The following is a 230,686-nucleotide window of genomic DNA, read 5'->3' on the forward strand; positions in this document are numbered from 1 at the left end:
ATCAGTATTATTGAACCTTAACTGAGCTAGAAAAGCTCGGAAATTAGCATATTTGTAGAATTATAAAGACCGAGCAAGACGAAATCCAAGGTCGTCTATGCGAAAGGTTGGATGGCTGCGACGACGACACGAAGCACCGCAACCTCTGGCCTCTTCAGCCCAGCTGCCACCTCGGAAAATGCGATAGGAGCCGTACACTTGTTCATCATATAAATCCCAGCACCATTCCCAAACATTCCCTAACATATCATATAGGCCCCATGCATTTGGTTCCTTTTTTCCTACTTCATGGACCCTGCCTCCTGAATTTTCATCATACCAGGAAATTTGATCAAGCTCTCCATATCTATAACCAGTAGTCCCTGCTTTACATGCATATTGCCACTCTGCTTCTGTAGGAAGCCGGTAGCCGTCCGCTTCCCAATCGCAAATAATGTTTTCACCATCGTTGCTTATAGAATAGCACTCTTTCAGTCCAGCTTTTTGTGAAAGGAGGTTACAAAAGGAAATTGTATCGTGCCAAGAAATATTTACAACTGGTTTTAGATCTCCATTAAAAGAATGAGGTGCACAGTATAGACCTATAGTTACAGGATACTGAGCAAGAAGAAACGGTTTTATGTCAGCTTTCCATTTGCTTTTTATTCTGTCGTCTCTTAATTCTACTTTGCCCCCTGGGATTTTTACCATAGGATAGTCAATAGAACTCTTTGTTTTATTTGACACTCTGCTGACCTCCTAACAAACGTTGTTTTACAAATTTTACCTCATTTAAAAGGGTTAAAGCAATATAAAAATTATGCTGTTTTTTGCAGATGAATGCCTGTTAGCTTTATATTCTATCCTAAAACAAAAAAGCCCGGCAATTGCCGAGCTTTTCATTATTTCTTCGCTTCTTTGTCTGCTTTTGGAGTTTCGAAAACATCTTTTAAGTCTTTATCTTCGATTTTCACATCAGCTTTTTTCATTTCTTTTGTAACAAGATCGTTCATAAATTGAGCATCTTGCATTTTCTTGTCAACAAGATCATTTTTAATGCTATCTTTTGCTTTATCGAATGGTGTTAATTCTTTAATATCAGTTACTTTAATGATGTGGTAACCGTATTGTGTTTTTACAGGATCACTGATTTCGTCTTTTTTCAGTTTATATGCAGCATCTTCAAATTCTTTTACCATGCTACCTGGTTTGAAGTATCCTAAGTCGCCGCCTTTATCTTTTGAACCTGGATCTTGAGAGTATTGTTTTGCTAAGTCTTCAAAAGATTTGCCTTGTGCTAGTTCAGCTTTTACTTTTTTCGCAGTTTCTTCATCTTTTACAAGAATGTGGCTTGCTTTAACTTCAGGTTTGTAATTGTCTTTTATTTCTTTATCTGTGATGCTTTTTGACACAGCTTCTTTCATTGCAAGCTCACCGCGAACAAGTTCTTTAACGTCTTTTTCAGTCATACCACTTTGTTTTAAGTAAGTAGCAAATTGATCGCCGGCTTGCTTTTTGTATTCGTCAAATCGTTTATTAACGGCATCATCTTTTACAGGGTAGTTTTTAATAAATACTTTTTGCATTACTAGGTTACGTAAGACGTTTTTACCGCCTTGTTGTTTCATTGCATTGTAGAACTCATCTTTTGTTACGTCCCCAGCTTTTGATGTTACAACTTTGTCAGAAGTGCCACATGCTGATAATGTGAATACACTTGTTACAGCTAGGGCAAGCATTGCTTTCTTCATGAAATAAACACTCCTACTATTATGTATTTTTAAATCCCGTATGAACGGGCAGTAAGCCCCCACTAATGGAAGTTTCACTTTATAGTATAAGCAATATGTACAAAATTTAATATAACATATTTTGCTCTGTTTTCCTATTGATAAAGAAAAATTACCCATTTGCTGGTGAGGATTGTCAGATTCAGTCATGTCACCATTCTGGGCTTACACGCATACATAGAGAAATGAGGAGGTTGAAATTATAATGAATCAACAATTAATTTTGTGGCTTGTGTTGTTTATTTTATTAGTAATAGTAGGTATAATTTGTTTATAGAGGAAAAAAAGTGAGGAAGGGGTTTCCTTCCTCACTTTGCATGAAATATAATTTCTATATAACTAGAAATTAATAGAATGGTAATACATACGTTAATGAACCGAAAGACACTCGTTTGACGTCGATCAGATATTTGTTTTTGTTGACACAGTGTGTGTGTCATAAGGTTTGTGTAAGTTAGAACGATAAGTGCAAAAGCAATAAATATAATTGTCATGAGGAGAGTCCTCCTTTGGCGAAAATACATATAACCCTATTGTATCATACGATAATTTGTTCGTGTTATAAAATTCTGAAATAGAGAACTTGGATTAGAAAGAGAGGGAAGAAAATGGACGTTGTGAAACGCTTAGAACAAGCAGAATATTATGTATCGCTTCTTTTTAATATGATAGATGAAGAAAAGTGTCCATTTTATTCTTTAATCATAAAGAAGAAAGTGATGAAACGTGACGTAGAACGTTTATTAGTTCTTTGTGAACAAATGAATGAGCAATACATAATGGAAAAGCAAGAAGGTTTGCTTTTATTTGATGAGCTGTTACATAAATTTGAAAGAGCGCTTCCGCAGAGCCTCGAAGGAAAAGAGGCGGCAGAAGCGCTCGAACGTCAAGGGCTGTTTCAACCGTTGATGCAAGAATTTTTACGTATGATAGCGAAAAGATAATAAATTAGCATTTTTTAACAAGCTTTTCATCGTGCTCTATAAAACTCTCCTCGATATTATCCAGTGATTTCTCGAAAATGTCGATAAAGTCTTGCCCATAAACATTACGTAAAATGGCAATTAATTCGATGTTTTCTGGGAACTTACCGTAGAAATTGCGAAGAGCTAATGCACCGTTAAAGACAGAATTACTTTCCGGGTCATATTCCTCCATTAATTGCAACAGCAATTCTTCGCCCTTTTCGGTAATTTCAATATACGTGTTTCGTTTGTCATCTTCTTTCTTTGAAAATATAAGTAGACCGCGTTCTTCTAGTTTTTTAGAGAAGTTAAAAGCCGTGGATACGTGCATGACACCGAACTTTGCAATTTCTGAAATAGAAGCCCCTTTTAAGTGGTACGCAATCCATAAAATATGATGTTCATTAATATTTAAATCGTATGGTTTAATCCACTGTTGCCAATCTTTTTCTACGCATTTCCATAATGCTTTTGATAATTGAGCCATGCGTTGGCTGAAAATCATTGCTTCTTTTATCGAATAACTTTTTTCACTGTTTTTCATCGATTCACCTACTTTATACAATTCTTATTCATTACTATCTATTATGCCAGTAAAATAAAAATTAATAAAGTGTTTTTGTTAGAATTGTGAAAATTTTTCGTTAAAATGACAAAACTATACAAAATTCGAGTAGTTATAAAAGCTTTTCCTTGTCGGATGAGACAAAGATTGACGGAATTTTATTCTAATTTGGACGTAGAGAGGAGAGGAGGATCATTGTATAAAAAATACGACACATGTATGTCATGTGCCGTATAAGAGACGGTAAGAATCAAAACGATTTGTTATATACGAAAAATTACGCTTTATCAGGAACCGCTTGTTGTAACTTTTCAATTGATTTTTGAATGTTTTCAATTTCTAGTTCAATATGGCGCTTATTTTGCGAAATATCTTGTCTCCATGTTGAGAATGTTTCGTGCATATCATCTTTTAATTCTTGAATGACTTCTTTTCCTTCAGAAGCTGTTTCAACAATTTGTCGTTTTAATAATTTTGTATCAGCTGTAATATCAGCCAATGTTTTCTTTATATCATTTCCTTTTTCTTTTAACTTACCTCGCATATCTTTTCCAGATGAAGGAGTGGAAAAGAGTACAGCAAGTCCAGCAACAGCTCCGCCGCAAATAACGCCAGTTAGAAAGGATTTAGATTTTGACATGAAAAGGGCCTCCTTAATTTGTGAAACTCAACATCACAGATAGAAGTTTCACAGTATTGTTATACTCATGATGTGTAAAACTGTGCATATGCATAAGACAAGGGGGGAGAAAAGTGAAATTGATTACAAACATTTGTTTTATTGTCAGTCTTTTCTTTCTTGTACGAGCAATGCAATTATTTTTTATTTTAAAACAGAAAAGATCGTACCCGCCAATCCTTTTAGTAAAGCAGCAAGTTGTTAAGTTTGCGTTCATTGGTGGGGTGTGTATGGCATGTACAATCTTATTGTACATACTACAATAGTTCTGATAAAAGGGTTACTTTACACTAGTTGCAATTGTGTTTGCAATATTTTGTAACTCTTCCATTGTGTAATCACTTTGGTGAGATTTCCATACAGCACCGAAACCGTCTTTTTCACCGTAGCGTGGGATTAAATGAAGATGGAAGTGAAAGACAGTTTGTCCTGCTTTTTCGCCGTTATTATTTAATAAGTTGAAACCAACTGGATTATATTCAGCTTTAATCGCATTCGAAATTTTTGGAACGACAGAGAAAATGTGTGCAGCAATTTCTGGTGTTAATGCGAATACGTCTTGTTTATGTATTTTTGGAATTACGAGTGTATGCCCTTTTGTAACTTGGCTAATATCAAGAAAAGCGAGTACATGTTCATCTTCATATACTTTTGCGCAAGGAATTTGTCCCTCAATAATTTTACAAAAAATGCAATTATCTGCTGTATGATTCATATTCCTCATCCTTTCAGTTGTCTTAGCCGTATTTTAACATAATTACATAAGAGAAAAAACACGAAAAGCAGGAAGCGGGTAAGCTTCCTGCCTTCTGAAGAAGGTTTGAAAAAGCGTTTTCGTTTAATCTACCTTTAGGAGACACCTCATTTATTTAGGAAATGCGCGGTAACTCGACATATATTCTGCCGTTGACACCCCATTTACAATGAAATGATGTTGCAATCCTTCGGAAATGAATTGTTTATTTTATAAAACAGTATCTACTCTCCTCGAGACACCCCGTTTCTAAAATGAAACAACTTATATGACTCCGTGTAAATTACCTTTGTCCATTATAGACACCCCATTTCATGATGATTTCGCTAGGCTGTGTTCATCACTTTTATGGTTGCTTTTTCAATGTGTTCCTTCCTCACTAATTATGATGTCCCCTTTTCTAAAAGATATGCAGAGGAAATTTTTTCTTTTTATCGTAGATCTGTACTATGTAGGAACTTTATTTTTTTGGTAAGATGATTACATATACATAAATGAAGAAAGTGGTGTCATATGGAACAATTATTACGCGTGGAAAATGTCACAGGCGGATATACGAAGCGGCCTGTATTACAAAATATTTCATTCTCTGTTAAGAAAGGAGAGCTTGTCGGTTTAATCGGTTTAAACGGTGCAGGAAAAAGTACAACAATCAAACATATTATCGGACTAATGGAGCCGAAGCAAGGTCATATTACGATTAACGGTAAGACATTAAAAGACGATATGACAGCATACCGCTCTAGTTTCTCATTTATTCCAGAAACACCTGTGCTCTATGAAGAGCTAACGTTAGAAGAACATTTAAAGTTAACGGCAATGGCGTATGGCATTGACGAGAAAGAATATGATAAGCGCGTAGACAAGCTGTTAAAAGAATTTCGCATGAAAAATCGTTTGAAGTGGTTTCCATCTCATTTTTCAAAAGGGATGAAACAAAAAGTAATGATTATGAGTGCGTTCTTAGTTGAGCCATCTTTATATATTGTGGATGAACCATTTGTTGGACTAGATCCGTTAGCGATTCAATCATTGCTACAAATGATGGATCAAATGAAAAAAAGCGGTGCAGGCATTTTAATGAGTACGCATATTTTAGCAACAGCAGAGCGTTATTGTGATTCCTTTATTATTTTGCATCAAGGTGAAATCCGGGCACAGGGCACTCTCAAGCAACTGCAAAGCGAGTTTCATATGCCAGGGGCAACGCTTGATGATATTTACATTGCACTAACGAAGGAAGAAGATGCAGATGAATAGTAAAGGGCTATGGAAAGAAAGATTTCGTCATTTTTTAAAGGAAACGCGTACATACAGTAAATATGTATTTAATGATCATTTGAAATTTATTTTTGTGTTTATCATCGGTGCTGGTGCGTATTATTATCAGCAATGGCTGCAAACATTAACACCTGCATTTCCAACCGCAGTTGTGATGGCGGTGCTGCTCGGACTTGTATTAACCGCAGGATCGATTCAAACGTTATTAAAAGAAGCGGATCTTGTATATTTACTTCCAGTAGAAGAAAAATTAAAAGCATATTTCGTAAAAGCATTTCAATTTACGTTTATCATCCAACTGTATATTGTGGCGATGGTAAGTGCGGCGCTTGCTCCACTCTATTTCCAGCAGATGAAACAATCAGGACAAACATACATAATTATTGTACTTGCGATTGTGCTAAGTAAAGGATGGAATTTATTTGTAACGTGGGAGAAGTCTTATATGACGGATGACCGCATTCATCTCACTGACTGGCTTATCCGTTTTGTACTGAACTTTTTCTTTGTGTATTTCCTTGTCGAACGCGCTGCTGCTTTGTATATAGGAGCGATCGTCTTTGCAATGGTCATTTATCTTGTGTTTTTGCAGCAGAAAGTAAAAGGAAAACCGCTGAACTGGGAATATTTAATTGCTGAAGAAGGCAAGAAAATGATGCTGCTATACCGCATTGCCAATATGTTTGTTGATGTACCGGCATTAAAAGAACGGGTAGCTCGTCGCAAATGGCTTGATTTTATTCTTCAATTTGTATCAGATAAAAGAACCTACTTATTCTTATTCTTGCGCACGTTTTTACGCTCAGGAAATTATTTTGGATTGTATGTCCGCTTACTGGCAATTGGCGGTTTGATTTTATACTTTGCGCCGTTTCTCTATGTCCGCCTTCTTGTCGGTGTCGTATTTTTATATTTAATCGGTTATCAGCTGTTAAGTTTATGGAAGCATCATCGTTTGAAATTATGGCTCGAGTTATATCCGATTTCAGAAGAAGTGAAAATGAAGGATTTTCTGACGTTATTATGTACGTTGCTGTGCGTAGGCGGTGTCATTTTCGCTGTACTCTTTGCGTTTGCAACGAAAGATATTATGATGACGGGACTTGTTTTTCTTATGAATATGTTATTTAGTGCCTTGTTTGTCTATCAATACGGGGCGAAGCGTTTAAAAAAATTAGACCGTATATAGGGAAAGGGAGAAAAGAATGACTGAATATGAACAAAAGGTCATCTTAGAATTACAGCAGTGGAAAAGAAAAATGATTAAAAATTCTTCTGCAATGACACGTTTCTCTAAAACAGTTCAAACGAAAATGCAGCAGCTTATTCCAGAAAAAGTGCAAAAGATACTTACAGAAACAATTAAAACGTTGGTGCAAGGCATTAGTATTGGTTCGAATTTCATCAAACCGAGGCTGAAAGAAACCGATTGGTCACTGCAAAGAAGAGATGAAGAAGTATTAAAGAAGATCGATGAGTATAAAAAGGTTGCAGCCGCAGAAGGAGCCGGGACAGGAGCAGGAGGCTTCTTACTCGGGCTTGCTGATTTCCCGCTGCTGCTCAGCATTAAAATTAAATTTTTATTTGATGCGGCAACATTGTACGGCTATGATACGAGTAAACAAGAAGAGCGGTTATTTATCCTTCACGTATTTCAGCTTGCGTTCTCAAGCGATAATCACCGGAAAGAAATATGGAAAGCCATTGAGACGTGGGATACAAATAAAGAAAATCATATCGACTGGGAGAAATTCCAACAAGAATACCGCGACTATATTGACCTAGCAAAAATGCTACAGCTCGTACCTGTCATCGGTGCACCAGTGGGGGCGTATGCAAACTATCAACTTCTGCAGCGGCTAGGTGAAGTGACGATGAATTGCTATCGGCTACGATTATTGCAGCGGGAAGGTATGATGTAATAAGAGCTTTTTTAAATCATAGAAAGGAGCTGGCTCAAAAAAGGATTAGTCAGCTCCTTTTCGTGTACTTGGCGTGTCGAAGTGCCGATATATTAGTGAACATATTAAGGAGGAGCTGATTCAAATGATATCTACATCTCTTTTGAGTCGACTCCGTTTTTCTTTATAAGTCGCTGTAATGCAGAATACATCATGACTCATTCCATGTGGCAGAAAAGGGCCCTGACCGCTCCTATGCACGGCCAGATGCTCTTGTCTTAAAGGGGGGATGTTGTTTTTCTACTTATATACATACACTTTAACATGTAACAACCTTTGTTTTATCATTTACAAACAGGCAGAGTAACATCAATCGTTGTTCCTTTATTCACTTCACTTTCAATCCATATCTTTCCTTGGTGCATTTCAATAATTTTATAACAAATCATTAATCCTAAGCCAATTCCTTCTTCTTTAATGCTATAAAAAGGTTCGCCAAGGTATGGTATACGTTCTTGCGGGATTCCGCATCCTTGATCGATAAATCGAATATTGATTTGATCATGATCAGCTCCATCAATTTGAATGACAATTTCGCCTCCCGTTGGCATCGATTCAATGGCATTTTTCAAAATATTAATGAATACTTGTTTTAATTGATTCCCTTCACAATGTATCATTGGAATAGTAGACATAACTTCTGTCTTCATTTGTATATTATTCATGAGTGCTTGGGGTTCTAACAGCATGACAACTTGATTCATTAACATACTTATATCATTAGGCTGAATTTTCACTGCCTGAGGTTTGGCGATTGCCATAAATTCATTTGTAATGCTTTCAATTCGATCAATTTCTGATGATACGATATTTATATAGTGATGATTACTTTCATTTTCCACCGTTTTTAATAATTGCATAAATCCTTTCATTGCAGTTAAAGGATTTTTAATTTCATGAGCGATTGCTGTAGATAGTTGACCTACAACAGCAAGTTTTTCGGATTTTCTTAATAACTCTTCCGTCTTGGTTCGTTCAGTAATATCTCGAGAAATACTTAAGAAAACTTCTTTTCCATTTAACTTGAATACATGAATACTAATCTCTGTCGTTATGTTCTTTCCTGTAGGAAAAACATACTCATCATGTAAAGTAAAAGAATTTTCCCCTTTTTTAATTTTTTCTATTAATCTTTTTATAAGGGGAGAGTCCTTAGAAGTAAGATCAAAAAATGGCATACTAAGAATCTCATCTCTACTTAAATTAAACCTGTCACATCCAATAGTGTTTACTTCAATCAATTGAGTAGGAGTTCGATTTTTATCCAATTCTACTACGTATACCGCATCCGCTGCCTGTTCAAATAGTGCACGATATTTCAATTCACTTTCTTGCAATTGTTGATATAATTGCTGTCGTTCTTTTTCTGCTTGTTTTCTTTCGGAAATGTCCCTACAGATCGCAGCGAGAGCCATTATGTTTCCTCTTACATCTAGAATGGGTGAAATTGTCATACTTACAGCAATTAAATCCCCATTTTTTCGTTGTCTAATGGTCTCTAATCGAGTAATTGCAGATTTTCCAGACAGGATATTTCGAACAATTTTTATCGATTCATCCATTAAGAAATCGGGAACACAAGGAAGTTTTTTACCGATCGCTTCTTGTATGGACCAACCAAATATCGTTTCATAAGCTTTATTCGCTTGTAAAATATGCCCTTCTCGATCTGTGATAACAATCGCATCTATATTGTTATCTACAAATGACTCCAGCAATTCTTTAGTCGTTTTTAATTCATCTTCCACTTTTTTTCTCTCTGTAATATCAATTGCAGAACCAACAACTTCAATTACTTTTCCGTTTTGCTTAATTGGCCGAAGTGCGATTAGAGCAATGGTTTTATTATCTGGCCAGGGAATTTCAAATGTAACTTCATTCCCTTCCCATGCTTGTACATAATACTTCAGTAATTGAGGAACGAGATGGGGAGGGATAATAGAAGGATCTATCGTACGTAAACTTTTTCCTACCACTTGTTCAGAATGAAATCCATTTTGATAATAAAATTGTCCATCACACATCGTATGTATAAAGTGCGTATCTACTTTAATAAATTTAAAAATTCCTCCTTGTAGTTCATGAACAGTATCTTTCAGCTCTTGCTTCGATTTTTGTAATTTTTGATTCATTTTAAATAGCTCTTGTGTTAAAGAATATAACTTTTGATAAGCTTCCATCAGAAAAAGTCCGCTTAAAAGGCCTAAACTCATAAATAATAAGCTTTGTATGTAAAAAATATTAGAGATTACAGTCGGAATGAAGAATCCTCCTATCAATCGAATCATAGCCACATAACAAATCAAATAAAGAAAGCTAGCTTTAAACGGATGTAAATGTTTGAAATATGTTTTAAAAATAGTAAATATAATGCCTACCCCTAATAATACAGCGATATACGGTCCGCAATATCCATCCATATACATAACGCGCATGATAAAAATACTAAGTACCGTAATCCAACCGGCAGTACGACCAAAGTAAACAAATGACAAAATGAGAGGAACAGCCCGAAGGTCATAATAAAACCCCATGCATTTAAAAGAGAAGACCATCAAGATAATAGCAATAAATGCCCCGTATAATTTTTCGATGAACTGATTGGATTTCATTACAAACACTTGGATGAATATAGTTGAACTAACTAGAAAAGCAAAAATAAATAGGTTAATAAAAAAATCTTTGATAAACATACTGTGCCCCTCCCTATATCAAACAAATTCGACAAAAAGAGGGAAAATCCTACAAAAATATGATAGAAATAGAGAACAGTAGTTTTCTTTTTGTGACTGTATAAATTCATTTTAACTTTTCGCCATCTAAGCTGCTTCTATGCATGGCCAGATGCTCTTGCCCATCTAAAAAGAAAGAGAGTTTTTATATCGATTTTGAAATTTGCAGCTGCATAAAAGGAAAACATTCCCTTTACATGGCTTGTTTTCCAATTGTGTTTTTAATATGATTATAGAGTCACAGAAAAATCTGCACTAGATTATGAAGTTAGAGGTGAAAGAATGCAACCGTTAGAAAATGAAATTAATCCAAAGATGGTAAGAGTATGGCAAATTAGCTCGCTTATTACATCTGGAATCGGTCTTATGATTACAATTGCTTATTGTATATTTATGATGAAATTTGATTGGACAGGCTGGATATTTGGTGCACTTGTAATCGGGCTTCTTGCGTATGCACCGCTCGGTTATCTTGTATTTCCAAGTTTACGTCAGCGCTATTATAGCTATGAGTTAAACGAAGAGGAAATGGAAATTCAAAAAGGAATGTTTACTGTAGAAAGAGTACTTGTACCGATGATTCGTATTCAGCATATTACAATTGAACAAGGACCTATTATGCGCAAGTTTGATTTAGCTGAGTTGAAAATCTCAACAGCCGCAACAGCGCATACTCTTCCAGGATTGACGATGCGTGAAGCTGAGAGGTTAAAACGCCAAATTGCAGAACTGGCAAAGGTGAGTGATGAGGATGTATAAGCGGCAGCATCCGATTACGATTTTGTTTGAGGTAAAGCTAAGTAGTGTTTTACCAGTAATTTTTGTTTTCGCTATTAAAGACGGCTCATTTCCCTTTTGGTATTTGATCCCGATTCTAATTATTGGTGCAGGGGTTATTTTTAACTTCATTTCGTGGTATTACAAAATGTACTGGGTTGAAAATAATGTATTGCATATTAAAGAAGGTCTTTTCACAAAGAAAGAAAGCTTCTTAAACAAAGACCGTGTCCAAACCATTAATACGAGCTCAAATGTTTTATATCAAATATTAGGTCTCACAAAGTTAAAGATTGAAACTGCTGGTGGGGCTGATGAAGCAGAAGTACAGTTAGTAGGAATTACCCAAGAAGAAGCAAAAAGTTTAATTGCCATGTTAAATAAAAATAGCGATGTGAAGGATGAGCCTGAATTAGAGATTACTGCGATTGAAAAGAAAGAACATACTGCAGTCGCATATACATTAACGTGGAAAGAAATTTTGCTGGCAAGTATTACTTCTGGGAAATTCGGACTTTTATTTTCAATCCTTTTCATTTTAGCAGATAAAATTCGCGATATTATGCCGAATAACATTGTGAAGAAAATTGAGCATTATGTGGAAACGTATATATTTGAAAGTGATATAGCTGGCTGGGTATATATGCTCGTTGCTTTACTTCTATTATCGTGGGTTGTTTCAACGATTCAATATGCGTTGCAGCATGCGAATTTTACCATTTCACGTAAAGGAGATGAAATTCGCATCTCACAAGGTTTGCTAGAAAGAAAAGAGCTTGTCTTGAAAGCGCACCGTATTCACGGGATTAAAATGAAAGAAGGGATCCTTCGCAGGCCTTTTGGATATTGCTCTGTTCATGTAGAAGCGATTCAAAAATTTGAAGAAGGAAAAACAGACGTAACGCTCCATCCGCTTATGAAGAAGCAAAAAGTGCTAGAGATGCTGCAATATTTACAATTACCATATGATATAAACAGTGAGATGACAAAATTACCGAAAACGGCAATGAGACGTCACATGTTAGATAATTTTATTTTCGCTTGTATTGTAGCAGTACCGATTATCGGTTCGAGTCTATATTTTCACAAACACTTTCTACTTGCGCTATTATTACCACTTTTCTTAGTGTCCATCTGGCTTGGCTATGCGCAGTACAAAGCAGGCGGATATCGTATTGATGACGATCAACTGACAATGTCATATCGCGGAATCGCCAAATATACTGTTTTTGTGAAAAGAAGACACATTCAATCTTTAAAGAAAAGCCAATCATACTTCCAGAAAAAAGATGCACTTTGTACATATCATTTCCATAATGCCTCGGCTGGTCATACGTTAGAACATGTACGGATGGAAGATGCGAAGAAGATGCAAAGTTGGTATAAGCGAGAGTACTGATATATCGACGCTTCGACACGGGATAAAGAGTCTTCGACGATGTTCGACGCGCTAGAAACACTAAAAGGAGCTGACAGAAGTCATCTCCTTTTTTAATATGGAACAAGGTTTTAAACTAAATTGATATTTTAGTTAGTGAATTAAAATGTAAATATTTAATAATTTTACTAAAAATACTTTAGAATAAAAAGGTTCATCGAAAAATGTCAGAAATTTGCGCGTTTTAAATGTTATAAATACAGAATTTTCTAAAATATGTTTCCTTTATTTTCTACTTTTTTTACATTTGTTTTGTAATATTAAAAATTTTGGCGAGGTGAATGTATGAAAAGGGAAAAAGAAAAAGGCGATGGTACCGGTATGTAATCCAGCTCATCGTGATGGCGTTAATTGTGTCTTCTATTCCGATGGAGGCAATTGAGGAAACGATGAACAATGGCAAATGGTACTTCTGTTTCTTATAGTTATGATGATAATGGAAACGCAACTGAGAAATTTGTGACAGCTGGCGGAAAAACACAAAAGAACATCTTCGAGTATGATGTGGATAACAAACTGACTGTTTTCCAAGATGCGTTATCTCGAAAAATTTTACACGAGTACGATGCAAATGCGAATCGAACGAAAACAACGATGCCAACTAACACTGTGTTAGAATGGGAGTACGACGCGGCAAACCGAGCAATTAAAGCAAAACGAAACGGCAAAGATGCATTCTCCTATGCATATGATGAGAACGGAAATGAAACAAAGGTAACTGATCATATAAACGGAATCAACCGTGAAAAAGCGTATGACGAATGCAACCGCATCATCAGCATGACAGACCGAGGCGGTAGCGTAAAATGGTCGTATCAACCAAAATCTCATAAACTAAAAGATACAACAATCAATCATGGCTCATATAACAACACAACAAACTATGAATATAACGCTTTAAATCAAAATACGAAAGTACACTGTTTGCGACATATAAATACGATGACGACGGCCGTCGCATTGAAAAAACAGTGAGCGGAACAACAACCCGTTATCACTACGACGGCGACAGTATCAACCCATTATACGAAACAGATGCAAGCAACAATGTCCTTCGTCAATATGTATATTCCGTAGACGGTATCCGCCTTGCGATGAAATCCCAAGAACAAACAGTATACTACCACTACAACCCACGCGGTGACGTCATCGCGATGACAGACGAAAATGGACAAGTCGTAGCAAGCTATGAATACGATGCATGGGGAAATGTCTTAAAGAGTGATGCAAAAGGTATCGCGACAGAGAATCCATTTGGCTATGCAGGATATATGCATGATAAAGAGATTGGGATGTATTATTTAATAGCAAGATATTACAATCCAAATCATGGAGTGTTCTTGTCGGTGGATCCGGATGGGCATTTCCCATGGTTTATCCCAGTAGCAATTGTAGGTGTTAGAGTATTTGGTAAAGTTGCTATAGGTTATGGTACAAAATACGGGAAAAAGATTGCAAAGTCAGTATGGAATAAGGGAAAAAGTATAGTACGAAAAAGTCCTAGAATACACAAAATCGGCCGAATTAAAGGAACTAATGATAAGGGGAAGGTTATTGGGGGATAATTTATTCTACCAAGAAGAAAACAGGAAAGCGAACTTATTCTTCGCTTGAATTCCATACACCTCATAATAACCATGGGTATCATTTGCAAAAAAAAAAATATTCTAAGTATAAAGGAAATTGGAATAGAGGAAAAGCAACATGGAGAAAAACTTTATGGAGAGCTAAGAATAGGTGGTGATCTTCTAATATGAATAAATATATAAAAAAAGAAAAACATAGCTTAATAATTAGTAATAATAATACTTATAATAGTGAAGAAGGGGTATATGAGGTTATTAATGACGCAATTAGAGAAGTTATAACCCTTTTAAATTCAAAGTATTGTTTATATATTTACTACCTAGATACTTTTAAGTCTAAAGATGAAGTAAAAAGTTACGTTAAATTAAAAGGATTTCTTAATCGAAATGTAGTTGTGTTCGAACCATTGGATCTATCATTTTTAAATGATGAATATATCTCTGAAAGATTTATTATTGGTGGTCATGAAATAGAACATATGCTAAATAGTATTAAAACAAACGTATTTAATTCTATGGATGAACTTGAAACGTATCTTCAAGATAGATGTGAAATTTTCTGCAAAATTTTTGATTCATCATATATTGAAGTTCAAGCACAAGATGCTTCAATTATTACTGAGATAAACAATGTGATTTGAATTAGAACTATATTACGGATGACATGAATCTTGGTTAATATCAGTAGTTAAATGGTAGAGTTCGAAAGGTAATCCATGGAATTCTGGCGGGATGTATATGAACGTTTTGCGATACCGTGGTCTTAAGTACTTTGTATCGATATTGCAAATAGTCCAATATATGTTGTAAATGAAGATTTATTATATGATACAGAGGAAATAAAAGATTAAGAATAATCAGATTTCTGTTGAGTAACTTCTGTACTCTTTTGAAGGAAGAAACTAAACGGGTTCTTCTTTTTCTATGTTGCCTAGTACCAGCGTTCTTGTAACCAGAGGCAAGGTAGCAAGAAGAAATTTACGTACTACAAGTTCCTGTAAATTAAAAAAGATAAATTCGAGCCGACTTTTCTATAGAAGGAAAAGCCGGCTTTTCTCATCTCACAAATCCTTAACGTGGTTTTTTTTTTTTTTTTTTTTTTTCGAAATGCTGGCGGTACCCCATCGCTATCAAGCTAACAAAACAAAATACCCCCTAAAATGAAAAAATACGTTATTCTTTCTGTAGAATCATAGGAAAGGATGGCGTTTTTTATGCCTATTTCTGTATCTGATGAATTACGACTATTTGCTCAAGAAATTCAAGGCTTCTTATCCCCAAATATCTTACGAGATATTGCTAGAGATGTTGGGTTTGTGCAACGGACTAGTAAGTACCAAGTAAAAGATTTAGTCGCTTTATGTGTATGGGTGAGCCAAAATGTCGCTACAACTTCTTTAACCCAGTTATCTAGCTGTTTAGAAGCATCAACAGAAGTGCTCATCAGTCCTGAGGGACTGAATCAACGATTTAATAAAGCGGCTGTCCAATTTTTACAACACATATTAGCTGAACTACTAAACCAAAAATTAGCCTCATCTATACCGATTTCCTCTCCATATACTTCTGTTCTCAAGGGGAAACTGATCTACGTTAATGAGTAGAGGTTTCAGAATATGCGAGGGGAAATTCCCCTTCCCTTTATTGGAAATCTTACACACTCCCTATGGTTTTTGTGCTGTTTTTATTTAATTTGATTTCCAAAGAAAAAAGTAATTGACAATAAAAATAATTTCATGATATTATAAAATTTTTGATAAAAAATAACATATATGTTAAGCTTAAGAAGGTTACCATATATGGAGGTGGATTATATGTTTCAAATTGGCGATAACATTGTTTATCCAATGCACGGAGCAGGTATAATTGAAGCCATAGAAGAAAAAGAATTCTCAGGAAAAAAACAACAGTATTATGTTATAAAAATGTCAATCAGTAATATGCAAGTCATGATTCCTATGGGTAAAATATTAAGTTCGAGTATACGCCCAGTTACTGATATACTTGCATTAAAACACATTATACACATTTTTCAGCATGGAGAATCAGATAAATTATTGCCGTGGAAACAAAGGTATAAAATGAACATGGAAAAAATAAAAACGGGTGAAATACAAGAAGGTGCTGAAGTTGTACGTGATCTAATGCGTATGCAGAAAGAAAAGGCACTTAATACAAGCGAAAAAAAAATGTTGGATAACGCACATGAATTTTTGATTAGTGAACTAGGATTAATTAAAGGGATCACCGAAAATCAAATAAAAAGTTTCTGTTAAGATTCATTATAGATAATGTATTACATCCCCCGAAAATATCCTGAATTTTTCGGAAATGTGATGATTATTAAAAGTAAATCATTTCAAAGACATTCAACTTCTTCAACTCACTTTTAGAGTAGGAACCTCTTTTGTTATTACTTCAATCTAATCCATTTTTATTTTTAAATTTCTTTTACGAACGTTCAAAGTTTCATCAAATAACTCGATTAAATAGTCACTTGATTTTTGTAATCCTGATTCACACTGGCACGGACAAGGAGCCGTAAGGATGAAAGAGAGGTAGGGCTTTCATTGTTTTAGGTAATATACTATCTAAGTCATTATTTCTAGAAGAAAAAACAATCAATCTCACCGCTATCTTTAAGAATTTCTTACATCTACTGAGACAGTGAATAGTAATTGTTTATCTTCTTAACGTAAAATTGATAAACGAACTGGTAATACCATATGGTCAACTACAAAAAATGGTTTCCAGACCAGGAAACCATTTTAAATTTTATTTACATACCAATAGTAAATTAAGCAGTAAGAAGGAGTGCACACATGAAAAAAATGTTAACAAAAGAATTAAGTAATGAATTAAAGAAGCGAGAAGGAATCATTTCTATTACAGTTGAGCCTTATGGAAAAATCGAAGTTGGTGGAATTCGTGTAGATGGACCAGCTGTTATTCTAATTAATCAAGAATAGGTGAAAATAGTTGCATGCAAGAAGAAAAGGATCAGCCTTTAAGAGAAGGAGGATCCTTTTTATTTGCTGCAGCTAATATGGGATATACATAACTTTTATCTGATGTGTTGGGGTTAAAAGGAAGGAGAGGGTCGGGATTATCATGGTGGAAAGCTTAATATTGGTAGGATTTCTTTTTACGTTATATAAATTAGTTGATAAAAAAACAAACTAATTATTTAAAACGATATATTGTTTCCTTTTTAAGGGCAAGATTTATTTGAGAGTGAAATGGATAATTTAAAGGAGGGATTTAAATGGATGCAAGTAAAGAACGCATAAAATATGAGAAGATGTCAAAGAATTATGATCGTATTTATTTAGTTTCGTTTATCCAATTAATTGTACTTGTTTATAGTAGTGTGATAATCATAGGAGCTACAGGAGGAAAATATGGAGTGTTTTTATTGTTAGCAATTTTACTTAACGCACGTATTATGAAAGAATTTCAAAAAAAGTATGAGCACTACTCTAATAAAGGGCGTATTTAAAATCATACATATCCTAAAAGGAACAACCTAGATGTACATTCAAAATATCCATATATTATCACCTATTAACTAGTAAAAGTAACTTTATATAAATAATTTTTAGCAATTTAGAAATAGAAACCGTACCTTATTAAAATGTTATTTCCGTTCCTATAATGAATTATCCTTCTAGCATATTTATAAGATTTATATCATATATTAGGAGAAAGAATGTAAGTTAGAAAGGAGTCTTATAGAATGAGTTATTCGGAAGGAAATGACTTGAGTGAACAACATATGGTAAGTGCACCCAATCCCTACGTATATCAGACATTACAATCAGTAATTGGTAAACATGTGGTTATTGAAACTGTAAGAGGTAATGTAAGAGGAAAGTTAAAAGATGTTAAACCAGATCATTTGCTCATTGAAGATACGGTGCCATATATTGTACGCATTCAACAAATTGTGTGGATTATGCCAAAATAATAATCAAATTACATCTAATCAGATTTATAAAAAATTAATGTCATAGTCCACCAAGTAAAAACACAGGGTTTTATCTCTGTGTTTCTTTAAATTTCCGTTTTTGAATATATGCTTGAGCATGAATAAGTTCTTCCTGAAGCTCTTTTAATTCTTTTGTAGATTCTGATTCAATAGCCATGTAAGTAGTAACTAAATTGATCATCATATCCATCTTCTCTACTATATTTTGAATGACTTGTTCAGATTGCTCTTTTTTAGGATGTTGTATTGCTATTAATACATTTTCTATATAATTGTTCTTTCTTTGCTGGATATCATAAATAAACTGTTTTGTGTTTGAGTTCATTTGCTATTCCTCCATTTTGAATATACTTCTATTCTATCATATTCAAATGGGAAATATTAGATTATCCTGAATATACACCTGTCTCGCACATCTCCTCAAATATACAAACTAATCCCTTAACGTACAGGAATCGGTTGAAATGTGTCTGAACGTACAATTTTCTTTTTTTGATATGGTGACCCCATAGCCATCAACTTAAGAAATTAATTGTTCCCCAAAACGAAAAAAATTCCTAAATTAATAAGGCTCTTTTTTATTTTAATGAAAGTAAACTTTTAAATATTAGTTTACTTTCAAATCCCTTTAAACATTGACTTCACACTAAATCTCCTAATATCTTCAAATTTAACAACGGAAGTATACATTAAAACTACTGTAAATAAAGAGATTAGAACATCCATGAACAAAAAGAAAAAAGCTAGCTTCATGCTAACTTTTTTACATAATTCTCGTTAACGGAAGTTAATTATATTTTTCTACGTACTAAATAAAAAGCTAAGGAACCCATAATAATAGGTGTAACCAAACTAGAAGAATATGGATTTTTAAGAAGAAAGAGTATAAGTATATAGATAACAGCTAGTCCTATAAATACAGGAATTCCAAATCGAAACTCCCTACATTGTTTTATGTTCCTGTATAATACTTCTCCAATTAAGCAAGCTACAAGATCTAGTATACTACCATATATGATGAGAATTATAATGAATCCAAATATGGTAGGCAAATCCAAATCATTTTGGTGAAAAGAAACAGGATCAAAAACATATGGCATCAATAACCATCCGATAATAAAAGTAAGCAGACTTATAGCATAACTAATTGAAAATTTTCCTAACGTAATCATCCTCACAATTTTCTAATATTATCTTCATTGTATGACAGTTATCAATAAGTAAGATAGATAAAATGTGAAATAAATACAGTATACATATGAGGTTGACATAACGTCTCATTATCAGCAGTAATCAAATCTCAAGAATCCATTCATACCAAGAGTTTGCCAGCCTTCCGTTCCCTCCGCTGTATACGGGGTTTCATACATCCCAGTCACAACAGTATTTGGCAGTTCAAACCGTTCTCGTAGCCTGTATAAAATCCGCTTTTTGCCGCCAGTACTTGAAAAATATAAAAATAACAAATTGGGTTGTGGGAATACCTAAATTATAGTTTTAAGATGAGTGTTTGGTATTAAAATTGATAAGATTATATTTTTATATTCAATCAATGCAACGTTTTATGTTTTGTTTGTTTTATATAATAATTGTTTTATATGTTTTAAATGTTTGGATTTGAGTCAATATTTTGGACACAAAAAAGTTAAATCTAAGCTACTTTTTTAGCTAGATTTTCTATTGCTTGGGGAGTTTTATAATCAATGCTACTATGAATCCTTTTGCGGTTATACCATCCCTCGATGTATTGAAATAATGCTAAGTTTGCTTGTTCAAATGTGACATATTTTGTACGATATACTTCTTCTTTCTTTAAAGTGGCATGAAACGACTCCATACAAGCATTATCATATGGACACCCTTTTTTGCTGAAAGAGGGGTTGATTTTATAATTCGCGAGTATCGTTTGGAGTTCTTTACTTGTATATTGTGTTCCTAAGTCAGTATGTAGAATGAGACCCTCTGGTGGTTTCTGTGTATAGTAAGCGTTTTCTAACGCTTTTACCACAAGATTCGTTGTCATATTTCGTGAAAATGAATATCCAACAATTTTTTTAGAATACAAATCCATGACAGATGCAAGGTAACACCAACCATCTTTTTGCGTGTGAATATAGGTAATATCCGCTATCCACTTTTCATTAATTGTCGTTGTAGAGAAGTCCTGTTCTAATAGATTTGTCCGTTCTTCTACATTTGATTTTGATGAATGTGGTTTGTATTTCTTTAAGATAACGGAACGAATATCTTCTTTTTTCATGAGCCGCTGTACACGCTTTATACTTACTTGTAATCCTTGTTCCAATAGTATTTGATGAATCTTGGGCGCACCGTAACGCTCTCCACTGTCTTGATGAATTTGTATAATTTTTGGGGTTAATTCTTCATTTTCACGACTACGCTTTGACTCTGTTTTGTGCTGAGATTGGTAGTAAGAACTTCTCGCTATACCGAGAGTTTGGCACATCATATGAACAGAGTGCGTTTCTTTTTGCCAATCGATACATTGGTGTAATTCTGTATCTTTTATTTTCTCCCGAATATGGCCATAGCCTTTTTTAATATTTTATTTTCTTCTTTTAGACGAAGCATTTCTTTTTTCATTCGTTTTAGATCTTCTAGCGTCATTTCATCCTCATCAACTGATGCGATAGGAGAATATATTTTAATCCATTTATAAACGGTTACTTCTGATATGCCATACTCGCTGCTTAATTGTTTGACAGGTTGTCCTGAACGATATAATTCAACCACCATTTTTAAAAATTCTTCATTAAATTTCTTATTTGTCATACGGACACTTCCTCCTTGAAACCCATTGTAAGGACTTAACTAAGTTGTGTCCATATGACTATACTAACTCTATCATTTTGGCAGTTTTGTACGTTAAGGACTACAAAAACTTATTGTGACAGCATTTTTAAAGAATAAATATATGTATGACTATAGCTAGAAAACGTTGATGTCATTGAGTTTTTATGATTTGTTCACAAATATAAAACAATTTAATATGCAATATTGCATATTAAATTGTTTTATGGGAATAACGTGCTATTCTTTTGGATGGATTATAGAAACGGAGGAAATGTTATGAACAAGAAATCAAAATTTACCCAAATGATGCTTGGTATTAGTACAGTGGCCTTATCATTTGGAAGTATTCAAACACAAGTATCAGCGGAAGAAAACACACCTTATAATGTGTTGCAAAAGAAACCAATTGGGATAGAAACTTCAACAGATGAACTTGCACACTCTACAAAGGCAGACGAAACATTGTCTTATGAAGAACGTTTAAAAGTGAACGATTTTTCACAACGTCCAGCTCCAATCGTGAAACGAGCAGTGGCAAAACAATTTCAGCAAAAGTATTCTGTGGCAGAGCTGAATAGAATGAGTGATGCCGAATTAATTGATACATTGGCAAATGTTGGTTGGGATCAAATCGCAGATTTATCTCAGTTTAATGAAGAAACAAAAGCGTTTTATCAAAATAAAGGGCGAATCCAGGTTATTATTGATGAATTAGGTCGCCGTGGAAGAACATTTACAAAAGATGATACAAAAGGGATTGAAACGTTTGTTGAAGTATTATATTGCGGCTTTTATTTAGGCTTTAATAATAAAGAGTTAAACTATTTAAATGAGCGAAGCTTCCAGGATAAATGTTTACCTGCATTAAAAGAAATTGGAAGAAATCCGAATTTTAAACTTGGTACAGATAAACAGGATAAAGTGGTATCTGCATATGGTAAATTAATTAGAAATGCTTCTTGTGATGCTGAAACGGTTCAATATGCAGGGAACATTTTAAAACAATATAACGATAATATTTCTACATATGTAAGTGACAGGAATAAAGGGGACGCCTTGTATAATCTTATTCAAGGGATTGATGATGATATACAGTTTACAAAGAAAAAAGCGGAAGAAACAATATGGTATGGGAAAATTGATGGTTTCATAAATGAAATTAGTCGACTGGCTCTTCTAAGAAATGTAACAACAGAAAATAGCTGGTTAATTAATAATGGTGTGTATTATACTGGTCGTTTAGGGAATTTCCATAGTAATCCAAATAAACCTTTAGAAGTGCTTACACAAGCAATGCGTATGTACCCGCGTTTTAGTGAAGCTTATTTTAATGCTGTAGAGCAAATTTCAACAAACTATGGTGGAAAAGATTATAACGGAAATACAGTAGATTTAAAGAAAATACGTGAAGAAGGTCAAAAGCAGTACTTACCAAAAACGTATACATTTGATGACGGTGCTATTGTCTTTAAAACAGGAGATAAAGTAACAGAAGAAAAGGTTAAGAGACTATATTGGGCTGCTAAAGAAGTAAAAGCGCAATATCATCGTGTAATTGGAAACGATGCAGCGTTAGAATCAGGGAAAGCTGATGATGTACTGACAATCGTAATTTATAATGATCCAGATGAATATAAACGAAATAGCCAACTATATGGATATGATACGAATAATGGTGGAATTTACATTGAAGGCGTCGGAACATTCTTTACATATGAACGTACACCGCAGCAGAGTAGATATACTTTAGAAGAATTGTTCCGTCATGAGTTTACACACTATTTACAGGCAAGATACGAAGTTCCAGGATCATGGGGACAAGGAGAATTATATCGAAATGAACGCATGACTTGGTTTGATGAAGGAAATGCTGAATTTTTTGCGGGATCTACTCGTACGAATAATGTTGTTCCGCGCCAAAGTATAATTGGAGGATTATCATCTGATCCTGCGAAACGCTATACAGCAGAACGAACATTATTTTCGAAATATGGACAAGGAGAAGGAAACGAAAAATGGGACTTTTATAATTATTCTTTTGCCCTGCAGTCTTACTTATATACTCATCAATTTGAAACGTTCGATAAGATTCAAGATTTAATTCGTGCAAATGATGTGAAGGGTTATGATGCATATCGTGAAGCTTTAAGTAAGGATCCAAATTTAAATAAAGGATACCAAGACTATATGAAGCAGTTAATTGATAATCAGGGTACATATAATACCCCGCAAGTATCAGATGATTATTTAGCTGAGCATGCACCAAAGCCACTAGCGGATGTAAAGAAAGACATTACAGATGTAGCAAAGATAAAAGATGTAACAATGACAAAGCATAAGTCTCAATTCTTTGATACATTCACATTAGAAGGAACATATACAGGCGGCGTAACAAAAGGAGAATCTGAGGATTGGAAAGCGATGAGCAAGCAAATCAACCAATCTTTAGAGCAGTTGGCGCAAAAAGAATGGAGCGGCTACAAAACAGTTACAGCGTATTTTGTCAATTATCGTGTGAATGCGAAAAATCAATTTGAATACGATGTTGTATTCCATGGCGTTGCAACGGGAGAAGAAGAAAAACAGACGATTAAAGTAAATATGAATGGACCATACAATGAGACATTAAATGAAAAAGTTCAGTTTCATAGCGATGGTACAGAGAGCACAGGTGGAAAAATTGTTTCGTATCTTTGGGATTTTGGCGATGGTACAACAAGTACAGAAGCAAATCCTACCCATGTATATGGAAAAGAAGGAACATATAATGCAAAGCTAACAGTGAAAGATAATAAAGGAAAAGTAGGACGTGGGCAAACAACGGTTACCGTAAAACAGGACGAGCCGGCAGGCCATAACTATCAAGAGGCAAAGGTACTTAGTTTTAATAAGCTTTCAAAAGGAAATATGGATCGACCTAATATGGCGTATATGTACACATTCAATGTCACGTCTCCAAAAGAAGTGGATATTTCTTTTATAGATGAACAGGGAATTGGGATAAACTGGGATGTATATCACGAATCAGATCTAGGAAATCCTGTCATCACGGGCCAAGCGGATGGAAATAATATAAAAGGGAAATTTGAAGCGAAACCTGGGAAGTATTACATAGTTGCATTTTTTGATAAGGAAAATGCAAAAGGGACATATTCATTATTGGTAAAATAAAACGATTTCCGATGTATATGTAACTTTATTTTTGTAGAAAAGATATACAATTTTTGAATTTATATTTACAGCAATAAGCACTTGAGAAATAGATCTCAAGTGCTTATTACATTATTTACTCTCTTTTGTTCTTTTAGGAATAAAACTAGAAAGAAAAATGGCAACAATTATTGCTAGACTGAAGTTTTCAGTAGTATCAACCTCTAAACCGTTTTTCCATTGATATATAAAGGATAGCAATATTAAAAGTATAGCAATTCCAGCCGTATATCTTACTACGTTTCGCTCTCTTTTTCTTTTAGGCATAAAACTAAAAAGGAAAATGATAACAGCGAATGAGAGACCAAAGTTTTCAGTACTATCAATCTCTAAACCGTTTTTCCATTGGTATATAAAGGATAGCGATATTAAAAGTATAGCGATTCCAGCCGTATATCTTGCTATTTTTTTCTTATTTCCCGCTTCGTTTCTTTCTGTATTCATATTTATCCCTCTTTCTTATTTATAATGTAATGCTGTCTGTTTAATCCACTGTAAGACTATTAAAGGCATCATGATTTTTTTGAAATCAAATGACAACTGAATTTGTTCTTTTAACTCTCCGTGTATATGCAATTTCTTTTGTAAGGCTAACATACATTCTATAATTTGTTCTTTTAACCTTTGATACATAAATTCTTTTGAATGCTGGATACTTTCGTTTTGGTTTATCATATATCCGATAGCTACTGGTCCTTTTTGTTTGCCTATTTTCGGCCGTAATTCTTGAATATTGATATCTTTTAAATGAACAAAATAATCATGATAAAAGTCAATTGAATACGCACCTGGTATCGATATACCAGTTACAACATTTGACTCAAAAACAAATAGAATAGGTACTAAAGCTGTAAATGTTTGGTCGTGAAATGCTTCGTAAAGAATTTGAGCTAACGTATTCATATGAATCAATGGCTTAACTAGACTACTCATTTCTTTTTGTGATGCTTGTTTACGCAATGGGTGTTTATAAACATGATATGGCAATATTTCACGTTCATTTGAAAGGATTTTTAAATATTGATTATCGCCTTTACTTTGATTCAAATGATAGTTTATATTGTCTATCATATTTCTAGAACACTTTGTCTCTAGCATCAGAATAACCACCTCCTTGCTGTTTGACTTTCTGTACTTAAAATATACGTGTTCATTTATGTTAATAACAATTAGTAAAATTTCATTAAAATTTTGGTGAATTATTACGTATTTTAAACTGGATATTTTACTTAATTTGAAATATTAGGAAATGTTTAATCTCCTTAGTCTGCATATTCGAAGAAAGTAATGCATTTGTATGGAAGCATTCTGGCGTGGATGAATACATAAGAAATCCCACTTAAAGCTACGTTTAAGTGGGGGAGAGTTGACTCAATATTTTCAAATATTTTGCTGACATTTTATAAGCGCGATTATCATAAAAATAGTTTCCTAGTTCAGTAGCGAGTTCACGAACTAAAGGGTATTGTTTTTTTTCTAAGCCCATTTCAATAGCTATTTGCATATTTTTCTCATATCCATAATCATCTCCTCTTAATTTGGAGATCTTTCCCTTCAATCCGTATAGTTGAACATGAGCGGAAGGTACATCAGCAATTGATAAAAATTGAAATGCTTCATCCATTAATTTGTTAACAGTTTTCCAATTTTTAAGATCTATATGAATCTCTATTAAGCCTCGGAGCATGTATATCTTTTGACTTTTTTGGTAGAGAAATTCACTTAGTTGTAAGCTTTCTTCATAGTACTTAATAGCATTCGTATAGTCTTTCAAGCCTTGATAAATTTTTCCGTAATAATACGAAATCATAGGTAAATACATAGAATTATAATTATTTTTCACTCCAAGTTCTGCCTGCTGTAAGGTTTCGAGAGCTATGTCATATAATCCATCTGACTCATACAGAAGTACAAGCATTAAAAGAGTATGTATTACTTCACGCTCCATATTGAATTTTTTGAACAATCTGTAGGCTTTTTTAGCATATAAACGACCAATACTTTTATCTTTATAAAGCTCTTTATTTACATGACATAGATTATAATATATACTTGCGTGTTGCTCAGTTTCTTCTAGGCCAAGTAAACTCTCTACCCTCACATAAATTTCATGTGCAGCCATATAGTCTTGTTTATTATAAAAATAATGACCACGAGCCATTAAATAATATATAAAATCTTTGGAATATTGAGGATCTACTTGATTTAGGATGACATGCGAAGCTTGATCTACAATTCGTGCTACATGTAATAAGTTGTCATTTCGAGAATGATAGTATATTAAAACACCGTAAGCCTTTAATAATAAAAGAGTCGAGTCTGTTTCACGAACATACAGTTCTAAAGAAGCTAAGTCTTTTTCGCTTATAATCTTATCATTTTTATATTTATTACATATTTCAAGAAGCTTAGGTTCTATATCCTCATAATCTGCATCGACAAGAAAGTTGTAATCAACATCTAGCTTTTCAGCGACCTTTTCCAAAAAAGAAGTTGAAGGTTTAATTTGTCCATTTTCAATTCTACTTAAATAAGTTATAGAACAGATCCCGGATACGAGTTCTCCTTGTGTGAATTTTTTATGTATACGTATTTGTCGAATACGTTCACCAGTGTTCATATCTTCATCCCTTTCTTTGAATGGTCTAGTTAAGTTATTTTAATGCAAAATTATAAGAATAACGCTTATACGTATCACTCCAAATATGAAGGAGAGGTACAACACAACTGCAACTTATGGTTTTGACTAGTAATACTTATTTGAATACATATGAAATTTATATACCCTTTTACCAATATTACTATATTATACCAATTCATCTAGGCCACGCCTAACAAAATTCATTGCCCACCTAAAATTGGTGTTTCATCCCTTTGTATTTTTGAGGTGGAAATCTGTTGTCGGAAAACGGTAAATGATTGAGGGGATGTATTGTTAGTGTGCTGAAAAAGTGAGAGAGTCCTAAAGCTACGCGAACCCTCTTTCACGAAAGCGAAAAAAGGACACCCTCGCCAGATACTCCTAGCAAGTGTGTCCTTTTCTATTTTTATAGCAATGAAACTATTATTTTACGCCTACGTCATCCCAAGCTTTTTGCACAGCTTTATATGTAGCGCTATTAACGCCGTAGTAATCAGCTGCAGATTGCAATAAAGCAGCACGTGCTTTGCTGAAATCACTTGTCGGTGTGAGATATGTTGTTAAGGCACGGTAGTAGATTTTTTCTGCTTTTTCTTTACCGATAGCATTAATTGTTAAGTAGGCAGCTTTATTTGGAATACCGCTATTAGTATGTACGCCGCCATTATCGCCTTCTTCTGTTTCTGGTAAATATTGATAGTCTCTCATATGAGCAGGTTGATCATACTTTTCAGGGTTTGATAAGCTGCGAAGAGCATCTCCTTTAACTCCTGGAGTATATACAGCTTCTCCTAAATCCCAGTTAGTTGGATCAACGAAATATCCGAATACATCAGAAAACGATTCATTTAGTGCCCCAGATTGATTGATGTATTCAAGATCAGCTGATTTTTCAGTCACAGCATGTGTTAGTTCATGTGCAACGACATCAAGTGAACCTGATAGCGGCGCGAATTCAACACCATCACCATCTCCATAAATCATTTGTTGGCCATTCCAAAACGCATTATTATAGTTGTTTCCATAATGGACTGCAGAACGAATCGTTTTCCCGTTTCCATCAAAACTGTTGCGATTATGAACATTTTTGTAATAATCATATACTTTGCCAGCATAAACATGGGCATCAACCGCAGGAGCTTGGTCCTTATCTACCCAAGCATTATCTTTATCGAATAGATTGTAATTCTTTGGATTTTCTGCAGTGCTGTGATTTACTGTAAATGTTTCAATGATGCCACCATTCATTGGCTTTGTTGTGTCTTTTAAATAATATTGTCCATATTGGCTGCTGTAAGTTGTATTCAGGTTTTTTCGATCCCCTAGTACTCCGTTTCCATAGCCCTTTTGCGGAGTATCTGCATCTGTAACTGCATTATATGAACCTACAATTGTTCCATCTTCTGCGTTTACATAGATTTGCCAGTTTGCGCCATAAGGTTTAATGAATTGTAATTGTACTTTATAAGTTAAGTAATAAGTCCCATCTTTTTCATAAACAACTAAATCTGCGTTTTCATTTGTAGATTTTGCGTTTTCTTTCACTTGTTCTAATGGAGTTCCAGTTGTTTCTACGAATGTCTCATTTTTTGCTAGATTAATATGTTTCCATGCATTTGAAAGGGCTGTTTCTTTTGAAATCTTTGCTTTTGTCTTTTCTTTTAATTGCTCTGCCGCAGCTGGATGTACGTCTCCGTTGACTGTTGTTACTTTGCCATCACGATTTATATGAACAATAAACCTTGCACCATCAACTGGTACTTTATTAATAGATTGAATGTATACATAATGTTTCATCCCTAAATCATCTGACTTTACTTCTTTCAATGTTAAGTCAGTTTGTGGATTGATTTTAAATAACTCTTTATTTTCTTCAAGGAATGCTTTTACAGCTTTTTCTGACTCCACTTTTTTATCAGATAATTCCCCTGAAAGGAAGGATGGATTTCCTTGTTCATCATTCCACGTTTTTTGAACGACTTCCATTTTATCCAAAGCTTCTTGCTGCGATACTTGTTCTTCTGCAAAGGCATTTGAAAATGGAGCACCTAAAACCATGCCAGTTGCTAGTATTGTAACGACTGTTTTTTTCATTCTACTTCTCCTTTTAATATTCCATGTAATAAAGATGCATCTTACTAGGTAGTATACAAATAACTTCATTCTCGTGTATGTATTTATGTAAAATTGCATATATTATTTTTTGTCGATTCAAATTTTTGTAAATTATCTAACTATTAATTGGCATGGAGATCACCTTTTTTCACAATGAGTAATTTATGGGAGAGTTTTAGGTGTTAAAAGGGTGGATTAAAGTAGGATTTTTATTTTCATAGAATAAAAAAGAGAGCAACATGCTAGTGACGTGCGCTCATTTCTTTATTAACCATGAACCGTATTTTTCTATTTCTGTAGAATCTAATCTATTTTTTAATAGCCCATGTTATTCTTTCTAGATAAACAACACCTTACAATCACTCCATGCTTGCAGTAAGCTAAAAAATTTTCTCAACATAACTCGATATTTTCTCCTAATCTATTCAAAGGGTTTTGTAAAAAAACGGTCGAAATTAACTTATTTGTAAAATATTTAATAAAATTAGGGGGATATTATGAAAAAATTAATAGCAGGGACTTTAGCATTTGGGATGGTGATTGGAGCTGGTAGCAGTCTTGCTTCTGCAGAAGAAACGAATAGTACTCTTGTAAATGAAGATGTAGCAATGCAAACGAATTTTGAAGCTATGAATATTAAATCCTTTGAAATTCAGTCCATAACTGCTTCTCAATTTCAAAAGGTTTATGCGGAAATGAAGAAATATCAAGGAACACCATATCACTATGGTGGGAATAGCCCGAAAACTGGATTTGATTGTTCAGGATTAATGCAATGGGGTTACGGTACACAAGGAATTAAATTACCGCGTACTGCCCAGCAGCAATATGATGCTACTAAGCGTATAAGTAAAAGTAATCTTCAACCAGGTGATTTAGTATTTTTCAAGGGTACTTACAATTCAGGTACTTATATCACACATGTAGGTATGTACATCGGAAATAATAAATTCTATAACTCGAGCAGCTCAAAAGGAGTGAGTGAAGCTAGTTTAGCTGATTCTTATTGGAGTAAACATATTGCTGGCTATGGAAGAATGTAATAATAGGAATAAGCACTTGAGAAATAGATCTCAAGTGCTTATTATATAAATCCACATTTTTTACTAAAGTACCTTCACTTTAAAAGAATCGGCAAATGTTTCAAAGTTTGTTCATTCTCTAGTAGGCAATTCTCTAGCTGAAAAGATGGTGAAAGTTTGATTTCTTTATGTTGTTGAATAAAGGTTGTTAGAGCGATTGTAGCTTCTAAGCGTGCGAGAGGCGCACCTAAGCAAAAGTGCGGTCCTTTTCCGAATGTCATATGTTTTTCGTTACCTGGCCGATGTATGTCAAAACAGCTAGCATGAGGGAACTGTTTCTCATCTAAGTTTGCGGCACTTACCCACGTAACAATCATTTGTCCCTTTTTCATGTTTGGTCCAAATATATTGATATCTTCCGTTATTCTACGTGCCAATACGACCGGAAAACGATAACGTAAAACCTCTTCGACTGCTTGTGGAATATAAGCCGGATTTTCACGTAATTCTGCATACGTTCCTGGTTTATCAACTAAAAAACAATAGAAACTATTGATAATTAAATTTGTAGTTGTTTCATTGCCAGCTGCCAGTAAGCCAAGTGAAAAATCTACAATCTCTTCATCTGTCAATCTCTCGCCTTCATATTCAGCTCTTATTAAGTCTGAAAGGATGTCGCCTGCCAGATTGTATCGTTTTTCTTGGACAATAGGAAGAAGATACGTTTTAAATTCTTTCATTGCGACTGCTTTTTGTTGATCTAAATCAGCAAATTTCTCTCGGCTATATGGCATGAATAAAATATCGGACCATCGTTTCACCTTTTTTAAATCTGTTGCCTTGACACCTAATAAATTAGAAATGACAGTGACAGGGAATGGGGCTGCTAAGTCTTCTACAATATCAATTTCATCACGATTTCTTAACTTTTCTATCATTTCATTTGCGAGTGCTTGTATATGTGGTTTCCACTCAGTTAAACTGCGCGGTGTAAATGCCTTTGAAACGATAGAGCGAACATTGCGGTGTTCAGGAGGATCAGAAGAATTTAAATTCATTCTCGTTTCTCGTTGCGGAAATGAAAACTGTTGACGATCTCTTCTACTTGAAAATAAACGAAAGTCAGATAAAACCCGGTTCACATCATCATACGAAAATACATTCCATACATCTTGATCCGCATCATAATAGACAGGGTGATTCTCTCTCATATACTGATACCAAGAATATGGATTCCAAAGCTCATCTTTTGTTTTTAGTTTGGAAATTTCATGAACTAAAATTACACTTTCAGGTGACTTCATAGATATCTCCTCCTTTTCTCTTCAAAATAAAAAGTAACAATTAGGAGTTTCTAAGCTGTATAGGTTAACATCTTTTATTCTAGCAGAAGAGAAGGGGATGTTTATTTTTTATGGGTTGAGAAAAATATTTTGGTGCAATGGGGGCTTGAAAATTTTCGCTTGATTGTGTAGGGAGATTATGTCAAAGAAGATAATAGACTAGATACACTTTCCATGTAATCTAGTGTTAGAAGTAAAAAAAGCTAGCAAAATGCTAGCTTTCTCATTATTTAGAAGTAAGTGCAACTAAAACATCTACCGGATAATCAACTGAATTTTTCACTTTATATTCTGTCGGACTTGTAAATTTCTGACCAAATTGACCACCAAGTTGACCAAAAATATTATCCCAAACACTATTTTGTTCAGACATCCACTTTTGTAATTTTTCCCCTGGAACAACTGAATATGTTGCTACCTGTTGATATAATGCAGTTCTGTATTGATCATATGCGTAATCAGGCTTTGGATTAAAATCAAATGTTTTTGTTACTGTTTCTTCTGAATTTAATGTGACACCATAACCGAAACTTGCAGTTAATGATTGATTTACTGTTGCAATCCCTTCAAGCCCTACTTCCATTCCGATTGTATAGGATAATCCTACAGTTACATTATGAGATATTCCACTTGTAACCGCTTTGCTCCAATGGTAACCTGAATTTTTATCTACTATATTTGAATCAATTAATTTCCAATTCAATTCTTTTTTCAATTTAGTATCTTCTAAAATTGGATCAGTTTTAGGGATTGCTATTGAATATAATACTTCCCCTTTGTTACCTGTTTTTTCATATTCTTCTCCGTCTTTAAGCCAAGTACCATCAGCTTTTACAATCTTATATTTATCATTAACATTACCCTTAATTCCATAAACTCTTGCTCCATTTTGCTTAGCAACAACATCTACATATACATAATCAATTAAAGCGCCATCATCTGTAGATACATGCCATTCACGAGGAAATTCTTCATAAGGACCTGTAGGAATATAAGGGAGCTGTGTACCATTTGCTGCAACCTGCGCTGCTGACATAGGTGCTTTTCCTTCTTGAGCACTAATTACTATTGGAAGATTTCCTACATTTGTAGTATTCGTATCTGCTGAAGAGAACCCTGGTGCTACAAATAAAGCCGTACTTAATACAAATGCTGCCGGAATAATTTTTTTAATCTTCTGTTTTTTCACCTTACACACCTCTTCTGTTTTGATTTTAAATGATAAAATGTACATATTGCTTTAAGATGATTTTACCGATCTATAAGGATAAAAGAATTTAAATTATGTTTCTATTTGGTTTATCAAGAATAAATGTAGTTGACGAATTGATAAGAAGGTAGTTTTGGAAACAAAGTCTTTTGAGCTTTAAATTTTTTAGACTACGTATAGATGATAGATTATTATCCCATCTACAGGATGTTATCAACTACATACTAATGATGAACCTTTTGTATTCTCTTGTTTCTCATGGAAGGTAAGAATCTTATACACACATTAAAGCACGCTATTTTTGCTACGTAAATCATAAAATTTTGTTCAATGAAATACATGATTTATATATAAGTATTATTTGTTATAAAAATAACTATATTACTAAAATCCTATTTTTATAAATATAATCACTTTAGTTTTATACTTCTTTGAAAAATAGAATTATTATAATGGGTTGTGAAAGTTCAGTTTGAGAAAAATAATTTTAATATAATAAAATAATATTTCACATACCGTTTTCCTATATTTTACTATGCAAAATTGCATGAGAAAGAAGTATAAATCTACATAAAATAAAGGCTTTTTTAGAAGTTTATTAAGAATGGTATTTTTTAGGTTTATTATTCATTGAATAATAAATATGTATTTTATAAATAATATTACTTAGATCAGTTTAAGGGCTAAAAGGATATGAAATTGTCATGCTAATCGAATTTGGGTATGTTTAAGTCGATATGTCTATTGTTGAAAAAGTGAAAAGTTCCTTCAGAAATTTGAAGGAACTTTTCATTCATGTAATCCTCATTACTATAGGTTATTTAAGTCTTTCTAATTTTGAGATGGCTTGCTTTCATTCCTCACAAACTTCTTCTCCACATTTGAATAGATCCTCCTTATTGTACATACGAGAATTGATATGTCTATTATACTCTGTTTCATTAACATAACATGTTGTTATATTTTATATGACATGCAGGTTTATCGAATACAGCTTCTCTTCATTTTTTAAGCAGCCACTTTGGGGAACAATTTGATTGTCACGGACCATTATTTGCAAAAAAATCCGAACTTTGTGTGATAATCTCTAAAGGCCCTTGAATACCCCAGTTAATAAAATATTTTTATTTCTTAACTTTAACACTTGAATAGGAGGTAGATTTTTTAAAATTAACTCTAAAACCTAGGGCTATTAAAGCTCCAATACAAGAAGATAAACATCCAAAAACCAAATACATTGATAAATCTGTTTCTACAATTATCACTGATGCTATCCCACCAATTGCAGGGAATAAGGCGACCATGTAACCACTCTTTGTTCCTCCTATTTTTTCTACAAGTTTTAAATAAAATAACCAAGCCAAAAAAGAAGCAATAAAAATTAAATAAATTAGGGCTGATAAATATGTAACGGTTGTAGGGAAAATAATTGTTTGTCCTTGCGTATATACAATTGAACCAATTAACAAACTACCTATAGCAAAACCAATAGCATTTGCATAAAGTGGGTCTATTTTCTTACTAGCATTTCTAGCAGAACAAGCGTCTCCTACTGCGGTCAGAATTGTACCTAAGAGAGCTATCAAAATTCCTTTCATAGTAGATATTCCTTTGAAGGCACTTAATGTTGGATATATGAGAATACAAACACCTAAGATACCAAAAACTCCTCCAAGAAAAACTCTTGGATGTAGTTTTTCTTTAAGAAATATTCGGAGTGCTATTGGAGTTAAAATAACTTTTAAGGAAAAGATTAGAGTTACGATAGCAGCAGAACACATGATAGTAGCGTGATAGAGACATAGATAACTCAAAGCAAAATTGCAGACGCCAAATAAAACGATGAATGGAATATCTTTTTTATTAGGTTTTCCATTAGGGTTCATAAAGCATATGAGAACTAGAAATAAAATTGCTGTTAAAGCTAAACGGTATAATAATGATAGTTCTAAACTAACTGGTGTACCTTGAATTTTAACTGCAATAAAATTAAGTCCCCAAACAATTAAACAAAATAAGTACATGATTTTAATCAATGTAGCATCACTCCTGTTAAATAAGTACGTATAAATCCGTATATTTAATATGAATTTTCGTTGTCATTTATAAAAGGTACAGTTTACAATAATTTTAAATGACAGTTGGGGTGTATGAAGTGAAAGAACTCGTTTTTAACATAAATCGGAGTAGTAATGTTCCAATGTATCAACAAGTTTATGTTTATATAAGGACACAGATATTAACAGGGAAGATTACGCAGCATACGAAACTACCTTCTATTAGACAATTAGCAATGCTTTTGAATGTAAGTAGAAATACAACGCAAGTGGCTTATGAGCAACTTCTAGCAGAAGGTTATATACGAAGTGAAAGTAAGAAGGGCTATTTTGTAGAGGTAAATATGTCTGAACAATTATTTACATATGAGCCTACTACAGTAACGCATAAACAGCGACAAAAAGTTGTAAGTGCAACGATTGATTTTAAAATTGGGACGGTTGACAAGGAGAACTTTCCTATCGCAAAGTGGCGGAACTTAACGAATAAAGTCTTAATGGACCCTATTATGTATTCTTATGGGGACAAACAAGGGGATATGTCGTTAAGAATAGCTATAGCAGATTACTTGTTTCAGTCGAGAGGCGTTAACGCTTCTAGTGAACAAATATTGATTGGCAGCAGTACACAACACTTGTTATTGATTTTGACTCTTCTTTTAAAAGAGGAGTTTCATCAGATAGCTGTAGAAGATCCTGGTTACAATGGGGCAAGAGAGATTTTTTCCTTACAATCATTCTTAATTGAACCTATATCTGTTTCTGAAAATGGGGTTGATGTTGATCAACTTTGTAAAGCAGACGCAAAATTGATATATGTTACACCAACGCATCACTTTCCATTTGGATATACGATGCCTGTTAATGAAAGGTTAAAACTCATTCAATGGGCTGAGCAGGTTGAGGGATATATTATTGAGGATGATTATGATAGTGAATTTCGCTACATTCATCACCCTGTTCCTTCTTTGCAGAGTCTAGATTCCAATGACAGGGTTGTGTATGTAGGCACATTTTCTAAGGCATTATTACCTTCAATCCGTGTAAGTTACATGGTCTTACCGAAACGATTACTTCCTAGGTATGAGAAAATTTCGTCTTTACTAGAACAAACAGCTTCTTCTTTTCATCAAAGAACACTGGCTCACTTTATTTCAGAGGGATATTGGTATGCACATCTGAGGAAAATGAAATCTCTTTATAAACGTAAAATGAAGGTGTTGTGCGAAGAAATAAAGAATCATTTTGATAACTATATAGAAATCAAAGGAGATTCCTCTGGTATTTATGTAGTTATTGAAGTCAAAACTCAAATGAGTGAGAAAGATTTGATAAATAAAGCGTCTAACAATGGAATTATTGTTTATCCATGCTCTCAATATTTTATTAAAAACGGACCTGAATACCCGCATATCCAATTAGGTTTGGGGAATTTAAGTGAACATGAAATTAAGGAAGGTGTCTGTAAATTAGCAAAAATATGGATTGAAAAAAATGAAATCTAAATGAAGTAAATCATTTCAATTTCGCTGATTTTCAAAATAGGTGAAACATCTTGAATGTTTAACCACGGTTTATACGAGCGGCAATGTCTACATCTCGATTATCTTTTCTATAGAATTTACTCTTTTTCTCTTAGAAAAAAATCACCTCTTAAGATAACAATATCTCTCGAGGTGATTTTCAAAAGCTATATTTAGTATTTGAAAATCAAACTAAACAAACGTTACTACTATTCTCCCACTGTAAAAGTTGTCGCAAAAGAAGGTCTTGCAAATATACTCTTTTGTGGTTCGCCGCTAGGCCGGGCAGGGCGTTTTTGATGTGCTCTTTCAAATGATTGTGATTGTTGCCATGCTTGGAATGATTCTTCATTTTCCCACATTGTCATAATGATGTATGTATCGTCTGTTAATGGGCGCAGTATACGAATGGCACGGAAGCCTGGTTCTTTTTCTATTAAACCAGCACGGTTTTGGAAACGATGTTCAAAGATAGGACGTCCTTCTTCTGTAACAGCGATATTATTGCATACAACGAAGCCGTCGTTTCCTGTCATCTCTCCAACAGCATCTAGTACTTCATATAGATGTTCTCCGGTTTCTTCTGTTACATTTTCTTTGTAATATATTGTTTTTTCTTCGCTTTTTCCGACGTAATTAGACCCTTCTAAAGAAGTTTCGTACGAAATTATTGCCTTCATCGTTTTAGCCCCCTTTGTTTTCTTCATGTTCCAACTCCGCCTCCTAGGCCCTCGTGTCTAAGAACCTTTCTCACAAGAAGGTAAAGAGCGCCTTCTGTGTGAAAGAACCTTAACCACCGGACCTGAACAGTCGGCTCCATTTTTCTTCATTGTCCAGCTCTAGCGGCTAGAATGGTCGGTGGCTTCGCGCCTTCCTCCGAGGCATAATACGCCTCTCTGTCAGGAGCTCCATTGAGCAAGCCGCTTCCGCTTTTCTTCATTATAGCAAGAGTTGTGAAGAAATTCGAAGTTTATACATAAAGAATATGTTTTTTCAAATAATAAACGTACCATCATTTGGAAGGAAGGATGAGGTATGAAGAATGCAAAGAGGGTACTCATTAGCTTTGTTTCCATTTTTATCTTTGCGATTGTTTTCTATAAATTAATTGTATTTACTGGCAGTTATATGATGGATGAAAAGAGACTTGTATTCCATTCTTCATCAAAAATTGTGAATCAGCGCGGTAAAGAAATTACAAAGCTTTATTTGGAAAACCGGGAATTGGTACATATTGAAGATATTCCTTCATATGTACAACAAGCTTTTTTAGCTGTTGAAGATTCACGCTTTTATGAACATCATGGTATTGATTTTCCTTCTATTGCAAGAGCGCTTTATAAAGATGCTCTCGCTGGAGAGAAAGTAGAAGGCGGGAGTACAATTACACAACAGCTTGTGAAAAATGTCTTTTTATCGAATGAAAAAACGTTGTTTCGTAAAATGAAGGAAGTTGCGATTTCGTTTCACTTGGAACAGAAGTATGCGAAGCAGCAGCTTTTGGAAATGTATTTAAATCATATTTATTTTGGACACGGAGCCTATGGCATTCAAGCGGCAGCGAAATTTTATTTTAATAAGGAAGTGCGGCAGTTAACGCCTGAGGAAGGGGCGATGCTGGCAGCTCTTCCGAAAGCACCGCGCAACTACTCACCATTTTTGCATCCTGAAAAAAGCAAGGAGCGCCGCGATTTAATTTTATCATTAATGCATAAGCAAGGATATTTATCGGCAGAAGAGACGGTGGGCTATCAAGGAAAAACAATTGCTCTTTATATGAATCAAAATGAACAGGAGCTTGCTTATATGCCGTATATCGATATGGTAATTGATGAGGCGGCCCGTACGTATGGACTATCCCACCAAGAAGTGCTGCGCGGCGGATATACGTTTGTTGTGGCGATGGATGATAAGATGCAAAAGACAGCGTATGAACAATTGCAAAATGTCCGTAATTTTCCGATGCAAGACGACAATATGCAAGGTGCCGTTCTTTTCATGGATAGTAAGACGGGCGGAATAAGAGCAGCAGTTGGAGGAAGACATTATATTGCGCGTGGATTAAATCGAGTTTACGCTAAGCGGCAGCCCGGCTCTGTATTAAAACCGCTTCTTGTGTATGCACCAGCACTTGAAACGAAAAAATATACACCTTATTCTTTATTAACAAATGAACGAGGTTCGTTTGATGGATATGAACCGCGCAATTACAATGATCAATATACGAAAGAAGTAACAATGTATGACGCCCTGTTACAATCGGCTAATGTTCCAGCTGTATCCCTGCTGCATGAAATTGGGATAGAAGAAGGGAAGCAATATTTAGAAAAAGGAAATATTCACATTCCTGAACATGGTCTTAGTACGGCACTTGGCGGTTTACAAGAAGGAGTTTCGCCGTTCGAACTTGTGAAAATGTATCGTGCGTTTGTAGCGGATGGAAAAATCATTGAACCGCATGTAATTGAGAAAGTGCTAAATCGGCATGGAGAAGTAATTGGACAAGCGGCCAGTAAAGAAATTAAAGTTTTTTCGAAGCAAACCGCTTGGTATATGACAAGAATGCTTGAAGGTGTTGTCAAAGAAGGAACGGCACAAGAGGGCGTATATAAAGGAGCGCTTGCCGGGAAAACAGGAACAACGTCGCTGCCAAATCAAGAAGACGGGGCAAGAGACATTTGGTTTGTTGGGTACACACCGAATATCGTCGGAGCGGTTTGGATGGGTTACGACCACACGGATGACAAACATTATGTGCGTGGAAGCAGTTCTTATCCAACAAAATTATTTAAAACCATTTTAGCAAAAGCACATGTGAAAGCGAATTATACATTCGCGCAGCCGCGCGGCGTTGAAACCATTGGAGAGCCGATCCGTTTAAGTAAAGTGGATGGCTTAGAAGCGAAGTTAACCTTTACTCCGCTTGGTTTGTTTACAACAAAATTAACATGGAATCAACTTCCCGATAAGAGAGTGCAATATCGAATTTATAAAATAGACAAAGGGAAAGCAACCTGCGTTGATACAGTGACTGGAAAAGGGGAGTATGAAGTAAAGTTTATGAATGTTTTTAAAGCGCCGCGTTTTTACGTTGTACCGTTTAACCCGCAAACAAATCGAGAAGGAGAAAAAACAAAACAGGTTAAACCGTAATTTCAGCTTGTGCTATAATGAGAATGTTCCAAAAAAAGCAGAGTATTACCATAAGTTTGTGTCAATTTCATGAACATCGAACATAATGATGTACATTTTGTTTTTACTAATTGTATAGTAAAAAAAGATAAAGTGTAACCTCGGGCAGTAGGAGAGTTCTTACTGCTGGAAGCTTTCATCAATCGGGCTTTTACGTGCAGTTATCCCATTTTTACGGTGAGGATTTTATTGCCCGTTCATACGGAATAAAAGGATAGGATTTGTAAGCTGTATTAGAAAAAGGGGGACAAGGATTTGGTACGACAAATCAATGAAACATTTTTACAAGCATGTAGAGGAGAACGCACAGATTATGTACCAGCATGGTATATGCGCCAAGCAGGTCGTTCCCAACCAGAATACAGAAAGATTAAAGAGAAGTATTCTTTGTTTGAAATTACACATCAGCCAGAACTTTGTGCTTATGTAACGAAGCTGCCTGTTGATCAATATAATGTGGATGCTGCTATTTTATATAAAGATATTATGTCACCGCTTCCAGCGATTGGTGTAGATGTAGAGATTAAATCTGGAATCGGTCCTGTGATTGATAATCCAATTCGTTCGTTGCAAGATGTCGAAAAATTAGGGGAAATTCACCCAGAAGAAGACGTTCCATATGTACTTGATACGATTCGCTTATTAACAACGGAAATGCTTGATGTTCCGTTAATCGGATTTGCAGGAGCGCCGTTTACGTTAGCGAGCTATATGATTGAAGGCGGTCCATCGCGTAATTATCATAAAACGAAAGCATTTATGTATGCGGAACCAAAAGCATGGTTTGCGCTAATGGATAAACTTGCAGATATGACTATTACGTATTTAAAAGCGCAAATTAATGCTGGCGCAAAAGCAATTCAAATTTTCGATTCTTGGGTTGGTACAGTAAGCGTGGCAGATTACCGTTTATTTATTAAACCAGCAATGGAGCGTATTTTCACAGAGCTTCGTCCGATGAATGTACCAATGATTATGCATGGCGTTGGAGCGAGTCATTTAGCAAATGAATGGCATGATTTGCCGCTTGATGTTGTCGGTTTAGATTGGCGTTTGCCGATTGAAGAGGCACGTGCACGCGGCATTCAAAAGGCTGTCCAAGGAAACTTAGACCCGTCTATTTTACTTGCACCGTGGGATGTAATCGAAACGCATGTAAAAGCGATTTTAGATCAAGGGATGAAACAACCAGGTTACGTATTTAACTTAGGACATGGCGTGTTCCCAGAGGTGAATCCAGAAACGTTAAAACAAATGACTGCATTCATACACGACTATTCAAGAGAACAATTGGCGAAGTAAAGGAGGGGACCGCATGAAAAAGAAAATCGGTTTACTTGTGATGGCATATGGAACGCCGTATAAAGAAGAAGATATTGAAAGCTATTATACACATATTCGCCATGGACGAAAGCCAAGTGCGGAAATGTTAGAAGACTTAACAGAACGTTACCGTGCAATTGGTGGAATCTCCCCTCTTGCGAAAATTACATTGGAACAAGCAACAAAATTAGAAACGCATTTAAATGAAATGCAAGATGACGTAGAGTTTAAAATGTATCTCGGCTTAAAACATATTGAGCCATTTATTGAAGATGCGGTAAAGAAGATGCATGAAGATGGAATTGAAGATGCAATTGCAATCGTTCTTGCACCGCATTACTCTACTTTCAGCGTGAAGTCTTATATCGGACGAGCACAAGAAGAAGCAGAGAAAATTGGTGGCTTACAAATTCATGGTATTGACAGCTGGTATAAAGAACCGAAGTTTATTGATTATTGGGTGAACGAAGTGAAATCAATATATGAAACGATGACAGCTGAAGAGCGTGAAAAAGCGGTACTTATCGTATCTGCACATAGTTTACCAGAGAAAATCATCGCAATGGGCGATCCGTATCCAGAGCAATTAAGTGAAACAGCTGATTATATTGCCCGCGGAGTTGGCGTGGAAAACTATGCAGTAGGCTGGCAAAGTGCTGGAAATACACCAGATCCATGGATTGGGCCAGATGTACAAGATTTAACACGTGAATTGCATGAAAAGTATGGATATACATCCTTTGTATATGCACCGGTTGGCTTTGTTGCTGATCATTTAGAAGTATTATATGACAATGACATTGAATGCAAAATTGTCACAGAAGAAATAGAGGCAAACTATTATCGTCCAGAAATGCCAAATGCAAAGGCTCCATTTATTTCTTGTTTAGCAGATGTTGTCATGAAAAAGTGGAGTGCAGTTTCATAAAGATAGAGAGAAGGAAGCAGTCGTGAAAAAGAAGGTAGTTATTATAGGCGGCGGGATTTCCGGCTTAACAACAGCATATTACTTGCAAAAAGAAATTCGGGAACAAAATTTGTCGATTGATACGATGCTTATTGAAGCATCAGGAAGGCTTGGAGGGAAAATTAAAACTGTTAGAAAAGATGGATTTACAATTGAACGTGGCCCGGATTCATTCCTCGAACGAAAAGAAAGTGCGGCAAGGTTAGCACGTGAATTACAACTTGGTGATCAACTTGTTAACAATGCGACAGGGAAATCGTTTGTACTTGTGAATAATCATTTGCACAGCATCCCAAGCGGTTCAATGATGGGAATTCCAACACAAATTACACCATTTGTATTTTCCGGTTTGTTTTCTCCAATCGGAAAGATCCGTGCAGGATTTGATTTTGTGCTGCCTCGTTCGAAACCGGTATCAGATCAATCGCTCGGTCAATTTTTTCGACGCCGCTTAGGAAATGAAGTGGTTGAAAATTTAATTGAGCCATTGCTATCGGGTATTTATGCGGGTGATATTGATCAAATGAGTTTAATGGCTACGTTCCCGCAGTTCTATCAAGTCGAACAAAAGTATCGCAGTATTTCGCTTGGGATGCGGACATTAGCGCCAAAACAGCCAAAGGATGCAAAGGCAAAAACAAAAGGAATTTTCTTAACGTTAAAAACGGGTTTACAATCGATTGTTGATAGGATCGAAGAACGACTAGAAGATGGAACAGTGATGAAAGGAACGCGTGTTGAAAAGATTACAAAGGTCGATGACCGCTATATCATTACGCTTAGCAATGGAAAAGAAGTAGAAGCAGATGCAATTGTAATGGCCGCGTCTCATAAATGGCTGCCATCGATGTTCTCTCAATATAAACAGTTCCATTTCTTCCGTAGCATTCCATCTACATCAGTGGCAAATGTCGCATTAGCATTCCCAAAAGAAGCGATTCAGCGTGACATTGAAGGAACGGGATTTGTTGTGTCGCGTAATAGTGATTTTACGATTACAGCATGTACGTGGACACATAAAAAGTGGCCGCATACAACGCCAGAAGGAAAAGTACTCCTGCGCTGTTATGTGGGGCGTCCCGGTGATGAAGCAATCGTGGAACAAACAGATGAAGACATGATTCGCGTTGTGTTAGAAGATCTTCAAAAGACAATGGATATATCAGCTGAACCGGAATTTACAGTTGTTAGTCGCTGGAAAGAAGCGATGCCGCAATATACAGTTGGTCATAAAGAGCGCATGAAAACGTTAAAACAGTTCATGAACGATGAATTACCTGGCATATACTTAGCAGGAAGCTCTTATGCCGGCGCTGGATTACCAGATTGTATTGATCAAGGTGAAGCAGCTGTAAAGTACGTATTGTCTTATTTAGAACAAACGAATCAAAAAGAGTTAATGGCGTAATAAGAGAAAGGCTGACCGAAAAGGCACGTAGGTGTTCTTTTCTGGTCAGCCTTTTTATATCGATATTTTAATAAAATATAAAGACCTTACAAAATGCGCAACGCGTAGGAAATTAAATTTTTTGTAAATTTATATAAATATAATGTTCTTTATAAAGAACTCTGCTATGATAGACATGCTAGGCAATAGGAAAAAAATTAGGGGGAGGATTTTCTTTGAAAAAGCTAGCAATTATCTTTTTTTCACTTGTATTCGCTGTACTAGTATCGGATGTTGTAGTGAAGGCTGAACAAGAACAGGTGTTAACTGTTGATGAAGCAATTCAGTTGTTTCAGCAGCAAGGTAAGAAATCAGCAGTTGTAGAGGGTTATATTGTTGGATATACACAAAATGCAGGTAAATATACGAAAGACCCAACAAAATTTGGAGATACAAACGTTGCAATTGCCGCTTCTCCAGATGAAGTGAACGCTGATAAAATTATGCCTGTACAGCTGCCAATAGGTGAAGTTCGCAAAGCAGTAAATGTAAAAGATCATCCAGAAAATATGGGGAAAAAAGTGCGTCTAACAGGTACGTTAGATAGTTATTTTAGCAGCCCAGGGTTAAAGTCTGTTACAAATTATGTGTTTCAAGATAAAGAAGCGCAAAAAGTAAGCGATGTCATTGCTAGTCCGAATGGTGGCGAAGTAGAAAAAGGGACAGCGGTAACATTATCTACTAAAACAGAAGGCGCTACGATCTATTACACGTTAGACGGGTCAAATCCAACGACTCAAAGTATTCGCTATAATGAACAAATTATACTGAATGAAAATAGTGTGATTAAAGCAATTGCTGTGAAAGAGGGATTGGATAATTCCGCTATTACGACATTCTCGTTTACAATGATGAAAAATGAACCAATTCGTATTCATGATATTCAAGGGAAATCTCATATTTCTCCTTACAAGGGGAAAGACGTGAAAGCTGTTACTGGTATTGTGACACAAGTAGATAAATCTGGATTTTATATGCAAGATCCCCAGTCTGATGAAGATCCAGCTACATCAGAAGGAATTTATGTTTATAAAAAGGACAGCGGCGTGAAAGTCGGCGACTCCGTTTCTGTTGACGGACAAGTAGAGGAATTTATCGGAGCAGGATACGCAGACCGTTTTGATACAGACTTATCAATTACAGAAATTAAAGCAAAGAGTGTTATCGTAAAAGAGAGTAATCAATCATTACCTAAAGCAGTTGTATTGGGAGAAAACGGTGTAAAAATACCAGATGCAACAATTGATAATGATGGATTTGGCATTTTCGATCCAGCAGAAGATGCGATTGACTTTTATGAAAGTTTAGAAGGTATGCTTGTAACAGTTCCGCAGCCAAAAGTCATTGGACCGCAAAAGAATGGGAACTTATATGTAACAACTGCAAATGGCAGCCAAAAAGTAACGACAAAATTCGGAACACCATTGCTGAAAGCTGACAATGCAAATCCAGAGCGCCTTTCTATTAAAGTAGCGCGTAATTATGTCGCAAAAGCAGGAGATCAACTTCTTGGAGATGTAACCGGTATTGTTGGTTATGATTATGGAAACTACCGCATTTCACCAATTGGAGAGCTTCCAACACTGCAAGATGGTGGATTTAAACAACTTGGTGCAAACATTCAACCGCGCCTTGATAAACTAACAGTTGCAACATATAACATTGAGAACTTCTCAGCAAATAAAAAAGAAACGTCCGATGAGAAAGTAAGACGTCTTGCTTACGCTATTAAATACAATTTAAAAATGCCAGATATTATTGGTGTTCAAGAAATGCAAGATAACAATGGAACAGTTAATGATGGTACAACAGACGCGAAACTTAGTGCACAGCGTTTAATTGATGCAATTCAAGAAATTCGCGGACCAAAGTATGAGTATGTAGAAATTGCACCGGAAAATAATAAAGATGGCGGTGCGCCAGGAGCGAATATTCGCGTTGGTTTCTTCTATAATCCATCTCGCGTGAAATTAGCGCAAAAACCAGTTTTACTTGAGAAAAACGTTGTGCGAATTGGAGAAAACAATACATTATTTGATGACACGCGTAAACCGTTAGCTGCTGAGTTTACGTTCCAAGGGCAAAATATCGTTGTGATTGCTAATCATTTAAACTCTAAATTAGGAGATGCATCGCCATTTGGAAAAATCCAGCCGCTTGTATTAAAAAGTGAAGCAAAACGCGTGCAGCTTGCTGAGGAAGTAAATGGTTTCGTAAAAGGTATTCAAGGACGACATGCAAACGCACCAGTTGTTGCCCTTGGCGACATGAACGACTTTGAATTCTCAAAACCAATGCAAGCATTAAAAGGCGACATTATGAAAGAAATGCTTGAAACAGTTCCACAAGAAAATCGATACACATATATTCATGATGGAAATGCACAAGCGTTAGATCATATTTTCGTAACGAATAACATCGCACCGCACACAATTGTTGATCCAGTTCATTTAAACTCGAATATTATGGACGAAAATGGCCGCATGAGTGACCATGATCCAGTGCTTGCGCAAATTGATTTGAAGAAGGCTTCGTAAGAAAGAAAAATGAATTGTATTGCCCGTTACATGAAAAACACACTCGTTTATATGGAGAACGAGTGTGTTTCTTTTTATGTATGAAAGTTTTTCAGTTGCAGAGTTATTATCTAACAGGTACAAACTTCCACGAACTAGGTTTTTCCGTTTTTTTACCTAGTACGATCCAACTTTTCTCTGCATTTATATTTTCATAATTTAATGGATAACCATCTGTAAAAATATTATATTCCGTAGGGTTATTCGGATTAATTTGAATTTTAAAATCAGCTAAACTATCAGATTTTTGAGCAAGATGAACCCAACTAGAATACTTAGACCAATTTAAATATTGATATTCATTATAATTCGAGTTCTTCATGTGAAGATATACGCTCTCACCGTGGTGCAATTTTGCGTCATTTTCTTTGTAAAATTCATACTCCATAGGTGTACCAGATTGTGTATTATTATTTCCATTTGCAAGTAGCACATAATCGTAACGAGTTCCTGCATACCATTTAAATGTTAAACCTTGATAAGGAGATTCACTTGGTACGATATAATAGTTTTTCCCTGCTTCTACGACATTTCCTTCTGCATCATAGATTAATGCCTTCTCTATACTTGGAGCCTGCTCATTTTTAGCAAAAGTTTTAAACCAAAGATTTAAGAAACCTGCTGTATTGCGCTGAGCTGCTGTTAAGCTTCGCTGCACAGCAGGGATAACCATCTCTTGCCACAATTGTTCTTTACCACTATTGTAATACTTCAATGTATTATCATTAGTGATATTCTGGATTTCAGGTTTAGCTACCTTTGCTACATAATCAATCCATTCTTCAGGTTTAGTGAAAGAATCGTTATAATTCCCGCCAGTATTGACTGCAAACTGATTTTGAATGGTTGTCACATAATTTTCAAAGGCACTATGATATTTGATAGCCCTTGTATCAATTGCGGTAAAATTTGCTGCATGCATAGGTTGTGTAGCATCTGTAAGGTAGTGCGTGGCTACTCCTAAATAATAGAAAGCTTTTTCATAGTCTTTATTCCGAAAATGCTCTCCAGATTCATAAAAGTATTTCTTTCCTTGTGTAAGAGCTGTTGGATCTGTTTCTCCTCTATAATTTTTCTGAGTATCAGGATCATAAAAGTGAGACTTCCATCCTCCTTTGAAAACTCCACCGATTCCTAACCCGCCATCGTTAAATTCAGAATTATAATCTGCATCATATAATCCTTTTGAAAATAAATCTTTATATTGTGGGAAATTTAAGAAGTCTACAGCCTGTTTATTTGTTTCCATATTAGATTCTGTTTTCATAATTTCAATCGCTTGTTTTGCAATCCATAAATGTGTACTTTTATCAGAATGATACGGAGCCTCTGCAGACCATTTTTCAGCAATGGGATCATTCTCAGATAAATCAATTTGATCAATATGAGCATAGCTATTTTGTGGGAATGCTCCTAAAATAGTTAAAGTAACTCCAGCTATAGATAGTGTTGAGATGAGTTTTTTCATTTTTTCTTCCTTTCTAAATGCAATGTTATAATAATCATTATATAGAAGGGGATAGTAATTTCAATATTTCCATGTATAATTTCGCTTGTTTTTTCCTACATTGTCACTTTTTGTTACAATATAATAAAAAAATAAACCTTGAAAACATTGGGAAGTTATGGTAACATCGTAAACGTACTACATGACCATTGTGTTCAAACGGTCAATTTTGGAGGTGAAAACGTGGCAATTGATCGAAAGCGGGCAATTATTGAAGCAGCAACAAAATCTTTTTCTACATTTGGTTATAAAGCAACAACGATGGATCAAGTTGCAAAGTTAGCCAATGTCGGAAAAGGGACAATTTATACGTTTTTTAAAAATAAGGAAGAGTTGTTTGGTGAAATTATCTCGAATTTAATTACAGAAATGAAACAAGCCGCAGAAACAACAATCGACCCAACTATGTCATTTTTCGAAAACGTACATTGTGCATTATACAGTATTTTAGAATTCCGAAAAGACCATCAACTTATGATTAAGCTCATTCAAGAAGAGCGAGATATGGGAACAAAAGAAGTGCAAGATGTTATGCAACAATTGGATTCTGCAATTATTACATTTATTAAATCGCATCTTGAAGCTGCAATTGCAAAAGGTGAAATTATGAAATGTGATCCAGAAATTACAGCATTTATCATGGTTCGTTTGTATATATCTCTCATTTTTGATTGGGAAAAACATCATGAACCGTTAGAAAAAGAGCATATTGCTAAACTTTTTGAATTATATTTATTAAAGGGATTGTCAAAATGAGATAATCCTCTTATTATTATAAAATATGACCAAGTGAATGATTCAGTCATAATTTTGCAGAGGGGGAATTGTAAGAAGATAGCAGAACATACGAGAGGATGAATTGGTCGTTATTTTCTTCTTTTTTTTACAAAAACTGACTGAATGAACAAAACGGTCAATAATTAAAAAAGGGGGAGTAAACAATGCGAGGATTGAAACTGCTTGGAGAAGAGTTTGCTACGATTATCAAAAGCAAAAAAATCTTAATTCCTATTATTGCGGTCTTATTTATTCCTGTATTGTATGCTGGTATGTTCTTATGGGCATTTTGGGATCCATATGACCGATTAGATGATTTACCAGTTGCAGTTGTAAACCTTGATGAAGGTGTAGTGTACAATGGAAAACCGATTGAGGCCGGTAAAGAGCTTGTTAAAAATTTGAAAGAAAAGGACGGCTTCAAATGGGAGTTTGTCAGCGAGAAAACAGCAAAAAAAGGAATGGACGATCGCAAATATTACATGACAGTCCGCATTCCAAGCGACTTCTCCAAAAATACAACAACATTGTTGGATGCAAACCCTAAAAAATCAAAACTAGAGTACATTCCAAATGAAAGCTTAAACTTCTTATCTTCACAAATCGGTGGATCAGCCATTGAAAAAATTAAAAGCGAAGTATCAGCTACAGTAACAAAAACATATGCTGAGACAATGTTTGATTCATTGAAAGATGTGTCGAAAGGCTTTGCGGATGCTAGTGAGGGTGCTGGTCAGCTTCATGATGGTACAGGTGAATTGAAAGACGGCTCACAACAAATCACAGATGGCTTAGGAGAGTTTTCTGGGAAAGCCAATGGTGGGTTGAATAAGTTAGCAACTGGTTCTAACCAAATTACGAATGGTTTAGGCGAGTTAAATAGTAAAGTAAGTGGTATGCCAGATGGAATGAATAAGCTATTGAATGGTTCACAGCAAATCACAGGTGGCTTAGGTCAATACGTAGATCCAAAAGGAGAATTACAATTAAGTTTAGGTAAGCTATTGAGTGGTTCACAGCGTATCACAGATGGTTTAGGTCAATACGTAGATCCAAAAGGAGAATTACAATCAAATTTAGGGCAGTTATTGAGTGGATCCCAACAAATTACAAATGGATTAAAACAGTTCACTGATCCACAAGGCAACTATCAATCTGGATTAAAAGCAGCTCAAAAAGGTGCAAAAGATATAAGCTTAGGAGCTTCTAAACTTTCACAAGGGGTATCTGAATGGAAGAAGCAAGCAGATAATTTAAATGGTTTTGCGAGTAAAACAGCAGGAGATGCTAAGGCGGTCTCAGCTAACTTAGGAGATTTAAACGAAAAGATTAAAGCTTTACCAGAAGAGTATAGAAAACAGTTAGAGCCTACTATCCAAGAGGCGATGGCCAATAGTCAAAAAGTTTCACAAGAAACGGCAGGAGTTGCACAAGGCATACAAGGGTTAGCTGGAGAAAACGGCGCTGGGAAAATTGAGGCTGGAGCAACAGAGATTAAAAGTGGGGCTGATGATTTAAGTAAGGGAGTAGGTCAGCTGTCAAAAGGATCAATAGATAGCTTAGGTAAATTGGCAGATGGATCAGGCAAAGTAACAGACGGAATAGATCAATTAGTAGATTCAAAAGGAAAATTCCAAAGTGGTTTAAATCAATTGGCTGGTGGATCAGGACAGATTACAGGAGGACTAGGCCAGTTAGTAGACTCAAAAGGAAAATTCCAAAGTGGTTTAAATCAATTGGCAGATGGATCTGGTCAAATTACAAATGCTTTAAGTATGGCAGCAAGTCAATCCGGCCAATTAACAAACGGAGTAAGTGCTTTACTTGATGGTTCGCAGCAAATCACAGGCGGCCTAGGTCAATTCGTAGATCCAAAAGGGGAATTCCAAAGTGGTTTAGTTCGTTTACAAGACGGTTCTGGCAAAGTAACAGAAGGCCTTGGCAAAGCAAACGACGGTTCAAAAGAACTAGCAACAAAACTCGGCGAAGGTGCTGAGAAAACAAGTGAAACAAAAGGCGATGAGAACAAATATGACATGTTCGCAAGTCCAGTGAAAGTGAAAACTGAGAAAATGGCAGAAGTTCCGAACTACGGAACAGGCTTTACACCATACTTCTTATCTCTTGGCTTATTCGTTGGGGCACTGCTATTATCTATCGTGTTCCCGTTACGCGAAACAGTTGGTATACCGAAATCAGGATTTAGCTGGTTTATTAGTAAGTTTGGTGTACTACTTGCAGTTGGTGTAATTCAAGCGCTTGTGGCAGACGCAGTGTTACTGCTTTGGTTAGGTGTTGAAGTACAAAGTGTTCCGTACTTCATATTGTTTAGTATTATTACAAGCTTATCGTTTATTGCGTTAGTACAATTTTTAGTAACGACTTTCGGCGATGCAGGACGTTTTGTGGCGATCTTGACATTGATATTACAATTAACAACAAGTGCGGGTACATTCCCACTTGAGTTAATTCCGAAACCGCTGCAAATCTTTAACGCATGGTTCCCGATGACATATTCTGTATCAGGACTTAAAGCAGTTGTTTCAAGCGGAGACTTCAGCTTTATGTGGCAAAACGCAGGCATTTTAATGATCTTCATTGTTCTGTTATCACTTGGAACAATTGGTACATTAACTTGGATGCATAAGCATCAATACGGGAAATTTTCGGATGCAGAATAATTGAAAAACCCTAAAGGCCACAAGCCTTTAGGGTTTTTTATTATGGACGATAAAATTTTACATGCTTATCATTGCGATCAAACCAACCTTTAAAGGCCCAGTTAATCCATCCGCCATCGCCTTCATTAGTGAATTCTCCGTCTTCAAACACCCATATGCCGTAAATCGTTCCATTATAATTTGTTGAACCATAAAATTTAACACCTCTAAATTGTTCCGTATATCCTTGATTTAAATTAAAAACCATTACATTATATCTTTGACCTGCTGAGTAAAAAGTTGATTCCATTACATTTTTGACAAATCCGGAACGGTTAGCATTAGCATTGACAGCATCTCTAATTCTATCAGCGATACCTAGTACATCAACGTTAACATTTAAATTAGCGCTGGCAGCAAGTTTTAAACTAGTATTCTGCTGATTTTCCATAGATAAATGAAACGTCTTATTAGAAGCAATTTTTTCTTGATCGTAGTTAGTGATAGATTTTTCTTCCGCGCTAGCGTGAGGGATGGAAATGGTACTTAATCCGATAGCACTTGCGAATGCAATTCCTACAAATTTTTTTAGTTTACTCATGTTACAGACCTCCTGTTATTTTTGGGAATTTTCTTACAACTTGATTGTATCTTTCAAACTTTTGTGTTTGAAGTAGTGATATTCAATTCACTTAGTTACATGTTTGAAAGTTTTTTGTGACTCTAAAGGTTTTTGATATTGAGATTTTGTTGATAAAAAAATGACAGATAACTTTTATAGTATTTAGTAGATTTTTAGATAGAAAAGATGAACAAAGTAAATGTTGGGGATTATGTTCAGTTTCCTATCACGATAACCCATTCTTAAAATTAACTGGATATGTTGTATGCGTTTTAATGAATGTAATTTATTGTAGATGTTTCGTGAACGTTAAAAAATGACAACCTTCAAAATATAGAAACTCGCCAAGTGGTAAAACATGATTAGTACAAGAAAATAGAAATTTCTAGAGATAGCGTTTCATGATGAATAAGATAAATGAACTCTATTAAAGAATACGAAGCAACCTTTTCAGGAAGGTTGCTTCGTATTTACATAAAAAAAGCTAGCAAAGTGCTAGCTTTTTTATTTTTGATAAGTTAAAGAAAAGTTTTGTTTATCCTTACAACGTATTCATGTGCAAGGAATCTAATTTTTCTTTTTACGAAAACGATGTATGCCGTAAGCAACGAAGATCAGTGTGAAAATGAGCCAAGCAAATGGTGCATATTTTTCGGCGAGTGTTTTCATTTTCATATTTTTTGTGATTTCTTCTTTTGTTTTTCCTACTATAATTTCAGAACCACTATATCCCTCAAGTGTATTTCCTTTTTTAACACCAAAAATGAGAGCTTCTGTGTTATTTTCGATCCCGTGATAGCGATAACCTTTACTATGTATCGTTAATTGTGTATCGTCTTTTTTTAATGTGTATTCTTCAGTTGTCGTAATGTCTTTTGAAGAAAGTGGAATTGGCTCAACTGCCAATCGAACTTCTTTTTCGTTTAGAGTAGGAAGTGACTCACTATTTATAGAAAGGTGCGCAGGAATGTGTTTTTCTGTATCTGTAGTTTTCCAACTTAATTTTTTTCTTCTATATGACTTTTTTCGAGTAAGGCAAATTCTTTATTTACTTTTGTTTCTTTGAGCTTGTTTACAGCGTCGTTATAATGTTCCTTTCCAAAAAGCGAAGTAATAGTTTGTACAGTTAGGACGATGTATAAGATTACTAGTACGATGATGCCCTTTTTCACGATTGTTCCCCCTGAATAGTAATGTGAATGTTCTCTATATCTATTATTTTACAGAAAAACATATATTAGGAACAATTCCTTATTATTACATTAACCTTACGAAAATGTAAGATTGGATTTTCGGCGTATGAAAATATAAATATTTTTGATTTTCAAAGTATATAAATACATAATAATGGAGAACAGGTATTTACCAGTCGTATTTTCCCAAGAACCGACAGCAAAGAAATTAATTTTTTTGCGGAAGAAGGAAATGTATTAGTACAAGCAACCAAATGGGATTATGAATAAGAAGAGGTGGAATATATGAAGAACTTATATGCAATCGGGGAAGTTTTAATTGATTTCATTCCTATTCAAAAAGGAAAAGCGCTAAAAGATGTAGTAGAATTTCAACGAGTTTCTGGAGGAGCGCCTGCGAATGTAGCAGCCGCAGTTGCAAAGTACGGGGGAAAATCACATATGCTTACAAAGTTAGGTACCGATGCATTTGGTGATTTTCTTTTAGAACAATTACGGGAAGTGGGCGTAAATATAGACAAGGTTACAAGAACGAACGAAGCAAATACAGGCCTAGCTTTCGTCTCATTACGCGAAGATGGAGAACATGATTTTTCTTTTTATCGCAATCCTTCTGCGGATTTGTTGTTTCATGAAAATGAAATAGAGGAAAGATGGTTTGAAAAAGGGGACATTCTTCATTTTTGTTCCGTCGATTTAGTAGAAAGTCCGATGAAATATGCGCATGTGAAAGCGATCCGCTCTGCGAAAGAAAATGGAGGAATTATCAGCTTCGACCCTAACGTACGTCTACCGCTTTGGAAACATGCTGAAGATTGTAGAAAAACGATTTTGGAATTTATTCCGCATGCACATATCGTGAAAATTTCAGATGAAGAGCTGGAGTTCATTACGGGCATTTCTGATCCCAAAGAGGCGATTGAGTCTTTGTTTGTAGGTGATGTAAAAGTTGTGGTTTATACAAAAGGAGCGCATGGTGCGGAATTATATATGAAGGATAAAAAGTATCAATCAAATGGATATCATGTTGTAGTGCAGGATACAACAGGTGCAGGAGACGCATTTATTGGCGGTTTCTTGTATAAATTGTTAGAGAAAAACGTAGGGCAACAAAATGTAGAAGAGGTGCTTCATATGCATTGGCAGGAGATATTATCATTTGCGAATGCTAGCGGTGCCCTTACTACGACTGGAAAAGGAGCAATATCTTCTATTCCTGTGAAAGAAGATATCTACAATTTGCTTCAAGGGTGAACTACATAAAGTAAAAAAATAGTGGGGATTTTCTTCCCCACTATTTTTTTACTACTATAATTTCAGAACGATCTTACCTTTCAAATGTTTTTTAACCTCCAGAAATTTTTAGCATATACGATCGTTTCTTCTTTCTTTTTTCATGAAACCTTACAGAACTGTGATTTTTATGTAAGGTTAGTAGATGGTCGCTTTTTTACTTCAAATATATTTAACGGTATAGCGATTGGTATGGTTATTCATTTTGTAACGATCTATATTTACTCCCTTGTGTTTAACATCCAAGTAGAATTTACACAATATATCTCTAATTTTAGAGTTTATCCATATGTTTTATTAACTGTTGTAGCTTACCTTATACAGGGCGGTGCAGAAAAACTTGTTTATAGAGGTTTTTTCAGTCTTTCTGTAAGATCATAAGAAAGGATGGCTCTTTTGTATATTAATGAGTTGTAACCATAGAAATCTATTTTCATTTTTCAACATATAAGTTGCTGCTATACAGAAGGAAAAATGACTTATACTCGCAGTCTCCTTTGCATGTGGCAGGAACAGGTCCTGACGTTTCTATATGTGGCCAGATGCTCTCGTCCCTCCTTTAAAAAGAAAGGGGTTTTTAACTTGTATGTATAGGTATACTGTCTACGTTTTTAATGTTTACAATATCGATATAGTATTTTCTTGTTAAGGTGTGTTGCGATTTCCAATTATATACTATATAATTCTAATTAAGAAAACGTTTTCATTAAAGGGGGAGAATTTCGTGTCGACGATCGAGGACGTAGCGAAATTAGCGGGGTTATCAAGAACAACGGTTTCTCGGGTGATTAATAACCATCCGTATGTATCGGACGAAAAGAAAAAGAGAGTACAATTAGCGATGAAACATCTTGGATTTGTTCCGAATTCTGCGGCGAGAAGACTACGTAAGCAAAAGACGGAAACAATCGCAGTGTTGGTGCCGCGTGTGACAAATCCTTTTTTCAGTAAATTTATTGAGGCGATTGAAATTGTAGCTTCAGATCATAAATATAAACTGATTATTTGTCAAACAAGATATTTACCAGAGAAAGAGATGGAGTATTTGCAGCTGTTATCTACGAAACAAGTAGATGGGATTATTTTATGTTCACTTGAAAATGCTTGGGAGGATGTGGAGCCTTATTTACAGCATGGGCCGATTGTTTTATGCAATGAATATATTGAAGAAGCAAACATCCCAACTGTAAACTTTGATCATGCACAGGGAGCATACATAGCAGCGAAGCATGTATTAGATCAAGGATATCGTCATCTTATCTTTTGCCGTGGCAGAGAGACAAAGGTAATCAACCAGCAGAGAAAAATGGGCTTTTTGCGTGCTGTAACAGAAGCAAGTAAACAAGTGGAGTCAATTGACTTTGTTGAAAGCGCTTACTCTATTGAGGATGGGAAAAATATATTTTATGAGTTTTTGCAAGACAAAAAAAATCCTACCGCTATTTTGGCAGGGGGAGATGAAGTGGCAGCAGGAATCATCGCAGAAGCAAGCAAAAAGGGCTGGAGCATTCCTGATGATTTAGCTGTAGTTGGTTTTAATAATCAGTTCTTATCACAAATTACAGACTCAGGTATTACAACAATTGATCAGCCAATTGATGACATGGCGCATAAAGTTGTGGAACTGATGATGGATAAAATTCATACGAAAAATTATCGAAATAAAGAAGTGTACGAGTTTGAACTGGAGCTCTTGGTGAAAGGTTCGACGGTAAAAAGTACAATGATGCTAGCCTAGTAGATGATATCTGCTAGGTTTTTCTATGTTTACAATCTATTATTCTTCGTGTGTACAATCTTCGCATTTATTGTGATACGCTTCGTGCTGCTCATCAATCTCTCTCCCGCAATTGGAACAAGTTTTTGCCGGTAAATTTCTAAAAAACTCCATCGGTTGATCTATCATGTAAATCCCTCCATTTCCATTTCTTACTAACATTGTATTAGTACAAATGATTAAAGTCAACAACTGTTTTATAACAAATTTCAAAATAATGAAAATGTGTAGAAAATCCATTATAGTTAAGAATGTAAGAGAGAAAATGAAACAGAAAGGATGAACACATATGAAAATGACGGTTGTCGGCTTTTGGGGCGGTTTTCCGGAGGCGGGAGAAGCAACGTCTGGATATTTATTTGAACACGATGGATTTCGTTTACTTGTTGACTGTGGTAGCGGTGTACTAGCACAGTTGCAAAAATACATAAAGCCTTCTGACATAGATGCTGTTTTATTGTCCCATTATCATCACGATCATGTTGCTGATATTGGGGTACTTCAGTATGCACGTTTAATTACAAGCATGACAAATGGTGTATTACCAGAACTGCCGATTTATGGACATACCTTTGACGAAAAAGGTTTTGCATCGTTAACACATATACCGTATACAAAAGGGGTTCCTTACAATCCAGCGGACACATTACAAATTGGCCCATTCTCCATTTCCTTCTTACAAACAGTACATCCTGCTATATGTTTTGCAATGCGTATTACAGCAGGTGGGAAAACGATTGTATATACAGCAGATTCTAGTTACATGCCAAAGTTTGTTTCATTTGCACAAAATGCAGATGTATTTATTTGTGAATGTAATATGTATGCGCATCAAGATGGATCAAAAGCTGGTCATATGAATAGTACAGAAGCAGGCGAAATTGCAAAACAGGCAAATGTAGGAGAACTACTTTTAACTCATTTGCCGCATGCAGGAGAGTTATCCGATTTAGTAACGGAGGCAAGACAAATTTTTAACGGCCGCATCGTACTCGCACATAGCGGTTACGTTTGGGAATCTTGAGGTGAAACCATGTTATTTATCGATAATAAAGGAATTACAGATCCAACGATTAATTTAGCAATTGAAGAATATTGTGTAAAAAATTTAGATATTAATGAAACGTATTTACTGTTTTATATGAATGAGCCATCTATCATTATCGGGAAGAATCAAAACACAGTGGAAGAAATTAATGCTGATTACGTACGTGAAAAGGGAATCCATGTTGTAAGACGCCTTTCTGGCGGCGGCGCTGTGTATCATGATTTAGGAAACTTAAACTTTAGCTTTATTACGAAAGATGACGGAGATAGTTTTCATAACTTTAAGAAGTTTACAGAGCCGGTGACAGTAGCCCTTGGGAAATTGGGAATTAACGCCGAACTAAGCGGCCGCAATGATATTTTAGCGGAAGGACGAAAAATTTCTGGTAACGCTCAGTTTGCGACAAAAGGACGTATGTTTAGCCACGGTACGTTATTATTTGATTCTGAAATCGACCATGTTGTGTCGGCGTTAAATGTAAAACTGGATAAAATTCAATCAAAAGGAATTAAATCAATTCGCAGCCGCGTTGCAAATATTGCGGAATTTTTGAATGAAAAAGTTACAATTGAAGAATTTAAACAGATTCTTTTAGAAAATATTTTTGAAGGAGAAAGTGAAATTCCAACATACGAATTAACAGAAGAAGATTGGAAAGAAATCCATAAAATCTCAGAAGAACGTTATCGAAATTGGGATTGGAACTACGGGAAATCTCCAAAATTTAACTTACAGCATACACATCGTTTCCCAGTTGGACAAGTAGATGTTCGGTTAGAAGTACAAAAAGGCGTAGTCTCAGAATGTAAGATTTACGGGGACTTTTTCGGCGCTCTCGATGTACGTGACATCGAGGAACGCTTAAGTGGTAAGGTGTTTGATAAGGAAGCATTTGCGGTGGCGCTAGCTGATGTCGAAGTGCCACGTTATTTTGGTAATATAACAAAAGAAGACTTCTTATCTTTATTCTTTTAACTGTATAAAAAACAACCATATCTTACGTGTGGTTGTTTTTTTATATATGTTTTATAAAATGTAACTTGCGCCAATAATTTTCTTTTAATATAATGTATTTAGAATTTTTTAAATTTTATAAAAGGTGGGGGTATTGTGAATCTCGTTCACAGATTAGCCGAAACGGTGAAAAAGAAAGGGGACAAGCCGGCTTATATTTTTCAGGATCAGTCGGTATCTTATGACCAATTTAACGGAATGGTCATAAAGTTTTCTAGTAGTTTAGCAAAAATGGGCATTGGAAAAGGGGACAATGTCGCACTAATTGTAGGGAATTCGCCACACTTTTTGATCGGTTTATACGGAGCGATGCGTGCCGGGGCAACGGTTATCCCAGTCAATCCGATCTATACACCAGATGAACTATATTACATTTTACAAAATGGAGACGTTAAAGCAATCATCACACTAGACATCCTTCTACCAGTTATGCAATCACTTACAACTAGACTTCCTTCTATCGAAAATATCATCATTTGTGAAACTTCAGCAGATTCAGCTTATGAAGAAACAGAGAAAATGAAAACGTTTACGAATTTAGTAGCGAGCGGAGACATCACTTTCCAAGGTCCAGATATACAAGAAGAAGACGTTGCTGTTATTTTATACACGTCAGGAACAACTGGAAAGCCAAAAGGGGCAATGTTAACGCACAAAAATTTATATAGTAATGCGAGCGATGTTGCTTCGTATTTACAATACTCAGAGCATGACCGTGTCGTTGCGGCGCTACCGATGTTCCATGTATTTTGTTTAACAGTTTCTGTTAATGCACCAATTGTAAACGGTGCTACGATTTTAATGTTGCCGAAGTTTAGCCCGAAAGAAGTATTCCGCATTTGCCGTACATACGAAGCTACAATATTTGCCGGCGTACCAACGATGTACAATTATTTATATTTACATGAAGATGCTAGTCCAGAGGATGTTCATACACTTCGTTTTTGTATTTCTGGCGGTGCGTCTATGCCTGTTGCACTTCTTAAAAACTTTGAAAAGCGATTTAACGTCATCGTTTCAGAAGGTTATGGCTTATCAGAGGCATCACCTGTTACTTGTTTTAATCCGCTTGATCGTCCGCGTAAACCAGGATCGATTGGAACAAACATTTTGAATGTGGAAAACAAAGTTGTCGATGAGATGGGCGATGAAGTACAAGTTGGAGAAGTAGGAGAATTAATCGTTCGTGGCCCGAATGTAATGAAAGGCTATTACAAGGCGCCAGAAGACACAGGCGCAGTCCTTCGAGATGGCTGGCTGTACACAGGCGACTTAGCAAAAATGGATGAAGAAGGTTATTTTTATATTGTAGACCGGAAAAAAGATATCGTTCTTGTGGGCGGTTATAACGTCTATCCGCGCGAAGTAGAAGAAGTGTTATATATGCACGAAGCGATCGCGGAAGTAGTTGTAATAGGAGTTCCAGATGAAAATTTAGGCGAAGCGGTGAAAGCATACGTCGTACCGAAAACGACAAATGTAACAGTGGAAGAACTAATGGCGTATTGCGCACTTCACCTGGCGAAATATAAAATACCAAGCAGCATTGATTTCTTAGAAGAATTGCCGAAAAATACGACAGGAAAGATTTTAAGAAGAGCGTTAAAAGAGAAAGCGATGCAAGTATAAGCGGAATAAAACAGCAGCTCATTGTATTGGAGCTGCTGTTTATTATTTGTATGTATTTCGTTTTATAAAAAAAACGATAGAGCAAATAGCTGGAAATCCTATTAATTGTAAATTAAATAAGTCGGTAATACTTTGGATATTTCCACCAAGAACAATAATAATTAATAACATTACGATACTACCTAATAGAGAATATATAACTAAAGCTAGTTTGAAAGATATGGATTTAGGAACTATGTAGTATCTGTATAATAATTCGCCAATTATACACCCTACTAATACCATGGGGGCTCCAAAAATTATTATTGCCATGGTAAACTCAAAAATATTCTGCCAATCTAAATTCTCTGGAGACATAATCAGTCCTAACAGATTCTCCGAAATAATCAAGCTACTTAAAGAATAAAGAAAAGCTACTATAAATTTTTTAATGATCGATCTCTCCAATCATACAACTAATTTTTTACAGTAATTGTATCAAGAGTAATGTTTTGTTGCAAAGTGTTCTCAATCAAATGAAACGCTGTACAAACTTCTTGGCTAAGAAGCTATTTATATAGTTAACGAAGAGGTCTTGAATTCCATGATAAAATTAATGTATGAATGAGATAGATGCTTAGGAGGAAACTGGCTTATTATGATTAAAATCGTTGGACAAAAAATTGTATTGAAAGAAGCAACTCATCAGGATCTTGATGAATTATACTATTGGAAATATGAAGAGAAGGAACAAGAAGCGAAGAAATGGAATGGTCCGTATATACCTGAACTTAAATTAACAAAAGAAGAATTTCTAAAAAGTTGGGACAAAGACTCGCAAATTATTCCTAATGTGCCTAGTACACTAGTTATCATTGTTGGAGATACATTAATTGGCACAGTAGGTGCTTATTGGGTAGATAAAAATACGAATTGGTTAGAAACGGGTATCGTTATTTATGATAAAAATTACTGGAATGGTGGATACGGTACGGAGGCTTATAAACTTTGGATTGATTTCCTATTCAAATCTACTGAATTGCATCGATTAGGGATGAAAGAAGAAGCAAGAATAAGACAAGCAAGAATGGTAGATGGTAAATATTTTGATGCAATTAAAATGGGAATTTTACGAACAGAGTGGGAACAATCTTTTCAACTAATGGGGGCACAGTAGTTATTGGTATGCCCTCAATTGGTTCGTTTTACTTTTCGTCTAAATATTACCCAATTTCATAGTTGACATATCGGAATTATGTATTTAAAATAAAGAAAAAATTGAAAAATGAAATAATAAAAGCTAATCAGAGAAACTGAAGGCGCACAACATTCACTATGTGAAACGTTTGTGTGCCTTTTTCTATTGATAAAACGAGGAGGGGTATAAATGAAGTTGTGGGGGAAAACATCAATTAGAGCAGGGGTACTGCTGTCCACGGTGCTTCTGTTTTCAGGGTGCGCATCGGCGACATCTACTAGTAAGTCGGAATCAGGAAAGACTATTGAACTTTTAAATGTATCATACGACCCGACCCGGGAATTGTATCAAGATTTCAACAAGGACTTCGCTTCATATTGGAAAGAGAAAAGCGGTCAAACCGTTACTGTGAAGCAATCTCACGGAGGATCGGGAAGTCAGGCGCGCTCGGTTATTGATGGCTTAGAAGCGGATGTTGTGACGCTTGCATTAGCATATGACATTGACGCGATTAGTAAGAAGAAGTTGTTACCGGAAGATTGGCAGAAACGTTTGTCTAACAACTCGACTCCTTACACATCGACAATCGTATTTCTTGTGAGAAAAGGGAATCCGAAAAGGATTAAAGACTGGGATGATTTAACGAAGAAAGGGGTCTCTGTTATTACTCCAAATCCGAAAACATCGGGAGGAGCACGCTGGAACTATTTAGGGGCATGGGGATACGCTTTGAAAAAAAATAATAATAGTGAAGAAAAGGCAAAAGAATTTGTAAGTCAGCTATATAAAAATGTAGAAGTGCTGGACTCAGGAGCACGCGGGGCAACGACTACGTTTGTGGAAAAAGGGATTGGGGATATTCTTATTGCCTGGGAAAATGAGGCATTACTATCACAAAAGGAACTAGGGAAAGACAAGTTTGAAATTGTGACACCATCTATTAGTATTCTTGCTGAACCGCCAGTAGCTGTCGTGGATAAAGTTGTCGATAAAAAGGGAACGCGTAAAGTAGCTGAGGCATATCTTGAGTATTTATATACAGAGAAAGGGCAGGAGATTGCGGCAAAAAACTTTTATCGTCCTCGCGATCAAAAGGTAGCTGAAAAATATGCATCGCAGTTCCCCAAAGTACAATTGTTTACAGTTGATGAAGTGTTTGGAGGGTGGAAAAAAGCGCAAGAGACGCATTTTAGTGATGGGGGTGTCTTTGATAAAATCTATCAAAAATAATAGAAGTAGCTGAGGCAATGAGGTGAAAGAATGTGAGGAAAAATAATAGGAAGCGAATTTTACCTGGGTTTGGAATTTCCCTTGGATTTACGATGTTATATGTAAGTTTATTTGTCTTAATCCCATTATCTATCGTATTTATCCAAACTTCCCAGTTAGGATGGAGCAAATTCTTTCAAGTGATCACAAGTGAAAGGGTTTTGCATGCTTATCAAGTTAGTTTTACAACTTCACTCGCAGCGGCACTTGTAAATGTTTGTTTTGGTCTATTAATCTCCTGGGTACTTGTTCGTTACTCGTTCCCAGGAAAGCGGCTGCTTGATGGGTTAATTGATTTACCTTTTGCGTTGCCAACCGCGGTTGCGGGTATTACGCTTACAACTTTGTATTCGCAAAACGGCTGGATTGGAAAAATTTTCGATGTGTTTCATATAAAGATAGCTTTTACACCACTTGGAATTATCGTTGCTTTAACTTTTATCGGATTGCCCTTCGTTGTACGTATGGTGCAGCCTGTCCTGCAAAATATGGAGAAGGAAGTAGAAGAAGCAGCGGCTAGTTTAGGGGCTTCACGTTTACAAGTATTTTGGAAGGTTGTGTTTCCGGAAATTTCGCCGGCTTTATTAGCGGGATTTTCATTAGCTTTTTCAAGGGCACTCGGGGAATACGGATCAGTTGTCTTTATTGCTGGAAATATGCCTCTTAAAACAGAAATTGCGCCGCTAATGATTATGACGAAACTTGAGCAATACGATTATGCAGGTGCGACAGCTGTGGCAGCGGTCATGCTGGTTGTCTCTCTTTTCTTCCTGTTTACGATTAATCTCATTCAGAGCTGGAGTCAAAAACGCGGGTTGCAAAATGAATAGAAAGGGGAGAAAAGGATGGAACCGTCATTCGCGAAACCAATTAAGCAAAAAACAGTGCAGACGCTTGTAGTCACAACAGAATCGAAAGTGATTCGCATCATTTTCATTACGATTACTCTAATCTTTTTATCTATATTTCTTTTGTTGCCGTTAGCGACGATTTTTATGAAGGCATTTGAACGTGGAATGAATGTGTATATTGCCGCTATTACAGATAGCGAGGCAATTTCTGCGATTCGTCTCACAATTATGGTAGCTCTTATCGTTGTCCCGCTGAATACGATATTTGGCGTGGCGGCAGCGTGGCTCATTACAAAATTTCGCTTTAGAGGGAAACAATTTCTTTTATCACTCATTGAACTGCCCTTTGCAGTTTCGCCGGTTATTGCCGGGTTAGTTTTTGTATTACTATTTACGCCTCGCGGTGAATTGGGGGCGTGGCTCATGGAGCATGGCGTGCGGCTTATTTTTTCAGTGCCCGGTATTGTAATTGCCACTGTGTTTGTCACATTCCCTTTTGTAGCACGTGAATTGATTCCTGTTATGGAGGCGCAAGGAACGAGTGAAGAAGAAGCGGCTTTATCACTAGGAGCAAGCGGCTGGAAGATGTTCTTTCGTGTTACATTGCCGAATATAAAATGGGGGTTACTCTATGGCATGATTTTATGTAATGCCCGTGCGATTGGAGAGTTTGGAGCAGTTTCTGTTGTATCGGGACATGTGCGAGGCGTTACGAATACAATGCCGCTTCATATTGAAATTTTATATAACGAATATCAATTTTCTGCTGCATTTGCGGTTGCGTCATTAATGTCATTGCTGGCGGTCGTTACGTTAATTATAAAGAACTGGATTGAATGGAAAGGAAGACATTAGGATGAGTATTCACATTCAGAATGTATGGAAACAATACGGTACGTTTCAAGCTCTGCAGCAAATTAATCTAGAAATTCCGAAAGGGGAACTCGTTGCGCTGTTAGGTCCATCTGGTTCTGGGAAAACGACGTTATTACGAATAATTGCAGGGTTAGAGCAAGCGGATCAAGGGGCAATCTTATTCGACGGAGAAGATTTAACGGATATTCATGTGAAAAATCGGCAAGTCGGTTTTGTGTTTCAGCATTATGCCCTGTTTAAACATATGAATGTCTTTGAAAACGTAGCATTTGGGTTAAAAGTGCGCAAAAAGAAACTAAGACCGTCAGCAGCGGAAATAGAAGAAAAGGTACTAGAGTTATTAAAACTTGTGAAGATGGATGGCTTTGCGACCCGCTATCCCGCGCAGTTATCTGGAGGACAAAGACAACGGATTGCGTTAGCAAGAGCTTTAGCGGTTGAACCGAAAATTTTGCTGCTTGATGAACCATTTGGTGCATTAGATGCAAAGGTGCGTAAAGAACTGCGAAGATGGCTGAGGAAATTACATGATGAGTTTCAAATTACGAGTGTGTTTGTAACGCACGATCAAGAAGAAGCGTTGGATGTCGCGGATCGAATCGTTGTCATGAACGAAGGGCGCATTGAACAAATGGGGACACCAGAAGAAGTGTACGATACCCCAGCTAGCCCATTTGTATATGATTTTTTAGGAAATGTAAATCTATTTCACGGTCGCGTTCGGAAAGGGAAATTAAATTTAGGTTCTATCGAATTAGAAGCACCGGAACATGTGCATATTTCCGATTCCGACGCCGTGGCATATGTGCGGCCACATCATTTATCTATTACGCGAACAAAGCAAAGTGTCGATGCCATCCCAGCGAAAGTGATCTACACACACGCTGTCGGTCCTGTCGTATATATTGAATTAAAACGTGATGGGGTAGATGAATATTTAGAAGCGGAAGTGAGTAAAGAGCAATTTGAGCAGCTCAAGATTCGAACAGGAGAAGTTGTATATGCACATCTGAAAGAAGTGAAGGTATTTATACCAGAGGACTTTGTTATTTAGTAAGAAAACGAAAGGCGCTTCGTGTCGTCTTTCGTTTTTTTAAGTTATCGTAAAATTAGTATTTTACAGATTAATAAAAATAGTATAATGAATATAATCACATTTTAGAAAGAAGGTATTCCCTTGAAGAAAATTCACATTATTCATGAAAACACAGAATGGACAAGACATCTAACGAAACGATTGGAAGAACTCGGTCTTCCTTATGAAGAATGGCATTTAGACAAAGGGAATGTTGATCTTTCGTCTGTTCCGCCGAGCGGCGTATTTTATAATCGGATGAGCGCTTCTTCTCATACGAGAAATCACCGTTTTGCACCAGAGTTTACGGGTGCTGTCCTTACTTGGTTAGAGATGCATAACCGAAAGGTGTTCAATGGAAGTAGAGCACTTCAGCTTGAAGTAAGTAAAGTGGCGCAGTATATGGCGCTAAATGCACAAGGAATCCAAACACCGAAGACAATTGCCGCTGTTGGTAAGGAACATATTATAGAAGCAGCAGCGCAATTTGAAGGGCGTCCATTCATTACGAAGCATAACCGCGCTGGAAAAGGACTAGGCGTACAGCTGTTTCAATCTGTTGCTTCGCTAAAAGATTACGTAGAAAGTGCAGCATTTGAGGAGCCGGTAGATGGTATTACTTTAATTCAAGAATATATTCAATCTCCTGAGCCTTACATTACACGTTGTGAGTTTGTAGGCGGGAAATTTGTATATGCAGTTCAAGTTGATACATCAAAAGGCTTTGAATTATGCCCAGCTGATGCTTGTCAAATTGGCGATCTGTTCTGCCCGGTTGGAGAGAAAGCGCCGGAAAAACCGAAGTTTCAAATTATTGAAGGCTTTAACGACCCAATCATTCAAAAATATGAGGATGTTTTGGCTGCGAATGATATCGCGATCGCTGGCATTGAGTTCATTCGAAATGCAGATGGTGAAATTTTCACTTACGATATTAATACAAATACAAACTACAATGCTGATGCTGAAGCAGTTGTTGGGAAGTACGGCATGTTAGAAATTGCGAAGTTTCTTGGTAGTGAATTAGAGAAAATATAACTAGATAGGGAGAAAGCTGCTGATGAGGCAGCTTTTTTTTAAAATGTGGAGTATGAAGTAGAGCATTCATACACAACGCTCTACTTCTATTATCTTCTAACACTTTTTCTAACTACGTGAAGTAGTAGCGTGAAATAATTTAAATCCGAAAATCAAAAATAGATTCGTTAATGCTATACAACATAAAAAGAGTGCGGACATGAATTCTCCCATTCCGTTCTTGTATAAGAACAAGGAATAGAAGAATACGGCTACTATTGTTGAGAGAAAAGTTACAATATTTCATAAAAAAGCAAAAAACATCAAGAAGGGAACGTGGGTTCCTTTTATTATTATACATATAAGGCAGGTGAACAGAGATGGGATGTTATGAAATGCAAATTCAAAAAGTAATTGATTCTATTGAAGAAGATGTGATGGAAAAGCAAACGTTAGCGAGTCTTGCACGTATTGCAGGATTTTCTGAGTACCATTTCCACCGCGTTTTTCAAGCAATCGTAGGAGACTCTGTGATGGAGTATGTGCGAAAGAGAAGGCTTGCCCGGGCAGCTTATCAGCTTTCTCACACAGAGGGGAAAATTCTAGATATTGCACTAGAGCACGGCTTTCAATCTCATGAAACGTTCACACGTGCCTTTAAAAAGCTGTTTCATATGACGCCGAGTCAATATCGAAAGCAAGAGATTCGAACACCGCTATATTCCAAGGTGAATGTGATGCAGCGCAAATTTAATCCGTATTTAGGGGGAATCAAAATGGAATTTCGTATAGAAACAAAGCCAGCTTTTCAAGTGATCGGGTATGAAATGAAGACAACGGGTAAAGACGGAAAAAATCTAACAGATATTCCAGCGATGTGGAAAAATTATTTACAAAATAATTTGTCAGAAAACATTCCGAACCGTAAGCATACGAATGAGCTCGTGGAGTTAGGGATGTGTACAGATTTTAATTTAGAGACAGGCGAGATTACGTATATTATTGGGATGGAAGCAACAAGCTTTGATGGTGTATCAAGTGAACTGACCTGCCGTACATTCCCTGAAGCAACATATGCTGTATTTACAACGCCGAAAGTTCCTGAGGAAGAAATGGTTGCATCGATTCAGCAAACGTGGAATGCAATCTTCACAGAATGGTTCCCGCATTCTGGCTATGAGCACTCTGGTGTTGTTGAGTTTGAATTATACGATGAGCGCTCTCATGCTGATAAACACGATCTTGTACAACTGGAGATTTGGTTGCCTGTACAGAAGAAACAATAAAGTAAAAAGAGACTGAGCCTTTAGGCGCAGTCTTTTATTATATAAGCATGTCGAACATGGTTGAAGGATCTTTGTCCTCTGTCGAAACGCCGATATATTCAAAAAATCGCTGATATCGTATTATTTAAATGAATATAATTCATTTCTTACATAAAAGTCCCTGCTATGCAGAATAAAACATGACCTGAACTTGTCTTTAAACCTTGTGCGTGGCAGGAAAATGCACTGACCGCTTCCATGCATGGCCAGATGCTCTCGCGCTTCTAAAAGAAAGGGGTTTTACATCGCTTTCTTAATTTTCTCTAACACTTCTTTACTATCAAACCCGCGCTCTCCCATACCGAATACTTCAATTAAACGATTATTTTCATCTAGTAAGTAAGAGTTAGAAGTATGAATGTAAAGGCCACTTCCAGGGTCGCGGTAGCGGAAGTTAAAAGATTCGGCTAGTTGTTTCGTTTCTTCTTCACCGCCGCGCAGCAGATGCCAACCCGTTGTTTCCTTCATATCAAACGTTTTGGAGTAATGTTCTAGAATTTCGTTCGTATCATATTTCGGATCAATCGTAATTGTAATAAATTCGATTTTTGCACCGAATACTTTTTGTTTCACAAGTTCATCTCGTAAATGTTTCATTTTGTATGTTGTAACCGGGCAAATATCCGGACATTTTGTATACATAAATTCTACTAATTTTAATTTTTTCGGTAATTGATCAAATGATACAGATGTTCCGTTTACATCTTCCATAACAATCCCCTTTGGTATTTCCGCTGCTGCTTTTCGGTACCCGGTAAAATAAAAAATTCCAATCAAGGTTACAACAATAAGTCCCAACGTAAAAGTAATGTACAACTTCTTCATTCCAACCCCTCCCAATTTTTATTTTATAAGAAAAATCTGAAAAATAAGGAGGGATGAGTGAATATTACATGACATTTCATGTATTAGCTTGTTCTATTTTTCGAGGAACGAACTACAATATTAATAGACAGGCAGCGATGAGGAGGAGAAATCATGCGAAAAGTGATGAGTTGGACACTTTTTTTGTACGCTCTATTTGCATTATTTATATATTGGTACTTATTTGGATGGAATCATGAGATTATACCGGAAGCGTATAAAGGAACTAGTGCAGATCCAGCAACGTTTATGAATGCAAGGGAGTTGACACTTAGTCAAGATTACTCGCGGGTAAAGAATTTATTGTTTTTTTTAGCAACGCCGCTGCAATGGATTGTTTTATTATTTGTTCTCATTTTTGGTATATCAAAGCGGTTTGAAAAATGGGCGAAAGATACAACGAAATTCCGGGTACTACAAATTGCGATTTATTTGTTTTATTTATCGCTTGTGACAACGGTGCTCGCATTGCCGCTGCAATGGATCGGTCATCAAGTATCTGTTGATTACGGTATTTCTACACAATCAACAGCAAATTGGATAAAGGAACATATACTTGATTTTTGGATCAATTTTATGCTTATGTTTCTGATCGTGACTGTGCTGTTATGGCTCATTAAAAAATATCCGAAACGCTGGTGGTTGTATGGATGGGCGCTTTCCGTTCCATTTACGATCTTTTTAACATTCATTCAACCAGTAGTTATTGATCCGCTCTATAATGATTTTTCGACGTTGCATAATAAAGAGCTTGAGAAAAAGATTTTAACATTAGCGGACAAAGCTCATATTCCAACAGAGCATGTGTATGAAGTGGATATGTCAAAGAAAACAAATGCGTTAAATGCATACGTAACGGGGATTGGCTCAAATTCTCGCATCGTTTTATGGAATACAACGCTTGAGCAGTTAAAAGATAAAGAGATATTATTTATTATGGCGCATGAAATGGGTCATTACGTGATGAAGCATATCTATTGGGGCGTCGGGAGTTATATCATTTTAACTTTCGTTGGCATGTACCTCATTAGTCGCATTATTCAAACTTGTATTCGTAAGTGGGGAGATACACTGCATATTTCTAAAATAGCTAGTTTCTCAGTTTTACCGTTATTTTTCCTTGTATCTTCGGTGCTTTCCTTTGCGGTAAGTCCTGCCACAAATTACGTATCCCGCATTGAAGAAAGAGCGGCTGATCAATACGCATTAGATATGACGAAGGATAATCAGTCGGGAGTTAAAACATTTCAATATTTATCAAAGACGAGCTTAAGTCAAGTGAACCCGCCGGCTCTAGTGAAATTATTCATGTATACACATCCGCCAATTTTTGAAAGAATTCTCACGTTTGAAGAATATAAGAAGAAATAGTCATTAAGAAAAGTAATTGTGTATAAAGGATACAAATGGAAAAGAACAAGTAATTTTCTAGTATAAAGACTAGGAAGTTACTTGTTCTTTTTATATATCCATTTTAATTTTTTGACATATCTACTATAGAGAATACAATATGACATGAATTTAGAACTTGCATGTCTAACCGTTTCTATGTGTGATCAGATGCTCTGGTCTTCTTCCTAAAAAGAAAGGGGTTTTTATTTTGTTTTTTACAATGTAAATTTTATATCTTGATCAGTTAGGTCATTATCAAATACATTAGAGCTACTAACCCCGTTAAAGACTTTCAGTGTTTTTGCTGCATTTGATGATCCAGAACCATGATATTCTTTGTTACGGAATTGAGGGTTTACATTGTATTTGTCCCCTAAATTTACAGTCCCATTACATCTTGAAATGACAATGCTGTCTACAATTGCAGGCATGTTCTTCACCTCTTTTTTATCTTTAGTGTATGCCGCTTATTTTGAAAAAAAGATTGTTTATAAAAATAATTAAGTGGTTCAATCTCGGGAAACAATTGTAATCTTCATGCTTACTTGAAAAAGGTGACGGAAAGTCAGCTTTTTATTTTTTATGAAAAAAATTTTTTCTAACCCCCTTAAATCTTACTTTTCCTCCGAATATGTATAGCAAAGAAAGCAAATGGAGGAAAATAAGATGAAGAAGATATTATTAAAAGGAACGATGATAACGATGATGGCATGTAGTCCATTTTTAATGGGAACGGCGGCGTATGCTAGCAGCAACACAGATGCAGCAAAAACAACAGAGACAGAAAAGCCGACTTTAGTGCAAGGGGATTTCTTTTACTTCGTAAAAACGATGGTGGAAGATATTAAAATGGCGCTTGCGAACAATGATTTAGACAAGGCAAAGCTACTATCTGAACAAGCGGCAGAACGCATTGCTGAAGCGGATGTGTTAATGAAAAAGGGGAAAGATGATTTCACACAAGATACATTAGAAAAAGCAGCTGAAAACTTAGAAAAAGCGGATGAGCTTTCAGGAGAAACGAAAACAGAAAAGCCAGCTGATGGAACGAAAACAGAGGTAGAAAAGCCTGCTGAGGTAAAGAAAGAAGAAACAGAAAAGCCAGCTGATGAAACAAAAACAGAGGTAGAAAAGCCCGCTGACGCAAAAAAAGAAGAAACTAAAAAGCAAGCTAACAAAGAAAATACAGAAGCGGAAAAAGTAAAAGTACATATTGGACACAATATCGAAGCATTAGCAAAAGCGCTTGATAAAGTGAAAAATCCGAAGGCGAAAGCTGCAATTTCCAAAAATATAGAGAAGAGTTTTGCAAGAATTGCTGTTAAAATAGAAAAAGTACAAGAAAAGAAAGAGCATGTTGTTGCAAAGGAAAACAAGCCAGCAGATCAAAATATAGAAGAAACTTCTGGAAAAATGGAAGACACAAATAAAATCGTACAACCATCACAAGTAGAGCAGTCCGAACAACTAGAGCAACCGGCGCAACCAGCAGAGCCGGCGCAACCAGCACAACCAGCAGAGCCAGCGCAACCAGCAGAGCCGGCACAACCAGCCCAACCGGCAAAGCCAGCGCAACCAGTACATAAAGATGCTAATTCTCATGAGAATCATGAGAAATCCGAACAAAAGGAAAATCATCAAGAGAACGGTAAAAAAGTCGGTCAAGTAAAGCATGAGGAAAAGCGTGAAGAAAAACATAGAGAGAAACATGAAGAAAAGCACTAAGAAAAGTATGGAAATGTAGTGAAATGGTCACTTCTTTAGTGACCGTTTTACTATTTTTAGCAGAGGGGAGGAGAGGGACTACCTGTGTTAAGTTTATTGATGAAAATCGTAAAAAAATCGACAATAGAAGACGTAGTATTTAACATACAAAAAAATGAAGAGGATAAGGAAGATTTTATCGCTCAGTATCGGCCTTTTATTCGAAAATCGATTTCGGCTGTCTGTCGTCGTTATATTACGGAGCAGGACGATGAATATAGCATTGGACTGTTTGCATTTCATCAAGCCATTGAACAATATTCATATAAAAAAGGGAAATCTTTTCTTTCGTTTGCTGAACTTCTTATAAAAAGAGATGTAATTGACTACATACGTAAGGAGTCTAGGCATAACCTCGTCTTTTTAAAAGAAGACCAGCAAGAGGAAACACTGGAAATGCAAGCGGCCCTTACGGAATATATGAAAGAGATGGAAAGCAGCAACCGGAAGGAAGAAATTCTTCATTTTCAAAGTGTGCTATCTGAATTTAAAATATCATTTGCTGAGCTTGCTAAAGAGTCTCCGAAGCATCGTGATACGCGGGAGCATTTATTAGAAATTGCAAAGATTATTATAAAAGAAGAGAAAATGATAGAAGAACTGTTCCGAAAGAAAAAGTTACCTCTCAAGCAAATTGAACCACATGTTAGAACAAGCCGTAAAACGCTGGAGCGGCATAGGAAATATATCATTGCAATGTGCATTATTTTTGTAAACAACTACGTATACATTCAAGAATATATAAGAGGTGGGCAGGGGAATGAATAAAGGGATTGTGATGGATATAAAAAAACGCAGCATAGTTGTGTTGACACCGGACGGAGAATTTATTAATTGTAAGAAAAAGTTGAACTCTTATGTGATCGGACAGGAAATCGAATTTCAAGAACAAGAAAAGAGACAGATGTCTTTTTCAGTTCCTTCTATATTAAAACCGGCCTCGTTAATTTTTACTTGTTTTCTATGTGTCTTTTTGTTTTTATTCAATCAGCCGGAAAAAAAAGCGCTTGCCTATGTTTCTATCGATATTAACCCGAGCTTAGAGGCGAGTGTAACAAAGGATCTTCATGTTACAGAATTACGAGCTTGCAATGAGGATGGTAAGCGTATTTTAAAAGAAATAAAACGGTGGAAAAATGAGCCTTTGCAAGACGTAGTGCGTATAATTGTAAAACAAAGCAAAGAGGATGGATACTTAACGAGTGACAAGCAAGTTATGCTAACATCTGCTGTAAAAGAAAAATCGTTAGAACCAGAACTGCAAAAGACTATTCAAGAGTTAAAAAGCGAGTATGACGCAAAACATGTTACAGTCGTATATCAGGAAAGTACTATGCAAATGAGGGAGAATGCTCAAAAAGCAGGAGTTAGCACAGGGATTTATTTGAAACAGAAAAATGAGAAGAAGTCATCAGTTTCTCCTGCACCGCCGCAAGTACAAGAGGAACAACCTCCTAAAGTAGATTCGCAGCCGGATTCAGCGCCTCATTCAGATTCGCAATCGAATTCCTCTTCTTCTGTGCAACATGAAAGAACTGAGCAGAAAGAAGAGAAAGAAGAGAAAGAACAACAACCAGCTCATGTACAGCCGCCATCGCAGGAAAGAAATAACGGCCACAGAGAAGAAAACAACGATAAAGAACAAAAAAAAGAATGTCACGAACAGAAAAAAGAGGAACAAGAGCAAAGAAAAGAACAAAAAAAAGAATATCATGACCAAAAAAAAGAACAGCAAGGGTATGAAAAAGAGCAACGAAAAGAAAATAAGCATGGAAATTCTTCAAAGCATGAAGAAAAAGGAAACGGAAAACATAATTAGTAAAAAGGTATAGGATTGTATATGAAGTAGTTCCGTTCATGTGGGATAAATCGTATACCTAATAATAAACCAACGCTCAGAAATCTATCATTCTGAGCGTTGATTTATTACTTCGCTTATTTAATTAAAGCGCCAGCAAGTTTAGTAAACAATTTTCATTTTAGGCAATATTGTTTGTAACTCCATTAAGTCATTTATTACGAAATCAGCCTGAGCAAGTTCCTCTTCTTGTGCAAAATCAAAATTACATCCAATTGCAATTAAACCATTATCTTTAGCTGCATTTATATCAGATAAACGGTCTCCAACTACCGCTGCTTTTTTTATATCATATTTATTTATAATTGTTTTAACTAAATCTCCTTTATCAAGTGTTTGTATTTGTTGAATACTAAATGTTTCAGTAACCCAATTATCCAAATGATAATACCTCACAATTGCTTGTAAATATTCCGTTAAACCATTGCTTGCTATGTAAATGGAACAATTATTTTCTTTTAAATAATTGAAAACTTCCTTTACGTTAGGATATAAAGCACCTTTCCCGCTTTTTATGTTTTCAACTAATTTTTCCAGAAAATAAGCATCCGTTTGTTCTCTTACTTCATTGGTATGATTAGGTAACAAAGCTTCCCAAACTTTTGGTAAAGGTACACCCATAATTTCACGGTATTGATCAATAGGTGTTACTGTATCCCATAAATTTAGTGACCGTAAATGGTTAAAAGTATTATCAAGTGATAATTCTAGAATTTTTTCTGTTTGAAATAGAGTTCCATCCATATCAAAAATCAATGATTGTAACATTGCTTTCTCTCCCTTTTTTCCATTACTGAATAACTTAACCAATCCCTGATCCATTAGCTTCAGTAAAAATTCTTACAATTTATATATTTTAACATAAATTTACAATGAGATGACCATTGTCACGCTGATATGTAAAGTGTTTCTTCACGAAAATGGAACTACGACTTAGTTGTTATGTGCAAAATTTTCACATCATTACGAAGTTACTATAAAGGGCTTTGCAGTATATCCTTTACAAGGAATGTAAAAAGTACATATAAACAAATTTTACGATATTGTTAAAAAATTCTAAAAAATACTTCCCTTTTGATTTTTATGTTATATAATATAAACATAAAAATCAAAACTGTTATAAAACAGTTTGCAAAAAGGAGAGGCTAATATGTCGACGCAAACTTCGCGGGTTACACTCGTTGGAGAAGTATTACCGGCGTATTTGGAGATTTTGACACCAGAAGCACTCACATTTATTAAAGAGTTGCATGAGAATTTTAACGGACGCCGTAAGGAATTACTACAGAAACGAGTAGAAAAGCAAAAGAGAATTGATGCAGGGGAGTTGTTACACTTTTTAAAGGAGACTGCAAATGTTCGGGTGGATGATTGGACGATTGCACCGCTTCCGAATGATTTACAAGATCGGCGCGTAGAAATTACTGGACCAGTTGATCGTAAGATGGTTATTAATGCTCTCAATTCAGGAGCGCGTGTCTTTATGGCGGACTTTGAAGATTCAAATGCACCAACATGGCAAAATGCAATGGAAGGACAAATAAATTTACGAGATGCAGTTAAGAGAACCATTTCATATACAAATGAAAATGGTAAGGAATATCGTCTCAATGAACAAACAGCTGTATTAATGGTGCGGCCTCGTGGGTGGCATTTACAAGAAAAGCATATGTTAGTAGATGGTGAAGAAGTATCAGGTAGCTTATTAGATTTTGGATTGTTCTTTTTTCATAATGCAAAGGCGTTAATGAAAAAAGGGAGTGCTCCATACTTTTACTTACCGAAAATGGAAAGTTACTTAGAAGCAAGACTATGGAATGATGTGTTTGTATTTGCACAAAAATACATTGGCATTCCTCATGGGACAATTAAAGCAACAGCACTGCTCGAAACGATTCATGCTTCATTTGAGATGGATGAAATTTTATATGAGCTTCGTGATCATTCAGCGGGGTTAAACTGCGGACGCTGGGATTATATTTTTAGTTTCTTAAAAACGTTTCGTAATCATGACCAGTTTTTACTTCCGGACCGGGCACAAGTGACAATGAGTGTGCCATTTATGCGCGCGTATTGTTTACGCGTCATTCAAACGTGCCATCGCCGTAATGCACCAGCAATTGGAGGGATGGCAGCACAAATTCCAATTAAGAACGACCCGGAAGCAAATGAAGTAGCATTTGAGAAAGTGCGCGCTGACAAAGAGCGTGAGGCTTGTGAGGGACATGATGGGACTTGGGTTGCCCACCCGGGACTTGTCCCTGTAGCGCTGGAAGTATTTGATCGCATCATGACAACGCCAAATCAAATCTATCGAAAACGGGAAGAAATTCGAATAACAGAACAAAGTTTATTAGAAGTTCCAGTAGGAACGATTACAGAAACCGGACTGCGTACAAATATTAGCGTTGGTATTCAATATATTGCATCGTGGTTAAGCGGCAAAGGAGCAGCGCCTATTTATAATTTAATGGAAGATGCGGCTACCGCAGAAATTTCACGTGCACAAGTATGGCAATGGATTCGTCATAAGGAAGGGAAGCTCGAGGATGGACGAAAGATTACGTTTGCATTAGTAGAACAGTTTAAAGCAGAAGAATTAGCAAAAATAGAGAAAGAGATTGGTAGTAATCGTTTTGAAAAAGGACGATTTGTCGAAGCTACAAAACTATTTACGAATCTTGTTCGAAATGATGAATTTGTATCATTTTTAACGTTACCAGGTTATGAGATTTTATAAAGGAAAAGGGGATGGAAGAAATGGGAAATAAAAGAGTACAACAATTACAAGAGAACTGGGAACTTGATAAACGATGGAAAGGAGTTACACGTCCATATTCTGCAGAGGATGTCATTCGTCTTCGCGGATCGCTTGATATTGAATATACGTTAGCACACCGCGGTGCAGAAAAGCTTTGGAATTCTCTCCATAGCGAAGATTACATTCATGCGTTAGGGGCATTAACTGGGAATCAAGCAATGCAGCAAGTAAAGGCGGGATTAAAGGCAATTTATTTAAGCGGTTGGCAAGTAGCGGCAGATGCAAATTTATCAGGTCACATGTATCCAGACCAAAGTTTGTATCCGGCAAACAGTGTGCCGGCAGTTGTAAAACGTATTAATCAAACGCTCCAGCGTGCTGATCAAATTCAGCATATGGAAGGGAGCGGTGATATTGATTACTTCGTGCCAATTGTTGCCGATGCAGAGGCAGGATTTGGTGGACAGCTAAATGTATTTGAACTAATGAAAGGAATGATCGAGGCAGGAGCGTCTGGCGTTCATTTTGAAGATCAACTTTCTTCTGAAAAGAAATGCGGTCATTTAGGCGGAAAGGTATTATTGCCAACACAAACGGCAGTGCGTAATTTAATATCGGCGCGTCTTGCAGCAGATGTAATGGGAGTACCTACGCTCATTATTGCCAGAACAGATGCTGACGCAGCTGATTTAATTACAAGTGATATCGATCCTGTTGATCAACCATTTATTACAGGAGAAAGAACACCAGAAGGCTTCTTCCAAACGAAGGCTGGACTGGATCAAGCGATTGCACGCGGCTTAGCATATGCACCGTATGCCGACCTTGTATGGTGCGAAACATCGGAGCCGAATTTAGAAGATGCAAAACGCTTTGCAGAAGCAATTCATGAAAAATTCCCTGGAAAACTATTAGCTTACAACTGTTCACCGTCCTTTAACTGGAAGAAAAAATTAGACGATAAAACCATTGCAAATTTCCAAAAAGAAATTGCATCTTACGGCTATAAATTCCAATTCGTAACGCTTGCTGGCTTCCATGCTTTAAATTATGGCATGTTTGAGCTGGCGCGTGGTTATAAAGAACGTGGTATGGCTGCGTATTCAGAATTGCAGCAAGCGGAATTTGCAGCAGAACAGTACGGTTACTCAGCGACACGTCATCAACGGGAAGTTGGTACAGGGTATTTTGATGAAGTAGCACAAGTCATTACTGGTGGAACTTCGTCGACAACAGCACTGAAAGGATCAACAGAGGTAGAGCAGTTTACGCGATGAGAAAAGAGAGAGTCAGCTTTTGAGCTGGCTCTTTTTTTTATTACAAATATTTCAAAATGAAAAATATGAAATTATCTATAACATAATTTTATTTTTTATAGGAAGAGTCTGTAGTTTAATTCTGTTATTTATACAGAAGTATAGTAGGGAATTTTAATTTATTACTAAGAAATTGTAAAAAAATTGAAAATAACAATTATTTTCCGTGCGAAATGGTACAATTATCCATGTAGATAATTGTATAAAATTATCCAAAAATGACAAAGGAGAGGGAATTAATGAGTGTTAAAGTCGAAAGATATGCGCCTCAGTACACTGTGAATTCAAAAACAATCGCATTGCTTCCAGTTGTTTTAAACGATAAACGGATTGTAACACGTGTGATTGAGGAACACGATGAGTTTTTTGTGTACCAAAAACCACTTGAGATTATAGAACAAAGCTGTAGTGAATATGGAGCTAGCTTTGGCGGGCAAAACTTCTTGTAGTACATAAATAAAGTTTAATCAAATATATCATCAATTAAACTCCATTTCTACTATTTTTAATTCATAAGCATGCCATTTGTCACTTCTTTCAACAACTATCTTTTTAAGTATAATTTGTATGAATATTTTCTTTTCATCATCATTTAAGTTGTCCCAATTAAGTTTTATATCATTCAAAATTTCTTTTAATTCCTCATTCTTAAGCTTCTTATTCTCAGTTGGTTTTAACTTATATAATTCTTCTGTTAAAACTTTTTCTCTGTCACTTTCTTCTTGCATAAGCTCTGTAAATTCTTCATCCTTTAAGTGGTCATTTGCCCAAGCGTATTGCCATTTTTTACGTCGCTTTTCGATGACTTTTAGTTCATTTTTAATTTGTATAATCTCATCTTCCATATCGCTGTGTCCTGTTTCAACATCTGTATCTGTTGCATCTATGTAGAAGGAGAGGATATGTGGAATAATAATTTTTTCTAATTTGCGTTCAGACATACTGCCCATATTACAAACATTTAATTTACGACCTCTACAGAAGTATTGTTTATACTTAGTGACAGTATCATCTTTTTTCTTTGATGTTACATAGTTTCCAATTAATGATCTACCACAATGAGGACATTTTATAATGCCAGAAAAAATATAACTACCATATTGACTGCGAGGATGTGATTCTCGTCTTGATTCTCGTAATTTTTGAACATTATCAAATAATTCTTCTTCTATAATAGCTGGTACAGAATTCGGAACCTCAAAATAATGATCGGTTTCTTTTCGCCAACGTAAAGTTCCAATGTATAGGGGATTTTCTATAATATACATTACAGCTTTTTCATTCCAGTAGTCCCGACCTGGAGTGCCGAGGGTATTTAACTTTTTACTAATTCGCATTGCACTATGCCCTTTTAGGTAATCATTAAAAATAGAACGAACGACCTTTGCCTCTTCTTCTATAATAGACAATACTCCTTTTTTATGGTCTGCATCGTATCCGTATGGTTTTCTAGGTGAAGTATATTTGCCTTGTCTAACTTTTTCTTGTTGCCCTACTCTAACTCGTTCACCAATGTTTTCACGTTCCCATTGAGCTAATGCGGCAATAATGGTAATGAATAATCTTCCGATGGCTGTTGTTGTATCATAAACTTCTGTAGCACTTTTGAATTTACAATCATATTTTTCGAATACATCTAATAATGTATATAAATCTAGTACAGATCTTGTAAGGCGATCTAATCGATAAACTAAAACACAATCAATTAGTCCTTTTTTTATATGTTCTATCATGCGATTCAATTCTGGACGGTTAGTATTTTTAGCAGATATACCTTCATCTACATAGTAACCGATAACATCCCAGTCTTGTGCATCACAATATGCTTTAAGTTTTTTCTTTTGAGCTGAGATGGAATATCCTTCTACAGCTTGTTCTTCTGTTGAAACACGGGCATAAATTGCGCATCTCACTTTTTATTCCACCTTTCAATTCATTATCAAAATATTTCTTTTGTTGTTGAACGTATAAAATTCTAGAAGCTCAACAGGAATGTTATTTTTATATGCTATACATGCCTTTGTATCACCAGGAGTAATGCTATCTTTGTCTATTAATAAAAGTGCAGCAAAAATATTGGCTTCAATTTCTAATTTATCAACAGATAAAAATGTATTTTTTCGTAAGAACGGTGTATTCGCTTGAGGGTGCAGGACAGCATGTCCTAATTCATGTGCGCAAACTGTTCTTTGCATAGTTGAAGATAAATTACTATTAATAGCAATAAACTTATTTCTTTTTTCATACTTGTAGAATCCATTAATTTCTTCGTGTAGATCATGAAAAAAGATATTTATATTTAAACACTGAGCAAGTTCAAAAGGGTCTTTAGTATTATGTTTTTTACAAAGTTGATGGACTGTGTTGTTTATTACGTATTTCAATGTGATCACTCCTGAACTTACATTAATTATCTTTACGATGCTTTTTAGGAATGTATTTTTTATTAATAACTTTTGTTTGACGGACAATGTATTCCATTGCATCTAATAAAGAATCTACAGCTTCTTCACTCATTGGTTCGCCAGAAAACATAAGTCCTTGTGAGTCTTTTAGGTCTTGTTTTATCTCTTCCATTCTTTTTTCAATATCTTTTTCATCCTTATTAGTTAATTGAGATAATTGTTCTCTTCCTAGTAGATAATCAGTTGTTACATGGAAATAGTCAGCGACCTTTTGTAATTTCTCGGCAGATGGTGATGTTTTATCCCATCTACGTATAGTTCCATTACCGAATTCTAAGTCACGTTCTAGTGCTGAAATTGCAATTTTTCGTTGTGCGCATAGACTTTTAATCGTATTAACTAAAGTCATTCTAATCACCTTTCTGATTTAGCGCAGGTACATTTTAGCTAATATGCTATTATTTTGTTGACTTTTAGCAAATATGCTATTAATATATACCTGTAAGCTAATTTGTTAGCGGAAAAAAGACATGAAAATACCATATCATTAAAGTTATAACAATCGCTGGGGGGCGACTATATTGGGATTTCTGTGTCTTTTTTTCATACTTTTAATTTAGCATATTTGCTAATGGATAGTCAATAATTTAGCGCAAATTTTCGCAGGAGAAAGGGGTGGAATCAAAGTGCAATACTCGAGTTTTGGGATAAAAGTAAGAACATCGTTATTAGAACGTGATTTAACACTTACCTCTTTGGCTTCTGAGTTAGAAATTTCAGTTTCATATTTATCGGACATTTTAAAAGGATCTAGGAAAGGAAGAAAACAAAAAAAGCGAATTGCAGACATTTTAGGTATTGAAATATGTGAGGAAGATCTGAGATGACAAATCAATTAGTTGATATGAATGAACAACAAATCAAAATCGATGGTCCGAGCCCAGAGGCAATAAAACTTTTAAAAGCATTCTTAATGAGGACATCAGTTCCAAGAATAGCGGCTCAAAGAATTAAAGATAGATCAGATCGTAAATGTCATAGTAACTAAATGTAGGAGGTGCCAAATCATGAATGGAGTTTTATCAGCCAGTAAATTAATGAAAGCATCTCAAGTACGTAAAAAATGTGCTGAGATGCGTAATAATCCGACACAAATGTTTTTAGTTGAACTGGAAGCAAAGCGAAAGTTAAATGAAATGAACCGTAAGGTTTCTAATTGAGGGGAGGTGAGTTAAGTGGTTAAGGAAATACCGTTGCAAAATGACATGTTAGTTATTGTGGATGATGAGGACTATGAACGTTGTATGAAACACAATTGGTATGTACGACTTAATAAAGGAGCTACTAATTATATTGTGCAAAGCAATGATGTAGGTCTGTTAGGAAGATTCATACTTGGTTTGGATAAAAATAATGATAATAAAGTAACTTTTAAAAATCTAAATAGACTAGATTTCCGTAAAGAAAATTTAATTCTTTCAGATGCGATTGGTTCTTTAAGAAAATCTAAAGGGCATAGGGGTAGTTCATCAAAATATAAAGGCGTTTATTGGAACAAACAATCTAATTCATGGAGAACTAGGTTGAAGTGTAAAGGGAAAATACATGAACTGGGTCTCTATAAAAATGAAGATGATGCAGCTAGGGCATATAACGCTAAATCTGTTGAACTTTTTGGCGAGGGAGCATTTCAAAATGTTATTGGTAGAGATAACAATGCAAAAGAAATGGATTTTAAATACACACCCCAAATCAGGAGGAAAGGTAAGAAATATAAGGGTGTAACTAAAAAAGGTAATAAACACCAATCTTCTATAAGTACAAAAGGTAAAAAAATTTATTTGGGATTATTTGAAACTGAAGAAGAAGCTGCAATAGCATATGACAAAAAAGCATATGAGATATACGGGGATAAAGCAATATTAAATTTTCCTGAAGGGAGGTGAGTTGATTGGAAAAGGTAGCGGATCATCCAATTGACGATTTTTATGGAGATGAAATTTTAAGTAATGAAACATACTTTGTGTTTGGTCAAGATGTTGTACTTGAACAGAATTTAAAAACGTATTTGATGGAACGCCATCAAGTTGAATGCTTTCAAGCACAATAAAAAACCACCTGCGCCAACAGGTGATCTAAATAAAAATACTTTCGCAGTCATTATAGCATGAATTTAATTCATGTAAAGGAGTGTTCTATCAATGAGCATTAAAGAAGTTAGTAAAGCTGTACAAGCTATAAGACTAGCAAGAAATGAACATGGGATTCTAAGTGTTCGTGGAAATGAAGTGCATCTAAGTAATGAAGTACTGGAATCATTGCTAGATGATTCTAAGATTAAACCATTAATATTTCAACGTGAATCAAAGGATTTTCCTTATGAAGTTTCGTTTATAAGCGACAATGTGATCTATTACTCTCTTTACACTTCAGAAAGAATGGAAGAGAAAATTGGAGGGGTACCAAATGGTAGAAAATCCAATGATTGTTGGAAATCCTCATGATTCAGTTGTAAATGATGTTATGAGTTACTGTGAAAGTTGCAGTAAAGAAATCTATTTCGGTGAAGAATATCGGGATATCGATGGTGATTACATACACGATGTAACAGAATGCATCAAACAATATATAGAGTCTCATTCCATAAAGAAGATAGCGGGTGAGTGAAATGAACTTGCAAGAGTGGATGCTGCAAGGAAAAATTGAATCTAAAATTTAAATCACAATGAATTTAATAGAACGATATAAAAATAGTGATGATCCAGATGCTTCATCGATGATTATCGCTTATGAACATGGATTACAGGATCTTATGGAAATATATGAATGGATCCAAAGAAAAGAGGTGATTCCATTTTGAACGCTGGGATTGAAGAATTAGAAAAGTCATTAGCTGTAGAGCAAAGAAAGTTAAATGAATACCAACGGGAGTTGGAAAGGTTAATAGAAAAGAAGCCTATTATTGAAAAAAATATCCGAGAAACTGAAGGCAAGGTTCTTGAAATGGAAGCTTCAATTTTAATTTTAAAAAATTTCGGTGAGGTGTAAAAGATGGAACAGCAATTCGATTTTAGCACAAAAAATGCAACCGATATTGTAAAACAAGGTAAAACATACTTACTATATGCGAACCCTGGAATGGGGAAGACACACACATTACGTCATCTGCCGGGCAAAACATTAGTACTAGATATTGACCGTACATCACAGGTGCTTAAAGGAGAAAAAAACATAGACGTTATTTATGTCGATAACCAAAACACTTGGGAATATTGGGAAGCATTATTAACCCACCTCAAGGGTATTAAAGGGAAATACAACAATATCGCAATCGATAATGTGTCGGAATTAGAACGCTGCCTGTTATCACATTTAGGATTTATTGGACGCAATCAAGGTGTACCATCACAAGGTGATTACCAAAAAATGCAGTTCCGTATAGTCAATTCATTTAGATGGATGAAAAATTTAGCGGACATAATTGTATTTAATGCTTGGGAAACAACAGATTTATATACTACAGCAGAAGGACAACAATACAATCGTTCTTATCCTCAGATCAACACAAAGATTATAAATAATGTGCTAGGTCTATGTGATATTGTTGGCCGATTAATGATTAATGCCGAAGGCGAAAGAGGATTTGTTTTAGAAGGCACAAACAGTATTTATGCAAAAAATCAGTTAGACGATAGAAAGGGTTGCAAACAGGAAGAAATTTTCCTATTATCATCCACAAATTAAAACCTAAGGGAGAGAAAAATAATGTCATTCTTTAAATTTGATGAATCAAACGCAAGCACAGGATTTGAATTAGTTGCAGAAGGTAAATATGAAGCTGTAATTGTAAATGCAGTTTCTGGATTAACTGGTGAGAAAAAACCAAAATTAACAGTAGATTTTGAGATTAGAAGTGATGTACCTCAAAATCATCAAGGGGCAAAAGTACTTTATAACATGTTTACATTCGAACATGAAGTTTCAGTAAGAATCGTCAACTCATTATTAAAAGCATGTGGGTTTAGTAATAACCATGTTTTCACTTCAGCTGACGATATGGCTAAGCAACTTATCAATAAAAATTTAAAAATCACTGTAAAGCATGAAGAGTACGACAAAGTTGTTGATGGTGTAAAACAAAAACGTACTGCTGCTAAAGCTAAATATTATAATGTATCGGATGTAAATCCAGTAGCACATATGGGGTCACCAATTACAATCGGAGATGATGATTTACCATTTTGATGATCCATTACTGTTTATAAATGAATGGGCAATAGTGAATGGATACGAATAAATAAAACTAAATAGAGAGGTTGGTTTTTGCCGACTTCTCTTTTTTATACTCAAAATCAGTGGAATAGGGTGAAAAACAATGGCTACAAGTCCCAAAACAGGTATGTACGGTATTTGGAGTAGTGTTAGTAGACGGTTTATATTTGGCATTCAAGAGCCTACAAAATCGAAAGCTATTCGAAAAGTGAAGAAAGAGATTGGTCATAGTTGGGCTAAATATCGTTTTAGTACAAAAAAGATTCAAGAGTGTCATGCTCATATGTTCCGTCAAGGACTGATTTATAAGGACGGAGATAACTAGGAGGGCAGCATGAAAGAAAATCCATACAATTTTAATGAAATTCCTGCTGAATTAAAAGCTCTTCCGCAGTGGATTTTATGGAAGTTTGAAACACGAAATAATAAGCCAACAAAAGTACCGTATCAAGTAACCGGTGAAATGGCACAGGCAAATAATAGACGTACTTGGTCAACGTTTGCAACAGCGGTCAAATTCTATTTAGAGGGTGACTATGACGGCATAGGGTTTGTGTTTAGTAGGCAGGACAATTACATCGGAATAGATATTGATAAGTGTGTTGAGGATGGAAAAACAAATGCCTTCTCAACAGAAATTATCGATACGTTAGATAGCTATACAGAATTTTCACCATCAGGGAAAGGTATTCACATCATCATCAAAGGGAATCTTCCACAATCTGTTTTAGGTACTGGACGGAAAAATACTAAACATGGCTTGGAAATATACTCATATGGCCGTTTTTTTACCTTCACTGGAAACCGTGAAAATTCTAATGATGTATATGAACGAACAGATGAACTAGCTGAGGTATTCGAAAAATATTTTGATGATAGCGACATTCAAGGGCGAGTAAATTTAGCAGAATTTGAAAAAGACGAAATCAAAATTTCAAATGAAGCTTTATGGGAAAGAATGTTTCGCAGTAAGAATGGTGATGAAATCCGATCATTATACAATGGCAGCTTAATTAATGACGACCATTCAGCAAGTGACCTGGCTTTATGTAACCACCTTGCATTTTGGACAGGCAATTCAGCAACTCGAATGGATTCGATGTTCCGCGAAACTTGTTTAATGCGTGATAAATGGGATGTTATTCATTTCAGAGATACAAATGAAACATACGGTGAAAGAACAATAGCAACGGCCATTTCATCTACTTCCACAACTATTTTAGATAACAAACAGCAATTCGAAGAATTTTCTTTTGATTTTCTTAATGAAGATGCAGCGGATGTTGTGGAGGACAAGCCTAAAAAGAAATTCCGTTTAACAGAACTCGGTAATGCTGAACGTATTGCATATGAATATGGCCATGTAATCAAATATGTTAGCGACATGGGCTGGTTAATATGGGACGGCAAACGGTGGAAATTGGACACAAAGAAAGAAATTGAACGAATTACAGCAAAGGTACTTCGCAGTCTTTATAAGTCAGAAGATGAATCTGAAATGAAGTGGGCGCGGATGTGTGAGCGGAGAAACATTCGAATGAATAGTATCAAGGACCTTATGCCATTGGTTCCAGGGGAGCGAGAAGACTTCGATAAGCATAAATACTTGTTCAATGTTGAAAATGGCATTGTTGATTTGAAAACTGGTAAGCTACGGCCGCATGATCGAGAACTCGGTTTGACTAAGATCACCAATATTGCATTTGATGAGAATGCGAAATGCCCAGAATGGATTAACTTCCTAGATCAAATTTTTCAAGGTGATCAAGAACTAGTTGAATACATGCAACGATTGATTGGTTATTCCTTAACTGGGGAAATTACAGAGCAAATAATGGTCTTCCTGATTGGTGGAGGTTCCAACGGAAAATCGACCTTTATTAATACAATTAAGGACCTCATGGGGGAATACGGAAAACAAGCGAAATCAGATACTTTCATCAAAAAGAAAGAGACTGGGGCCAATAATGATATTGCTAGATTGGTAGGCGCACGCTTTGTATCTGCAATCGAGAGTGAAGAGGGTGAGCAACTATCAGAAGCCTTTGTAAAACAAATAACAGGTGGTGAACCAGTGCTGGCCCGATTTCTTCGACAAGAGTATTTTGAATTCATACCAGAGTTCAAAGTGTTCTTTACTACAAATCATAAACCTGTAATTAAAGGCGTTGATGAAGGGATTTGGAGACGTATTCGCTTGATTCCATTCAATTTGCAGTTACCAAAAGAAAAACGGGATAAGAAATTACCTGAAAAATTAAGTCTAGAAATGCCAGGTATTCTAAATTGGGCGATTGAGGGTTGCGTGAAGTGGCAGCAGTCGGGATTGAATGACCCGGAAATCGTAATGAAAGCAACAGGTGATTACAAAGAAGAAATGGATATACTTGGACCGTTTATGTTTGAATGTTGCTTCAAAAGGGAAGATGTCCAAATTGAAGCAAAAGAATTATATGAAGTTTACGCCAATTGGTGCTTTAGAAATGGCGAGCATCAGTTAAAAAACAGAGCGTTTTATAGAATTTTAGAATCCCAAGGATTCAAAAGAGAACGTGGTAGCAAAAATAAGTATTACGTCAAAGGTGTTACTTTAACAGATCGAAAAAATACTTTTAAGCAGCAAAAGTTACTGAATTTCGATGAAAATAGCGAAAGTGTTACTAAAAATAACCCATTTAAAATTACTTGAAACCCTTGATACATAAGGGCTCAAGGCACTTTTTATATTCTTTTTGTTACTTTTGTTACTAAAAATATATATAAACAAAAAATAAATATATATATAAGTATTATATTAGGGGGCTTAATGCTCAAAATAGGTAACAAAAGTAACACAAGTGACTTAATCCCTTATGGCTCTAAGGTTGAAGTGGGTTACTAAAAAGTAACACATGCTAATTTTCGGTGTTTTTTAGTAACACTTATAAGTAACTTTTGATAACAGAGGTGATAGATTTGCAAGTTTTATTAATTCTAAGTGCGATTTGGAAATCAGGTGCAAATATCTATCTTGATAAAAGTGATAATCGAATCGCGATAAAAAAACAGAATTTAATTCCAGTGGAAATTATGCAAGCTGCTGAGAAGCATTTTAGCGAAATTGATAAATGGTTTAAATCTTGGGAAGATGCAAGCTCGGAGAAGATCACGGTCATGAAGGTGTTTCATCAGTTTTGCGGATGGAAGCATAATCAAAAATTATATGAGTGGCTACTTGCTGATGCGGATTCATTACAAATGTTCTATGACTGGACGATTGTACTTGCTGAAAATGGCTGGAAAGACATTTATGACGATTATCGGCAATTTGAAAATGATGAATCAAATGCAATGGCAAGAAAGATATATGAACGGGCGGTTACATATGCGAAGAAAGGAGCATGAGAATGATCCGTTTTCATTACACAGATACAGAAATAAATAAAATCCTTAAAACACTAACTATCGTGGTTGATACTCGTGAAAATGTAAATGGCCACATTCTTGATTATTTACGTCAAAAGGATGTACCAGTAAAGATTCAAAAATTAGATACAGGTGATTATGGCTGCATGATTCCTAAGAATGAAGAACTTGGGATAGCACGTGATATGTATCTAGATTGCCGAGTAGAACGAAAAGCTCACATGGATGAAATCACAGGGAATCTACAAAAGGATACTCAAACAGCATTTGAAAATGAATTAATTCGCTCGAAGGACATTCCATTCACTCTAATTGTGGAAGACCCTAAAGGATATGAAAAAATGTTAAAGGGTCAGTATCGTTCGAAATATAATCCGTTAGCATTGCTCGGAAGACTCAATACATTTAAAGCGAAATACAACTTTGAAATTGTGTATTTAGACAAAAAATACAGTGGTAATTGGATCTATTACCATTTCTATTATCAAGCGAAACATTACCTTAAAACAGGTATGTTCTAAGGTAGGTGGGTAAGTATGATTGAGCAAAATTTAACAGTAGAACAACAAAAAGATTTTTATAAATTCAAGTTGATAGAAATGGGATATTTTAAAACACCAGAAGGGTTGCAACTATATGAGCTTTCTTTGAGTGAATTAGAAACTATTTATAAAGCACAAAAGGAGAAATGAACCATGTCAAAAATCGAATTGAACGTGTTATTTAAGAAAATGCAAAAGGACGATAAAAAAGAAGTTTTAATGTTTCATGTATTAAGTGACGAATTACCACATGCTGATGATCTATTAAAAATGCCAGGTACTATTGTTCAGTTAACTGTGGAAGAAAGTGAAGTTGAACCAATTGGTGCGGAATTCGTTAACATTCAACGTGATAGCAAGAAAACAGCAATTAAATTAAATGTAAAACGTGATGCTAAAGGTGTAGTGAATCAATTGTATCCTTTTGCTGGCGGAAATGTTGATATCATTCTCGAACCTTCGCAAATGTCTATTGATGAATTCTATGAAGAATCGCATGAAGGTATGGAATACAGTGTTAACCAAGACGGAACGGCTGATGTTCCTGCTGGTCAATTAAGTATTGAAGATGAAGAAACAGTAACTCATTAATTATGCTGCCCTGGGCTTTGGCTCAGGGTACTAAATATAAATTGAAAAGGAGCGAACCTGTAATGACTAAAAAAGTAATTGATTTAACCGAATTATTTAAAATGCAAAAGGTACTTGATGATGATATTAAAGCGAAGCATAAAGAGAACTACAGTTGTTACGATATGTTGTTTAACAAAGTATATGCATTAAAGAATGAAGTAAATGAAGCATGGAATGTAACAAATGCCTTTAAGATGTGGTCAACAAAGTTTGAACAACCAAAGGATTCATTGTTAGAGGAAATGGTTGATATTCTCCATTTTTGGTTATCGGTAGCGATGGATTTTAAAATTGAGCACTCATTACAAATGGTTAAAATTACAGAAAGTAAAATTCATGGTTTCAATAAAGCGTTCTTCCATATGGATAAGAACGTGAATTATTTAGTGGGTAAAGTGGTGTATAAAGATAGCAAAGGCGCGAAAAATCCATTGCTAGGAATCATGGATCTATTCTATAAAACTATTGAATACGCTGGATTCACCTGGGATGACGTTGTTGAAATGTATAAAGAGAAGAATGAAGAAAACTTCAATCGATTAGCGGTCGGATATTAATACACTTTAAACAAAAATGCTATTTGATTAATCCAGGGAAAATAAAACTTATTATGTCTAACAATAATAAAATAATACCGATAGTAAAAAATATATATTTAAGTATTTTAAGTGTTGTTTTCATTTGTTTTGCTCCTAAATTTTTTATTTGATTATTTTAGGTAGTTAGGAAGCTTTTTATACAAATGAATAAAAAAGACCCCATATATTAATGGGGCAAGAATTTGCAATGGTGATATGGATAAGATCACCCCATCTAACTTAACATGAAATATCGAACAATAATATTGGTAAATGTATGTAAATAGAAAAAGAGCACCATTTTACAAGTGCTTTTTGGAGAAGGATGCTATGGATAAACAAGAAGGTGTAAAGAGTTATCCAGTTGACCAAGGTTTAATATAATATATGCTTTTTTCTAAAATGTGTAAGTGAATTTCAAAATAAAGAGCAGCTAGCAAAAGCTAACTGTTCCAGATGAAATATTATGCGGAGGGATGAGGAATGAAAGAAAGTATTGGTAATTTAAATGATATTAAAGCATGGATGGTTTTTCTTGTAGTAACAATGGAAGATCAGTATGAAATAGAAGTTGAAGTTTCATGTGGTGAGGATATTGAGAATTATATGAAATTATATTTAGAACAAAACTGGAAAGAGTTGTTTGAATATAGCAATTTCAATTCGAGAGATGTTTGTGACGCTTCTTTCCAAGGTATTCAAATGTTAGCGGAAGATAAAGTGAATAATCATTCTTGCTACATTGAGGCAATCAATGGTGGAAGAAGACGAGCAAATATCAAAATTGATAGAGAGATTTTAAAAGATAACAATAAGGACAAGCTTAATAGAATTAAAGAAATTATTAATTCTTAACAAAATAATCCTTTTGCATAAAAAACGGATCTATATAATAAGGAAATTTAAAGTTTAAATCTTTTTCGAATGCATTAGGTCTTGTGAGCGGTAAAACGTCTAAAAACGTGTAATAACAGTGTAAAAAATGATTCATACGTTTTGAGGTGAAAATGAAGGGGGAAAAACGATGAAAAAGAGGAAAAAACGAAAAATTAGGAAGGCGATTATCAAACGTAATAAAGCGTGGGAAAAAGAACGTGTTGCAAAGGCATTTAGAAATTATTTTGTTAAGAAAGGTGTTTTAAAATGAAACTGGTAGAACAATTGAAATCAAAACAAGAAAATACCATCGACAGTAAAGTTTTGGAATTTGCTGATGAAATTAAAGAATTAATAACTAGTAGTGCAGAAAAAGGATATTCAGCTTATAGATATGTTATAAATAACGAAACTAAAGATAGACATATGTTATATTCTGATATGTTTATCGAGAAGTTAAAAATATTAATGGATGGTGTACATGTAGAACTAAAGAAAGATGAAAAAAAGAACATTTTAGGTGGTATTTATTACGAAAACTACATTTATTTTAACTGGAATTATTAAATAAGTGAGGTGGCATACACAATGCTAGATTGGCTAAAGGATTATCGAGAATTAGAAGATAAACTCATTTACCTAGAAAATAAATTGGAGCGAAGTAAGAAAGAGTTAAAGCGTTGGGTATGGGGAGATTTGTCTAAATATAAATTAACAGCTGATTCAGACGGTGCAAAAGTAGAAGATCGCATTGAAGTAATCGAATACGAATTAGCACATAAAATGAATGATATGTATGATTTAAAAGAAATGATTAGTAAATTTAAAGGATTAGATAATAAAATCATTCAAATGAAATATATTGAGGGAATGACATTAGAACAAATAGCATTAGATTTGGATTATAGTCCATATTATATAAAACGTAAGCACGCTGAAATTAGAAAGATAATAAACTTTGTTGATGCATTATAAGTTTACCTTTTGGTAGGTAACCTTTAAGTAAGGTACTTTCTAGGAGACGAAACTATTGAAAAAATGAATTATAGTAATAACATAAGAGATTGACGAAAGGGTAACTGAATGTATCGGTTGCTCTTTTGGTTTGTGTACGGACATTAAAATATCACATACCGTAATTGGAAGAGAAAAATAGATTAAGTAAGTAAGCATCCAATTGGTTGCCTTTTTTATTTGTAGAATTTAGTAGGATTTAGTAGTATTTTGTCGAATAGAATGATTAAGAGTATGAAAAATATAGGAAATGAGGAATGATATCATGACATGGTTAAGTTTCTTTATCGGATATATTGTAGGTACAATTATTTGTTTAATCTTTATGATTCAATTTCTTAAAGCAAAAGAAGTAGATAAACAGGATACAAGATTTTAGTATTTCTTATTGAATAAATTAAAGTATCCATTCGGGTGCTTTTTCACATTTTGCAAAGGACGAGCATATACTGAGGTATAGGATAAGCTAGCTACTATCCTATTCAACAATACCCATACACTCTTCTACATTAAGAGCATCTAATACAGGTGCTCTTCTTTTCTTTTGCATAAAAAAAGAACCTAAGGAGGTTAGGTTCTGAAAAAAGGTAAGAAAATGGTTAATAACTTGAATAGCTCAATAAATATTCGTATTTAGATAATGCAATATAGTTGAGATATATTCAAGAGTTTATTGTGAGGGGAATGAACATAAATGATTGTAGAAATTAGAAAAACCATATCTGGTACCGAGTATTGGTGTACTGAAGAACAACGAAGTCTATTTGTACAAGCTGGTGAAGAACCAGGATTTGAAGTAACTGAAAATCCATCGAGCATGATTATGGGTGTGGACTTAGCAAATGGATCAGATATGACAGTTGTTAGTGAAGTACAAGTATTGAGTAATAAGACTGTGAAAGAGTTACGTGAGTATGCTGATGAGTTAGGTATTGAGATTCCAGCTGATGTTACAAAGAAAGATGACATCATTGCTGTACTATCATGAAGTACTGTGACTTTAATGGCTGCCATAACAAGATAAGCAAGGGTAGATATTGCGAGGAACATAAGCGTAACAAGCCACGAAAGAAGAAGGACAAGAAGAACATATACCATCATGAGAACAAACCATTCTATCGTACAGATGAATGGAAGTTTGTTCGCTCTCAAGTATATGAAAGAGAGAAGGGATACTGTCAACGATGTGGAAGGTTCGTCTTTGGTCGAAGTGCTCATGTACATCACATCATACCAATTAAACAAGATGAAACACTTAAATTAGAAATAAACAACTTAATGCTACTTTGTCCAAAATGTCATATCAAAGAAGAAAATGAAGATAAGCCGAAAAAGGTTTTTCCGAGTTATTTTGGATAAGCCCCCCTATCAAATTTAAATTTTTTTGCTCTGGGGAGGATAGGTAGCGTAGGGGTCATTTCTCTCGTTAGACAACATTTTTAAAAAATAAAGGGGGGTGTGAATATTGGCCACAAAAAAAGAGCGACAAATGGTCATTGACCAAAAAGTCGAAGGTGAAAAAAATCGTATTTTAAAGATTATGAGGGATGCGGATATTTACACCCTCACTTTAGACCCATTGATTGAAAGCTATCTTGATATTTATGAAATTTACATAACCATGTATCTACAGTGGAAAGAAAAAGGCTTCCCAGCGACACAACGTCATACAAACAAAGCGGGAGCCACAAACAACTCAAAACATCCATTGGCGCAGCAAGTAGAAACATGGTCGGATAAAAAAACGAAAGCATTAGATTTACTAGGACTTACCAATAAATCTAGGCAAGGTAAAATTGTTACTGGTGGTTCTTCTGTTGGGAAAAATGAAGAGTTAGAAAAACCAAAAGCTATAGTTACTGAATTAGATAAGCATCGTGAGAAATGGCGTGGTGCCAAATGATTGAGCGTGGTGTTAATTATGCAGATATTTATGCAAAACAAGTAAGGAAAAATCCTGAAAAATATCCCGATACTATCAAAGCAATGGTAGATCGTTATTATAAATGGAAAAAACGAAAAGATATTTGGTTTGATGCAGATCGTGCCAATGAAATGATGGATTGGGTTGAAACGTTTGTACGTCATACAAAGGGAAGTCTTGCTGGAAAACCTTTTATCTTGGAAGATTGGGAGAAATTCGCTTATTCATGGATATATGGTTGGGTACATGAGAACGAGGATGGCAATGTTGTTCGTGTTACTCGTGAAGCATATATACAAGTTCCAAAGAAAAACGGTAAAACTTTAATTGGTGTTGGTGCTTTAGGTTATGCAATGTATGGTGAAGGAGTACTTAGTGCCGATTGTTATTGTTGTGCAAGTGATTTTAACCAAGCGCAATATGCAGCAAAACCATTTGCAGCGACAATTATGAATCATGATGTACTAATGGAATGTTCACATATTTATAAAGGGCCAAAAGGAACTATATCTAGTGTGACATATGATTATATTCGTGATGATTTGGCGTATCAAAACCAATTTATTGTTATGAGTAAGAATATCCAATCTATTGAGGGGTCCAATCCACACTTCATTCTAAACGATGAGCTCCATGCTCAAGAAAATATGGATCAGTATGATAACTTTAAATCAGCACAGGTTGCTCGTGCCGATCCGATTATGTTTAACATATCAACAGCCGGAAAAGGTTCATCATCAGTTGGTATGCGAGTGTATCGTGAAGCAAAAGAAGTATTGAAGCGTGATGACAATGATTCAAGTTTTGTTATGATTTATGAGCCAAATAAGAATTATGATTGGACAGACAGAAAAGTGTGGGCAATGGTAAATCCAAACATTGGTATATCAGTTACAATGAGCGCACTTGAAACAGAATTCATTACAGCATCACGTTCAGCACATAAGAAAGCAGAGTTTTTGTCTAAGCATTTGAATGTATTCGTTAATGGTGCCGAGAATTATTTTGAACAAGATCAAGTGCAACATGTACTTGTGGAAGACATCGGAGACCTTACAGGCGAAACTTGCTATCTTGGACTCGACTTGTCGAAAACAACTGATTTAACTTGTGTGAGCTTGAACTTTCCAACGTATGACGATGAAGGACGAGCTATTTTAAAAGTAAAACAAATGTATTTTATACCGAATGCGGACATTGAGTTTCGTGAAAAAGAGGATAATGTTCCTTACACAGACTTGGTTGAGCGCGGTTATGTTCAATTTTGTGATGGTAAAATGATTGACCAGGAACAAGTCTTGGATTACATCAAAGAATGTATGGAATTATACGATGTGCAGCAACTAAACTATGATCCGGCCATGTCTCAAAAACTCATTGAAAAGTGTGAGAATCTTGGTATTGAGTGTTTAGTAGTTAATCAGTATCCAAACGTAATGAACGCTATGATTGATGATGCAGAACGTTTGATTTATGAAGAACGATTATTTACTGATAACCCATTATTTATATACTGTGCATTAAACTTAGTAGTAATAACGAATATGAATGGAATGAAGGGGCCTTCAAAACGTCAATCAAAGAAAAAGATTGATGGATTTGTGGCCTTTTTAGTTGCACACAAAGAAACCATGATGCAAATGGATGACATCGATGGTGAGGGTATGGATGAATTGATTGGTGAAATTTATAGATAGGAGTGAAGATGGGTTGGTAAAACAATTAATTTATTATTATAAAGATGATAAAACAAATATACCTATTTTAACATCAACTTCCAGCGATCTTCATTCGGTTTTATGTAGAGAAGAAATAGATGGCATTATTGAAATGTTTCCGAAGACAAAAAACAATTTATATGTATTGATTGATGGTCATGAATTTAAATTAGATTAGCACTCTATCTTTTGATGAAAGGCGGTGAGAAATTGGGTTTACGAGATCGGTTTTCTAATTTTGTATACAGACAGATGGAGAAGCGCGGTTGGTTTGAAGATATTTTCAGTAACACCATTCGTTATGGTGGTCGTTATGTCACGGACGATAACATTTTGGAGTCTTCTGATGTTTACGAACTGTTACAGGACATTAGTAATCAAATGATGTTAGCTGAAATTATTGTGGAAGATAAAGATGGCAAGGAAATTAAGAATGATTCGGCTCTTAAAGTTTTGAGAAATCCTAACAATTACCTTACACAATCTGAATTTATTAAGTTAATGACAAATACGTATTTACTCCAGGGAGAAGCTTTTCCTGTCCTGGACGGAGATCAAATACATCTAGCACAAAATATTTACACTGAGTTAGATGATAGATTAATAGAGCAATTTAAAGTCAATGGAAATGAAATACCGTCCTTTATGATACGACATGTAAAAAACGTTGGTTCGGATCATTTACGTGGTGTCGGATTAATGCAACTAGGTAAAGATACGCTTGAAGGTGTTATGTCAGCTGAAAAAGTTTTAACTGACAAATATAAAAAAGGCGGTTTACTAGCCTTTATGTTGAAAATGGATGCACATATTAATCCTAAGAACGGTGCACAGTCTATGTTAATTAAAGCTATTTTAGATCAATTAGAATCGATTGATGAATCGAGGTCCGTAAAAATGATTCCCTTGGGCAAAGGGTATGAGATTGAAACGCTCAAAAGCCCCATAGAGGATGATAAGACACTAGCATACCTAAATGTATACAAAAAGGATTTGGGTAAGTTCCTGGGCATAAATGTGGACACATATACAGCGTTAATTAAGTCTGATTTAGAAAAAGCAATGATGTATTTACACAATAAAGCTGTACGTCCAATAATGAAAAATTTCGAAGACCATTTGAGTCTTCTTTTTTTCGGTCGAAATTCGGATAAGCGTATCAAATTTAAGATTAATATTCTTGATTTTGTTACTTACAGTACAAAAACAAATATCGGTTACAACATTGTGCGTACAGGAATTACAAGTCCAGATAATGTTGCTGAAATGCTTGGGTTCCCTAAACAAAATACACCTGAATCACAAGCAATCTATATTTCAAATGACTTATCGAAAATCGGTGAGAAAAACGCTACTGACGATAGCTTGAAGGGAGGTGATGGAAATGCCAAACAAAAAGGAAATGAGGACATTTGATATCACCGGTCTTCAAACGCGTGATGCAACTGATACTGAAAGTAATATGATTGGTGGTTATGCAGCTGTTTTTAACTCGCCAACAAGTATTGGTGACTGGTTCACAGAGACAATTGCCCCTGGTGCATTTAGTCGTGCAATCTCTGAAAATAATGATATTCGCGCTTTGTTTAATCATGATTGGAACAATGTGTTAGGCAGAACTAAAAGTGGAACATTGCGATTGGTTGAAGATGAACGTGGTCTGAAATTTGAAGTTGACTTGCCAAATACATCAGTTGCACGCGACTTAGTAGAATCTATGAGAAGAAAAGACATAAATCAGTGCTCATTTGGATTTCGTGCAACTGAGGAAACTTGGGACTACAATGCCGAACCCGCATTAAGAACGATTCAAGAAGTTGAATTGTATGAGGTGTCAGTAGTAAGTATTCCAGCTTATGAGGATACTGAGGTATCGCTACGAAGTAAAGAGATTGATAAAGAAGTAGAACAACGTATGAAAATTTTAAATCAAATAAAAGAGGTGCTTGGATAATGAATAGAAAATTATTATTAGCTTTACAACAACGCAATAATGCACGTTTAACAGAGTTACGTGGTCAATTAGAAAACAATGAAGTACGTGCAGAAGATTTGGCAACTGTGCAGCAAGAAGTACAGGATCTTACTGAACAATTACAAGAAATTGCAGATACTTTAGCAAATATGGATGAAGGTGGAGACGGATCCGGAGAGGGTGACGGCAGCGGAGATTCATCTACTGGTGAAGGAGATACTGGGGCAGGGAACGGAGAAGGTCGTTCTGGTGATGAAGGAGACGAAGGTGGCGAAGGTCAACGTTCATCAGGTCTTTCAGCTGAACAGCGTGCAGCCGTTATGACATCTATTAATGCAGGTCTTTCAACTCGTGGTCATAAATCTACTAAAAATAAAGAAAAAGAAATTCGTTCAGCGTTTGCTAACTTTGTGGTAGGTAAAATTACCGAAGCTGAAGCGCGTTCACTTGGTATTGAAGCTGGAAATGGTTCAGTAACTATTCCAGAAGTCATTGCAAGTGAAATTATCACTTATGCGCAAGAAGAAAATCTACTACGTAAATACGGTTCTGTTCATAGAACTGCAGGTGATGTAAAATATCCTGTTCTTGTGAAAAAAGCTGATGCAAATGTACGTAAAAAAGAGCGTGCTGATGGTGATGAAATTAAAGAAACAGCAATTGAATTTGCTGAAATTTTACTAAGTCCAGCTGAGTTTGATGCACTTGCAACTGTAACGAAGAAATTACTTAAAATGACAGGTGCTCCAATTGAGCAAATCGTAGTTGATGAGCTGAAAAAAGCATATGTACGTAAAGAAACGAACTATATGTTCAATGGTACTGATGTTGGTAATGAAAACACTGGTGCATTAGCAAAGAAAGCCGTTAAATACTATGAGTCAACTCCAATTGATATTAATGTTGCTGGGTATTCTCAAAAATTATATTCACAATTGGTTAAATTAAAAGGTCAACCTGTTACTGAAGTATTGAAAAAATCAATGTGGATTGTTAACCGTGCAGCATTAACAGTTTTAGAAGATATGACTGATACAACAGGTCGTCCATTATTACATGAAGCAAAAGATGGTATTGGTTATACGTTACTTGGACATAAGTTAGATTTTACTGATTCAGCAAATAGTGTTGATCCAACTAAACCAGTATTCTATTTTGGTGATTTCAAAGCATTCCACATTCAAGATGTTATTGGAGCAATGGAATTACAAAAATTAATTGAGAAATTTAGTGGTACAAATAAAGTTGGTTTCCAAATCTACAACTTATTAGATGGTCAATTAATCTATTCACCATTTGAACCAGCTGTTTATCGATATGAAGTTGGTGAAAAGAAACCAGGTGCTTAATGTATGAATGGTTTAATTGGAAAATTAAAAGGTCATATTCATTGGGAAGAGGGTATGGATGATTCCATGCTCTCTTTTTATTTACAGCAAGGTCAACGCTATGTAAAAAAAGCATGTGGAAGAGAAGTTGAATACTTGGTTATTATGTGCGCTGGAATCTTCTATGAGTATCGTGTGGCCGAAAAAGAATTAGAACAAGCACTTGATGCACTAACACCGTTTTTTATCCAGGAGGTGTATGATGCCGAAGAGACAAACGAATAATTTGAGATGGGCAGCGGATTTACTGAAACTTGGTGAAACAATTGATCCAAATACAGACCGTGTTGTAATGGGATATCCATTTGAAAGAAAAATCCGTTACAACAATATTGGCGTTACTTCAATGGACAAGTTTACAACAAAAGATACAAATGAAATCGTAAAGAAAATTGAAGTTCGTATAGATCGAGCAATTGAAGCAAATCAAAAAGATTACCGAATTAAAATTCTTGATCGTATTTACAATGTTGAGCGTATTTATGTTCGTGAACATGATCGTGTAATGGAGGTGTCGCTATCGTATGCAGATTAATTTTCAACAATTACGGACAATCATGAAAGAATCCGGTTTACCTGTCTATCGTGACGAAGCACCGACCACAGCGAAATATCCATACATTGTGTATGAATTTGTGAATGAACAACATAAGAGGGCTTCTAATAGCGTTTTAAAGTCCATGCCGCTTTATCAAATTGCAGTTATTACAAATGGTACTGAAGCAGATATTGAACCTCTCAAGGCTGTTTTTAACAATTCGAACGTTCCATATTTCCAATTTGATGCAATACCATTCGATGAGAAAGACGACACCATAACGCAGTTTATAACGCTTGTGAGGTGCGTTAATTAATGTCTAGTAATAATAATGGTTTTGCTGAAGCTTTGGAAGATATTAATACATTACTTAGGGTTAATAAGCAAGTGGAAATGGATGTATTGGAAGAGGCAGCAAAATATTTTGCAAATGAATTAAAAAAGTGAATCAAAATGTCGAATAAAAACAAGCAAACACATTTAAAAAACAGTTTAAAAGTCGTTGTAAAAAACGATCATGTTGCTGTGGAATTCGAAGATGAAGCTTGGTATTGGTTCCTAGCTGAGCATGGCCATAAAAAGGCAAATGGTAGAGGAAAGGTCAAAGGTTTGCATTTTGTACAAAACACTTTTGATGGTGAAGGTGACAAAATAGCGGATATCATGGCTGAAAGAATAATAGATAGAATGGAAGGATGATAGAAATGCCGAAACAACAAAAAGAAATTCAATATGCAGTTGGTATTGAAGATTTATATCTTTGTTTTATGAATGGTGACGAAACAGTAGGGGTGCTTCCAAAGTATGAAGATATTGTTTACGCACAAACAAATATTACTGAGTTATCTATTTCATCAAAAACAAATAACTTCACAAAATGGGCATCGAATAAAAAGATTATTAACATCACAAAAAATACATCGTTTGAATTAGGATTAAAGCTTGCTGGTTTAGATCGTGAAATGAAAGATAAAATGTTTAGTAAAAAGCGTACGAAAGGCGTTTCGTTTGAAAATGCAAAACCAAAATCATACCCAAAATTTGCAGTTGGTGTGGTATTCCCGCTTAATGACGGAACCAAAGTTTTACGTTGGTATCCTAAGTGCACTGTACAACCAGTAGAAGAGTCTTTCAAAACTCAAAATGAAGAAATGACAGTGGATGATATTGAATACAAAATTACCGCAGATCCGTTGCTATTTAACGACAACACAATGACTGAATTAGATACTGGATCCGCAGGTGCTGCAAACATTAAATTAGATGATTTCTTAAAACAAGTCATTTGTGATGAGTCTCAATTAGCGACTCTTGGAACAGTAACGCAAGGATAGGAGTGATAACATGGCACGATTAAGTGATTTAGTTAACGTTAATATAAATGTAAATACAATTAAGATACAAGGTGTTAAAATCCCAGTTATTTTTACGTTCGAATCATTCCCTTATGTGGAAGAAGCATATGGGAAGTCATATCATGAGTTTGAAAAAGAAATGAATGAAACGTTGGAAAAAGGTAGTTTCTCTTTGGGTGAAAATGAAGCTAAATTGATGCGTTCTTTAATTTATGCAATGGTGCGAAGTGGAGGTACTGAATGTACACCTACTGAAATTAAAAATGCGATACCACTTTATGATCTACCTGATATCTTCCAAGTAGTGTTCCAAATTTTTAACGGGCAAAACTTCCAACATTCTGATATGGAGAAGTTGAAGCAGGAAAAAAAGTAAAAAATATACTGACTAAAAATGAAGAGTCTCAGTCCGAATTGGACTGGGATTTTTATTTTTATGTTGGTAATACGTTACTTGGTTTAAGTATGGATGACTTTTGGAAAATCACACCTAATCATTTTTTGAAACAGTACATTATGCATCTTAAATACAATAATCCAGATGCATTGAATGAGGACAAACCAAAGCAAATCCATACGCTAGATCAGACACCATTTTATTAAAAGTGAGGTGAGAAAATGGCAGATAAGCAAAGGAATGTTGTTCTCAACTTTAAGATGGACGGGCAAGTACAATATACGCAAACATTAAAAGAAATCAACATGGTTATGAATAACGCGGCCAAGGAGTACAAAAATCATATTGCCGCAATGGGCCAAGATGCAACAGCGACAGATAAACTTGTTGCTGAAAAGAAAAAGCTTGAAATTCAAATGGAAGCAGCGAAGAAAAGAACAGAAATGTTACGTGCTGAATATCAAGCGATGTCTAGAGATACAAATACAACAGCTGAACAGCTTAATAAAATGTATGGGAAATTACTTGATGCAGAACGTGCTGAAACTTCTCTTAATAATGCAATGAAAAGAGTTACAGAAGGTCTTTCGCAACAAGCAATTGAAGCTAGAGAAGCACGTGGGAATTTGCTTGATTTACAAGAGAATTCTAAGAAATTAGAGGCTGAACAAAAGAATTTAGCAAGTTCATTCAGACTTCAAAATGCTGAATTAGGTACAAATGCTAGTGAATCGCAAAAGCTAGAATTAGCGCAAAGGCAATTACGTCAGCAAATGGAAATGACCGATAGAATCGTCAATAACCTGGAACAACAACTTAGTGCGGCAAAGCGTGTATATGGTGAAAACTCTGTGGAAGTTCAGCAGCTTGAAGCGAAATTAAATCAAGCGAAAACGACACTAAAACAATTTGAAAACTCACTTGAGAGTGTTGGTAGAAGTGGAAATCAAGCTGCAGATGGTATGGAGCAAATTGGCAAGAAGTTAGATTTACACAATCTAATGGAAGCTAGTGAAGCACTGCAAGGAATATCAGAGAAAATTATTGAATTCGGTAAGTCTACTATAGAAACGGCAATGGATTTTGATGGTTCTCAAAGAAAAATCCAATCCTCTTTAGGCATAACAGCAAAAGGTGCTGAAAACCTTCAAAAGATAGCCGTGGATACTTGGAAAAAGGGATTTGGTGAAAACCTTGAAGAAGTTGACCAGGCGTTAATAAAAGTCTTTCAAAATATGAAGGATGTTCCAAAAGAAGAACTACAAATGGCAACAGAAGATGTTTTAACACTAGCTAAAACCTATGATGTTGATCTAACCGAAGCAACACGCGGTGCCGGTCAACTTATGAGCCAATTTGGTTTATCTACACAAGAAACATTTGATTTATTGGCGGCTGGTTCCCAAGCAGGACTAAACTATTCAAATGAGTTCTTTGATAACTTAAGTGAATATGTTCCGTTGTTTAAACAAGCTGGCTTCAGCGCTGATGAGATGTTCACCATTTTAGCAAATGGAACAGCAAGTGGCTCATATAACCTAGACTATATTAACGATTTAGTTAAGGAATTCGGGATCAAAGTTCAAGACGGTTCGAAAGGTGTTTCTGAAGGGTTTGGACAACTTTCTGGTGAGACTCAAAAAGTATGGGACTCATTTAATCATGGTAAAGCAACATCAGCCGATGTATTTAATGCTGTATTAAATGATTTACGTGGTATGGATGACAAGGTAAAAGCGAATCAGATTGGTGTTGCTCTTTTCGGTACAAAATGGGAAGACATGGGTGCTGAGGCGGTTTTAAGTCTAAATGATGTCTATGGTGGTCTTGGCGATGTAAAAGGTAGTATGGAAGAAATGAAAAAGCTCCAAGAAGAATCTCTTGGACAGCAATTTCAGAAAGCACTAAGAGAAACTAAGGCTGCATTTGAACCACTTGGAAAGAAACTTGCTGAATTAGCAAAAGATGTGTTACCTCCGGTTGTTAAGGGAATAAAAACTATGGTTGATTGGTTTACAAAATTACCTGAACCAATTCAAAATTTCACATTTATTTTTTTAGGATTAATAGCGGTTGTTGGTACTTTAGCACCGATTATTGCAGCTGTAGTTATATCTTGTTTAGTATTAGGTTCTACAATAGGAACTGTTATTCTTGTTATTGCTGGAATAGCTGCAGTAATAGCAGGTGTTATTGCTGTCATAAAAAACTGGGGTGCAATAACTGATTGGCTTTCTGAAAAATGGTCCCAATTTTCATCTTGGTTTGGTGAATTGTGGGGAAGTTTAGTTCAAGCATGTAGTGATGGGTGGTCTTCCACAGTTGAGTATTTTTCAAATGCTTGGTCTTCTTTCTTAGAAATGTGTCATTCATTTTTTGATCCAATAGGTCAGTTTTTTAGTGATTTATGGTCTGGAATTGTTGAGACGGCATCCTCATGGTGGTCTAATCTTGTCGAAACAGCATCACAATTGTGGGGGCAACTGACTCAAGCTTGGTCTGATACTTGGAATATGATTCTAACAGTCCTAGATCCAATCATATCGTTGATTTCTACGGTTCTTCAGGCAGGATGGCTATTAATCCAAGCGGGTACACAAATTGCCTGGGCTTTAATTAGTAAATACATTGTTGACCCAATTGTGGAAGCATACAATTGGTGCAAAGAAAAAATAGGTGATCTAGTAAACTGGTTAAATGAAAAGTGGGAATTTGCAAAATCTATTACATTAGCAGCTTGGAATTTATTTAAGCAGTATATTATTCAACCAGTTCAAGAAGCTTGGAGTTGGGTGAAAGAAAAATTTGGCGATTTAGTAAGTTGGTTAAATGGAAAATATGAATATCTAAAATCAGTAACACAATCAGCTTGGAATTCTGTGAAACAGCATATCATTGATCCGATTGCATCAGCATATAATTCAGTCGTTGAAAAATTTTCATCCATGTATAACACTGCAGTGGACAAGTTCAATTCAATTAAAAATGCAGCTAGTGAAAAATTTAATGCAGCCAAAGAAGCAATTGTCAGTCCTATTCGTGAGGCAGTAGATACAGTAAAAGGTTGGATAGATAAAATAGCGGGATTCTTCAGTAGTCTGAAGTTGAAAATTCCAAAGCCAGAAATGCCACCATTACCACATTTCAGCTTGAAAACAAGTAGCACTGAAATAGCTGGAAAATCAATTACCTATCCGTCAGGTATCGGTATCGACTGGCGTGCAAAAGGTGGTATCTTTACACAACCAACTATTTTTGGCATGTCGAATGGTAAACTCCAAGGAGCTGGTGAAGCAGGGAACGAAGCTGTTCTTCCACTTAATGAAAAAACACTTGGAGCAATTGGAAAAGGTATCGCTGATACGATGCCAAAGCAACAAGAGCAGCCATCAAATCAAAGTGAACCCGTTGTAGTTAACTTTTATACAACGGTTAGAAATGATCGTGACGTTGATAATATGTTTGAAAAAGCGGACGATTGGTTTGCGAAGCGTGGTAAAGATTTAAATGTAGGAGTTGGTAGAGTATGATATTTGACATTATCATTGATAATAAATATGGATTTGACTATCAGCTAGCTGTATCTGAACGTCCAGTTATTCCTACAGCAAAACGAAAAGTTAAAAAAATTGAAGTTCCCGGCCGTCATGGGCCTTTGACAAAAAAGGAAGAGTTCGAAGATGTTTCTTTTAAAGTGAAATTCAATATGCTTGAACTTGAAAATATAAAACCATTGATTCGGAAGGCAAAAGGCTGGTTAATGCAAGCTGAAACATTGGCTTTTACTGATGATACGGTTTATCGAAAAATCAAAAGTGTTGAGATTGGTGATATAGCAAACGAAATTGAAGAATATGGAGTATTTGAAGTTACATTTACAGCTGATCCGTTCGAATATGCTATATGCCAACCGTTTGAAATAACACAACCAGGAGTGATTTTGAATTATGGTACGTTTGAATCGTTGCCAAAGATAACTGTGTATGGAAGTGGTACATCCACATTAACGATTAATGATATATCATTTCAGTTAAAAAGCATAAAAGATGAAATGATAGTAGATTCAGAGTTAAAAGAAACCTATTTAGGAACAACATCAATGAATAATCAAATGGTTGGTAAGTTTCCTATTTTTATAGTAGGAGAAAACACCATTTCATGGACAGGAACAATAACTAAAATTGTAGTAGAACCGAGGTGGTGTTATGTATGATTACACTGTATAAACCAAACGAAACGGATTTTACTCACAATGGTATTGGAATATTAGATACAAATATATATGATCCAGTCGTTGAGGAAACACTCAACGGCTTATTTGTATTTTCTTTTAGATATCCATTATTCGCACCTCACGGTCTTGAAATAAATGGACAGTGCATTGTGAAAGCACCAACACCAGATGGTGATCAACTTTTTCGCGTTGTGAGACCGCAGCCATCTATGGGTGAACTAAAGGTATTTTGCTACCACATATTCTATGATCTAACAGATAACTTGATTGAGGATACATTCATAGAAGAAAAGTCTGGTTCAACAGCATTAGAGCAGATTTTAGGGAAATGTCAGTATCCACATCCATTTAAGTTCTATTCGGATATCATGAAAGTCGCAAGTTCTCGACTTGTTCGTAAAAATCCAGTTGAAGCCATTTTAGATACAGGACAAGATAACTGTTTTCTAAATCGCTGGGGCGGTGAGTTAAAGCGGGATAACTTCAATATTTATATGCTTGTCAATCGAGGAAAAGACCGCGGTGTCGTGATTCAACATAAGAAGAATCTACTTGGATATGAAGGCGATATTGATTGGCATAGTCCTATCACTCGCATTATGCCAATGGGATTCAATGGGCTATTGTTACCAGAAAAATATGTTGATAGTCCAAACATCAATAAATATCCACGTCCAAAAATTCGAGTTGTGGAATTTAAAGACGTTAAAGCACAAGATGATAAAAACAATGATCCAAATGCTGTTCCGCTTGAAAAGGCATACGAAATGTTAAGGCAGTTATCTAAAGATATGTATGACAAACAGAAGGTAGATCAACCGAAAGGAACTTATAAAGTTACTTTTCAAGAATTATCACAGACAGAAGAATATAAAGACTTTGCAGTCTTACAACGGGTATATATGGGCGATACTGTCACAGTCCAACACAAGGAAGATAATATTGATATTCAAGCGAAAGTTATTTCGTACAAGTATGATCCCATCATGGAAGAATACATTGATTTAACGCTCGGTAATTACAAAGAGTCTTTCACTGACATAGCTGGAAAAGTAGATCAAATACATGAAAGTATATCTGGAATGGAAGAATCATTTTTAGATAATGCAAAAAATGTTGCTACCGATCTCATTAATTCTGGTTTTGGTGGTCATGTTCGTGTTTATCCGGAAAGAATTTTGATTATGGATACAAAAGATGAGATGACAGCAAAAAAGGTGTGGCAGTGGAATATAAATGGATTGGGTTATAGTTCGAAAGGTATTAACGGACCGTATGGTTTAGCAATGACAATGGACGGATCTATTGTTGCTGATTTCATTACAACAGGTAAATTAAGTGCTTCACTAGTACAAGCCGGCTTTAATGACTACGGGGATAATGTGAAATTAATGTCTGACGGATTACATGCACGGTTAAACGGTAAAAAATCAATGGTATTAGGATCAAATGGAGTCCTTTCTATTTTCGATAACGATGAAAAATTGATAAGTAAAATCGGTCATGCTTATAAAGGTGACAATCCTAATATTCGCGGTACCGTTATTAATAGCGAACCTGGTAGATTCATTTCGTTAAGTTTTAGACCGGAAAACGGCGGACCTACAGATTATTATCCATATTTAGAAATGGCTGATAATGCTTATTATGGACGTAAAGGAATTTTTGCATTTCAACCGATACAAATGAACGGAAATAAGATCGTTTTCAATGCAAATTCTTCCGGGAATACAAACTATATACAAGAAATGAGTTGGGATAGTTGGGGTTGGCTCAATACAATGGTTTCTACTTATGGGAATATGCTAGCTAGCCAAGATGGAAACGGAAACCTTAGCGCCGTAGCGGCAACGATAGGAAAACTTTTTGTTATATTTAATAATTTTCGTGCGAATCTTGGCATCGCGGTAGGAACAGCGGAAAAATCTGAAGATTGTGGTATGTATCAAGTAGTTGACAATAGTGTAATGGTTACTTCTAAAGAGAGTGTTCGTTTAGGTAAAACTGACGGTAGTGGAAAAGTTAGTACCTATTTTCGAGTAAACGGAAGCGAAGCAGCTATGTGGGCAAACTTTGACATGAACGGTTGGGAATTAAGAAACGTTGGACGATTGAATGTAACGGGCTCTAAAAATGCAATTCATGTAACAAGAGATGGAGTAAGAGCAACACCAGCGTATGAAACGGCTGAATCTTATCTTGGTGACATCGGCTCATCTAAAACAGATGAAGATGGACAAGTTATTATTCCAATCGAAGAACTATTTTCCGACACTGTAAACACATCAATTGAATACCAAGTGTTTTTGACATCGTATTGTAGTTCTCATGTGTGGGTATCAGCAAGAGAAGAAGAATACTTTGTTGTGAATTCGAGTGAACCGAATGCTAGTTTTGCTTGGGAAGTGAAAGCTAAAAGAAGAGGGTTTGAGAATGAAAGGCTTGTTTTGCAAGACGAATATGACAACGAACAGATCAAGAAAGTTTTTACAGATATTAAAGCCGATGATTTGGAAGGATGTGAGAAAATATGAAAACAAAATTGATTTTAGATGTTTATAAAACGGAATGCGCACAATTGAATTACTTTGTGACTGGTCGTGTTGGAGATATGGCAAGCAATAGTGTGGATGTATATATTGTTGATGGGGGCGGTAATGCATATTCCTTAACAAATCTTACTATTTTTTATGAGTGTACAAAGCCAGATAACACCGTTATACGAGATTCAACGGGAGTTAATATAATTGATGCAACAGCTGGTCATTTTGAATATACATTTCCAAAGGAAACATTTAGTATACCAGGACGATCAAAACGAGCGTTCTTTGCAATCGAAAAAGATAAAGTAATCCGTGCTACGACACAAGATTTTATTGTTGTTTCAATACCGAATGCACTTGATGGGAATATTCAATCTGAGCAATATATTTCAGATTTGGAAAAACTTATCGCGGACGGAAATAAAATGCTTAGTGGATTAAATAGTCAATCTGCAGCAATGCAGACTAAAATAAATGATCTGAACAAGCAAATATCAACTATGGATGTTGTTAAGAAGTCTGGAGATACAATGACAGGTGCTTTAACAAGTACTGCTGATATTCCTTTCATATCTAAAAAAGCATCTAAAAAGTCATGGACATTTCACCATCCTAATACTGATGAATTTATTCTTGCTCCTTCTTTATCTACTGATGGAACGGATTGGGATTGGAGTCATGGAATAAAGTTTACTCCAAATGGAACAATCCTTCTCAATGGTTCAGAGGTGGCTACACAAGCGCAGTATAAACAAAAATCTCAAATAACTTCTGATGACGGCTCTAACATTGATCTTCAAAAAGGCATTGATTTAAATACTGTTTTAAACGCTGGTTTTTATAGAGCGAATACAAGTGTAAATACTCCAATAGTTACTGGAGATAATTGGTGGTTTATTGAAATTCAAAAACATTTCAATACTTGGGTTATGCAAAGAGCGACGTTATTTAACAATTCCAATCAAGAGACATATGAAAGATTTTGCTATAACGGAACATGGCAATCTTGGAAAAAAACCGTAAACCCAAATGGCTGGGGAAGTTGGCGAACGGACGGACAAGACCTGAAAGTTTGGGGGAAACGCGCTTTGGTTGGCTACGCAACGGACGCTGGCGACTTGTTAACAATTAATCATAGTAATGACTTTAAAAACGGCGTTAACGTATTGGGACCACTTAAAAACAACAACGTTGACGTTTTAACGAAGTCGCCAAAAGATACTGCCGGTTGGATCGATCTAACACTTCTAAACGGGGCGAATAACAACGGCGGAAAACCTAATAAGTACAGAGTACACAACGAAGTCGTTTATATTACTGGATCGGTTGCAGGTTTAAAAGATGGAATGATTTTTGCCAATATGCCAGCGGGAATACGTCCGCCTTATGACGCTAGATTCCCTATTAATTTTTTAAGCGGATTAAACCTTTATACTGGTTTATTGTCAGTTCTTGCTAACGGCGACGTTCGGATGGATTGGACAAGGAACGACATAACATCTTTTGATTTTTATATTTCGTACCACTTGTAGAAAGGAGTTATTTTCATGAAAAATGTTCATTTGTACGATAAAGAAACTGGCGATTATATTGAAGATCAAATTGTTTTCCCATACCAGGAAGAAATAATAGAAGACGGCGAAATGATCGGATACAAAGAAATTTATGATATTCCGGAAAATTCCACAGAACTACCGTTGCCACAGCCAAATTGGAAGCCTGTTTTTAAAGATGGTTCATGGATTGAGACGATTACACAAGAAGAACTAGATAAGATGAACGAGTCGCAACTACAACAACCAAGTGAAATTGAAAGACTTAATAATGTTACTACTGAAATGAAGGCTAAACAAGAAACATTAGAACAAGAGAATGCAGGATTGGTACTTTCTTCTATAAAAAAAGAAATGGCTCTTGAAGTGGTACAAGAAGAGCAATCTACACTTGTTTTAAATTTAATTAAAGGAGGCGTTTTATAAAATGGCTCAATTAGATTTCTACGCACTTGCTAAGAGATATTATGTGAAAGGTTATTATTCAAATGAAGATGTAGGTGTATTCGTTCAAGCGAAAAAAATTACACCAGAACAATATAAAGAAATCACAAATGTGGATTATGTAGAGGTAGAGCAGCAATAGCTGGTCTTTTTTTATTTTGAAAGGAGATGAGAACAGTGGAACAATCGAAGCATGATGAGTTCAGAGAACTTTTAGTAGGATTGACTAGGGTAGAAACGAAACTTGATTCGCTTGGCAATGTAAAAGATGTTGCTATTGACGCTCAGCAATCAGCAAAGAGTGCTCATTTGCGAATAGATAGATTGGACAAGTTGGTATTTTGGATTGGTACAACAGTAATTGGAGCAATTATAACAGGGGCTATTATGGCTCTATTTAAAGTTGCAGGAAAGTAGGTGGAAATATGAATAAAGAAAATATCCAAAAACGTCTTCGTAACTGGCAAATGTGGGTTGCAACTTTTTCATTAATTGGATTTCTATTTACTAAATTAGGAGTTCCGGAGGCAAAAAGTTTCTTAGACGAATTGGCGCCTTATTTATTGTCGGTCGGTATCGCACTTGGTATTTGGACAGATCATGAAAAGAAAGGAAATGCTGAATGATGACTAAACATATCGTAGACTTATCAAAATACAATGATAATATCGATTGGGATATAGCTGCACCGCAATTGGATTTAGCAATCTGTCGTGTACAATATGGATCAAAAAAAATAGATACACTGTATAATGAACATATCCAAAATTTAGAAAAACATAGAATCCCCCATGCTGCTTATGCTTACGGGTGCTATGTAAGCATTGCAGATGCTATTGTGGAAGCGAAAGACTTCTTAGCGCGTGTAAATCCAAATGCAAAATTTCTTGTATTAGATGTTGAAGATGACACTCTAGAAAGTTGTGGAGGTACATACTTGGCAGAAGCAACACAGGCATTTATCAATACTTGTCGGGATGCTGGTTGGAAAGTTGGCTTATATGTATCGCATCATATGTATGGATCTTATGGATTACAAAATATAAAAGCTGACTTCTTATGGATTCCACGATATGGGGGAAATAAGCCTGAATATGCATGTGATTTATGGCAATATGCTGACAACGCAACAGGCGGTTATGTAGAAGGTATCGGCAACTGTGATGTAAATAAACTGATTGGTGATAAGTCACTAGAATGGTTTATCGGTAACGAACAACATCAAGAAGAATCACAACGAAATGGAGAAGAGGTACTAGGATATCTTACAACTACCGCTGATGTAGCTAATATTCGTAAAGAACCAAACACAAACGCACAGATTAAACGGCAAGCTGTTAAAGGTGACGGACATACTTACTATAAATGGCATTGGGACGGTCAACATTTTTGGTTTGAAGTAGCTAAAGATGATTGGTTACGTGATGACACAGTAAGTATTAATAAAGATGGCAAATCACAGGGTGTTGTTTATGTTAACGCTTCTGGCGTCAATGTCCGTTATGGGGCATCCACGGGCGATGCGGTAAAGGCTAAAATTAATGAGCCGATGAGCCTATACGTCAATTTCCGTCATGGAGATTGGTTATGTGTGTGGCATGAAGATGGAAGTAACATTAATGACGGTTGGATTTATTTTGCTGATTACGTAAATTGGCTTAGATAATGAGTAGAGCTGACTCCTATGGAGTTGGCTCTTTTTTTATGCACTTTTTTCATTTTATGGTGAAATATGAGTAAATAACTGTTTACAATCGTTAATAGATATAGTATAATTATATATGTAAGGGAGGTGAGAAAATGAAAGAGTTCTTGGAAATTATAAAGCTAATCCTCGAAATCATCACTTTATCTTTCGCAGTCCACAAACTGATTAAGAAAGATAGAAACGATAATAACGAGGACGAGTAAGAAAAGCGACTAGCAGGTGTTACAGCACCTGTTAGTCATCCAAATTATAACACAAACTCTTTCATTAAAAAAATGAACAAAAAAACTAAAATCATATGGTTGTTGGTTGCGATGATTATTATTAACTCAGTGTTGTCTTGGATTGGAAACACACCAGCGATCATAGCGGCGATCATTGTAACTGTAATCACTCTAGTAGCGGTTATTCGATTGAAATAATCGCTACTCAATCAAGGTAGGTGAAATGTATGACATATCATTTTAAAGATAGAAAAGAACTAGCTGATTTCGTGAATAGCGATATTTTAATTGGATCTGAAGCAATGGAGCTATTGAATATATCACGTCCGCGATTGAATAAGCTTGTCAAAGATGGGCGTATCATTCCATTGAAACAGGAGAAGAGTATTAGCCTGTTTTTACGAGAAGATGTAGAAAAGTTGGCTGAAGAACTAGCAGCACTAAGAAAAAAATATCGACCGTTTGAGTAATAAAACTAAAAGCCCTCTCGAGTGAGAAGGGCTCTTTTTTACTTATTCATTTTAGCTAATGCCTTATCCATTTGACGTTCATTTGCTAAAGTTGCTTCACTTGTTGTTTTATCAACGCCTCGGTAGGTGTATTTTGAGTTTTGCCAGAAGTCGAAAGCAAAATCCTTAATTGCTTTTTCTTTCGTATTTCTTTCAACCACTTGGGATTTAAAAATATTTGTAAGCATATACTCATGATTAGATAAGTCTTTAATATAGTTTTTATCTTTATATTCTTTTATAATATCGTTTCCGAATGTTTTAATTTCCTCGGAAGTTGGTTTATAATCATGCGCGTATCGATCAATTTCATTAAATTTTTCATTTACGTTTTTATCGCTTGATGCAACTTCTTTTATTTTATCTTCCCAGCTAACTTTTTTAACAGTTTCTTGTTTAGGTGTAGTACTTGTAGATTTTTTATGTTTTGAAGAGTCTAAATTAACCAATATAAAACATAATACATACAGCACGATAGCAGCAGAAAGATAAATTTTTACAACTCGTAAACGGTTGATATTTTCACCGCGTAATACTTTTTTAGGTGCTATTAAACCTATGACTAAGATGATAAGTGATACAAGTGCTAATAGAAAAAGTATAATTTCTAATGCGTTTAACAATAAAATCTCCTCCTTGACATATAATGAAACTATCATTATATCAAACATCTTCAATGTTGGGGTTATTTATCAATATTTTACTTGATTGTATACTGCTCCACTTGTTCAAGTAATTGGGTAACTTTCTCATGTCTTTCTCTTAGTTCATCTAAATGTATATTTGTAATGGCAGCGTTTCGCATAAAAAAGTTTTTATGAGATTGCCATTTATAAACAAGGTGCGCAACCTCTTGACGATTTTCATGCTTTAATAACAAAGCTGCAATATCTTTTTGCTTTGAATAAATATCTCTAATCAATTGGTCTTTTTCGTATGCTACTGGATTGGTAATCATATAAGTTCTCCTTTTAAGATTTTAATAGTACGTGACTTGGATGGATCACGGTGAATATATCCTTTCTCTTCTAAATGCATTAAGTGTCCATGCACTGTGGAACTAGATGCGAGTCCAGTTGCTTTGCAGATTTCCCTAACAGTAGGAGGATATCCGTTTTCAGTGACCCTTTCTTGGATGAAAGTTAATATTTCAGCTTGTCTACTTGTTAATGGTTTCATGGTGTGTACCTCACTTTATGTATGGAATATCTAACCATATAATAACAAGTTAGTGTTAAAAAATCAAACACTTGTTCGTGTTTTGTTTAGGAGTTATGCTCCCATAAACTCTTTATCAAAATAAAACTTGTCCATCAAGTTATTTACAATGCCGTTGAAATAAGCAAACTTGCCATTCTTCATTTTCACTCCAGCTTTAATCTTCATAACAAACTCTTTAATAGCTTTCATACCAATTGCAAGCTCCTGGTCCTTATTAAATGCTTTATCACCTGTTGTATAGTTAATGACTCTATTGCACTGTCTTACGACCTTCCACAGTTCTTGAATTGTTTTTGATTTAGTATAAAAACAGCTTGCTAAAGAAACAAAACGTTCTGGTACCCAATGAGCAACAAAATCAGCTTGTTGGATATTATCTTCAGGAGTATTGCTATTATCATTACTGTTACGTTTGTTTATATCTTTTATATTTTGTTTTAAGGAAGTAGTAGTTGTTTTATTGGTCGGACACTTCTTGGACTTTTCAGCAGCTACCTTGTCGGACACTTCTTCCACAATAGGGTTGATTACAATTGCATTAGCAGTTTGTAGCATATCAGATTTACGTTTCATTTCGATTTGCTTAATCATGCCCAGGTCGACCAGTTTTTTCATTAAACGTTGTACAGTTTTATAAGATACTTCTAACTTGTCCGCAATCGAATTTTTGCATAGGAAACTAACACCTACATATTTGCAGCTGTGTCGTTTTAAAATTTCAAGTAATGCAATGAGTCTAGATTGTACATCGGCACGTTTAACAGACATACAGATAATGTCTCTATATGCACGGATAGTTTTGTTTAGTTCTTCGATTTCTTTGAATGTAGAAAGATTGTGGAAGGATTCTTCACTTGCTATAACATCAATACGAGTCTTCATAGTCCCTGTCTCCTCTTCGGAAACAAAAAAGCAACAGAATGCCAAATTTAAGCAAACTGTTGCTACAAGACTCTACGTACTGTAAAATAGTGCGTAAGAGTACAGCAAGTGTTTGCCTAGGTGTTTAGGCGGACGGTATATATAGTGTTGGCGCACTGTATATACACGCTGTACTTTTTTGTTTTTTAGAATACAATGTTTTTTATGTGTTATAAGTAGTTTGCTGGACGAAAAGATGGTACAAAAAAATATACAGGTTTTACACATAAAGCACCGATTGCAATCAGTCCTACAGATTCTATTTATTTTTTCCCCACATTTTCTTATTCTCGCAAAGAATGTGCTTGGTTATCGCATTTTCATATTGAAAGTGTGACAAAGCTTCCGCATGGAAATACTTTCATTGAATTCATAAACGGTCAAACAATTAAGCTAGAAGTATCTAAAAACAGTTTTGAAAATCAGAGAAACCGAACTGCACAGCTTCGGGCCGAATTTGAGGATAGAAAAAGAAAACAGGCAGCGACAAAATTTTTACTAGTGAATCAAAATGAGGTTTTAGAGCTAACGCCAGCATATGAAAAAATGTATCTTCTTAAAAAAGAAGATTGATAACATGGAATAAGAAGAAGGACATATCCTTCTTCTTATTCCAATATAGGAAGTGTAATTTATCCATGTAGTATTTTAAAAATAAGTCGCTGCTATGCATAGCCAGATGTTCTCGTTCATCTAAAAAAGACAGCTTTTCATTATTGATAGAATATTTTATCTGTTTTAAATAGTAATTATGTGAGATAATGTAAATATATAGAAAATATTTTTAGGTTTGTTCTCGTATCCCCCTTTTGTGTCAAACCTTCATGCAGAAAGAAATTTTATGCATAGCCAGATGCTCTCATCTATTAAAAAAAGAAGAGAGTTTTTATGTTGTTTTTAATTTGTATTTATATAGGTGAGTTCCCGAAACTTATCTATTACCATATGGTGTACTTTTTTACTATCTTTTTATTTTTCCCAATAAAGTTTGACTGGGACCTTTCAGTTGCTTTTTCTACATAAATCAAATAAGGTTTTTGAGGGTGATGAAAAATGAAAACTATTAAGCTACTATTCTCTGTAACTGTAGCATCTATCACGTTATTAACCTCGGTTAATAGTGCGTTTGCTGATAGTACACTTATTATTCCAGATTTACCTAAGGAATCATATCGCAATGGTATAGGCATGTACGAAGGGGTTATAGCGCATTCAACTGCTACTCCTGAGGTACCGGCAATTAATATTCAACGTTTCCAGTCTCGTACGTGGTCAAACGCTTTTGTTCATTATGTTGTTGATTGGGATGAGACTATTCAGACTGCGAGTACAAAATATCGTGCGTGGGGGGCAGGTCCAACTGCGAATGAGAGATTTGTTCAAGTTGAATTAAGTGAGACGAAAAATCCAGTAAAGTTTAAACGCTCATATGAACGTTATGTCAAACTGCTAGCGGAGATTTTACGTAAACGCAATATTCATCCATCGAAAGGGTTATGGACTCATAAAGACGTTACATATAAGTTTGGTGGTACTGATCACGAAGATCCATTAGCTTACTTAGCTAGCCACGGCGTATCGGAAGCGCAATTTCGTGCAGATGTGCTAAAAGCATATAATGGAAATGCTATTTCAAGCGGGGCAAAAGTGCAGCGATCTAATAAGGAACAATTAACGATATATATTAATAGAAATAATGTGAATTTACGTTCTGGTCCGTCAACGAGTAATAGTATTGTTCGTAAAGTGCAAAAGGGAGAAGTGTACAAAGTGTGGGGGCAATCAGGAAACTGGTTCAATGTAGGTAGGAATCAGTGGATTTACAATGATGCATCGTACATTCGTTATACGAAAAAATAATTATTCTTTCGTTCGTAAACAAGTAAACGTATTTGAACTCTTTTTTTCATTATATAAGTTTCCAAAAGAAAAGAATCGATGCTTAATAGGTGTCGGTTTTTTTCTTTTCATAAATTATGTTGTACATTCTTTTTTTAATATGGTATAGTTAATGTATAGTTGAATACTCTTAAATTAAGCAATCCATATGTTATCAAGTGCCGTGAAACTAGCGAGAAAAATTATGTATGTGTTCTGTTTCGCATTTGATAATGTGTGGATTCTTTTTTTATGCTGTGAAAACTAAAAATATGTTTATTGTTCAGGAGGAAGTTATTATGAAAACAGGTCAAGTAAAATGGTTTAACAATGAAAAAGGTTTCGGTTTCATCGAAGTTCCAGGCGAAAACGATGTATTCGTACATTTCTCAGCTATTACAACTGAAGGTTTCAAATCTTTAGAAGAAGGCGAAAAAGTTAGCTTTGAAGTAGAAGAAGGTAACCGTGGACCTCAAGCTAAAAACGTTGTAAAACTATAATCTTATAGATCGTAGTAAAAAAGGATGGCAAATGCCATCCTTTTTTTTATTTGAAAAAGGATTTTTTCTAGGAAATATGGAAAATAAATATATATTTATTTGTCAGATAGATCATTTCCCCTTATTGTTCAATAGTGGTAAAGTAATAACAAGAAAAGGTAAACTAAAACTTTAGTTAGGAAAGGTTCTTCTCATAGAGTTGCAAAAATCGGGTTCTTATAGAACGGGTAAGATCTACGTTATTAGAGCAAGGTAAAGGGGTACATAGTAGAATGGATTTTCAAACAATTAAAGAATTTTTCACAATAGAAAATATGGAACATTTGTTAAAGAACTATCAAGCATTTGGTCCGTTAATTGGCATTGGACTTCCGATGATTGAAGCGTTTATTCCAGCTTTGCCTCTCTTTTTATTTGTGATGGCAAATGCAGTTGCTTTTGGTTTATGGCTTGGCTTTTTCTATTCATGGCTTGGTTCATGTATAGGAGCAATGCTTGTATTTTTTATCATTCGTCGTTTTGGAAGAAGTCGCTTTTTTTCTTTTGTAAATAGACATCCACGAGTTCGCAGTGCGATGACATGGATTGAGCGAAAAGGATTTGCACCCATATTCCTTTTGTTTTGTTTTCCATTTACACCGTCAGCTCTTATCAATGTAGTAGCCGGTTTGTCGCGTATTAGTAAGAGGCAGTTTATTTTAGCACTTTCACTCGGTAAGCTTGTGATGATTTTCGTGTTAAGTTACGTTGGCCATGATCTTGCGTCTTTTATGCATAAGCCGGTAAAAACAATTATCGTATTAGGTATCGTTTTTGTTTTATGGTACGTTGGAAAGAAAATTGAAGTAAAGCTTGAACTGAGCAGAGACTAAACTTCGTAAGTGAGCGCACCCCTGTTATAGAAAAGAGAAAGGGATGTGGCATGATGAAGCGAAAGTGGAAAAAGGAAAGCATAGAGTGGATAAGAGTCATTTTAATTGGTGTTTTATTAGCTGTATTTTTCCGCACTTTTTTCTTTGCAACGTATGTTGTCGAAGGGAAATCGATGATGCCTACGCTCCAAGATGGTAACATGTTGATCGTGAATAAAGTAGGTTATCAGTTTGGTGAATTGAGCCGCTTTGATGTTGTTGTTTTTCATGCAAATAAACAAGAAGATTATGTGAAACGAATTATCGGACTTCCGGGCGACAAAATTGTATACAAACATGATAAACTATATATTAACGGACAATTTATTGAAGAGCCGTATTTAGATGCATACAAAAAGCAAGTTCATGGTAGACAGTTAACAGGAGACTTTACCCTACAAGAGTTAACAGACGAAAAGGTTGTTCCGCAAGGATTTATCTTTGTAATTGGAGATAATCGTTTAGGCAGTTGGGATAGTCGGCACTTTGGATTTGTAAAAATAGAACAAGTTGTTGGAAAAGTTGATTTACGCTATTGGCCAATCAATGAAGTACAAACAAATTTCTCTAAAGGGTAATTCGAAATTTCGAATTACCTTCTTTTTCGGATAAAGTGAAACTTTAATCAGAGGGGATTTTCTTCATCCCCCTCTGATTATCAGACCTCACCAATCGGGCTTTTACGGGCAGTTATCCCCCACCTATCTTCTTCGATTCTTTCTCAATCTTGAGGTGGGGGTCTTACTGCCCGCAAATAGCGGGATAGATCTTGATTGATCGAAATTCACTTATAGAAAGGCGGGTTTACATGTCACTTCGATTTATAATAGGACGAGCTGGAAGTGGAAAAAGTACGATGTGTTTGCGAGAAGTACAGCAAGAGCTGCAGTATCGTCCAAAAGGTGAAACGATTTTATATCTTGTGCCAGAGCAAATGACATTCCAAACGCAGCAAGCATTAATTAATGGAGATGTAAGCGGCTCTATTCGTGCACAAGTGTTTAGTTTTTCGCGGTTAGCGTGGAAGGTGCTTCAAGAAGTAGGCGGAGCAAGCCGCCTTCATATTGATGAATCTGGTGTGCATATGTTGCTTCGTAAAATTGTCGAGGCGCGTAAAGAAGAATTATATGTTTTTCAGAAAGCAGCAGAGCAAAATGGATTTTTTGAACAACTAGGCAGTATGATTACGGAATTTAAACGACACAATTTAACGCCGTCAAATGTGTATGCGATGTGGCAGGAATTAGAGGCTCATAGCAATGGAAATGAACAGAAACTGTTAGCAAACAAAATGTATGATTTGCAGCTTCTATATGATGATTTTGAACGAGCGTTAATTGGAAAATACTTGGATTCTGAAGATTATATGAAGCTTTTATTTGAAAAGCTTCCCTATTCAGAGTATGTGAAGGGTAGCATGATTTATATTGATGGATTTCATACATTTTCACCGCAAGAGTTAGAGATTGTAAGGCAACTATTACGATGCGGAGCAAAAATGACTATTACACTCACGATTGATGAACAGACGTTATCACAGCCGGTGAGCGAACTGGATTTATTTTATCAAACGCTGATCACGTATGAAAAAGTCAAACAGGTAGCAAGTGAAGAGAGAATTGTTATTGAAAATACGATTGTCATGCGAGAGCAACCTCGTTTTATGTCACCGGCACTTGCGCATTTAGAGGCGCATTATGATTCTCTTCCATATGCAGAGTTTCAAGGTGAATCACACATTACACTATATGCAGCGGCTAATTTACGGGCAGAAGTGGAAGGCGTTGCGCGCGAAATTCGCAGATTAGTAGCGGAAGAAGGGTATCGTTACCGTGATATCGCGGTGCTTCTTCGTAATGGTGGAAGCTATTACGATATGATGAAGACATTATTTGTTGATTATAATATCCCGTTCTTTATTGATGAAAAACGCCCTATGCTTCATCATCCATTAATTGAGTTTATTCGCTCTGCGTTGGAAGTCATTAGTGGAAATTGGCGTTATGACGCGGTATTTCGTTGCATAAAAACCGAACTGTTGTACCCATTAGATGGAAATAAAGCGAGAATACGTGATGAAATGGACGAATTTGAAAATTATTGTTTAGCGTATGGCGTGCAAGGGAAACGATGGACTTCGGAAGAGCCGTGGACATATCGTCGCTATCGTTCATTAGATGGTGTACATGGCGGTCAAACAGATAGCGAACGAGAAATGGAAGAAAAGATTAATCGTCTTCGTGAGATTGTTCGCACACCGATTATTCGTTTGCAAAAGCGATTAAAACGAACAGGAACGACAATGAGTATGTGTGAAGCAGTTTACTTATTTTTAGAAGAGCTAGACGTTCCGAAAAAATTAGAAGACTTACGCCTGCAAGCGGAAGAAGAAGGGAATTTCTTATTCGCAAATGATCATGATCAAGTATGGGAACAAGTCATCACGCTACTAGATACGTGCGTTGAAATGCTTGGAGAAGAGAAAATGTCTCTATCTATGTTTGTAAATGTGATGACGACGGGACTCGAGTCACTCCAGTTCGCGAATATTCCGCCGTCTTTAGATCAAGTGTTAATTGCAAATATTGACCGTTCGCGTCTTTCGGATATTCGAGCGGCATTTGTAATTGGAGCAAATGAAGGGATTATTCCAGCGGCACCATCAGATGATGGTGTATTATCTGACGAAGAACGAGAAGTGCTTGTTTCAGCAGGAATCGAACTGGCACCAACAGCGCGGCAAAAATTACTCGATGAACAATTTGTCATTTATCAAGCGGTGACGAGGGCAGCGGAGAAATTATATATTTCTTGTCCACTTGCAGATGAGGAAGGAAAGACGCTATTAGCATCTAGCTTTATAAAGAAAGTGAAAAGAATCTTTCCGTCTGCTGCCGAAATCTTTTTAACGAATGATGTAAATGATTTGTCTCATAGTGAGCAAATTTCATATGTGGCAACGCCAGAAGTGACACTTTCGTATTTAACGCAGCAACTACAAAACTGGAAACGATACGGTTTTGAGGGGAATCTTTCTTTTTGGTGGGATGTATACAATTTTTATGTTACAACGCCGGAGTGGAAGCAGAAGAGCATTCGTGTGTTATCCAGTTTGTTTTACCGAAACCGGGCGCAGAAGTTAAGCCCTGCTGTAAGCGAGGAGTTATACGGTGACAAAATTAAAGGTAGCGTATCGCGTATGGAACTCTTTAATCGCTGTGCGTATGCTCATTTTGCGCAGCATGGCTTATCTTTAAAAGAACGTGATGTTTTTAAATTAGATGCACCAGATATTGGGGAACTGTTCCATGCCGCTTTGAAAAAAATTGCTGATAAATTATTGAAAGAAAAGCGTACTTGGGCAGATTTAACAATAAAAGAGTGTGAATATCTTTCAGTTACTGTGATTGAAGAGTTAGCACCGCTTTTGCAGCGCCAAATTTTATTAAGTTCCAACAGGCATCATTATTTAAAACATAAATTGCAGCAAATCATTTTCCGTACTTCCCTTGTGTTAAGAGAGCATGCAAAGTCGAGCGGATTTGTGCCTGTTGATTTAGAAGTCGGATTTGGTATGGGCGGAACAAACTCATTGCCAGCTATGAAATTTGAATTACCAAATGGTGTGGAAATGGAAGTGGTTGGACGAATTGACCGCGTTGATAAAGCGGAAGATGAAACGGGCACGTTTTTACGTATTATCGATTATAAATCGAGCGCGAAAAAATTAGATTTAACGGAAGTATATTACGGTTTAGCACTGCAGATGTTGACGTATTTAGATGTCGTCACAACAAACGCAAGCAAATGGATGGAGCGCGGCGGAAATATAAGTCCCGCTGGAGTACTTTACTTCCATATTCATAATCCAATTGTTGAAATGAAAGGTGACGTATCAGAGGCAGAAATTGAACAAGAAATTTTAAAGAAATTTAAAATGAAAGGACTTGTTCTTGGAGATGCTGATGTCGTTCGCTTAATGGATAACACGTTAACGACAGGAAGCTCGAATATTATTTCAGCGGGCCTAAAAAAAGATGGCAGCTTTAGTGCACGTTCTGATATTGCGAGTGAGCAAGAGTTTCATGTATTGCGGGAATACGTACATCGTACATTTGAAAACATTGGCACAGATATAACAGAAGGTGTCATCGATATTGCCCCGTATAAAATGGGCAACAAAACAGCATGTACGTTTTGTAATTTCCGCTCTGTTTGTCAATTTGATGAGTCGTTAGAAGATAACAAATACAGGGCACTGCAAGATATGAAAGATAGTGAAGCGTTAGAGAAAATGAGAGAGGGAACCCAGTCATGACGATACAAACTTGGCCAGCGAAACCAGAAGGAAGTCAGTGGACCGATGATCAGTGGAAAGCAATCGCCACCGATAGCCGTGATATTTTAGTTGCAGCTGCGGCTGGGTCGGGGAAAACAGCGGTACTTGTTGAACGTATTATTCGCAAAATGATTCGAGAGGACAATCCAGTTGATGTCGATCGCTTGCTTGTTGTAACATTTACAAATGCAGCGGCGCAAGAGATGAAAAATCGAATTGGGTCCGCGTTAGAAAAAGTATTAATCGATGATCCAGCTTCGCCGCACATTCGAAAGCAACTTAGTCTTCTGAACCGAGCATCGATTTCGACAATCCATTCTTTCTGTTTACAAGTGATTCGAACGTATTATTATATGCTCGATGTGGATCCGCGTTTTCGCATTGCGAATGAGACGGAGAATGAATTGTTAAAAGAAGAAGTGCTGGATGACATATTAGAAGCAGAGTATGGCATGGAAAATAATGAATTGTTTTTTGAACTTGTCGATCGTTATACGAGCGACCGCACTGATGATGATCTGCAGCGGATGATTTTGGCGCTCCATACTGAATCAAGAGCTCATCCAGATCCAAACGGTTGGCTTGATAAATTAGTTGAAGAATATGACGTAGAAGGAAAAACAATTGAAGGTTTACTGTATGCTTCGTATTTATTAGAGGATGTAAAGGTGCAATTGCAAACGGCAAAACAATATGTCGAAAAAGCAATCGAACTTGCGATGTTACCAGATGGACCAGCACCGCGTGTTGAAACGCTGCAGGCGGATCTTTTGTTGATACAAAACTTGTCCGAAGCAGCCGGTCAATCTTGGACAAGCACATATGAAGTAATGCAAACTGCTTCTTGGCAAACGTTAAAGCGTATTAAAAAGAGTGATTATAATGAAGAGATTGTGAAGCAAGTTGATGGTCTGCGGAATAAAGCGAAAGATGAAATAAAGAAATTGCATGAAGAATTATTTAGCCGCAGCCCAGAAAGTTTTTTACGCGATTTTCAAGATATGCACCCAGTATTGCAAAAGCTTGTTGATCTTGTAAAAGTATTTACAGAACAGTTCCAAGCGATTAAGCGTGATAAAGGAATGGTTGATTTTACAGATTTAGAGCATTTTTGCTTACAAATTTTAAGCGAGCATGCGGATGAGGGAGAACTGCGTCCGTCACCTGTTGCGTGGCAATACCGTCAAAAGTTTACAGAAGTGCTTGTTGATGAATATCAAGACACGAACTTTGTACAAGAATCGATTATTAAGCTTGTCACAAAAGATTCGGAGCAAAACGGCAATTTATTTATGGTCGGTGATGTGAAACAAAGCATATATCGCTTCCGGTTAGCAGAGCCAGGACTATTTTTAGGAAAATATAAACGTTTTACATCTGAAGGTATCGATGGCGGCATGAAAATTGATTTGGCGAAAAACTTCCGTAGCCGTCATGAAGTACTAGCAGGGACAAACTTTATTTTTAAACAAATTATGGGCGAAGCTGTCGGAGAAATTGATTATGATGAAGACGCTGAGTTGAAGCTTGGAGCGAGTTATCCAGAAGGGACAGATTCATCAGCAGAATTGTTATTTATCCATCAATCTGATGACGCGACAGTAGATGAGGAGGAAGGCGTGGAATTAGAAAAGGCGCAATTAGAAGCACGCCTCATCGCGCAAAGAATAAAAGCAATGGTCGATTCTGGTTATGAAGTATATGACCGAAAAACAAACGGTATGCGTCCCGTTACGTATCGTGATTTTGTTATTTTATTGCGCTCTATGCCATGGGCGCCGCAAATTATGGAGGAGTTAAAGCAACAAGGTATTCCTGTTTATGCAGAGCTTGCGACTGGTTATTTTGAAGCGACAGAAGTGAATGTAATGATGAACCTATTTCGCGTTATTGATAATCCAGCACAAGATATTCCGTTAGCAGCTGTGCTTCGTTCACCAATTGTTGGATTAACAGACGAAGAGCTTGCGATGCTGCGTGCTCACGGAAAAAAGGGCTCCTTTTATGAAGTGCTGCGCTCTTTCTTGCAAGGTGCACCGCTTCAGGAAGAGAAAGAATTGCATGAGAAACTATCATGGTTTTTCGAGCATTTACAAGAGTGGCGTGAATTTGCGCGTCAGCAGTCGCTATCTGATTTAATTTGGAAAGTGTATCGTGAAACGGGTTATTATGACTTTGTGGGTGGTCTTCCTGCTGGTAAGCAGCGCCAGGCAAACCTTCGCGTCTTATATGATCGCGCCCGTCAATATGAAGCGACTTCATTTCGTGGTTTATTCCGCTTCTTGCGTTTTATTGAGCGGATATTAGAACGCGGTGATGATATGGGAACAGCTCGTGCGCTTGGCGAACAAGAAGATGTTGTACGTATTATGACCATTCATAAAAGTAAGGGACTAGAGTTTCCGGTTGTGTTTGTCGCAGGGCTTGGCAGACGTTTTAACACACAAGATCTAATGAAACGTTTCTTATTGCATAAAGATTTTGGGTTTGGTTCGCAGTTTATTGATCCGAAAAAGCGCATTAAATATACGACATTATCACAGCTTGCAATTAAGCGTAAAATGAAAATGGAGCTAATTGCGGAAGAAATGCGCGTCTTATATGTTGCTTTAACACGTGCGAAAGAAAAGCTCATTTTAATTGGAACTGTAAAAGATAAAGAAAAAGAAATCCAGAAATGGCTAGATGCCCGCGAGCATACCTCATGGTTATTGCCAGATTATGTACGTGCCGGGGCAATTTGTTATTTAGATTGGATTGTGCCATCATTATGCAGACATAAAGATAGTGACATGCTTTTTGAGATGGGACAAGGAAATATTCCGGCTGACATATATGACTATGATGCAAACTGGAAAGTAGAAGCGGTTGACGTGGCAGAGTTGCAGGCACCAGAGCCAATGAAAGAAGAAAAGCAAGAGTTATTAGAAGCGCTCAGGGAGCAAAAGTCAGTTTCTCTCTGTAGTGAACAAAAAGATGAAGTGTATAAAAGGTTAACATGGCAGTACGGATTTGAAGATGCGGCAACGCACCGCGCCAAACAATCTGTTACGGAAATTAAACGAAACTACCAAGCGCAAGAAGGTAGTGATACAGCGTTTATCAAACGAGTTCGTGCACCAATTGAAACACGTCCGCGATTTATGGAGAAAAAAGGACTTACGTATGCAGAACGCGGGACGGCTGTTCATACAGTTATGCAGCATGTAAACTTAGCGAAAGCAATAACAATTGAAGTAATTCAAGAACAAATTGCGGAAATGGTAAATAAAGAGCTGTTAACATTTGAACAAGCAGAAGAAATAGCGCCAGAAAAAATCGTTGCATTTTTTGAAACAGCAATCGGAAAACGACTGTTAGCTGCCAAACATGTAGAGCGCGAAGTACCGTTTACGATGATGTTATCAGCAGAAGAAGCATATCAAGATTGGACAGCTGAACAAGACGAATCTATTCTTGTTCAAGGGGTTATTGATTGTATGATTGAAGAAGAGGATGGCATCGTTTTAATTGATTTTAAAACAGATACAATTGAAGGACGATTCCCAGGCGGGTTTGAACAAGCGAGACCGATATTAGAAGAACGGTACAAAATACAGCTAGCCCTTTATCGGAAAGCGCTAGAAAAAAGTTTACATCAATCCGTAAAAGGAACATATTTATATTTCTTTGATGGCAATCACGTATTACAAGTAGATTGATGAAAAATGAGAAAACGGAGGGATTCCCTCCGTTTTTTTATTCCCTCCGCGCTATACTGTTCCGATTTGATCTTGATCAGCTACATCAGAATCAAATGTATTTGTACCACTTACACCGTTAAATGTATTCAGAACAAATGCAACATTTGATGAACCAGATCCGTTATAAGCTTTCGTATTTTCTTTCGGAGATACATTATAGAAGTCCCCTAAATTAAAAGAACCGTTACTATTTTGAACGACTAAGTTTCCCACAAGAGACGGCATATTTTCACCTACTTCAATTTCCTTTTATGGTACTATATGATTTATTTGCGAAAAGGTTCTTTTGTCACAAACTGGCGAATTTGTAAAATGCGTGAGTTTGCAAATACATAATCAATAGATCCGATGTGAAGACAAGCAGAGTTAAGCATACTTTGAATCGTAATGCAGTCTACTTCGATAAAAGGATTTTTATTCACGACAGTCATGTTTACTTCGTTTATGCGAGTTGGGATTGTGATTTCGTTGTCGACAAATATGTTGTATGCTTCAAAGTTTCCTTCTTGAGAAAGAAAGGTAGGAATTTCGCGCTGAACGACAAGCACCCTGCTTTTTAATTCTACATGATTTGTATCACCAACTTGAACAACGGAACTGAGTCCTAGCGTGATGACAGTAGGCTGGTGAACAACGGAAATATGTCGAAACAAAACGAGCCCTCCTTTATCTAGGAGTGGAAGGTACACCAGTTACGAGTGGTACAAATGGTCCGCCTGTAACCGATTCAAACGGTGTATCTAAAATAGAAGATGAAATAATAAGGTTTGCATCGCCAATCAAGAATAAAGCAGACGAAGATACCCCAAGGGATCTAATGTTTCCGACTTTGATCTCATGATTAATCACAGTGAAATTCATATGCAGTTACTCCTTTCGGAAGTTGCGTGGTATATGCTGAATAAAGGAACGAAATGCTTTATCGATATCTTGTTTCATTGCTTGAATAATGACATCTTTCATATACTGCGGATTAGATGTAATTTCGGGATGTGGCTGTACCTGAGATAAATAGTAAGGGAGACGATGTTCCATTTGTTGCTTAATATCATCAATCATCATTTGACGGTACATATCGTCAAGTGGTGTTCGTTCTTCTTGCTCAAAATGAAGAATCCTGCTATATGCTTCTTCGTCTAGATAGCGGTGCATTTCTTGAATGATGTCTTGATAAAAATCGGGATTTACTTGGGTTTCAGGGTTTACTTTTAATGTTTCAGTATCCACATTAAAGTCCTCAATCATTTCGCCTTTGCCCGTAAAGGGATTTAAACCAATATTTAATGTACCACTTAAATTTTCGACTTTTAGTTGATCAAATTTATATTCGACTTTTCCAATTGAAGAGGATGGGCGCTGTTTTAGTTCTGCTATTTCCTCTGTTAGCTGCGTTAGTTTTGTTTCTAAAAGATTTATTCTTTCTTGTTGTTGTTGAATTACTTGTTGTAATTGTTGTAAATAAGTATATAAATCTTGACTCACTGCTAGAAGCCTCCTTTTCAATCTGGAGGGTAGATTGGTATAAGTCTATGATAGTAATCCATTAAGAAGAACTAGGAGGAGAAGGGGAAATAGAAATAATTTGTCCTGGATCTGTTAACGGCGGGGCTGGTTGTGTAAATCCACCGGTATTAGAGAACTTTGACAATGTTTTAATACTTCCTGCACTTCCAATTTGAAAGACAGCTGAAGTTGTAAGATTCTCTATTCTTATTTTGTTAATGATAATACTTTGTTGAACAAATAGTTTCAATTTTTATGTCCCTCCTTTAATAAGTAGCAGTGATTGGCTGATCGATTACATCATTATCATTTACATTTGTTATGTTTTCGTAATTGTATATGGATATCTGTTCTCCTACATTAAAAGAACCCGCTCCTGCAAATGCACGGGAATAACTAATGGGGCGAATGGCAAATACATCTCCAATGTGAAATACACCGCTTGATCCAACGTTGACAATATTAACGTGTCCAACCATTGCAGGCATAGAAAACACCCTTTATATGAAAATTTTTTGTATTTGTCCTTTTTAATTCGAATGTCTGTGATGAGAGTTTTTCTTTATTATTGTATGGGCGTTTGTGCGAATATGTGTCTATTATTTTTACAATAAAAGACGCGCACTTAGCGAGAGTGCACGTCTATATGGTGAGTTGGCGTATCATCTATTTGTATGAGTAATATAACATTTAAGAGCCTGTCCAGCTCTTGACTACAACTAACCGTTTTTTGAGATGTCATTCCGTATCGTTTGGCCAAGTATTTCATTTTTTCGCGTTTTTTTTCAATTGCTTGCTCAAACATAGAATCGGCTCCGTCTCCTTATAGATTTTAGATGTGTCTGTAGTACATATTATACAAACTTTCCATAAAAAAGAAACGCATTCGCTAAAAGAAGAAAGAATTCTACATATTTTGGCAAAAAAAAATTTCGATTGCACAAGTAATAGATAGAATATTGTAAATGAAAAATATTTTTAGGAGGATTTTTGTTAATAGGTACGAATACAATTACAGTATGAATTTGAAGATGGGATGTGGAAATGTGCGGTTTGTGACAGCAAAAACAGATGAAAAAGTGTTTGTTGGTGTTGTAGAAGAAACATCACAAACGGTGTTGCATGTAAGAGAAGCGCAGAGGAAAAAAGGAGAAAAAGTGACGATTCCTATTACGATGTTAGAGTGTATTGAACAAGGAGAATCTTTTATTACAAAAGTAAATGAGATTGTCGAATGGGCGAAAGAATATGGTAAGGATGCTTACTATTCATTATCGGAAATTAAGTTATTGGCTCCTATTCCAAGACCGAGAAAAAATATTCTTTGTGTTGGAAAAAACTATCGTGAGCATGTAATCGAAATGGACAAAGAGGGAACCATTCCAGAAAATATTATTATTTTTACAAAGGCTCCAACAACTGTAATTGGCGATGGGGATCAAATTTATAGTCACCCGCATGCGACAAGTGAGCTTGATTATGAAGGAGAGCTTGCAATTGTAATCGGTAAACGTGGAAAGGAAATTCAAAAAGAAGAAGCCCTTCAGTATGTGTTTGGTTATACGATTATAAATGATGTGACAGCCAGGGATATTCAAAAGAAGCATAAGCAATTTTTCCTTGGAAAAAGTTTCGATACATTTTGTCCAATGGGGCCATCAATCGTACATCGATCAATGATTGAAAATCCAAACGCACTTCATATTGAAACGAAAGTGAACGGGGAAGTACGTCAATCTTCTTCAACGGCAAACATGATATTTTCTATTGAAGAAATTATCTCAATTATAAGTAAAGGGATGACGTTAGAACCAGGAGATATTATTGCAACTGGGACACCGGCCGGAGTTGGAAAGGGATTTCACCCACCTCGATTTTTACATGCTGGTGATGAGGTTATTGTCACTGTAGAAGATGTTGGAACGCTTCGTAATGCTGTCAAATAAAAAGGCGCGTTCTCCTTATTTCTGGATTATCCCCATTATTTTTGCTTTGCACAATGCAGAGGAGTATTATTTTTTTCCGGAAATGAAGTATTTCCGCCCGGTTCAAATGGAAGAGAATATGTTGCAATCCAAGCATTTTTTCATAGCAATACTTCTATTAACTGTTTTTGTGTGCGGGGTAGTGATGATACACGATTTGTTTTTGAAGAAGCTTACATTATACATGGTGTTGTTTACACAAACTATGATTTTTACGAATGGGATTGTTCATCTTGTCGGGGCAATCTTGAAGAGAGGGTATGTGCCTGGACTTGGTACAGCTTTCTTTTTAATCATTCCATTTTCATTGTTTTTGTTTTGGAAGGGAAATGTAGTTGGTTGGTGGAAATGGAAGCACGTGTGGATATCGTGTATTATCGGTATTTTACTCATATTTCCTATTCTGGCTGGTCTATTGTATATAGTTAGGAGCATTGCATAGCAAAAAGAAGGTTGCCGTTTAACGGGCAACCTTCTTTAGTATTAAGATAATACTTCTTTAATTTTTTCGAATGCCCATTGTAAATCTTCTTCAGAAATAACAAGAGGCGGAGCAATGCGGATTACATTGTCATGTGTTTCTTTACATAGTAAACCAACTGCTTTTAATTGTTCACAGTAAGGGCGTGCAGATTCATTTAATTCGATACCGATAAATAATCCTCTTCCGCGCACGTCTGTAATCATTGGATTGTCAATTTCACGTAATTGATTTACTAATTTTTCTCCTAATTGTAAAGAGCGTTCTGTTAATTTTTCTTCTAATAATACATCTAAAGAAGCAAGAGAAACTGCACAAGCTAGTGGATTACCACCGAATGTAGAACCGTGAGAGCCTGGCTCAAATACTTCTAAAATGTCACGATTTGCAGCAACGCAAGAAATTGGGAATACACCGCCGCCTAGCGCTTTTCCAAGGATGTACATGTCAGGAATAACATTGTCCCAATCACATGCAAATAATTTTCCAGTACGGCCTAAGCCTGTTTGGATTTCATCTGCAATAAATAATACATTTTCTTCTTTACATACATTGTATGCTTCTTGTAAGAAACCTGCTGGTGGAATGTTAATACCTGCTTCACCTTGGATTGGCTCTAAAATAAATGCAGCTGTATTTGGTGTAATTGCTCCTTTTAATGCATCGATGTCGCCGTAAGGAATAACAACAATACCTGGAAGCATCGGTCCAAATCCGCGTTTATATTCCTCATTAGATGACATGGATACAGCACCCATTGTACGGCCATGGAAGTTATCTACACAGACAATAATTTCAGCTTTATTATCTTCTACTTTTTTCACATCATATGCCCAGCGTCTCGCTGTTTTGATAGCGGTTTCAACAGCTTCCGCACCTGTATTCATTGGTAAAATCATTTCTTTATTAGTTAATTTCGCAACTTTTTCATACCAAGGGCCTAATTGATCACTGTGGAATGCACGTGATGTTAATGTTACACGCCCAGCTTGGTCGATAAGCGCTTGGATAATTTTTGGATGGCGATGACCTTGGTTTACAGCAGAATATGCACTGAGCATGTCCATATAACGGTTGCCTTCTGGATCTTCTACCCAAACACCTTCAGCTTTTGCAATTACGATTGGAAGTGGATGGTAGTTATTTGCTCCGTAAGTTTCTGTTAATTCGATAATGTCCTTTGTTTGAATCATGCTAGTTCCCCCTTTTGTTTTTACAAGAAGTTTGTAAATACTCTAAATATTATATCATTTAAGCGAAAAAAAAGCGAAATATTTCCTGTAAAGAAATGAACGTGGTATCATGTATAGTGAAAAAGTTTGGGAAAAGAGGAGGAAGGGATTTATATGGTACATATGCACATTACGGCATGGGCTCTTGGGATTATTTTGTTTTTTGTGGCATATTCGATGTATACGAGTGGAAAACAGGCAAAAGGCATGCACATGGTAGTTCGCTTGCTGTACATTTTAATTATTGCATCAGGGTTATTAATTTACAAAAATGTTCACTGGATGCCTATGTTATATGGAATTAAAATGCTTGTTGGCATCTGGGTAATTGCTTCAATGGAAATGGTTCTTGTGAAAGCGAGTAAGCAGAAAGCAACAGGGGCGTTCTGGACTCAATTTGTTATTGCATTTGTAGTTGTATTATATCTTGGTTTACGATTACCGCTAGGGTTTTCACCATTTGCTTAAAAAAGAAGCACGTTATCTCGCTCTATAAGTGAGATTAACGTGCTTTTATTGTTAATTTCCAACGTGTAATTCATCTCCATCTGCTTTTGTGATCTTAAATAGATCCTTATCGTTTGTAGAATAGCGGACATAATGGTGATGGAGGGCGCAAATCATTTCTTCGTTATCAAATAAGAGAATATTAACGCCTTCGCATGAATGGTCTTTTGGCTGGAATGATAAAAAATTGTGAGCATAGATGCAATCGTATAGAGAGTAGCTTAGTGATTGCAAAGCTTCCGTGACAAGTGAAAAGGATGAATCTGAAAGCTCTTCGATCCACTCATGATAGCTTGTCAGCAGTTTTTTTCGAATGCGAATGGTTTCACCATTTTGCAGCGGATGATGTTCATTTGCTACTTTCAAAATATTATGTTCATAAAAGCGAGCGGGTAACCAATTGTTGTTATATAAAATCTCAAATCCATCTTCAATCATATCATCTAGTAAAAAAGCTTCATCACTTTCTTCGTCAAAAAATACCCATTCTTCGTTTATATATTCAACATTTCCAATTGTATGGGCACGCGGTTGACTATACAAAATATGTTTACGTTGTTTCATTCGTGTTCGCTCCTTTTCTAATAGAAGTTTCTGTTCTTGTTATAGACAGTTCAGTCTTTGTTTATCCAAAAATCGGTAATTTATAATTAAAAAAAGCAGTTCCAAAGGCGTTTGTCGATGGGATAGAGGGGTTGTGTCATCAGGCAGCAGTGTCAACTCCACTTGTGTTAAGCATCTGGTAAAGATGATACCAAGATCTGAGGAGATAAGTGGAGGGAGTTTTCATAACAAAGGAACATAGAATTAAAATTGGGCATAGAATAAAAACAGACTGCGGATATGAGATGAGAAAGGGTGATTGCAATGTGTGGCATTACAGGGTGGGTTGATTATACAAAAGTGTTATTACAAGAAAAAGAAGCCGTAACGAAGATGGCCGAAACGCTCGCAAAAAGAGGTCCGGATGACACGAACGTTTGGCTTCGGAATCATGTTGCTTTTGGGCATAAACGGTTAATAGTTGTCGACCCTGAAGGTGGTAGACAACCGATGGTGCGGGAAAAGAAAGAAGAACGTTACGCCATTTGTTATAACGGCGAACTATATAATACAGAAGATATTCGGAAAGAATTGCTGAAAAGAGGTTATACGTTTAAGGGGCATTCTGATACAGAAGTATTGCTGGCTTCTTATGCGGAATGGAAAGAACAATGCTTAGAGCATTTAAATGGTATTTATGCATTTGCTGTATGGGATGAACAGGAAGACAAAGTTTTTATTGCGCGTGATCGATTAGGAGTCAAGCCGCTATTTTATAAACATGATGCTGGGCGATTATTGTTTGCTTCAGAATTAAAAGCGATTTTAGCTCATCCTCATGTGAAGGCGGAGATTACTACAGAAGGATTAGCAGAAGTATTTGGATTAGGTCCGTCTCGAACTCCTGGGCATGGTATATTTGCTGGAATTGATGAGCTGCGCCCAGGTCATGCACTTACGTTTTCGAAAGATGGCTTAAAAATTTGGCGTTATTGGAATGTTGTGAGCGAAGAGCACACACATAATTTTGAAGAAACAGTAGAACACGTTCGTTTTCTATTGCAAGATGCCATTACAAGGCAGTTAGTATCGGATGTTCCACTCTGTACATTTTTATCGGGTGGTGTCGATTCCAGCGCAATTACCGCATTTGCGGCGATGGCATATGAGCGAGAAGGAAAAGGGAATCTTCATACGTATTCGATTGATTATGAAGATAACGAAAAATATTTCAAATCAAATGCATTTCAGCCAAATTCAGATGCTCCGTTTATTACGTTAATGACAAATACATTTGATACGATTCATCATCGCTGTGTAATTTCTAACGAGAGTTTAGCAAAACATTTAACGGAAGCTGTCATTGTTCGTGACTTGCCAGGGATGGCGGATATCGATTCTTCTTTACTTTGGTTTTGCCGAGAAATTAAACAAGATTTTGTCGTAAGCCTATCAGGTGAATGTGCTGATGAAATTTTTGGTGGTTATCCATGGTTTTACCGTGAGGATGATTTACAATCTAGTGCGTTTCCGTGGATGCGATCTACAGAAGCGCGTGAACAATTGTTAAAAAAAGAATGGCGTAAAAAACTAAATTTACAAGAGTATGTTCAGTATCGCTATGAAGAATCGGTGCGTGAAACCCCGTTGTTAGAAGGAGAAAGCATACTGGATACAAAAAGAAGACAACTATTTTATTTAAATATGGTCTGGTTTATGACAACGCTCCTTGACCGAAAAGATCGGATGAGTATGGGGGCTAGCTTAGAAGTGCGTGTGCCGTTTGCAGATCATCGACTTGTCGAATATGCGTGGAATATTCCTTGGGAAATGAAAATGTATAAAAACCGCGAAAAAGGTCTATTACGCAAGGCGTTAGAAGGTGTCTTACCAAATGATGTGTTGTATAGAAAGAAAAGTCCATATCCGAAAACTCATAATCCATACTACACGAAGGCTGTCACTTCATGGCTGCAAGAGCTATTAACGGATAAACAGTCGATTCTCCATGAATTATTTGATAACGACCAGTTGCGTGGATTAATTGAATCAGGCGGTAGTGCATTTCAAACGCCGTGGTTTGGGCATTTAAACCCAATCTAACTACAATAAATAAACGTAGCTAGATCAGGGTTTATTTTATTTTAAAGTCAGTGACCTTTATTTCTGGTGGGATAGGATTCTTACCCGTACGAGCTGGTTTTGTTACATCAACTGACATGTAATCAACAATGGAGTTTACAGCCGCTTTTTTTGATTCACTACTTAAATGATACCATTCATCTTTTAATTTACTTAAAAGTTCTTTAACATCATGTGGAGATACAGCATCCTCAATGTTAGCGAGTTGTTGATGAATTACATTTTCTTCTTGTGTTAGCACTAACATATCTCTTTTATATTCAAGTTGAGGTATATCGCCTTCTATGAATAAATATTTTAAACGTGATTTTTTATCTTGAATCTTATTTAATTGTTCTTTTAAGTTGCTTAATTCAATAGGAGGTTCGATAGATGTATCAAGATCAACAATAACTCCATTCAGTATATCCAAAAAAATATTTTCGAGTATGTCTTCAGAGATTTGTGGCATGTCACACATTCCTTTATGATGCCGTGAACTACAACGATAAGACATTACAATTCTACCACGAGCTCTCTCTTGTTTATGGCCTAGAAAGTACTTTCCGCATCTATCACATCTTAAAACATTGGAGAAAACGAAATAGTTCTGCAATCTTACTTTTCCTACTTTCCTACTGTTTTGTATTTGTTGCACTGTATACCATGTATCTTTATCTATAATAGTTTCAAAGTCATCTTGAGCTATATCAGTTAACACATCTTCTCCCCAGCGTATTTTCCCAATGTATATGGGATTATTTATAATGTAACGCACCGCATCATAATTAAATATTTTTCCCTGTTTTGTTTTAATACCTCGGCTATTCAATGCCTTTACAATACTTATTATTCCTTTAGTTTTATAAGCCTCGAATATGTACTTTACTACTTCAGTTTCTTCTTTATTGATATATAACTTACCTTTATTTTGATCATATCCCATTGGTGATTTTGAACCATTTCTAAGACCTAACTCAGCCTTTTTTTGCATTGAATCTCGTACACGTTCAGCTGTTGTCTCTCGTTCCCATTGTGCTAGTGTCGCAACTAATGTAATGAACATTCTACCAGTGGCTGTCGTTGTATCGAATACTTCCGTGCTACTTTTAAATTTAACGTTACATTTATCCATCTTTTCAAGAAGAGAATGTAAATCTAAAACTGAACGAGTAAAACGATCTAATCGATACACAAGAATAATATCAAATTTATTTTTTTTCATATCTTTTATCATTCTTTGGAATGCGGGTCTGTCGATATTCTTTGCGCTATATCCTTCATCACAATAATCTTCAACTACTACCCATCCTTGAGATTGAGCATATTGTTCTAATCGTACTTTTTGCATATCCAATGAAATTCCTTCTTCAACTTGCATATCTGTGGATACACGTCTATAAATTACGCATTTCATTTACATCGACTCCTTTCTATAACATATGTTTTTTAGGAGATGATTAGAAAAAATTGTGGGTATGGTATGATGGAGGCTTTACGTGGATGTGGTCAACTACTTGATTGACCGTGGCGCCCAGTGAGAAAATCTCACTGTTCATTCAACTGAATGAAATCATATAGCTCTTCCATATTTACATTAAGTTGAGAAGCGATATTTTTAGCAGTTTGGTAAGACATAATTCTATCGTTGGTTGCATAAGCATTTACTTGTTGTTTTTTCATGCCTAGTTTTAGTGCTAGATCAATTTGGGATAATTTCTTCTCTTCTAAGATTTCATTCAGTCGACATTTGCCGACTACATACACTTTTTCACCGCCTAATTACTGAATGATCGGACTCACACTATATAAAAATTTACCTATTATTTTTATATCTTCACAATTGTCTCGTGAGAATTGTTGGTCTTTGAAATTAGGATCATGAGAACAAGGCTCCAACACCATTAAGTCTGTAAACTTGTACACTTTTTTTAGAGTTGCATAATGACCGTTTACAATTACAGCGGCTATTTCTCCATTTTCAACATCTGGTTGTTTTTTTAATACTGCATAATGTCCATTTGGGACAATCTTATTCATGGATTCGCCATCCACAACTAGTCCAAATAGTTCATCAATGTTGTTCGCTTTATATGGAGGTGTAATCCTATCGACTATATCTTGCACAGCTTCTATTGGTGTTCCGGCTGCTATTTTACCAATGACCGGTATTTCTTTTTCTTCTTTATATTCTATAGGTTGTTCTTTAACTAATTGAAGTTCACCATTTATAATCTCAACTTTAGTGTTCTTATAAGTTGTATCAATATCAGCTTTTGTAACTCCAAAAATAACTGCCATTTTTTCTAAAACACCAGCACCTGGTTTAGATCTATAGTTCATATAATCACTCATAGTACTTCTTGCAATACCTAATTGGTTAGCTAAATCTGATTGAGTCATATCATGTTGTTTTAAAAGCTTTTTTATGTTTTCTACTATTATTTTCTTTTGTGATTCAATCATTAAATTCACCTCCTATTGATAACTGTGGTTTTAATATATCATATTACGAATTATTCGTAAAGTGTACGTTTTGTATGTTTTTTTCGTACTTTTGTATTGAAATTACTTAAATTTAGTAATACAATAAGTTTCGAAGGAAGGGGGTCACATAATGGAATATTTCAAAAGAACATTAAATGAGTTAAGGGAAAGTGCTGGATTAAATCAAGCTGAGCTTGCCGATATACTTGAGGTTTCCCCTAAAACTTTGTGGTTATACGAACAAGACTCTACAAATATGCCTGATGAATTAATCAAAAAGTATATGTACTTATTTGATGTTCCTTACGAGAATATATTTTTTGGAAGTAAGTACGAAAAATTCGTACAAGTTAAAAATAGAGTTTTGGAAAGAGCGAACAATTTAAAACAAATTGTTTCATGATTCAAAGGGTGGTCCTACTGTCCCACTTACATATAACTAGACTGAGGTGATGGAGGATGGAGGAGGAACAAATTGTTCGAGATGAAAACGGATATGTAATAAAAGTAAATTTAACAAAAGAACAGTGGGGAAGATTTTTAAAACCACTAATACCAGCTGCTAGGGAGTTAATTTTAAAAAGAAGGTTAGAACAAAAACAACTTCAAAACGAAGTTAAGTAATTTTTTTTTACATGTTTGCAAAATTTGCCGATTTATTTTTGTTCTATAACTTGAAATGAGGTGAATCATTATGAACGGAGTACTAACAGCCAGCAAGTTAATGACAGCAGCAGAAGTAAGGAAAGAATGCGCTGAAATACGCAACAATCCAGCATTACTTCTTGCAATGGAATTAAAAGCAAAAAGTAAATTATTTGCAATGAATATGGACAAGCGAAAGGAGGTGAGCGCGTGAAGAAGGTTGCAGATCATCCAATCGAAGATTTTTATGGTGATGAAATTTTAAGTAATGAAACATACTTTGTATTCGGTGAACATGTCGTACTCGAAGAAAATTTAAAACACTATTTGATGGAACGCCATCAAGTTGAATGCTTTCAAGCGCAATAAAAAAACCACCTGCGCCAACAGGTGATTTAAACAAAATAAAATTTACAGATATTATAGCATGAAATTCTAGTATGTAAAGGAGGACTAGCTGTGAAGAACGGTAAGAATCCAACAAAGAAACAAAAGATGTTAATTGCGTCATATAAATTAAATCCGGAAAATTGGTTGATTTATAAAAAAGTAGATGATGAGTTGCATTTAGTTCATCGTAATACTTTTGCTACTCGTGTAATTCCAAATTCATAAAGGAGTGTTTAACTGATGGATGTAAATATCAATGTTAATTATAAAGCTTCTGAAATTAATGGTCTTTTTAATGAAATCGAACAGCTGAAAAAACAACGTGCTGTTTTAAAAGAAAGAATCGATGAAAAAACAGAAACAATTATCAGTCACATTAAAAAGAATGGAAATGTACTTGCTTATAAAAATGATGTACCTCATGTCTTATCAGTGATCGGACGAACATCTACAAAATTTGATAAAGCAGCATTTGCTGAAAAAGTAGACCGTCCACAATCTGAATTGAATTTAATCGGTATTGCTGAACTTGTGGAAGAAAAGAAAACAACATCGGATGAAATGGAAGAATTTCTAAAAGATGAAGTGAAACAAGTTTTGAAAGCTCGCAAAGCGAAGAAATCGGATATTGATTTGTTAGGTAGTAGAGCGTTATAAAACGAATTTATTTGTATAAAGGAGTGAACAAGTAATGGGTAAGTTTACAGAAGATCAAGTTAAACGTGCGGCTGCGAATGGAGTTAGTTTATCAATGCTATATACGCGTACACGTAAAGGAATGGATGTAGAAACAGCTATCATTACACCTAAAGTATCAAAGGCCGAGGCTGGTCGCAGAGGTGCTGCAAATCAGCCTTCCTTCACAGTGAAGAGAGCTGAAAAAGGAGCGTACTATGTATGAGCATTAAAGAAGTCGCTAAAGCTGTACAAGCTATACGAGAAGCGCGAAATGAACATGGTATTCTCAGTGTTCGTGGAAATGAAGTGCATCTAAGTAATGAAGTACTGGAATCATTGCTAGATGATTCTAAGATTAAACCATTAATATTTCAACGTGAATCAAAAGATTTTCCGTATGAAGTTTCGTTTATAAGTGGCAATGTAATCTACTACTCTCTTTACACTTCAGAAAGAATGGCAGAGAAAATTGGAGGGATACCAAATAGTAGAAAATGCAATGGTAATCGGAAATCGTCATGATTCAGTAGTAAGTGATGTTATGAGTTACTGTGAAAGTTGCGGAAAAGAAATCTATTTTGGTGAAGAATATCGGGATATTGATGGTGATTACATACACGATGAAACAGAATGCATCAATCAATATGTAGAGTCTCATTCCATAAAGAAGATAGCGGGTGAGTGAAATGAACTTGCAAGAGTGGATGCTGCAAGGGAAAATTGAATCTAAAATTCAAATCACAATGAATTTAATAGAACGATATAAACATAGTGATGATCCACATGCTTCATCCATGGTCATCGCTTATGAACATGGATTACAAGATCTTATGGAAATATATGAATGGATCCAGAGAAAAGAGGTGATTCCATTTTGAATGCTGGGATTAAAGGGTTAGAACAAGAGTTAAATGTCATGAATAGAAAATTACGTGAACATAAGGATGAATTAGAAAGATTGATAGACAGGAAGCCTATTGTTGAAAAAAATATTCGGGACACCGAAGGCAAGGTTCTTGAAATTGAAGCTTCAATTTTAATTTTAAAAAATTTCGGTGAGGTGAATTAAATGGAGATTACAAATGGTGCTGAAATTACTAAAAGCAAAAAAGCAAAAATCATTATCTATTCAAAGCCAGGCAACGGAAAAACAACAGTTGCTGGTTTATTACAGGGCAAAACATTGGTCTTTGATATCGATGGGACAAGCCAAGTATTATCAGGTTACGAAAATGTAGATGTAGCTAAGATTGATGGTGAAAATCCACATGATAGCATTCTACAGTTTTATGCACTTGCAAAAGCGAACATTGGTAAATATGACAATGTTTTTATCGATAACTTAACTCATTATCAAAAATTATGGTTACTTAAAAAAGGTGAAAATACAAAAAGCGGTATGCCGGAATTAAAGGATTACGCTTTACTAGATAACCATCTTTTAAAGTTAGTAGAAACATTTAATTCATTAGATGCAAATATTATTTTCACAGCTTGGGAGACAACAAGAAATATCACTCATGATGATGGCCAGCAATACACACAATTCATTCCTGATATTCGGGATAAGATCGTCAATCACATTATGGGGATTGTACATGTTGTTGGTCAATTGGTAAAAAAAGCAGATGGTACAAGAGGATTTGTTTTAGAAGGCAATCAAAGTGTTTTTGCTAAGAATCATTTAGATCAGCGTAAAGGCTGCGTGCAAGAAGAATTAATCGTGTCATCCACAAACTAAAATACAGGGGGAAATAAACAATGAGTTTTAAATTTAAATTTGATGAAGAAAATGTATCACAAGGATTCGGTCTTGTAGAGGAAGGTAAATACGAAGTTACGATTATAGGTGCTGAAGAAAAAGAATGGCAAGGTCAATATTCTATCGGATTTGATGTAGAAATTCGTTCAGATATTGAACAAAAACACCAAGGAGCAAAAATCCTATATAACACTCTATATCTAACTAGTAATGTTCAAGATTATAAAGAGGATACTGAAAAGAAATATAACTCATTCTTTAAAGCTTGTGGATACACAGGTAAACAGGAATTAGACTTACCTGTTGTTGTGCGTGAGATTTTAGGTAAAACGGTTTTAGCTTATGTAAAACACGAAACAAAGAACGATAAAACATTCGCTAAAGTCAAATTTGTAGCACCATCAAAGGTAAATCCTCCTCAACCAAGTGGACCGCCAATTACTATCGGTGATGATGATTTACCATTCTAAATAAAACTAAATAGAGAGGTTGGTTTTTGCCGACTTCTCTTTTTTATACCCTAAAAGGCAAATCGGAGGGCGAAATGAAAGAGAATCCATACAATTTTAATGAAATTCCTGCCGAATTAAAAGGCCTTCCTCAATGGATTTTGTGGAAGTTTGAAACACGAAATAATAAACCAACAAAGGTTCCATATCAAGTAACTGGTGAAATGGCTCAAGCAAATAATAGACGTACCTGGTCAACGTTTGCAACGGCAGTCAAATTCTATTTAGAAGGTGACTATGACGGCATAGGGTTTGTGTTTAGTAGGCAAGATAACTATATCGGAATTGATATTGATAAGTGTGTTGTAGATGAAAAAACAAATGCTTTGGCAACAGAAATTATCGATACATTAGACAGCTATACAGAGTTTTCTCCATCTGGAAAAGGTATTCACATCATCATCAAAGGGAACCTTCCACAATCTGTTTTAGGTACTGGACGGAAAAATACTAAACATGGATTGGAAATTTACTCATACGGCCGGTTTTTCACCTTTACTGGAAATCGTGAAAATTCTAATGATGTATATGATCGTACCGATGAGCTAGCGGAAGTGTTCGAACAATATTTTGATGATAGCGATATTCAAGGGCGTGTAAATTTAGCAGAATTTGAAAAAGACGAAATCAAAATTTCAAATGATGCTTTATGGGAAAGAATGTTTCGGAGTAAAAACGGAGATGAAATCCGGTCATTATATAACGGTAGCTTAATTAATGACGATCATTCAGCTAGTGACCTCGCTTTATGTAATCATTTAGCTTTTTGGACAGGTAATTCAGCGACTCGAATGGATTCAATGTTTCGTGAAACTAGCTTAATGCGTGATAAATGGGATGTTATTCATTTTAGAGATACAAATGAAACATATGGTGAAAGAACTATAGCAACAGCCATTTCATCGACTTCCACAACTATTTTAGACAACAAACAGCAATTCGAAGAATTTTCTTTTGATTTTCTTAATGAAGATGCAGCTGAGATTGTGGAGGACAAGCCGAAAAAGAAATTCCGTTTAACAGAGCTCGGCAATGCTGAACGTATTGCGTATGAATATGGCCACGTAATCAAGTATGTTAGTGATATTGGTTGGTTCATATGGGACGGAAAACGATGGAAAATAGACACAAAAAAAGAGATTGAACGAATTACAGCAAAGGTGCTCCGTAGTCTCAATAAGTCAGAAGATGAATCTGAAATGAAATGGGCGCGAATGTGCGAGCGTAGAAATATTCGAATGAATAGTATTAAGGACCTTATGCCATTGGTTCCAGGAGAGCGACAAGAATTTGATAAGCATAAGTATTTATTAAATGTTGAAAACGGCATTGTTGATTTGAAAACAGGGAAGCTGCAGCAACATGATCGAGAACTTGGTTTAACTAAAATTACTAACATTTCATTTGATGAAAACGCAAAATGTCCTGAATGGCTTAACTTCTTAGATCAAATTTTCCAAGGAGACAAAGAGCTGACTGACTACATGCAACGATTAATTGGTTACTCACTTACTGGAGAAATTACAGAGCAAATAATGGTCTTCCTAATTGGCGGTGGCTCAAATGGGAAATCAACTTTTATCAATATTATCAAAGATATTATGGGCGACTACGGCAGACAAGCTAAGTCAGATACTTTCATTAAAAAGAAAGAAACTGGGGCCAATAATGATATCGCTAGATTAGTTGGATCTCGTTTTGTATCAGCAATTGAAAGCGAAGATGGGGAACAACTATCAGAAGCTTTTGTAAAACAAATAACAGGCGGTGAGCCGGTGTTAGCCCGGTTCCTGAGACAAGAGTTCTTTGAGTTCATACCTGAATTTAAAGTTTTCTTCACTACAAACCATAAGCCAGTAATCAAAGGTGTAGATGAAGGGATTTGGAGACGTATTCGTTTGATTCCATTCAATCTACAGTTACCGAAGGAAAAGCGTGATAAGAAGCTACCTGAAAAGTTAAGTCTTGAAATGCCAGGTATTCTAAATTGGGCGATTGAGGGTTGCTTGAAGTGGCAGCAGTCGGGACTAAACGATCCAGCAATCGTCATGAAAGCAACAGGTGATTACAAAGAAGAAATGGATATACTCGGTCCGTTTATGTTCGAATGTTGTTTCAAACGAGAAGATGTCCAAATCGAAGCAAAAGAATTATACGAAGTATATGCGAATTGGTGTTTCAGAAATGGAGAACATCAATTAAAAAATAGAGCGTTTTATCGAATTTTAGAAACGCAGGGTTTCAAAAGAGAGCGCGGCAACAGAAATAAGTATTTTATCCAAGGTGTTACTTTAGCAGACCGAAAAAATACTTTTAAGCAGTCAGAGTTACTGAAAAACGACGAAAATAGCGAAAGTGTTACTAAAAATAACACGTTTAAAATCTCTTAAAACCCTTATGTATCAATGGTTTAAGACGCTTTTTATACTTTTGTTGTTACTTTTGTTACTTAATATCATTATCTATAAAAAATAAAAAATATATATAAGTATATATAGCGCGCAATTCCGACAGACGGTAACACTAGTAACACCAAGTAGTCCAATCCCTTGGGGCTGTAATGATTATAGCGTGTTACTAAATGAAAAAAAGCGTAATTTAAGGTGTTTTTTGAGTAAAAAACGATAATTTCCGTAACACGATTAGTAAAGTTGGTGAGTTTTTATGGAAAAGTTCATAGAAGAAAATTTAGTTAAAGATATTAAGAACTTCGAAAAAAATGAGGATTTATATGAACGGTATTTGAAGTATTGCAAGTTTTATAGTCTAAAACCATTAACGAAGATTAAGTTCAATAATCAGCTTAAAAAATTCAATATGGGTGTTAAACATCAAAGAATGAAAAATTATGTGATTGAATATGGAAGGTGGGGAGTGAGATTACTTCCATGCAAGTATTAGAAATCATAAGCTCAATTTGGAAAGTGGGCGCAAATATCTATCTTGATCCAAAAGATAATCGAATTGGAATAACAAGACAGAATTTAATTCCAGCGGAAGTAATGCAAGCTGCTGAACAAAATTACAACGGAATTTATACATGGTTTAAGTCCTGGAAAGGCGAAAGTGCGGAGAAAGTCACACTAATGAAGGTATTTCAGCACTTTTGTGGATGGAAACATAATCAAAAATTACACGATTGGTTACTTGATGAAGAAGATTCTTTGCAACTGTTTTATGAGTGGACGATTGTCCTTGCAAATAACGGTTGGACAAACATTTATGATGACCATCGCCAATTTGAGAATGATGAATCAAATGCAATGGCTAGAAAGATATATGAACGTGCGGTTACATATGCGAAGAAAGGTTTGTAGATGATGAATGAATTTAGATTAGAGAAGTTATATAAATATCTTGAATTACTAACTAAAGCATATTTTACCGATGATCCATTGAATGTTAAACAAAGTATTGAAAAAGTAATGCTCTTGATTGAGCTTGAAATTAATAAAGGATATGGAGAGGAAGTAGATGAATGATCCGTTTCCATTACACAGATAAAGAAATAGAAAAAATCCTTAAAACATTAACGATTGTAATCGATACTCGTGAAAATGTAAATGATCATATCCGTGATTACTTACATCAAAAGGGTATACCGTTTAAAAATCAAAAATTAGATACCGGTGATTATGGCTGTATGATTCCTAAAAATGAAGAGTTGGGAATACCTCGTGATATTTACTTAGATAGCCGAGTAGAACGAAAAGCCCACATGGATGAGATCACAGGGAACTTACAAAAGGATACGCAAACGGCTTTCGAGAACGAATTAATTCGAAGTAAGGATATTCCCTTCACTCTAATTGTGGAGGACCTACACGGATACGAAAAGATGCTGCAAGGTAAGTATCGTTCGAAATATAACCCTTTAGCATTACTTGGCAGACTTAACACATTTAAAGCTAAATACAACTTTGAAATCGTGTATTTAGATAAAAAATTCAGTGGTAACTGGATATATCATCATTTTTATTATCAAGCGAAGTATTACCTGCGAACGGGTATTTTCTAAGCAAGGAGAAGCGATGGACAGGAAACAAATTTACATCGATGTGCTGCTACATAAAGGTATTTACAAGGAAGAAGGCACAGGGCGTCAGCTTTATGAAATGAGTGAGCAGGAGCTATTCGAATTGATAAAAGGGGATGGGGAGAATGAGACATACACGTACAAAACAATTGGCTAATTTCGATAGAAGTTATAAGTCATGGAAGGAATTACCTAACTTACCTATAGAGTATATCCGAAGAGAGTTTGACGAGATGGACAAGTCCTTCAAGTGGCACCGAAAGTACAACAACGTGAGTTTTGATTGTAAGCATTATTACCCTAAAGAAGTAACTGTACCTCTATACGTTGACCTATACAAAGTCGATTCGGTTTATTACTAAGGAGATGAAAAATAATGAAATATACAGAGCATGGAACTTTTGAAGTAACTCAACTATTAGCAGAAGCAAAGGAGAATGAAGAGAATGGCAACTAAGATCATTATGTTTACAAAAAATAATTGTGGGAATTGCAACAGAGCGAAATTCATGCTTCAACACTGTCCGGTTGATGTGGAAATTGAAGAAGTGAATGTTGAATTAAAAGAAAATGAACACCACATAAAACAACAGGGATTAATGACATTACCGGCTTTTTTGATGGAGGACGGAAATATCATACATGGGTTTGAGGAAGGGAAGATAATGAACAAATTAGGACTGTAGGAGGGAATTCATGAGGAAAGAAGTCACACAGATACAGGTAAAAAGTGAAATTGAATCAGTAGAAAGTGAGATTCGTAAGATGGAATATCACTTGGTTGGATTGAATAACGAGAAGCGGAAGACGAAACTTTCCCTGGAAGTGTTGAAGAAACAGAAAGAGAAATTGATCAGTTACTTATAAGGAGCGGGACAGAATGAAAGAGATTCAATTGACAAAAGGAAAGGTTACATTGGTTGATGATGAAGACTATGAGTACTTGATGCAAAACAGCTGGTGTTATCAGAGACCGGGTTATGCAGCGAGACGTAGAAATAAAACAATTGAACTTATGCACCGCGTAATAATGAAAGCGAAAAAAGGTGAACAGGTTGATCGTATAGACGGGAACAGACTTAATAACCAAAAAGGAAACCTTCGAATCGTTAATAATAGCCAAAATAGTATGAATAGGACCATACAAGGTAACAATACCAGTGGTTATAAAGGGGTGAGTTGGAATAAGGAAAAAGAAAAATGGCATTCTTACATTTATAAGGACGGTAAGAGAACGCATATTGGTTATTACGATTGTAGGCATGAAGCGGCTAAAGAGCATAACAATATGGCTTTGAAAGTACATGGTGAATATGCAAAGTTAAACAAAATCATTGAAGGGGAAGTGCACTAAATGAAACTAAGAGTCAAAGTGAAAAAGATTAATAAAGATGTAGAGTTACCGAAATACGCTAGAGAATTCGATGCGGGTTTTGATCTTGTAGCAGCAGAGAACATGGTTATTGAACCGGGAGAAACAAGAGTGATTAATACAGGATTAGCTTTCGAGATTCCACTAGGATTTGAATTGCAGGTACGGCCACGCAGTGGGATTTCACGAAAAACAAAACTTCGAGTTGTATTAGGGACGATTGATAGTGGATACCGCGGAGAAGTTGGAGTGATCATCGAGAATATATCACCTAAAGGTAATGAAGATTATGGATGCAATGATATACACGGAGATCCAGAACCGTATGCAAGTACAGTTTATAAAATATTAAAGGGCGACAGGATTGCACAGGGTGTTATAGCGCCATGCGAAACAGCATGCTTTGTAGAAGTAGATGAATTAAGTGAAAGTGAGCGTGGATCAGGTGGATTTGGCAGCACAGGCGTAAAGTAGTACCAAATTTGAATTTTACAAGAAATGGGGAGCGGAAAATGAAAAAGAAAATAATTGCAGGTTTAATGTCTATTATGGCAATAACAGGTTTAGCAGGTTGTAGTACAGAAGCAGATACAGTTTCACAAAATTTATCTAAATCAGCTGATTCATTTGAGGTTCAACGAAGAGTAGTGTTCTTCAATGGTATAACTGATAAATACCTTTTAAGTATTGAGGGATTATGCGCTTTAGACGCTAGTGATGGGAAGAAGATAACTGTAACTTGCAAGACTGGTGATGGTAAATATAAGAAACATTACCTTGGATTAAGTGATAATGTAAGTTACTTCATTGAACAAACAGATGCTAAGTACGAAGATGCATACCATTACAAAGTACTGTTTAGACCGGAAGAAATTATTCCAGATATTAAGTTGCAGACAAGCAATAAATAAACTACTTTTATGAGTTTGTATGATGAAGTTTTGAAGAGTAAAACTAAACAAAAGGGGAATGAGAAATATGAAGGATGTAAAAATTGAAGATCTTGGAGAAGAATTAAAAATTATTGTGGATGGTAAAGAAATTGCATGTGCTACTCCTATAGCAAAGGCAGTGGCAGAGAATTTATTAGTATTTTTAGACCAAGCCAGAGCTATTAACCTCACTATTGTAGATTTAACAAAATAGTTATTGTAATACAATTTGAATTTTGTTAAGAAAGGCATGTAACAGTCATTTGAAAAAGGCTGATAAAGTTCATGAGTTAGTATTTGATTACCTTCTCGATATTAAACATCCTAATATGGCTGTGCGTAAAAAGAATGAGAGTATTGTCACACTTGTACTTGTTTTATCGACAATGGCTAAGGGTACGAGGTATGAAGAAGATGTATATAAGCTGATTGAAGAAGCTGATAAACACATCTACGATTAAATATTCGACTAAGTAAAAATAAGTAGCTAGTGATAAGAAATCCGGAATTTCAACAAAACGTTAGGAATCTACGAGGTGATGTTAATGACATTTGAAGTTGTAAGTAAAAAAGGCAACGTTACAGGTTCACTACAGAAAAGTATGGAATGTTTGTGTGATTTAGGTTGCATTCTTGCGCAAAACGCACATGAAACAGCGATTAATATTTCTATGATGCTATTGCGAAAAGGAGAATCGTTAACAGTGGATGATGCAGAAGGGAAAGAAATTAAAGTTACAAGACTTAGTTAATTTTAACCAAAGCGTTATTTTGGAGGGGAACGGAATGGAAATCAAAGTGAACGAGCAAGCTCAAAAGTTTCATTTAGCAACAAATATGGGGAATTGGCAACAGGCGATAGGTCATGAAATACAAGTAGGGAAGTACAGATTTTGTGCCATCCCTATGGGATATCACATAAATGTATCTGAAGTAACAACAGGGGTCAGAGCGATAAACGTCAATATCACGCAAGAAGTTTGGGATGAGACAAGAACTAAAGAAGATACAGTGAAGTTTTTGTATAAAGTCGGAAAAAGAATGGAAGAAGTCATAAATAAAGTTGGAAGCTCTTACTTAGATAAATTAATTGAGGATTCTAAGAAATTGAATTTAGAAAGAATTGGAGAAATGCCACCAATCGAAGATGTTGATACGGATTGGATGACGGATGATATCAGTGATGTGACTCACTAAGTAATACAAAATCCTTATTTGAAAGGAGTATGGGACATGAAAGGCTATCTTTCTATTCACTCTAAACTTATCGATTTGAACATAGTAAGTAATGAACCACAAATGACAGTCGAGTTTAGTATTCATTACGAAAATGGTCAATTAATTGAAACAAGTTTAGTTATTAATGGTCATCCTGATCCAAAAGAAGTATTTGAGGAGATCACTAAGTATTTTAAAGGAACATTACAGTACTTATAAAACAAAACAAAATCGTTAATTGAATAGAAAAGGGGAATGGATATGTCATTAGTTAAAAATCTGAAAGAAATCCAAGACAAGGCTATCGATGAAAAGGCATTGGAATTTGCAGAGGAAATGGAAGCGGCAATAATCGAAAGTGCCGCAAAAGGATATTCCGGTTATAGATATAAAATCCACAATGAAAATCCAGATAAACATATTATGCATTCGAAACTATTCATAGAAAAGTTACAAGAATTAATGGATGGTGTGAAAGTTGATTTTAAGAAAGAAGAAAGGAAGAACATTTTAGGTGGATTTTACTATGAACATTACATCCATTTTAAGTGGAATGATTAATTTTTTGTAAAAATTCATTTTGCCGAAAAAACGACTTTATATAACAAGGAAATTAAACGTTTAAATTAATTCCGAATGCAATATGTCTTGGGGACAGTAAAACGTCTAAAAACGTGTAATAACACTGTGTAAAATGATTCATACGTTTTGAGGTGAAATTAAAGGGGGAAAAACGATGAAAAAGAGAAAAAAACGAAAAATTAGGAAGGCGATTGCTCGTAGGGCGAAGTCGTTTGAAAAACATCAAGTTAATACTGCTTGGAGAAACATTTTTGTACAAGCTGGTATTCTAAAATAAGTGAGGTGCTCATACATTGCTAGATTGGTTGAAAGACTATCATAAATTAGAAGATGAAATTATCTATATAGAACATGATTTGGATAGAAGTAAGAGAGAATTAAAACGTTGGGTGTATGGCGACTTACAGGAAGTACGTTTAACTGCTGAATCAGAAGGGTCAAAACTTGAAGATCGTATTGCTGTACGTGAACGTGATTTAGCTCATAAGATGAATGACATGTTTAATTTCAAAAAAGTTATTCGTACATTTCATGGTTTGGAGCACAAGATTATGTATGGTAAGTATGTGGAAGGTAAAACATTAGAAAAGATTGCTGAAGAGTTAAATTACAGTCCGCGTTATATCTATAATAAACACTCACAAATAAAGCGTATGATTGAATATGCTCAAAAGTTAGGTTAACAAAATATTAAGTTCACATTAGTTCATGTTAACTATTGCAAAAAGGGTTTATAGTAATAACATAAAGAATTGACGAAAGGGCGACTGAATGCATCGGTTGCTCTTTTGTTTGTGTACGGACATTAAAATATCACATACCGTATTTGAAGGAGCTAAATGAATGTTAGGAATAGTAATAGGGTTCATAGTTAGTATTGTGTTGGACTTTATTCATGATATGAACTTCTGGGAGCGAAGTATCATTATGCTTTTGGTCGCGATGTATTTTAATTTTTGTTTTCAAGATAAAAGAAATTTAAGAAAATAACAGCATCCATTCGGGTGCTTTTTATTTTGGGCAATGGAGTGATTAGATGGGTTGGTTTAGTTACTTTCTTGGATGCGGAACAGGATTTATAGTTGGTTTACTAATCATGATTCAGTTCCTTAAAGCAAAGGAAGTAAAGGAATTAGATTGATAAGGGGTGAGGATAGATGGATGGAGTATATGAAGAGAAAGCTGAAACTAAAAGTGTAATAGAATTATTATCTAAGTTCTCAACAGATGAACTAATTGAAGCATTAAAGCTTAAAAAAGATGTACAAGTCAACGATACAACTGAAGAAACATGGCGTATACAATATGATTTAACTAAGGTAAAGAGGTATTGTTTGTTGATTAATAATTGTAATCCGGCTTATATCGAGAGTTATAAAAGAAGTTTAGAAGTTGACCAACGCATGTTAAAACGTATATATGCTGGTGACTGTTTGTGATTAAAGAATACAAAACCAAACAACAGAAACGTAAGTTCTATGACAGTGGCGAATGGAAGAGTCTACGTGAACAAGTAAAGAAGCGAGACAACTATGAGTGTCAAGAATGTAAACGTAATGGTCGTGTTCAAACTGATACCAACGAATACAGTGAGAGTGCCAAGCGTAAGAAGATACAGTTAGTTGTCCATCATATAAAAGAACTCGAACATCATCCAACACTTGCATTAGATATAGATAATCTAGAAACAATCTGTGTGGATTGTCATAACAAAGAACATGGAAGAACGTTTAAAAAGAAACAGAATAAATGGGAACACGATGAAAAGTGGTGAGTATCTTGGAGATATGGAAACGAATTGAAGGACATAATTATGAGATATCTAATTATGGTAGGATTAGAAATAAAAAAACTAAAAGGATAAGAAAATTAGAATTGCATGATGGAAAGTACCTGAGAATTAAACTAAATAAAAGACATTACAAAGTCCACCGATTGGTTGGGCTTTATTTTATTTCTAATCCAGAAAATAAACCTGAAATAAATCATAAAGATGGAAACAAACTGAATAATCATGTGGAGAATTTAGAGTGGGTAACACCTAAAGAAAATACAGAACACGCTATTAAAAATGGATTAAGAGTAAGGTTAGATAGTAGTACAGTTATCAATATATATTACGATTTCTGGGTTGAACACATGAAGATGTATGATGTTATGAAAAAATATAATATAACAAAGAATGTTGCAAGCTCGATTAAATATAAAAATAATTACCAAGATATCTTATCGAAGGTAAAACTTCAATTAGTAATCTTAAAATGACTCCCCCCCTCTATTATTTCAGCTTTTTTTCATCTAAGGGGCACCGGAGGAGGGGGTCGATTTTCCAAATTTATAAGCGATTTCGCGCGTTATATTAAATTGGGAACTACTGTAAATTAGGAAGGAGGGGATCTAGTGGCTAAAACTAGTCGTGAAGCCTTGAGAGAACGTATTGAAAAAGATTTATACAGCCAATTAAAAAAGAAAAAAATCACTGGATATCATTATGAAGACTTAGTTCAAGACTATTTATCATTGTGGGATTTGAAATGTGATCTTATTGATGATATTCAAGATACAGGAATAAAGGTATCTGGTATGCATGGCCCGAAATCCAATCCTTCCATCAATGATTTACATAAAACCAATGATCGAATGATAAAGATTTTAGGCGCGCTTGGTTTGGAAGCATCGGCCGAAGTAAATAATGTTCATCAAAAAACTACGCGCTCAGCTAAAGATTTAACATGATTCAAAATCAATACGTCTATGAATATATTGAAATGTATCGGACAGGGAAAATTAAGCTAAATAAAGAGCGCATAATGCTAATGGAGTACCTGGAGAAATACATCTTAATACGTGATGATTTATATTTCCATAATGAAATGCATGAGGACTATATAAAATTCACTGAGAAATGGTACTTCAAATTGCAGCCGTTTCAAAAGTTCCTAACAGCATTTAATTTTTTATTTTATAAAGAAGACGATTCTATATTTTATGAGCAGTTTCTTATTATGATGGCTCGTGGTGGTGGTAAAAATGGTTTGATTTCATCGTTATGCCACTTTTTTATTAGTCCATTGCACGGAATAGATCGATACAATGTTTCAATTGTGGCTAACAATGAGAAACAAGCAAAAGTTTCATTCCGTGAAGTGTATGATGCTATTGAAGGTAAAGAAATATTAGAAGAAATGTTTTATCGAACTAAAGTTGAAATTCTTAGTCATGATACAAAAAGTATTATGCAATATCATACATCTAACGCAAGTTCGAAAGATGGACTCCGTGATGGTTGTGTTATTTATGATGAAATACATCAATATGAAAACTTTGATGTTGTAAATGTATTCTCTAGTGGGCTTGGAAAAGTGCCAAATGCTAGGGAATTTTTTATTGGAACAGACGGCTTTGTTCGTGATGGATTCTTAGACAAGATGAAAGAACGAGCAATGAATATTCTTAAAGGCGAAGAATTAGACGATCCTTTATTTCCGTTTATTTGTAAGATTGATGATCCAGAAGAAATTGATAATCCTGATATGTGGGAAAAAGCTAATCCGATGTTTAGTGAACCAAGAAGCTCATATGCTAAAGGGTTATTTAAAAAGGTATTAACTCAATATAAACAATTAGCAAATAATCCATCAAATCGTGAAGAATTCATGACCAAACGTATGAATTATCCTGAAACAGATTTAACAAAAGCTGTTGCTACTTGGGAAGAGATATGGCGAACAGGTTATGAAGAAGATGGAGAAACCTTGAGAGAAATTCCTAATCTGCACCATCAAATCGCTGTGGGTGGTCTCGACTACGCCAGTATCAAAGACTTTGCATCGGTTGGGCTACTATTTAAACATAGGGAAAATTATATATGGAAAACTCATTCATTTGTACGCAAAGGTTTCTTGGATAAAGTGAAATTAAAAGCGCCAATTTATGAATGGGCTGAAAACGGATTGTTAACTATTGTGGATGAACCTGTTATCAATATTTCTCATATTGTTAATTGGTTTGTGAAAATGCGTGAAATATATGGAGTTAATACAATAGTGGCCGATACATTCCGTTTAGATCTTGTTAAAACAGCACTTGAAGCGGAAGGTTTTACATTATTGTATATTCGTAACCCGAAGGCAATTCATTCTTTATTAGCACCACGCGTTGAAACATTATTCGCAAATGGACAAATTATCTTTGGTGATAATCCATTAATGCGATGGTACACCAACAACGTCTACGTCCACATCAAAAAAGATGGAAACAAAGAATACCTGAAAAAAGATGAATTTAAGCGCAAAACAGATGGATTCCAAGCTTTTATCCATGCGTTATGGCAAGCGGATAATATTCTTGTGGATGAATTCGATTTTATGTTAGATGGTATTAAATTCTAATAAATGGGGTGATAATCATTGGATGGCTGGATGCAGTATTTAAAAGAAATAGTGAATTAGGATTTATGTTTGATGTGGAAATGTTTATCGAAAAGGCAAATAGAGTCCACATGAAGCGACTAGCGATTGATACATGTATTTCTTTTTTAGGGAGAACAATTAGTCAGTCAGAATTTAGGGTTAAAAATGGTGAAGAATTTGAAAAGGATGAACTTTATTACCGATTAAATGTTAGGCCCAATAAGAATATGACAGCAAGTACCTTTTGGGAAAGGTACATTTATAAGCTTATTTATGATAACGAAGCCTTAATCATACAAGCTGATGATGGTGATCTACTTATTGCAGATGATTTTGAACATAACGAATACGCTGTTTTTGAAGATACTTTTACGAATGTTACCGTAAAAGATTATCAGTTTAAAAGAAGCTTTAAACAAAGTGAGGTTATTCATTTAAAATATCGCAATGATAAATTATCACCACTTATCGATGGCCTTTTTGCTGATTATGGTGATTTATTCGGTAGGATATTGAGTTCTCAAAAACGTAAGAATCAAATTCGTGGAACAGTCGATATGGATATGCTTGCTGCAAAAAGTAAAGAACATCAAGCGAAGCTTCAAGAGTTCATTGATAACATGTATAAAGCGATTGGTGAAAAGGATGTTGCTATCATTCCACAACAACCAGGATTTAAATACGCTGAAACATCAGGCGGTGGAAACTCTGGGCAAAGTGTGGATGAAATCAATAAAGTAACAAATGGATTTTTAAATCAAGTAGCAATGGCTTTTGGCATTCCGACCGCTTTGTTATATGGCGAAATGGCTGATGTAGAGAAGCAAACGAAAAATTATATGCTTTTTACAGTAAGACCATTATTGAAAAAATTATCAGATGAGGCGAATGTAAAATTCTTTGAAAAAGAAGAGTACCTTAAAGGACAGAGAATTCAAGTAAAAGCTGTTTCTTATCAAAGTATATTTGATTTGGCGGAAAAAATAGATAAACTGGTAGCTTCTGGTGTATTTAAAGGAAATGAAATCAGGGTAGAAGTAGACTATGATATCTCGGATGATCCTAACTTAAACAAACATTATATTACGAAAAACTACGCTGAAATGAATACAGGAGAAGGAGGTGAGAATACAAATGACGGTGAAAATTGACGTTAAAGGACCAATTATTTCTAGTGATGAAGCTTGGATTTATGAATGTTTTGAAATGGATGCAACAAGCCCAGGTATGGTTGCAAAAGAACTTACTAATGCCAATGGTGAGGATTTAATTGTATCAATTAATAGTCCTGGTGGTTATGTACATGAAGGATCAGAGATTTATACAGCATTAAAAAATTATCCTGGTAATGTGGAAGTTCAAATTGTTGGTTTAGCTGCAAGCGCGGCTTCTTTCATTGCAATGGCTGGTGATAAAGTTCGAATTTCTCCAACAGCACAAATTATGATTCATAACGCTTCTATGTGGAATGGTGGCGATCATAGAGGAATGGAAAAGGCTGCTGAAATGTTGAGAACTACGGATAGGGCCATTGTAAATGCTTATGTCATTAAAAGTGGTAAATCCGAAGAAGAATTGCTAAATATGATGGCAGAAGAAACATGGATGGGAGCACAACAAGCATTAGAAAATAATTTTGTGGATGAAATCATGTTTATGGATAATCCAATTAAAATGACAGCATCTAGTGCCGTTTCTTCTATGATTCCACAGAAAGTTATTGATGGATTTAGAAATGGTACTATCAATAAAGGGAAAACAGAGGGAATTACAAAAGAAGATTTAAATGCAGCATTATCTGGATTAAAGAACGAAATTTTGAATGAGTTACAAACAAATCCAAAAGAGCCTATTCAAGAGCCTGTTAATACAAAACAGAATCTGAGTACGCTCTTTTTAAATTTAGGAGGAAAATAAAATATGGTGATTAAATTTAATAACTTTGAAGAAAAGAAACTAGCATTTGCAAAAGCGACACAGGAAGGCACACCAGAAGAACAAACGGCGGCATTAAATTCCATGATCGAAGCACTAGCTACAGATGTTCGGTCGGATATTTTAAATCAGGTCAATGAATCTATTGTAGACCGTTCTATTATGCAGTCTCGTGGTTCTAATGTATTAACAAGCGAGGAAATGAAGTTCTTTAATGCTGTTGTTGAAGAAGGTGGTTTTAAATCTACTGAGACTTTACCTAAAACAACACAAGAGAGAATTTTTGATGATTTAGTTCAAGGTCACCCGTTGTTAGAGCATATCGGTTTAGAGAATTTAGGAGCCGTGACAGAGTTTATTTATGGAGATCCAGAGGGTGCAGCTGTATGGGGACCGTTATTTGGTGATATTAAAGGACAATTAAATGCTACATTCCGAAAAGAATCAATTACTCAACTGAAATTAACAGCATTTATTCCATTAGCAAATGATATGTTGAAGCTTGGTCCAGTATGGGTGGAACGATATGTTCGTACTATGATTACAGAAGCAATGTCAGTAGGTTTAGAGCGTGGTTTTGTAGCTGGTACGGGTAAAAATGAACCTATTGGATTATTAAAAGACCCTAGCGGAAGTGTCACGAATGGAGTATATCCAGATAAAAAAGTTGCTGGAACTTTAACTTTCGAGCCTGGTCGTAAAACAATTAATGAATTAAAAGGTGTGGTCAAATTATTGGCTAAAAAATTAAATCCTGATGGTAAAACAGATGCAGATAGACCAAAAAATGTTGCTGGTAAAGTAGTTATGGTAACAAATCCATTCGATACTTTTGACATTCAAGCAAATGCTACAATTCAAAATGCGGCAGGTGTATATGTAACGAGCTTACCTTTTAATCCAATCCCAACAGAATCTGTATTTGTACCTCAAGGACAAGTGGTGTTCTTTGTTAAAGGGGAATACATTGCAGCGATGGGTGGAACGGAGCCAATCCAAAAGTATAATGAAACACTCGCTTTAGAAGATGCAACACTTTATATCGCCAAACAATATGCTACTGGTAAACCAAAGGATAAATACACTTCACAAGTTTACACATTGAAACTTGAAGAAGTAACCCCACCAACACAAGGGTGATGTGAATGAATACAGTAATTTCAAATGAAATATTACAGCAATTCAAAGATAGGATGCGATTAGGTGATGATGAAGATGATAACCTAAAACGTATCCTTTCTACATCTAATAAAGCTTTAATCAAAGTTTGTGGAGAGTATGATTTGAATGATGATGAGGTGTTCAAGGAGTTAGTCTTTGAACGCTCTCGTTATGTTTATAATGATGCACTAGAGTATTTTGACAAGAATTTTTTAAGTCAGATTAATAGTCTTAGCATTGAAAAAGCGTTAGAAGAAATTAAAGTGGACGGTGAATGATATGCGTCCTTTTCAGTATAAACAGCCATTAAACACAGGAGATTTTAGAAATAAAATCATTATTGAACAGCCAGTAACAATAAAAGATGATCTTGGCCAGGTTATTGAAATAGATTGGAAAGAATTTAAAAAAGCTTGGGCTATGATAAAAACATTAAAAGGATCAGAATATATTGCCGCTTCGGCTTCACAAGCAACACTAATTTATCGGTTCGTTATCCCCTGCACTTTTGGAATTACAGAAGAAATGCGGATTAATTTAAAGGGGCGTATCTTCGATATTATTGAACCACCAATAAATGATAATGAAGAGAATAAAACATTAACCATCATAGCTATGGAAAAGGTTGGGTGAAAGCTGGTGACTAGTATTAACGATTTAGCGAATGAGATTGTTAGACAAGTAGCAGCATATACAAGAGAAGTTGAAGAAAAAGTAGAGGAAATACAGGTGAAAATTGCAAAAAGTGGAGTTAGTAAATTAAAGAGCCTTAATAGACCGAAATTGACTGGTAAATATCGAAAAGGTTGGCGGGTTAAAAAGGTTGATAAGGCCGTTTTCATTCATAATGCTACTCATTACCAACTTACTCATTTACTTGAAAATGGTCACGTGAAGGCTGGTGGTGGACGTGTATCCGGAATTCCTCATATTCGGCCAGTTGAAGAAGAGGTAATACAAGAGTACTTGGATGAAGTTGAAGGAGCGATAAGAGGATGACGCTAGTTGAATTGAAAAAGATACTTGATGCTACAGGTTATCCTGTGGCTTATTCGCATTTTACAGCAACGCCTGGTAACCCTGTACCATCGCCACCTTATATTTGTATCCTTGTGGACGGCTCATCTAACATGACGGCTGACAATAAGGTCTATCACAAAATAAATGATATCAATATTGAGCTTTACACAATTAAAAAAGATTTGGTTGCAGAAGCCGAACTTGAAAATGTTTTAGATAAACATGAGATTCCTTATGAATCTTCATTTGAGATATTTATTGAATCAGAAAAATTATTTCAAAAATTTTATGAAGTGAGGTTGATTTAAGTGAATGAGAATAAAGTGACATTCGGCTTAAAAAACGTTCATTATGCAACGTACGAAGTGAAAGATAGTTTAGTTACATTTGGATCATTGATTAAAATGCCAGGTGCAGTAGAATTAACATTCGATCCACGCGGAGATCTGATTGAATTCTATGCAGATGACATGCTTTATTATTCCGCAAGTAATAACCAAGGTTATGATGGAACATTAAATATCGCTACTATTCCAGAGCAATTTGCCATTGATGCGCTTGGTGAGCAATTAGATGCAGAAGACGGAGTATTAAATGAATTAGCTGATGCGAAAACAAAACCATTCGCACTATTATTTGAGTTTGATGGTGATGTAAATGCGACTCGTCATGTTATGTACAACTGTTCAGCAAGTCGCCCTACGCTTGCATCTAAATCCAAAACGAATTCTGCGGAGCCTAATACAAATGAATTGAAATTTGTATCTAGTCCTATTGAACTTAATGGAAGACGTATGGTAAAAACGAAAACAACTTCCAAAACAACTCAAGCAATTTATGATAATTGGTACAAAAAAGTGTATGTAAAAACACCAGCAGCACCAAAAGGAGCGTAATTAGATGGAAAAAACAATTGTAGTAGATGGTAAACAAGTTCGATTAAAAAGTACAGGTGGAACTCCTAAGCGATATAAAGCGCAGTTTGGAAAAGATTACTTTTCGGAACTAATGAAACTATATCCACTAATGAATGTAGATATGAATGATTTAGATAATATGGATTTCAGTTTATTGGATATGGATGTTTTCTATAACTTTACTTATGTATTAGCGAAAACAGCAGACCCAACAATTCCAGATCCAATTACCTGGCTAGATGGGTTCGATGAGTTCCCAATTTATGAAATCATTCCAGAAATTCAAGATATGTTAATGGCTTCTATGCAATCTAAAAAAAAGATGTAAGCGATGAACAAGGGACTGATGATGGTGAGGGATTTACCACTGAGACGTTCCTTGCATTGTGTTATAAATGTAAGCTTACAAGTTCAGATTTAGACGAAATGACAATCGGTATGTGCCTTGATTACATTAGTGAATATATTGAATTGCAGAATCCGCAAAAAGAAAAAGTGAGAAAAGCTTCACAAAAAGATTACGACTCATTCTAAAAATGACTACCTATACAACGGGTGGTCATTTTTATTTTTTATAAAAAGGTGGTGAATGTGTGGATAAATCAATAAAAGGGATTACGATACAACTTGGTGCAGATACAACGAAATTAGGTAATGCTCTTAAAGATGTTACAAAGCAATCTGTGGATTTATCTCAAGAACTTAAGCAAGTAGAACGTGGATTGAAATTTAATCCTGGAAACACCGAATTACTTGCACAGAAGCAACAAATATTAGCTGAGCAAGTAACAGTAACAACTGAAAAGCTAAATAAGCTAAAAGAAGCGCAAACGCAGATTAATCAAAAATTTGCAGAAGGTAAGATATCACCAGAACAGTACAGGGCGTTTAACCGTGAAGTAATTGCAACTGAAAACCATCTGAAAAGCCTGCAAAACTCGATGCAAGAGATGGAAGCTGAAGAAGGTCGTATAGCTACTTCCACAAGACAACTAGAATCATTATTTCAAGCCACAGGTACAAGTGTAGATAACTTTTCTAGTGCTTTAGGTGGTAGATTAGTCAACGCTATTAAAAGCGGTACAGCGTCATCTAAACAGCTTGACGATGCAATTAATAAAATCGGTGTGGAAGCATTAGGAACAAGAACAGATCTTGAAAAGATGAAACAGATTCTTGCAACTATCGATGATGGTAATTCTGTAGAGAATGTAAGAAAAGAATTATCAAAGTTGTCACAAGAAGCAGAGCAAACAGGTAAAAAGTTTAAAGAACTTGATATCGATTTAGAAAATATGTTAGGTGCAGCGGTCGCTGGCGGTGGAATTGATAAAGCTATTGAAACAGCATTAGATTCATCAAAATTAAAAACGAAAATCGATATATCATTTAACGTTCCTGAGGAATCTAAAAAGTCAGTAGAATCAGCTGTGCGAGGTATTGAAGCATATGGAGTTGATGGAGAAGCTGCGCTTGAAGGTGTCAGACGTCAATGGGCGTTAAATAAGACGGCTTCTGATGAAGCAAATACAGCTATTGTTAAACAAGCAGCTACTATTTCTCAAGCGTATTCTGGTATTGATTTTAATGAATTGATTCAAGAAACAAATGAAATTGCTTCTGAAGTTGGTATCTCACAAGAAGCAGCTGTTGGATTAACTGACGCTCTTTTAAGAGTAGGATTTCCGCCAGAACAATTAGATACAATCTCAGAATATGGGGCTCAGCTAACACGAGCAGGCTACAACGCTGAGGAAGTCCAAGCCATTATGGAAGCTGGTGTTGAAACTGGCACATGGAATATTGATAATTTACTAGATGGTTTGAAAGAAGGTCGCATTAAAGCAGCTGAGTTTGGACAAGGTGTCGACAAAGCTATGAAAGAGGCCTTAGAAGGTACTAATATTTCAGCTGAGCAGTTGGAAAAGTGGGGTCAATCTGTAGCTAAAGGCGGTAAAGAAGGTTCGGCAGCTATGACAGAGATGGCTAAAGCGTTAGCTGGAATTGAAGATGAAACAAAACGAAATCAGATAGGTGTTAAGCTATTTGGTACAATGTGGGAAGACCAAGGCCAGAACATCACAAACACATTGATAGAAGCGGGAAATAAAACTATTGATTTCAAAAAGAATCAAGATCAACTTAATGATTCTGTTAAAAAACTGGATGCATCACCAGCTGTTAAGTTTCAAAAGGCAATGGCTGATTTAAAGATGGCTCTTGAACCAGTATTAGCTGTTATTGCAAATGTAATTGGTAAATTTGCTGAGTGGATATCTGAAAATCCTCAATTAGCAGCAACATTAGCGACAATAGCTACAGTTATAGGTGTGATAGCCGGGGCCTGTTTAGCGCTTGCTCCTATATTTGTCACTTTATCTAGCATAATGGGTATATTCGGTTTAGGTGCAGCAGCAGCGGCTGGAGCGATGGTAGGTATAGTAGCTGTTGTTCCATTGATTATCGCTGGAGTAGCCGCTTTGGTCATTGCAATCGTTAAAAACTGGGATTCTATTAAACAAAAGACAATTGATATATGGAATTCGATTATTGAATTTCTTTCTAACTTGTGGAAGGGAATTGTGGATATAGCCTCAGAGGTTTGGGGAAAAGTTGTTGAAGTGACGACAAGTGTGTGGAATGGAATCAAGGATTTCTTTTCTGAACTTTGGGCCGGTATTGTAGAGATATTTACATCTACAGTAAATGGTATTCGCGATTTCTTTATTCAAGCATGGACAACTATATCAGAATTCTTTATGAGCATATGGAATGGGATTGTTGAGTTCTTAACACCAATTCTTCAAGGGATAGCGGATTTCTTTTCGGGGATTTGGAATGGAATTTCATCTGTTATACAAACTGTCTGGAATTTCATCTCACAGTATTTACAAGCAATTTGGACAGCTATTTTGTATTTTGCTACTCCTATTTTTGAAAGTGTAAAACAATTTATTGTTGATACTTGGAATACAATTAGTTCCACTACAAGTGAAGTATGGCAAGCAATAACCGATTTTTTATCATCGGTTTGGAATGGACTTGTTGGCTTTGTTACACCAATCTTTGAATCTATAAAGAACTTCATCATATCAGCATGGAACACAATTAGTTCAACAACAAGTACAGTGTGGAATGAAATCATTAGTTTCTTAACTGGATTATGGAATGGCATTGTTTCTACAGCAACAAGTATTTTCGATGGAATCAAAAATGTTATTTCAACTGTGTGGAATTGGATAAGTAGTACAAGTAGTAGTATTTGGAATGGAATTAGTTCTGTTTTATCAGATGTTTGGAATGGGATTAAGTCCACAGCATCATCTATTTGGGAAGGTCTAAAAGAAGCAATTATGGGCCCGGTCCGTTGGGTTACTAATGCTGTAAGTAGTGCTTTTGATGGTATGAAATCAGGTGTTTTAGGAGCATGGGATGGTATAAAGTCAGGTATCAAAACGACAATAAATTTTATCATTGGAATGATTAATAAATTCATAGATGGATTTAATACACCAGCTGATCTATTAAACAAAATACCTGGTGTTGATGCACCAAAAATTCCACATGTTCCAATGTTGGCCACAGGTGGTCATGTTCTTGGAGATGGTCAATTCATAGCTGGTGAAGCTGGACCAGAGTTATTTACTAAGAAGGGAAACAAGGTATCTGTTACGCCGCTATCATCAAGAGAGAAATCACTTGGTATCACGGGTACAATTAAAGAATTAGTTGCGAATATGAATCGTACTATGGCTAGTAACATACAATCACTCAATGAAAATGCAATGCCTGTAACGAATGTTTCATATGCAGGAATGTCTGGTATAGATTCAACTCCAAAAGACATAGTTGTACAACTTACTGTAGATCAACCTATAGTTGTGGATGGTCGTACAGTGCAACGAGTTGTACGAAAAGAAAATATTCGTGAGGATAATATAAACTTGCTAAAAAGGGGGCAATAGTAAATGCCAGATACAATGATTTTATTTAAGAATGGACAAACTTGCTCCCTTAAAAAAGATTACAATGTAGAAACTTTAGAATTAACAGTAGATCCACCTCGAAAAGAATCAGATAAGATGAAAATAAAAGGACAGTTTGGTGTTCATCATTACAATAAAAGCTATACAGAGCGAGGGTGTCAATTAAGAATTCTTGTGGATACAGGAGATATTGAGGGAGTATATGAAAAGAGAAATGAACTATACGCTTTATTTGGTAGGTTAGAAGATTTTTATATTATTTATTCGAGGGAACCAGGCATACGAAGACGTGTTGAGTATGAAGACATGAAAATTAACCGTCCACCTGGTTCTTTATTATTTGAAATTACTGTTGAATTTTCCATACCGGATGGTTTTGGCGAAAGTATCTTTACATCACTAGATGCGAAGGAATGGGATACGAATAAATTCGCATGGGGCATGGGATTAGAATGGGATGATAAATACGATTATACATTCAAAGAGAAAATATTTTATTTTAAAAATATTGGTTCCATGGAAATTAACCCAGCCCAACATGATATAACATGGCGGATTAAATGTGATCCGCGTTACTTAAAGATTACTAATTTTACTACTAATGATTCTTTAACCATTTACAATCCCGGTGCTGTATCACAAGGAATCATTGTTATAAAAGGACTTCACATAGAAGACGAATACGGCCGTAATTTGGTACGCCATGCTGATGCAGGAGAAATCCATCTTGTGCCTGGCATAAATCAAATCAAAATTGAATCGTCTACGTTCCATTGGTGTGAAGTAAATACAAGATTCTATTATTTATAGAAAGGAGCGAATGCCATGAGTTTATCAAGAAAATATTATATAAATACTCTTATATCTGCCGATGAACGGAAAGAATTGAATTTAGAAATAGATAACGTATATGTAGAGCTTGTGAACAACAACAATTTTATTGGTAAGGTTCAACAAGCTCTTTTAGATTTAACAAACAAAGAAATTAATGATGTTGCTAATTTACAGTCTTTAATAGCAAGTGGAGACGCCAATTCTTTAAATGTAGTCAAAAAAATGATTTCGGATTTCTTAGCAGCAAAACCATCCAATTTTGATGAAGTGACTACAGCGAGATTAGGCGAAAGGACTTTATATGATTTTAATCAGAAAATCAAAACTAAACTAGATAATACAGATAGTTTTCAACGAATTAAATTAACTGATGATGAAGGTTATTCTGTGAAACTTACAGATGCCAGCGATCTTAATTTGATTACTAAAACTGGTTATTACAGAGGATTTGAACTTAAAAATTCTCCAAAAGAAAATAATTATGGTTGGTATATTCAAGTGTATTCGCATAATGTTAGCGATTTCGCTTGTATGCAAATTGCATACTGTCTTCACAGTGCAGAAGATAACAGCCTATATGTTCGTAAGAAAGTCAAAGGAATTTGGACGGAATGGAAGCAGCTTGGTTTGGCTGGTGCTTATGATGATATCAAGAATGAAATTAATAAAGTTAAGGGTACTCAACCTTCATTAGATGCAGCTATTAGAGCAATGATTCCGTATAACAGTGTTAATTATTATGGCAATGATAATGCAGCATTCCAAAAAGCATTAAACGAATCAGCAGGAAAAACTTTAGATGTACCATCTGGAACATATATGATTGGTGATTTAGAAATTCCAAGCAACATAACAATTCGTGCAGATCCGAATGCTGTATTTACATTAAAAACAGGAAGTACAACGTTTTTTACAAATAAAGATGTTGTTAATATTGGCGGGTACGATAAAACAAGAGGCATCGTATTTAAAGGTGGAGTATTTGATCTAAAAAAGACAAAGGATGCAAAAATATTTGTGTTATCTCATTGTCAAGATATTGTGATTGATACAAAAATTATAAATGGTGGGGAATCACAATCATACATCGCTCTTAATGCTGTGAAAGATTCAGAAATAGACATAGAAGCTGTGGATTGTACTGCCACAACATCGACAGGTGCAACGGTAGGTATTTATGTATTCAATGATAAAAATACGCTTATGAACCAAAATACAAAGCCTTATGATATGACACCTTGTGACAATATAACTGTTAATCTCAAATTGAAAAATGTAAAAAAAGGACTAGCTGAAATTGCACCAGTAGACAAAGTGATTCATAAGAATATCACTTATAACGTTCAGGGTGAAAATGTATTAGAAGAACTTGGATTGTTCAATAATATGTCTTATTTCAAAACAGAAAAAGTAGTCGGAAATGATATTGGACATGGCTTAGTATTCCAAATTCTTAATGATACTTGTGAAGATTTTACAATAACAGGTGTTAATATTCGAAATGGTAAAAGTAAAGAAACATCCCGTGGTGTTTGGTTCAAAAGTAAGGAAGGCGACAATGCACCGCAGTATAAAAATGTTCGGATTTCCAATCCTGTTATTCGATCGTTTGCAAAAGGTATCACAACAGATTATGGGTTTAGCGCTAAAATTACCAATCCAGACATACAAGAATGTTGGGAAGATGGTATTTGGAATTACTTTACCCTTGATTGGGGACTAAACGGTGGAACAGTCAAATACAACAATAAAAATGGTTGGGATTCCCGTGCTGATGTCCACATAGGTGAATTAGCTATTGATAATGGGAATAAAAAAGTATTTAGATCGATTCTTTCAAATGTCCAAGTCAGAACATTACGAGTAGAGAACATACAAGATAGTATTATTGCGAATGTAATTATTAAAGGTGGGGCCTTCTCTCAAGTTGGTTCTAATCACAATAATCAAATCAATGTTTTAGAAGTGGGTTGGTAGTATGAAGCGAGTGGAAAGACCTAAGATTGAACAGTTATCAACGGGTGAACAATTTCATTTAGTTGATATGAAACTTTTTGAAGTAATAGAGGGCAAGAATGAACCGTCCTCTATTCGCTTCGAAGTTCCAGATACTAATAAAAACAGGCGTGTTTATCCGTATGTAGAAGATAGGAATCTACTTATCTTTGAAGGGCAGTACTATATTATTTTAGTCAATCAACAAGATGAACTTGGATTTAAAGATTGTGACGCGATACAAGTTGGTGCGGAACTATCTTTGCAAACACAAGAAAAGAAGGTTACTGGTTATTTTTCAATAGAAGAAGGACTTGCCCACACATTTGAGGGAAGTAATTTCAAATATATCAATCGTTGCTCAAAAAAAATACAATTACAGTTCGATAACTTCGGTGGCGAAAGTCGAATGAAAATGATTCGAAAGCTACTGGATCGTTTTGATATTGAATGTATCTTCGATAACATGACTGTTATTTTTGCGGATAGAATCGGTAAAACAACGGACAAGTTATATAAATTTGGTTACAACGTAAATGCCATTAAGAAAACAACAGATGATAGAAATTGTTACTTCTCTGTTTTATTACTTGGTCATAAGCCATCTAAAGAAGAGGGAGATGGACCACAATTTACGTATTATTATGAATCACCTCTTAAATACAAGATGCCGGAACTTATTCGTTTTCGACAGGCTGATAATATTGAGGATGATCGTGTAAAAGACAATGCAACAGCGTTGGAAAAATGTAAGGCAGCTGTTAATGATATCCCTATTGTTTCTATCACTGTGGACCATAAAGAAGCAAACTTCGATGATTCAAATGAGCCAAAGGTCGGAGATAAAGCAATTCTTCAACATCACAAGTACAATATGGATTTTGATGTACGTGTAGTAAAGCGTACCCGTTATCCATATGAGCAGACACCAAATAATTATGAGTTTAGTAACAAACGAGATGAACTTGTGGATCGTACAGAAGAGCAAAAGAAATGGACCGCGGATATTCTTTCTGTAGTAAAAGAATTAGATCAAAGGTTATTAGAGGAATCCAATAATTATACAGACCGTATCAATGCTATAACAGATAAAAAAGTCGAAGAAGCAAAGCAAGAAAGTGAAGCAGCAAAGAAACTTGCTGAGCTTGTTAAAGAAAACCAAAAGAACTTTCAAACTACAATTATTGAAAGTGATACGGAACCAACAACTAATCTTGAGCCTGGTAAAACACTTTGGTTGGATACATCGAAAGGTAAGCCTGGTGTTCTGAAGAAATGGAACGGGAAAACATGGGATATAATCGTTCCGGATATTGAAGGTGCAATCAAAGCTTCTGAGGAAAAGACGAATAAGGAAATACAACAGATTGTATCTGATATGCAAAGTAAAGTTGATAAAAATTGGCTTGATAGTCAATTAAAAGATAAAGCTGATAAAAGCGGAGTTTACACGAAAGAAGAAAGTGATAAGAAGCTTGAAGGTTTTGTGAGTAAACAAATATACGAAACAGATAAGAATGGAAACATTAAAAAGTTTGAAGACATAGGAACTAAATTTACTCAGACAGATACAGCTATCAGTCAAATGGCCACAAAGCAAAATGTTACTGATTTAGGAAACAATCTAACTTCTGTATCAAAAGTCGCAAATGAAGCAAAGCAAACCGCAGAAGGTAACACTCGTACTATCACAGATATACAAACAACTGTGGATGAACAAAAAACGGCTGTTGGCAATCTATCTAAAAAAACAACTGAAATTGAAGAAAAGGCTGGGCAAATTACTGAGAAATTAACGAGCGTTGAACAAAAACAAGGTCAATTCGAACAGAAAACAGCTGAATTAACCCGTACAACCGATTCTATTAAACAAAGTGTAGAAAGTATTTCTAAAACACAAACGACACAAGGTGAACAAATAAAACAGGCGCAATCCACACTTGAAACACAAGCAGAATCGATAAAAGCGAAAGTATCCATTACAGAGGTTGGTAACTATGTTAGTAGCTTAGGGATGGATAACTTGATCAAAAATTCATTGTTGAGAAAAGATGCAAGCCATTGGACATTGGGAGCTAGTGTTACACGGGATACAAATACAACTTATAACGGTTGCTATAGTATCTTGTCTAATCAAAATGGTTTAACAGCAGATTCTTGGCGAGGTGGAACGAGTGAAAATGTTCCAGCATCTGAAGGTGAAAATTTCGTTATGTCTGGTTGGTTCATGACCGATGATAAAAGTAAATTTGATAAAGGTGCAATCATTTGTATCAATTTCTATGATACTGCTGGAAAAAGAATATTTTTCCCAGGTAAAGCTATTGATATGGAAAACAATGTTTGGAAACAATCGTTTTTAACTGCTAAAGCACCAGCAGGAACTGCAACTGTAAATGCGATGTTCTTTGTATCAAGAAATGGTAAGTTATGGGCGTCTAAAATGATGTTACAACGTGGAACAAAACCATCTGAGTTTACTGAGAATGCAATGGATGTGGTTGGTAGAGATGAATTATTAGGACAGATTGCTGAAAAAGTAGCTACAGCTGATTACAACAAGAAAACAGAACAAATTGACCGCGAGATTTCCGCTACAAAAGAAGGCATTAACCTTGCAGCTAAAAAGACGGAAGTCTATACACGTACTGAAAGTGATGGGAAGTATGCTACAGGTGCTTATGTAAAAGAAATGGAATCACGTATCAGTGTTACTGAAAAAGATATTTTAAGCACAGTTAGAGTCGGTAATATAGTTTCGAGCATTAACCAAACAGCTGAAACAATAAAAATTGAAGCAAAACGCATTAACTTAGTTGGTGCCGTTACAGCAGAATCAATTGCTGGTAAACTTCTTGAAGGTATCACTATTAGAGCGAAAGATCCGAACGATAATAATAATTTTACAGAGATGTCGAATGGTCGAATCTTTACACAAGGATTTCAAACTCCAGCTGAATGGAATCGATGGGCAAAGAAAGTTGTTACAGGTTTAGAAAAGGGACTTTTTTATAGTAAGGGTTATAAAGAAGACGGTTCGCAAGCAAATTCTGTAGAAATTGCATCATGGGGATTGAACCTTAACAATGGTAATGATCAAGCAACATACGGAGCGTCTACATTTACTATATTGGACACAGGTCAAAGAAAGTCTATCTCCGCAAAATCTTATGATTCAACTCAAGGATGGAAACCAACGTTGACCCTTGATAACCCTCAAAATGCAGAATTTGTAAAGATAACGTCAAATGCAATTTATTTGTATAACATGAATAAAAACTATAAGAATGAATTGGTTACTGAGGATGTCGGTTCACATTTAACCATGTATAAGTCAATGTTATGTTGCGATGACGGATGGGATGGAGATTTTCAAGTTAAAAATGCAAGTGGTTCTGGCCCAAAGGGTATAGCAGCAGCTGCATTCCGAAACTCTTCACAAAGAAAACTAAAAACAGGAATAAAAGATTTACAATTTAGTGCTTTAGATGTTGTTATGCAAGCCGAAATAAAAGAATATTATTATAAATCTGATATGGAAGAACTTTATAAAAAGCGTGCTGATAGAAAAGACGATGATGAATTACCAACAATAAATGATATCAATATTCACTATGGCATTATAGCTGATGATGCTCCATCACAATTGACAGATAAAAATCGAACTGGTGTTGATGTATATGGAATGGGATCCATTAATATGGCGGCATTAAAGGAATATGTAATTAAAACTGATGCTAGACTAGATAAAATAGAAAAACAATTAGAAAAGGTGATTAATAGTGAAAATAACAGCTAGTGCAGAAATGTATGCAAAAGTGGTGGAAGAACAACTAAGTGCGGTCACACACGACAAAAACATTTATCTAGCTCGCGTAATCGAACTAGAAGCAGAAAATCAAAAGTTAATAGAAGAAAATGAGAAGTTGAAACCAAAGTCTGCTAATAAGTAAGGCTTTTTTTATTTTGAAAGGAGGTGAGGATTTGGAACGAATTAATAGTCTTGCGAGGACATTAAATATTACTGATGTCATTGGTGATCCACAGTTCAAAGTAGCCGCTGCTCTTTCTGGGGGATTAGGAACTTTTATTAGTTTTCTATATGGACAAGCTAATCTAATTTGGATTACAGCACTAATTTGGATTGTGGTATTGGATTGGATTACTGGTATTAAAGTAGCGAAGAAAGATGGGACATATGCATCAGAATATGGAATTGAGGGCATTGCACGAGCTGTAGTGCTTTTTCTTTTGCCTTCATTTGCTCATGTGATTGATATGTGTTTTAAACTACCAGACATATTTTTCTTTGCGGTAACAGGCGGTTTAGTCTATCACATCTTTAATAGTTTTACAGCTAACTGCGCACGCGTTGGTTGGGAAAAATGGATTCCATCACGTTTATTAAAAAGTGTTTCTTCTGAAATTGAAGCGAAAATAAGACGTTCAGAATCTAGAAAAAGCAGAAATTAGTATTTTTAGTTACAGCGCTGTTAAATTGACAGTGCTTATTTTGTAAGTTGGAAAAAAACAAAAACAAATTGGAGGAATTTGATATGTCATTAGTAACTTTAGAAACTCAAGTAGTACAAGCTTTAGGGGGTATTTTATGCGCTGTAATCACAACTGGAATCGGTGTGTTAACACCACGAATTAAATCTTATATTGAAGCTCATACAGACGCTAAAACAGCGACTGTAGTAGCAGATTCTCTAAATACTCTTAATAAAATAACTGAGTCCGTTGTAGCTGATTTTACGCAACGTATGGTTTCAGATGTGAAAATGAAAGGTGGATGGACACCAGAACTAGCTAATCAAGTAAAAGCAAATGCTGTATCAGCGATTAAAGAGCAAGGTGCACAACTTATTCCACTGTTGGAAAAAGAAGTCGGTAATGTAGAAAAATTGATTGAATCTACAATCGAGCAAGCAGTTTTAAAATCAAAAACAAAGTAGATCGATTACTCAATTCATTATGTATGCAGGGCATTCCGATTAGGAGTGCTCTTTTTATATTCATAAAAAAGGAGATAATGACTAATGACTAAAAATATCGTAGACATTTCAAAATACAATGACTCTATTAATTGGGACGTAGCTGCTTCAAATCTTGATTTAGCAATCTGTAGAGTGCAATATAGTTCAAATAAAGTGGATTATTTATACAAAGATCATGTTAAGAACTTAGAAGAAAGAGGTATTCCACACGCGGCATATGCATATGGTTGCTATGTATCTGTGGAAGATGCAATTGTGGAAGCAAAAGACTTTATGAATCGTGTGAGTAAAAACGCTAAATTCCTTGTTTTAGACGTTGAAGACGACACTCTAGCAAGCTGTGGTGCTACTAATCTAGCAAAAGCATCACAGGCATTCATTGATACTTGTAAAGCAGAAGGATGGAAAGTAGGTTTCTATGTATCTCATCATATGTACGGCTCTTATGGATTACAAAATGTACAAGCTGATTTCCTTTGGATTCCACGCTACGGCAAAAAACCTGCATATCCTTGTGATATTTGGCAATATGCTGATAATGCAACAGGCGGTTATGTAGAAGGTGTCGGCAAATGTGATGTAAATAAACTTATTGGCGATAAGTCACTAGAGTGGTTTATAGGAAATGATTCTCAACTTGCTCCTCCACAAGATGGCGTTTTAGGATATCTTACAACTACAGCTGATGTGGCTAACATTCGTGAACAACCTAGTGTAGATTCACCTGTAAGAAGACAAGCTGTGAAAAATGAAGGTCACACATACTATGATTGGCATTACGATGGTCAGTATTTCTGGTACAAAGTAGACACTGAAAACTGGATGCGACAAGATACCGTTAAAATTAATAAAGATGGAAAATCACAAGGTGTCGTTTGGGTAAATGGTACCAATATCAACTTACGTAGAGGTGCATCATTAGGAGACCCTGTTATTAACCAAATTACTAAACGTTCAGCGTATGATGTGCATTGGCGTTATGAGAACTGGATTTATGTAAAGGGCGAGGGTGTTGAAGGTTGTATGTATTTTGATGAGTCTTATGTAAATTGGCTTAGGTAACTAAAAGAAAGCCCTGATACTCTTAAATCGAGTATCAGGGCTTTTTGTTTTGTAGGAAATATAATTATTATTTAAGGGCAAATATATGGTGTTTAATGATTGATATGCCTTCTTTTCTATGCAATTATGCATATGTAAAAAAAGGAAAATGGTAGGTGGAATGTTATATAATTATATTATAAATATTTTTTTTGTAAAAAATTAACTTTTGTAAATTGAAATTATTATAATTCGAGTAGTTATATCAAACTAAAATTATTATTGTTAGGGAAAGAAGTGGGTGTAATAGCTTTCTTAATATAATGTAATTTTTGGGACTGCATTAAAAAAATTATATAATAAGAAATAAAGGGTTAAATTTTATGATTTACTTATTAAAAACATGGTGTTTTAATGAGGGTGTAAGGTCCTTACATCCAATGAAGGTAAAGGAAATAAAAACAATCTTTCATTTCTTTTACATCTGTATTTTGAGATCGGTAAATAGTATTGTAATATGTACATTTTGTTATTCTGAATTCAATGGACGGAAAATTCAGAAAAAGCATTAAGGGAATATTCCGTAACTAGTACGGCATCCCTTAATAAAATTCATCCTATCTTATAGAATAATAGAAAAATCAAATATTGTAAATATAAACGAAAATGTAATCTAATAAAGGGAGATAACGATATGAAGAAATCTAGTAAGAAGACAAAACAAATTTTATCTTTAGCGATGATTGGTGCTATTGGTACATCGGTTGCATTTGCATCACCAAATTCAGCAAGTGCTGCTCAAATTAGTCCTACTCAAGCTATGGCACAAGAACAAGAAAGTGTAGGTATAGTAGATTGGAAGGAGCCTTTCAAAAAGGCATATGCATTCCTTCAAACGCCGTCCCCAGCTCATGGTTTATATCCAACGTATTACGGAATAGCGTATAAAGATGTACCCTTGAAGGACGTTGTTTTAGGTCAAGTTTACCAATCGTCAGTGGAGGCAGACGGCTCTCCTGTCATCACTAATTCAAAAGGTTTATTTGCTGGGAAGACAATTTTAAATAATGATACAGACCGAGATCAAGTTCTTACTACGGATGAATTCTCTAAGACGTTTGAAAATTCTGTTACTAGTTCTGTTACAAATGGCTTTAACTTAGGAGTAACAGCTTCTGCATCATTTGGTATTCCACTTATTGGAGAGACAAGTGTTGAAATATCTACTGAATATAATTTTTCAAAAACAGATGAGAATACAAAGACTGAAAGTTACACGTATACTGCTAGTCCACAAAATATTACAGTACCGGCACATTCTGCTGTAGAAGTTATTGTAAACTTAAATACTGCTAAAATAAATGGAAATGTAAAACTTCTAACTAAATTGGATGGTTATATAGAGGGGGAGACTAATAATCCATATGTGAGTCAAATTCCATTTTATACTATAGCGGCCGATCCATTCGTAAGAAAGCAGTTTCCTATAAAAAGTGTTGATCCTAATAGTACACAAGTTTACTTGGAAGGAAAAGGGAAATACTCAGCTGAATATGGAACAGAATTTTCTGTTACTGTAAGACCTGTAACGAAACCTGGTTCATCCACTTCTAAATTTAGAAGCGCGGTTGCTGGAGCTACCAAGGCAACTAACGAAGGTTATACTTATAAAGTAAAACCAGAAGTTAAAAAAGAAAACTAAAGTAATTAAAAGAGCTAACTCTTAGGTGTTGGCTCTTTTTTTATGCACTTTTTTCATTTTAATAGAAGAAATTAACATAAATTACTTTACTTACGTAAAGTAAAATGGTATAATAAGAGTATAAAGAAAAGGAGGTGAAAACAGAAAGATGATGAACAGCTTAATAAGTTTTCTTCTTGAATCTACCAAGTGGATTCCTTACTTGAAGATTTTCACATCATTGTTTACTACATATAAAACAGTGAAGGCAATCAAAAGCTATGTGAAAGAAAGATTTAAGAAGAAAACAAAAAAGCGTCCTAGACGTAGAGGGAAGAGAGTCCGCCACAGACGACTTCCAAGACATCTAAAACGCTAAACCAACGAGAAGCCTAGCTACTAGGTTAGGCTTCTTAAATAAAATATCATCTTTCTAAATGCTATGTCAAAAAAACTTATTGTATTAAACGTTTTATGCTTATTATTTGCAGGACAATTTTTGATATCTACGGACTTTAGCAATATGAGTACATTTGATTATGTTTATGCAGGTGTTTTATCTTTGTGGGCAATAGTCATTCTGACTTACATTGTAGTTTCAAGACTTGGAAAGGGGAAGTGAAATGTATAATTTCAAGGGCAAAGAAGAACTTGTAAAATTTATATCTGAAGAAACTGTAAATACTACCGAAGCCGTAAGCATTCTTGGATGTTCACGACAGTATATACACCAGCTTGTTACAGAAAAGAAATTAGTCCCCATTAAGGAAATGCCCCGAGATCGATTATTCTTTAAACAAGACATACTAGACAGAAAAGATATGAAGAAAAATAAAGCTAAAAGCCCTCTCATGTGAGAAGGGCTCTTTTTTTATGATTCCATCCTGTTATCGACTTTTAGATAATGCACGTAATATGGGCTTTAAGATTTTACTTATCAAGCGTGTAGCTTTAAATATCGACCTAACAACTTTCATAAAGTTAGAACGTTGTTTCATTATTAGTTATACCGTCCTTTGAATATGATTATAAATCAGATATTTTTCTAACTTCTTTTTCTTTCGATTTAAATGATTTCTTGTATTGCTTGAATTCGTTTTTATCGACTCTAAACTTTTCACCTGTAGCTACATTTTTTACTAAACATGTTTTAGTCAAAGCTTCTTTTATTACATAAATAATTGCAAATAATATAAGAGATAGTCCCAGCGTAAGGATGCCTGTAAGAATTGCAGACATAATAAATATTGCATCGAAAGTTGTATTTACTTTTTTTAATATTAATCTGTTCCCGGCAGCAGCCTCCGCTTGTTGTAGTTGTTGCATAAGTTGTAACGATGTAACTGTGTTAGAGTCCATAAAATTACCTCCAGTGAAATAATAAATCCATTATATCAAACTTTGGATATAGTGGTATTATTTATCAAAATTTCACTTGATTGTATACATCTTTACTTGCTCAAGTAATTGAGTAACTTTTTCATGTCTTTCTCTTAGTTCATCTAAATGTATATTTGTAATGGCAGCATTTCGCATAAAAAAGTTTTTATGAGAATGCCATTTATAAACAAGGTGCGCAACCTCTTGACGATTTTCATGCTTTAATAATAAAGCTGCAATATCTTTTTGCTTTGAATAAATATCTCTAATCAATTGGTCTTTTTCGTATGCTACTGGATTGGTAATCATATAAGTTCTCCTTTTAAGATTTTAATAGTACGTGACTTGGATGGATCACGGTGAATATATCCTTTCTCTTCTAAATGCATTAAGTGTCCATGCACTGTGGAACTAGATGCGAGTCCAGTTGCTTTGCAGATTTCCCTAACAGTAGGAGGATATCCGTTTTCAATGACCCTTTCTTGGATGAAAGTTAATATTTCAGCTTGTCTACTTGTTAATGGTTTCATGGTGCGTACCTCGCTTTATGTATGGAATATCTAACCATATAATAACAAGTTAGTGTTAAAAAATCAAACACTTGTTCGTATTTCGTTTAGGAGTTATGCTCCCATAAACTCTTTATCAAAATAAAACTTGTCCATCAAGTTATTTACAATACCGTTGAAATAAGCGAACATACCATTTTTCATTTTTACATTAGCTTTCACCTTCATAACAAACTCTTTAATAGCATGTACACCGATTTCAATCTCCTGGTCTTTATTAAATGCTGTATCACCTGTTGTATAGTTAATAACTCTGTTGCACTGTCTTACGACCTTCCACAGTTCTTGAATTGTTTTTGATTCTGTATAAAAAGAGCTAGTTAAAGAAGCAAAACGTTCTGGTACCCAATGAGACACAAAATCAGCTTCTTGGATATTATTAATCGGTATATTGCTATTCTCATTACTATTACGTTTGTTTATATTTTTTATATTTTGTTTTAAGGGAATAGAAGTTGTTTTATTGGTCGGACACTTCTCGGACTTTTCAATAGGTGTCTTGTTGGACACTTCTTCCACAATAGGTTGAATAACAATTGCATTAGCAGTTTGCAGCATATCAGATTTACGTTTCATAGATACTTGCTTTATCATGTCCAGGTCCACAAGTTTCTTCATTAAACGTTGTACAGTTTTATATGAAACTTCTAACATGTCAGCAAGCTTATTCTTACACATGAAACTAACACCTACATATTTGCAGCTATGGCGTTTTAAAATTTCAAGTAATGTAATGAGTCTAGATTGTACATCGGCACGTCTAACAGACGTTTTAATAACGTCTCTGTATGTACGAATAGTTTTGTTTAGTTCTTCTAATTCTTTAAATGATGATAAGTTGTGGAAGGATTCTTCACTTGCTATAACGTCAATGCGTTTCTTTTCCATAATAGTCCTGTCTCCTTTTCGGAAACAAAAAAGCAACGGCCTGTGTAAGCAAACCGTTGCTAATAAAACCCATATGTACTAAAATAGCCATATGAGTACAGCAAGTGTTTGCCTGGGTAGATCAGGCGGACGGTTAATAAAGTGTTACCAGCACCTTATTGACACGCTGTGCTCTTTTGTTTGTCCTAAATTGTAGTTGCCTTGAGTTTGGGCAGCTCATGACGGGCCCTCAATTGTTGGCGCATTTAGGGCAAATTCATGTTTGGTTTAAGGAGTATAATATAAATATTAAGGACTAAAACTGAAGGTCATAGCCTGTAAGCTATGACCTTGTTTCTAATAAGGGTATTTGAAATTTTTTTCCTCTTCCGTTGTTGTTAAGGTAATACGTCACAGATTGAAATATCTTTTATTCCTTCTACACACGATTAGAACGAATAGATTTCCAAACCTATTGGATGCACAGACCGCAAATTAAAAATAATACAAGGACAAGTGTAATAGTTGCCCCCTAATTTATCCCGCTATTTGCGGGCAGTAATACTCCCGCCTCAAAATTTAGTGGAAGCAAAGAAATTAGGCGGCCCGTAAAAGCCCGCTTGGTTCAACTACCCTTCAGTGGAAAAGGCGCCCACTAAAGGAAGTTTCACTTTATATGAAGACGTGAATCCTAAAAACGTACTATCTCTAAGGGAGCAGTAGGCTTTTCTCAGAGATAGTATGTTGAACCAAACGGAATTGTTGAGAGATCAGTTGGATATATGACATAATGATGTGCAACATGATGGGGCATAACATGATGATATACGACATGTGCAAAAAGAGGAGCTGTTTCCATCATTTGGTGAATTGCATGAAGTGTCTGTTGTGCAGCACCATATGTGACGGCGGCACCTACACCTGCTTGTCTTGTGGTGTTAAAAACCGGATTTATCATAATGATTCATAGAACTCCTTTATAGTAGTTGGATTCTTTTTATATGTTATGCCCTATATATAGGGAAAGAGCGTACCTTTAATCAAATTAGGTAGCTTACCTATTAAATAGCTTTATGAATCTATTTTAGATAATGTGGATTTAGAAAGAGGATTTCAATATGAAATCCTCTTTCTGTAATTTTGTTTAAAGGCGAGCTATTTATGAGAATGGTTTAACTTTCCATCTGAAATATTACCAATAAATGGAGTATCAATTTGTTCATATGCCCTTTCACCGTGAAGGGAAAGATCGAGCCCCATTGTCTCTTCATGCTCATGTGCACGAACGGGGAGAAATAAACTAATTCCTTTAATGATTACATACGTCACTATAGCTGTGAATGTATAGGTCGCTCCAATTGCGAGGAGTTGTTTCCAAAGAAGTGCAGCATTTCCGTAAAATAGTCCGTCTGCGCCTGCGCTGTTAACGGATGTTGTAGCGAAAAGTCCTGTTGCAATGCCGCCCCAAGTTCCCCCGATACCGTGACAACCAAAGGCATCGAGCGCGTCGTCGTAACCGAGCTTATGTTTTAAGAAATAAATTGCCAAAAAGCAAAGGGCACCGCCGATTGCGCCGATGAGAAGAGCGGAGGGTGGTGTGACGAACCCGCAAGATGGTGTAATCGCGACGAGACCAGAAACAGCTCCGCAAGCGGCGCCTAGTACAGTTGGTTTTGTTTGGAAGAACCATTCTGTCAGCATCCATGTGAGCGCGGAAGCAGCTGCAGCAGTATTTGTATTAATAAAAGCGGTGAGGGCAACATCATTTAATGTTAATGTGCTACCGACGTTAAAGCCGAACCAGCCAAACCATAATAACCCCGCTCCTAGAATTGTAAATGGTAAATGATGCGGCGAAGAGTCGTGAGCATCCTTTCGTTTTCCAAGGAAAATAGCTAATACGAGACCAGCCACGCCTGATGTAATATGAACAACATTTCCTCCTGCAAAATCGAGTGCACCAAGATTGCGAAGCCATCCACCAATGCCCCAAACCCAATGAGCAACGGGGTCATATACAAGTGTCGTCCAAAGTAAGATGAAGATAAGAAAAGCGGAAAATCGCATGCGTTCTGCGAATGCGCCGGAAATTAAAGCGGGAGTTAAAATTGCAAACATAAGTTGAAACATCATAAATAAGTTGTGTGGAATTGTTGCGCTGTAGGCTTCATTTGGTGTGAACGTAACATGTTGTAGACCAAACCAATCAAAATTACCGATAAGTCCATTCCAATCAGGTCCAAATGCTAAAGAATAACCGATGAAAATCCATTGAATAGACACGATTGCCATGGCACTATAACTGTGCATCGTTGTACTCAGTACATTTTTACTGCGGACCATTCCCCCGTAAAATAAAGCAAGCCCAGGTGTCATAATCATCACCATGACGGTGGCTAAAAAAAGAAATACTGTATCCTCCATATGCATCGTTTTCCCTCCTATGATGTAATATAAGTTAACATCAAATGAATATATTTAGTATCATATTCAATAAATAAAAATAAATCAACAGGTTTTTCTGAAAATTTAATTCATTATGTAAGGAAATGTAACATGTCGTATTTCTATGTTATTTAAATGCGTTAGTATACGGGAGGAATATAAATTGTTATACTTTTCTTATAATTAGAAAATTTGGGGGAAGCAATGTGAAGAGGGAGTTAGGGAAATATATTCTATGTTTTATATGTCTATTGTTTGTATTTCAATTACCTATTCATGTGTCAGCGAAAGAAATGAGGCCGTGGGAAGATGAAATTGTGTATTCTATTATGATTGATCGTTTTAATAATGGTGATTCTAGAAATGATAAAGGGATTGATACGGGTAATTTAGAAGCATATCAAGGAGGAGATATCCAGGGGATTATAAAACGACTGGATTATATAAAAGAAATGGGATTTACTGCTATATTGCTGTCGCCGCCCGCTGCAAGTAGTGGTTATGATGGGTATCAGCCAACTGATATAACAAAAATGAATGAACATTTTGGTACAATGAAGGATATGCAGCAACTCGTCCAAGAAGCACATAAGCGAGATATGAAAGTGATGCTTGAATTTGTAGTGAATAATGAAGATAAAACGGGGACGATTGAATATGCGAAACAATGGATTAAGGAGACGGATATAGACGGTTATCATTTGATACATAATGAAAATATTCCGCAGTCAGTTTTGAATGAAGTGAGTACATCTATGCAGAGTGTGAAACAAAACTTTTTTGTAATAGCGGATACGCAAATAGAAGGGGTAAAAGGAGTATTGAGTCAAGCTTATCAGCAGCGTATGATAGATGTGTTTGCAAAGCCGAACGTTTCTGTAAAGTCATTGCATGATGTGACGAAAAGCAGCGGTGCTAGTTTGGAAGGAACGTTTGTGGATAATAGCCAAACGGAGCGTTTTGTTAGAAAAGCAAAAGAAAATAAATATTTTCCACCGGCCCGCTTGAAATTAGCGCTTGCCTATTTATATACATCACCCGGCATTCCGTTTGTATACTACGGTACGGAAATTGCATTAGATGGAGGAGAAGCGCCTGATAATCATCGTTTAATGGATTTTAAATCAGATGAGAAGTTTTTGCAGTATATAGGGAAATTAGGAGAACTGCGCAAAACATTACCGTCTCTTCGTTATGGAACATTTGAACTATTATATGATAAAAATGGTATGAGTATAATAAGGCGCAAATATAAAGATGAAACAACATTTATCGCGATTAATAACACCACAGAAACAAAAAAAGTGGAACTTGCTGCAAATGAATTTGGGAAAAATCATGAGCTGCGCGGATTGTTAGAAGATGATAGGGTGCGAGAAGAGAACGGAAAATATTACATTGTGCTGAAAAGAGAAACTGCAAATATATATGCGCTTGCAGGAAAGTCAGGGTGGAACTGGTCGTTTATTGCCGCTTTAGTAGGTGTGAATGTGTTATTTATCATCTTTCTTGTATTGGTAAAGAAACGAAAAGGAACGGAATCGTATTGAAATATAAAAGGAGCTGACCAAAAAGTGGATTTTGGTCAGCTCTTTTTTATGTATGACTATCGGTAGTTGATAAATTGTACGTCAATTGATAAATCAGCTCCGCGTACAGCTGAGATAACTGCTTGTAGGTCATCTCGGCTTTTTCCTGTTACACGAACTTGATCATCTTGTACTTGTGTTTTTACTTTTAATTTTAATTCTTTAATAATGTTATTAATTTTTTTAGCATTTTCTTTATCGATGCCTTGTTGTAATTTTGCACGTTGGCGTACTGTACCGCCAGAAGCGCTTTCGACTTTTCCATAATCTAAGTTTTTAATCGGAACTTCACGCTTAATTAATTTTGAAATCAAAACGTCTTTTACTTGGTCAAGTTTATACTCATCATCAGAAGTTAAAAGGATTTCCTCTTTTTCTAATTTAATATCACTTTTGCTTCCTTTAAAGTCATAACGATTTTGAATTTCTTTTAATGCGATGTTAATAGCGTTTGTTACTTCTGGAAACTCTACCTTTGAAACAATATCAAAAGAACTATCTTTTGCCATAATAAGCACCTCCAAATTAAATTCCACCTCTACCCCGCCTTAACAGGCTGTAATATCCCACTTAAAGTATAGCGGGAAATACATTCGTAGGATAGGCGGGATAAACAGCCCATAAAGGCCAGGTTGGTTCGACTAATAATTATTGAAGAAGACCGCCTCAATGATTAAAGTCTCACTTTATTATAGAGAATTTTAGCGAGTTGGACAAATAAAGGAAAAAACGTGTATAATGAAACTTTGTTTGGAATGATAAAAAAAATAAAATAAAGCTGTTATCGGTGCGGATATTTTTACAGTAGGAAACAATGAAGATATCACCCGTTAGAATAAGATAAATTATATAGAAGGGAAGTAAATATATGAAGTTACAACCAGGAGCGATTGAAGAAGTAACGGTTTTACGCGAAACAGAAATTGGATATATGGTCGGTTACGAAGAAGATGAAGTGTTTTTACATAAAAATGAGGTAGCTGGAGAAATTGAAGAAGGCGACACGATTGATGTGTTTTTATATCATGATCATCAAGAACGTTTAGCGGCAACGATGAAAACACCGCTTATTACAACGGAAAACTGGAATTGGGTAAAAGTTGTGGAAGTGAAGCCTCGTTTAGGGGTGTTTGTTGATATCGGTGTTTCGAAAGATATATTAATTCCAGCTGATGAGTTTCCAATTTATACACCAGTATGGCCGCAAGAGGACGATGAGTTATATTGTACATTAAAACTAACAAATCGCGGCCGTTTAATTGCTCTTCCGGCAAGAGATGCGGACATGCAAGAAATTGTAGTAGAGGCGACGCCGTCTATGCGTAATAAAAATGTAAATGGTCGTGTGTATCGTTCGTTGCAAGTAGGGTCGTTTGTTTTAACGGATGAACATTTCCGTGCATTTTTGCACTGTTCTGAGCGCAAAGAGCAAGTGCGTATTGGAGAGCGCGTAACAGGACGTATTATCGATGTGAAAGAAGATGGAACGATTAACATTTCTCTTCTTCCTCGTAAAGAAGAAGGAATGGAAGATGATGCAGCGGTTATTTATGAGTATATGGAAAGCCGCGGCGGTGCAATGCCATTTTGGGATAAGAGCCACCCAGAAGATATCGGGGAGCGTTTTCAGATGAGTAAAGCAGCTTTCAAACGTGCTCTTGGTAAATTGATGAAAGAAGAAAAGGTTTATCAAGAAGAAGGTTGGACATATTTTAAAAAGTAATAGAAAAACAGCCGAACAAATGTAATTTGTTCGGCTGTTTTTATGATTGCCCTAAACGTGCAAAAGTATCTTTTAAGTCATCATCTTTAACTTTAATATTCTCTTTCTTTAATTCGTCCATTAATACTTTTTGGCGCCACGTATTATCTTGTATACGCTCAGTTTCAAGTGTTTTGCGAATAGAATTTTTTACTTCGTCGTATGGCTTTAAGTCTTTTTTGTCTGTCAATTTAATAATGTGGTAGCCTTTTGATGATTTTACAGGTTCACTTATTTCACCGACATTTAATTTATAAGCTGCATCTTCAAACTCGGGTATCATTTTTCCGGGTCCGAAGTAACCTAAATCTCCACCATTATCTTTTGAAACCGTATCTTCTGAATATTTTTTTGCTAATTCTTCAAATGATGCACCGCCATTTAATTGTCTTTTTATATCGTTAGCCGTTTGTTCATCGTTTATTAAAATTTGACTAGCTTTAATTTCTGGTTTATATCTAGCCTTTATGTCTTTTTCAGTTATCGTTTGCTTGATTGCCTTATCAATAGCTAAGCTAGAGCGAATTTGCTTTTTTAAATCGTCTTCGTTTTTCATACGATTACTTTCAAGGAACGTTTTAAAATTATCGCCTGCTTGGTCTTTCACTTTTTTAAATTCCTTATCAACTTCATCATCGGATACTTTATATTTTTTAGTCATAATATCTTGTGCCATCATTTCATAGAGCATATCTTTTCCGAAGCGTTCTTTTAACGCCTTATCAAATTCGCCTTTTGTTATCGTACTAGTAGTAGAAGTTGCAATGGGATCGGAACTATCTTTTGGATTGCAGGCAGCTAACATTAATGTACCGAGCGTCGCTGCTGCAATAAATAATTGTCTTCGTTTCATGTAAACACCTCATCCGAAAATTGTTATTACTATTGTAGAAAAAGGAAGTGAACATGATGTGAACTCGAGATGACTTTTGTAAAAATAAAAAAGTACATCAACAAAATGTCGATGTACGATGAGGGTTTGTTTATATGAAATAGAGGATTCTGGTCTAAATTATAAGAATTGGTTACTGATGAAAGTTGCATATTATAGATGATCTGTCTTTTTGGAGTAAGCGCGTTTTCCTTGCTGAATATTTTTTTGTTGCTCTTCATTTTTTTGCGTGCGCTTTGCGTTGTTATCACGTGCTTTTTTGTCGTTGTCACTTGTATGAGGCATATGGTTCAACTCCCTTCAAAACGGTTGTACGTTTATCATTTCCGTTTTCGTTAAGACTATGTATAATGTATACGATGGAATTTATATAAAGGTGGACTGGAAGATATGGACTTAAAACTGAACTATGCTGAGCTTACAAAGAAATTAGTCGTTGTTATCATTGCTGGTTTGTTAAATGCGATTGGAATGAACTTGTTTTTAACACCTGCGAAAGTGTACGCAAGCGGTTTTGCTGGATTGTCGCAATTACTTTCGCAAGTGTTGGGAGATTTTCTATCAATACATATTTCAACGGGAGTTCTTTTTAGCTTGTTTAATATTCCGGTTGTTATTTTAGCTTGGAAAAAAGTAGGGAAGTCCTTCACATTCTTTAGTTTTTTAAGCGTTGCATTTATGACATTGTTTTTAGAAATAGTGCCAGTAAAAGCGGTATCTCATGATATTATTTTAAATGCCATTTTTGGAGGGGTAATTTCTGCAGTAGGAGTAGGACTTGCTTTAAAGTTTGGAGCCTCAACAGGTGGTTTAGATATCATTGCGATGATTTTATCTAGAGTAAAAGATAAGCCGGTCGGAACATATTTCTTCTTGTTTAATGCGATTATTATTACTCTGGCCGGTTATTTATATGGCTGGGAAAAGGCTCTTTATACGTTAGTGACATTATATGTATCTTCGCGTATTATTGATGCCATACATACGCGTCATGTGAAAATTACGGCATTAATTGTAACGAAAAATGGAGCTGAGGTGCGAAAGGCAATTCATGAACGATTAGTTCGAGGAATTACCACAGTTCCAGCAACAGGTGCGTTTACAAATGAAAATAAAGAGATGTTAATGATTGTTATTACTCGTTATGAGTTATATGAATTAGAAAGAATTATAAAAAAAGTAGATCCAGGTGCATTCACAAACATTCTCGAAACGGTTGGGGTGTTTGGATTGTTCCGTAAAGATTAATAAAAAGAGGACCGTATTTGGTCCTCTTTTTATTTGTTTCTCTAGTCGTAGTTACTCAGTTGTTGAAATGCTTTGAAGCTCTTCTTGCATTTCGCGTAATTGTACTTTTTCGGCAGTAGAAGAATTGGTATAAGCGGACAACAATGCATTTTTTGCTTGATTAACAAGTGCTTGCTGTTCGCTGTCATTGGAACAAGATACAGCTTGTGAGACGGCATCTCGTGCTTGTTGGAATAGTAAGTTACTCATTAGAACCCTCCGAGAGAAGAGTTATTTCGTTCTTTTTCTGCTTCAGCTAATGTACCACGGTATGGGAATCTTGCATCGTGTTTCATAACAGAATCTGTCCCTTGTTGCACGAAACGTTTTGATTTGTTCTTTTTACCCATTCGTAATGCCCCCTTTTAGCAGAAAAGCATGGACACATTTGCTGTGTCTCCTATAGTATGTGCGATTGGCGTCATACTATAAGTAGGGAATTTTCACCTTACAATCCAAGTGCCTCCTCTAAATAAAGAGCAATGCCGTCTTCTTCATTTGATAACGTTATGTGATTTGCTAATGATTTTAATTCTGGAATGGCATTCCCCATAGCGATTCCGTGCCCGGCAAATTCAATCATTTCAAAATCGTTATCTTCATCACCAAACGCGATGATACGCTCTTTTGGGATATGGTAGTAATTTGAAATTCTTTGTAAGCCAATTGCTTTATTTAACCCGCTTTTCACGATTTCAATAATCGGCCAAGGAGCTCCCCATTTACGGTGATCGATTACTTCTGCATGCATATCTGTTAAATGTTGACGAATAAAGTTTGATTTTGACTCATGTGCATCAATTAATAAGCAAGTTGGATGATCTTGTAAAATGTTGAGTAAATCACCTGTGAAAATTTTGGGTGATCCGAACTCAAAAATATGTTTTTTGTCTTCATCAAGTTGTTTCATATATACATCATCAATTACTTCTGCATAAATATTTTCCACTCCAAATTCCATACACGTACGAACGATTTCTTGTGCAGTAGTAAGTTCAAGTGGAGAGTGATGCATTCCCCAGTTCGTATCAAGTGGATGATGAACGTATGCGCCGTTGAAATTTACAATCGGTGTATTTAAGCCAAGTTCTTTATAATATGCATGACTCGCACGAAATGGACGGCCCGTTGAGATCACAACGATATGGCCTTGTTCTTTTGCTTTTGCAATGGTTTGTTTTGTACGAGCTGAAATTATTTTTTGATCTGTAAGTAAAGTGCCATCTAAATCTAATGCAATTAAATGCTGTTTTTTCATGCGTCTCACACCTTTTATAAAAAGTTTTGTGTATATTCATCTTAATTCCTGTACGATCACGTTGTCTACTATTTGTCATTGGTAACGAGAAAAGTCAAGTTTTATTCTGAAAGTTCGAATAATGTTCCTTTCCTTTTGTACAATTTGTGAAAGGGGTTACAAAGCGGGGGGTATCATGTTTATAATGAGAATGTAATCTTCTCGTATAAGTTGTTTGACTCTCCTTTGATGCTGGTCTTTATGGCCAGTTTTTTTTGTTTCTACATATACTGATGTATCTCCTGCTAAAATGTGTAATTTCATTATATGAGCATGGTTTCCTAAACATAACAGAAAAGGTTTTGTAAAATGGGACATACTAAAGATGTAATAATGGAATGGAAGGAGAATGAATATGGGACAAAGTCATCGATTCCGAGCTGGTCAAAAAGCACCCAATGATGGTATCTATGTTGAAATTGGTGAAACAGGGAGTATGGTTAAGGATCCAAAAATGGTAAAGCTCTCTGCTGGAGATAAATTTCCGGAAGTTACAAACCAAAATAGACAATGGACATATAAACGAAGACCATAAGAAATCCCGCAGTTATAAGCTGCGGGATTTCTTGTGGTAAATAAGTAAAAAAAGATAACAACTCAGTCACTCTATGAAAAAAAGGCAGAAGAGCATTTTTTTAAATGGCCAGGGAGGGACTGGTTATGTATAGGAGCGGTCAAGGCCTTTTCCTGTCACACGCAAAGGCTGAAAACATCTATATGCTAAAAATGAAAATAACTTTTTATAGATAATAAGGGGTGTATTTTCACAGGAATCATCTCCCTTACCAAACTCCTGAATGAAATGTATGGCTGAGTAGTTACAAAAAATAAGATCGTCATAAAGTTCTCATCGTTGAATAAAATAGGTAATTTGTCGTATAATCAAATCAAAGGTCAAAAAAAGTCAAACTATAAAGGAGTTGTGGCACGATGGACTTAAATCGAATGACGACAAAAACACAAGAAGCGATTATGGGTGCACAATCAATTGCTACTAAGCATCATCATCAAGATATTGATATTGTACATCTTTTAGCCGCGCTTCTTCAGCAGCAAGATGGATTAGCAATACGTATTTTTCAAAAGATGAATATAAATATAGATCAGTTAATGCAGGCGGCAGAACGCTTACTAAAGCGAAAGCCATCGGTTACAGGAGGCGGCGCAGAAGTAGGCAAGATTTATATTACAAGCGCACTTCAGGGGCTGCTTGTAAGAGCTGAAGAAGAAGCGAAGCATTTGCAAGATGATTATATTTCAGTGGAACATATTCTTCTTGCATTATGTGATGAAAAGAGAACGAGTGATATACGTGAATTATTTGTGTCACTTCGTATTACGAAAGAAGCGTTATTGCAAGCATTAACAGAAGTTCGGGGGAATCAAAAAGTGACGAGTCAAAATCCAGAAGTAACATACGAAGCTTTAGAGAAATATGGTCGTGATTTAGTAGCGGAAGTAAGACAAGGGAAAATTGATCCAGTCATTGGACGTGATAGTGAAATCCGCCGTGTGATTCGCATTTTGTCGCGTAAAACAAAAAATAATCCTGTATTAATTGGTGAACCTGGTGTTGGGAAAACAGCAATCGTTGAGGGATTAGCGCAACGTATCGTTCGTAAAGATGTACCGGAAGGGTTAAAAGATAAAACGATCTTTGCGCTTGATATGAGCGCGCTTGTTGCAGGTGCGAAATTCCGCGGTGAATTTGAAGAGCGCTTGCAAGCGGTCTTAAATGAAATTAAAAAGAGTGAAGGAAAGATTTTATTATTTATCGACGAGCTGCATACCATTGTAGGCGCTGGTAAAACAGAAGGAGCAATGGATGCCGGAAATATGTTAAAACCAATGTTAGCGCGTGGAGAGCTGCATTGCATCGGGGCGACAACGCTTGATGAATATCGCAAATATATTGAGAAAGATCCGGCATTAGAGCGTCGTTTCCAACAAGTATTAGCTGAAGAGCCGACAGTTGAAGATACGATTTCTATTTTGCGCGGTTTAAAAGAACGATTTGAAATTTACCATAGTGTGAATATTCATGATCGTGCTCTTGTCGCAGCTGCAACGTTATCGGATCGCTATATTTCTGATCGTTTCTTACCAGATAAAGCAATCGATTTAGTTGATGAAGCATGTGCAACGATTCGGACAGAAATTGATTCGCTACCAACAGAGCTAGACGAAATCACGCGTCGTATTATGCAGTTAGAAATTGAAGAGGCTGCGCTCAGTAAAGAAACGGACCGTGCAAGTAGGGAGCGCCTGCAAACATTGCAGCGTGAGTTGTCGGATTTAAAAGAAAAAGCGAGTGGAATGCGGGCGCAGTGGCAAAAAGAGAAAGAAGAAATTCATAAGGTGCGCGATTTACGCGAAAGCTTAGAGCGTTTGCGAAGGGAGCTAGAAGAAGCGGAAGGAAATTACGATTTAAATAAAGCAGCAGAGCTTCGTCACGGCAAAATTCCAGCTGTAGAAAAAGAATTGAAAGAAGCGGAAGAAGCAAGTGCGAATAAACAGCAAGACAACCGTCTTCTTCGTGAAGAAGTAAGTGAAGAAGAAATTGCAAATATCGTATCGCGCTGGACTGGTATTCCGATTGCAAAGCTCGTAGAAGGAGAACGTGAGAAGTTACTTCGTTTAGAGCAAATATTATCAGGGCGTGTCATCGGACAAGAAGAGGCGGTTGGTCTTGTGGCGGATGCAGTGCTGCGCGCTCGTGCTGGAATTAAAGATCCAAATCGTCCGATTGGTTCGTTCATTTTCTTAGGACCGACAGGTGTTGGGAAAACAGAACTTGCGAAAACATTGGCGCAGTCATTATTTGATAGCGAAGAACAAATCATTCGAATTGATATGTCTGAGTACATGGAAAAGCATGCCGTATCTCGATTAATCGGAGCGCCTCCTGGGTATGTCGGATATGAAGAAGGCGGCCAATTAACAGAAGCTGTGCGCCGTAAACCGTATTCTGTTATTTTATTAGATGAAATTGAAAAAGCACATCCGGAAGTGTTTAATATTTTATTGCAAATGTTGGATGATGGTCGTATTACAGATTCGCAAGGACGTACAGTTGATTTTAAAAATACAGTGATTATTATGACATCCAATATCGGATCGCAATATTTATTAGAAGGGTTAGGAGAAGATGGCTCTATTCAAGAAGAAGCAAGAAATCTTGTAATGGGACAACTTCGCCGTCACTTTCGCCCAGAGTTTTTAAATCGTGTGGATGAAATTATTCTCTTTAAACCACTTACAACAAATGAAATAAAAGGTATTGTTGATAAAATTGTGAAAGAGTTGCAAAATCGTTTAACAGACCGCCATATTACAGTAGAACTTACCGATGTTGCAAAAGAGTTTGTTGTAGAATCTGGATTTGATCCAATGTACGGTGCGCGTCCTCTAAAACGCTACGTACAGCGCCAAATTGAAACGAAGTTAGCGCGTGCGCTTATTGCGGGCACGATTACAGATCATAGTCATGTATTGATTGATGTTTCAAATAACGAGATAGTTGCCAAAGTTCAATAAAAAAAGAGTCCGGGTATCCGGACTCTTTTTTATTAATGCTGCTGTGCAGGTTCGTTTGGAATTAAAGCTCCAAGTACGATTACAAGTACAGTAATAACTACAGAAAAAATAGACGCTTGCCCAAAATCGTATGTAACGCCTGGCGTCATCGCGCTAATTACGTAGCTCATCATTTGCACAAGCAAGAACGACCAGAAAAAGGCCCAAAATACACGCATCTTCTTACACCTCTATTCGTTCAGTTTGTTTTTATTGTATCATAACTCGAAAAAGAATATAGAAAAAATATTTGTCGTTTTTGCAAAGCAAATTGCTTTTTGTATCATACATTATAAAAGAGTAAATTAGATGTTGTCATATAAGGCGGGAGAAGTATGAGTATTACAGAACGTTTTTTCTTTTTAGAACAAGAGCCATGTGTAATTCATTTGCCAGAAAAGCCAAATGGATTTGGGATACTGTTATTAGGCGACTACAATTACTTCATTGAGAATGGTACAAGTTTATGGCTGCAACATGCCGGGCGGTTACAATTTTTAAACGAATTGCGAAAGAAGGGTTATACAATTTTTTCTTCTAATTTATACGGCAGACATTGGGGGAATGAACAAGCAGTTCGTTTAGCGAAGCGGCTGTATCATGTCGTCATGAAAAAGGAGATTTTAAACGAAAAAATTCATATTGTAGCAGAAGGAATGGGGGCACTTGTTGCCCTGCAAATGATGGCGCGGTATCCTGAGTGTGTGCGCTCTGTTCTTATGTTTAATCCGTGCCTTCATTTACCGGCACACGTTGAAATTGAAAAAGAGCACAAATTTTTTTATAAGCGGTTAATTCGTGAATTGATGCAAGCATATGATGCAACAGAATCGGAATTGCGACTGAAAATTGAAAAGAAAGCATTTCCGTATTTAGTATCCTCCATTCCGGTAAGAATATTTGTATCTGCTCAAGAAAAAAAGGAACGAAAACAGTTGCTTCGGGAATATGAAAAGAAGCGTTTGCAAGAAAATTGTCCGACTTCATTATCCTTTCATTTACAAGATGTAAAATATAAAATGGCGCAAAATGCATGTCAGTTTTTTAAGTGGTATGAAGATTTATAAAGCTCCTATACATAAGGAGCTTTTTATCTATGAGAGGAGGGAAAGAAAATGAAACGAGTCATTGTTGTTGGGGCGTTAACATTTATAGGTTATCATCTTGTGCAGAAGTTTCTTGAAGAAGAGATTGAAGTGTATGCGTTTGATTTTGATGATATGAACAGTGTTTCCAAGATAAATGAAGAAAAATTATGTTTAATTGGTCGAAACGCATTGTTTAAGTATTTTTCGCTAGGGGACCATGATGGATGGGAAATTTTGGAGAAAACAAATATTGATGCTGCATACTTTTGCTTATGTGAGCCGAATCAGCAAAAGAATTTTAGAAATGAGCGTAGCATATTGCAATATGTAAAGCGTTTTGAGAGTTTTTGCAAACGAAAAGAAATAAGGTTCGTTATTTCATCTTCTGTAGAAGTAAGTCGTGCTTGTAGTAGCAATGAAAATCGTATGCTTTTTTCAAAAATTGAACGAGAAGTACAAAAAGGTGATGCGGATTACTGCATACTACGTGTTCCGGCAGTATATGGACCGTGGCAACCGACATTTATGGCATATCACAACATCATTTTAGCTCGATTAAAACAACAAACGATTTCTCTTAGGGTAGAAGAATGTACATGTGATCTTTTATATGTGGAAGATGTTGCGAACTATTTATATACGATTGGTCAAAGAAAAATGGAAATGAAAATATATTCTCTTTGCAGTGAAGAGGAAAAACGGTGGCAAAAAGGGATAGAGCTATTACAGAAAACAGAGGCTTTTCAAATACAGGAGAAAGAGTGCTTAACAGGCGAGGAAGAAAAGATCGTTATTCCAAGTAAATTTTCTTTAGAACAGGGGATGCAGCGTCAAATTTCTCATATAAAAAAATATAGGGAGTTATACGAGACGAGTAACACGTGGTAAACTAGAAAAGAGAGTTTTGATGTGGAAAGGATGAGAGAAAATGAACGAAAAAAATATGCAGTTTTTACAAATCGCAATGAAACATTTGCCGGAAGCGAAGGCCATTTTAGATGATCACGGCGTGGCGTTGGATATGGCAAAAGCGCAGCCTGTATTAGAATTATTAATGAAGGTTATGGGCGAAGCGTATGAACTTGGGAAAGCGGATGCAAAAGAGTAAAATAGCTTCTATATAAATACGAATTGAAAAAACCGACATAAAAACCGCTTTCTTTTTAGTGTGGGCGAGAGTATCTGGCCGTGCATAGAGGTGGTCAGGGCCTATTTCTGCCACGTGCAAGATTAAAACAAAAGGAGAAAGCAAGTGCAGGTCATGTTGTATTTTGTGTAGTAGTGACTATATAAAAGAGACCTTTCCGTCTTGGCGGAAAGGTCTCTTTTTTTATCCCGCTATTTGTGGGCAGTAAGACCCCCCACCTCAAAATACAGAGAGAAGCTAAGAAGATAGGTAGGGCTGATTAAAGTTTCACCTTATTTTTTCGTTTGAATTTACTTACTACTTCATACACAATCGGTACGATTAATAATGTTAATAGTGTAGAGCTTGTTAACCCTCCGATTACTGTGACGCCAAGACTTTTTGAGATAAGACCGCTTCCTTCAAATCCTAATGCAAGTGGAAGTAAGGCGCCAATCGTTGCGATAGCTGTCATTAAAATTGGGCGTAATCTTGTTGCACCAGCTTCTAATAATGCTTCGCGCGTTGTGAAACCTTCACGTTCTTTATGAATAACGCGGTCAATTAATACGATAGCGTTTGTAACAACGATACCGATTAACATAAGGGCGCCAATCATAGAAGAGATGCTTAATGTTTCACCGGAAATTAATAAGGCAACAACGCCGCCGATAATCGTAAATGGAAGCGAGAATAAAATCGCAAATGGAGCCAGTGCTCCGCCGAATGTTACAACAAGAACGAAGTATACAATCGCAATGGCAGCTAACATCGCTAAGCCAAGTTGTGTAAAGGATTCTTGAATGTCTTTCGATACACCGCCCATTGACACATCAATGCCAGATGGTAAGTCTAGCTTATCTACTTCTTTTTGAATGTTACGAGTAGCTTTTGCGACATCGTCTGTCGTTGGTTTTGCGGTTACTGCTGCATATACGCGGCCATCGCGTCTTGTTACGGTATTAGACGTTTCTCCTTCTTTTACCGTCATAATGTCTTTTACAGCCACTTCTGTACCTAGCGGCGTTTGTATTTTTCGATTTGTTAAGTCATCGACATTTTCATAGTTTTGCTTGTTCACTTCAACATACACATTCATCTCTTTGCCGTCTTTTTTAACTGTTGTTAAGATAGGGCGGTCGTGAGATTCGGAAAGTCCCATGCCAACCTGTGCAGCAGTTAATCCGAGTTTACTTAACTTCTCTTGATCTGCCACTAATGTGTATTCATCGTATGTTTTAGAAAGGCTTGAATCGACATCTTTTAACGTTTTTTCTTTTTTCATGATATTTTGAACGTTTTTTACAACGGGTTTAATCTCTTCTAAATTATCGCCGTATACGTATAACTTAATTTCATTGTTGCCTCCGCCAGATGAGAAGTCTTGGTTTTTCCATTCTCCTTTGTCTGTCATCTTTTGCAGATCTTTCACAACTTTTTCTTTTTCCTTCTCAAAGTTCTTTGTATCATTTTTGTATTGAACAAAGAATAATGCTTGGTTCGACTTACCTGGGCTCATCGGATTTTCTCCGCCAAGCGAGAATTGAATTGTTTTCACATCTTTATTTTTCTTAAAATAATCTTCTGCTTTTGTCGCAATATTTTCGACATCTTGCAATGTTTGTCCTGGTTCCGGATTGTAAGAAGTGATTACTGTTTTCTCTTCTTCAGATGGTAAGAAACTTACACCTACAATCGGAAGAAGTGCAATGCTTCCGATTAATAATAAAACCGCAATGCTAGATGTAATAATTTTATGGTTTAATACCCATTCTAGAAGGTGTTTATATCTATTAGCAAGTTTACTTGGTTTCTCTTCATGATTATGTTGTTTTTCTTTCGCACTTTCCTTTTTGAATAAAGAATGTGCCATCATTGGAACAATTGTAACAGCTACAAGAAGAGATGCTAATAAGGCGAAAACAATTGTTAAAGCAAACGGTAAGAATAGTTCTCCGATCATTCCCTTCACAAGACCAAGTGGTAAAAAGACAGCGATGGTTACGATTGTCGATGACATAATCGGCACGAACATTTCTTTCGTTGCTTCACGAATTAAGTCTTTTCCTTTTAATTTTTCACCTGGTAAAGCCATGCGCCGGTAAATATTTTCGATAACAACGATGGAATCGTCGACAACGCGGCCAATAGCGACAGTCATTGCTCCAAGCGTCATGATATTTAATGTAATATCCATTTCTTTTAATACTAAAATTGCAATTAATAAAGAAAGTGGAATTGAAATAACAGAAATAAGTGTTGTTCGAATGTTACGCAAGAACAACATGATGATAATCACAGCGAAAATAGCACCGAAAATAGCTTTATTTAACATTGTGCTAACGGATTTTTCGATTGGTTCACCTTGGTCGAATGTTGAAGTGATTTCGATGTTATTAAATTTCTTTTCAAAATCATTTGCTTTGTCTTTTACAGCATTGACAACGTCAACCGTATTTGCATCAGCTGCTTTTACAATTTGTAGGCTGATTGCTTCTTTTCCATTTGTACGCGAAATCGATTCTGCTTTTCCGGCTTGTTTAATATCAGCAATATCTTGCAATGATACTGCCGGGATACCCAGTATTTGTCCCGCTGCAACTGGATTCATACTAGGTTGCTGTGCCTGAGCCGGTCCATGTGAACTTCCTTGGCTTGTAGAAGGGATCAGCGGAATCTTCATTTCTTTTAAAGCATTTAACGTTGTAATGTTGCCATCTACGACAACGGATTTTTCTTTATCTTTAAATGTATACAGTCCTAGCGGCATCGAAACGTTAGAACCTTTAATCATGTTCTTGACTGTATCATCGCTTAGGTCTAATTCTTTCATTTTCTCTTTGTTGAAGACGAGCTGTACTTCTTCTACTTGTTGACCGGAAATTTGCACATCGGCAACACCGTCTATACCTTGTAAGTTTGGTATGATATCTTTTTCTACTCGCTGCGTTAGCTGTGCAAGAGATTCATTTTTATTTGTAACGCTTAATGAAATAACAGGAAAAGCATTGATGCTCAGGCGAGAAATCTTTGGCTCTTTTACGCCTTCCGGTAAAGGTAAGTTAGCGAGTGCCTCTTTTACTTCTGTCTCTGCCTTTTCCATATTTTTATCAAAGTTATATTCTACTTGAATAGAAGACGCATTTTGATAAGAAGAGGAGCTGACAACGTTTACTCCACTTAAATTTTGCAGTCGTTGTTCGATTGGTTTTGAAATTTTTTCTGTTACCTCAGCTGGAGTAGCACCAGGATACACAGTCGTCACTGTCACAAGTGGCGTTGTGATGTCCGGGATTGTTTCCAACTTCATGCGAAGGCCAGAATAGATTCCTGCAATCGTTATAATAATCGTTAATAGCCAGACTGCGAACTTATTGTTTAACGAAAAGTTAATAATTTTATTCATTTCTACGCTCCTTTGTATTGAAATTGACTCATCGGTCATAACAAACAAAGTATAAATGACTGACCGGTCAACAGTCAACGAAAAGGTAAAATACTGTGAACTACTTGCAATTTTTGACTGATGAGTCATAATGCGGATAAGAGTGTTTTTTTAGGAGAGGAAAAAATGAAGGAAAAAGAACGGTTAATAATTGAAACAGCAATTAAACTATTTGCGATGAAAGGCGTGAATGCAACGTCTATTCAAGAGATTGCAACAGACTGCGGCATTTCGAAAGGTGCTTTTTATTTGCATTTTAAATCGAAAGATAAGTTAGTATTGGCAACGCTAGAGTATTACTACGATCAGATTCAGAATAAACTGATGGATTTTGAAAAAGAACCATTACTTCCGCGTGAGAAGTTTGAAAAGCAATTGTGCTGTCAGTTTTATGAATTACAGCAAAAAAAAGAATTTATCATTATGTGTATGAGAGAAAATGTAATTCCCTTTAATAAAGAAGTAGAAGCATTTATGACGAGGATGAAATTAGAATCACATGCTTTTTATCGAAACAATTTACTTCCTATTTATGGAGAAGAGATTGTCCCTCATCTAGTTGATTTAATTATTATATTAGAAGGAATCTCACATGCGTATTTAGAGTTAATTATCTTTAATATGGTAAATTTAGATATACCGTATACGGCAAAATTTATCTTAAAGAGAATGGATGATATCGTAGCAGGGCTGCAACTTTCAAAAGACGAACCAGTCATTGTAGAACGAGAACTTAATCATTTTTTTTGTAATGCGAATGTAATGAATGGGCATAAGGAAGGATTATTTATAAATGAAATTATTCAGTTAAAACGTACGTTAGTAGATCAATTAGGAAACGAGGAATTAATGGTTACGCTAGATGTACTAGAGTCAGAAATGAAAACGGAACATCCGCGCGTTCCAGTAATTCAAGGGATGTTGTCCAACTTAAAATTGTATCCAGAATTGCGTGATTTTCGGGAAAGACTGGCAATGTACTATAAAATAACAAACTAATAATATATAGACAAAAGAGAATTTATCATTTAAAATTAGTACCAAGTCATAATAATTGATATAAATCGGAGGGCTGCATTGTGAATGTAGGCATTTTAGGGATCGGGAGATATGTGCCAGAAAAAATTGTCACAAACCACGACTTAGAGAAAATAATGGATACATCTGATGAATGGATTCGAACAAGAACAGGAATTGAAGAAAGACGAATTGCTGATGATACAATAGATACTTCACATATGGCTGTGGAAGCTGCAAAAAAAGCACTTGAAAATGCAGGGATTAGCGGAGAAGAAATTGATCTTATTTTAGTTGCAACAGTAACACCAGACCGTTCGTTTCCAGCGGTTGCTTGCGTAGTTCAAGAAGAAATCGGAGCAAAGCATGCAGCAGCGATGGATTTAGGTGCAGCTTGTGCTGGTTTTATGTATGGAATGATTACAGCGCAACAATTTATTCAAACTGGAACTTATAAAAATATATTAGTAATTGGTAGCGATAAATTATCTAAAATTGTAGATTGGAATGATCGAAATACAGCTGTTTTATTTGGAGATGGAGCAGGCGCTGTTGTTATGGGGGCTGTTTCAGAAGGGAAAGGCATTCTTTCATTTGAATTAGGAGCAGATGGAAGTGGTGGTAAACACCTTTATCGTGATGAATATGTTATGATGAATGGCAGAGAAGTATTTAAGTTTGCTGTTCGTCAGCTCGGTGATTCGTGTCTTCGCGTTTTAGAAAAAGCGGGTCTTACGAAAGAAGATGTGGACTTTTTAGTGCCTCACCAAGCAAATATTCGTATTATGGAATCGGCGAGAGAACGGCTAAATTTACCACAAGAAAAAATGAGTACGACAATTGCCAAGTTTGGGAATACGTCAGCTTCTTCAATTCCAATTGCGATGGTAGAAGAATTGCAAAATGGACGTATTCAAGATGGTGATCTCATCATATTAGTTGGTTTTGGCGGCGGATTAACATGGGGAGCAGTTGCTCTTCGTTGGGGTAAATAAGGACTGAGAGAAAAGGAGTGTATTTTTGTATGGAAAAAAAGCGTGTTGTAATTACAGGATTAGGAGCAGTTACTCCAGTAGGAACGGATGTAGAAACTGCTTGGGAAAATATTAAAAATGGTGTATCTGGAATCGGACGTCTTACCCGCTTAGATGCAGATCAATTTCCGGTGAAAGTGGCCGCGGAAATTAATGACTTTGAAGTTGAAAAATATATTGATAAAAAAGAAGCGCGTCGTATGGACCGCTTTACACAATATGCAGTAGCAGCAGCAAAAATGGCTGTAGAAGATGCAAAGCTAGAAATTACTGAAGAAAACGGACCGCGCATTGGTGTATGGATTGGATCCGGAATCGGTGGTATGGAAACATACGAAGAGCAGTTCAAAATCTTTATGGAAAAAGGCGCACGCCGCGTTAGCCCGTTTCTCGTACCGATGATGATTCCAGATATGGCTGCAGGTCAAGTCTCCATTGCATTAGGTGCAAAAGGGATTAATACATGTACAGTGACAGCTTGTGCATCAGGTGCACATTCTATTGGTGATGCATTTAAAGTGATTCAGCGCGGAGATGCAGATGCGATGATTACAGGCGGAGCAGAAGCACCGTTAGCAAACATGGCGGTTGCTGGATTTTGTTCAGCTAAAGCATTAACATTTAATGAAGATCCAGCAACTGCTTGTCGTCCGTTCGATAAAAACCGAAGCGGCTTCGTAATGGGAGAAGGAGCTGGGATTCTTGTATTAGAAGAATTAGAGCATGCGTTAGCGCGCGGTGCACATATTTATGCTGAGATCGTTGGATACGGAGCAACAGGCGATGCATTCCATATTACGCTTCCGGCTCCTGGTGGTGAAGGTGGCGTTCGTGCGATGCGTCAAGCGTTAGAAGAAGCAGGTCTAAAGCCAGAAGATATCGATTACATTAATGCGCACGGTACAAGTACTGAAGCGAATGAAAAATATGAAACGATGGCAATTAAAGAAGTATTTGGTGAGCATGCATATAAAGTAGCGGTAAGCTCAACGAAATCAATGACAGGACATTTATTAGGTGCAGCTGGTGCGGTAGAAGCGATTATATCTGTGAAAACAATTACAGATGGCGTTGTTCCACCAACAATTAACTATGAAACACCAGATCCAGAGTGTGATCTAGATTGTGTGCCAAATCAAGCGAGACAACAAAAAGTACGCGCTGTATTAAGTAACTCATTAGGTTTCGGTGGTCATAACGCAGCATTAATATTTAAAGAATATAAATAATAAAAAGTGCAGATAAAAATCTGCATTTTTTTTATGCCTTCTTTCGTTTTGTTGCATATGTATGGAACAAAAGGAGAGTGGGAGAGATGGGAGTGGTTCAAACGGCGGAGTGGATGCGTACGTATTATCAAGAGCCGGAAAAAATTTGTGAGAAGTTTACAAAGTATATTCCGCTCCAGAAAGAAGCGTTGTATCGATTTCTTGTATCAAAAGGAATGTTTCGCCCAGTAGTAGGTGGTGAAGAAGATATAGACATATTGCAAAAAGAACGAGTATGGGAGCGATTGGCGGTAGAATATAAAAAATTGCAGCAATGGTTAAAAGGTCCTAATATACCAGTATTTATTTTGTTATCAGATCCGTATAACCGAACTGTTCAACGAGAATATAACGGAAAAGCGGGATTAGCAATGCGAAATGCTTTGTTTTTATTTGTAAGTACACAAAGTTCGATTGCTGAGCTTAAGGCATTGCTTACTCATGAGTATCATCATATCTGTCGGATTCATGCTAGTGAGAAGGGAGAAGGGGCATATACCATTTTGGATACAATGGTGATGGAGGGATTAGCGGAACATGCGGTGTATGAACGGCATGGAGAAAGCTACTATGCGCCGTGGGTGTCTTATTACGAAAAAGAAGAAGCAATTATGTTTTGGCGCCGGTTTATACAAGATAAGCAGGAGATACAACGAGGGACGCGCGAGCACGATATATTGCTAAATGGACGAGGATTATTCTATCCGAAAATGCTTGGATATGCTGTGGGATTTCATATTGTAAAAGATTGTGTAGAGCATAAACGATGGAACACAACTTCTTTATTAGGAATGGATGCGAAAGCTATTTTAGAAGGGGCGTTATCTTTTTCACCCGCATAAAGTGAAACTTTAATCAGTGGGGGTTTTCTTCATCCCCCACTGATTAAAAGCCCTCATCAATTGGGCCTTTACGGACAGTTTATCTCCCACCTAACTTCTTAAGAAAAGCGGAAGCGGCTCGTTCAAAATCGCAGGACGCCCGTGCCAAAGGCAGAGAGGCGCTTTTTTGCCTCATCCGAGGGGGTGAAACGACCGGAGATTCTAGCCGCTAGAGCTGGACAATGCTTTCGCTGAATTTTGAGGTGGGAGTATTACTGCCCGCAAATAGCGGGATAAATCTCTAGCTCAAAATTCGACGAGAAGCGAATTCCCATCAGTGGAGGAGGAAGAAACATTCCACTGATGGGAATTTCACTGTATAAGCATGAAAGATAGAGGATGATGAAGAAATTAATTAAGAAGAATATATTTCCTCACTTGGAATAAATTTTACGAAAGATGACCATAATGAGATTTACAAACAGTTGTGAAGTGAGGGGTAAGCAATGTTATATCTGCATGATGTATGGGTAAATTGGTTTGAAGGTGAAGAAAACGGGTATAACGTCTGTCATTTCTATGAATGGCGGAAGGATGATACGATCGAATTGTTAGATCAAGTACCATTAGTAAAAGTAGATTCCACATTATATCATTACATCGAGAACGAATTGCTAGAACTTCCGCAAAAACTATTGGAAGACGTACATCATAAGGCGTATATTCGAAAAAACCATGAACGGCTGCAGCAGGAATATTGTTTTGTTGTATCAGATGGAAAAGGAATTATTGCAGTTGATACAATTGGGTACAACATTCCAATCCGGAAAAGTAGGTTGATTCCAAGACAAGAGCAAATGGTGTATGAAATGGTAGAAAACGTACAAGCAGAAACATATGATTTTGAAGGGGAAGCATCACAAAAGGAACATCATATTTTATCACCTTCCCCGCATATGATGAATGGCTTAACGCGGAAAGAACGACAATTAAAACAACTGCTCTTTATGGCACTAGATCAACTACATACAACGAAAAATCCAGCGGAAATTCGCTATTGGTTTACAGAATGGGATCCAGCAGCATATCCAGCTGTGCAACATCTGCCATTTGAAGACGTATGGACCCGTTTATATGAAGAAGCAAAGCACGGATGGTCAGACAAACACGAACAGCTCTGTGAGCGACTTGTAAGAGGACAACCGTTCTTTGAAAAGTTGTGGGAAATGGAAAATGAGCAAAAGGTAAATTAAAAGGAATGACCGAAAAGGCACGTATGTGCCTTTTCGGATCATTCCTTTTTTATGTGCGGATATAGATATATCGGCGCTTCCACCCGATATAAAGACGCTTCGGTAAAATTCAGCATGTGAGTGAGCCGCCTCTGCTTTTCGAGATGTCCAGCTCTGCCTCCTAGGCCCTCATGTCTAAGAACCTTCTCGTGTGGAAGAACCTTAGCCAGCAGGCCTAAACAGTCAGCTCCGCTTTTCTATGATGTCCAGCTCCAGCGGCTAGAATCTCCAGTCGTTTCGCTCCCTCGGTCGAGGTAAAAAGCACCTCGACCGAGGGAGCTCCAACGCCCTGCGATTCTGAACGAGCCGCCTCTGCTTTTCTTCCTTATCTTCGCTTTCGGCTTAATCCCATTGCGTTTTCGACTTTACGAAGTTGTTTCATTGCGACACGGTTTGCTTTTTCAGCCCCCTGATCAAGGATTTCGTCTAATTCGGGAGAGTTAATAAGTTCATTATATTTCTCTTGAATTGGACGGATTGCTTCTACAACAACTTGTGCTAAGTCGCCTTTAAAGTCGCCGTATCCTTTACCTTCGTATTCAGCTTCTAATTCTTCTACTGTTTTCCCTGAGAAAGAAGAGTAGATTGTTAATAAGTTTGATACACCTGGTTTATTTTCTTTATCGAATTTTACGATGCCGTCTGAATCGGTTACAGCACTTTTAATTTTCTTTTCAATTGTTTTTGGATCATCAAGTAAACTAATCATCGATTTCGGATTTGGATCAGATTTACTCATTTTTTTCGTCGGCTCTGTTAATGACATAACGCGTGCGCCTACTTTTGGAATGCGAACTTCTGGAATTGTAAACACTTCGCGATAACGCTTGTTAAAACGCTCTGCTAAGTCGCGCGTTAACTCCATATGTTGTTTTTGGTCCTCTCCAACTGGAACAATTTCTGTATTATATAGTAAAATGTCTGCTGCCATTAATGGTGGGTATGTTAATAAAGCAGCTGGAACAGATTCTCTGCCTTTTGCTTTATCTTTATATTGCGTCATACGCTCTAATTCCCCAACATACGCAGTGCACTGCATAATCCATCCAAGCTGAGCGTGTGCTGGAACTTCTGATTGTACAAATAATGTAGATTTGTCTGGATCGATGCCGCAAGCTATGTATAGTGCAGCTAGACTACGAATGTTTTTACGAAGTTGTACTTGGTCTTGCGGTACAGTAATTGCATGCTGGTTTACGATGCAGAAATAGCAATCGTGTTCATTTTGTAGCTCTGTAAACTGCTTCATTGCTCCTAAATAGTTCCCAAGTGTAATTGTTCCGCTTGGCTGAATGCCTGAAAAAATAACTGACATAATATTTCCTCCTTGAAAAGGTGTATTGTTTATCGTTTTTCGTATTTCCGTCTAGAATCCTAACGTCTTGTGGTTTTGAACGAGCCGCTTCCGCTTTTCCAATAAAAAAAGCCCATTCATCCCTAAAAATAGGGACGAATGGACCGCGGTACCACCCTAATTATTTTGCAAACGCAAAATCTCTTTATCCATTGTAACGTTGGATGTGACGCCAAAGCCTACTCCTAAAGTGTTTCGGATTGGTGCTCAAAAGCCCATTCCATATTGCCCAATTACTTGTTCACACCAACCACAAGCTCTCTGAAATTGCCTCAATATGTACTCTTCTTTCTCATTGCATACGTATAAAATTTTGTACTATTATAACATACAATAAATCGTTTGCAAATTATTTAATAGTGTAACCAATAATTGTTGATAATGTTCCTAAAATGATCCCAGTAATCACGATAGGATATGTCCATGTAAAGGAATAGGTTCGATATAATATTTCTTTCGGATCGCGTTCTTCTTCCTCAATTAAAGATTCAATCTTTTTATTGGATTGACCTAATTTTTTAAAAGCATATATTGTTACATTGAAAAAACCTCGTTGAAATAGAAATATAAATCCTCCGACAATAATGAAGAGTAAAGCAATATAAAACATCATATTGACAAAATTCAACAAAAAAGAATTAGAAAATATAACAGCATATGCGCCAGAAATCGCAATTGTACTTCCTATTAGTATACTAATACGTGAAAAAAATGTATTCAAATGCTTCCCCTCCGCAAAAAAATTACTAGAATTATTATACTATAAAAGTTATAATATATACTATAAAGAATTTTTAGAAAAAAAATATAATTGCGCATTTTCCTTTAATGAGATAACTTCAGTGTTAAGTCCTGTCTTTACAAATTATATACAAAATACACTGTAAATTAAAAATTTTAACAAAAAAATAAAAAATTATATTCACAATCGCCTCTTTATATGTATAATGAAAATTGTAGAAACTTGGAGATAATTCTTTTAATTCTAATTTTTTACAAATGAAGGTACATAATGCGCAATTAGAGGACCTGATTTGCTTTAATGGGTTTATTACAAAGGGTAGTAATAATGCAGTTTATTCCATCGTTTTCAAGGGTATATGCCTATGATGGGCGTATGCTCTTATTTTTAAAGATAATAGTAAGAATATTTTAAACTATCTTATTGCTTTTGAAAAAATGGGGAGGTGCTATTTATGGGACGTTATACACTACAACGTTTCGCGTACATGGTCATTACATTATTTTTAATCACAACTTTAACATTCTTTTTAATGAAGTTGTTGCCGGGTTCTCCGCTTAAAAATCAGGAGAAATTATCACCAGCACAAAAAGAAATCATTTTGGAAAAATACGGATTAAACGATCCGCTCCCAGTGCAATATGTTCACTACATGAAAAATTTAGCTAAAGGTGACTTAGGGGTATCATTCCAGTATGATAACCGTCCAGTAACAGATATGATTATTGGACGCATTGGTCCATCTGCACAATTAGGTTTTCAAGCAATTGTTTTAGGAACTATTATTGGATTATTACTAGGTATTGTTGCAGCCCTTCGCACGAACACGTGGGCTGATTACGGGGCGACGTTCATTTCGGTACTCGGAATGTCTGTACCTGCATTCGTTTTTGCGGCACTACTACAATATTATATAGCAGTAAAATTAGGTTGGTTACCGGTAGCGTTTTGGAAAGGGTTTGAATATACAATTCTTCCAACAATTGCATTGGCAGTATCTGTAGTAGCTACAATAGCTCGTTTTGCACGTACCGAATTAATAGAAGTTATGCAAGCAGAATACATTTTAACAGCAAAAGCAAAAGGGCTTAGTCAAGGTGTAATTATTGTGAAACATGCATTGCGAAATGCTCTTATCCCAATCATTACGATTTTAGGTCCGATGGTTGCTGCTTTAATGACAGGAACACTTGTTGTTGAGCAAGTATTTGCTGTACCAGGTTTAGGGGAACAGTTCGTTAAGTCTATTCCATTAAACGACTATACAATTATTATGGGTACAACAATTTTCTATAGTGCACTTTTCATTCTTGTTATCTTTATTGTCGATGTACTATACGGTGTAGTTGATCCTCGTATTCGTTTAGCGGGAGGGAAAAAATAATGAAAGATCTACAAAAAATATCGCCAGATTTATTTCAACCAGCAAATCGCAGCAATACAGATAATGAGGTTATTGCTCGTCCAAGTATAAAGTTTTGGGAAGATGTAAGAAGACGTTTGTTTCAACATAAAGGTGCAGTTTTTGGGATTGTTATTCTCGCTTTAATTATTCTATTAGCGATTTTTGGTCCAATGATGAGTAAATATTCTTATAAAGATCAAGATTTAAACCGTGCGAAAATCCCGCCGAAAGTACCGGTTTTAGAGCACATTCACTGGTTGCCTTTTGATGGTATAGACCAATATGGTGTTGATCAGTATGAGAAACGTGATATTAAAGACTATTTCTGGTTTGGTACAGATGATCTTGGGCGTGACATTTGGACAAGAACATGGGAAGGGACACGAGTATCTTTATATATCGCATTACTAGCAGCAGCAATTGATTTAGTGATTGGGGTTGCGTATGGGGGTATCTCCGCATTCTACGGAGGCCGTGTTGATAACTTTATGCAGCGTTTTGTTGAAGTATTAAATGGTATTCCGTACTTAATTATCGTAATTTTAATGGTAATTGTAATGGATCCTGGTATTTTATCAATTACATTAGCGATGACTCTTACAGGATGGATTGGAATGTCGCGTATTGTGCGTGGACAAGTGTTGAAAATGAAAAATCAAGAGTACGTATTAGCGTCACGTACACTTGGAGCGACAAATACGCAATTAATTGTAAGACATTTAGTACCGAACTTAATGGGATCTATCATTGTTATGACAATGTTTACAATTCCACATGCAGTATTTGGAGAAGCTTTCTTAAGTTTCATTGGTCTTGGAATTCAACCGCCGTTAGCGTCATTAGGTTCTTTAGTAAGTGATGGGTATAAGTCAATTCAAACATATCCACATATGATGTTTATTCCAGCGGCTGTAATTAGTTTGTTAATTTTAGCATTTAACTTATTAGCAGATGGTTTACGTGATGCGTTAGATCCAAAAATGCGTAAATAAAGAAGGAAAGGAGAGGGAATGATGAAAACTTTGTTAGAAGTAAAAGATTTACAAGTTTCGTTCGACACACATGCTGGTGAAGTACAAGCAGTGCGTGGAGTTACTTTTGATTTGAAAAAGGGAGAAACACTAGCAATTGTGGGGGAATCTGGTTCTGGTAAGTCCGTTACATCTAAAGCACTAATGGACTTAATTCCAAAGCCGCCAGGACGCATTAAGAATGGGGAAATTATTTTTGACGGCCGTGATTTAACGAAGTTGTCTGAAAAAGAAATGCAACAAATTCGCGGAAAAGAGATTGCGATGATTTTCCAAGATCCAATGACATCTCTAAATCCAACGATGACAATTGGTAATCAAATTATGGAAGGTCTTATTAAACATCAAGGAATGAGTAAAGTTGATGCTCGTAAAGTTGCGTTAGAGTTGATAGACCTTGTAGGGATTCCAAATCCGGAAGCGCGTCTTAAACAATATCCACACCAATTTTCAGGTGGGATGAGACAACGTGTTGTTATTGCTATGGCGCTTGCTTGTAATCCGAAATTATTAATTGCCGATGAACCAACAACTGCGCTTGACGTAACAATTCAAGCACAAATTTTAGAGTTAATGAAAGACATTCAGCAAAAAACAGAAGCTTCTATCATTTTTATCACGCATGATTTAGGTGTTGTTGCGAATGTAGCGGACCGCGTGGCTGTTATGTATGCAGGAAAAGTTGTAGAGATTGGTACAGTTGATGAAATTTTCTATAATCCAAAACATCCGTATACTTGGGGATTATTAGCTTCTATGCCAAGTTTAGAGGGTGGGGAAGAAGAGTTATATGCAATTCCAGGAACACCGCCAGACTTATTAAAGCCGCCAAAAGGCGATGCATTTGCAGCGCGTAATCCACAGGCGTTAAAGATTGACTTTGAAATGGAACCACCATTATTCAAAGTAAGTGATACGCATTATGCAGCAACGTGGTTGCTTCATGAAGAAGCTCCAAAAGTAGAGCCACCTGAAATTGTCCAAAGACGTATTCGACAAATGAAAGCGGGTGAACAGCATGACTAATAATCGTGAGAAATTAATTGAAGTGAAAAATGTAAAACAATATTTTAACGTGAACGGCGGAGTTGTAAAAGCGATTGATGATGTTACGTTCGATATTTACCGCGGAGAAACATTCGGACTTGTAGGAGAGTCTGGTTCTGGTAAATCGACAACGGGAAGAACGATTATTCGTTTATATGACGCAACGGCAGGCGAAGTATTGTTTGACGGGAAAAATGTACACGGTAAAAAATCACGTGCTGAACTAAAGAAATTTAACCGTAAAATGCAAATGATTTTCCAAGATCCATACGCGTCATTAAATCCGCGTATGAGCGTTGGCGATATCATTGCAGAAGGAATTGATATTCACGGTCTTGCTAAAAACAAAGAAGATCGTATGAAGCGTGTGTATGAATTGCTTGAGACGGTTGGTTTGAACCGTGAGCATGCAAGTCGTTTCCCGCATGAATTCTCTGGTGGACAACGTCAGCGTATTGGAATTGCAAGAGCGTTAGCAGTAGAGCCGGACTTTATTATTGCGGATGAGCCGATTTCAGCACTTGACGTGTCAATTCAGGCGCAAGTAGTTAACTTATTGAAAAAGTTACAAAAAGAAAAAGGTTTAACATACTTATTTATTGCCCATGATTTATCGATGGTAAAATATATTAGTGACCGCATTGGTGTTATGTATCACGGGAAAATCGTGGAACTTGCGACGAGTGAAGAATTATACGAGCATCCAATTCATCCGTATACAAAATCACTACTATCAGCAATTCCGCTTCCAGATCCAGATTATGAGCGCAATCGTAAACGTATCGTGTACGATCCATCTCAGCATCAATACGGTAATGAAGAGCCGCAAATGCGCGAAGTTCGTCCAGGACATTTCGTTCTTTGCTCAGAAGCTGAGTATAAGAAGTTTAAAGAAATCTATCAATAAGAGAAATCGAGCACATGGAAAATGTGCTCGGTTTTTTGCTTTTACAAGAACACTTAAAAACAAAGAGAGAAAGTATAGTGTTTTGAATAAAATATATATCATAAAAATCTCGCAGTTATATTCAGATAATTTAAATAAGTTAAAAAATAACAAAAAATCAATAGGAGTATTGATTTTGGAACGAGAAAGAGGAATAAAATGTTAACAGAAAATTTTTATAAAATAGAAAAATAAATATACAAATAATCAATTTGTATGTATAATATGAATTGTTAGAACTTATTTACTTTTTATTATTTTCAATGAAAGGTCTAACATTTTGGAGGAGGGTATAATATATGAAGAAAAAGGTGCCGGTGCTACTTGCATCAACATTGACAGTAAGCATGATTCTAGGGGGATGCGGATATTCAAAAGATGATTCGCAGGCGAAAGCAAAAGGGGACACAAGTAATGTAAAGCAGGTAATCAACCTGATTGAAACATCTGAGCTTCCAACGATGGATACAACATTAACAACAGATGCAGCGTCTTCAAGTGTAATGAACAATGCAATGGAAGGGTTATATACTCTTGGTAAAGATGATAAATTAGTTTCAGGTGTAGCTGAGTCATATCAAAAATCAGAAGATGGAAAGAAATATACATTTAAACTACGTAAAGATGCAAAATGGTCAAATGGGGACCCTGTAACAGCGAAAGATTTTGTGTATTCTTGGCAACGAGCAGTAAATCCAGATACAGCTGCAAAATCTGCTTACATTATGTTTGATGTGAAGAATGCAGAGAAGATCAATATGAAACAATTGCCAGTAGACCAATTAGGTGTAAAAGCAGTTGATGATTATACATTCGAAGTAGAATTAGACAATCCAGTTCCGTATTTTGTGAATTTAACAGTATATCCACTGTTCTTCCCGCTTAATGAAAAATATGTGAAAGAACAAGGTCCGAAGTATGGATTAGAAGCGAATACAACATTATATAATGGTCCATTTGTGTTAAGTGAATGGAAACATGAACAAAGCTTCCAATTAAAGAAAAACCCATCTTATTGGGATAATAAAAAAGTTAAATTAGAGGAAATCAACTATAATATCGTAAAAGATACAGGAACAGCGGTAAATTTATATGAAACAAAAGCAGTTGACCGTGTTGGTTTATCGGCAGAATTTGTAGATAAATATAGAAAAGATAAAGGTTTTAAAACGACAAGTGATCCAACAGTCTTCTTCTTACGTTTAAATGAAAAGAATCCTGCTTTAGGAAATAAAAATATTCGTAAAGCAATTTCTCTAGGATTTGAGCGCGACGGTATGATTAATACATTGTTGAATAACGGTTCAAAAGCAGCTGGTGGCTTAGTTCCAGATGACTTTGTTAAGAATGCTGACGGAAAAGATTTCCGTAAAGAAAATGGAAAGCTTGCAAAAGTGGATTTGAAAGGTGCGAAAAAGTATTGGGAAGCTGGTAAAAAAGAGCTTGGAAAAGATACAATTGAATTAACATTATTAAATTCTGATACAGAGCTAAACAAGAAAATTAGTGAGTTCTTAAAAGGTGAATTAGAAAAGAATTTACCAGGCTTAAAACTAAATGTGAAAACACAACCTTTTGCACAAGTGTTAAAATTAGAGAGCAGCGGTGATTATGATATCTCATTTAGCGGCTGGGGACCAGACTATCCAGATGCAATGACATTCCTTGATTTATTTGTATCAAACGGTGCACAAAATAAAATGGGTTACTCAAATGCTCAATATGATGAATTGATTACAAAGGCTAAGAAAAATGGATCTGATGTAAAAGGACGTTGGAATGATCTGTTGAAAGCGGAAAAAATCTTATTTGATGAGGCAGCGATTGCGCCTGTCCAACAACGCGGAAGAGCATTTTTAGAGCGTGAAACAATAAATGATATTTACATCCACAAATATGGCGGAGAGCTAAGCTTTAAGTGGGCTTCTGTAGGGAAATAATAAGAATTAAAAAGAAGCAGGATTCGAATCCTGCTTCTTTTTTTAATACGTATGCTTTTTATAAATTCCTTTACCGCCAACTTGATTCCAGCCAGCTTGCACTTCAGCAGATTTATTTACGAATTTCATTTTGTCTTTGCGACCAAACAATTTTTCACCAATCCCATTTGTAATAATGCCAATAGTTGCGGTGATCCCAATGACTAATGCTGCAACGATTACAAAATCAAGAAAAAAAGCTCCCATATGTAATCCTCCTTTGCACAAGTATATTTCTATTGTAAGTTGAAAAAGACGAAAAAAAAAGAATTGTTTGATAAAAGGATTGTATTTGCAGAATTTATATAGACAGCGGGAAAGTAGTTTGATAAAATAAATTAAGAACAAATGTTCTTTTGTTTTCTTGCATACATATCTTTCTTACAAAATGCACATCTTTTGCATAACTTTTATATATATTATGAAGAAAAATTGTTGTATATTTCTGTTCTGTTCTATTGTATAATGATTATAGAAGTTACTTATTTAAAATAATTATTTTTTTAGAGAGATTCGTTATGTTTAGATAAGTAATTATAGGTAATACAAAATTTGTTTGAGTATAATTATAAAACTGTGAAATAGTACAAAATTTGTACTTTTATAAGGAGAGTGAGTAATCTATGGTAACACTATATAGTTCTCCAAGTTGTACGTCTTGTAGAAAAGCGAAATTATGGTTAGAGGAAAACCATATTCCTTATACAGAGCGTAATATTTTCTCTGATCCATTATCGATTGAGGAAATTAAAGAGATTTTACGTATGACAGAAAGCGGAACAGATGAGATTATTTCAACTCGTTCTAAAGTTTTTCAAGAATTAAATATTAATTTAGAATCTTTACCTCTTCAAGATTTATATAAGCTTATTTGTGATTACCCAGGTATGCTTCGTCGTCCGATTATCATTGATGAAAAACGCCTACAAGTTGGTTATAACGAAGACGAAATTCGTCGTTTCTTACCACGAACAGTGAGAACGTTCCAATTGCGAGAAGCGCAGCGCCTTGTAAATTAATATAATATGAAAAAGGAACTGATTTCTACTCCTGCTTTAGCAGAATGTAGGGATTAGTTCCTTTTTGTTTTGTACGGGGGAGACACTGTACATTTCGTCAAATGACCGATAATGAGTATAAAGCTCGCTTTTTAATTTGTACTTATAGTAGAAAGTAAAAATCTAATCATAATCAGTGATGAATCTTTCAAGTATTTCGCAGCTTTACTTGGTTTACAACCATTCCAACTAGTAGCACTGTAATCATAAAAAGAAAGGGAATGCTTGCTGTGAAAAGTGGTTTTGTCTCGAAAAATGATCTGAGATTTTCTTCATGTATTACCATGCGACCTGCTGTATAAGCTAAGATTGCAGCACCGATATAAACGAGAAGAGGAAATCTTTCCATGCATAATAAAATAAGTTTACTTCCCCAAATAATAATAGGAATAGAAATGAGTAATCCGATAATAACTAATGTAATATTTCCATGAGAAGCTCCTGCGATTGCTAGTACATTATCAAACCCCATAACAAGATCTGCAAAAACGATTGTTCGTACAGCTTGAAATAATGTTGTCTTTGCCTTAATACTAGAAAGATTATGGCTGTTATCAGTAAGAAGATTGATTGCAATGAAAGTAAGTAAAAAGCCGCCTATTAATTGCAAAAAGGGAATATTAAGTAAATAAACGGCCATGATTGTGAGTAGGATACGTAATACGATGGCTAAACCTGTTCCTAAAACAATCGCTTTATTCCGTTCTTCTTCTGGTAAGTTTCGACTAGCAAGTGCAATGACAATGGCGTTATCGCCGCCTAATACAACATCGATACCAACGATGATAAAGATGGATGTGAGAAAGTCTAAATCCATTCAATTTGCCTCCATTTACTCAGTCCTAATAGGAAGAAATATCGTCTATCAGGAGCGGATTTGTTTTCATTCGCGTCATATGTAAGAGAAGGATTTGGTTTATGCACTGTAAGCTTGTTTCGTTTACATCATATGCAGGAAAAAAGAATATAGGACAATCATTTCCAGCGATAGCATGTCCTATGTTTTTTAGAAGAAAGAAGAGAGCTTGATGATTGGATTCCATTTTCATTTTTCAATGTTAGAAGTTGCCGCTATGAAGAAACAACATGGCTGCTACTTGCGTTCTCCTTCTGTTTTAACCCTTGCACGTGGCAGAAAAAGGCCCTGACCGCTGCTATGCACGGTCAGCTACTCTCGCTCATCTAAAAAAAGTGGGTTTTAGTTAGGTTTTTCAATTTATATTTGTTGCTGTATTGACTTGAAAATTAGGTAAATGACTGTTTTTTTGGCAAATAAGGTGATTTTATTTCCATTCTGGCGCATCTTATCATAAAATGAGAGTACAAGATTCTAACTTTTTGTAATATGATTGGGGAGTCCCTTCATAACCATTCCAAATAGGAAGGGAGAGGTGCATTATGGATATTGAAAGAGTTAATGATCATACGATGAAATTTTATATCTCGTACATTGATATAGAAGACCGCGGATTTAACCGCGAAGACATTTGGTATAATCGCGATAAAAGTGAACAATTGTTTTGGGAAATGATGGATGAAGCACGCGACCATGATGACTTTTTTATAGATGGACCGCTGTGGATTCAAGTGCAGGCGCTTGAAAAGGGAATTGAGGTACTTGTAACGAAAGCACAACTTTCAAAAGACGGGCAAAAATTAGAGCTGCCAATTGGCCTTGATAAGATTATCGATATTCCTTTAGATGAACGAATTGAATCGTTATTTGAGCAGGAGTTAGAAGAGGCAGGAGCAGGAGCAATTTTTAACGAAGATGGTACATTTGGTTTTTTAATTAAATTCGACGACTTTGAGCATGTTATTTCATTAAGTCATCGACTTATATTTGAAGAGATAAGAGATGAATTATATTCATTTGAAGACCGCTATTATGTATATGTCGAGTTTGATGAGGTAGTGCACGATGAAGAGGAAATTGACCGTATTTTAAGCCTGATATTAGAATATGGAGAGGAATCCGCTTTAACAATTCATCGTGTTCGTGAATATGGAAAGCAAATTGCTGCTGAAAGGGCACTTGAAACAATTCGTCATCATTTTTCTCCTGGAATGTAAGCCGATTTCCTTATAATGAAATCGGCTTTTTAAATGCGTATATGCGTGCAGTGATTGTAAGTAAGGGGGCCGGATATGAAAAATACGTTGAAGCTATTGTTCTTTTTAATTGGTTTATTTACGGTATTTATTTCGTTGCGTCTATTTATTGATGTAACATTTTATTCAGATGTAATTGGCATTAAAGATATTTCGTTTTTAGGAATTTTAAGTATTTTATTTACAATATCAGGGTTTCTAATTGGCTTTGTCATCTTTTTAGAAAATCGTCATCCCTCGAAAACATTAACTTGGTTAATGGTACTTGGCATTTTTCCGGTAGTTGGTTTTTTTGCATATCTTCTGTTTGGACAAAATTTTCGCAGGAAACGAATGTTTCAAAAGAAAGCGCTTTTAGACGAACAAGCATTTTTACAGTATAAAGGGCATGAGTATGATCAAGATCGTATATTGAAAAAGCATGGACATCAAGAATTGTTATTTCGGTTAGCTGATCGTCTAGGGGCATTAAATATTTCCTTTCATACGGAAACGAAAGTATTAACAAATGGAAAAGAGACCTTTCAAGCTATTTTAGATGGGTTGAAAAAGGCAAAGCATCATATTCATATGGAATATTATATTGTGCGTGATGATAAAATTGGCACAAAAATTAAGGACATCCTTATTCACAAAGCAAAAGAGGGTGTGGCCGTTCGATTTTTATATGATGCTGTAGGGAGCTTTAAACTTTCAAACACATATATTGAGGAATTGAACAATGCTGGTGTGGAAATGGTCCCGTTCTTTCCTGTACGGTTTCCGATTTTAAACGACAAGATTAACTATCGAAATCACCGGAAAATTATTGTTGTTGACGGAAATGAAGGGTTTGTTGGCGGTTTAAATATTGGAGACGAGTATTTAGGAGAAAATAAATACTTTGGTTTTTGGCGAGACACTCATTTGTATTTACGAGGCGAAGCTGTGCGAAGTTTACAACTTATCTTTTTACAAGATTGGTTTTATATGACGGGGGAAGCTGTATTAACTCCTGATTATTTACAGGCGGATGTTGTAAAAGGGGATGAACAGGGAGGCGTGCAGCTTGTTGCAGGCGGACCTGATAATAAGTGGGAAACGATTAAGCATTTATATTTTGCAATGATTGCCTCGGCACGAAAATCAATTTGGATTGCAACGCCGTATTTTATTCCAGATGATGATATTTTATCGGCACTAAAAGTAGCGGCTTTAGCAGGTATTGATGTTCGCTTATTAATGCCGAGTAAACCGGATAAGAGGACTGTATTTTATGCGTCTCGTTCTTATTTTCCGGAATTGTTAGAGGCAGGAGTCAAAATATATGAATATGAAAAAGGTTTTTTGCACAGCAAAGTTGTGATTGTTGATTCTGATTTAGCGTCAATTGGAACAGCAAATATGGATATGAGAAGTTTTCATTTGAATTTTGAAGTGAATGCTTTTTTATATGATACAAACAGTATTCGCAAACTTGTGACTGATTTTGAAGAGGATTTACAAGCGTCGAATGAAATTCATGTCGATCGCTTTAATAACCGTCGTCTTGTGATGCGGATTGTGGAATCGACATATCGTTTATTATCTCCTTTACTTTAAAGGCTCATGGAAATGAGTCTTTTTTGTTTTAGGGGAGTATATGTAGGCAATTCATGATGGACAACTGCCTGTAAAAGCCCGATTGGTGAGAGCTTTCCTTCAGTAAAAAAACCTTACTGAAGGAAGTTTCACTTTATCTGGGCAGGAACTCGCCCGTCGTTGTCGAATAGTCCATACGGAAGAAAGGAGTGATTTTATGTTTGTTGCAAAGAGAGAAAATGGAGAAGAAATTCATCTTCTTCATGGATGGAAGGAAAAGCAACTTATGATGTTGCGGAAGAACGAGCGCTTTTTCTGTCCCATTTGTGACTTCGAAGTACAACTGAAATTAGGAAAACAAAAACAGTGGCATTTTGCTCATAAGAAATCACATAGCTGTAAAATTGAGTATGAAAATGAATCGGCGTATCACTTGCGGGGGAAAGAACAGTTATACAGATGGTTTCAGTCACAAGTTTGTTCAATAAAAATAGAGCACTATTTACCAGCGATTCAGCAGCGACCTGATTTGTTTGTCACAATTGGTAATCGGCAAATTGCGATTGAATATCAATGCGCAACTTTATCAGAGAAGCAGTTGTTAAAACGGACGGAAGGGTATTGGAAAGAAGGAATTCAAATATTATGGATTTTAGGAGGGAATCAACTCAAACGTCACGGGGCCTATTGGCTGTCGCTTTCCTCTTTTCATTCCTGCTGTGTGCAATACCACCCCAATCCACATCTCATCTATTTTTGCCCCGATGCAAAAGCTTTTTTAAAATGTAATCTTCTTTTACCTTTTTCCTCGTCAATTGTTTTTTCACATGCAATTTATTTTCCCCTTCCTATCACTACATTTAAAACTCTTCTTACAACATCACCTCTTTCTATTCAACCTTTAAAAAAAGAGTGGATGAATAAAAAACAGCGCTTTAGAGCAAATAGCATTCATATATGGAAGCAAGGCGAGCGTTCTTTTTTAAAGCTTCTTTATGAGCCTCACATATCCCTTTCTTGTTTTCCTCCTGAAATAGGTGTTCCGTTACCGTCGCTTTTGGCATTTCGTACGCATTCTTTCATATGGCAAGCTTATATTTTAATTGAACTACTAGGGAAATTTGCGGTAGGAGAATATTTTTCATTGCATACTGTTTTTCAGTATGTTGAACGGCATCGGGGGATTCGGAGACGCTTCCTGCCATATTTTCCACAAATATTTTGGCAGCAAGCAGTGAAAGAATATATGCAATTTTTATGTATAATTGGGGAAATTGAGCAAGTAGATGTTTACAAATATCGAAAAATACGTTGTTTTATTGTTCCTAAAACAGAAGAGGAAGTGCAGAAATTTGATCACTTATTTTTAACAGAAGCTTTTATGCTGCTGAAATCAAATTACAACATGAGTGAAGGGAAAACGGATATAATAGAAAAGTACCCAGAAGGAATTACATAAGAAGAATCGAATTGTACTAGGAGATAGGAATAAGGAGGGTTTACAAATGACTGAACAAAAAACAGCAAAAGCTTTGCCAGCGCGTAATGAAATTGAAGTAGAAAACACGTGGCGCTTAGAAGATATTTTCCAAACAGATGCAGAGTGGGAAGCAGAATTTCAAGCGGTGAAAGAACTATTGCCAAAGCTGACGGAATTTAAAGGGAAACTTGGAGAGTCAGCAAATGCATTGCTAGAGACACTGCAATATGAAGATGAAATATCAATGCGTCTTGGTAAATTGTATACATACGCACATATGCGCTATGACCAAGATACAACAAATTCATCTTATCAAGCATTAAATGACCGTGCGACAAGTTTGTATTCACAAGTATCAAGTAGTATGGCTTACATTGTGCCAGAAATTTTAACCATTGCAGAAGAAACGTTGCAATCATTTTTACAAGAGAATAAAGAACTAAAGGTATATGAGCATGCATTAGAAGAAATTACGCGTCAGCGTCCTCACGTATTATCAGAGGCAGAAGAAGCGTTATTAGCGCAAGCTTCTGAGGTTATGAGTGCATCTAGTAATACATTTGGTATTCTAAATAACGCAGACTTGAAATTCCCATCGATTCAAGATGAAAATGGGGAAGAGGTTGAAGTGACGCACGGACGTTATATTCAATTTTTAGAAAGTGATGATCCTCGTGTTCGTCATGATGCGTTCCATGCAGTTTATGAAACGTATGGAAAGTATAAGAATACATTTGCGAGCACATTAAATGGTGCGATTAAACGAAATAATTTTTATGCGAACGTTCGTAAATATGATTCCGCTCGCCAAGCGGCACTAAGCAATAATAATATTCCAGAGTCTGTATATGATCAGCTTGTGGAAACAGTAAATGAAAACTTACATTTATTACACCGTTACATTGATATTCGAAAACGAGCACTCGGATTAGATGAATTGCACATGTATGACTTATACACACCGCTCGTACCAGAAGTGAAAATGAACGTCACATATAAAGAAGCGCAAGATATCCTTTTACAATCATTAGATGTACTTGGAGACGAGTATGTTGAAATCTTAAAAGAAGCGTATGAAAATCGCTGGGTAGATGTATATGAAAATAAAGGGAAGCGAAGCGGTGCTTATTCATCTGGTGCTTATGGAACAAATCCATATGTATTAATGAACTGGCATGACAATGTAAATAATTTATTTACGCTTGCGCACGAGTTTGGTCATTCTGTGCATAGTTACTATACAAGAAAAACGCAGCCTTACGTGTATGGTGATTATTCGATTTTCGTCGCAGAGGTAGCGTCTACATGTAATGAGGCGCTATTAAATGATTATTTATTAAAAACGACAGATGATAAGAAGAAACGTTTATACTTATTAAATCATTATTTAGAAGGTTTCCGTGGTACAGTGTTCCGCCAAACAATGTTTGCTGAGTTTGAACACGCTATTCATCAAAAAGTGCAAGAAGGTCATGCTGTAACGCCAGATATGTTAACGGACATTTACTATGATCTAAACAAAAAGTATTTCGGTGATAGCTTAGTGATCGATAAAGAAATTGGTTTAGAGTGGTCCCGTATTCCACATTTCTATTACAATTATTATGTATATCAATATGCAACAGGCTTCAGTGCAGCAACTGCTCTATCAAAACAAATTTTAGAAGAAGGTAAGCCAGCTGTAGAACGTTACATTAATGAGTTCTTACAAGCGGGAAGTTCTGATTATCCAATTGAAGTATTGAAAAAGGCTGGTGTTGATATGACGTCATCAGAGCCTGTAAAGGAAGCAATGCAAGTATTTGAAGAGAAATTAAATGAATTAGAAGCACTTCTATTTGAAGAGAAGTAGAAAGAGAACGAGAGTCGCATGACTCTCGTTTTTTTGTTCCGCTATTCGTGGGCAGTAAGACCCCCACTTCAAGATTAAGAGGAAATCGATGTCCAGTTCCAGTGGCTAGAATGTTCGGTGGCTTCGCTTCTTCCTACGAGGTAAAAAACACCTCTCTGCCTTTGGTGCGGGCGTCCTGCGATTCTGAGCGAGCCGCTTCGGCTTTTCTAAAGAATAGAGGTGGGGGATAATTGTCCGTAAAAGCCCGATTGATGAGGGCTTTTCATCAATCGGGCTGAAAAAAAACCACTGATGGAAGTTTCACTGTATTTAAAATCCTTTAAAACGCTTTTGGTTAGTGAAATAAGATACAGCGAATATAATTGCTCCAAATAAAAGGGGAAGTGCTAAAATAAGCGGAAACACTTGTAATAATGAGAGGATGTATAAACAAAAAAACACAAAAATAATACAAAGGAATAATACAAGATAGGATTTTTTCAATGAAAACCCTCCTAAAAAGACTCTTTATATATTGTATTCTAAAATGAAAACGTTTAGAATGTGACAGAAATGTGAAATTAAACAAAAAAGGTTGTCAATTAACGTCGAATCTTGTAATATAATAAACGTGAACGAATTCACATACAAACATATACCCCTTTGTTTGAACGTGAAATTTCTCCCATCCCCTTTAATATTTTTATAAGCCGTAAAGAAAACGACCTAGTGTTTACACTAGGTCGTTTTCTTTTGTAATCCATTTCCAATACCGTTCTCGTTTTATATCAATCATGCTTACTTTTCTCTTCAATAACAATTTTTTCATTTCTCGTTCTGCTTCGTTTTCAGAGTAATTATAAATAAAAGCAATTTCTTTTGTAGACATAAATTGAACATGCTCTAGTAATAGTTCTAGAGAAGGAAGTGGCTGTGGCTCGATGTCTTCTTTTACAATTTCTTTTAATACTTGTACATATACATCGTAACAATAAATGCCGCCAATTTTAATTCCTTCTTCGTTTGAATTCGCATGAAAGAACACGAGAGAAGGAATTTCTGTAATGTGCATTTCATTCGTGAATTTTAAATCACATTGAAATGCTTTTGCCGCACTTACAGAATTCAAATCTTGTTTGAATTCTTTCGCATCAATTCCACTTTGCTTTGCACATGTGAGCAGCGTATCTATAGTTGGTTTCGCTATATTTTCAAGTAAAATAGACTCTTGTAGTTTTCGTAAAAATTTCGAACCTGCTTTTCGACCTTGTAATTCTGCCGCTTTAATTGCAATTGAAGTCACATACGGAGTTGATGCGCCGCCGTGCGTATATACTTTTCCGTCGCAAGAAAACCCTTGTAAACTTGTTGTTTTCTCCCACACAAATCGAATATTAGCAGGTTTATTCCATTTGTGTGATGGGGAAATAGCCCCTTCTACTTTACCAGTAACGATGTGACGGAGTGAAAAGTATTTTCCATATTCGAGCCATAATTTAATTATGATTGGCTCAATTTCCCAACAATCTTTACAGAGTGGATCAATAAATAAATATGCTTCTACAGACTTAGGTTCACATTTTGAAGGAGAGATTGGCACAGTACGTTTTATTTCCTGTTTATCCATTAAGCTTCACCTGTTTCAGGAGTATTAACCATATGCTGTGCAGTTAATGTCAAACGTTCAAATACAAAATCACGAATCGGTCCATTTACATCCGTATCATCCATCGCTTGCTCCATACATGAGAGCCAGGCTTTTGCCCGCTTTGGTGTAATTTCGAATGGCAGATGACGAGCGCGTAGCATTGGGTGACCATGTTCTTCTGTATAAAGGCTCGGTCCTCCTAAATATTGCGTTAAAAATTGTTTTTGCTTCCTAGCAGTTTCTGTTAAATCGTCTGGGAAGATGGGAGATAAGTCAGGGTGTTTACTGACATAGGAATAAAATGTGTCGACTAATTTTGCAATGCCTTGTTCACCGCCAATTGCTTCAAATGGTGTCGTTGGTTGCTTGTTCATCCTTGTAACTCCTTTTTCCATCAAATATATATCTATCCCCGCTATTATTTGTAGCAAGACAAAGAAATAGGCAAGAGATAATGTAAGGCCTGATTGGTGAGAGCTTTCCTTCAGTGGAAAAGGCGCCCCTGAAGGAAGTTTCACTTTATCCCGCTCTAACGGGCAGTAATTTTAAGTATCTCAAGATGAAAAACTGCCCGTAAGAACCCGATTGGTTCAGCTAACCTCTTGTGAGGAAAAACGTCTCACAAGAGGAAGTTTCACTTTATTGTAGCAACGGATTGTTATGAAGGGCAAATAAATAGCTCTTAATCAATCCTTTGCTAGTTTATTTCTCTTTTTGCTCTTTGGCAAGAAAAAAGCGTTGTACTTTATTTTTTGTATGTCTGACAGGAATATTATGCGCCTTTAAGAAAGAAGAAAATGCAGCTTGTCCAGCCTGCTCATCGCTTACTTCATATTCGATTTCATAATCATCATGCTCGTAATAAAAACTATGATCGAATACCAGTGTACCGACTTCAAAGGTTGTTTCTGCTCGTTCAGTTGTTAAGCTTCCCATATACTGTAGTGAAGAAACAAGAATTTGGAGGGTTTCTAATTGCTTAGAAACGGCACCCTCGATTAATGTATTTGTTTCAATCATTATGTTTGCTTCTTCTTCTGTTAACGTTTGATGTGTTTCTAACAAGCCAATCTCTGCTGGCTGTTTTAGTGTTAGCGTATATGTGTTATTTTTATAGCGAATACGAAGGGCAGCACCGGCGTTTTTTAATGAAAATGCTGGTGTTTCGAAATAATGATTAATTTGTTTTGCGAATGTTGTAATGGAAAATGTGTGACATAAAGAATGGAATTCCTCTTTTGTAACCATATTTTTAAATTCAATTTCAATTTCTTGTTTCATATGTATGCTCCTTTTATGAAATATCCGTTACTCATTATCGCTTTTTCCTAAATTTCAATCAATGTTTTATTTGTTTCAGTGTATGTTATGTTACAATGAAAGTGTTGATTATGACAGGAAGTATAATATGGAGGAGTTAAAGTATGCAAAATAAAATTCAAGTTAAGAGCGTAGAAAAAAGAGAGAATGCTCTTATTTTTTGTGCAGAAAATATAGAGTTATGTGTAGAAGAATTGAAAGCGCGTAGTCATGTGCTTGTGGACTCAGATAATTTATCATTTTTATATATTTTAGAGAATGAAACATCCTTTATTTACGTAAGTATCCCGCAAACGTGTTGGGAAGAGTTAAAACATGCAATGAAGAACGATGAAAAGATGTTTGTTCGTATTCAAGACGTTGAAATTGAGTTAGAACAAATGAAAGAGGAATTAGAGTATTTGATTGGAAATATTGAAGGAAATGCAAATTACGGTGAGGAACTCGTAAATGAAGTAGAAAGAGTGTTTCTGTAAAGGGAAGCTTTCAGTGAGGGAAAAGAAACTGATTTGTTTTGGTGGTGGTTACATTGGATCGAAATTGGGAAGAATTTTTAGCTCCCTATCATCAAGCTGTAGGAGAATTGAAAGTAAAATTAAAAGGAATGCGTTCTCAGTTTGAAATGTTTGCCGAACATTCGCCGATTGAGTTTGTAACAGGCAGAGTCAAATCTGTTGCTAGTATTATTGATAAAGCAGAAAAACGAAACATTCCGCTTAGTCGTTTGCAAGAAGAGATGCAAGACATTGCGGGGCTTCGGATGATGTGTCAATTTGTGGATGATATTAAGCCAGTTGTAGAGTACTTACGAAAACGTAACGATTTTGAAATTGTGGAAGAACGCGATTACGTGACGCAAAAGAAAGAAAGTGGATATCGCTCCTATCACGTTGTTATTGGTTACCCAGTGCAAACGATTCGTGGAGAGAAAAAAGTATTAGTTGAAATCCAAATTCGAACGTTAGCAATGAATTTTTGGGCAACAATCGAGCATTCTTTAAATTATAAATATCGTGGACGTTTTCCAGAAGATATTAAAGTGCGTTTGCAGCGCGCAGCTGAAGCAGCTTACTTATTAGACGAAGAGATGTCTTCGATTCGTCTTGAAATTAAAGAAGCACAAAAGATTTTTTCACGCAAAAAAGAATCGAAGGAAACAGAATAATAAACTAAAGGGTGTTGGGCGATGAAATTTGCAATTATGTCAAAGGGAGATCAATCATCAAATGCGCTTATGAGTACGATGATGGAGTACTTATGTGATTTTGAATTTACAATGGATGAAAATGAGCCAGATATTGTAATTTCTGTTGGAGGAGACGGAACGCTGCTGCATGCGTTTCATCGCTACCAGAATCGGTTAGACAAAACAGCATTTGTCGGAGTGCATACTGGGCATTTAGGGTTTTATGCAGATTGGTTACCGACAGAAGTTGAGAAGCTTGTCATTGCGATTGCGAAAACGCCTTTTCAAGTTGTTGAATATCCATTATTAGAGGTCATTATTCGTTATATGAATGGGAATAAAGAATCACAATATTTAGCGCTAAATGAAGCGACGGTAAAAAGCAGTGAAGGAACACTTGTTATGGATGTAGAAATTCGCGGTGAATATTTTGAAACATTCCGCGGCGATGGTCTCTGTATTTCAACACCTTCTGGTAGTACTGCGTATAATAAAGCGCTAGGCGGTGCAATTATTCACCCGTCTTTAGAAGCAATTCAAGTTACGGAAATGGCGTCCATTAATAATCGCGTTTTCCGTACGGTTGGATCTCCGCTCGTATTACCGAAGCATCATACATGTGCGTTAAGACCAGTTACCGGAATGAACTTGCAAATTACAATTGATCATTTAGCGATGGTGCATCAAGATGTTAAATCAATTCAATACCGAGTGGCAGATCAAAGAGTTCGGTTTGTTAGGTTTCGCCCATTTCCATTTTGGAAGCGAGTGCGCGATTCGTTTGTCGCGGATCAGTAAGGGAAATCTTATAGCGGCGGGTGTTTTCCCGCTGCTATATCAATATAAATTGAAAAAACGACACAAACCTTCTTTCTTTTTAAGTGGGCGAGAGCGTCTGGCCATGCGTAGAAGCGGTCAGGTCTTTTTTTGCCACATGCAAGGGTTAGAAAGTAAGTAGCGGGTTCCTTTGTTCTGCGTAGCAGCGATCTAGATGTTGAAAGAGCGAAATGAATTTACCCCGCTATTCGTGAGCGGTTTTTCATTTTGAACACATCATTAGAGAGGGTTAGAAGAGAGCTATGCAATTGAGAAGGTTTATGTTAACGTGGTGTATAACAAAAGCTGATGAAGGAATGCTTATTCGAGAATTTTTGAAAGCGAAAGGTATTTCGAAAGCAGCGTTAACTGATATAAAGTTTCATGGCGGTGTGATTGAAGTCAATGAACATCATGTAAATGTACGTCATGTTTTGCAAGAAGGTGAAAAGTTAGCAGTATGTTTCCCGCCTGAGCAAAGAAGTGAAGGGATGCTAAGTGAGAATATCCCTCTTTCAGTTGTGTATGAAGATGATTCGGTCCTTGTTATTAATAAAAGGGCTTATATGTCAGCAATTCCGTCAAGAGAGCATCCGAGCGGGAGTGTAGCAAATGCTCTTTTGCATTATTATGATCAGCAAAATCTTGCAAGTACAGTACATATCGTCACAAGGCTTGACCGAGATACATCTGGTTTAATGTTAATTGCCAAAAATCGTTTTATTCACCATTTGTTATCGAAACAACATCAGCAAAAACAAGTGAAAAGAACATACGAAGCAATTGTTCATGGAATGATAGCAGAGGATAGTGGAACAATTGATGCTCCGATTGCACGAAAAGATGATAGTATTATTGAGCGCATAGTCCGCGGGGATGGGCAGCGAGCTGTGACTCATTTTCATGTACAAAAAAGATGGAAAAATAAAACGCATGTAGCACTTCAATTAGAAACAGGGCGTACGCATCAAATTAGAGTACATATGGTGCATCTTGGTCATGCGTTACTTGGTGACGATTTGTACGGCGGAAAAACGGATGAAATAAAAAGGCAGGCACTGCATAGCACAAGTTTAACATTTTATCATCCGATATTGGAAAAGCAACTGAAATTTCATGCGGAGTTGCCCGAGGATATGAAAAAGCTGATGGAATAAGGGTTCCATCAGCTTTTTTAGTCAATAGAGCGAAATTTCTCCGGTACAAACGGCATCGAAGAAGGAACTGAAACAGTCTCTATTTCTGGATAACGAAGCCCGGTTAATTTTCCGCCAAATACAGATCCAGTATCGATATTCACAGTATGATTGACGAAGCGAGGTTCTTGTACAGGTGTATGCCCATATACAATCCAAGCCTCCCCATTATAATGCTTCGCCCAGTCACGGCGGACAGGAGAACCGTCAGGGTGCTTTTCACCTGTAATATCCCCGTATAAAACGAAAGTTTGCACTTTCTTATCGCTTCTTCCGATATAATCTTGGCGAATGCCAGCGTGACAAACAACGAGTTTTCCCTTATCTAGCACGTGATAGAGCGGTGATTGTTCGTACAAGTCAATAAACTTTTTCTGGATAATTTTTTGATCGCGTGTGTGTAATGCCTCGTATTCTGCAACAGTTGTTTCTAAGCCGTGTGTTACTTGTACATTGCGACCAAGAAAGTAACGATATAATTTATTACAATGATTCCCCGGGGCATAATATGCTTCTTTTTTATGTATGACAAGTTCCCATACAATTTCAATCATTCGAAGAGAATGAGGACCACGATCTGTAATATCGCCTACGAAAGCAAGCTGTCGTTTTTGCGGATGAACAGGTAACCCGCTATCCCATGTATAGCCAAGCTGTTTTGTTAATGATGTAAATTCCTCTAAACAGCCGTGAATATCGCCAATAACATCATATTTCATATGAGATCACCTACTCTTTTTTGATTAGTATACCGCTAAGAGGGTAAGAAAAAAACCATATCCACTCGGATATGGTTTAATCAAACATAAATTTCTTCGTTCGTGACTGTACATTTAGAATGAAGCCAATCGCAATCATATAGGTGACCAAGGAACTACCACCGTAGCTTAAAAGCGGTAATGTAATACCGGTAATAGGAAGTAGTCCAATTGTCATACCGACATTTTGGAATACTTGGAATGTAAACATCCCGATTGTTCCGGCGCATATATAACTGCCGTATGGATCATTACTTTCTAGCGCAATGTGAATCATACGATAAATCAGTAGGAAGTAGAGTGAAATAACGACGCTTCCTCCTAAAAATCCGAACTTCTCAGCGATATTTGTAAAGATAAAATCTGTATGAGGTTCAGGGAAGTATACTTGTCCACCGTTCCAACCTTTTCCGTATAACTCACCTGATCCGGTCGCTAAAAGAGCTTGGGTTAACTGATAACCTTGCGTTGGGTATTCGTAAGGTGCTAACCAACCATAGAAACGGTCTAATTGGTATTCTTGTAAAATATGTGCTTTGAAGAATGCGGTGTGTGCAAAGTAAATATATACAAAGAGCGCACCAACTGCAACGACAATACCTGCTAACCCGAAAATAAAGCGCCAGCGAACGCCGGATACTAAAATCATCGCAGCAAGCATCGCTGAAATTACCATCGTATTTCCTAAATCCGGTTCTTTTGCAATTAACAATAGCGGTGGTAAGCTCGCTGCAAATATTTTTCCAAGTAAGAGCAAATCTTCGTGTGGTGTGCGAACTACATATTTTTCATTATGATCTACGATAAGACGACCAACGACAAGAATTAAAAAGAGTTTCATGATTTCTGACGGTTGGAAATTACCGATACCTGGAATTGAGTACCAAGCGGTTGCCCCTTTAATTGTTACTGCGCCTGGAAAATGAAACTCGAGTCCAAGAAGAAGAACCATTGCGAATCCATATAAATACCAGCAAATTTGTTTATAACGATCAAAGTCGATTACCATAACGGCAACAATTGCTACCACACCAATTACATACCATTTAATTTGCTGGGCAACGAAGTTAACCTTTTGTAATTTTGGCGGCAAGGACGGCTGTGCCATTGCGATGGCAAAACAACTTACTGTAGCGATTGCAAGTACAATTAGTATTAAAACGTAATCTATTTGATATCGAGAATTTTTATCTTTCACCGTACTGTATTCCTTTCTATGACTCATTGTTATTAAAAAAGACACTATTACCATCTTAGCTGATTTTTTGTTGTTTGCAAATATGTTGTTTAGATTTAAGTAGGCGAATGTCAGATGAGGGACGGTTTAATTTGGTGTTGTTATATTTGGATTCATATATGAGTAGAGATAATGCGTTAATTCATAATCATAAAATAAAAATGAAAAACATAAATTTTCTTTAGGGTTTCTTTTGCAAAAATTGTATTATTGCTGCCGCTTTCATAAGTAGTGGAACTCTATAGGAACATCAAAAATAGACAAAATAAATCATTAATACATTGTTAATGAATCATGGTTTGGAAAAAAGGAATCTCTACTACCATGAATCGGAAGATAATTAGGGGGAGGGCTGTTTCTTGAACTGTTGAAAAAGGCAATTTTATTCGAAATTTGGCAAGAGGATGAATTGTATTTACCTGTTACGGTTCCAGTTCCGTATTATGTAAAAGAATATATATAAGCTCACTATTTAAAACTTATACAAGAAGTTAAACCGAATTACGAATCACGCTTACAGGGGTTAGATTGGCCGGCTATTGCGCACAGTATGGTTGGTCGCATGCGAATGAAGCAATTACAATCAGCACTGGAGACAGTCGTTAAAGAAAATATTGAAGAGAATTTTATTGAAACAGGTGTATGGCGCGGTGAATCATGCATTTTTATGCGTGATTTTTTTCAAGCATATGGTATAACGAACCAAAAAATATGGGTAGCGGATTCGTTTGAAGGATTACCAAGGCCCAATGTTAAGAAATATCCGCAAGATGCAGAGGACACTTTGTATACGTTGGATTATTTACGTGTTTCGTTAGAACAAGTACGAGAAAATTTCAAGAAATATGATTTGCTTGATGAGCAAGTTCAATTTTTGAAGGGATGATTTAAAGATACGTTGCCAACTGCACCTATTGAGAAGCTAGCGATTGCTTGGCTAGATGGGTGATCTTTATGAATCAACAATGGATAGGTTAACAAATTTGTACGATAAAGTAACAGAAGGTGGCTTCGTTATTATTGATGATTACGCTTTGCCAACATGTGAAGCGGCAGTTACTGATTTTCGAAAGGAGAGAAAGATTACAGAACCGCTCATTAAAATTGATCATTATGGAATGTACTGGAGAAAGGGAACGTCGTAAACTTCGGGTAGTTCGATGTATAAATAGCATGCGAGGGGAAGGGGCGTTTTATGTTAACAAGTATTGTTATGTTAACTCATAACCAACTCCATTACACAAAACAGTGTATTGATAGTATAAGGAAATATACAAAAAAAGAAAGTTACGAGTTAATTGTTATCGATAATGCATCAACAGATGGAACTGTAGAGTGGTTACAATTACAACCGGATATACTGCTTATGAAAAATACTACTAACGTTGGATTTCCGAGCGGTTGCAATCAAGGAATTGAAAAAGCGAAAGGCGACAACATTTTATTATTAAACAATGATGTAGTTGTAACGGAAAACTGGTTAACGAACTTATTAATTTGTTTATATGAACAGCCTGATACAGCGGCTGTAGGACCGGTAACGAACAGTGCTTCTTATTACAGTACAATTCCTGTTCCTTATACACATATAGAAGAGATGCAAGAGTTTGCTGCTATGTATAATCAAAGTGATGCAACGAAATGGGAAGAAAGAATAAAATTAATTGGCTTTTGTATGCTTATAAAGAGAGTGGTTTTAAATGAGATTGGTTTACTAGATGAACGGTTTACACCAGGCAATTATGAAGATGATGATTTATCGCTCCGAATGCGCCAAAAGGGTTATAGACTATATTTATGCCGTGATACATTTGTTCATCATTACGGAAGTGTGTCGTGGAAAGAAAATATTCCCCAATATTCTGCTTTATTGTATGCGAATGCGTTAAAATTTCAACAGAAATGGGGATTCCCGTCTAGTGATTTATTCATTCGTTTCGATTTATTACAACTGTCGGATATATATTACAAAGAAGGGATGAATGTCCTTCATATTGGTGCGGGGTGCGGTGCAACATTACTTGAAATGAAGTGGCGTTATCGAAATGGAAATTTCTTTGGTGTTGAAGAGAAAAAAGAAGCTGTAAATATTGCTGAATATGTAGCACCGACATTGCATGTGAAACTTAATGAATTAGAGGGCAAATTTCTAAATGAAAAGTTTTCTATTATCCTCCTTTCATGCCCTGTGTACCGAGAACATATGGTAGCAGTCATAAGAGGTGTTTCTCGTTTATTACATCGAGATGGTGTTCTCATTATGGCGTTTCCTAATTCGAATTACTACACACGAATTGAACAACGATTTCAACTTCAAGGGGAGAATGAGGAAGCTGAACAGAGTTATAATTTAGCAGAAATCATGATTTTATTAGAAAAAGAACAATTAAAAGTGATTAAAATTCAAGAATTGGGAGGCGATTTAGGAAGATGGTATGAGCAATATGCCTCCTTTTGCAACGCACTTATTGGTAGAATAGATGCACATTTAGTAGGGTATAGTTTAATCGTTTCACATGCATAACATAGATGACGGCGTATGCATAGGAGGGGAAGGGAATGGAAACAGAAGACTCCCCTTTATATCGAGAAAAGCATGATAATTATTATGAAGGTGCAAATCCTTATTTATTAAAGCATATTAAAGCTGAGTGGAAGGAAGTTCTTGATATTGGTTGTTCACGAGGCAGGTTAGGAGCTGCGATAAAAGACAAGGGGATACGTGTTTCTGGTATCGAAGCTTTTGAAGAGGCAGCACAAATCACAAAAACAAAATTGGATCATGTAATCAAAGGTAATATAGAAACAATGGATTTACCATATGAGAAAGAACAGTTTGATTGTATTATTTTTGGAGATGTATTAGAGCATTTATTTGACGGATTTCACTTTTATGATGTTTCACAGTCATTTGAATTTCGCAAAGCAAGTTATTTAGTAGGGGTTTTTAACCAAATGCATCCATGGTGTCTTCATTATAATGGGGATGATTTTGATGCATTGGCATATGGAAAATATTTTTGCGTAATTATATGAATAGTTCATTTCCAGCATAAGGGAGTGATTGTGATGAAGGGGGTTATTTTAGCGGGAGGAACGGGATCAAGACTATATCCGATTACGAAAGTAACAAATAAACATCTCCTTCCAGTTGGGCGATATCCGATGATTTATCATTCAATATACAAATTAAAACAATGTGAAATTACAGATATTATGGTGATTACCGGAAGAGAGCACATGGGGGCTGTTGTGGATTTTTTAGGGAGCGGGGATGAATTTGGTGTATCGTTTACTTATCGCGTGCAAGACCGTGCGGGAGGAATTGCAGAGGCTTTAGGATTATGCGAGCATTTCGTTGACATGGATCGAATGCTAGTTATACTTGGAGATAATATTTTTTCAGACGATCTTCGTCCATATGTAGAAGAATATGTGAAACAAGAACAAGGGGCAAAAGTATTACTAAAAGAGGTAGAAAACCCTACAAGATTTGGCGTACCGTCTATTAAAAATGGAAAAATTATTAGAATTGAAGAAAAGCCGAAAGAACCGAAAAGTTCATATGCAGTTACAGGCATTTATATGTATGATGCACAAGCCTTTTCATATGTAAAGCAGCTAAAGCCATCAGCAAGAGGTGAGCTTGAGGTTACAGATTTGAACAATTGGTATTTACAAAAGGGACTTCTTACTTATAATACGTTAGGCGGCTGGTGGACGGATGCAGGAACTCACACTTCTCTTCAAAGAGCGAATACGTTGGCAAGAAATATAGACTTTGGAAAACAGTTCAATGGAGAGTAGGTGAGTATATGAAAGTGATTGACACGTCTTTTCATGATGTGAAATTGTTAGAACTACATTTGTTTAAAGACGACCGAGGTTTTTTTATGGAAAGTTACAATAAAGAAACACTAGAGAAGATTGGTATTACCTATTCATTTGTACAAGATAATATCTCTTCTTCTGCGAAGGCAGGTACGATTCGTGGTTTGCATTTTCAAAGGAAACCGAAAGCGCAAACGAAACTAGTTCAAGTTATACAAGGTGCTATTTATGATGTCATTGTTGATTTACGTAAAGAATCCCCTACTTATAAACGGTGGCAAGGTTATATTTTAAGTGAAGAAAATCGCCGGCAATTGCTCGTTCCAAAAGGTTTTGCTCATGGATTTTGTACGCTTGTTCCGCATACAGTTGTTATGTACAAAGTTGATGAGTACTATAGTGCTCTGCACGATAGCGGTGTATTTTGGAAAGATAAAGATTTGAACATTCTATGGCCGGTCAAAGAACCTACTTTATCAAAGAAAGATCAACTACTACCACTGCTTATTGAGTGCCAAGGTTGTTTTTAAATAGGAGAGTTGTCTATGAATATATTAGTAACAGGCGGAGCTGGATTTATTGGTAGTAATTTTGTTCATTATATATTGAAACAATACGATAATTACCATGTTATTAATTATGATGCATTAACATATAGTGGTAATCTTGAAAATTTACGTTCTATTGAGCGAAATCCTCGCTATATTTTCCAAAAAGGAATCATTCAAAATCGTGAGCTTTTAGAATATGTTGTTCAGAAATACAAGGTAGATGCTATTGTTAACTTTGCAGCCGAGTCTCATGTTGATCGCAGTATTGAAAATCCTATGCCTTTCTACGAGACAAATATAATTGGGACGGTAACGTTATTAGAGTTAGTCAAAAAATATCCTCATATTAAAATGGTGCAAGTCTCAACAGATGAGGTATATGGTTCATTAGGAGAAGTAGGGAAATTTACAGAACAAACACCGTTAGATCCGAGCAGTCCATATTCTTCTAGTAAGGCGAGTGCAGATATGATTGCTTTATCATACTATAAAACGTATCAATTACCTATTATCGTCACGCGTTGCTCTAATAACTATGGACCATATCAATATCCGGAGAAATTAATTCCACTTATGATTACAAATGCACTAGAAGGGAAGAAATTACCGTTATATGGAGATGGATTGAATATTAGAGATTGGCTTCATGTGAATGACCATTGTAGTGCAATTGATGTTGTATTGCATAAAGGGAAATTTGGAGAAGTATATAATATTGGCGGAGATAATGAAAAAACAAATATAGAAGTTGTAGAGCAGATTATGACGTTACTAAAAAGAGGAAGAGATGATATTCTTCATGTAAAGGATCGCTTAGGGCACGACCGCCGCTATGCAATTAACGCAAAAAAAATAAAACAAGAATTAGGATGGCAACCGGCGTATACGTTTAAGAAAGGGATAGAAGAAACAGTCCATTGGTATGAACAAAACGAGCAGTGGTGGCGACCGTTAAAAGAAAAGTAAGGGGTTCGCAGATGAAAGAACGGATTATGATAACGGGAGCAAATGGGCAATTAGGGAGACAAATAGTAGAGGATTTTGGCTCGGAGTTGTATGAAATATATCCATTTGACAAGAAATCGTTAAATATTACCGACATGTCACAAGTAGAGCATGTGATGAAAACGATAAAGCCTCATATCATTATACATTGTGCTGCTTATACAAAAGTAGATCAGGCAGAAGAGGAACAAGATTTAGCTTATGTAACAAACGCAATTGGAACAAGAAATGTCACGGTTATGGCGCAAAGTTTAGGGGCAAAGTTTATTTATATCAGTACAGATTATGTATTTTCCGGCAGTAGAATAGAAGGGTATCATGAATGGCATATACCAGAACCAGTAAATGTATACGGTCTTTCTAAATATGCAGGAGAGGAATTTGTAAAAAGTTTTCATGATCAATACTTTATTATACGCACGTCATGGCTTTACGGAAAGAACGGAAATAACTTTGTGAAAACGATGTTACGGATTAGTGAAGAAAAAGAGCTTATAGCTATTGTTTCTGATCAAATTGGATCTCCTACCTATGTAAAAGACTTAGTTCACGTGATAAAAAAAATCATGAATACATCATTATATGGAATATATCATGTATCAAATAGTGGATCGTGTTCTTGGTATGAATTTGCTAAGCAAATTTTTTCTTATGCAAATAAAAAAGTAAACGTCGTACCTATTTCAACCGAAGAGTTTGGGGCAAAAGCATTGAGGCCGAAATATTCAATTTTACAGAACAAAATGTTAAAATTAAATGGTTTTTCGCAAATGCCAACTTGGGAAGAAGGATTAGAGGGATTTTTTAGCGAAACAAAGAATCACTAGTGAAGGTGAGCTAGTGATTTTTGTTTGCCTTTACAGTATTTTATGTTAATATAAAAATAGTACCAGGTTCTAATAACAACTATAATATATAAATATAGGAGGATAAATATATGGATCTTCTCAATGTAAAAGGAAAAAATATCGTTGTAATGGGTGTTGCGAACCAAAGAAGTATCGCTTGGGGCATTGCTCGTTCATTACATAATGCTGGAGCAAACTTAATTTTCACATATGCTGGTGAACGCTTAGAAAAGAATGTACGTGATTTAGCAGAATCATTAGAGGGACAAAAATCACTTATATTACCATGTGATGTAACAAATGATGAAGATATCGCGAGCTGCTTCCAAACAATTAAGGAAGAGGTTGGTGTTGTTCATGGACTAGCTCACTGTATTGCATTCGCAGAGCGCGATGATTTAAAAGGTGAGTTCGTTGATACATCTCGTAACGGTTTCTTATTAGCGCAAAATATTAGCTCATTCTCTTTAACAGCTGTATCAAGAGCAGCAAAAGAAGTAATGACAGAGGGCGGCAGCATCGTTACATTAACGTACCTTGGGGGCGAGCGCGTTGTATCAAACTACAACGTAATGGGCGTTGCAAAAGCATCGTTAGAAGCGAGCGTAAAATATTTAGCGAACGACTTAGGAAAGCATAACATTCGTGTTAACGCTGTTTCAGCAGGGCCAATTCGTACATTATCTGCAAAAGGTGTTGGCGACTTCAACAGCATCTTAAAACAAATTGAAGAACGCGCTCCACTTCGTCGTAACGTAACACAAGAAGAAGTAGGAAACACAGCGTTATTCTTATTCAGTGACCTAGCAAGCGGTGTGACTGGTGAGAATATTCATGTAGATTCTGGCTATCATATTTTAGGATAATGTGTATGTTTTTCTGTAAGAAGAAAATAGAAATGATTTTTCGGAAGACAGAACATATATAAATAAAAAACGGTAAGAGTTCTGAGGATAGAACTTTTATCGTTTTTTTATTAAAATTGATGAGTTTGCTCCGTTTCTAAATGCTAACCATTTTCTTCTTTAATAAAGAATCGTATCAATATTAGAGTTAGTCAATCGTTATACCTGCGCTTGCAAAGCCTGCTATAGAAGTAGCAAGACTAATACCTTGTGTATTTGTAGAGATAACTAATAAGACTTTATCTTGTGCAGATACCGCTATAGATTGAGCTTGAATATTAGCAAAAGTATCACCAATAGAAAGTAGAGTACAGGATGGAAGTGATAAAGGTGTTCCGACTGGACTGAAAGTATTACTGCTTGCAGGTGCAA

General features: G+C 35.9%; 247 protein-coding genes, 18 pseudogenes and 1 other annotated feature (1 of these 266 only partly in view). Of the genes and pseudogenes, 196 read left to right on the plus strand and 69 right to left on the minus strand.

The features are described 5' to 3' along the window. Positions 1-60 precede the first annotated feature (60 nt). Together PLX19_RS03450 and prsA (PLX19_RS03455) are read right to left on the minus strand one after the other, a co-directional pair. Positions 61-690 (minus strand): formylglycine-generating enzyme family protein, encoded by a 630-nt coding sequence (locus tag PLX19_RS03450; RefSeq protein ID WP_272187461.1) that lies wholly within the window; start codon positions 688-690, stop codon positions 61-63. A 191-nt stretch (positions 691-881) separates the two neighbouring features. After that, the gene (gene prsA, locus PLX19_RS03455) at positions 882-1,730 is read right to left on the minus strand and encodes a peptidylprolyl isomerase PrsA (RefSeq protein ID WP_272187114.1); all 849 of its coding nucleotides are present in this window, start codon (positions 1,728-1,730) and stop codon (positions 882-884) included. Positions 1,731-1,974: 244 nt separating this feature from the next. Here prsA (PLX19_RS03455) and PLX19_RS26105 point away from each other — a divergent pair. Beyond that, positions 1,975-2,046 (plus strand): annotated as a pseudogene (locus tag PLX19_RS26105) (YjcZ family sporulation protein); the annotation flags it as partial. A 31-nt stretch (positions 2,047-2,077) separates the two neighbouring features. Here the strand turns inward: PLX19_RS26105 and PLX19_RS03460 are convergent. Next, on the minus strand, positions 2,078-2,263 hold the full coding sequence (locus tag PLX19_RS03460) for a hypothetical protein (RefSeq protein ID WP_272187115.1): 186 nt from the start codon (positions 2,261-2,263) through the stop codon (positions 2,078-2,080). A 114-nt stretch (positions 2,264-2,377) separates the two neighbouring features. Here PLX19_RS03460 and PLX19_RS03465 point away from each other — a divergent pair, with 114 nt between their 5' ends. Beyond that, a complete protein-coding gene (locus PLX19_RS03465; protein ID WP_272187116.1) occupies positions 2,378-2,713 on the plus strand; it encodes a DUF1878 family protein in 336 nt (111 codons plus the stop codon). Positions 2,714-2,717: 4 nt separating this feature from the next. Here the strand turns inward: PLX19_RS03465 and PLX19_RS03470 are convergent, their stop codons facing one another. Both PLX19_RS03470 and PLX19_RS03475 read right to left on the minus strand, forming a co-directional pair. Then, a complete protein-coding gene (locus PLX19_RS03470) occupies positions 2,718-3,278 on the minus strand; it encodes an HTH-type transcriptional regulator Hpr (RefSeq protein WP_272187117.1) in 561 nt (186 codons plus the stop codon). A 298-nt stretch (positions 3,279-3,576) separates the two neighbouring features. Further along, positions 3,577-3,939 carry a YtxH domain-containing protein gene (locus PLX19_RS03475; RefSeq protein ID WP_272187118.1) on the minus strand — a complete coding sequence of 121 codons (363 nt, stop codon included), beginning with the start codon at positions 3,937-3,939 and terminating at the stop codon, positions 3,577-3,579. A 113-nt stretch (positions 3,940-4,052) separates the two neighbouring features. Here PLX19_RS03475 and PLX19_RS03480 point away from each other — a divergent pair, with 113 nt between their 5' ends. Further along, on the plus strand, positions 4,053-4,244 hold the full coding sequence (locus PLX19_RS03480; RefSeq protein WP_272187119.1) for a hypothetical protein: 192 nt from the start codon (positions 4,053-4,055) through the stop codon (positions 4,242-4,244). A gap of 14 nt (positions 4,245-4,258) precedes the next feature. Here PLX19_RS03480 and PLX19_RS03485 read toward each other — a convergent pair whose 3' ends face one another. Then, complete coding sequence (locus tag PLX19_RS03485) at positions 4,259-4,693, minus strand: HIT family protein (RefSeq protein ID WP_272187120.1); 435 nt, start codon at positions 4,691-4,693, stop codon at positions 4,259-4,261. A 552-nt stretch (positions 4,694-5,245) separates the two neighbouring features. Between PLX19_RS03485 and PLX19_RS03490 the strand changes: the two genes are divergently transcribed. The 3 genes from PLX19_RS03490 to PLX19_RS03500 are packed head-to-tail and all read left to right on the plus strand — an operon-like array spanning position 5,246 to position 7,935. Next, positions 5,246-5,992, plus strand: coding sequence for an ABC transporter ATP-binding protein (locus PLX19_RS03490; RefSeq protein ID WP_272187121.1), 747 nt, complete (start codon positions 5,246-5,248; stop codon positions 5,990-5,992). Next, positions 5,985-7,202, plus strand: a complete 1,218-nt coding sequence (locus tag PLX19_RS03495; RefSeq protein WP_272187122.1) for an ABC transporter permease — start codon at positions 5,985-5,987, stop codon at positions 7,200-7,202. The genes PLX19_RS03490 and PLX19_RS03495 overlap by 8 nt, the downstream gene beginning before the upstream one ends. A gap of 16 nt (positions 7,203-7,218) precedes the next feature. Continuing rightward, on the plus strand, positions 7,219-7,935 hold the full coding sequence (locus tag PLX19_RS03500; protein ID WP_272187123.1) for an EcsC family protein: 717 nt from the start codon (positions 7,219-7,221) through the stop codon (positions 7,933-7,935). Positions 7,936-8,258: 323 nt separating this feature from the next. Here PLX19_RS03500 and PLX19_RS03505 read toward each other — a convergent pair whose 3' ends face one another. After that, positions 8,259-10,667: a PAS domain S-box protein gene (locus PLX19_RS03505; RefSeq protein ID WP_272187124.1), complete on the minus strand. Its 2,409-nt coding sequence runs from the start codon at positions 10,665-10,667 to the stop codon at positions 8,259-8,261. 321 nt (positions 10,668-10,988) lie between these two features. On the opposite strand from PLX19_RS03505, the gene PLX19_RS03510 reads away from it, so the two are divergent. The 9 genes and pseudogenes from PLX19_RS03510 (at position 10,989) to PLX19_RS03550 (ending at position 18,474) form a co-directional block, all read left to right on the plus strand. Then, on the plus strand, positions 10,989-11,465 hold the full coding sequence (locus PLX19_RS03510) for a PH domain-containing protein (protein ID WP_272187125.1): 477 nt from the start codon (positions 10,989-10,991) through the stop codon (positions 11,463-11,465). Beyond that, complete coding sequence (locus tag PLX19_RS03515; protein WP_272187126.1) at positions 11,458-12,882, plus strand: PH domain-containing protein; 1,425 nt, start codon at positions 11,458-11,460, stop codon at positions 12,880-12,882. Before PLX19_RS03510 ends, PLX19_RS03515 begins: the two co-directional genes overlap by 8 nt. A 432-nt stretch (positions 12,883-13,314) precedes the next feature. After that, positions 13,315-14,665: pseudogene (locus PLX19_RS03520) on the plus strand (RHS repeat domain-containing protein); the annotation flags it as partial. 9 nt (positions 14,666-14,674) lie between these two features. Beyond that, entirely contained in the window at positions 14,675-15,148 is a 474-nt protein-coding gene (locus tag PLX19_RS03525; protein ID WP_272187127.1) for a phosphate transporter, read from the plus strand. Positions 15,149-15,721: 573 nt separating this feature from the next. Next, positions 15,722-16,084: pseudogene (locus PLX19_RS03530) on the plus strand (IS4 family transposase); the annotation flags it as partial. A gap of 237 nt (positions 16,085-16,321) precedes the next feature. Continuing rightward, a complete protein-coding gene (locus tag PLX19_RS03535) occupies positions 16,322-16,783 on the plus strand; it encodes a CarD family transcriptional regulator (RefSeq protein ID WP_272187128.1) in 462 nt (153 codons plus the stop codon). Between the two features lie 546 nt (positions 16,784-17,329). Continuing rightward, a complete protein-coding gene (locus PLX19_RS03540; RefSeq protein ID WP_272187129.1) occupies positions 17,330-17,476 on the plus strand; it encodes a BC1881 family protein in 147 nt (48 codons plus the stop codon). Between the two features lie 296 nt (positions 17,477-17,772). Next, positions 17,773-18,006, plus strand: coding sequence for a hypothetical protein (locus PLX19_RS03545; RefSeq protein WP_272187130.1), 234 nt, complete (start codon positions 17,773-17,775; stop codon positions 18,004-18,006). A 237-nt stretch (positions 18,007-18,243) separates the two neighbouring features. Further along, positions 18,244-18,474, plus strand: coding sequence for a YuzF family protein (locus tag PLX19_RS03550; protein WP_272187131.1), 231 nt, complete (start codon positions 18,244-18,246; stop codon positions 18,472-18,474). Positions 18,475-18,544: 70 nt separating this feature from the next. Here the strand turns inward: PLX19_RS03550 and PLX19_RS03555 are convergent, their stop codons facing one another. From PLX19_RS03555 to PLX19_RS03565, 3 genes are all read right to left on the minus strand, one after another. Further along, a complete protein-coding gene (locus PLX19_RS03555; protein ID WP_272187132.1) occupies positions 18,545-18,820 on the minus strand; it encodes a hypothetical protein in 276 nt (91 codons plus the stop codon). 466 nt (positions 18,821-19,286) lie between these two features. After that, positions 19,287-19,667, minus strand: coding sequence for a hypothetical protein (locus tag PLX19_RS03560; RefSeq protein ID WP_272187133.1), 381 nt, complete (start codon positions 19,665-19,667; stop codon positions 19,287-19,289). A gap of 479 nt (positions 19,668-20,146) precedes the next feature. After that, positions 20,147-21,288, minus strand: a protein-coding gene (locus PLX19_RS03565) for an IS3 family transposase (RefSeq protein ID WP_272187134.1) whose coding sequence is annotated in 2 segments (ribosomal slippage) — positions 20,147-21,057 and positions 21,057-21,288 — 1,143 coding nt in all. Because the reading frame shifts where the segments join, the coding sequence is not laid out codon by codon here. 297 nt (positions 21,289-21,585) lie between these two features. Here PLX19_RS03565 and colA point away from each other — a divergent pair. Next, positions 21,586-24,480 carry a collagenase ColA gene (colA, locus tag PLX19_RS03570; RefSeq protein ID WP_272187135.1) on the plus strand — a complete coding sequence of 965 codons (2,895 nt, stop codon included), beginning with the start codon at positions 21,586-21,588 and terminating at the stop codon, positions 24,478-24,480. Between the two features lie 111 nt (positions 24,481-24,591). Here colA and PLX19_RS26110 read toward each other — a convergent pair whose 3' ends face one another. The 4 genes from PLX19_RS26110 to PLX19_RS03590 all read right to left on the minus strand — a co-directional run bounded on the left by PLX19_RS26110 (position 24,592) and on the right by PLX19_RS03590 (position 29,254). Beyond that, positions 24,592-24,786 (minus strand): hypothetical protein, encoded by a 195-nt coding sequence (locus tag PLX19_RS26110; protein ID WP_442869025.1) that lies wholly within the window; start codon positions 24,784-24,786, stop codon positions 24,592-24,594. A gap of 192 nt (positions 24,787-24,978) precedes the next feature. Then, complete coding sequence (locus PLX19_RS03580) at positions 24,979-25,617, minus strand: hypothetical protein (RefSeq protein ID WP_272187138.1); 639 nt, start codon at positions 25,615-25,617, stop codon at positions 24,979-24,981. A 253-nt stretch (positions 25,618-25,870) separates the two neighbouring features. Beyond that, positions 25,871-27,139 (minus strand): helix-turn-helix domain-containing protein, encoded by a 1,269-nt coding sequence (locus PLX19_RS03585; RefSeq protein WP_272187139.1) that lies wholly within the window; start codon positions 27,137-27,139, stop codon positions 25,871-25,873. Between the two features lie 444 nt (positions 27,140-27,583). Next, positions 27,584-29,254, minus strand: a complete 1,671-nt coding sequence (locus tag PLX19_RS03590) for a M4 family metallopeptidase (RefSeq protein WP_272187140.1) — start codon at positions 29,252-29,254, stop codon at positions 27,584-27,586. A gap of 518 nt (positions 29,255-29,772) precedes the next feature. On the opposite strand from PLX19_RS03590, the gene PLX19_RS03595 reads away from it, so the two are divergent. After that, positions 29,773-30,318, plus strand: a complete 546-nt coding sequence (locus PLX19_RS03595) for a C40 family peptidase (RefSeq protein WP_272187141.1) — start codon at positions 29,773-29,775, stop codon at positions 30,316-30,318. A gap of 74 nt (positions 30,319-30,392) precedes the next feature. Here the strand turns inward: PLX19_RS03595 and PLX19_RS03600 are convergent, their stop codons facing one another. The 3 genes from PLX19_RS03600 to PLX19_RS03610 all read right to left on the minus strand — a co-directional run bounded on the left by PLX19_RS03600 (position 30,393) and on the right by PLX19_RS03610 (position 34,874). Further along, positions 30,393-31,601: a cytochrome P450 gene (locus PLX19_RS03600; protein WP_272187142.1), complete on the minus strand. Its 1,209-nt coding sequence runs from the start codon at positions 31,599-31,601 to the stop codon at positions 30,393-30,395. Between the two features lie 265 nt (positions 31,602-31,866). Further along, positions 31,867-32,829 carry a hypothetical protein gene (locus tag PLX19_RS03605; protein ID WP_442869018.1) on the minus strand — a complete coding sequence of 321 codons (963 nt, stop codon included), beginning with the start codon at positions 32,827-32,829 and terminating at the stop codon, positions 31,867-31,869. Between the two features lie 1,145 nt (positions 32,830-33,974). Further along, the gene (locus PLX19_RS03610) at positions 33,975-34,874 is read right to left on the minus strand and encodes a DMT family transporter (RefSeq protein ID WP_442869026.1); all 900 of its coding nucleotides are present in this window, start codon (positions 34,872-34,874) and stop codon (positions 33,975-33,977) included. Between the two features lie 131 nt (positions 34,875-35,005). On the opposite strand from PLX19_RS03610, the gene pdxR reads away from it, so the two are divergent. After that, positions 35,006-36,412, plus strand: a complete 1,407-nt coding sequence (gene pdxR, locus PLX19_RS03615; protein WP_272187145.1) for a MocR-like pyridoxine biosynthesis transcription factor PdxR — start codon at positions 35,006-35,008, stop codon at positions 36,410-36,412. A 227-nt stretch (positions 36,413-36,639) separates the two neighbouring features. Here pdxR and PLX19_RS03620 read toward each other — a convergent pair whose 3' ends face one another. Further along, entirely contained in the window at positions 36,640-37,110 is a 471-nt protein-coding gene (locus PLX19_RS03620) for an antibiotic biosynthesis monooxygenase family protein (RefSeq protein ID WP_272187146.1), read from the minus strand. Positions 37,111-37,465: 355 nt separating this feature from the next. On the opposite strand from PLX19_RS03620, the gene PLX19_RS03625 reads away from it, so the two are divergent. From PLX19_RS03625 to PLX19_RS03645, 5 genes and pseudogenes are all read left to right on the plus strand, one after another. Beyond that, positions 37,466-39,583: a transglycosylase domain-containing protein gene (locus PLX19_RS03625; RefSeq protein WP_272187147.1), complete on the plus strand. Its 2,118-nt coding sequence runs from the start codon at positions 37,466-37,468 to the stop codon at positions 39,581-39,583. A 294-nt stretch (positions 39,584-39,877) separates the two neighbouring features. After that, positions 39,878-40,924 carry a uroporphyrinogen decarboxylase gene (gene hemE, locus PLX19_RS03630; protein WP_272187148.1) on the plus strand — a complete coding sequence of 349 codons (1,047 nt, stop codon included), beginning with the start codon at positions 39,878-39,880 and terminating at the stop codon, positions 40,922-40,924. 13 nt (positions 40,925-40,937) lie between these two features. Continuing rightward, complete coding sequence (gene hemH / locus PLX19_RS03635) at positions 40,938-41,873, plus strand: ferrochelatase (protein ID WP_272187149.1); 936 nt, start codon at positions 40,938-40,940, stop codon at positions 41,871-41,873. 22 nt (positions 41,874-41,895) lie between these two features. Further along, positions 41,896-43,320 (plus strand): protoporphyrinogen oxidase, encoded by a 1,425-nt coding sequence (gene hemY, locus PLX19_RS03640; RefSeq protein ID WP_272187150.1) that lies wholly within the window; start codon positions 41,896-41,898, stop codon positions 43,318-43,320. Between the two features lie 308 nt (positions 43,321-43,628). Beyond that, positions 43,629-45,896: pseudogene (locus tag PLX19_RS03645) on the plus strand (DUF6359 domain-containing protein); the annotation flags it as partial. 106 nt (positions 45,897-46,002) lie between these two features. Here PLX19_RS03645 and PLX19_RS03650 read toward each other — a convergent pair. Further along, positions 46,003-47,403, minus strand: a complete 1,401-nt coding sequence (locus tag PLX19_RS03650) for a zinc dependent phospholipase C family protein (protein WP_272187152.1) — start codon at positions 47,401-47,403, stop codon at positions 46,003-46,005. Positions 47,404-47,625: 222 nt separating this feature from the next. On the opposite strand from PLX19_RS03650, the gene PLX19_RS03655 reads away from it, so the two are divergent. Together PLX19_RS03655 and PLX19_RS03660 are read left to right on the plus strand one after the other, a co-directional pair. Continuing rightward, positions 47,626-48,198: a TetR/AcrR family transcriptional regulator gene (locus tag PLX19_RS03655; protein ID WP_272187154.1), complete on the plus strand. Its 573-nt coding sequence runs from the start codon at positions 47,626-47,628 to the stop codon at positions 48,196-48,198. 185 nt (positions 48,199-48,383) lie between these two features. Further along, a complete protein-coding gene (locus PLX19_RS03660) occupies positions 48,384-50,900 on the plus strand; it encodes a YhgE/Pip domain-containing protein (RefSeq protein WP_272187155.1) in 2,517 nt (838 codons plus the stop codon). Positions 50,901-50,940: 40 nt separating this feature from the next. Here PLX19_RS03660 and PLX19_RS03665 read toward each other — a convergent pair whose 3' ends face one another. Both PLX19_RS03665 and PLX19_RS03670 read right to left on the minus strand, forming a co-directional pair. After that, positions 50,941-51,480: a hypothetical protein gene (locus PLX19_RS03665; RefSeq protein ID WP_272187156.1), complete on the minus strand. Its 540-nt coding sequence runs from the start codon at positions 51,478-51,480 to the stop codon at positions 50,941-50,943. Positions 51,481-52,068: 588 nt separating this feature from the next. Next, a pseudogene (locus tag PLX19_RS03670) lies at positions 52,069-52,673 on the minus strand (hypothetical protein). Between the two features lie 171 nt (positions 52,674-52,844). On the opposite strand from PLX19_RS03670, the pseudogene PLX19_RS03675 reads away from it, so the two are divergent. The 3 genes and pseudogenes from PLX19_RS03675 to PLX19_RS03685 all read left to right on the plus strand — a co-directional run. Then, positions 52,845-52,964: pseudogene (locus tag PLX19_RS03675) on the plus strand (GH32 C-terminal domain-containing protein); the annotation flags it as partial. Between the two features lie 15 nt (positions 52,965-52,979). Continuing rightward, positions 52,980-53,948, plus strand: coding sequence for a carbohydrate kinase family protein (locus PLX19_RS03680; protein WP_272187157.1), 969 nt, complete (start codon positions 52,980-52,982; stop codon positions 53,946-53,948). 763 nt (positions 53,949-54,711) lie between these two features. Next, a complete protein-coding gene (locus tag PLX19_RS03685; RefSeq protein ID WP_272187158.1) occupies positions 54,712-55,725 on the plus strand; it encodes a LacI family DNA-binding transcriptional regulator in 1,014 nt (337 codons plus the stop codon). Positions 55,726-55,764: 39 nt separating this feature from the next. Here PLX19_RS03685 and yhfH read toward each other — a convergent pair whose 3' ends face one another. Continuing rightward, a complete protein-coding gene (gene yhfH, locus PLX19_RS03690) occupies positions 55,765-55,893 on the minus strand; it encodes a protein YhfH (protein WP_020059885.1) in 129 nt (42 codons plus the stop codon). Positions 55,894-56,053: 160 nt separating this feature from the next. On the opposite strand from yhfH, the gene PLX19_RS03695 reads away from it, so the two are divergent. From PLX19_RS03695 to PLX19_RS03740, 10 genes are all read left to right on the plus strand, one after another. After that, on the plus strand, positions 56,054-56,788 hold the full coding sequence (locus tag PLX19_RS03695; RefSeq protein ID WP_272187159.1) for an MBL fold metallo-hydrolase: 735 nt from the start codon (positions 56,054-56,056) through the stop codon (positions 56,786-56,788). Between the two features lie 9 nt (positions 56,789-56,797). Next, the gene (locus tag PLX19_RS03700) at positions 56,798-57,787 is read left to right on the plus strand and encodes a lipoate--protein ligase (protein ID WP_272187160.1); all 990 of its coding nucleotides are present in this window, start codon (positions 56,798-56,800) and stop codon (positions 57,785-57,787) included. 135 nt (positions 57,788-57,922) lie between these two features. Next, on the plus strand, positions 57,923-59,455 hold the full coding sequence (locus PLX19_RS03705; RefSeq protein ID WP_272187162.1) for a fatty acid--CoA ligase family protein: 1,533 nt from the start codon (positions 57,923-57,925) through the stop codon (positions 59,453-59,455). Between the two features lie 637 nt (positions 59,456-60,092). Continuing rightward, the gene (locus PLX19_RS03710; RefSeq protein WP_272187163.1) at positions 60,093-60,611 is read left to right on the plus strand and encodes a GNAT family N-acetyltransferase; all 519 of its coding nucleotides are present in this window, start codon (positions 60,093-60,095) and stop codon (positions 60,609-60,611) included. A 210-nt stretch (positions 60,612-60,821) separates the two neighbouring features. Next, positions 60,822-61,862, plus strand: coding sequence for a sulfate ABC transporter substrate-binding protein (locus PLX19_RS03715; protein WP_272187164.1), 1,041 nt, complete (start codon positions 60,822-60,824; stop codon positions 61,860-61,862). 32 nt (positions 61,863-61,894) lie between these two features. Beyond that, positions 61,895-62,731, plus strand: coding sequence for a sulfate ABC transporter permease subunit CysT (cysT, locus tag PLX19_RS03720; RefSeq protein WP_272187165.1), 837 nt, complete (start codon positions 61,895-61,897; stop codon positions 62,729-62,731). A 15-nt stretch (positions 62,732-62,746) separates the two neighbouring features. Further along, positions 62,747-63,607: a sulfate ABC transporter permease subunit CysW gene (cysW, locus tag PLX19_RS03725; protein ID WP_272187166.1), complete on the plus strand. Its 861-nt coding sequence runs from the start codon at positions 62,747-62,749 to the stop codon at positions 63,605-63,607. A gap of 1 nt (position 63,608) precedes the next feature. Next, the gene (locus PLX19_RS03730) at positions 63,609-64,682 is read left to right on the plus strand and encodes a sulfate/molybdate ABC transporter ATP-binding protein (protein WP_272187168.1); all 1,074 of its coding nucleotides are present in this window, start codon (positions 63,609-63,611) and stop codon (positions 64,680-64,682) included. A 123-nt stretch (positions 64,683-64,805) separates the two neighbouring features. After that, complete coding sequence (locus tag PLX19_RS03735; RefSeq protein ID WP_272187169.1) at positions 64,806-65,741, plus strand: ATP-grasp domain-containing protein; 936 nt, start codon at positions 64,806-64,808, stop codon at positions 65,739-65,741. 359 nt (positions 65,742-66,100) lie between these two features. After that, entirely contained in the window at positions 66,101-67,006 is a 906-nt protein-coding gene (locus tag PLX19_RS03740; RefSeq protein WP_272187170.1) for an AraC family transcriptional regulator, read from the plus strand. 279 nt (positions 67,007-67,285) lie between these two features. Here PLX19_RS03740 and PLX19_RS03745 read toward each other — a convergent pair whose 3' ends face one another. Next, positions 67,286-67,870, minus strand: coding sequence for an SCO family protein (locus PLX19_RS03745; RefSeq protein WP_272187171.1), 585 nt, complete (start codon positions 67,868-67,870; stop codon positions 67,286-67,288). Between the two features lie 153 nt (positions 67,871-68,023). Between PLX19_RS03745 and PLX19_RS03750 the strand changes: the two genes are divergently transcribed. Beyond that, positions 68,024-69,280 (plus strand): M48 family metallopeptidase, encoded by a 1,257-nt coding sequence (locus PLX19_RS03750; protein ID WP_272187172.1) that lies wholly within the window; start codon positions 68,024-68,026, stop codon positions 69,278-69,280. Between the two features lie 236 nt (positions 69,281-69,516). Here PLX19_RS03750 and PLX19_RS03755 read toward each other — a convergent pair whose 3' ends face one another. Beyond that, a complete protein-coding gene (locus PLX19_RS03755; protein WP_272187173.1) occupies positions 69,517-69,732 on the minus strand; it encodes a spore germination protein in 216 nt (71 codons plus the stop codon). 235 nt (positions 69,733-69,967) lie between these two features. Between PLX19_RS03755 and PLX19_RS03760 the strand changes: the two genes are divergently transcribed. The 3 genes from PLX19_RS03760 to PLX19_RS03770 all read left to right on the plus strand — a co-directional run bounded on the left by PLX19_RS03760 (position 69,968) and on the right by PLX19_RS03770 (position 72,884). Then, positions 69,968-71,026, plus strand: coding sequence for a DUF5667 domain-containing protein (locus tag PLX19_RS03760; protein ID WP_272187174.1), 1,059 nt, complete (start codon positions 69,968-69,970; stop codon positions 71,024-71,026). 84 nt (positions 71,027-71,110) lie between these two features. Continuing rightward, a complete protein-coding gene (gene sigI / locus PLX19_RS03765) occupies positions 71,111-71,833 on the plus strand; it encodes an RNA polymerase sigma factor SigI (protein ID WP_272187175.1) in 723 nt (240 codons plus the stop codon). Next, positions 71,826-72,884, plus strand: coding sequence for an anti-sigma factor domain-containing protein (locus tag PLX19_RS03770; protein ID WP_272187176.1), 1,059 nt, complete (start codon positions 71,826-71,828; stop codon positions 72,882-72,884). The genes sigI and PLX19_RS03770 overlap by 8 nt, the downstream gene beginning before the upstream one ends. 141 nt (positions 72,885-73,025) lie before the next feature. Here the strand turns inward: PLX19_RS03770 and PLX19_RS03775 are convergent, their stop codons facing one another. Continuing rightward, complete coding sequence (locus PLX19_RS03775) at positions 73,026-73,691, minus strand: HAD family hydrolase (protein WP_272187177.1); 666 nt, start codon at positions 73,689-73,691, stop codon at positions 73,026-73,028. A gap of 382 nt (positions 73,692-74,073) precedes the next feature. On the opposite strand from PLX19_RS03775, the gene aceB reads away from it, so the two are divergent. The 3 genes from aceB (at position 74,074) to PLX19_RS03790 (ending at position 77,449) form a co-directional block, all read left to right on the plus strand. After that, a complete protein-coding gene (gene aceB, locus PLX19_RS03780; protein ID WP_272187178.1) occupies positions 74,074-75,663 on the plus strand; it encodes a malate synthase A in 1,590 nt (529 codons plus the stop codon). Between the two features lie 11 nt (positions 75,664-75,674). Continuing rightward, positions 75,675-76,961: an isocitrate lyase gene (aceA, locus tag PLX19_RS03785; RefSeq protein ID WP_442869019.1), complete on the plus strand. Its 1,287-nt coding sequence runs from the start codon at positions 75,675-75,677 to the stop codon at positions 76,959-76,961. Between the two features lie 278 nt (positions 76,962-77,239). Then, on the plus strand, positions 77,240-77,449 hold the full coding sequence (locus PLX19_RS03790) for a competence protein ComK (RefSeq protein ID WP_442869020.1): 210 nt from the start codon (positions 77,240-77,242) through the stop codon (positions 77,447-77,449). A gap of 30 nt (positions 77,450-77,479) precedes the next feature. On the opposite strand, the gene PLX19_RS03795 is transcribed toward PLX19_RS03790, so the two are convergent. Genes PLX19_RS03795 through PLX19_RS03805 form a run of 3 tightly spaced genes read right to left on the minus strand, consistent with a single transcriptional unit; the run spans position 77,480 to position 79,814 of the window. Continuing rightward, positions 77,480-78,913: a recombinase family protein gene (locus tag PLX19_RS03795; RefSeq protein WP_272187180.1), complete on the minus strand. Its 1,434-nt coding sequence runs from the start codon at positions 78,911-78,913 to the stop codon at positions 77,480-77,482. 15 nt (positions 78,914-78,928) lie between these two features. Further along, entirely contained in the window at positions 78,929-79,384 is a 456-nt protein-coding gene (locus PLX19_RS03800; protein ID WP_272187181.1) for an ImmA/IrrE family metallo-endopeptidase, read from the minus strand. Between the two features lie 22 nt (positions 79,385-79,406). Next, a complete protein-coding gene (locus PLX19_RS03805; RefSeq protein ID WP_272187182.1) occupies positions 79,407-79,814 on the minus strand; it encodes a helix-turn-helix domain-containing protein in 408 nt (135 codons plus the stop codon). A 277-nt stretch (positions 79,815-80,091) separates the two neighbouring features. Between PLX19_RS03805 and PLX19_RS03810 the strand changes: the two genes are divergently transcribed. From PLX19_RS03810 to PLX19_RS04040, 47 genes and pseudogenes are all read left to right on the plus strand, one after another. Continuing rightward, entirely contained in the window at positions 80,092-80,292 is a 201-nt protein-coding gene (locus PLX19_RS03810; RefSeq protein WP_272187183.1) for a helix-turn-helix domain-containing protein, read from the plus strand. Next, positions 80,289-80,453, plus strand: coding sequence for a hypothetical protein (locus PLX19_RS03815; RefSeq protein WP_272187184.1), 165 nt, complete (start codon positions 80,289-80,291; stop codon positions 80,451-80,453). The genes PLX19_RS03810 and PLX19_RS03815 overlap by 4 nt, the downstream gene beginning before the upstream one ends. Positions 80,454-80,472: 19 nt before the next feature. Then, the gene (locus PLX19_RS03820) at positions 80,473-80,625 is read left to right on the plus strand and encodes a hypothetical protein (RefSeq protein WP_272187185.1); all 153 of its coding nucleotides are present in this window, start codon (positions 80,473-80,475) and stop codon (positions 80,623-80,625) included. A 15-nt stretch (positions 80,626-80,640) separates the two neighbouring features. Then, entirely contained in the window at positions 80,641-81,351 is a 711-nt protein-coding gene (locus PLX19_RS03825) for an AP2/ERF family transcription factor (protein WP_272187186.1), read from the plus strand. 11 nt (positions 81,352-81,362) lie between these two features. After that, a pseudogene (locus PLX19_RS03830) lies at positions 81,363-81,515 on the plus strand (YqaI family protein); the annotation flags it as partial. A 91-nt stretch (positions 81,516-81,606) separates the two neighbouring features. After that, positions 81,607-81,909, plus strand: a complete 303-nt coding sequence (locus PLX19_RS03835) for a hypothetical protein (RefSeq protein ID WP_272187187.1) — start codon at positions 81,607-81,609, stop codon at positions 81,907-81,909. Further along, positions 81,872-82,072: a hypothetical protein gene (locus tag PLX19_RS03840; RefSeq protein WP_272187188.1), complete on the plus strand. Its 201-nt coding sequence runs from the start codon at positions 81,872-81,874 to the stop codon at positions 82,070-82,072. The genes PLX19_RS03835 and PLX19_RS03840 overlap by 38 nt, the downstream gene beginning before the upstream one ends. Before the next feature lie 58 nt (positions 82,073-82,130). Beyond that, complete coding sequence (locus tag PLX19_RS03845) at positions 82,131-82,265, plus strand: hypothetical protein (protein ID WP_272187189.1); 135 nt, start codon at positions 82,131-82,133, stop codon at positions 82,263-82,265. Beyond that, positions 82,262-82,453, plus strand: coding sequence for a hypothetical protein (locus PLX19_RS03850; RefSeq protein WP_272187190.1), 192 nt, complete (start codon positions 82,262-82,264; stop codon positions 82,451-82,453). The genes PLX19_RS03845 and PLX19_RS03850 overlap by 4 nt, the downstream gene beginning before the upstream one ends. A gap of 3 nt (positions 82,454-82,456) precedes the next feature. Continuing rightward, a complete protein-coding gene (locus tag PLX19_RS03855) occupies positions 82,457-83,149 on the plus strand; it encodes an AAA family ATPase (protein WP_272187191.1) in 693 nt (230 codons plus the stop codon). A gap of 21 nt (positions 83,150-83,170) precedes the next feature. Beyond that, the gene (locus PLX19_RS03860) at positions 83,171-83,650 is read left to right on the plus strand and encodes a DUF669 domain-containing protein (RefSeq protein WP_272187192.1); all 480 of its coding nucleotides are present in this window, start codon (positions 83,171-83,173) and stop codon (positions 83,648-83,650) included. Between the two features lie 130 nt (positions 83,651-83,780). After that, on the plus strand, positions 83,781-84,002 hold the full coding sequence (locus tag PLX19_RS03865; RefSeq protein ID WP_272187193.1) for a hypothetical protein: 222 nt from the start codon (positions 83,781-83,783) through the stop codon (positions 84,000-84,002). Positions 84,003-84,011: 9 nt separating this feature from the next. Continuing rightward, positions 84,012-86,366, plus strand: a complete 2,355-nt coding sequence (locus PLX19_RS03870; RefSeq protein ID WP_272187194.1) for a phage/plasmid primase, P4 family — start codon at positions 84,012-84,014, stop codon at positions 86,364-86,366. A 266-nt stretch (positions 86,367-86,632) separates the two neighbouring features. Further along, the gene (locus PLX19_RS03875) at positions 86,633-87,061 is read left to right on the plus strand and encodes a hypothetical protein (RefSeq protein WP_272187463.1); all 429 of its coding nucleotides are present in this window, start codon (positions 86,633-86,635) and stop codon (positions 87,059-87,061) included. Between the two features lie 2 nt (positions 87,062-87,063). Then, complete coding sequence (locus tag PLX19_RS03880; protein WP_272187195.1) at positions 87,064-87,603, plus strand: ERCC4 domain-containing protein; 540 nt, start codon at positions 87,064-87,066, stop codon at positions 87,601-87,603. 15 nt (positions 87,604-87,618) lie between these two features. Further along, positions 87,619-87,774 (plus strand): Fur-regulated basic protein FbpA, encoded by a 156-nt coding sequence (locus PLX19_RS03885; protein WP_272187196.1) that lies wholly within the window; start codon positions 87,619-87,621, stop codon positions 87,772-87,774. Positions 87,775-87,777: 3 nt separating this feature from the next. Then, the gene (locus tag PLX19_RS03890; protein WP_272187197.1) at positions 87,778-88,215 is read left to right on the plus strand and encodes a hypothetical protein; all 438 of its coding nucleotides are present in this window, start codon (positions 87,778-87,780) and stop codon (positions 88,213-88,215) included. Positions 88,216-88,277: 62 nt separating this feature from the next. Further along, entirely contained in the window at positions 88,278-88,814 is a 537-nt protein-coding gene (locus PLX19_RS03895; protein ID WP_272187198.1) for a dUTP diphosphatase, read from the plus strand. Positions 88,815-89,318: 504 nt separating this feature from the next. Then, positions 89,319-89,690, plus strand: coding sequence for a hypothetical protein (locus PLX19_RS03900; RefSeq protein ID WP_272187199.1), 372 nt, complete (start codon positions 89,319-89,321; stop codon positions 89,688-89,690). A gap of 169 nt (positions 89,691-89,859) precedes the next feature. After that, positions 89,860-89,982, plus strand: a complete 123-nt coding sequence (locus PLX19_RS03905) for a DUF3983 domain-containing protein (RefSeq protein ID WP_272187200.1) — start codon at positions 89,860-89,862, stop codon at positions 89,980-89,982. Next, the gene (locus PLX19_RS03910) at positions 89,979-90,278 is read left to right on the plus strand and encodes a hypothetical protein (RefSeq protein ID WP_272187201.1); all 300 of its coding nucleotides are present in this window, start codon (positions 89,979-89,981) and stop codon (positions 90,276-90,278) included. The genes PLX19_RS03905 and PLX19_RS03910 overlap by 4 nt, the downstream gene beginning before the upstream one ends. Before the next feature lie 21 nt (positions 90,279-90,299). Further along, positions 90,300-90,686 carry an ECF-type sigma factor gene (locus tag PLX19_RS03915; RefSeq protein ID WP_272187202.1) on the plus strand — a complete coding sequence of 129 codons (387 nt, stop codon included), beginning with the start codon at positions 90,300-90,302 and terminating at the stop codon, positions 90,684-90,686. Positions 90,687-91,419: 733 nt separating this feature from the next. After that, a complete protein-coding gene (locus PLX19_RS03920) occupies positions 91,420-91,713 on the plus strand; it encodes a Rho termination factor N-terminal domain-containing protein (protein ID WP_272187203.1) in 294 nt (97 codons plus the stop codon). After that, the gene (locus tag PLX19_RS03925; protein WP_272187204.1) at positions 91,710-92,084 is read left to right on the plus strand and encodes an HNH endonuclease; all 375 of its coding nucleotides are present in this window, start codon (positions 91,710-91,712) and stop codon (positions 92,082-92,084) included. The genes PLX19_RS03920 and PLX19_RS03925 overlap by 4 nt, the downstream gene beginning before the upstream one ends. A gap of 106 nt (positions 92,085-92,190) precedes the next feature. Next, positions 92,191-92,628 (plus strand): P27 family phage terminase small subunit, encoded by a 438-nt coding sequence (locus tag PLX19_RS03930; RefSeq protein ID WP_272187205.1) that lies wholly within the window; start codon positions 92,191-92,193, stop codon positions 92,626-92,628. Continuing rightward, positions 92,625-94,346, plus strand: a complete 1,722-nt coding sequence (locus tag PLX19_RS03935; RefSeq protein WP_272187206.1) for a terminase large subunit — start codon at positions 92,625-92,627, stop codon at positions 94,344-94,346. The genes PLX19_RS03930 and PLX19_RS03935 overlap by 4 nt, the downstream gene beginning before the upstream one ends. 13 nt (positions 94,347-94,359) lie before the next feature. Further along, on the plus strand, positions 94,360-94,545 hold the full coding sequence (locus tag PLX19_RS03940) for a hypothetical protein (RefSeq protein ID WP_272187207.1): 186 nt from the start codon (positions 94,360-94,362) through the stop codon (positions 94,543-94,545). Between the two features lie 32 nt (positions 94,546-94,577). Next, on the plus strand, positions 94,578-95,783 hold the full coding sequence (locus tag PLX19_RS03945; protein ID WP_272187464.1) for a phage portal protein: 1,206 nt from the start codon (positions 94,578-94,580) through the stop codon (positions 95,781-95,783). Beyond that, entirely contained in the window at positions 95,752-96,321 is a 570-nt protein-coding gene (locus tag PLX19_RS03950; RefSeq protein WP_272187208.1) for an HK97 family phage prohead protease, read from the plus strand. Before PLX19_RS03945 ends, PLX19_RS03950 begins: the two co-directional genes overlap by 32 nt. Next, positions 96,321-97,691, plus strand: coding sequence for a phage major capsid protein (locus tag PLX19_RS03955; protein WP_272187209.1), 1,371 nt, complete (start codon positions 96,321-96,323; stop codon positions 97,689-97,691). Before PLX19_RS03950 ends, PLX19_RS03955 begins: the two co-directional genes overlap by 1 nt. A gap of 3 nt (positions 97,692-97,694) precedes the next feature. Beyond that, a complete protein-coding gene (locus PLX19_RS03960; protein ID WP_272187210.1) occupies positions 97,695-97,955 on the plus strand; it encodes a head-tail connector protein in 261 nt (86 codons plus the stop codon). Then, a complete protein-coding gene (locus PLX19_RS03965) occupies positions 97,933-98,265 on the plus strand; it encodes a hypothetical protein (protein ID WP_272187211.1) in 333 nt (110 codons plus the stop codon). Before PLX19_RS03960 ends, PLX19_RS03965 begins: the two co-directional genes overlap by 23 nt. Next, positions 98,255-98,584, plus strand: coding sequence for a hypothetical protein (locus tag PLX19_RS03970; protein ID WP_272187212.1), 330 nt, complete (start codon positions 98,255-98,257; stop codon positions 98,582-98,584). Before PLX19_RS03965 ends, PLX19_RS03970 begins: the two co-directional genes overlap by 11 nt. Beyond that, a pseudogene (locus PLX19_RS03975) lies at positions 98,584-98,967 on the plus strand (HK97 gp10 family phage protein). Before PLX19_RS03970 ends, PLX19_RS03975 begins: the two are co-directional and overlap by 1 nt. A 5-nt stretch (positions 98,968-98,972) precedes the next feature. Next, on the plus strand, positions 98,973-99,602 hold the full coding sequence (locus tag PLX19_RS03980; RefSeq protein WP_272187213.1) for a major tail protein: 630 nt from the start codon (positions 98,973-98,975) through the stop codon (positions 99,600-99,602). Positions 99,603-99,612: 10 nt separating this feature from the next. Continuing rightward, positions 99,613-99,999: a hypothetical protein gene (locus tag PLX19_RS03985; RefSeq protein WP_272187214.1), complete on the plus strand. Its 387-nt coding sequence runs from the start codon at positions 99,613-99,615 to the stop codon at positions 99,997-99,999. 38 nt (positions 100,000-100,037) lie between these two features. Then, entirely contained in the window at positions 100,038-100,226 is a 189-nt protein-coding gene (locus PLX19_RS03990; RefSeq protein ID WP_272187215.1) for a hypothetical protein, read from the plus strand. Between the two features lie 15 nt (positions 100,227-100,241). Further along, positions 100,242-103,550, plus strand: a complete 3,309-nt coding sequence (locus PLX19_RS03995; protein ID WP_272187216.1) for a phage tail tape measure protein — start codon at positions 100,242-100,244, stop codon at positions 103,548-103,550. Continuing rightward, on the plus strand, positions 103,550-104,233 hold the full coding sequence (locus PLX19_RS04000; protein WP_272187465.1) for a phage tail domain-containing protein: 684 nt from the start codon (positions 103,550-103,552) through the stop codon (positions 104,231-104,233). The genes PLX19_RS03995 and PLX19_RS04000 overlap by 1 nt, the downstream gene beginning before the upstream one ends. Then, entirely contained in the window at positions 104,230-106,788 is a 2,559-nt protein-coding gene (locus PLX19_RS04005) for a phage tail spike protein (RefSeq protein WP_272187217.1), read from the plus strand. The genes PLX19_RS04000 and PLX19_RS04005 overlap by 4 nt, the downstream gene beginning before the upstream one ends. Next, entirely contained in the window at positions 106,785-108,329 is a 1,545-nt protein-coding gene (locus PLX19_RS04010; protein ID WP_272187218.1) for a BppU family phage baseplate upper protein, read from the plus strand. The genes PLX19_RS04005 and PLX19_RS04010 overlap by 4 nt, the downstream gene beginning before the upstream one ends. A 15-nt stretch (positions 108,330-108,344) precedes the next feature. After that, positions 108,345-108,776, plus strand: a complete 432-nt coding sequence (locus PLX19_RS04015; RefSeq protein ID WP_272187219.1) for a hypothetical protein — start codon at positions 108,345-108,347, stop codon at positions 108,774-108,776. A 1-nt stretch (position 108,777) separates the two neighbouring features. Beyond that, the gene (locus PLX19_RS04020) at positions 108,778-108,936 is read left to right on the plus strand and encodes an XkdX family protein (protein WP_272187220.1); all 159 of its coding nucleotides are present in this window, start codon (positions 108,778-108,780) and stop codon (positions 108,934-108,936) included. A 35-nt stretch (positions 108,937-108,971) separates the two neighbouring features. Then, complete coding sequence (locus PLX19_RS04025; RefSeq protein ID WP_272187221.1) at positions 108,972-109,211, plus strand: hemolysin XhlA family protein; 240 nt, start codon at positions 108,972-108,974, stop codon at positions 109,209-109,211. 8 nt (positions 109,212-109,219) lie between these two features. Continuing rightward, the gene (locus tag PLX19_RS04030) at positions 109,220-109,420 is read left to right on the plus strand and encodes a hypothetical protein (RefSeq protein ID WP_272187222.1); all 201 of its coding nucleotides are present in this window, start codon (positions 109,220-109,222) and stop codon (positions 109,418-109,420) included. Next, positions 109,420-110,460 carry a GH25 family lysozyme gene (locus tag PLX19_RS04035; RefSeq protein ID WP_272187223.1) on the plus strand — a complete coding sequence of 347 codons (1,041 nt, stop codon included), beginning with the start codon at positions 109,420-109,422 and terminating at the stop codon, positions 110,458-110,460. The genes PLX19_RS04030 and PLX19_RS04035 overlap by 1 nt, the downstream gene beginning before the upstream one ends. Before the next feature lie 493 nt (positions 110,461-110,953). Continuing rightward, complete coding sequence (locus PLX19_RS04040; RefSeq protein ID WP_272187224.1) at positions 110,954-111,196, plus strand: helix-turn-helix domain-containing protein; 243 nt, start codon at positions 110,954-110,956, stop codon at positions 111,194-111,196. A 38-nt stretch (positions 111,197-111,234) separates the two neighbouring features. Here PLX19_RS04040 and PLX19_RS04045 read toward each other — a convergent pair whose 3' ends face one another. From PLX19_RS04045 to PLX19_RS04060, 4 genes and pseudogenes are all read right to left on the minus strand, one after another. Further along, positions 111,235-111,858, minus strand: coding sequence for a hypothetical protein (locus PLX19_RS04045; RefSeq protein WP_272187225.1), 624 nt, complete (start codon positions 111,856-111,858; stop codon positions 111,235-111,237). Positions 111,859-111,935: 77 nt separating this feature from the next. Then, a complete protein-coding gene (locus PLX19_RS04050) occupies positions 111,936-112,193 on the minus strand; it encodes a hypothetical protein (protein ID WP_272187226.1) in 258 nt (85 codons plus the stop codon). 14 nt (positions 112,194-112,207) lie between these two features. After that, a pseudogene (locus tag PLX19_RS04055) lies at positions 112,208-112,414 on the minus strand (MarR family transcriptional regulator); the annotation flags it as partial. 93 nt (positions 112,415-112,507) lie between these two features. Then, positions 112,508-113,338, minus strand: coding sequence for a helix-turn-helix domain-containing protein (locus PLX19_RS04060; RefSeq protein WP_272187227.1), 831 nt, complete (start codon positions 113,336-113,338; stop codon positions 112,508-112,510). Between the two features lie 219 nt (positions 113,339-113,557). On the opposite strand from PLX19_RS04060, the pseudogene PLX19_RS04065 reads away from it, so the two are divergent. From PLX19_RS04065 to addA, 7 genes and pseudogenes are all read left to right on the plus strand, one after another. Continuing rightward, positions 113,558-113,950 (plus strand): annotated as a pseudogene (locus PLX19_RS04065) (competence protein ComK); the annotation flags it as partial. 480 nt (positions 113,951-114,430) lie between these two features. After that, positions 114,431-115,225: pseudogene (locus tag PLX19_RS04070) on the plus strand (N-acetylmuramoyl-L-alanine amidase); the annotation flags it as partial. 329 nt (positions 115,226-115,554) lie between these two features. Then, entirely contained in the window at positions 115,555-115,755 is a 201-nt protein-coding gene (locus tag PLX19_RS04075; protein WP_035437341.1) for a cold-shock protein, read from the plus strand. A gap of 272 nt (positions 115,756-116,027) precedes the next feature. After that, positions 116,028-116,627, plus strand: coding sequence for a TVP38/TMEM64 family protein (locus PLX19_RS04080; protein ID WP_272187228.1), 600 nt, complete (start codon positions 116,028-116,030; stop codon positions 116,625-116,627). A gap of 53 nt (positions 116,628-116,680) precedes the next feature. Continuing rightward, positions 116,681-117,244, plus strand: coding sequence for a signal peptidase I (gene lepB, locus PLX19_RS04085; protein ID WP_272187229.1), 564 nt, complete (start codon positions 116,681-116,683; stop codon positions 117,242-117,244). 230 nt (positions 117,245-117,474) lie between these two features. Next, on the plus strand, positions 117,475-120,984 hold the full coding sequence (gene addB, locus PLX19_RS04090; protein WP_272187230.1) for a helicase-exonuclease AddAB subunit AddB: 3,510 nt from the start codon (positions 117,475-117,477) through the stop codon (positions 120,982-120,984). Next, positions 120,981-124,706 carry a helicase-exonuclease AddAB subunit AddA gene (addA, locus tag PLX19_RS04095; protein ID WP_272187231.1) on the plus strand — a complete coding sequence of 1,242 codons (3,726 nt, stop codon included), beginning with the start codon at positions 120,981-120,983 and terminating at the stop codon, positions 124,704-124,706. Before addB ends, addA begins: the two co-directional genes overlap by 4 nt. A gap of 51 nt (positions 124,707-124,757) precedes the next feature. Here addA and PLX19_RS04100 read toward each other — a convergent pair whose 3' ends face one another. From PLX19_RS04100 to PLX19_RS04130, 7 genes are all read right to left on the minus strand, one after another. Continuing rightward, complete coding sequence (locus PLX19_RS04100) at positions 124,758-124,973, minus strand: spore germination protein (protein ID WP_272187232.1); 216 nt, start codon at positions 124,971-124,973, stop codon at positions 124,758-124,760. A 41-nt stretch (positions 124,974-125,014) separates the two neighbouring features. Next, positions 125,015-125,401, minus strand: a complete 387-nt coding sequence (locus tag PLX19_RS04105; RefSeq protein WP_272187233.1) for a spore germination protein GerPE — start codon at positions 125,399-125,401, stop codon at positions 125,015-125,017. A 13-nt stretch (positions 125,402-125,414) separates the two neighbouring features. Then, a complete protein-coding gene (locus tag PLX19_RS04110) occupies positions 125,415-125,609 on the minus strand; it encodes a spore gernimation protein GerPD (RefSeq protein WP_272187235.1) in 195 nt (64 codons plus the stop codon). Positions 125,610-125,615: 6 nt separating this feature from the next. Beyond that, positions 125,616-126,230: a spore germination protein GerPC gene (gene gerPC / locus PLX19_RS04115; RefSeq protein ID WP_272187236.1), complete on the minus strand. Its 615-nt coding sequence runs from the start codon at positions 126,228-126,230 to the stop codon at positions 125,616-125,618. 61 nt (positions 126,231-126,291) lie between these two features. Next, positions 126,292-126,501, minus strand: a complete 210-nt coding sequence (locus tag PLX19_RS04120; protein WP_272187237.1) for a spore germination protein GerPB — start codon at positions 126,499-126,501, stop codon at positions 126,292-126,294. Positions 126,502-126,517: 16 nt separating this feature from the next. Further along, a complete protein-coding gene (locus PLX19_RS04125; protein ID WP_272187238.1) occupies positions 126,518-126,739 on the minus strand; it encodes a spore germination protein in 222 nt (73 codons plus the stop codon). Between the two features lie 137 nt (positions 126,740-126,876). After that, entirely contained in the window at positions 126,877-127,056 is a 180-nt protein-coding gene (locus PLX19_RS04130; RefSeq protein WP_272187239.1) for an aspartyl-phosphate phosphatase Spo0E family protein, read from the minus strand. 226 nt (positions 127,057-127,282) lie between these two features. On the opposite strand from PLX19_RS04130, the gene PLX19_RS04135 reads away from it, so the two are divergent. Both PLX19_RS04135 and PLX19_RS04140 read left to right on the plus strand, forming a co-directional pair. Continuing rightward, positions 127,283-128,197 carry a fumarylacetoacetate hydrolase family protein gene (locus PLX19_RS04135; protein WP_272187466.1) on the plus strand — a complete coding sequence of 305 codons (915 nt, stop codon included), beginning with the start codon at positions 127,283-127,285 and terminating at the stop codon, positions 128,195-128,197. Beyond that, complete coding sequence (locus PLX19_RS04140; RefSeq protein ID WP_272187240.1) at positions 128,184-128,678, plus strand: HXXEE domain-containing protein; 495 nt, start codon at positions 128,184-128,186, stop codon at positions 128,676-128,678. Before PLX19_RS04135 ends, PLX19_RS04140 begins: the two co-directional genes overlap by 14 nt. Before the next feature lie 41 nt (positions 128,679-128,719). On the opposite strand, the gene PLX19_RS04145 is transcribed toward PLX19_RS04140, so the two are convergent. Next, positions 128,720-129,910 (minus strand): ornithine--oxo-acid transaminase, encoded by a 1,191-nt coding sequence (locus PLX19_RS04145; RefSeq protein WP_272187241.1) that lies wholly within the window; start codon positions 129,908-129,910, stop codon positions 128,720-128,722. Positions 129,911-130,063: 153 nt separating this feature from the next. On the opposite strand from PLX19_RS04145, the gene PLX19_RS04150 reads away from it, so the two are divergent. Further along, entirely contained in the window at positions 130,064-130,417 is a 354-nt protein-coding gene (locus PLX19_RS04150; RefSeq protein WP_272187242.1) for a YisL family protein, read from the plus strand. Between the two features lie 51 nt (positions 130,418-130,468). Here the strand turns inward: PLX19_RS04150 and PLX19_RS04155 are convergent, their stop codons facing one another. Continuing rightward, a complete protein-coding gene (locus PLX19_RS04155) occupies positions 130,469-131,020 on the minus strand; it encodes a DUF2777 domain-containing protein (protein ID WP_272187243.1) in 552 nt (183 codons plus the stop codon). Positions 131,021-131,323: 303 nt separating this feature from the next. On the opposite strand from PLX19_RS04155, the gene asnB reads away from it, so the two are divergent. Beyond that, entirely contained in the window at positions 131,324-133,102 is a 1,779-nt protein-coding gene (gene asnB / locus PLX19_RS04160; RefSeq protein WP_334313757.1) for an asparagine synthase (glutamine-hydrolyzing), read from the plus strand. Between the two features lie 31 nt (positions 133,103-133,133). Here the strand turns inward: asnB and PLX19_RS04165 are convergent, their stop codons facing one another. The 3 genes from PLX19_RS04165 to PLX19_RS04175 all read right to left on the minus strand — a co-directional run bounded on the left by PLX19_RS04165 (position 133,134) and on the right by PLX19_RS04175 (position 135,586). Further along, entirely contained in the window at positions 133,134-134,537 is a 1,404-nt protein-coding gene (locus tag PLX19_RS04165; RefSeq protein ID WP_272187244.1) for a recombinase family protein, read from the minus strand. Between the two features lie 131 nt (positions 134,538-134,668). Beyond that, a complete protein-coding gene (locus PLX19_RS04170; RefSeq protein ID WP_272187245.1) occupies positions 134,669-134,887 on the minus strand; it encodes a helix-turn-helix domain-containing protein in 219 nt (72 codons plus the stop codon). A 15-nt stretch (positions 134,888-134,902) separates the two neighbouring features. Then, positions 134,903-135,586 carry a LexA family protein gene (locus PLX19_RS04175; RefSeq protein WP_272187246.1) on the minus strand — a complete coding sequence of 228 codons (684 nt, stop codon included), beginning with the start codon at positions 135,584-135,586 and terminating at the stop codon, positions 134,903-134,905. Positions 135,587-135,737: 151 nt separating this feature from the next. Between PLX19_RS04175 and PLX19_RS04180 the strand changes: the two genes are divergently transcribed. The 56 genes and pseudogenes from PLX19_RS04180 (at position 135,738) to PLX19_RS04450 (ending at position 172,570) form a co-directional block, all read left to right on the plus strand. Then, on the plus strand, positions 135,738-136,010 hold the full coding sequence (locus tag PLX19_RS04180) for a helix-turn-helix transcriptional regulator (RefSeq protein WP_272187247.1): 273 nt from the start codon (positions 135,738-135,740) through the stop codon (positions 136,008-136,010). Between the two features lie 56 nt (positions 136,011-136,066). Next, positions 136,067-136,231 carry a hypothetical protein gene (locus tag PLX19_RS04185; RefSeq protein WP_272187248.1) on the plus strand — a complete coding sequence of 55 codons (165 nt, stop codon included), beginning with the start codon at positions 136,067-136,069 and terminating at the stop codon, positions 136,229-136,231. A gap of 70 nt (positions 136,232-136,301) precedes the next feature. Continuing rightward, positions 136,302-136,466, plus strand: a complete 165-nt coding sequence (locus PLX19_RS04190; protein WP_272187249.1) for a hypothetical protein — start codon at positions 136,302-136,304, stop codon at positions 136,464-136,466. Positions 136,467-136,468: 2 nt separating this feature from the next. Then, positions 136,469-136,621 (plus strand): annotated as a pseudogene (locus PLX19_RS04195) (YqaI family protein); the annotation flags it as partial. A 90-nt stretch (positions 136,622-136,711) separates the two neighbouring features. Further along, entirely contained in the window at positions 136,712-136,867 is a 156-nt protein-coding gene (locus tag PLX19_RS04200; protein ID WP_272187251.1) for a DUF6906 family protein, read from the plus strand. 15 nt (positions 136,868-136,882) lie between these two features. Beyond that, positions 136,883-137,299, plus strand: coding sequence for a hypothetical protein (locus PLX19_RS04205; RefSeq protein WP_272187252.1), 417 nt, complete (start codon positions 136,883-136,885; stop codon positions 137,297-137,299). A gap of 34 nt (positions 137,300-137,333) precedes the next feature. After that, positions 137,334-137,543 carry a hypothetical protein gene (locus tag PLX19_RS04210; RefSeq protein ID WP_272187253.1) on the plus strand — a complete coding sequence of 70 codons (210 nt, stop codon included), beginning with the start codon at positions 137,334-137,336 and terminating at the stop codon, positions 137,541-137,543. Continuing rightward, a complete protein-coding gene (locus PLX19_RS04215) occupies positions 137,540-137,842 on the plus strand; it encodes a hypothetical protein (protein WP_272187254.1) in 303 nt (100 codons plus the stop codon). The genes PLX19_RS04210 and PLX19_RS04215 overlap by 4 nt, the downstream gene beginning before the upstream one ends. After that, positions 137,820-138,005 (plus strand): hypothetical protein, encoded by a 186-nt coding sequence (locus tag PLX19_RS04220; RefSeq protein ID WP_442869021.1) that lies wholly within the window; start codon positions 137,820-137,822, stop codon positions 138,003-138,005. The genes PLX19_RS04215 and PLX19_RS04220 overlap by 23 nt, the downstream gene beginning before the upstream one ends. Before the next feature lies 1 nt (position 138,006). Beyond that, complete coding sequence (locus PLX19_RS04225) at positions 138,007-138,198, plus strand: hypothetical protein (protein ID WP_272187255.1); 192 nt, start codon at positions 138,007-138,009, stop codon at positions 138,196-138,198. After that, a complete protein-coding gene (locus PLX19_RS04230) occupies positions 138,165-138,389 on the plus strand; it encodes a hypothetical protein (RefSeq protein WP_442869022.1) in 225 nt (74 codons plus the stop codon). Before PLX19_RS04225 ends, PLX19_RS04230 begins: the two co-directional genes overlap by 34 nt. Continuing rightward, positions 138,390-139,061: an AAA family ATPase gene (locus PLX19_RS04235; protein WP_272187256.1), complete on the plus strand. Its 672-nt coding sequence runs from the start codon at positions 138,390-138,392 to the stop codon at positions 139,059-139,061. 20 nt (positions 139,062-139,081) lie between these two features. Beyond that, on the plus strand, positions 139,082-139,552 hold the full coding sequence (locus tag PLX19_RS04240) for a DUF669 domain-containing protein (protein WP_272187257.1): 471 nt from the start codon (positions 139,082-139,084) through the stop codon (positions 139,550-139,552). Between the two features lie 74 nt (positions 139,553-139,626). Next, positions 139,627-141,981 carry a phage/plasmid primase, P4 family gene (locus tag PLX19_RS04245; RefSeq protein ID WP_272187258.1) on the plus strand — a complete coding sequence of 785 codons (2,355 nt, stop codon included), beginning with the start codon at positions 139,627-139,629 and terminating at the stop codon, positions 141,979-141,981. Between the two features lie 274 nt (positions 141,982-142,255). After that, positions 142,256-142,492, plus strand: coding sequence for a primase-like DNA-binding domain-containing protein (locus PLX19_RS26115; protein ID WP_087996013.1), 237 nt, complete (start codon positions 142,256-142,258; stop codon positions 142,490-142,492). Then, positions 142,480-142,908, plus strand: a complete 429-nt coding sequence (locus tag PLX19_RS04250; protein ID WP_272187259.1) for a hypothetical protein — start codon at positions 142,480-142,482, stop codon at positions 142,906-142,908. Before PLX19_RS26115 ends, PLX19_RS04250 begins: the two co-directional genes overlap by 13 nt. Continuing rightward, entirely contained in the window at positions 142,909-143,073 is a 165-nt protein-coding gene (locus PLX19_RS04255; protein WP_272187260.1) for a hypothetical protein, read from the plus strand. Then, positions 143,070-143,609 carry an ERCC4 domain-containing protein gene (locus tag PLX19_RS04260; protein WP_272187261.1) on the plus strand — a complete coding sequence of 180 codons (540 nt, stop codon included), beginning with the start codon at positions 143,070-143,072 and terminating at the stop codon, positions 143,607-143,609. Before PLX19_RS04255 ends, PLX19_RS04260 begins: the two co-directional genes overlap by 4 nt. A 13-nt stretch (positions 143,610-143,622) precedes the next feature. Beyond that, the gene (locus tag PLX19_RS04265; protein ID WP_272187262.1) at positions 143,623-143,784 is read left to right on the plus strand and encodes a Fur-regulated basic protein FbpA; all 162 of its coding nucleotides are present in this window, start codon (positions 143,623-143,625) and stop codon (positions 143,782-143,784) included. Positions 143,785-144,073: 289 nt separating this feature from the next. Next, entirely contained in the window at positions 144,074-144,313 is a 240-nt protein-coding gene (locus tag PLX19_RS04270) for a glutaredoxin family protein (protein WP_272187263.1), read from the plus strand. Positions 144,314-144,323: 10 nt separating this feature from the next. Further along, positions 144,324-144,494 carry a hypothetical protein gene (locus tag PLX19_RS04275; protein ID WP_272187264.1) on the plus strand — a complete coding sequence of 57 codons (171 nt, stop codon included), beginning with the start codon at positions 144,324-144,326 and terminating at the stop codon, positions 144,492-144,494. A 13-nt stretch (positions 144,495-144,507) separates the two neighbouring features. Next, on the plus strand, positions 144,508-144,981 hold the full coding sequence (locus tag PLX19_RS04280) for an HNH endonuclease (RefSeq protein WP_272187265.1): 474 nt from the start codon (positions 144,508-144,510) through the stop codon (positions 144,979-144,981). Continuing rightward, positions 144,982-145,473, plus strand: coding sequence for a dUTP diphosphatase (locus tag PLX19_RS04285; protein WP_272187266.1), 492 nt, complete (start codon positions 144,982-144,984; stop codon positions 145,471-145,473). Between the two features lie 38 nt (positions 145,474-145,511). Further along, the gene (locus tag PLX19_RS04290) at positions 145,512-145,910 is read left to right on the plus strand and encodes a beta-sandwich lipoprotein (protein ID WP_088071460.1); all 399 of its coding nucleotides are present in this window, start codon (positions 145,512-145,514) and stop codon (positions 145,908-145,910) included. Positions 145,911-145,977: 67 nt separating this feature from the next. Then, complete coding sequence (locus PLX19_RS04295) at positions 145,978-146,145, plus strand: hypothetical protein (protein WP_272187267.1); 168 nt, start codon at positions 145,978-145,980, stop codon at positions 146,143-146,145. Between the two features lie 49 nt (positions 146,146-146,194). After that, the gene (locus tag PLX19_RS04300; RefSeq protein WP_272187268.1) at positions 146,195-146,392 is read left to right on the plus strand and encodes a hypothetical protein; all 198 of its coding nucleotides are present in this window, start codon (positions 146,195-146,197) and stop codon (positions 146,390-146,392) included. 84 nt (positions 146,393-146,476) lie between these two features. Beyond that, positions 146,477-146,683 (plus strand): hypothetical protein, encoded by a 207-nt coding sequence (locus PLX19_RS04305; protein ID WP_272187269.1) that lies wholly within the window; start codon positions 146,477-146,479, stop codon positions 146,681-146,683. A 34-nt stretch (positions 146,684-146,717) separates the two neighbouring features. After that, positions 146,718-147,128 (plus strand): hypothetical protein, encoded by a 411-nt coding sequence (locus PLX19_RS04310; protein WP_272187270.1) that lies wholly within the window; start codon positions 146,718-146,720, stop codon positions 147,126-147,128. A 36-nt stretch (positions 147,129-147,164) separates the two neighbouring features. Further along, on the plus strand, positions 147,165-147,368 hold the full coding sequence (locus tag PLX19_RS04315) for a hypothetical protein (RefSeq protein ID WP_272187271.1): 204 nt from the start codon (positions 147,165-147,167) through the stop codon (positions 147,366-147,368). Positions 147,369-147,410: 42 nt separating this feature from the next. After that, positions 147,411-147,710: a hypothetical protein gene (locus PLX19_RS04320; protein ID WP_272187272.1), complete on the plus strand. Its 300-nt coding sequence runs from the start codon at positions 147,411-147,413 to the stop codon at positions 147,708-147,710. Between the two features lie 175 nt (positions 147,711-147,885). Then, positions 147,886-148,008: a DUF3983 domain-containing protein gene (locus PLX19_RS04325; RefSeq protein WP_272187273.1), complete on the plus strand. Its 123-nt coding sequence runs from the start codon at positions 147,886-147,888 to the stop codon at positions 148,006-148,008. 16 nt (positions 148,009-148,024) lie between these two features. Further along, on the plus strand, positions 148,025-148,414 hold the full coding sequence (locus PLX19_RS04330) for a hypothetical protein (RefSeq protein ID WP_272187274.1): 390 nt from the start codon (positions 148,025-148,027) through the stop codon (positions 148,412-148,414). A 474-nt stretch (positions 148,415-148,888) separates the two neighbouring features. Next, on the plus strand, positions 148,889-149,170 hold the full coding sequence (locus PLX19_RS04335) for a hypothetical protein (protein ID WP_272187275.1): 282 nt from the start codon (positions 148,889-148,891) through the stop codon (positions 149,168-149,170). Next, positions 149,170-149,505, plus strand: coding sequence for an HNH endonuclease (locus PLX19_RS04340; RefSeq protein ID WP_272187469.1), 336 nt, complete (start codon positions 149,170-149,172; stop codon positions 149,503-149,505). The genes PLX19_RS04335 and PLX19_RS04340 overlap by 1 nt, the downstream gene beginning before the upstream one ends. After that, complete coding sequence (locus PLX19_RS04345) at positions 149,502-149,996, plus strand: NUMOD4 domain-containing protein (protein ID WP_272187276.1); 495 nt, start codon at positions 149,502-149,504, stop codon at positions 149,994-149,996. Before PLX19_RS04340 ends, PLX19_RS04345 begins: the two co-directional genes overlap by 4 nt. 135 nt (positions 149,997-150,131) lie before the next feature. Continuing rightward, positions 150,132-150,467: a P27 family phage terminase small subunit gene (locus PLX19_RS04350; protein WP_272187277.1), complete on the plus strand. Its 336-nt coding sequence runs from the start codon at positions 150,132-150,134 to the stop codon at positions 150,465-150,467. Further along, positions 150,464-152,122 (plus strand): terminase TerL endonuclease subunit, encoded by a 1,659-nt coding sequence (locus PLX19_RS04355; RefSeq protein ID WP_272187278.1) that lies wholly within the window; start codon positions 150,464-150,466, stop codon positions 152,120-152,122. Before PLX19_RS04350 ends, PLX19_RS04355 begins: the two co-directional genes overlap by 4 nt. An 8-nt stretch (positions 152,123-152,130) precedes the next feature. Continuing rightward, positions 152,131-153,294: a phage portal protein gene (locus tag PLX19_RS04360; RefSeq protein WP_272187279.1), complete on the plus strand. Its 1,164-nt coding sequence runs from the start codon at positions 152,131-152,133 to the stop codon at positions 153,292-153,294. Then, positions 153,278-154,060, plus strand: a complete 783-nt coding sequence (locus PLX19_RS04365) for a head maturation protease, ClpP-related (RefSeq protein ID WP_272187280.1) — start codon at positions 153,278-153,280, stop codon at positions 154,058-154,060. Before PLX19_RS04360 ends, PLX19_RS04365 begins: the two co-directional genes overlap by 17 nt. A 3-nt stretch (positions 154,061-154,063) precedes the next feature. Further along, a complete protein-coding gene (locus PLX19_RS04370; RefSeq protein WP_272187281.1) occupies positions 154,064-155,218 on the plus strand; it encodes a phage major capsid protein in 1,155 nt (384 codons plus the stop codon). A gap of 5 nt (positions 155,219-155,223) precedes the next feature. Continuing rightward, positions 155,224-155,517 carry a hypothetical protein gene (locus tag PLX19_RS04375; RefSeq protein ID WP_272187282.1) on the plus strand — a complete coding sequence of 98 codons (294 nt, stop codon included), beginning with the start codon at positions 155,224-155,226 and terminating at the stop codon, positions 155,515-155,517. Between the two features lies 1 nt (position 155,518). After that, entirely contained in the window at positions 155,519-155,872 is a 354-nt protein-coding gene (locus tag PLX19_RS04380) for a phage head closure protein (protein ID WP_272187470.1), read from the plus strand. 15 nt (positions 155,873-155,887) lie between these two features. Continuing rightward, positions 155,888-156,238, plus strand: a complete 351-nt coding sequence (locus PLX19_RS04385; protein WP_272187471.1) for an HK97 gp10 family phage protein — start codon at positions 155,888-155,890, stop codon at positions 156,236-156,238. Then, positions 156,235-156,567 (plus strand): hypothetical protein, encoded by a 333-nt coding sequence (locus PLX19_RS04390; protein WP_272187283.1) that lies wholly within the window; start codon positions 156,235-156,237, stop codon positions 156,565-156,567. The genes PLX19_RS04385 and PLX19_RS04390 overlap by 4 nt, the downstream gene beginning before the upstream one ends. Then, on the plus strand, positions 156,568-157,155 hold the full coding sequence (locus PLX19_RS04395) for a major tail protein (protein ID WP_272187284.1): 588 nt from the start codon (positions 156,568-156,570) through the stop codon (positions 157,153-157,155). Positions 157,156-157,159: 4 nt separating this feature from the next. After that, on the plus strand, positions 157,160-157,504 hold the full coding sequence (locus PLX19_RS04400) for a hypothetical protein (protein ID WP_272187285.1): 345 nt from the start codon (positions 157,160-157,162) through the stop codon (positions 157,502-157,504). Between the two features lie 265 nt (positions 157,505-157,769). Then, on the plus strand, positions 157,770-161,141 hold the full coding sequence (locus tag PLX19_RS04405; protein ID WP_272187286.1) for a DUF2207 domain-containing protein: 3,372 nt from the start codon (positions 157,770-157,772) through the stop codon (positions 161,139-161,141). Between the two features lie 3 nt (positions 161,142-161,144). After that, the gene (locus PLX19_RS04410) at positions 161,145-161,972 is read left to right on the plus strand and encodes a phage tail domain-containing protein (RefSeq protein ID WP_272187287.1); all 828 of its coding nucleotides are present in this window, start codon (positions 161,145-161,147) and stop codon (positions 161,970-161,972) included. A gap of 15 nt (positions 161,973-161,987) precedes the next feature. Further along, on the plus strand, positions 161,988-163,973 hold the full coding sequence (locus PLX19_RS04415) for a pyocin knob domain-containing protein (protein WP_272187288.1): 1,986 nt from the start codon (positions 161,988-161,990) through the stop codon (positions 163,971-163,973). Between the two features lies 1 nt (position 163,974). Then, a complete protein-coding gene (locus tag PLX19_RS04420; protein WP_272187289.1) occupies positions 163,975-167,790 on the plus strand; it encodes a phage tail protein in 3,816 nt (1,271 codons plus the stop codon). Then, positions 167,774-167,944: a hypothetical protein gene (locus PLX19_RS04425; RefSeq protein ID WP_272187291.1), complete on the plus strand. Its 171-nt coding sequence runs from the start codon at positions 167,774-167,776 to the stop codon at positions 167,942-167,944. The genes PLX19_RS04420 and PLX19_RS04425 overlap by 17 nt, the downstream gene beginning before the upstream one ends. A gap of 31 nt (positions 167,945-167,975) precedes the next feature. Further along, positions 167,976-168,464 (plus strand): phage holin family protein, encoded by a 489-nt coding sequence (locus PLX19_RS04430; protein ID WP_272187292.1) that lies wholly within the window; start codon positions 167,976-167,978, stop codon positions 168,462-168,464. 83 nt (positions 168,465-168,547) lie between these two features. Beyond that, a complete protein-coding gene (locus tag PLX19_RS04435; protein ID WP_272187293.1) occupies positions 168,548-168,949 on the plus strand; it encodes a hypothetical protein in 402 nt (133 codons plus the stop codon). An 84-nt stretch (positions 168,950-169,033) separates the two neighbouring features. Beyond that, a complete protein-coding gene (locus tag PLX19_RS04440) occupies positions 169,034-170,053 on the plus strand; it encodes a GH25 family lysozyme (RefSeq protein ID WP_272187295.1) in 1,020 nt (339 codons plus the stop codon). A 673-nt stretch (positions 170,054-170,726) separates the two neighbouring features. Beyond that, a complete protein-coding gene (locus tag PLX19_RS04445; protein ID WP_272187296.1) occupies positions 170,727-171,734 on the plus strand; it encodes an ETX/MTX2 family pore-forming toxin in 1,008 nt (335 codons plus the stop codon). A gap of 602 nt (positions 171,735-172,336) precedes the next feature. Then, the gene (locus tag PLX19_RS04450) at positions 172,337-172,570 is read left to right on the plus strand and encodes a DNA-binding protein (RefSeq protein WP_272187297.1); all 234 of its coding nucleotides are present in this window, start codon (positions 172,337-172,339) and stop codon (positions 172,568-172,570) included. 169 nt (positions 172,571-172,739) lie between these two features. Here PLX19_RS04450 and PLX19_RS04455 read toward each other — a convergent pair whose 3' ends face one another. From PLX19_RS04455 to PLX19_RS04470, 4 genes and pseudogenes are all read right to left on the minus strand, one after another. Next, entirely contained in the window at positions 172,740-173,072 is a 333-nt protein-coding gene (locus PLX19_RS04455) for a hypothetical protein (RefSeq protein WP_272187298.1), read from the minus strand. Positions 173,073-173,144: 72 nt separating this feature from the next. Continuing rightward, positions 173,145-173,402 carry a hypothetical protein gene (locus PLX19_RS04460; protein WP_272187299.1) on the minus strand — a complete coding sequence of 86 codons (258 nt, stop codon included), beginning with the start codon at positions 173,400-173,402 and terminating at the stop codon, positions 173,145-173,147. 14 nt (positions 173,403-173,416) lie between these two features. Continuing rightward, positions 173,417-173,623, minus strand: a pseudogene (locus PLX19_RS04465) (LexA family protein); the annotation flags it as partial. Positions 173,624-173,716: 93 nt separating this feature from the next. Then, positions 173,717-174,550: a helix-turn-helix domain-containing protein gene (locus PLX19_RS04470; protein ID WP_272187300.1), complete on the minus strand. Its 834-nt coding sequence runs from the start codon at positions 174,548-174,550 to the stop codon at positions 173,717-173,719. A 206-nt stretch (positions 174,551-174,756) separates the two neighbouring features. Here PLX19_RS04470 and PLX19_RS26120 point away from each other — a divergent pair. After that, positions 174,757-174,849, plus strand: a pseudogene (locus tag PLX19_RS26120) (aspartate--ammonia ligase); the annotation flags it as partial. A gap of 410 nt (positions 174,850-175,259) precedes the next feature. Here the strand turns inward: PLX19_RS26120 and PLX19_RS04475 are convergent. Both PLX19_RS04475 and PLX19_RS04480 read right to left on the minus strand, forming a co-directional pair. Next, entirely contained in the window at positions 175,260-175,487 is a 228-nt protein-coding gene (locus PLX19_RS04475; protein WP_272187301.1) for a hypothetical protein, read from the minus strand. A gap of 197 nt (positions 175,488-175,684) precedes the next feature. Next, positions 175,685-176,959 carry an ammonium transporter gene (locus PLX19_RS04480; RefSeq protein WP_272187302.1) on the minus strand — a complete coding sequence of 425 codons (1,275 nt, stop codon included), beginning with the start codon at positions 176,957-176,959 and terminating at the stop codon, positions 175,685-175,687. 221 nt (positions 176,960-177,180) lie between these two features. Between PLX19_RS04480 and PLX19_RS04485 the strand changes: the two genes are divergently transcribed. Then, a complete protein-coding gene (locus PLX19_RS04485; RefSeq protein ID WP_442869023.1) occupies positions 177,181-178,524 on the plus strand; it encodes an alpha-amylase family glycosyl hydrolase in 1,344 nt (447 codons plus the stop codon). 56 nt (positions 178,525-178,580) lie between these two features. Here PLX19_RS04485 and PLX19_RS04490 read toward each other — a convergent pair whose 3' ends face one another. After that, a complete protein-coding gene (locus PLX19_RS04490; RefSeq protein WP_272187303.1) occupies positions 178,581-179,072 on the minus strand; it encodes a YajQ family cyclic di-GMP-binding protein in 492 nt (163 codons plus the stop codon). 359 nt (positions 179,073-179,431) lie between these two features. Here PLX19_RS04490 and PLX19_RS04495 point away from each other — a divergent pair, with 359 nt between their 5' ends. Continuing rightward, complete coding sequence (locus tag PLX19_RS04495; protein WP_272187304.1) at positions 179,432-180,286, plus strand: CvfB family protein; 855 nt, start codon at positions 179,432-179,434, stop codon at positions 180,284-180,286. Between the two features lie 40 nt (positions 180,287-180,326). Here PLX19_RS04495 and prsA (PLX19_RS04500) read toward each other — a convergent pair whose 3' ends face one another. Both prsA (PLX19_RS04500) and PLX19_RS04505 read right to left on the minus strand, forming a co-directional pair. Further along, positions 180,327-181,178: a peptidylprolyl isomerase PrsA gene (prsA, locus tag PLX19_RS04500; RefSeq protein ID WP_272187305.1), complete on the minus strand. Its 852-nt coding sequence runs from the start codon at positions 181,176-181,178 to the stop codon at positions 180,327-180,329. 192 nt (positions 181,179-181,370) lie between these two features. Beyond that, positions 181,371-181,502 carry a DUF3941 domain-containing protein gene (locus PLX19_RS04505; RefSeq protein ID WP_090915794.1) on the minus strand — a complete coding sequence of 44 codons (132 nt, stop codon included), beginning with the start codon at positions 181,500-181,502 and terminating at the stop codon, positions 181,371-181,373. Between the two features lie 105 nt (positions 181,503-181,607). On the opposite strand from PLX19_RS04505, the gene PLX19_RS04510 reads away from it, so the two are divergent. Further along, positions 181,608-182,465: a YitT family protein gene (locus PLX19_RS04510; RefSeq protein WP_272187306.1), complete on the plus strand. Its 858-nt coding sequence runs from the start codon at positions 181,608-181,610 to the stop codon at positions 182,463-182,465. A 51-nt stretch (positions 182,466-182,516) separates the two neighbouring features. Here PLX19_RS04510 and PLX19_RS04515 read toward each other — a convergent pair whose 3' ends face one another. From PLX19_RS04515 to PLX19_RS04525, 3 genes are all read right to left on the minus strand, one after another. Next, entirely contained in the window at positions 182,517-182,714 is a 198-nt protein-coding gene (locus PLX19_RS04515) for a DUF3813 domain-containing protein (protein WP_272187307.1), read from the minus strand. Beyond that, on the minus strand, positions 182,714-182,854 hold the full coding sequence (locus PLX19_RS04520) for a competence protein (RefSeq protein ID WP_272187308.1): 141 nt from the start codon (positions 182,852-182,854) through the stop codon (positions 182,714-182,716). The genes PLX19_RS04515 and PLX19_RS04520 overlap by 1 nt, the downstream gene beginning before the upstream one ends. A 98-nt stretch (positions 182,855-182,952) precedes the next feature. Continuing rightward, positions 182,953-183,762 (minus strand): Cof-type HAD-IIB family hydrolase, encoded by an 810-nt coding sequence (locus tag PLX19_RS04525; RefSeq protein WP_272187309.1) that lies wholly within the window; start codon positions 183,760-183,762, stop codon positions 182,953-182,955. 394 nt (positions 183,763-184,156) lie between these two features. Between PLX19_RS04525 and PLX19_RS04530 the strand changes: the two genes are divergently transcribed. After that, a complete protein-coding gene (locus tag PLX19_RS04530) occupies positions 184,157-184,336 on the plus strand; it encodes a YjzC family protein (protein WP_020059836.1) in 180 nt (59 codons plus the stop codon). A gap of 395 nt (positions 184,337-184,731) precedes the next feature. Further along, positions 184,732-187,338, plus strand: a complete 2,607-nt coding sequence (gene clpB / locus PLX19_RS04535) for an ATP-dependent chaperone ClpB (RefSeq protein ID WP_272187310.1) — start codon at positions 184,732-184,734, stop codon at positions 187,336-187,338. A gap of 32 nt (positions 187,339-187,370) precedes the next feature. Here the strand turns inward: clpB and PLX19_RS04540 are convergent, their stop codons facing one another. After that, positions 187,371-187,556, minus strand: a complete 186-nt coding sequence (locus PLX19_RS04540) for a YjzD family protein (protein ID WP_272187311.1) — start codon at positions 187,554-187,556, stop codon at positions 187,371-187,373. A gap of 156 nt (positions 187,557-187,712) precedes the next feature. Here PLX19_RS04540 and PLX19_RS04545 point away from each other — a divergent pair, with 156 nt between their 5' ends. The 3 genes from PLX19_RS04545 to PLX19_RS04555 are packed head-to-tail and all read left to right on the plus strand — an operon-like array spanning position 187,713 to position 189,573. Then, a complete protein-coding gene (locus PLX19_RS04545; protein ID WP_272187312.1) occupies positions 187,713-188,444 on the plus strand; it encodes an alpha/beta hydrolase in 732 nt (243 codons plus the stop codon). Between the two features lie 48 nt (positions 188,445-188,492). Next, a complete protein-coding gene (locus tag PLX19_RS04550; RefSeq protein ID WP_272187313.1) occupies positions 188,493-189,353 on the plus strand; it encodes an NAD-dependent epimerase/dehydratase family protein in 861 nt (286 codons plus the stop codon). A gap of 40 nt (positions 189,354-189,393) precedes the next feature. Next, positions 189,394-189,573, plus strand: a complete 180-nt coding sequence (locus tag PLX19_RS04555; RefSeq protein WP_020059831.1) for a ComZ family protein — start codon at positions 189,394-189,396, stop codon at positions 189,571-189,573. A gap of 298 nt (positions 189,574-189,871) precedes the next feature. On the opposite strand, the gene PLX19_RS04560 is transcribed toward PLX19_RS04555, so the two are convergent. Continuing rightward, positions 189,872-192,997 (minus strand): efflux RND transporter permease subunit, encoded by a 3,126-nt coding sequence (locus PLX19_RS04560; protein WP_272187314.1) that lies wholly within the window; start codon positions 192,995-192,997, stop codon positions 189,872-189,874. Between the two features lie 165 nt (positions 192,998-193,162). Between PLX19_RS04560 and PLX19_RS04565 the strand changes: the two genes are divergently transcribed. The 5 genes from PLX19_RS04565 (at position 193,163) to PLX19_RS04585 (ending at position 198,429) form a co-directional block, all read left to right on the plus strand. Continuing rightward, positions 193,163-194,035 carry a TetR/AcrR family transcriptional regulator gene (locus PLX19_RS04565; protein WP_272187315.1) on the plus strand — a complete coding sequence of 291 codons (873 nt, stop codon included), beginning with the start codon at positions 193,163-193,165 and terminating at the stop codon, positions 194,033-194,035. Positions 194,036-194,115: 80 nt separating this feature from the next. After that, complete coding sequence (fabH, locus tag PLX19_RS04570) at positions 194,116-195,048, plus strand: beta-ketoacyl-ACP synthase III (RefSeq protein WP_272187316.1); 933 nt, start codon at positions 194,116-194,118, stop codon at positions 195,046-195,048. A 29-nt stretch (positions 195,049-195,077) separates the two neighbouring features. Further along, a complete protein-coding gene (fabF, locus tag PLX19_RS04575; RefSeq protein WP_272187317.1) occupies positions 195,078-196,316 on the plus strand; it encodes a beta-ketoacyl-ACP synthase II in 1,239 nt (412 codons plus the stop codon). An 86-nt stretch (positions 196,317-196,402) separates the two neighbouring features. Then, positions 196,403-197,197 carry a DUF2268 domain-containing protein gene (locus PLX19_RS04580; protein ID WP_272187319.1) on the plus strand — a complete coding sequence of 265 codons (795 nt, stop codon included), beginning with the start codon at positions 196,403-196,405 and terminating at the stop codon, positions 197,195-197,197. Positions 197,198-197,682: 485 nt separating this feature from the next. Further along, positions 197,683-198,429 carry a YjbA family protein gene (locus tag PLX19_RS04585; RefSeq protein WP_272187320.1) on the plus strand — a complete coding sequence of 249 codons (747 nt, stop codon included), beginning with the start codon at positions 197,683-197,685 and terminating at the stop codon, positions 198,427-198,429. Positions 198,430-198,793: 364 nt separating this feature from the next. Here the strand turns inward: PLX19_RS04585 and trpS are convergent, their stop codons facing one another. Both trpS and PLX19_RS04595 read right to left on the minus strand, forming a co-directional pair. Further along, the gene (trpS, locus tag PLX19_RS04590; RefSeq protein WP_272187321.1) at positions 198,794-199,783 is read right to left on the minus strand and encodes a tryptophan--tRNA ligase; all 990 of its coding nucleotides are present in this window, start codon (positions 199,781-199,783) and stop codon (positions 198,794-198,796) included. A gap of 127 nt (positions 199,784-199,910) precedes the next feature. Continuing rightward, positions 199,911-200,127 (minus strand) — a binding site (T-box leader). A 44-nt stretch (positions 200,128-200,171) separates the two neighbouring features. Next, complete coding sequence (locus tag PLX19_RS04595; RefSeq protein ID WP_429755920.1) at positions 200,172-200,543, minus strand: DUF3899 domain-containing protein; 372 nt, start codon at positions 200,541-200,543, stop codon at positions 200,172-200,174. Positions 200,544-201,018: 475 nt separating this feature from the next. Between PLX19_RS04595 and opp3b the strand changes: the two genes are divergently transcribed. The 5 genes from opp3b to PLX19_RS04620 all read left to right on the plus strand — a co-directional run bounded on the left by opp3b (position 201,019) and on the right by PLX19_RS04620 (position 206,933). Then, entirely contained in the window at positions 201,019-201,948 is a 930-nt protein-coding gene (gene opp3b / locus PLX19_RS04600; RefSeq protein ID WP_272187322.1) for an oligopeptide ABC transporter permease, read from the plus strand. Continuing rightward, positions 201,945-202,961: an oligopeptide ABC transporter permease gene (gene opp3C / locus PLX19_RS04605; RefSeq protein WP_272187474.1), complete on the plus strand. Its 1,017-nt coding sequence runs from the start codon at positions 201,945-201,947 to the stop codon at positions 202,959-202,961. The genes opp3b and opp3C overlap by 4 nt, the downstream gene beginning before the upstream one ends. A gap of 21 nt (positions 202,962-202,982) precedes the next feature. Continuing rightward, positions 202,983-204,026 carry an ABC transporter ATP-binding protein gene (locus PLX19_RS04610; RefSeq protein WP_429755919.1) on the plus strand — a complete coding sequence of 348 codons (1,044 nt, stop codon included), beginning with the start codon at positions 202,983-202,985 and terminating at the stop codon, positions 204,024-204,026. Next, on the plus strand, positions 204,019-204,954 hold the full coding sequence (locus PLX19_RS04615; protein WP_272187324.1) for an ABC transporter ATP-binding protein: 936 nt from the start codon (positions 204,019-204,021) through the stop codon (positions 204,952-204,954). The genes PLX19_RS04610 and PLX19_RS04615 overlap by 8 nt, the downstream gene beginning before the upstream one ends. A 338-nt stretch (positions 204,955-205,292) precedes the next feature. Beyond that, complete coding sequence (locus PLX19_RS04620; RefSeq protein WP_272187325.1) at positions 205,293-206,933, plus strand: peptide ABC transporter substrate-binding protein; 1,641 nt, start codon at positions 205,293-205,295, stop codon at positions 206,931-206,933. Positions 206,934-206,975: 42 nt separating this feature from the next. On the opposite strand, the gene PLX19_RS04625 is transcribed toward PLX19_RS04620, so the two are convergent. Further along, positions 206,976-207,179, minus strand: coding sequence for a hypothetical protein (locus PLX19_RS04625; RefSeq protein ID WP_272187326.1), 204 nt, complete (start codon positions 207,177-207,179; stop codon positions 206,976-206,978). A 416-nt stretch (positions 207,180-207,595) separates the two neighbouring features. On the opposite strand from PLX19_RS04625, the gene spx reads away from it, so the two are divergent. After that, positions 207,596-207,991 (plus strand): transcriptional regulator Spx, encoded by a 396-nt coding sequence (spx, locus tag PLX19_RS04630; RefSeq protein ID WP_272187327.1) that lies wholly within the window; start codon positions 207,596-207,598, stop codon positions 207,989-207,991. A 187-nt stretch (positions 207,992-208,178) separates the two neighbouring features. Here the strand turns inward: spx and PLX19_RS04635 are convergent, their stop codons facing one another. After that, entirely contained in the window at positions 208,179-208,847 is a 669-nt protein-coding gene (locus tag PLX19_RS04635) for a TerC family protein (protein WP_272187328.1), read from the minus strand. A gap of 581 nt (positions 208,848-209,428) precedes the next feature. Between PLX19_RS04635 and mecA the strand changes: the two genes are divergently transcribed. The 4 genes from mecA to pepF all read left to right on the plus strand — a co-directional run bounded on the left by mecA (position 209,429) and on the right by pepF (position 215,034). Continuing rightward, a complete protein-coding gene (mecA, locus tag PLX19_RS04640; protein WP_272187329.1) occupies positions 209,429-210,103 on the plus strand; it encodes an adaptor protein MecA in 675 nt (224 codons plus the stop codon). A 75-nt stretch (positions 210,104-210,178) separates the two neighbouring features. After that, on the plus strand, positions 210,179-211,723 hold the full coding sequence (gene cls, locus PLX19_RS04645) for a cardiolipin synthase (protein ID WP_272187330.1): 1,545 nt from the start codon (positions 210,179-210,181) through the stop codon (positions 211,721-211,723). A gap of 196 nt (positions 211,724-211,919) precedes the next feature. Then, positions 211,920-213,161, plus strand: a complete 1,242-nt coding sequence (locus PLX19_RS04650) for a competence protein CoiA (RefSeq protein WP_272187331.1) — start codon at positions 211,920-211,922, stop codon at positions 213,159-213,161. Positions 213,162-213,207: 46 nt separating this feature from the next. Next, positions 213,208-215,034: an oligoendopeptidase F gene (gene pepF, locus PLX19_RS04655; RefSeq protein ID WP_272187332.1), complete on the plus strand. Its 1,827-nt coding sequence runs from the start codon at positions 213,208-213,210 to the stop codon at positions 215,032-215,034. A gap of 309 nt (positions 215,035-215,343) precedes the next feature. On the opposite strand, the gene PLX19_RS04660 is transcribed toward pepF, so the two are convergent. The 4 genes from PLX19_RS04660 to PLX19_RS04675 all read right to left on the minus strand — a co-directional run bounded on the left by PLX19_RS04660 (position 215,344) and on the right by PLX19_RS04675 (position 217,942). Then, positions 215,344-215,517: a hypothetical protein gene (locus tag PLX19_RS04660; RefSeq protein WP_272187333.1), complete on the minus strand. Its 174-nt coding sequence runs from the start codon at positions 215,515-215,517 to the stop codon at positions 215,344-215,346. Between the two features lie 229 nt (positions 215,518-215,746). Beyond that, entirely contained in the window at positions 215,747-216,640 is an 894-nt protein-coding gene (locus PLX19_RS04665; RefSeq protein WP_272187334.1) for a ClpXP adapter SpxH family protein, read from the minus strand. Then, on the minus strand, positions 216,640-217,035 hold the full coding sequence (locus tag PLX19_RS04670) for a globin domain-containing protein (protein ID WP_272187335.1): 396 nt from the start codon (positions 217,033-217,035) through the stop codon (positions 216,640-216,642). The genes PLX19_RS04665 and PLX19_RS04670 overlap by 1 nt, the downstream gene beginning before the upstream one ends. 328 nt (positions 217,036-217,363) lie before the next feature. Beyond that, a complete protein-coding gene (locus PLX19_RS04675; RefSeq protein WP_272187336.1) occupies positions 217,364-217,942 on the minus strand; it encodes a CYTH domain-containing protein in 579 nt (192 codons plus the stop codon). 143 nt (positions 217,943-218,085) lie between these two features. Between PLX19_RS04675 and PLX19_RS04680 the strand changes: the two genes are divergently transcribed. The 4 genes from PLX19_RS04680 (at position 218,086) to PLX19_RS04695 (ending at position 221,140) form a co-directional block, all read left to right on the plus strand. Next, positions 218,086-218,457: a hypothetical protein gene (locus tag PLX19_RS04680; protein ID WP_272187337.1), complete on the plus strand. Its 372-nt coding sequence runs from the start codon at positions 218,086-218,088 to the stop codon at positions 218,455-218,457. Between the two features lie 53 nt (positions 218,458-218,510). After that, positions 218,511-219,146 carry a GTP pyrophosphokinase gene (locus tag PLX19_RS04685; RefSeq protein WP_272187338.1) on the plus strand — a complete coding sequence of 212 codons (636 nt, stop codon included), beginning with the start codon at positions 218,511-218,513 and terminating at the stop codon, positions 219,144-219,146. 21 nt (positions 219,147-219,167) lie between these two features. Then, a complete protein-coding gene (locus tag PLX19_RS04690; RefSeq protein WP_272187339.1) occupies positions 219,168-219,965 on the plus strand; it encodes an NAD kinase in 798 nt (265 codons plus the stop codon). A 287-nt stretch (positions 219,966-220,252) separates the two neighbouring features. Further along, positions 220,253-221,140 carry an RluA family pseudouridine synthase gene (locus PLX19_RS04695; RefSeq protein ID WP_272187340.1) on the plus strand — a complete coding sequence of 296 codons (888 nt, stop codon included), beginning with the start codon at positions 220,253-220,255 and terminating at the stop codon, positions 221,138-221,140. Positions 221,141-221,157: 17 nt separating this feature from the next. Here the strand turns inward: PLX19_RS04695 and prpE are convergent, their stop codons facing one another. After that, positions 221,158-221,898, minus strand: a complete 741-nt coding sequence (prpE, locus tag PLX19_RS04700) for a bis(5'-nucleosyl)-tetraphosphatase PrpE (RefSeq protein ID WP_272187341.1) — start codon at positions 221,896-221,898, stop codon at positions 221,158-221,160. A 76-nt stretch (positions 221,899-221,974) separates the two neighbouring features. Further along, entirely contained in the window at positions 221,975-223,135 is a 1,161-nt protein-coding gene (locus PLX19_RS04705; RefSeq protein ID WP_272187475.1) for an FtsW/RodA/SpoVE family cell cycle protein, read from the minus strand. A 391-nt stretch (positions 223,136-223,526) separates the two neighbouring features. Between PLX19_RS04705 and PLX19_RS04710 the strand changes: the two are divergent. The 9 genes and pseudogenes from PLX19_RS04710 (at position 223,527) to fabI (ending at position 230,275) form a co-directional block, all read left to right on the plus strand. Continuing rightward, a pseudogene (locus PLX19_RS04710) lies at positions 223,527-224,319 on the plus strand (TylF/MycF family methyltransferase). A gap of 50 nt (positions 224,320-224,369) precedes the next feature. Next, positions 224,370-225,461, plus strand: a pseudogene (locus PLX19_RS04715) (glycosyltransferase); the annotation flags it as partial. Positions 225,462-225,733: 272 nt separating this feature from the next. Continuing rightward, positions 225,734-226,058: pseudogene (locus PLX19_RS04720) on the plus strand (class I SAM-dependent methyltransferase); the annotation flags it as partial. Then, positions 226,040-226,210, plus strand: a pseudogene (locus PLX19_RS26125) (glycosyltransferase); the annotation flags it as partial. The pseudogenes PLX19_RS04720 and PLX19_RS26125, both read left to right, overlap by 19 nt. 33 nt (positions 226,211-226,243) lie before the next feature. Beyond that, positions 226,244-226,981: a sugar phosphate nucleotidyltransferase gene (locus PLX19_RS04725; RefSeq protein WP_272187343.1), complete on the plus strand. Its 738-nt coding sequence runs from the start codon at positions 226,244-226,246 to the stop codon at positions 226,979-226,981. A gap of 8 nt (positions 226,982-226,989) precedes the next feature. Next, on the plus strand, positions 226,990-227,535 hold the full coding sequence (gene rfbC, locus PLX19_RS04730) for a dTDP-4-dehydrorhamnose 3,5-epimerase (RefSeq protein ID WP_272187344.1): 546 nt from the start codon (positions 226,990-226,992) through the stop codon (positions 227,533-227,535). A 15-nt stretch (positions 227,536-227,550) separates the two neighbouring features. Next, on the plus strand, positions 227,551-228,522 hold the full coding sequence (rfbB, locus tag PLX19_RS04735) for a dTDP-glucose 4,6-dehydratase (RefSeq protein ID WP_035437175.1): 972 nt from the start codon (positions 227,551-227,553) through the stop codon (positions 228,520-228,522). Between the two features lie 11 nt (positions 228,523-228,533). Beyond that, entirely contained in the window at positions 228,534-229,388 is an 855-nt protein-coding gene (gene rfbD / locus PLX19_RS04740) for a dTDP-4-dehydrorhamnose reductase (protein WP_272187345.1), read from the plus strand. A gap of 110 nt (positions 229,389-229,498) precedes the next feature. Continuing rightward, entirely contained in the window at positions 229,499-230,275 is a 777-nt protein-coding gene (fabI, locus tag PLX19_RS04745; protein ID WP_035437171.1) for an enoyl-ACP reductase FabI, read from the plus strand. Between the two features lie 187 nt (positions 230,276-230,462). Here the strand turns inward: fabI and PLX19_RS04750 are convergent, their stop codons facing one another. Then, a protein-coding gene (locus PLX19_RS04750) for an exosporium glycoprotein BclB-related protein (protein WP_272187476.1) crosses the window boundary here: on the minus strand, positions 230,463-230,686 show its 3' portion. It continues 145 nt past the right edge of the window; the window shows 224 of its 369 coding nt (coding positions 146-369); the start codon falls outside the window, past its right edge — the gene reads right to left on this strand; it ends in the stop codon at positions 230,463-230,465.

Source organism: Bacillus sp. BP-3 (genome assembly GCF_028401955.1).
GTDB lineage: Bacteria > Bacillota > Bacilli > Bacillales > Bacillaceae_G > Bacillus_A.

Excerpts from the sequence above, each read along its gene's own strand:
- PLX19_RS03450 (WP_272187461.1), bottom strand. The coding sequence starts at position 690 with ATGGTAAAAATCCCAGGGGGCAAAGTAGAATTAAGAGACGACAGAATA.
- prsA (WP_272187114.1), bottom strand. The coding sequence starts at position 1,730 with ATGAAGAAAGCAATGCTTGCCCTAGCTGTAACAAGTGTATTCACATTA.
- PLX19_RS03460 (WP_272187115.1), bottom strand. The coding sequence starts at position 2,263 with ATGACAATTATATTTATTGCTTTTGCACTTATCGTTCTAACTTACACA.
- PLX19_RS03465 (WP_272187116.1), top strand. The coding sequence starts at position 2,378 with ATGGACGTTGTGAAACGCTTAGAACAAGCAGAATATTATGTATCGCTT.
- PLX19_RS03470 (WP_272187117.1), bottom strand. The coding sequence starts at position 3,278 with ATGAAAAACAGTGAAAAAAGTTATTCGATAAAAGAAGCAATGATTTTC.
- PLX19_RS03475 (WP_272187118.1), bottom strand. The coding sequence starts at position 3,939 with ATGTCAAAATCTAAATCCTTTCTAACTGGCGTTATTTGCGGCGGAGCT.
- PLX19_RS03485 (WP_272187120.1), bottom strand. The coding sequence starts at position 4,693 with ATGAATCATACAGCAGATAATTGCATTTTTTGTAAAATTATTGAGGGA.
- PLX19_RS03490 (WP_272187121.1), top strand. The coding sequence starts at position 5,246 with ATGGAACAATTATTACGCGTGGAAAATGTCACAGGCGGATATACGAAG.
- PLX19_RS03495 (WP_272187122.1), top strand. The coding sequence starts at position 5,985 with ATGAATAGTAAAGGGCTATGGAAAGAAAGATTTCGTCATTTTTTAAAG.
- PLX19_RS03500 (WP_272187123.1), top strand. The coding sequence starts at position 7,219 with ATGACTGAATATGAACAAAAGGTCATCTTAGAATTACAGCAGTGGAAA.
- PLX19_RS03505 (WP_272187124.1), bottom strand. The coding sequence starts at position 10,667 with ATGTTTATCAAAGATTTTTTTATTAACCTATTTATTTTTGCTTTTCTA.
- PLX19_RS03510 (WP_272187125.1), top strand. The coding sequence starts at position 10,989 with ATGCAACCGTTAGAAAATGAAATTAATCCAAAGATGGTAAGAGTATGG.
- PLX19_RS03515 (WP_272187126.1), top strand. The coding sequence starts at position 11,458 with ATGTATAAGCGGCAGCATCCGATTACGATTTTGTTTGAGGTAAAGCTA.
- PLX19_RS03525 (WP_272187127.1), top strand. The coding sequence starts at position 14,675 with ATGAATAAATATATAAAAAAAGAAAAACATAGCTTAATAATTAGTAAT.
- PLX19_RS03535 (WP_272187128.1), top strand. The coding sequence starts at position 16,322 with ATGTTTCAAATTGGCGATAACATTGTTTATCCAATGCACGGAGCAGGT.
- PLX19_RS03540 (WP_272187129.1), top strand. The coding sequence starts at position 17,330 with ATGAAAAAAATGTTAACAAAAGAATTAAGTAATGAATTAAAGAAGCGA.
- PLX19_RS03545 (WP_272187130.1), top strand. The coding sequence starts at position 17,773 with ATGGATGCAAGTAAAGAACGCATAAAATATGAGAAGATGTCAAAGAAT.
- PLX19_RS03550 (WP_272187131.1), top strand. The coding sequence starts at position 18,244 with ATGAGTTATTCGGAAGGAAATGACTTGAGTGAACAACATATGGTAAGT.
- PLX19_RS03555 (WP_272187132.1), bottom strand. The coding sequence starts at position 18,820 with ATGAACTCAAACACAAAACAGTTTATTTATGATATCCAGCAAAGAAAG.
- PLX19_RS03560 (WP_272187133.1), bottom strand. The coding sequence starts at position 19,667 with ATGATTACGTTAGGAAAATTTTCAATTAGTTATGCTATAAGTCTGCTT.
- colA (WP_272187135.1), top strand. The coding sequence starts at position 21,586 with ATGAACAAGAAATCAAAATTTACCCAAATGATGCTTGGTATTAGTACA.
- PLX19_RS26110 (WP_442869025.1), bottom strand. The coding sequence starts at position 24,786 with ATGCCTAAAAGAAAAAGAGAGCGAAACGTAGTAAGATATACGGCTGGA.
- PLX19_RS03580 (WP_272187138.1), bottom strand. The coding sequence starts at position 25,617 with ATGCTAGAGACAAAGTGTTCTAGAAATATGATAGACAATATAAACTAT.
- PLX19_RS03585 (WP_272187139.1), bottom strand. The coding sequence starts at position 27,139 with ATGAACACTGGTGAACGTATTCGACAAATACGTATACATAAAAAATTC.
- PLX19_RS03590 (WP_272187140.1), bottom strand. The coding sequence starts at position 29,254 with ATGAAAAAAACAGTCGTTACAATACTAGCAACTGGCATGGTTTTAGGT.
- PLX19_RS03595 (WP_272187141.1), top strand. The coding sequence starts at position 29,773 with ATGAAAAAATTAATAGCAGGGACTTTAGCATTTGGGATGGTGATTGGA.
- PLX19_RS03600 (WP_272187142.1), bottom strand. The coding sequence starts at position 31,601 with ATGAAGTCACCTGAAAGTGTAATTTTAGTTCATGAAATTTCCAAACTA.
- PLX19_RS03610 (WP_442869026.1), bottom strand. The coding sequence starts at position 34,874 with ATGTACTTATTTTGTTTAATTGTTTGGGGACTTAATTTTATTGCAGTT.
- PLX19_RS03620 (WP_272187146.1), bottom strand. The coding sequence starts at position 37,110 with ATGAAGGCAATAATTTCGTACGAAACTTCTTTAGAAGGGTCTAATTAC.
- PLX19_RS03625 (WP_272187147.1), top strand. The coding sequence starts at position 37,466 with ATGAAGAATGCAAAGAGGGTACTCATTAGCTTTGTTTCCATTTTTATC.
- hemH (WP_272187149.1), top strand. The coding sequence starts at position 40,938 with ATGAAAAAGAAAATCGGTTTACTTGTGATGGCATATGGAACGCCGTAT.
- PLX19_RS03650 (WP_272187152.1), bottom strand. The coding sequence starts at position 47,403 with ATGAAAAAACTCATCTCAACACTATCTATAGCTGGAGTTACTTTAACT.
- PLX19_RS03660 (WP_272187155.1), top strand. The coding sequence starts at position 48,384 with ATGCGAGGATTGAAACTGCTTGGAGAAGAGTTTGCTACGATTATCAAA.
- PLX19_RS03665 (WP_272187156.1), bottom strand. The coding sequence starts at position 51,480 with ATGAGTAAACTAAAAAAATTTGTAGGAATTGCATTCGCAAGTGCTATC.
- PLX19_RS03680 (WP_272187157.1), top strand. The coding sequence starts at position 52,980 with ATGAAGAACTTATATGCAATCGGGGAAGTTTTAATTGATTTCATTCCT.
- yhfH (WP_020059885.1), bottom strand. The coding sequence starts at position 55,893 with ATGATAGATCAACCGATGGAGTTTTTTAGAAATTTACCGGCAAAAACT.
- PLX19_RS03695 (WP_272187159.1), top strand. The coding sequence starts at position 56,054 with ATGAAAATGACGGTTGTCGGCTTTTGGGGCGGTTTTCCGGAGGCGGGA.
- PLX19_RS03700 (WP_272187160.1), top strand. The coding sequence starts at position 56,798 with ATGTTATTTATCGATAATAAAGGAATTACAGATCCAACGATTAATTTA.
- PLX19_RS03710 (WP_272187163.1), top strand. The coding sequence starts at position 60,093 with ATGATTAAAATCGTTGGACAAAAAATTGTATTGAAAGAAGCAACTCAT.
- PLX19_RS03715 (WP_272187164.1), top strand. The coding sequence starts at position 60,822 with ATGAAGTTGTGGGGGAAAACATCAATTAGAGCAGGGGTACTGCTGTCC.
- cysW (WP_272187166.1), top strand. The coding sequence starts at position 62,747 with ATGGAACCGTCATTCGCGAAACCAATTAAGCAAAAAACAGTGCAGACG.
- PLX19_RS03730 (WP_272187168.1), top strand. The coding sequence starts at position 63,609 with ATGAGTATTCACATTCAGAATGTATGGAAACAATACGGTACGTTTCAA.
- PLX19_RS03740 (WP_272187170.1), top strand. The coding sequence starts at position 66,101 with ATGGGATGTTATGAAATGCAAATTCAAAAAGTAATTGATTCTATTGAA.
- PLX19_RS03745 (WP_272187171.1), bottom strand. The coding sequence starts at position 67,870 with ATGAAGAAGTTGTACATTACTTTTACGTTGGGACTTATTGTTGTAACC.
- PLX19_RS03750 (WP_272187172.1), top strand. The coding sequence starts at position 68,024 with ATGCGAAAAGTGATGAGTTGGACACTTTTTTTGTACGCTCTATTTGCA.
- PLX19_RS03755 (WP_272187173.1), bottom strand. The coding sequence starts at position 69,732 with ATGCCTGCAATTGTAGACAGCATTGTCATTTCAAGATGTAATGGGACT.
- PLX19_RS03760 (WP_272187174.1), top strand. The coding sequence starts at position 69,968 with ATGAAGAAGATATTATTAAAAGGAACGATGATAACGATGATGGCATGT.
- PLX19_RS03770 (WP_272187176.1), top strand. The coding sequence starts at position 71,826 with ATGAATAAAGGGATTGTGATGGATATAAAAAAACGCAGCATAGTTGTG.
- PLX19_RS03775 (WP_272187177.1), bottom strand. The coding sequence starts at position 73,691 with ATGTTACAATCATTGATTTTTGATATGGATGGAACTCTATTTCAAACA.
- aceB (WP_272187178.1), top strand. The coding sequence starts at position 74,074 with ATGTCGACGCAAACTTCGCGGGTTACACTCGTTGGAGAAGTATTACCG.
- aceA (WP_442869019.1), top strand. The coding sequence starts at position 75,675 with ATGGAAGAAATGGGAAATAAAAGAGTACAACAATTACAAGAGAACTGG.
- PLX19_RS03790 (WP_442869020.1), top strand. The coding sequence starts at position 77,240 with ATGAGTGTTAAAGTCGAAAGATATGCGCCTCAGTACACTGTGAATTCA.
- PLX19_RS03805 (WP_272187182.1), bottom strand. The coding sequence starts at position 79,814 with ATGACTTTAGTTAATACGATTAAAAGTCTATGCGCACAACGAAAAATT.
- PLX19_RS03815 (WP_272187184.1), top strand. The coding sequence starts at position 80,289 with ATGACAAATCAATTAGTTGATATGAATGAACAACAAATCAAAATCGAT.
- PLX19_RS03820 (WP_272187185.1), top strand. The coding sequence starts at position 80,473 with ATGAATGGAGTTTTATCAGCCAGTAAATTAATGAAAGCATCTCAAGTA.
- PLX19_RS03835 (WP_272187187.1), top strand. The coding sequence starts at position 81,607 with ATGAGCATTAAAGAAGTTAGTAAAGCTGTACAAGCTATAAGACTAGCA.
- PLX19_RS03840 (WP_272187188.1), top strand. The coding sequence starts at position 81,872 with ATGGTAGAAAATCCAATGATTGTTGGAAATCCTCATGATTCAGTTGTA.
- PLX19_RS03845 (WP_272187189.1), top strand. The coding sequence starts at position 82,131 with ATGAATTTAATAGAACGATATAAAAATAGTGATGATCCAGATGCTTCA.
- PLX19_RS03855 (WP_272187191.1), top strand. The coding sequence starts at position 82,457 with ATGGAACAGCAATTCGATTTTAGCACAAAAAATGCAACCGATATTGTA.
- PLX19_RS03860 (WP_272187192.1), top strand. The coding sequence starts at position 83,171 with ATGTCATTCTTTAAATTTGATGAATCAAACGCAAGCACAGGATTTGAA.
- PLX19_RS03865 (WP_272187193.1), top strand. The coding sequence starts at position 83,781 with ATGGCTACAAGTCCCAAAACAGGTATGTACGGTATTTGGAGTAGTGTT.
- PLX19_RS03870 (WP_272187194.1), top strand. The coding sequence starts at position 84,012 with ATGAAAGAAAATCCATACAATTTTAATGAAATTCCTGCTGAATTAAAA.
- PLX19_RS03880 (WP_272187195.1), top strand. The coding sequence starts at position 87,064 with ATGATCCGTTTTCATTACACAGATACAGAAATAAATAAAATCCTTAAA.
- PLX19_RS03885 (WP_272187196.1), top strand. The coding sequence starts at position 87,619 with ATGATTGAGCAAAATTTAACAGTAGAACAACAAAAAGATTTTTATAAA.
- PLX19_RS03890 (WP_272187197.1), top strand. The coding sequence starts at position 87,778 with ATGTCAAAAATCGAATTGAACGTGTTATTTAAGAAAATGCAAAAGGAC.
- PLX19_RS03895 (WP_272187198.1), top strand. The coding sequence starts at position 88,278 with ATGACTAAAAAAGTAATTGATTTAACCGAATTATTTAAAATGCAAAAG.
- PLX19_RS03900 (WP_272187199.1), top strand. The coding sequence starts at position 89,319 with ATGAAAGAAAGTATTGGTAATTTAAATGATATTAAAGCATGGATGGTT.
- PLX19_RS03905 (WP_272187200.1), top strand. The coding sequence starts at position 89,860 with ATGAAAAAGAGGAAAAAACGAAAAATTAGGAAGGCGATTATCAAACGT.
- PLX19_RS03910 (WP_272187201.1), top strand. The coding sequence starts at position 89,979 with ATGAAACTGGTAGAACAATTGAAATCAAAACAAGAAAATACCATCGAC.
- PLX19_RS03915 (WP_272187202.1), top strand. The coding sequence starts at position 90,300 with ATGCTAGATTGGCTAAAGGATTATCGAGAATTAGAAGATAAACTCATT.
- PLX19_RS03920 (WP_272187203.1), top strand. The coding sequence starts at position 91,420 with ATGATTGTAGAAATTAGAAAAACCATATCTGGTACCGAGTATTGGTGT.
- PLX19_RS03925 (WP_272187204.1), top strand. The coding sequence starts at position 91,710 with ATGAAGTACTGTGACTTTAATGGCTGCCATAACAAGATAAGCAAGGGT.
- PLX19_RS03935 (WP_272187206.1), top strand. The coding sequence starts at position 92,625 with ATGATTGAGCGTGGTGTTAATTATGCAGATATTTATGCAAAACAAGTA.
- PLX19_RS03950 (WP_272187208.1), top strand. The coding sequence starts at position 95,752 with ATGCCAAACAAAAAGGAAATGAGGACATTTGATATCACCGGTCTTCAA.
- PLX19_RS03955 (WP_272187209.1), top strand. The coding sequence starts at position 96,321 with ATGAATAGAAAATTATTATTAGCTTTACAACAACGCAATAATGCACGT.
- PLX19_RS03960 (WP_272187210.1), top strand. The coding sequence starts at position 97,695 with ATGAATGGTTTAATTGGAAAATTAAAAGGTCATATTCATTGGGAAGAG.
- PLX19_RS03965 (WP_272187211.1), top strand. The coding sequence starts at position 97,933 with ATGCCGAAGAGACAAACGAATAATTTGAGATGGGCAGCGGATTTACTG.
- PLX19_RS03970 (WP_272187212.1), top strand. The coding sequence starts at position 98,255 with ATGCAGATTAATTTTCAACAATTACGGACAATCATGAAAGAATCCGGT.
- PLX19_RS03980 (WP_272187213.1), top strand. The coding sequence starts at position 98,973 with ATGCCGAAACAACAAAAAGAAATTCAATATGCAGTTGGTATTGAAGAT.
- PLX19_RS03985 (WP_272187214.1), top strand. The coding sequence starts at position 99,613 with ATGGCACGATTAAGTGATTTAGTTAACGTTAATATAAATGTAAATACA.
- PLX19_RS03995 (WP_272187216.1), top strand. The coding sequence starts at position 100,242 with ATGGCAGATAAGCAAAGGAATGTTGTTCTCAACTTTAAGATGGACGGG.
- PLX19_RS04005 (WP_272187217.1), top strand. The coding sequence starts at position 104,230 with ATGATTACACTGTATAAACCAAACGAAACGGATTTTACTCACAATGGT.
- PLX19_RS04010 (WP_272187218.1), top strand. The coding sequence starts at position 106,785 with ATGAAAACAAAATTGATTTTAGATGTTTATAAAACGGAATGCGCACAA.
- PLX19_RS04015 (WP_272187219.1), top strand. The coding sequence starts at position 108,345 with ATGAAAAATGTTCATTTGTACGATAAAGAAACTGGCGATTATATTGAA.
- PLX19_RS04020 (WP_272187220.1), top strand. The coding sequence starts at position 108,778 with ATGGCTCAATTAGATTTCTACGCACTTGCTAAGAGATATTATGTGAAA.
- PLX19_RS04030 (WP_272187222.1), top strand. The coding sequence starts at position 109,220 with ATGAATAAAGAAAATATCCAAAAACGTCTTCGTAACTGGCAAATGTGG.
- PLX19_RS04035 (WP_272187223.1), top strand. The coding sequence starts at position 109,420 with ATGACTAAACATATCGTAGACTTATCAAAATACAATGATAATATCGAT.
- PLX19_RS04040 (WP_272187224.1), top strand. The coding sequence starts at position 110,954 with ATGACATATCATTTTAAAGATAGAAAAGAACTAGCTGATTTCGTGAAT.
- PLX19_RS04050 (WP_272187226.1), bottom strand. The coding sequence starts at position 112,193 with ATGATTACCAATCCAGTAGCATACGAAAAAGACCAATTGATTAGAGAT.
- PLX19_RS04060 (WP_272187227.1), bottom strand. The coding sequence starts at position 113,338 with ATGAAGACTCGTATTGATGTTATAGCAAGTGAAGAATCCTTCCACAAT.
- PLX19_RS04075 (WP_035437341.1), top strand. The coding sequence starts at position 115,555 with ATGAAAACAGGTCAAGTAAAATGGTTTAACAATGAAAAAGGTTTCGGT.
- PLX19_RS04080 (WP_272187228.1), top strand. The coding sequence starts at position 116,028 with ATGGATTTTCAAACAATTAAAGAATTTTTCACAATAGAAAATATGGAA.
- lepB (WP_272187229.1), top strand. The coding sequence starts at position 116,681 with ATGAAGCGAAAGTGGAAAAAGGAAAGCATAGAGTGGATAAGAGTCATT.
- addB (WP_272187230.1), top strand. The coding sequence starts at position 117,475 with ATGTCACTTCGATTTATAATAGGACGAGCTGGAAGTGGAAAAAGTACG.
- addA (WP_272187231.1), top strand. The coding sequence starts at position 120,981 with ATGACGATACAAACTTGGCCAGCGAAACCAGAAGGAAGTCAGTGGACC.
- PLX19_RS04100 (WP_272187232.1), bottom strand. The coding sequence starts at position 124,973 with ATGCCGTCTCTTGTGGGAAACTTAGTCGTTCAAAATAGTAACGGTTCT.
- PLX19_RS04110 (WP_272187235.1), bottom strand. The coding sequence starts at position 125,609 with ATGAATTTCACTGTGATTAATCATGAGATCAAAGTCGGAAACATTAGA.
- PLX19_RS04125 (WP_272187238.1), bottom strand. The coding sequence starts at position 126,739 with ATGCCTGCAATGGTTGGACACGTTAATATTGTCAACGTTGGATCAAGC.
- PLX19_RS04130 (WP_272187239.1), bottom strand. The coding sequence starts at position 127,056 with ATGTTTGAGCAAGCAATTGAAAAAAAACGCGAAAAAATGAAATACTTG.
- PLX19_RS04135 (WP_272187466.1), top strand. The coding sequence starts at position 127,283 with ATGGGATGTGGAAATGTGCGGTTTGTGACAGCAAAAACAGATGAAAAA.
- PLX19_RS04140 (WP_272187240.1), top strand. The coding sequence starts at position 128,184 with ATGCTGTCAAATAAAAAGGCGCGTTCTCCTTATTTCTGGATTATCCCC.
- PLX19_RS04145 (WP_272187241.1), bottom strand. The coding sequence starts at position 129,910 with ATGATTCAAACAAAGGACATTATCGAATTAACAGAAACTTACGGAGCA.
- PLX19_RS04150 (WP_272187242.1), top strand. The coding sequence starts at position 130,064 with ATGGTACATATGCACATTACGGCATGGGCTCTTGGGATTATTTTGTTT.
- PLX19_RS04155 (WP_272187243.1), bottom strand. The coding sequence starts at position 131,020 with ATGAAACAACGTAAACATATTTTGTATAGTCAACCGCGTGCCCATACA.
- asnB (WP_334313757.1), top strand. The coding sequence starts at position 131,324 with ATGTGTGGCATTACAGGGTGGGTTGATTATACAAAAGTGTTATTACAA.
- PLX19_RS04165 (WP_272187244.1), bottom strand. The coding sequence starts at position 134,537 with ATGAAATGCGTAATTTATAGACGTGTATCCACAGATATGCAAGTTGAA.
- PLX19_RS04175 (WP_272187246.1), bottom strand. The coding sequence starts at position 135,586 with ATGATTGAATCACAAAAGAAAATAATAGTAGAAAACATAAAAAAGCTT.
- PLX19_RS04180 (WP_272187247.1), top strand. The coding sequence starts at position 135,738 with ATGGAATATTTCAAAAGAACATTAAATGAGTTAAGGGAAAGTGCTGGA.
- PLX19_RS04185 (WP_272187248.1), top strand. The coding sequence starts at position 136,067 with ATGGAGGAGGAACAAATTGTTCGAGATGAAAACGGATATGTAATAAAA.
- PLX19_RS04190 (WP_272187249.1), top strand. The coding sequence starts at position 136,302 with ATGAACGGAGTACTAACAGCCAGCAAGTTAATGACAGCAGCAGAAGTA.
- PLX19_RS04205 (WP_272187252.1), top strand. The coding sequence starts at position 136,883 with ATGGATGTAAATATCAATGTTAATTATAAAGCTTCTGAAATTAATGGT.
- PLX19_RS04210 (WP_272187253.1), top strand. The coding sequence starts at position 137,334 with ATGGGTAAGTTTACAGAAGATCAAGTTAAACGTGCGGCTGCGAATGGA.
- PLX19_RS04215 (WP_272187254.1), top strand. The coding sequence starts at position 137,540 with ATGAGCATTAAAGAAGTCGCTAAAGCTGTACAAGCTATACGAGAAGCG.
- PLX19_RS04220 (WP_442869021.1), top strand. The coding sequence starts at position 137,820 with ATGGTAATCGGAAATCGTCATGATTCAGTAGTAAGTGATGTTATGAGT.
- PLX19_RS04225 (WP_272187255.1), top strand. The coding sequence starts at position 138,007 with ATGAACTTGCAAGAGTGGATGCTGCAAGGGAAAATTGAATCTAAAATT.
- PLX19_RS04230 (WP_442869022.1), top strand. The coding sequence starts at position 138,165 with ATGGATCCAGAGAAAAGAGGTGATTCCATTTTGAATGCTGGGATTAAA.
- PLX19_RS04235 (WP_272187256.1), top strand. The coding sequence starts at position 138,390 with ATGGAGATTACAAATGGTGCTGAAATTACTAAAAGCAAAAAAGCAAAA.
- PLX19_RS04240 (WP_272187257.1), top strand. The coding sequence starts at position 139,082 with ATGAGTTTTAAATTTAAATTTGATGAAGAAAATGTATCACAAGGATTC.
- PLX19_RS04245 (WP_272187258.1), top strand. The coding sequence starts at position 139,627 with ATGAAAGAGAATCCATACAATTTTAATGAAATTCCTGCCGAATTAAAA.
- PLX19_RS26115 (WP_087996013.1), top strand. The coding sequence starts at position 142,256 with ATGGAAAAGTTCATAGAAGAAAATTTAGTTAAAGATATTAAGAACTTC.
- PLX19_RS04250 (WP_272187259.1), top strand. The coding sequence starts at position 142,480 with ATGCAAGTATTAGAAATCATAAGCTCAATTTGGAAAGTGGGCGCAAAT.
- PLX19_RS04255 (WP_272187260.1), top strand. The coding sequence starts at position 142,909 with ATGATGAATGAATTTAGATTAGAGAAGTTATATAAATATCTTGAATTA.
- PLX19_RS04260 (WP_272187261.1), top strand. The coding sequence starts at position 143,070 with ATGATCCGTTTCCATTACACAGATAAAGAAATAGAAAAAATCCTTAAA.
- PLX19_RS04265 (WP_272187262.1), top strand. The coding sequence starts at position 143,623 with ATGGACAGGAAACAAATTTACATCGATGTGCTGCTACATAAAGGTATT.
- PLX19_RS04270 (WP_272187263.1), top strand. The coding sequence starts at position 144,074 with ATGGCAACTAAGATCATTATGTTTACAAAAAATAATTGTGGGAATTGC.
- PLX19_RS04275 (WP_272187264.1), top strand. The coding sequence starts at position 144,324 with ATGAGGAAAGAAGTCACACAGATACAGGTAAAAAGTGAAATTGAATCA.
- PLX19_RS04280 (WP_272187265.1), top strand. The coding sequence starts at position 144,508 with ATGAAAGAGATTCAATTGACAAAAGGAAAGGTTACATTGGTTGATGAT.
- PLX19_RS04285 (WP_272187266.1), top strand. The coding sequence starts at position 144,982 with ATGAAACTAAGAGTCAAAGTGAAAAAGATTAATAAAGATGTAGAGTTA.
- PLX19_RS04290 (WP_088071460.1), top strand. The coding sequence starts at position 145,512 with ATGAAAAAGAAAATAATTGCAGGTTTAATGTCTATTATGGCAATAACA.
- PLX19_RS04295 (WP_272187267.1), top strand. The coding sequence starts at position 145,978 with ATGAAGGATGTAAAAATTGAAGATCTTGGAGAAGAATTAAAAATTATT.
- PLX19_RS04305 (WP_272187269.1), top strand. The coding sequence starts at position 146,477 with ATGACATTTGAAGTTGTAAGTAAAAAAGGCAACGTTACAGGTTCACTA.
- PLX19_RS04310 (WP_272187270.1), top strand. The coding sequence starts at position 146,718 with ATGGAAATCAAAGTGAACGAGCAAGCTCAAAAGTTTCATTTAGCAACA.
- PLX19_RS04315 (WP_272187271.1), top strand. The coding sequence starts at position 147,165 with ATGAAAGGCTATCTTTCTATTCACTCTAAACTTATCGATTTGAACATA.
- PLX19_RS04320 (WP_272187272.1), top strand. The coding sequence starts at position 147,411 with ATGTCATTAGTTAAAAATCTGAAAGAAATCCAAGACAAGGCTATCGAT.
- PLX19_RS04325 (WP_272187273.1), top strand. The coding sequence starts at position 147,886 with ATGAAAAAGAGAAAAAAACGAAAAATTAGGAAGGCGATTGCTCGTAGG.
- PLX19_RS04335 (WP_272187275.1), top strand. The coding sequence starts at position 148,889 with ATGGATGGAGTATATGAAGAGAAAGCTGAAACTAAAAGTGTAATAGAA.
- PLX19_RS04355 (WP_272187278.1), top strand. The coding sequence starts at position 150,464 with ATGATTCAAAATCAATACGTCTATGAATATATTGAAATGTATCGGACA.
- PLX19_RS04365 (WP_272187280.1), top strand. The coding sequence starts at position 153,278 with ATGACGGTGAAAATTGACGTTAAAGGACCAATTATTTCTAGTGATGAA.
- PLX19_RS04370 (WP_272187281.1), top strand. The coding sequence starts at position 154,064 with ATGGTGATTAAATTTAATAACTTTGAAGAAAAGAAACTAGCATTTGCA.
- PLX19_RS04375 (WP_272187282.1), top strand. The coding sequence starts at position 155,224 with ATGAATACAGTAATTTCAAATGAAATATTACAGCAATTCAAAGATAGG.
- PLX19_RS04380 (WP_272187470.1), top strand. The coding sequence starts at position 155,519 with ATGCGTCCTTTTCAGTATAAACAGCCATTAAACACAGGAGATTTTAGA.
- PLX19_RS04390 (WP_272187283.1), top strand. The coding sequence starts at position 156,235 with ATGACGCTAGTTGAATTGAAAAAGATACTTGATGCTACAGGTTATCCT.
- PLX19_RS04400 (WP_272187285.1), top strand. The coding sequence starts at position 157,160 with ATGGAAAAAACAATTGTAGTAGATGGTAAACAAGTTCGATTAAAAAGT.
- PLX19_RS04410 (WP_272187287.1), top strand. The coding sequence starts at position 161,145 with ATGCCAGATACAATGATTTTATTTAAGAATGGACAAACTTGCTCCCTT.
- PLX19_RS04415 (WP_272187288.1), top strand. The coding sequence starts at position 161,988 with ATGAGTTTATCAAGAAAATATTATATAAATACTCTTATATCTGCCGAT.
- PLX19_RS04420 (WP_272187289.1), top strand. The coding sequence starts at position 163,975 with ATGAAGCGAGTGGAAAGACCTAAGATTGAACAGTTATCAACGGGTGAA.
- PLX19_RS04435 (WP_272187293.1), top strand. The coding sequence starts at position 168,548 with ATGTCATTAGTAACTTTAGAAACTCAAGTAGTACAAGCTTTAGGGGGT.
- PLX19_RS04440 (WP_272187295.1), top strand. The coding sequence starts at position 169,034 with ATGACTAAAAATATCGTAGACATTTCAAAATACAATGACTCTATTAAT.
- PLX19_RS04445 (WP_272187296.1), top strand. The coding sequence starts at position 170,727 with ATGAAGAAATCTAGTAAGAAGACAAAACAAATTTTATCTTTAGCGATG.
- PLX19_RS04450 (WP_272187297.1), top strand. The coding sequence starts at position 172,337 with ATGTATAATTTCAAGGGCAAAGAAGAACTTGTAAAATTTATATCTGAA.
- PLX19_RS04455 (WP_272187298.1), bottom strand. The coding sequence starts at position 173,072 with ATGGACTCTAACACAGTTACATCGTTACAACTTATGCAACAACTACAA.
- PLX19_RS04460 (WP_272187299.1), bottom strand. The coding sequence starts at position 173,402 with ATGATTACCAATCCAGTAGCATACGAAAAAGACCAATTGATTAGAGAT.
- PLX19_RS04470 (WP_272187300.1), bottom strand. The coding sequence starts at position 174,550 with ATGGAAAAGAAACGCATTGACGTTATAGCAAGTGAAGAATCCTTCCAC.
- PLX19_RS04475 (WP_272187301.1), bottom strand. The coding sequence starts at position 175,487 with ATGATAAATCCGGTTTTTAACACCACAAGACAAGCAGGTGTAGGTGCC.
- PLX19_RS04480 (WP_272187302.1), bottom strand. The coding sequence starts at position 176,959 with ATGCATATGGAGGATACAGTATTTCTTTTTTTAGCCACCGTCATGGTG.
- PLX19_RS04490 (WP_272187303.1), bottom strand. The coding sequence starts at position 179,072 with ATGGCAAAAGATAGTTCTTTTGATATTGTTTCAAAGGTAGAGTTTCCA.
- PLX19_RS04495 (WP_272187304.1), top strand. The coding sequence starts at position 179,432 with ATGAAGTTACAACCAGGAGCGATTGAAGAAGTAACGGTTTTACGCGAA.
- prsA (WP_272187305.1), bottom strand. The coding sequence starts at position 181,178 with ATGAAACGAAGACAATTATTTATTGCAGCAGCGACGCTCGGTACATTA.
- PLX19_RS04505 (WP_090915794.1), bottom strand. The coding sequence starts at position 181,502 with ATGCCTCATACAAGTGACAACGACAAAAAAGCACGTGATAACAACGCA.
- PLX19_RS04510 (WP_272187306.1), top strand. The coding sequence starts at position 181,608 with ATGGACTTAAAACTGAACTATGCTGAGCTTACAAAGAAATTAGTCGTT.
- PLX19_RS04515 (WP_272187307.1), bottom strand. The coding sequence starts at position 182,714 with ATGAGTAACTTACTATTCCAACAAGCACGAGATGCCGTCTCACAAGCT.
- PLX19_RS04520 (WP_272187308.1), bottom strand. The coding sequence starts at position 182,854 with ATGGGTAAAAAGAACAAATCAAAACGTTTCGTGCAACAAGGGACAGAT.
- PLX19_RS04525 (WP_272187309.1), bottom strand. The coding sequence starts at position 183,762 with ATGAAAAAACAGCATTTAATTGCATTAGATTTAGATGGCACTTTACTT.
- PLX19_RS04530 (WP_020059836.1), top strand. The coding sequence starts at position 184,157 with ATGGGACAAAGTCATCGATTCCGAGCTGGTCAAAAAGCACCCAATGAT.
- clpB (WP_272187310.1), top strand. The coding sequence starts at position 184,732 with ATGGACTTAAATCGAATGACGACAAAAACACAAGAAGCGATTATGGGT.
- PLX19_RS04540 (WP_272187311.1), bottom strand. The coding sequence starts at position 187,556 with ATGCGTGTATTTTGGGCCTTTTTCTGGTCGTTCTTGCTTGTGCAAATG.
- PLX19_RS04545 (WP_272187312.1), top strand. The coding sequence starts at position 187,713 with ATGAGTATTACAGAACGTTTTTTCTTTTTAGAACAAGAGCCATGTGTA.
- PLX19_RS04550 (WP_272187313.1), top strand. The coding sequence starts at position 188,493 with ATGAAACGAGTCATTGTTGTTGGGGCGTTAACATTTATAGGTTATCAT.
- PLX19_RS04555 (WP_020059831.1), top strand. The coding sequence starts at position 189,394 with ATGAACGAAAAAAATATGCAGTTTTTACAAATCGCAATGAAACATTTG.
- PLX19_RS04560 (WP_272187314.1), bottom strand. The coding sequence starts at position 192,997 with ATGAATAAAATTATTAACTTTTCGTTAAACAATAAGTTCGCAGTCTGG.
- PLX19_RS04565 (WP_272187315.1), top strand. The coding sequence starts at position 193,163 with ATGAAGGAAAAAGAACGGTTAATAATTGAAACAGCAATTAAACTATTT.
- fabF (WP_272187317.1), top strand. The coding sequence starts at position 195,078 with ATGGAAAAAAAGCGTGTTGTAATTACAGGATTAGGAGCAGTTACTCCA.
- PLX19_RS04580 (WP_272187319.1), top strand. The coding sequence starts at position 196,403 with ATGGGAGTGGTTCAAACGGCGGAGTGGATGCGTACGTATTATCAAGAG.
- PLX19_RS04585 (WP_272187320.1), top strand. The coding sequence starts at position 197,683 with ATGTTATATCTGCATGATGTATGGGTAAATTGGTTTGAAGGTGAAGAA.
- trpS (WP_272187321.1), bottom strand. The coding sequence starts at position 199,783 with ATGTCAGTTATTTTTTCAGGCATTCAGCCAAGCGGAACAATTACACTT.
- opp3b (WP_272187322.1), top strand. The coding sequence starts at position 201,019 with ATGGGACGTTATACACTACAACGTTTCGCGTACATGGTCATTACATTA.
- PLX19_RS04610 (WP_429755919.1), top strand. The coding sequence starts at position 202,983 with ATGAAAACTTTGTTAGAAGTAAAAGATTTACAAGTTTCGTTCGACACA.
- PLX19_RS04615 (WP_272187324.1), top strand. The coding sequence starts at position 204,019 with ATGACTAATAATCGTGAGAAATTAATTGAAGTGAAAAATGTAAAACAA.
- PLX19_RS04620 (WP_272187325.1), top strand. The coding sequence starts at position 205,293 with ATGAAGAAAAAGGTGCCGGTGCTACTTGCATCAACATTGACAGTAAGC.
- PLX19_RS04625 (WP_272187326.1), bottom strand. The coding sequence starts at position 207,179 with ATGGGAGCTTTTTTTCTTGATTTTGTAATCGTTGCAGCATTAGTCATT.
- spx (WP_272187327.1), top strand. The coding sequence starts at position 207,596 with ATGGTAACACTATATAGTTCTCCAAGTTGTACGTCTTGTAGAAAAGCG.
- PLX19_RS04635 (WP_272187328.1), bottom strand. The coding sequence starts at position 208,847 with ATGGATTTAGACTTTCTCACATCCATCTTTATCATCGTTGGTATCGAT.
- mecA (WP_272187329.1), top strand. The coding sequence starts at position 209,429 with ATGGATATTGAAAGAGTTAATGATCATACGATGAAATTTTATATCTCG.
- cls (WP_272187330.1), top strand. The coding sequence starts at position 210,179 with ATGAAAAATACGTTGAAGCTATTGTTCTTTTTAATTGGTTTATTTACG.
- PLX19_RS04650 (WP_272187331.1), top strand. The coding sequence starts at position 211,920 with ATGTTTGTTGCAAAGAGAGAAAATGGAGAAGAAATTCATCTTCTTCAT.
- pepF (WP_272187332.1), top strand. The coding sequence starts at position 213,208 with ATGACTGAACAAAAAACAGCAAAAGCTTTGCCAGCGCGTAATGAAATT.
- PLX19_RS04665 (WP_272187334.1), bottom strand. The coding sequence starts at position 216,640 with ATGGATAAACAGGAAATAAAACGTACTGTGCCAATCTCTCCTTCAAAA.
- PLX19_RS04670 (WP_272187335.1), bottom strand. The coding sequence starts at position 217,035 with ATGAACAAGCAACCAACGACACCATTTGAAGCAATTGGCGGTGAACAA.
- PLX19_RS04675 (WP_272187336.1), bottom strand. The coding sequence starts at position 217,942 with ATGAAACAAGAAATTGAAATTGAATTTAAAAATATGGTTACAAAAGAG.
- PLX19_RS04680 (WP_272187337.1), top strand. The coding sequence starts at position 218,086 with ATGCAAAATAAAATTCAAGTTAAGAGCGTAGAAAAAAGAGAGAATGCT.
- PLX19_RS04690 (WP_272187339.1), top strand. The coding sequence starts at position 219,168 with ATGAAATTTGCAATTATGTCAAAGGGAGATCAATCATCAAATGCGCTT.
- prpE (WP_272187341.1), bottom strand. The coding sequence starts at position 221,898 with ATGAAATATGATGTTATTGGCGATATTCACGGCTGTTTAGAGGAATTT.
- PLX19_RS04725 (WP_272187343.1), top strand. The coding sequence starts at position 226,244 with ATGAAGGGGGTTATTTTAGCGGGAGGAACGGGATCAAGACTATATCCG.
- rfbC (WP_272187344.1), top strand. The coding sequence starts at position 226,990 with ATGAAAGTGATTGACACGTCTTTTCATGATGTGAAATTGTTAGAACTA.
- rfbB (WP_035437175.1), top strand. The coding sequence starts at position 227,551 with ATGAATATATTAGTAACAGGCGGAGCTGGATTTATTGGTAGTAATTTT.
- rfbD (WP_272187345.1), top strand. The coding sequence starts at position 228,534 with ATGAAAGAACGGATTATGATAACGGGAGCAAATGGGCAATTAGGGAGA.
- fabI (WP_035437171.1), top strand. The coding sequence starts at position 229,499 with ATGGATCTTCTCAATGTAAAAGGAAAAAATATCGTTGTAATGGGTGTT.